172 protein-coding genes, 12 tRNA genes, 1 other RNA gene, 6 pseudogenes and 1 riboswitch (1 of these 192 cut by a window edge) are annotated in these 193,493 nt (G+C 51.4%); of the genes and pseudogenes, 84 read left to right on the forward strand and 107 right to left on the reverse strand.

Translation table 11 applies throughout. The features are described from left to right. The 5 genes in view from gsiD to iaaA are tightly spaced (at most 19 nt apart) and all read right to left on the reverse strand, a layout consistent with a single transcriptional unit that may run on beyond the window. Positions 1 to 281, reverse strand: the 5' end (the start) of a protein-coding gene (gene gsiD / locus FEK43_RS07995; RefSeq protein WP_135406257.1) for a glutathione ABC transporter permease GsiD. It extends 631 nt beyond the left edge of the window; only the first 281 of its 912 coding nucleotides appear in the window; it begins with the start codon at positions 279 to 281; its stop codon lies beyond the left edge, outside the window. Between the two features lie 2 nt (positions 282 to 283). Further along, complete coding sequence (gsiC, locus tag FEK43_RS08000; protein WP_135406256.1) at positions 284 to 1,204, reverse strand: glutathione ABC transporter permease GsiC; 921 nt, start codon at positions 1,202 to 1,204, stop codon at positions 284 to 286. A 17-nt stretch (positions 1,205 to 1,221) separates the two neighbouring features. Next, positions 1,222 to 2,760, reverse strand: a complete 1,539-nt coding sequence (gsiB, locus tag FEK43_RS08005) for a glutathione ABC transporter substrate-binding protein GsiB (protein WP_135406255.1) — start codon at positions 2,758 to 2,760, stop codon at positions 1,222 to 1,224. A 19-nt stretch (positions 2,761 to 2,779) separates the two neighbouring features. Then, entirely contained in the window at positions 2,780 to 4,651 is a 1,872-nt protein-coding gene (gsiA, locus tag FEK43_RS08010) for a glutathione ABC transporter ATP-binding protein GsiA (protein WP_135406298.1), read from the reverse strand. After that, on the reverse strand, positions 4,638 to 5,603 hold the full coding sequence (gene iaaA, locus FEK43_RS08015) for a beta-aspartyl-peptidase (protein WP_135406254.1): 966 nt from the start codon (positions 5,601 to 5,603) through the stop codon (positions 4,638 to 4,640). Before iaaA ends, gsiA begins: the two co-directional genes overlap by 14 nt. A 203-nt stretch (positions 5,604 to 5,806) precedes the next feature. Here iaaA and moeA point away from each other — a divergent pair, with 203 nt between their 5' ends. Both moeA and moeB read left to right on the forward strand, forming a co-directional pair. Next, positions 5,807 to 7,042, forward strand: coding sequence for a molybdopterin molybdotransferase MoeA (moeA, locus tag FEK43_RS08020; protein WP_135406253.1), 1,236 nt, complete (start codon positions 5,807 to 5,809; stop codon positions 7,040 to 7,042). Further along, positions 7,042 to 7,791, forward strand: coding sequence for a molybdopterin-synthase adenylyltransferase MoeB (gene moeB, locus FEK43_RS08025; RefSeq protein ID WP_130258173.1), 750 nt, complete (start codon positions 7,042 to 7,044; stop codon positions 7,789 to 7,791). The genes moeA and moeB overlap by 1 nt, the downstream gene beginning before the upstream one ends. A 188-nt stretch (positions 7,792 to 7,979) precedes the next feature. Here the strand turns inward: moeB and fsa are convergent, their stop codons facing one another. Then, positions 7,980 to 8,642: a fructose-6-phosphate aldolase gene (gene fsa / locus FEK43_RS08030; RefSeq protein ID WP_130214784.1), complete on the reverse strand. Its 663-nt coding sequence runs from the start codon at positions 8,640 to 8,642 to the stop codon at positions 7,980 to 7,982. A 129-nt stretch (positions 8,643 to 8,771) separates the two neighbouring features. Between fsa and FEK43_RS08035 the strand changes: the two genes are divergently transcribed. The 4 genes from FEK43_RS08035 to FEK43_RS08050 all read left to right on the forward strand — a co-directional run bounded on the left by FEK43_RS08035 (position 8,772) and on the right by FEK43_RS08050 (position 14,481). Further along, positions 8,772 to 9,671: a glycyl-radical enzyme activating protein gene (locus FEK43_RS08035; protein ID WP_135406252.1), complete on the forward strand. Its 900-nt coding sequence runs from the start codon at positions 8,772 to 8,774 to the stop codon at positions 9,669 to 9,671. 5 nt (positions 9,672 to 9,676) lie between these two features. Next, a complete protein-coding gene (locus tag FEK43_RS08040; RefSeq protein ID WP_135406251.1) occupies positions 9,677 to 12,109 on the forward strand; it encodes a glycyl radical protein in 2,433 nt (810 codons plus the stop codon). A 145-nt stretch (positions 12,110 to 12,254) separates the two neighbouring features. Beyond that, positions 12,255 to 13,070, forward strand: a complete 816-nt coding sequence (ybiV, locus tag FEK43_RS08045; RefSeq protein ID WP_135406250.1) for a sugar-phosphatase YbiV — start codon at positions 12,255 to 12,257, stop codon at positions 13,068 to 13,070. A gap of 151 nt (positions 13,071 to 13,221) precedes the next feature. Beyond that, a complete protein-coding gene (locus tag FEK43_RS08050) occupies positions 13,222 to 14,481 on the forward strand; it encodes a DUF1479 domain-containing protein (protein ID WP_135406249.1) in 1,260 nt (419 codons plus the stop codon). A gap of 239 nt (positions 14,482 to 14,720) precedes the next feature. Here FEK43_RS08050 and FEK43_RS08055 read toward each other — a convergent pair whose 3' ends face one another. Continuing rightward, positions 14,721 to 16,313: an ABC-F family ATPase gene (locus FEK43_RS08055; RefSeq protein ID WP_130205149.1), complete on the reverse strand. Its 1,593-nt coding sequence runs from the start codon at positions 16,311 to 16,313 to the stop codon at positions 14,721 to 14,723. A gap of 218 nt (positions 16,314 to 16,531) precedes the next feature. On the opposite strand from FEK43_RS08055, the gene ldtB reads away from it, so the two are divergent. After that, positions 16,532 to 17,452: a L,D-transpeptidase gene (gene ldtB, locus FEK43_RS08060; protein ID WP_001056384.1), complete on the forward strand. Its 921-nt coding sequence runs from the start codon at positions 16,532 to 16,534 to the stop codon at positions 17,450 to 17,452. Between the two features lie 214 nt (positions 17,453 to 17,666). Here the strand turns inward: ldtB and FEK43_RS08065 are convergent, their stop codons facing one another. Next, positions 17,667 to 18,785, reverse strand: a complete 1,119-nt coding sequence (locus FEK43_RS08065; RefSeq protein ID WP_130205147.1) for an anion transporter — start codon at positions 18,783 to 18,785, stop codon at positions 17,667 to 17,669. Beyond that, complete coding sequence (mntR, locus tag FEK43_RS08070) at positions 18,782 to 19,249, reverse strand: manganese-binding transcriptional regulator MntR (protein WP_130259766.1); 468 nt, start codon at positions 19,247 to 19,249, stop codon at positions 18,782 to 18,784. The genes FEK43_RS08065 and mntR overlap by 4 nt, the downstream gene beginning before the upstream one ends. Positions 19,250 to 19,434: 185 nt before the next feature. On the opposite strand from mntR, the gene mntS reads away from it, so the two are divergent. Further along, positions 19,435 to 19,563: a manganase accumulation protein MntS gene (gene mntS / locus FEK43_RS08075; RefSeq protein ID WP_001001761.1), complete on the forward strand. Its 129-nt coding sequence runs from the start codon at positions 19,435 to 19,437 to the stop codon at positions 19,561 to 19,563. A gap of 268 nt (positions 19,564 to 19,831) precedes the next feature. Beyond that, positions 19,832 to 21,415: a phosphoethanolamine transferase gene (opgE, locus tag FEK43_RS08080; RefSeq protein WP_135406248.1), complete on the forward strand. Its 1,584-nt coding sequence runs from the start codon at positions 19,832 to 19,834 to the stop codon at positions 21,413 to 21,415. Positions 21,416 to 21,464: 49 nt separating this feature from the next. On the opposite strand, the gene ompX is transcribed toward opgE, so the two are convergent. Together ompX and FEK43_RS08090 are read right to left on the reverse strand one after the other, a co-directional pair. Next, positions 21,465 to 21,980 (reverse strand): outer membrane protein OmpX, encoded by a 516-nt coding sequence (gene ompX / locus FEK43_RS08085; RefSeq protein ID WP_105289445.1) that lies wholly within the window; start codon positions 21,978 to 21,980, stop codon positions 21,465 to 21,467. Positions 21,981 to 22,032: 52 nt separating this feature from the next. Continuing rightward, on the reverse strand, positions 22,033 to 22,098 hold the full coding sequence (locus tag FEK43_RS08090) for a protein YliM (protein WP_120795379.1): 66 nt from the start codon (positions 22,096 to 22,098) through the stop codon (positions 22,033 to 22,035). A gap of 233 nt (positions 22,099 to 22,331) precedes the next feature. On the opposite strand from FEK43_RS08090, the gene rhtA reads away from it, so the two are divergent. The 6 genes from rhtA to ybiO all read left to right on the forward strand — a co-directional run bounded on the left by rhtA (position 22,332) and on the right by ybiO (position 29,142). Beyond that, positions 22,332 to 23,219, forward strand: a complete 888-nt coding sequence (gene rhtA / locus FEK43_RS08095) for a threonine/homoserine exporter RhtA (protein ID WP_130205141.1) — start codon at positions 22,332 to 22,334, stop codon at positions 23,217 to 23,219. Positions 23,220 to 23,517: 298 nt separating this feature from the next. Further along, positions 23,518 to 24,021, forward strand: a complete 504-nt coding sequence (gene dps, locus FEK43_RS08100) for a DNA starvation/stationary phase protection protein Dps (protein WP_064530112.1) — start codon at positions 23,518 to 23,520, stop codon at positions 24,019 to 24,021. A gap of 402 nt (positions 24,022 to 24,423) precedes the next feature. After that, entirely contained in the window at positions 24,424 to 25,170 is a 747-nt protein-coding gene (gene glnH, locus FEK43_RS08110) for a glutamine ABC transporter substrate-binding protein GlnH (RefSeq protein WP_130205139.1), read from the forward strand. Between the two features lie 107 nt (positions 25,171 to 25,277). After that, positions 25,278 to 25,937 carry a glutamine ABC transporter permease GlnP gene (gene glnP / locus FEK43_RS08115; protein WP_061090926.1) on the forward strand — a complete coding sequence of 220 codons (660 nt, stop codon included), beginning with the start codon at positions 25,278 to 25,280 and terminating at the stop codon, positions 25,935 to 25,937. After that, positions 25,934 to 26,656 (forward strand): glutamine ABC transporter ATP-binding protein GlnQ, encoded by a 723-nt coding sequence (glnQ, locus tag FEK43_RS08120; RefSeq protein ID WP_000569080.1) that lies wholly within the window; start codon positions 25,934 to 25,936, stop codon positions 26,654 to 26,656. Before glnP ends, glnQ begins: the two co-directional genes overlap by 4 nt. A 260-nt stretch (positions 26,657 to 26,916) precedes the next feature. Beyond that, positions 26,917 to 29,142, forward strand: coding sequence for a mechanosensitive channel protein (gene ybiO / locus FEK43_RS08125; RefSeq protein WP_135406247.1), 2,226 nt, complete (start codon positions 26,917 to 26,919; stop codon positions 29,140 to 29,142). Here the strand turns inward: ybiO and rlmF are convergent. After that, entirely contained in the window at positions 29,139 to 30,065 is a 927-nt protein-coding gene (rlmF, locus tag FEK43_RS08130; RefSeq protein ID WP_167850462.1) for a 23S rRNA (adenine(1618)-N(6))-methyltransferase RlmF, read from the reverse strand. The two genes, ybiO and rlmF, sit on opposite strands and share 4 nt — an antisense overlap. Before the next feature lie 275 nt (positions 30,066 to 30,340). Here rlmF and mcbA point away from each other — a divergent pair, with 275 nt between their 5' ends. From mcbA to ybiJ, 5 genes are all read left to right on the forward strand, one after another. After that, positions 30,341 to 30,601, forward strand: a complete 261-nt coding sequence (gene mcbA / locus FEK43_RS08135; protein WP_130205133.1) for a DUF1471 family periplasmic protein McbA — start codon at positions 30,341 to 30,343, stop codon at positions 30,599 to 30,601. Positions 30,602 to 30,865: 264 nt separating this feature from the next. Beyond that, positions 30,866 to 33,148 (forward strand): catecholate siderophore receptor Fiu, encoded by a 2,283-nt coding sequence (locus FEK43_RS08140; protein ID WP_135406245.1) that lies wholly within the window; start codon positions 30,866 to 30,868, stop codon positions 33,146 to 33,148. A 42-nt stretch (positions 33,149 to 33,190) separates the two neighbouring features. Then, the gene (ybiX, locus tag FEK43_RS08145; RefSeq protein ID WP_130205129.1) at positions 33,191 to 33,868 is read left to right on the forward strand and encodes a PKHD-type hydroxylase YbiX; all 678 of its coding nucleotides are present in this window, start codon (positions 33,191 to 33,193) and stop codon (positions 33,866 to 33,868) included. 73 nt (positions 33,869 to 33,941) lie between these two features. After that, on the forward strand, positions 33,942 to 34,208 hold the full coding sequence (gene ybiI / locus FEK43_RS08150; RefSeq protein ID WP_130259772.1) for a C4-type zinc finger protein YbiI: 267 nt from the start codon (positions 33,942 to 33,944) through the stop codon (positions 34,206 to 34,208). 264 nt (positions 34,209 to 34,472) lie between these two features. Beyond that, positions 34,473 to 34,733 (forward strand): DUF1471 family protein YbiJ, encoded by a 261-nt coding sequence (gene ybiJ, locus FEK43_RS08155; protein WP_130259773.1) that lies wholly within the window; start codon positions 34,473 to 34,475, stop codon positions 34,731 to 34,733. A 13-nt stretch (positions 34,734 to 34,746) separates the two neighbouring features. On the opposite strand, the gene ybiE is transcribed toward ybiJ, so the two are convergent. The 7 genes from ybiE to rhlE form a co-directional block, all read right to left on the reverse strand. Further along, the gene (gene ybiE / locus FEK43_RS23035; RefSeq protein WP_240783005.1) at positions 34,747 to 34,806 is read right to left on the reverse strand and encodes a protein YbiE; all 60 of its coding nucleotides are present in this window, start codon (positions 34,804 to 34,806) and stop codon (positions 34,747 to 34,749) included. An 80-nt stretch (positions 34,807 to 34,886) separates the two neighbouring features. Beyond that, positions 34,887 to 35,957, reverse strand: a complete 1,071-nt coding sequence (locus tag FEK43_RS08160) for a malate/lactate/ureidoglycolate dehydrogenase (protein ID WP_135406244.1) — start codon at positions 35,955 to 35,957, stop codon at positions 34,887 to 34,889. A 139-nt stretch (positions 35,958 to 36,096) separates the two neighbouring features. Next, the gene (gene ybiB / locus FEK43_RS08165) at positions 36,097 to 37,059 is read right to left on the reverse strand and encodes a DNA-binding protein YbiB (RefSeq protein WP_135406243.1); all 963 of its coding nucleotides are present in this window, start codon (positions 37,057 to 37,059) and stop codon (positions 36,097 to 36,099) included. Between the two features lie 27 nt (positions 37,060 to 37,086). Then, positions 37,087 to 39,237, reverse strand: coding sequence for an ATP-dependent DNA helicase DinG (dinG, locus tag FEK43_RS08170; RefSeq protein ID WP_135406242.1), 2,151 nt, complete (start codon positions 39,235 to 39,237; stop codon positions 37,087 to 37,089). A 170-nt stretch (positions 39,238 to 39,407) separates the two neighbouring features. After that, entirely contained in the window at positions 39,408 to 39,689 is a 282-nt protein-coding gene (locus FEK43_RS08175) for a type II toxin-antitoxin system RelE/ParE family toxin (RefSeq protein WP_135406241.1), read from the reverse strand. Beyond that, positions 39,689 to 40,129: a hypothetical protein gene (locus FEK43_RS08180; protein ID WP_135406240.1), complete on the reverse strand. Its 441-nt coding sequence runs from the start codon at positions 40,127 to 40,129 to the stop codon at positions 39,689 to 39,691. The genes FEK43_RS08175 and FEK43_RS08180 overlap by 1 nt, the downstream gene beginning before the upstream one ends. Positions 40,130 to 40,284: 155 nt before the next feature. Continuing rightward, on the reverse strand, positions 40,285 to 41,649 hold the full coding sequence (gene rhlE, locus FEK43_RS08185) for an ATP-dependent RNA helicase RhlE (RefSeq protein WP_135406239.1): 1,365 nt from the start codon (positions 41,647 to 41,649) through the stop codon (positions 40,285 to 40,287). A 228-nt stretch (positions 41,650 to 41,877) separates the two neighbouring features. On the opposite strand from rhlE, the gene cecR reads away from it, so the two are divergent. From cecR to FEK43_RS08210, 5 genes are read left to right on the forward strand one after another with little or no spacing between them, the layout of a single operon-like run. Further along, complete coding sequence (cecR, locus tag FEK43_RS08190) at positions 41,878 to 42,549, forward strand: DNA-binding transcriptional regulator CecR (RefSeq protein ID WP_024191852.1); 672 nt, start codon at positions 41,878 to 41,880, stop codon at positions 42,547 to 42,549. Between the two features lie 2 nt (positions 42,550 to 42,551). Beyond that, the gene (hlyD, locus tag FEK43_RS08195; protein WP_130205709.1) at positions 42,552 to 43,547 is read left to right on the forward strand and encodes a secretion protein HlyD; all 996 of its coding nucleotides are present in this window, start codon (positions 42,552 to 42,554) and stop codon (positions 43,545 to 43,547) included. Beyond that, a complete protein-coding gene (locus FEK43_RS08200) occupies positions 43,540 to 45,276 on the forward strand; it encodes an ATP-binding cassette domain-containing protein (protein ID WP_135406238.1) in 1,737 nt (578 codons plus the stop codon). Before hlyD ends, FEK43_RS08200 begins: the two co-directional genes overlap by 8 nt. After that, on the forward strand, positions 45,269 to 46,402 hold the full coding sequence (locus tag FEK43_RS08205; protein ID WP_000070131.1) for an ABC transporter permease: 1,134 nt from the start codon (positions 45,269 to 45,271) through the stop codon (positions 46,400 to 46,402). The genes FEK43_RS08200 and FEK43_RS08205 overlap by 8 nt, the downstream gene beginning before the upstream one ends. A 10-nt stretch (positions 46,403 to 46,412) precedes the next feature. Further along, positions 46,413 to 47,519 (forward strand): ABC transporter permease, encoded by a 1,107-nt coding sequence (locus FEK43_RS08210; protein WP_000469031.1) that lies wholly within the window; start codon positions 46,413 to 46,415, stop codon positions 47,517 to 47,519. Here FEK43_RS08210 and FEK43_RS08215 read toward each other — a convergent pair. Continuing rightward, the gene (locus FEK43_RS08215; protein WP_077737778.1) at positions 47,481 to 47,891 is read right to left on the reverse strand and encodes a YbhQ family protein; all 411 of its coding nucleotides are present in this window, start codon (positions 47,889 to 47,891) and stop codon (positions 47,481 to 47,483) included. The genes FEK43_RS08210 and FEK43_RS08215 overlap by 39 nt on opposite strands. Before the next feature lie 132 nt (positions 47,892 to 48,023). Here FEK43_RS08215 and FEK43_RS08220 point away from each other — a divergent pair, with 132 nt between their 5' ends. From FEK43_RS08220 to FEK43_RS08230, 3 genes are read left to right on the forward strand one after another with little or no spacing between them, the layout of a single operon-like run. Continuing rightward, the gene (locus tag FEK43_RS08220) at positions 48,024 to 48,785 is read left to right on the forward strand and encodes an endonuclease/exonuclease/phosphatase family protein (RefSeq protein WP_135406237.1); all 762 of its coding nucleotides are present in this window, start codon (positions 48,024 to 48,026) and stop codon (positions 48,783 to 48,785) included. Then, complete coding sequence (gene clsB / locus FEK43_RS08225) at positions 48,782 to 50,023, forward strand: cardiolipin synthase ClsB (protein WP_130205109.1); 1,242 nt, start codon at positions 48,782 to 48,784, stop codon at positions 50,021 to 50,023. Before FEK43_RS08220 ends, clsB begins: the two co-directional genes overlap by 4 nt. Then, the gene (locus FEK43_RS08230; RefSeq protein WP_135406236.1) at positions 50,023 to 50,979 is read left to right on the forward strand and encodes a YbhN family protein; all 957 of its coding nucleotides are present in this window, start codon (positions 50,023 to 50,025) and stop codon (positions 50,977 to 50,979) included. Before clsB ends, FEK43_RS08230 begins: the two co-directional genes overlap by 1 nt. A 35-nt stretch (positions 50,980 to 51,014) precedes the next feature. Here the strand turns inward: FEK43_RS08230 and FEK43_RS08235 are convergent. The 7 genes and pseudogenes from FEK43_RS08235 to moaA all read right to left on the reverse strand — a co-directional run. After that, positions 51,015 to 51,197: pseudogene (locus tag FEK43_RS08235) on the reverse strand (BAX inhibitor (BI)-1/YccA family protein); the annotation flags it as partial. A 125-nt stretch (positions 51,198 to 51,322) separates the two neighbouring features. Then, positions 51,323 to 52,027 carry a Bax inhibitor-1/YccA family protein gene (locus FEK43_RS08240; RefSeq protein ID WP_130205105.1) on the reverse strand — a complete coding sequence of 235 codons (705 nt, stop codon included), beginning with the start codon at positions 52,025 to 52,027 and terminating at the stop codon, positions 51,323 to 51,325. Between the two features lie 135 nt (positions 52,028 to 52,162). Further along, on the reverse strand, positions 52,163 to 52,615 hold the full coding sequence (gene moaE / locus FEK43_RS08245) for a molybdopterin synthase catalytic subunit MoaE (RefSeq protein ID WP_000852287.1): 453 nt from the start codon (positions 52,613 to 52,615) through the stop codon (positions 52,163 to 52,165). A 1-nt stretch (position 52,616) separates the two neighbouring features. Further along, positions 52,617 to 52,862, reverse strand: a complete 246-nt coding sequence (moaD, locus tag FEK43_RS08250; protein WP_000598612.1) for a molybdopterin synthase sulfur carrier subunit — start codon at positions 52,860 to 52,862, stop codon at positions 52,617 to 52,619. Then, positions 52,855 to 53,340: a cyclic pyranopterin monophosphate synthase MoaC gene (gene moaC, locus FEK43_RS08255; protein ID WP_135406235.1), complete on the reverse strand. Its 486-nt coding sequence runs from the start codon at positions 53,338 to 53,340 to the stop codon at positions 52,855 to 52,857. The genes moaD and moaC overlap by 8 nt, the downstream gene beginning before the upstream one ends. Before the next feature lie 2 nt (positions 53,341 to 53,342). Then, entirely contained in the window at positions 53,343 to 53,855 is a 513-nt protein-coding gene (moaB, locus tag FEK43_RS08260) for a molybdenum cofactor biosynthesis protein B (protein ID WP_000084634.1), read from the reverse strand. A gap of 21 nt (positions 53,856 to 53,876) precedes the next feature. After that, positions 53,877 to 54,866, reverse strand: a complete 990-nt coding sequence (moaA, locus tag FEK43_RS08265) for a GTP 3',8-cyclase MoaA (RefSeq protein ID WP_001295301.1) — start codon at positions 54,864 to 54,866, stop codon at positions 53,877 to 53,879. Then, positions 54,854 to 54,998: riboswitch (molybdenum cofactor riboswitch) on the reverse strand. It overlaps the preceding gene by 13 nt. Positions 54,999 to 55,263: 265 nt before the next feature. Between moaA and yvcK the strand changes: the two genes are divergently transcribed. Then, positions 55,264 to 56,172 (forward strand): uridine diphosphate-N-acetylglucosamine-binding protein YvcK, encoded by a 909-nt coding sequence (gene yvcK / locus FEK43_RS08270; RefSeq protein WP_130214903.1) that lies wholly within the window; start codon positions 55,264 to 55,266, stop codon positions 56,170 to 56,172. A gap of 191 nt (positions 56,173 to 56,363) precedes the next feature. Here yvcK and uvrB read toward each other — a convergent pair whose 3' ends face one another. The 5 genes from uvrB to bioB form a co-directional block, all read right to left on the reverse strand. After that, positions 56,364 to 58,385: an excinuclease ABC subunit UvrB gene (uvrB, locus tag FEK43_RS08275; RefSeq protein ID WP_130205097.1), complete on the reverse strand. Its 2,022-nt coding sequence runs from the start codon at positions 58,383 to 58,385 to the stop codon at positions 56,364 to 56,366. 574 nt (positions 58,386 to 58,959) lie between these two features. Then, entirely contained in the window at positions 58,960 to 59,640 is a 681-nt protein-coding gene (gene bioD / locus FEK43_RS08280; RefSeq protein WP_130214907.1) for a dethiobiotin synthase, read from the reverse strand. Continuing rightward, positions 59,633 to 60,388, reverse strand: a complete 756-nt coding sequence (bioC, locus tag FEK43_RS08285; protein WP_130259784.1) for a malonyl-ACP O-methyltransferase BioC — start codon at positions 60,386 to 60,388, stop codon at positions 59,633 to 59,635. Before bioC ends, bioD begins: the two co-directional genes overlap by 8 nt. Next, entirely contained in the window at positions 60,372 to 61,529 is a 1,158-nt protein-coding gene (bioF, locus tag FEK43_RS08290; protein WP_135406233.1) for an 8-amino-7-oxononanoate synthase, read from the reverse strand. The genes bioC and bioF overlap by 17 nt, the downstream gene beginning before the upstream one ends. Next, positions 61,526 to 62,566: a biotin synthase BioB gene (gene bioB, locus FEK43_RS08295; RefSeq protein WP_000951213.1), complete on the reverse strand. Its 1,041-nt coding sequence runs from the start codon at positions 62,564 to 62,566 to the stop codon at positions 61,526 to 61,528. Before bioB ends, bioF begins: the two co-directional genes overlap by 4 nt. An 86-nt stretch (positions 62,567 to 62,652) precedes the next feature. On the opposite strand from bioB, the gene bioA reads away from it, so the two are divergent. From bioA to FEK43_RS08310, 3 genes are all read left to right on the forward strand, one after another. Beyond that, positions 62,653 to 63,942, forward strand: a complete 1,290-nt coding sequence (bioA, locus tag FEK43_RS08300) for an adenosylmethionine--8-amino-7-oxononanoate transaminase (protein WP_130259787.1) — start codon at positions 62,653 to 62,655, stop codon at positions 63,940 to 63,942. Positions 63,943 to 64,000: 58 nt separating this feature from the next. After that, positions 64,001 to 64,477 carry a kinase inhibitor gene (locus tag FEK43_RS08305; RefSeq protein WP_000767391.1) on the forward strand — a complete coding sequence of 159 codons (477 nt, stop codon included), beginning with the start codon at positions 64,001 to 64,003 and terminating at the stop codon, positions 64,475 to 64,477. A gap of 151 nt (positions 64,478 to 64,628) precedes the next feature. Further along, positions 64,629 to 65,912: a putative acyl-CoA thioester hydrolase gene (locus tag FEK43_RS08310; protein WP_130214915.1), complete on the forward strand. Its 1,284-nt coding sequence runs from the start codon at positions 64,629 to 64,631 to the stop codon at positions 65,910 to 65,912. Between the two features lie 47 nt (positions 65,913 to 65,959). Here the strand turns inward: FEK43_RS08310 and FEK43_RS08315 are convergent, their stop codons facing one another. The 4 genes from FEK43_RS08315 to FEK43_RS08330 form a co-directional block, all read right to left on the reverse strand. Beyond that, entirely contained in the window at positions 65,960 to 66,613 is a 654-nt protein-coding gene (locus FEK43_RS08315; protein WP_131161687.1) for a hypothetical protein, read from the reverse strand. A gap of 360 nt (positions 66,614 to 66,973) precedes the next feature. Continuing rightward, on the reverse strand, positions 66,974 to 69,235 hold the full coding sequence (locus FEK43_RS08320; RefSeq protein ID WP_138158504.1) for a hydratase: 2,262 nt from the start codon (positions 69,233 to 69,235) through the stop codon (positions 66,974 to 66,976). A gap of 182 nt (positions 69,236 to 69,417) precedes the next feature. Continuing rightward, positions 69,418 to 70,851 carry an anion permease gene (locus tag FEK43_RS08325; RefSeq protein WP_130259791.1) on the reverse strand — a complete coding sequence of 478 codons (1,434 nt, stop codon included), beginning with the start codon at positions 70,849 to 70,851 and terminating at the stop codon, positions 69,418 to 69,420. Positions 70,852 to 70,926: 75 nt separating this feature from the next. After that, on the reverse strand, positions 70,927 to 71,979 hold the full coding sequence (locus FEK43_RS08330; protein WP_130209938.1) for a 4-oxalomesaconate tautomerase: 1,053 nt from the start codon (positions 71,977 to 71,979) through the stop codon (positions 70,927 to 70,929). 183 nt (positions 71,980 to 72,162) lie between these two features. Between FEK43_RS08330 and FEK43_RS08335 the strand changes: the two genes are divergently transcribed. Beyond that, positions 72,163 to 73,116 carry a LysR family transcriptional regulator gene (locus FEK43_RS08335; RefSeq protein ID WP_135406229.1) on the forward strand — a complete coding sequence of 318 codons (954 nt, stop codon included), beginning with the start codon at positions 72,163 to 72,165 and terminating at the stop codon, positions 73,114 to 73,116. A 41-nt stretch (positions 73,117 to 73,157) separates the two neighbouring features. On the opposite strand, the gene pgl is transcribed toward FEK43_RS08335, so the two are convergent. After that, positions 73,158 to 74,153 (reverse strand): 6-phosphogluconolactonase, encoded by a 996-nt coding sequence (gene pgl, locus FEK43_RS08340; protein ID WP_130209934.1) that lies wholly within the window; start codon positions 74,151 to 74,153, stop codon positions 73,158 to 73,160. Positions 74,154 to 74,307: 154 nt separating this feature from the next. On the opposite strand from pgl, the gene ybhA reads away from it, so the two are divergent. Beyond that, complete coding sequence (gene ybhA / locus FEK43_RS08345; protein WP_001397055.1) at positions 74,308 to 75,126, forward strand: bifunctional pyridoxal phosphate/fructose-1,6-bisphosphate phosphatase; 819 nt, start codon at positions 74,308 to 74,310, stop codon at positions 75,124 to 75,126. Here the strand turns inward: ybhA and modC are convergent, their stop codons facing one another. The 4 genes from modC to acrZ all read right to left on the reverse strand — a co-directional run bounded on the left by modC (position 75,127) and on the right by acrZ (position 77,965). Next, the gene (gene modC / locus FEK43_RS08350) at positions 75,127 to 76,185 is read right to left on the reverse strand and encodes a molybdenum ABC transporter ATP-binding protein ModC (protein ID WP_130209932.1); all 1,059 of its coding nucleotides are present in this window, start codon (positions 76,183 to 76,185) and stop codon (positions 75,127 to 75,129) included. Between the two features lie 2 nt (positions 76,186 to 76,187). Beyond that, a complete protein-coding gene (gene modB, locus FEK43_RS08355; protein WP_000604034.1) occupies positions 76,188 to 76,877 on the reverse strand; it encodes a molybdate ABC transporter permease subunit in 690 nt (229 codons plus the stop codon). Continuing rightward, positions 76,877 to 77,650: a molybdate ABC transporter substrate-binding protein gene (modA, locus tag FEK43_RS08360; protein ID WP_130209930.1), complete on the reverse strand. Its 774-nt coding sequence runs from the start codon at positions 77,648 to 77,650 to the stop codon at positions 76,877 to 76,879. The genes modB and modA overlap by 1 nt, the downstream gene beginning before the upstream one ends. Before the next feature lie 165 nt (positions 77,651 to 77,815). After that, positions 77,816 to 77,965 (reverse strand): multidrug efflux pump accessory protein AcrZ, encoded by a 150-nt coding sequence (gene acrZ, locus FEK43_RS08365; protein WP_000891515.1) that lies wholly within the window; start codon positions 77,963 to 77,965, stop codon positions 77,816 to 77,818. A 128-nt stretch (positions 77,966 to 78,093) separates the two neighbouring features. Here acrZ and modE point away from each other — a divergent pair, with 128 nt between their 5' ends. From modE to gpmA, 7 genes are all read left to right on the forward strand, one after another. Further along, positions 78,094 to 78,882, forward strand: coding sequence for a molybdenum-dependent transcriptional regulator (gene modE / locus FEK43_RS08370; protein ID WP_130209928.1), 789 nt, complete (start codon positions 78,094 to 78,096; stop codon positions 78,880 to 78,882). A 67-nt stretch (positions 78,883 to 78,949) separates the two neighbouring features. After that, entirely contained in the window at positions 78,950 to 80,422 is a 1,473-nt protein-coding gene (gene modF / locus FEK43_RS08375; RefSeq protein ID WP_130209926.1) for a molybdate ABC transporter ATP-binding protein ModF, read from the forward strand. A 260-nt stretch (positions 80,423 to 80,682) separates the two neighbouring features. Further along, positions 80,683 to 81,699, forward strand: a complete 1,017-nt coding sequence (gene galE, locus FEK43_RS08380) for a UDP-glucose 4-epimerase GalE (RefSeq protein WP_001265443.1) — start codon at positions 80,683 to 80,685, stop codon at positions 81,697 to 81,699. Between the two features lie 9 nt (positions 81,700 to 81,708). Then, entirely contained in the window at positions 81,709 to 82,755 is a 1,047-nt protein-coding gene (galT, locus tag FEK43_RS08385; protein ID WP_135406228.1) for a galactose-1-phosphate uridylyltransferase, read from the forward strand. 3 nt (positions 82,756 to 82,758) lie between these two features. Beyond that, complete coding sequence (gene galK / locus FEK43_RS08390) at positions 82,759 to 83,907, forward strand: galactokinase (protein ID WP_131161683.1); 1,149 nt, start codon at positions 82,759 to 82,761, stop codon at positions 83,905 to 83,907. Next, complete coding sequence (gene galM / locus FEK43_RS08395; RefSeq protein ID WP_059321515.1) at positions 83,901 to 84,941, forward strand: galactose-1-epimerase; 1,041 nt, start codon at positions 83,901 to 83,903, stop codon at positions 84,939 to 84,941. The genes galK and galM overlap by 7 nt, the downstream gene beginning before the upstream one ends. Positions 84,942 to 85,143: 202 nt before the next feature. After that, entirely contained in the window at positions 85,144 to 85,896 is a 753-nt protein-coding gene (gene gpmA, locus FEK43_RS08400) for a 2,3-diphosphoglycerate-dependent phosphoglycerate mutase (protein WP_001295305.1), read from the forward strand. 162 nt (positions 85,897 to 86,058) lie between these two features. On the opposite strand, the gene aroG is transcribed toward gpmA, so the two are convergent. Further along, entirely contained in the window at positions 86,059 to 87,111 is a 1,053-nt protein-coding gene (aroG, locus tag FEK43_RS08405) for a 3-deoxy-7-phosphoheptulonate synthase AroG (protein ID WP_135406227.1), read from the reverse strand. Positions 87,112 to 87,426: 315 nt separating this feature from the next. Between aroG and FEK43_RS08410 the strand changes: the two genes are divergently transcribed. Continuing rightward, entirely contained in the window at positions 87,427 to 87,807 is a 381-nt protein-coding gene (locus tag FEK43_RS08410) for a YbgS-like family protein (protein ID WP_064530615.1), read from the forward strand. A gap of 114 nt (positions 87,808 to 87,921) precedes the next feature. Continuing rightward, positions 87,922 to 88,863 (forward strand): CDF family zinc transporter ZitB, encoded by a 942-nt coding sequence (zitB, locus tag FEK43_RS08415; RefSeq protein ID WP_130259796.1) that lies wholly within the window; start codon positions 87,922 to 87,924, stop codon positions 88,861 to 88,863. Here the strand turns inward: zitB and pnuC are convergent. From pnuC to cydA, 21 genes are all read right to left on the reverse strand, one after another. Further along, positions 88,860 to 89,579, reverse strand: a complete 720-nt coding sequence (pnuC, locus tag FEK43_RS08420) for a nicotinamide riboside transporter PnuC (protein WP_135406226.1) — start codon at positions 89,577 to 89,579, stop codon at positions 88,860 to 88,862. The genes zitB and pnuC overlap by 4 nt on opposite strands. 37 nt (positions 89,580 to 89,616) lie before the next feature. Next, positions 89,617 to 90,660 (reverse strand): quinolinate synthase NadA, encoded by a 1,044-nt coding sequence (gene nadA / locus FEK43_RS08425; RefSeq protein WP_131161680.1) that lies wholly within the window; start codon positions 90,658 to 90,660, stop codon positions 89,617 to 89,619. A gap of 278 nt (positions 90,661 to 90,938) precedes the next feature. Next, positions 90,939 to 91,064, reverse strand: a non-coding RNA gene (locus FEK43_RS08430) — RtT sRNA. 30 nt (positions 91,065 to 91,094) lie between these two features. Next, positions 91,095 to 91,170: transfer RNA gene (locus FEK43_RS08435), tRNA-Lys, on the reverse strand. A 32-nt stretch (positions 91,171 to 91,202) separates the two neighbouring features. After that, positions 91,203 to 91,278, reverse strand: a tRNA-Lys gene (locus tag FEK43_RS08440). A gap of 146 nt (positions 91,279 to 91,424) precedes the next feature. Continuing rightward, positions 91,425 to 91,500 (reverse strand) — tRNA-Lys (locus tag FEK43_RS08445). A gap of 3 nt (positions 91,501 to 91,503) precedes the next feature. Then, positions 91,504 to 91,579, reverse strand: a tRNA-Val gene (locus FEK43_RS08450). 149 nt (positions 91,580 to 91,728) lie between these two features. After that, positions 91,729 to 91,804: transfer RNA gene (locus FEK43_RS08455), tRNA-Lys, on the reverse strand. A 2-nt stretch (positions 91,805 to 91,806) separates the two neighbouring features. Beyond that, positions 91,807 to 91,882, reverse strand: a tRNA-Val gene (locus FEK43_RS08460). A 126-nt stretch (positions 91,883 to 92,008) separates the two neighbouring features. Continuing rightward, positions 92,009 to 92,084 (reverse strand) — tRNA-Lys (locus FEK43_RS08465). A 164-nt stretch (positions 92,085 to 92,248) separates the two neighbouring features. Next, positions 92,249 to 93,037, reverse strand: coding sequence for a cell division protein CpoB (gene cpoB, locus FEK43_RS08470; RefSeq protein WP_135406225.1), 789 nt, complete (start codon positions 93,035 to 93,037; stop codon positions 92,249 to 92,251). 9 nt (positions 93,038 to 93,046) lie between these two features. Then, positions 93,047 to 93,568, reverse strand: coding sequence for a peptidoglycan-associated lipoprotein Pal (pal, locus tag FEK43_RS08475; protein WP_001295306.1), 522 nt, complete (start codon positions 93,566 to 93,568; stop codon positions 93,047 to 93,049). A 34-nt stretch (positions 93,569 to 93,602) separates the two neighbouring features. Next, a complete protein-coding gene (gene tolB / locus FEK43_RS08480) occupies positions 93,603 to 94,895 on the reverse strand; it encodes a Tol-Pal system beta propeller repeat protein TolB (RefSeq protein WP_135406224.1) in 1,293 nt (430 codons plus the stop codon). A 132-nt stretch (positions 94,896 to 95,027) separates the two neighbouring features. Beyond that, entirely contained in the window at positions 95,028 to 96,320 is a 1,293-nt protein-coding gene (gene tolA / locus FEK43_RS08485; protein WP_131161679.1) for a cell envelope integrity protein TolA, read from the reverse strand. A 63-nt stretch (positions 96,321 to 96,383) separates the two neighbouring features. Beyond that, positions 96,384 to 96,812 (reverse strand): colicin uptake protein TolR, encoded by a 429-nt coding sequence (gene tolR / locus FEK43_RS08490; protein WP_000090097.1) that lies wholly within the window; start codon positions 96,810 to 96,812, stop codon positions 96,384 to 96,386. Positions 96,813 to 96,815: 3 nt separating this feature from the next. Continuing rightward, a complete protein-coding gene (gene tolQ, locus FEK43_RS08495) occupies positions 96,816 to 97,508 on the reverse strand; it encodes a Tol-Pal system protein TolQ (protein WP_000131310.1) in 693 nt (230 codons plus the stop codon). Continuing rightward, the gene (gene ybgC, locus FEK43_RS08500; protein WP_001098372.1) at positions 97,505 to 97,909 is read right to left on the reverse strand and encodes a tol-pal system-associated acyl-CoA thioesterase; all 405 of its coding nucleotides are present in this window, start codon (positions 97,907 to 97,909) and stop codon (positions 97,505 to 97,507) included. Before ybgC ends, tolQ begins: the two co-directional genes overlap by 4 nt. A gap of 149 nt (positions 97,910 to 98,058) precedes the next feature. After that, positions 98,059 to 98,352: a cyd operon protein YbgE gene (ybgE, locus tag FEK43_RS08505; RefSeq protein WP_063096546.1), complete on the reverse strand. Its 294-nt coding sequence runs from the start codon at positions 98,350 to 98,352 to the stop codon at positions 98,059 to 98,061. Next, positions 98,352 to 98,465 (reverse strand): cytochrome bd-I oxidase subunit CydX, encoded by a 114-nt coding sequence (gene cydX, locus FEK43_RS08510; protein ID WP_000270283.1) that lies wholly within the window; start codon positions 98,463 to 98,465, stop codon positions 98,352 to 98,354. Before cydX ends, ybgE begins: the two co-directional genes overlap by 1 nt. A gap of 14 nt (positions 98,466 to 98,479) precedes the next feature. Further along, complete coding sequence (gene cydB / locus FEK43_RS08515) at positions 98,480 to 99,619, reverse strand: cytochrome d ubiquinol oxidase subunit II (RefSeq protein ID WP_000568264.1); 1,140 nt, start codon at positions 99,617 to 99,619, stop codon at positions 98,480 to 98,482. Between the two features lie 15 nt (positions 99,620 to 99,634). After that, a complete protein-coding gene (cydA, locus tag FEK43_RS08520) occupies positions 99,635 to 101,203 on the reverse strand; it encodes a cytochrome ubiquinol oxidase subunit I (protein WP_010331061.1) in 1,569 nt (522 codons plus the stop codon). A gap of 1,379 nt (positions 101,204 to 102,582) precedes the next feature. Here cydA and glmS point away from each other — a divergent pair. The 8 genes from glmS to cobO all read left to right on the forward strand — a co-directional run bounded on the left by glmS (position 102,583) and on the right by cobO (position 111,341). After that, positions 102,583 to 103,032: a methylaspartate mutase subunit S gene (glmS, locus tag FEK43_RS08525; protein ID WP_130209904.1), complete on the forward strand. Its 450-nt coding sequence runs from the start codon at positions 102,583 to 102,585 to the stop codon at positions 103,030 to 103,032. Then, positions 103,032 to 104,420 carry a methylaspartate mutase accessory protein GlmL gene (gene glmL / locus FEK43_RS08530; protein ID WP_135406223.1) on the forward strand — a complete coding sequence of 463 codons (1,389 nt, stop codon included), beginning with the start codon at positions 103,032 to 103,034 and terminating at the stop codon, positions 104,418 to 104,420. Before glmS ends, glmL begins: the two co-directional genes overlap by 1 nt. Before the next feature lie 18 nt (positions 104,421 to 104,438). Then, entirely contained in the window at positions 104,439 to 105,884 is a 1,446-nt protein-coding gene (locus tag FEK43_RS08535) for a methylaspartate mutase subunit E (protein WP_130209900.1), read from the forward strand. Next, positions 105,884 to 107,125 carry a methylaspartate ammonia-lyase gene (locus FEK43_RS08540; RefSeq protein ID WP_135406222.1) on the forward strand — a complete coding sequence of 414 codons (1,242 nt, stop codon included), beginning with the start codon at positions 105,884 to 105,886 and terminating at the stop codon, positions 107,123 to 107,125. The genes FEK43_RS08535 and FEK43_RS08540 overlap by 1 nt, the downstream gene beginning before the upstream one ends. 3 nt (positions 107,126 to 107,128) lie before the next feature. After that, positions 107,129 to 108,499, forward strand: a complete 1,371-nt coding sequence (locus FEK43_RS08545; RefSeq protein ID WP_130259802.1) for an acyclic terpene utilization AtuA family protein — start codon at positions 107,129 to 107,131, stop codon at positions 108,497 to 108,499. Continuing rightward, positions 108,496 to 108,813, forward strand: coding sequence for a DUF4387 domain-containing protein (locus tag FEK43_RS08550; RefSeq protein WP_130209894.1), 318 nt, complete (start codon positions 108,496 to 108,498; stop codon positions 108,811 to 108,813). The genes FEK43_RS08545 and FEK43_RS08550 overlap by 4 nt, the downstream gene beginning before the upstream one ends. Positions 108,814 to 109,076: 263 nt before the next feature. Continuing rightward, positions 109,077 to 110,729 carry a class I fumarate hydratase gene (locus tag FEK43_RS08555; RefSeq protein ID WP_135406221.1) on the forward strand — a complete coding sequence of 551 codons (1,653 nt, stop codon included), beginning with the start codon at positions 109,077 to 109,079 and terminating at the stop codon, positions 110,727 to 110,729. Positions 110,730 to 110,738: 9 nt separating this feature from the next. Then, positions 110,739 to 111,341, forward strand: coding sequence for a cob(I)yrinic acid a,c-diamide adenosyltransferase (cobO, locus tag FEK43_RS08560; protein WP_135406220.1), 603 nt, complete (start codon positions 110,739 to 110,741; stop codon positions 111,339 to 111,341). Between the two features lie 33 nt (positions 111,342 to 111,374). Here cobO and FEK43_RS08565 read toward each other — a convergent pair whose 3' ends face one another. From FEK43_RS08565 to hutU, 7 genes are all read right to left on the reverse strand, one after another. Next, positions 111,375 to 112,280, reverse strand: coding sequence for a LysR family transcriptional regulator (locus tag FEK43_RS08565; RefSeq protein ID WP_135406219.1), 906 nt, complete (start codon positions 112,278 to 112,280; stop codon positions 111,375 to 111,377). A 270-nt stretch (positions 112,281 to 112,550) separates the two neighbouring features. Beyond that, positions 112,551 to 114,221 carry an aromatic amino acid ammonia-lyase gene (locus FEK43_RS08570; protein ID WP_135559921.1) on the reverse strand — a complete coding sequence of 557 codons (1,671 nt, stop codon included), beginning with the start codon at positions 114,219 to 114,221 and terminating at the stop codon, positions 112,551 to 112,553. Between the two features lie 50 nt (positions 114,222 to 114,271). Continuing rightward, entirely contained in the window at positions 114,272 to 115,222 is a 951-nt protein-coding gene (gene hutG, locus FEK43_RS08575; protein WP_135406218.1) for a formimidoylglutamase, read from the reverse strand. Beyond that, on the reverse strand, positions 115,222 to 116,433 hold the full coding sequence (hutI, locus tag FEK43_RS08580) for an imidazolonepropionase (RefSeq protein ID WP_131161670.1): 1,212 nt from the start codon (positions 116,431 to 116,433) through the stop codon (positions 115,222 to 115,224). Before hutI ends, hutG begins: the two co-directional genes overlap by 1 nt. Beyond that, on the reverse strand, positions 116,430 to 117,011 hold the full coding sequence (locus FEK43_RS08585; RefSeq protein ID WP_240783148.1) for a HutD family protein: 582 nt from the start codon (positions 117,009 to 117,011) through the stop codon (positions 116,430 to 116,432). The genes hutI and FEK43_RS08585 overlap by 4 nt, the downstream gene beginning before the upstream one ends. Positions 117,012 to 117,021: 10 nt before the next feature. Continuing rightward, complete coding sequence (locus tag FEK43_RS08590; RefSeq protein WP_130209878.1) at positions 117,022 to 118,431, reverse strand: cytosine permease; 1,410 nt, start codon at positions 118,429 to 118,431, stop codon at positions 117,022 to 117,024. 163 nt (positions 118,432 to 118,594) lie between these two features. After that, positions 118,595 to 120,292, reverse strand: a complete 1,698-nt coding sequence (hutU, locus tag FEK43_RS08595) for a urocanate hydratase (protein ID WP_130259808.1) — start codon at positions 120,290 to 120,292, stop codon at positions 118,595 to 118,597. Positions 120,293 to 121,055: 763 nt separating this feature from the next. Here hutU and FEK43_RS08605 point away from each other — a divergent pair. Then, positions 121,056 to 122,453, forward strand: coding sequence for an RtcB family protein (locus tag FEK43_RS08605; protein WP_135406216.1), 1,398 nt, complete (start codon positions 121,056 to 121,058; stop codon positions 122,451 to 122,453). Positions 122,454 to 122,550: 97 nt separating this feature from the next. Here FEK43_RS08605 and sucD read toward each other — a convergent pair whose 3' ends face one another. The 8 genes from sucD to sdhC form a co-directional block, all read right to left on the reverse strand. Further along, positions 122,551 to 123,420, reverse strand: a complete 870-nt coding sequence (gene sucD / locus FEK43_RS08610; protein WP_131161665.1) for a succinate--CoA ligase subunit alpha — start codon at positions 123,418 to 123,420, stop codon at positions 122,551 to 122,553. Beyond that, a complete protein-coding gene (gene sucC / locus FEK43_RS08615) occupies positions 123,420 to 124,586 on the reverse strand; it encodes an ADP-forming succinate--CoA ligase subunit beta (protein WP_001048608.1) in 1,167 nt (388 codons plus the stop codon). The genes sucD and sucC overlap by 1 nt, the downstream gene beginning before the upstream one ends. A gap of 93 nt (positions 124,587 to 124,679) precedes the next feature. Beyond that, positions 124,680 to 125,897: a 2-oxoglutarate dehydrogenase complex dihydrolipoyllysine-residue succinyltransferase gene (odhB, locus tag FEK43_RS08620; protein ID WP_000099823.1), complete on the reverse strand. Its 1,218-nt coding sequence runs from the start codon at positions 125,895 to 125,897 to the stop codon at positions 124,680 to 124,682. Between the two features lie 14 nt (positions 125,898 to 125,911). Then, positions 125,912 to 128,713: a 2-oxoglutarate dehydrogenase E1 component gene (sucA, locus tag FEK43_RS08625; RefSeq protein ID WP_001181473.1), complete on the reverse strand. Its 2,802-nt coding sequence runs from the start codon at positions 128,711 to 128,713 to the stop codon at positions 125,912 to 125,914. A 311-nt stretch (positions 128,714 to 129,024) separates the two neighbouring features. Beyond that, a complete protein-coding gene (gene sdhB, locus FEK43_RS08630; RefSeq protein ID WP_130209870.1) occupies positions 129,025 to 129,741 on the reverse strand; it encodes a succinate dehydrogenase iron-sulfur subunit SdhB in 717 nt (238 codons plus the stop codon). Positions 129,742 to 129,756: 15 nt separating this feature from the next. After that, positions 129,757 to 131,523: a succinate dehydrogenase flavoprotein subunit gene (gene sdhA / locus FEK43_RS08635; protein WP_135406215.1), complete on the reverse strand. Its 1,767-nt coding sequence runs from the start codon at positions 131,521 to 131,523 to the stop codon at positions 129,757 to 129,759. Continuing rightward, entirely contained in the window at positions 131,523 to 131,870 is a 348-nt protein-coding gene (gene sdhD / locus FEK43_RS08640; protein ID WP_135406214.1) for a succinate dehydrogenase membrane anchor subunit, read from the reverse strand. Before sdhD ends, sdhA begins: the two co-directional genes overlap by 1 nt. Further along, positions 131,864 to 132,268, reverse strand: coding sequence for a succinate dehydrogenase cytochrome b556 subunit (gene sdhC / locus FEK43_RS08645; protein WP_165383175.1), 405 nt, complete (start codon positions 132,266 to 132,268; stop codon positions 131,864 to 131,866). The genes sdhD and sdhC overlap by 7 nt, the downstream gene beginning before the upstream one ends. A gap of 380 nt (positions 132,269 to 132,648) precedes the next feature. Between sdhC and FEK43_RS08650 the strand changes: the two genes are divergently transcribed. The 6 genes from FEK43_RS08650 (at position 132,649) to FEK43_RS08675 (ending at position 139,555) form a co-directional block, all read left to right on the forward strand. After that, complete coding sequence (locus tag FEK43_RS08650; protein WP_130209864.1) at positions 132,649 to 132,756, forward strand: hypothetical protein; 108 nt, start codon at positions 132,649 to 132,651, stop codon at positions 132,754 to 132,756. Between the two features lie 204 nt (positions 132,757 to 132,960). Next, the gene (gene gltA, locus FEK43_RS08655; protein WP_064528891.1) at positions 132,961 to 134,244 is read left to right on the forward strand and encodes a citrate synthase; all 1,284 of its coding nucleotides are present in this window, start codon (positions 132,961 to 132,963) and stop codon (positions 134,242 to 134,244) included. A gap of 388 nt (positions 134,245 to 134,632) precedes the next feature. Then, entirely contained in the window at positions 134,633 to 135,199 is a 567-nt protein-coding gene (locus tag FEK43_RS08660; protein ID WP_130209862.1) for a fimbrial protein, read from the forward strand. Between the two features lie 89 nt (positions 135,200 to 135,288). Further along, complete coding sequence (locus tag FEK43_RS08665) at positions 135,289 to 137,748, forward strand: fimbria/pilus outer membrane usher protein (RefSeq protein ID WP_167850461.1); 2,460 nt, start codon at positions 135,289 to 135,291, stop codon at positions 137,746 to 137,748. A 14-nt stretch (positions 137,749 to 137,762) separates the two neighbouring features. Then, complete coding sequence (locus FEK43_RS08670; protein ID WP_130259814.1) at positions 137,763 to 138,497, forward strand: molecular chaperone; 735 nt, start codon at positions 137,763 to 137,765, stop codon at positions 138,495 to 138,497. Then, positions 138,494 to 139,555 carry a fimbrial protein gene (locus FEK43_RS08675; RefSeq protein WP_130259815.1) on the forward strand — a complete coding sequence of 354 codons (1,062 nt, stop codon included), beginning with the start codon at positions 138,494 to 138,496 and terminating at the stop codon, positions 139,553 to 139,555. Before FEK43_RS08670 ends, FEK43_RS08675 begins: the two co-directional genes overlap by 4 nt. 227 nt (positions 139,556 to 139,782) lie before the next feature. On the opposite strand, the gene FEK43_RS08680 is transcribed toward FEK43_RS08675, so the two are convergent. The 8 genes from FEK43_RS08680 to FEK43_RS08715 are packed head-to-tail and all read right to left on the reverse strand — an operon-like array spanning position 139,783 to position 146,614. Continuing rightward, a complete protein-coding gene (locus FEK43_RS08680; RefSeq protein WP_135406212.1) occupies positions 139,783 to 141,093 on the reverse strand; it encodes a TRAP transporter large permease in 1,311 nt (436 codons plus the stop codon). Then, positions 141,093 to 141,554 carry a TRAP transporter small permease gene (locus tag FEK43_RS08685; RefSeq protein ID WP_130209852.1) on the reverse strand — a complete coding sequence of 154 codons (462 nt, stop codon included), beginning with the start codon at positions 141,552 to 141,554 and terminating at the stop codon, positions 141,093 to 141,095. Before FEK43_RS08685 ends, FEK43_RS08680 begins: the two co-directional genes overlap by 1 nt. Positions 141,555 to 141,613: 59 nt before the next feature. Beyond that, positions 141,614 to 142,582, reverse strand: a complete 969-nt coding sequence (locus FEK43_RS08690; protein WP_130259817.1) for a C4-dicarboxylate TRAP transporter substrate-binding protein — start codon at positions 142,580 to 142,582, stop codon at positions 141,614 to 141,616. A gap of 27 nt (positions 142,583 to 142,609) precedes the next feature. Beyond that, positions 142,610 to 143,806: a UxaA family hydrolase gene (locus FEK43_RS08695; protein ID WP_130209848.1), complete on the reverse strand. Its 1,197-nt coding sequence runs from the start codon at positions 143,804 to 143,806 to the stop codon at positions 142,610 to 142,612. Then, entirely contained in the window at positions 143,806 to 144,117 is a 312-nt protein-coding gene (locus tag FEK43_RS08700; protein ID WP_001361279.1) for a UxaA family hydrolase, read from the reverse strand. Before FEK43_RS08700 ends, FEK43_RS08695 begins: the two co-directional genes overlap by 1 nt. Positions 144,118 to 144,131: 14 nt before the next feature. Then, a complete protein-coding gene (locus tag FEK43_RS08705; RefSeq protein WP_135406211.1) occupies positions 144,132 to 144,887 on the reverse strand; it encodes an SDR family NAD(P)-dependent oxidoreductase in 756 nt (251 codons plus the stop codon). An 11-nt stretch (positions 144,888 to 144,898) separates the two neighbouring features. Next, entirely contained in the window at positions 144,899 to 145,912 is a 1,014-nt protein-coding gene (locus tag FEK43_RS08710; protein ID WP_000646084.1) for a zinc-binding alcohol dehydrogenase family protein, read from the reverse strand. A gap of 12 nt (positions 145,913 to 145,924) precedes the next feature. Then, entirely contained in the window at positions 145,925 to 146,614 is a 690-nt protein-coding gene (locus tag FEK43_RS08715) for an RraA family protein (RefSeq protein ID WP_240725799.1), read from the reverse strand. A gap of 259 nt (positions 146,615 to 146,873) precedes the next feature. Between FEK43_RS08715 and FEK43_RS08720 the strand changes: the two genes are divergently transcribed. Then, positions 146,874 to 147,587: a FadR/GntR family transcriptional regulator gene (locus tag FEK43_RS08720; RefSeq protein WP_130209844.1), complete on the forward strand. Its 714-nt coding sequence runs from the start codon at positions 146,874 to 146,876 to the stop codon at positions 147,585 to 147,587. A gap of 39 nt (positions 147,588 to 147,626) precedes the next feature. On the opposite strand, the pseudogene FEK43_RS08725 reads toward FEK43_RS08720, so the two are convergent. Then, positions 147,627 to 148,835 (reverse strand): annotated as a pseudogene (locus FEK43_RS08725) (transposase). A gap of 22 nt (positions 148,836 to 148,857) precedes the next feature. Between FEK43_RS08725 and tnpA the strand changes: the two are divergent. Continuing rightward, positions 148,858 to 149,273 (forward strand): annotated as a pseudogene (gene tnpA / locus FEK43_RS08730) (IS200/IS605 family transposase). A 269-nt stretch (positions 149,274 to 149,542) separates the two neighbouring features. Further along, a complete protein-coding gene (locus tag FEK43_RS08740; RefSeq protein ID WP_135406210.1) occupies positions 149,543 to 150,589 on the forward strand; it encodes an AbrB family transcriptional regulator in 1,047 nt (348 codons plus the stop codon). Here the strand turns inward: FEK43_RS08740 and nei are convergent. From nei to ybgI, 5 genes are read right to left on the reverse strand one after another with little or no spacing between them, the layout of a single operon-like run. Further along, on the reverse strand, positions 150,586 to 151,377 hold the full coding sequence (nei, locus tag FEK43_RS08745; RefSeq protein WP_135406209.1) for an endonuclease VIII: 792 nt from the start codon (positions 151,375 to 151,377) through the stop codon (positions 150,586 to 150,588). The genes FEK43_RS08740 and nei overlap by 4 nt on opposite strands. Before the next feature lie 35 nt (positions 151,378 to 151,412). Then, positions 151,413 to 152,147 carry a 5-oxoprolinase subunit PxpA gene (gene pxpA / locus FEK43_RS08750; protein ID WP_135406208.1) on the reverse strand — a complete coding sequence of 245 codons (735 nt, stop codon included), beginning with the start codon at positions 152,145 to 152,147 and terminating at the stop codon, positions 151,413 to 151,415. Next, positions 152,137 to 153,069: a 5-oxoprolinase subunit PxpC gene (gene pxpC, locus FEK43_RS08755; RefSeq protein ID WP_130210754.1), complete on the reverse strand. Its 933-nt coding sequence runs from the start codon at positions 153,067 to 153,069 to the stop codon at positions 152,137 to 152,139. Before pxpC ends, pxpA begins: the two co-directional genes overlap by 11 nt. After that, on the reverse strand, positions 153,063 to 153,719 hold the full coding sequence (gene pxpB, locus FEK43_RS08760) for a 5-oxoprolinase subunit PxpB (protein ID WP_130210756.1): 657 nt from the start codon (positions 153,717 to 153,719) through the stop codon (positions 153,063 to 153,065). Before pxpB ends, pxpC begins: the two co-directional genes overlap by 7 nt. A gap of 22 nt (positions 153,720 to 153,741) precedes the next feature. After that, positions 153,742 to 154,485, reverse strand: a complete 744-nt coding sequence (ybgI, locus tag FEK43_RS08765) for a radiation resistance protein YbgI (RefSeq protein ID WP_130261053.1) — start codon at positions 154,483 to 154,485, stop codon at positions 153,742 to 153,744. 270 nt (positions 154,486 to 154,755) lie between these two features. Here ybgI and dtpD point away from each other — a divergent pair, with 270 nt between their 5' ends. After that, positions 154,756 to 156,237, forward strand: coding sequence for a dipeptide permease DtpD (gene dtpD / locus FEK43_RS08770; protein ID WP_135406207.1), 1,482 nt, complete (start codon positions 154,756 to 154,758; stop codon positions 156,235 to 156,237). 129 nt (positions 156,238 to 156,366) lie between these two features. Here the strand turns inward: dtpD and phrB are convergent, their stop codons facing one another. The 3 genes and pseudogenes from phrB to FEK43_RS08785 all read right to left on the reverse strand — a co-directional run. Beyond that, positions 156,367 to 157,785: a deoxyribodipyrimidine photo-lyase gene (gene phrB / locus FEK43_RS08775; protein ID WP_138158506.1), complete on the reverse strand. Its 1,419-nt coding sequence runs from the start codon at positions 157,783 to 157,785 to the stop codon at positions 156,367 to 156,369. Further along, positions 157,782 to 158,291: a YbgA family protein gene (locus tag FEK43_RS08780; RefSeq protein ID WP_130261045.1), complete on the reverse strand. Its 510-nt coding sequence runs from the start codon at positions 158,289 to 158,291 to the stop codon at positions 157,782 to 157,784. Before FEK43_RS08780 ends, phrB begins: the two co-directional genes overlap by 4 nt. Positions 158,292 to 158,435: 144 nt before the next feature. After that, positions 158,436 to 159,200 (reverse strand): annotated as a pseudogene (locus FEK43_RS08785) (ISAs1 family transposase); the annotation flags it as partial. A 144-nt stretch (positions 159,201 to 159,344) separates the two neighbouring features. On the opposite strand from FEK43_RS08785, the pseudogene FEK43_RS23040 reads away from it, so the two are divergent. Continuing rightward, a pseudogene (locus FEK43_RS23040) lies at positions 159,345 to 159,440 on the forward strand (toxin SymE, type I toxin-antitoxin system family protein); the annotation flags it as partial. 39 nt (positions 159,441 to 159,479) lie between these two features. Here the strand turns inward: FEK43_RS23040 and FEK43_RS08795 are convergent. From FEK43_RS08795 to FEK43_RS08810, 4 genes and pseudogenes are all read right to left on the reverse strand, one after another. After that, positions 159,480 to 159,806: a hypothetical protein gene (locus tag FEK43_RS08795; protein ID WP_001039055.1), complete on the reverse strand. Its 327-nt coding sequence runs from the start codon at positions 159,804 to 159,806 to the stop codon at positions 159,480 to 159,482. Position 159,807: 1 nt separating this feature from the next. After that, positions 159,808 to 164,442: an RHS repeat-associated core domain-containing protein gene (locus FEK43_RS08800; RefSeq protein ID WP_138158508.1), complete on the reverse strand. Its 4,635-nt coding sequence runs from the start codon at positions 164,440 to 164,442 to the stop codon at positions 159,808 to 159,810. Between the two features lie 18 nt (positions 164,443 to 164,460). After that, a pseudogene (locus tag FEK43_RS08805) lies at positions 164,461 to 164,661 on the reverse strand (DcrB-related protein); the annotation flags it as partial. Positions 164,662 to 165,472: 811 nt separating this feature from the next. Next, positions 165,473 to 165,679 (reverse strand): YbfA family protein, encoded by a 207-nt coding sequence (locus FEK43_RS08810; protein ID WP_000424924.1) that lies wholly within the window; start codon positions 165,677 to 165,679, stop codon positions 165,473 to 165,475. A 312-nt stretch (positions 165,680 to 165,991) separates the two neighbouring features. Between FEK43_RS08810 and kdpF the strand changes: the two genes are divergently transcribed. From kdpF to kdpE, 6 genes are read left to right on the forward strand one after another with little or no spacing between them, the layout of a single operon-like run. Continuing rightward, positions 165,992 to 166,081 carry a K(+)-transporting ATPase subunit F gene (gene kdpF, locus FEK43_RS08815; RefSeq protein ID WP_001365534.1) on the forward strand — a complete coding sequence of 30 codons (90 nt, stop codon included), beginning with the start codon at positions 165,992 to 165,994 and terminating at the stop codon, positions 166,079 to 166,081. Then, positions 166,081 to 167,754 carry a potassium-transporting ATPase subunit KdpA gene (gene kdpA, locus FEK43_RS08820; protein WP_135406206.1) on the forward strand — a complete coding sequence of 558 codons (1,674 nt, stop codon included), beginning with the start codon at positions 166,081 to 166,083 and terminating at the stop codon, positions 167,752 to 167,754. Before kdpF ends, kdpA begins: the two co-directional genes overlap by 1 nt. Positions 167,755 to 167,776: 22 nt before the next feature. Next, a complete protein-coding gene (gene kdpB / locus FEK43_RS08825; protein ID WP_135406205.1) occupies positions 167,777 to 169,825 on the forward strand; it encodes a potassium-transporting ATPase subunit KdpB in 2,049 nt (682 codons plus the stop codon). An 8-nt stretch (positions 169,826 to 169,833) separates the two neighbouring features. Further along, entirely contained in the window at positions 169,834 to 170,406 is a 573-nt protein-coding gene (kdpC, locus tag FEK43_RS08830) for a K(+)-transporting ATPase subunit C (protein WP_135406204.1), read from the forward strand. Then, positions 170,399 to 173,083 carry a two-component system sensor histidine kinase KdpD gene (kdpD, locus tag FEK43_RS08835; RefSeq protein ID WP_135406203.1) on the forward strand — a complete coding sequence of 895 codons (2,685 nt, stop codon included), beginning with the start codon at positions 170,399 to 170,401 and terminating at the stop codon, positions 173,081 to 173,083. The genes kdpC and kdpD overlap by 8 nt, the downstream gene beginning before the upstream one ends. Continuing rightward, a complete protein-coding gene (kdpE, locus tag FEK43_RS08840; RefSeq protein ID WP_130209834.1) occupies positions 173,080 to 173,757 on the forward strand; it encodes a two-component system response regulator KdpE in 678 nt (225 codons plus the stop codon). Before kdpD ends, kdpE begins: the two co-directional genes overlap by 4 nt. 114 nt (positions 173,758 to 173,871) lie before the next feature. On the opposite strand, the gene FEK43_RS08845 is transcribed toward kdpE, so the two are convergent. The 3 genes from FEK43_RS08845 to seqA form a co-directional block, all read right to left on the reverse strand. Beyond that, positions 173,872 to 174,366 carry a hypothetical protein gene (locus FEK43_RS08845; protein WP_130209832.1) on the reverse strand — a complete coding sequence of 165 codons (495 nt, stop codon included), beginning with the start codon at positions 174,364 to 174,366 and terminating at the stop codon, positions 173,872 to 173,874. Positions 174,367 to 174,548: 182 nt separating this feature from the next. Continuing rightward, on the reverse strand, positions 174,549 to 176,189 hold the full coding sequence (gene pgm, locus FEK43_RS08850; protein WP_001295675.1) for a phosphoglucomutase (alpha-D-glucose-1,6-bisphosphate-dependent): 1,641 nt from the start codon (positions 176,187 to 176,189) through the stop codon (positions 174,549 to 174,551). A gap of 28 nt (positions 176,190 to 176,217) precedes the next feature. Beyond that, complete coding sequence (gene seqA / locus FEK43_RS08855; protein ID WP_130209830.1) at positions 176,218 to 176,763, reverse strand: replication initiation negative regulator SeqA; 546 nt, start codon at positions 176,761 to 176,763, stop codon at positions 176,218 to 176,220. A 184-nt stretch (positions 176,764 to 176,947) separates the two neighbouring features. Here seqA and ybfF point away from each other — a divergent pair, with 184 nt between their 5' ends. From ybfF to fur, 5 genes are all read left to right on the forward strand, one after another. Next, positions 176,948 to 177,712, forward strand: coding sequence for an esterase (ybfF, locus tag FEK43_RS08860; RefSeq protein WP_130209828.1), 765 nt, complete (start codon positions 176,948 to 176,950; stop codon positions 177,710 to 177,712). Positions 177,713 to 177,851: 139 nt separating this feature from the next. Next, the gene (gene ybfE, locus FEK43_RS08865; protein ID WP_064528940.1) at positions 177,852 to 178,145 is read left to right on the forward strand and encodes a LexA regulated protein; all 294 of its coding nucleotides are present in this window, start codon (positions 177,852 to 177,854) and stop codon (positions 178,143 to 178,145) included. A gap of 139 nt (positions 178,146 to 178,284) precedes the next feature. Continuing rightward, the gene (fldA, locus tag FEK43_RS08870) at positions 178,285 to 178,815 is read left to right on the forward strand and encodes a flavodoxin FldA (RefSeq protein WP_010346538.1); all 531 of its coding nucleotides are present in this window, start codon (positions 178,285 to 178,287) and stop codon (positions 178,813 to 178,815) included. 209 nt (positions 178,816 to 179,024) lie between these two features. Beyond that, positions 179,025 to 179,111 carry a fur leader peptide gene (gene uof / locus FEK43_RS08875; RefSeq protein WP_010380762.1) on the forward strand — a complete coding sequence of 29 codons (87 nt, stop codon included), beginning with the start codon at positions 179,025 to 179,027 and terminating at the stop codon, positions 179,109 to 179,111. Further along, positions 179,104 to 179,550, forward strand: a complete 447-nt coding sequence (gene fur, locus FEK43_RS08880) for a ferric iron uptake transcriptional regulator (protein WP_000131706.1) — start codon at positions 179,104 to 179,106, stop codon at positions 179,548 to 179,550. The genes uof and fur overlap by 8 nt, the downstream gene beginning before the upstream one ends. 256 nt (positions 179,551 to 179,806) lie before the next feature. On the opposite strand, the gene chiQ is transcribed toward fur, so the two are convergent. The 4 genes from chiQ to nagE form a co-directional block, all read right to left on the reverse strand. Next, complete coding sequence (chiQ, locus tag FEK43_RS08885) at positions 179,807 to 180,133, reverse strand: ChiQ/YbfN family lipoprotein (RefSeq protein ID WP_000733594.1); 327 nt, start codon at positions 180,131 to 180,133, stop codon at positions 179,807 to 179,809. 49 nt (positions 180,134 to 180,182) lie between these two features. Beyond that, positions 180,183 to 181,589, reverse strand: a complete 1,407-nt coding sequence (chiP, locus tag FEK43_RS08890) for a chitoporin (protein WP_130215036.1) — start codon at positions 181,587 to 181,589, stop codon at positions 180,183 to 180,185. A gap of 448 nt (positions 181,590 to 182,037) precedes the next feature. After that, positions 182,038 to 183,702: a glutamine--tRNA ligase gene (glnS, locus tag FEK43_RS08895; protein ID WP_135406202.1), complete on the reverse strand. Its 1,665-nt coding sequence runs from the start codon at positions 183,700 to 183,702 to the stop codon at positions 182,038 to 182,040. A gap of 203 nt (positions 183,703 to 183,905) precedes the next feature. Next, positions 183,906 to 185,852: a PTS N-acetyl glucosamine transporter subunit IIABC gene (gene nagE, locus FEK43_RS08900; protein ID WP_135406201.1), complete on the reverse strand. Its 1,947-nt coding sequence runs from the start codon at positions 185,850 to 185,852 to the stop codon at positions 183,906 to 183,908. A gap of 333 nt (positions 185,853 to 186,185) precedes the next feature. Here nagE and nagB point away from each other — a divergent pair, with 333 nt between their 5' ends. The 5 genes from nagB to asnB all read left to right on the forward strand — a co-directional run bounded on the left by nagB (position 186,186) and on the right by asnB (position 192,146). After that, positions 186,186 to 186,986: a glucosamine-6-phosphate deaminase gene (gene nagB, locus FEK43_RS08905; RefSeq protein ID WP_001237072.1), complete on the forward strand. Its 801-nt coding sequence runs from the start codon at positions 186,186 to 186,188 to the stop codon at positions 186,984 to 186,986. A gap of 61 nt (positions 186,987 to 187,047) precedes the next feature. Further along, entirely contained in the window at positions 187,048 to 188,196 is a 1,149-nt protein-coding gene (gene nagA / locus FEK43_RS08910; RefSeq protein ID WP_135406200.1) for an N-acetylglucosamine-6-phosphate deacetylase, read from the forward strand. An 8-nt stretch (positions 188,197 to 188,204) separates the two neighbouring features. Continuing rightward, positions 188,205 to 189,425 carry a DNA-binding transcriptional regulator NagC gene (gene nagC / locus FEK43_RS08915; protein ID WP_130260227.1) on the forward strand — a complete coding sequence of 407 codons (1,221 nt, stop codon included), beginning with the start codon at positions 188,205 to 188,207 and terminating at the stop codon, positions 189,423 to 189,425. A gap of 47 nt (positions 189,426 to 189,472) precedes the next feature. Beyond that, positions 189,473 to 190,225: a ribonucleotide monophosphatase NagD gene (gene nagD, locus FEK43_RS08920; RefSeq protein ID WP_000153129.1), complete on the forward strand. Its 753-nt coding sequence runs from the start codon at positions 189,473 to 189,475 to the stop codon at positions 190,223 to 190,225. Between the two features lie 256 nt (positions 190,226 to 190,481). Beyond that, positions 190,482 to 192,146 (forward strand): asparagine synthase B, encoded by a 1,665-nt coding sequence (gene asnB / locus FEK43_RS08925; RefSeq protein WP_000337081.1) that lies wholly within the window; start codon positions 190,482 to 190,484, stop codon positions 192,144 to 192,146. 41 nt (positions 192,147 to 192,187) lie between these two features. Here asnB and FEK43_RS08930 read toward each other — a convergent pair whose 3' ends face one another. Then, positions 192,188 to 192,625 carry a hypothetical protein gene (locus tag FEK43_RS08930; RefSeq protein WP_135406199.1) on the reverse strand — a complete coding sequence of 146 codons (438 nt, stop codon included), beginning with the start codon at positions 192,623 to 192,625 and terminating at the stop codon, positions 192,188 to 192,190. Positions 192,626 to 192,957: 332 nt separating this feature from the next. On the opposite strand from FEK43_RS08930, the gene FEK43_RS08935 reads away from it, so the two are divergent. The 5 genes from FEK43_RS08935 (at position 192,958) to FEK43_RS08955 (ending at position 193,427) form a co-directional block, all read left to right on the forward strand. Beyond that, positions 192,958 to 193,034: transfer RNA gene (locus tag FEK43_RS08935), tRNA-Met, on the forward strand. A 9-nt stretch (positions 193,035 to 193,043) separates the two neighbouring features. After that, positions 193,044 to 193,128: transfer RNA gene (locus tag FEK43_RS08940), tRNA-Leu, on the forward strand. A gap of 23 nt (positions 193,129 to 193,151) precedes the next feature. After that, positions 193,152 to 193,226: transfer RNA gene (locus tag FEK43_RS08945), tRNA-Gln, on the forward strand. 34 nt (positions 193,227 to 193,260) lie between these two features. After that, a tRNA-Gln gene (locus FEK43_RS08950) sits at positions 193,261 to 193,335 on the forward strand. Between the two features lie 15 nt (positions 193,336 to 193,350). Then, positions 193,351 to 193,427: transfer RNA gene (locus FEK43_RS08955), tRNA-Met, on the forward strand. Positions 193,428 to 193,493 lie beyond the last annotated feature (66 nt).

Here is a 193,493-nt window from a genome sequence, read left to right on the forward strand (position 1 = left end):
AAAATATCACGCCCCAGCGAGTCGACACCAAACCAGTGTTGCAAAGAAGGTCCGTTATTCAGGTTGTCATAATCGAAAAAATTCTCGGCATCATAGGGGGCGATCCAACGGGCCAAAATTGCCACCACAATCAGCAAAATAACGAACAGTGCGGCGGCCATCGCCATATGCTGACGGCGAAAACGTCGCCAGAACTCATGCCACGGTGTACGTACCTGGTCAGGTTTTACCAGTGGCATAGCGTTTAACACTGCCTGACGTCGCCAGTTAAATAGTCGCATCCTTACTTGTACCTGATAGCCGGGTTAATGGCGGCGTAAAGCACATCCACCACTAAGTTGATAAGAATAAACTCCAGCGAGAAGAGCAGAATTTCTGCCTGAATCACCGGGTAATCACGCATTTCTACCGAATCGACCAGTAAACGCCCAAGTCCGGGCCAGTTAAATACTTTCTCCACCACGATAGAGCCACCGAGCAAAAAGCCAAACTGCAATCCCATCATGGTGACCACAGGGATCATGGCGTTGCGTAAACCATGCTTGAGGACAACCCAGGTTTCGCTTACCCCTTTCGCCCTCGCGGTACGCATATAATCCTCACTTAAAACATCAACAAACGAGGCGCGGGTAAAACGCGCCATCACTGCCGCCACCGCCGCGCCGAGCGTCAGAGAAGGTAATATGTAATGCTGCCAACTGTCTGCACCTACGGTAGGCAACCAGCCCAGTTCAACAGAGAAAACCTGAATCAGCAGTATTCCGAGCGCAAATGCCGGAAATGAAATCCCTGATACTGCGATGGTCAAACTTAATCGATCCGGCCAACGGTTACGCCAGACGGCGGCGATAATACCCGCCGCCATGCCGAACAGCACCGCCCATGTCATACTGGTAATGGTCAACCACAGCGTAGGCATGAAACGGCTGGCGATCTCCTCGGCAACCGGACGACGCGACACCATCGACAGACCAAAATCCCCCTGCACGGCATTGCTGATATAGTGCCAGAACTGGTGATACAGCGGCTGATCCAGCCCCAGTTGCTGACGCACCAGTTCGATGACCTGCGCATCGGCTTCTGGACCGGCAATCAATCGCGCCGGGTCGCCGGGTAGCATATGGACAAACAAAAACACCAGCACCGAGACAATAAACAGCGTCGGAATCAGCCCCAGCAAGCGTTTGATAACGTAATTAAGCATTCCTCTCCCTGCGCTACTTATTGCAAATCCGCATCTTCAAAGCTAAAGCCAGTGTCTGGCATAATCCAAAAACCGCTCAGTTTTTTGCTGTGTGCCGACACCAGTTTTTCTACCACCAGCGGGATCCACGGCGACTCTTGCCAGATGGTATCCTGCACCGCCTTATACAAGCGCGCCTTTTCCGCTGGATCGTTGGTTTTCAGCGCCTGGGCAAGCTCGTCATCCACCTGCTTATTGCTGTAAAACGCAGTATTAAACAGCGTCGGTGGCCAGTTCTGCGAGGCGAACAGCGGCGATAGCGCCCAGTCAGCTTCACCGGTCGAGGCCGACCAGCCAGTATAGAACATTCGCACGCCGCTCTCTTTCTGCCCTTTACCTTCAACTTCTGCCGCCCGCTGCCCGGCATCCATCGCCGTTACCTGGGCTTTAATCCCCACCTGCGCTAGCTGTTGCTGGGTAAATTGCAGCACTTTCTGCGCGGTACTGTGATTATGTGATGACCACAATGTGGTACTGAAACCGTTGGGATATCCCGCCTCTTTTAATAGTTCGCGCGCTTTAGCCGGATCGTAAGGCCACGGTTTATAACTTTGCGCGTAGGCAATACTCGGTGGCACCACACCAGTGGCAGGAACGGCATATCCCGCAAAGGCCACTTTCACCAGTGCCTGACGGTTGATGGCGTAATTCAGTGCCTCACGCACTTTTGGGTTATCGAATGGTTTCTGCGTCACGTTCATACTGATATAACGCTGCATAATCGACGGGCTGGCCATCAGCTCGATATTTTTGTTCTTGTCCAGTAGCGCAGCTTGTTCATAAGGGATAGGGAAAGCAAACTGCGCTTCACCGGTTTGCAGCATTGCCGCGCGGGTATTGTTGTCCGCCACCGGACGCCAGGTGATGCTGTCCAGTTTGGGCAAGCCTGGCTGCCAGTAACCCGCAAATTTTTTAACCTTCACAAAATCGGTCTGGTTCCAGGTATCCAGTGCATACGGTCCGGTTCCGACCGGATGAAAACCAATCTCCTTGCCATATTTTTCCAGCGCCGCCGGTGAAATCATCGCAGTCGCCGGGTGAGCGAGGATGTTAATAAACGCGGAGAACGGTTGCTTGAGCGTAATCTTCACCGTTGTCGGATCGACCGCTTCAGTTTTGGCAATATTTTTGTACAAGTTATAGCGTTTTAGATGATTTGCCGGATCGCTGGCTCGGTCCAGATTCGCTTTGACGGCTGCGGCGTTAAAGTCGGTGCCGTCCTGGAACTTAATCCCTTCGCGCAATTTCACGGTGTAAGTGAGGCCGTCATCGGAAACGGTATAACTCTCCGCCAGCACGTTTTTCAGTTTCATCTCTTTATCCAGACCGAACAGTCCCTGATAAAAAGATTTCGCTACGGCCTGAGATAACGTGTCATTCGCGTCATACGGATCGAGCGTAGTGAAGTTCGATCCCACTGCCACAACCACATCTTTGGCAGCGAATGCACAAGGTGCCATCAACGCTGCGGCAATGCCCAGCGCCACTAACCCACTACGGTGTACAGCTCTTGCCATTTTATTCTCCGCCTGAATGTTATCTACGCAAAAATGCGTACTCTGATTGTGGTTGTGCGACGTAATGCCCTGGCCCGACGCATTGCAACGAGACGGCGGCAACCTCTTCGCCACGCAGATGAATATTGCTGGGAAGATCATCCGACAGCAGCACGCGCTGCGGTCGTAGTCGGGACGGTTCAGCGACCGGAACTGCCGCCAGTAATTTACGTGTATAAGGGTGCTGCGGATTTTCAAAGACCGCACGCCGTGGACCAATTTCAACGATTTGCCCGAGATACATCACCGCCACACGATGACTGATCCGCTCTACAACGGCCATATCGTGGGAGATAAACAGAAAGGCGATGCCAAACTCGCGCTGGAGATCGAGCAACAAGTTGATGATTTGCCCACGGATAGAAACATCCAGCGCCGAGACGGCTTCATCGGCAATGATCACTTTTGGATTCAATGCCAACGCGCGAGCAATGCAGATGCGCTGACGCTGACCGCCGGAAAACTCATGCGGGTAACGCCACGCATGTTCAGGTAACAGGCCAACGCGTTCCAGCAACCACGCAACGCGTGCAGCAGCTTCTTCACCTTGCAATAAACCGTGTACACGCAGCGGTTCGACAATCGAATCACCAATGGTCTGACGTGGGTCCAGCGAGGCGTAAGGGTCCTGAAAAATAAACTGAATATCGCGGCGCAATGCCTGAAGTTTGCCAGGTGAAAGGGTATCGATTCGCTGCCCTTTGAAGATGATTTCGCCGCCCTGGGATTCAACCAGGCGCAGCAACGCCCTACCGGTGGTTGATTTGCCACTCCCGGACTCTCCCACCAGCGACAACGTTTCGCCAGGCCAGAGATCAAAACTGACCTTCTCAACCGCATGCACTTCTCGCGTAACGCGATTCAGTAAGCCACTACGTAAAGGGAAACGGGTCACCAGATTACGCACCTGTAAAACAGGGTCGCCATCAACCACCGTTTTCTGCTCGACAGGTCGTTCATGTTTAGCCGGATGTTCAAGTGATATCAGCGGGAAACGGCGAGGATAATCTTGCCCTTTCATCGCCCCCAACTGCGGCACGGCAGCCAACAGCGCGCGGGTATAAGGATGCTGTGGCGCATGAAAAATCTGTTCAACGCTGCCCGTTTCGACCGCTTCGCCCTGATACATCACCAGCACCCGATCGGCTATCTCCGCCACCACGCCCATGTCGTGAGTAATAAAGATGACGCCCATCGACATCTCTTTTTGCAATACTTTGATTAATTGCAGGATCTGCGCCTGAATGGTGACGTCCAGCGCGGTGGTTGGTTCATCCGCAATCAGCACCGCCGGGCGACATGACAGCGCCATTGCAATCATCACTCGCTGGCGCATCCCGCCGGAGAGTTGATGCGGATAACGCGAAAGAATGGTTTGGGCTTCCGGGATGCGAACCTGATCCAGCATCCGCTTCGCCTCTACCATCGCCTGTTCACGACTGGCGTTTTGATGCAAACGGATAGACTCGGCGATCTGCTCACCCACAGTAAATACCGGATTCAGCGAGGTCATCGGCTCCTGAAAAATCATCGCGATATCTGCGCCGCGCACATGCTGTATTTGACTGGCACTCTGCTCGTTAAGCTCAATCACTTCACGACTGCGTCGCCGCAACAGCATTTTATCGCACTGCACCAGACCGCCTGTTTGTTCCAATAGACGCATCAATGCCAGTGCTGTGACAGATTTACCGGAACCTGATTCCCCGACAATGGCCAGCGTCTCGCCGCGTCGCAGCCGAAAAGAAAGATTGCGCACCGCAGCCACTTTCTGCTGGTCCTGCATAAAGGCAATGTTGAGATTATCGACCGCCAGGACATCACCGGCATCAAGTTCATCACTGTGTGGCAACGGTGTCCCCTTTTTCGCGGTAGATACCAGTGGTTGGTGTATCGCCTGCATAGCCCCAGGCGCGATACATTCCTTCGGTGTTAAACGGTAGTGCGACGTTACCTTCGTGGTCGACAGCGATTAAGCCACCGCTGCCGCCAAGCGCCGGGAGTTTTTCCATCACCACCCGCTCGCAGGCTTCCGCGAGGCTTAGACCGCCATAATCCATTAACGCGCCGATGTCATACACCGCCAGCGCGCGGATGAAGACTTCGCCCGTACCGGTACAAGAAACCGCCACACTGGCGTTATTGGCGTAGCATCCAGCACCCACTAAGGGACTATCGCCCACTCGTCCGGGTAATTTATTGGTCATTCCGCCCGTGGACGTGGCGGCCGCCAGATTGCCGTGTAAATCCAACGCCACGGCGCCCACCGTACCCATTTTTTGTTTTTCATCCAGCGGAGCGCCGCTATGGTCGAGGACGGTTTCCCCACACTCACGCGCCGCCAGCAGCTGTTCATAACGCAAAGGCGTAGAGAAAATCTCCGGCGAGACGCGCTCCATGCCATGAGAAAAAGCAAAGTTTTCCGCCCCCTCACCAATCATCATCACATGCGGGCTTTGCTCCATCACCAGACGAGCGGCAAGAATTGGGTTGCGCAGATGGCTAACGCCCGCCACCGCCCCCGCTTTCAGGGTGTTGCCATCCATCACGCAGGCGTCCAGTTCATGCGTTTCATCACGCGTAAAGACGGCGCCAATTCCGGCGTTAAAGAGCGGACACTCTTCCAGCAGGCGCACCGCTTCTGTCACCACATCCAGCGCGCTTTCGCCCGCTTCGAGCATTTGCTGTCCGGTTTCAACAATGGCAGACAGCGCCTCAATGTAGCGTAATTCCTGTTGCAGACTCATCTGTGCGCGGCTAATTGCGCCTGCGCCGCCGTGGATTGCAATGACTGCTTTGCCCATAGTCTTCGTCCATTAAGGGTGGCTCGCCACTTTTGCTATAAATATCAGAATTTTTATGAATTACTCATTCAATTTTTGAATATAGAAAGATGTATATGGCATGTAAAGGCGAGTGTCTGCTCTACGACCGAGGTGGCATACAGTCTGTGGCGTTTTTCTGACATAATAGGCAAATTCGATTTTGCCTCCGCAGGAGTGTTTTCATGGAATTTACCACCGGATTGATGTCGCTCGACACCGCGCTTAATGAGATGCTTTCTCGCGTTACCCCACTGACCGCCCAGGAAACGCTGCCACTGGTACAGTGTTTTGGCCGTATTCTGGCGAGCGATGTGGTTTCGCCGCTGGATGTCCCAGGGTTTGATAACTCCGCAATGGACGGTTACGCGGTACGTTTGGCCGATATCACCTCCGGACAACCGCTGCCCGTTGCCGGGAAGTCGTTTGCCGGTCAGCCTTATCATGGCGAGTGGCCCGCTGGCACCTGCATCCGCATTATGACTGGCGCACCAGTACCGGAAGGCTGCGAAGCAGTGGTAATGCAGGAACAGACTGAACTAACGGACAATGGCGTACGTTTTACCGCTGAAGTGCATAGCGGGCAAAATATTCGCCGTCGCGGTGAAGATATCTCTGCGGGCGCGGTTGTTTTTCCGGCAGGTACTCGCCTGACTACCGCTGAACTGCCAGTGATTGCTTCGCTAGGGATTGCCGAAGCTCCGGTGATTCGTAAAGTGCGAGTGGCGCTATTTTCCACGGGTGATGAGTTGCAGTTACCCGGTCAGCCTCTGGGCGATGGGCAAATTTACGATACCAACCGCCTCGCGGTGCATTTGATGTTAGAACAGCTGGGTTGTGAAGTAATCAACTCAGGGATTATTCGCGACGATCCACATGCCCTGCGCGCCGCATTTATTGAAGCCGACAGCCAGGCGGATGTGGTGATCAGTTCCGGTGGTGTTTCGGTTGGTGAAGCGGATTACACCAAAACCATTCTCGAAGAACTGGGCGAAATTGCGTTCTGGAAACTGGCGATTAAACCGGGCAAACCGTTCGCGTTTGGTAAACTCTCCAATAGCTGGTTCTGCGGCCTGCCGGGCAATCCGGTTTCTGCGACGCTGACCTTCTATCAATTAGTACAACCTTTGCTGGCCAAATTAAGCGGCAATACCGCCAGTGGCCTGCCCGCGCGCCAGCGCGTACGCACGGCATCTCGTCTGAAGAAATCCCCTGGACGTCTTGATTTCCAGCGCGGCGTGCTGCAACGCAACGCCGACGGCGAGCTGGAAGTTACGACCACCGGGCATCAGGGTTCACATATATTTAGCTCCTTTAGCCTCGGCAACTGCTTTATCGTGCTGGAGCGCGATCGCGGCAATGTTGAAGCGGGCGAATGGGTGGAAGTCGAGCCATTTAATGCGTTGTTCGGAGGCCTGTAATGGCGGAACTCAGCGATCAGGAGATGCTGCGCTACAATCGGCAAATCATCCTGCGTGGTTTTGATTTTGACGGTCAGGAAGCATTGAAAGATTCCCGCGTGCTGGTCGTTGGCCTGGGCGGCCTCGGCTGCGCAGCCTCGCAGTATCTGGCAAGCGCCGGTGTCGGCAACCTGACGCTGCTCGACTTCGACACGGTTTCGCTCTCAAATTTACAGCGCCAGACGCTGCACAGTGATGCTACGGTCGGGCAACCGAAGGTGGAATCAGCCCGTGACGCACTGGCGCGGATCAATCCACATATCGCGATTACGCCGGTAAACGCGTTGCTTGATGACGCTGAACTGGCTGCGTTGATTGCTGAACACAATCTGGTGCTCGACTGTACGGATAACGTTGCGGTACGTAATCAACTGAACGCGGGCTGTTTTGCCGCGAAGGTGCCGCTGGTTTCCGGCGCGGCAATTCGTATGGAAGGGCAAATCACGGTCTTTACTTATCAGGACGGTGAGCCGTGCTATCGCTGCCTTAGCCGTTTGTTTGGCGAGAACGCGTTAACCTGCGTGGAAGCGGGCGTAATGGCACCGTTGATTGGGGTGATTGGTTCGTTGCAGGCAATGGAAGCGATAAAACTGCTGGCAGGTTATGGCAAACCCGCCAGCGGTAAAATCGTAATGTACGATGCGATGACTTGTCAGTTTCGAGAAATGAAACTGATGCGTAATCCGGGGTGTGAGGTGTGCGGGCATTAATTGCCAGCTCCGGGCCTGATAAGATGCGGCAAGCGGCGCATCAGGCATTTGCTCCAGGCGCCAGATGCGGCGTGAACGCCTTATCTGGCCTACGGTTCGGGCGCAGATTTCCAGGTCTGATAAGACGCGGCAGGCATCAGTGCACTCCGCCACGTCAACAGCAATTTATGAGGATGACAAGCGCCCTGTTAAATCGACGTTCTGCCAAACGCCCCCTGCCAGTCCTGCTCAAACTTCGCCACGGCGGCATCAACTGCCGGATAGCTAATCATCTGTTGCGCGACATCCAGCGGCAGTGTGATTGATTCGCATCCTGCCAATAAGCAGTCCAGCGCCTGACGCGGGGTTTTGAAACTGGCTGCCAGCACTTTCGCCTGTGGCGCGTGCATTTTCAGTAACTGGTGTAAGTCAGTCACCGTCTGAATACCACTCCCGCCCTGGGCATCAATTCGGTTGACGTAAGGCGCAACATACTCCGCACCCGCCAGCGCCGACAGCAGCCCTTGCGCTGCCCCATACACCGCCGTACCCAGCGTCGGAATACCTTCCGCTTTTAATAGCTTAATCGCTGCCAGCCCCTCTGCAGTCACAGGTACTTTAACCACGATATCCGCAATAATAGAACGCAGTTTACGCGCATCGTTCACCATACCTTCAGCAGTAGTAGACATGACCTGCGCAAACAAACGCCCCTGTCCGCCCATCGCCTCATGTAACTCAGGAAGTAAAACTTCCAGAGGCTTCTTACCTGCCGCCACAATACTTGGATTAGTGGTCACACCCGCCAACGGAAAAACACGAGCCAGCGTCTTCACTGCGGCGACGTCTGAAGTATCCAGATACAGTTCCATAGTCATCCTCTAAATCTACTTTTGTATGAAATCAGACTATCACGAAAAAACTCTCTGAACAGTTGATGCACATCAATCTAACTTTCATTCAAAAGTATTTTAATGTTTGAACGAAAAAGAGGGGCATCTATGATCTTCAACATTCAGCGCTATTCGACCCACGACGGTCCCGGTATCCGCACGGTAGTTTTCCTAAAGGGGTGCTCGCTGGGCTGCCGCTGGTGTCAGAACCCGGAAAGCCGCGCCCGCACGCAAGATCTGCTGTATGACGCACGACTGTGTCTGGAAGGCTGCGAACTATGCTCAAAAACCGCTCCGGAAGTGATTGAGCGCGCGCTGAATGGTTTACTCATTCACAGGGAAAAGTTAACGCCTGAACATCTGACGGCGCTGACCGACTGCTGTCCGACTCAGGCATTAACCGTGTGCGGTGAAGCGAAAAGCGTTGAGGAGATCATGGCGACCGTTCTGCGCGATAAACCATTTTACGATCGCAGCGGCGGCGGTTTAACGCTTTCCGGTGGTGAGCCGTTTATGCAGCCGGAAATGGCAATGGCACTACTGCAAGCCAGCCACGAGGCCGGTATTCATACTGCGGTAGAAACCTGTCTGCATGTGCCGTGGAAATATATCGCCCCTTCTCTGCCCTATATCGATCTGTTTCTTGCCGATTTAAAACACGTTGCCGACGCGCCGTTTAAACAGTGGACTGACGGCAGCGCCGCCAGAGTGCTGGATAATCTGAAAAAACTCGCCGCAGCGGGCAAAAAAATCATCATTCGCGTGCCGCTGATTCAGGGCTTTAATGCCGATGAAGCCAGTGTGAAAGCCATTACTGATTTTGCCGCCAGTGAACTGCACGTTAACGAAATCCATTTCTTGCCCTACCACACGCTGGGCATCAACAAATATCACTTACTTAATCTGCCCTATGACGCCCCGGAAAAACCGCTTGATGCGCCAGAACTGCTCGACTTTGCCCAGCAGTATGCCTGCCAGAAAGGGTTAACCGCGACCTTACGAGGATAACAATCATGACAACACTGAAACTGGACACGCTCAGCGACCGCATTAAAGCGCACAAAAATGCGCTGGTGCATATTGTGAAACCGCCGGTCTGTACCGAGCGCGCACAGCACTATACTGAGATGTATCAACAACATCTCGACAAGCCAATCCCGGTACGTCGCGCGCTGGCGCTGGCGCACCACCTGGCGAATCGCACCATCTGGATCAAACACGATGAGTTGATCATTGGCAACCAGGCAAGCGAAGTTCGCGCCGCGCCGATCTTCCCGGAATATACCGTCTCCTGGATCGAAAAAGAGATTGATGATCTGGCGGATCGTCCGGGTGCTGGTTTTGCGGTCAGCGAAGAGAACAAACGTGTTCTGCATGAAGTGTGCCCATGGTGGCGCGGTCAGACCGTACAGGATCGCTGCTATGGCATGTTTACCGATGAGCAAAAAGGCCTGCTGGCGACTGGCATCATTAAAGCGGAGGGCAATATGACCTCCGGCGATGCGCACCTGGCGGTCAATTTCCCGCTGCTGTTGGAAAAAGGGCTTGATGGTCTGCGCGAGAAAGTGGCAGAGCGCCGCTCACGTATCAACCTGACTGTGCTGGAAGATTTGCACGGCGAGCAGTTCCTGAAAGCGATTGATATCGTACTGGTGGCAGTCAGTGAACACATTGAACGTTTCGCTGCACTGGCGCGAGAAATGGCCGCCACCGAATCCCGCGAAAGTCGTCGTGATGAACTGCTGGCGATGGCAGAAAACTGCGACATCATCGCCCACCAGCCGCCGCAAACTTTCTGGCAGGCGCTGCAACTGTGCTACTTCATCCAGCTGATTTTGCAGATTGAATCTAACGGTCACTCGGTGTCGTTTGGTCGTATGGATCAGTATCTCTATCCGTACTATCGCCGCGACGTTGAACTCAACCAGACGCTGGATCGCGAACACGTTATCGAGATGCTGCATAGCTGCTGGCTGAAACTGCTGGAAGTGAACAAGATCCGCTCCGGCTCGCACTCAAAAGCCTCTGCGGGAAGTCCGCTGTATCAGAACGTCACCATTGGCGGGCAAAATCTGGTTGATGGTCAGCCGATGGACGCGGTGAATCCACTCTCTTACGCAATCCTCGAATCTTGCGGTCGCCTGCGTTCGACTCAGCCTAACCTCAGCGTGCGTTACCATGCGGGAATGAGCAACGATTTCCTCGATGCCTGTGTGCAGGTGATCCGCTGCGGCTTCGGGATGCCTGCGTTCAACAACGACGAAATCGTGATTCCGGAATTTATTAAACTCGGTATTGAACCGCAGGACGCTTACGACTACGCAGCGATTGGTTGTATCGAAACCGCCGTCGGCGGTAAATGGGGCTATCGTTGCACCGGCATGAGCTTTATCAACTTCGCTCGCGTGATGCTGGCGGCGCTGGAAGGTGGTCGTGATGCCACCAGCGGCAAAGTGTTCCTGCCACAAGAAAAAGCGTTGTCAGCGGGTAACTTCAACAACTTCGATGAAGTCATGGACGCGTGGGATACGCAAATCCGTTACTACACCCGCAAATCAATCGAAATCGAATATGTCGTCGACACCATGCTGGAAGAGAACGTGCACGATATTCTCTGCTCGGCGCTGGTGGATGACTGTATTGAGCGAGCGAAAAGTATCAAGCAAGGCGGCGCGAAATATGACTGGGTTTCTGGCCTGCAGGTCGGCATTGCCAACCTCGGCAACAGCCTGGCGGCAGTGAAGAAACTGGTATTTGAACAGGGCGCGATTGGTCAGCAACAACTGGCTGCCTCACTGGCGGAAGACTTCGACGGTCTGACTCACGAGCAGTTGCGTCAGCGTCTGATTAACGGCGCGCCGAAGTACGGCAACGACGATGATAGCGTCGATACGCTGCTGGCTCGTGCTTATCAGACCTATATCGACGAACTGAAACAGTATCATAACCCACGCTACGGTCGTGGCCCGATCGGCGGCAATTATTACGCAGGTACATCATCTATTTCCGCCAACGTACCATTCGGCGCGCAGACTATGGCAACGCCGGACGGACGTAAAGCGCATACCCCGCTGGCAGAAGGCGCAAGCCCGGCCTCCGGCACCGACCATCTCGGCCCAACGGCGGTCATCGGCTCAGTGGGTAAACTGCCTACCGCAGCGATTCTCGGCGGTGTGTTGCTCAACCAGAAACTGAACCCGGCGACGCTGGAGAACGAATCTGACAAGCAGAAACTGATGATCCTGCTGCGCACCTTCTTCGAAGTGCATAAAGGCTGGCACATTCAGTACAACATCGTTTCCCGCGAAACATTGCTGGAAGCGAAAAAACATCCGGATCAATACCGCGATCTGGTGGTGCGCGTAGCAGGTTATTCCGCCTTCTTCACTGCGCTCTCTCCAGACGCGCAGGACGATATCATCGCCCGTACCGAACATATGCTGTAACTCTTCCGCCCAGCGGCCACCGTCGCCGGGCTATATCATTCACAGTATCAATTTCTCGCTCAATTACATTCGAAATAAATTTGTGCCCTGCGTCACATTGTTATTACACTGTGGCGGTTTGCATTCATTGCCAGGAGCACTTCTTATGAGCGTAAAAGTTATCGTCACAGACATGGACGGTACTTTTCTAAACGACGCCAAAACGTACAATCATGAGCGTTTTATGGCGCAATATCAGGAACTGAAAAATCGCGATATTGAGTTCGTTGTCGCCAGCGGTAACCAGTATTACCAGCTCATTTCCTTCTTCCCTGAGCTAAAAGATGAAATCTCTTTTGTTGCAGAAAACGGCGCTCTGGTTTACGAACACGGCAAGCAGCTTTTTCACGGCGAACTGACCCGACATGAATCGCGGATTGTTATTGGCGAGTTATTGAAAGATAAACAACTGAATTTTGTTGCCTGTGGTTTGCAAAGTGCATACATCAGTGAAAATGCCCCGGAATCATTCGTTGCATTGATGGCAAAACACTACCATCGCCTGAAACCTGTAAAGGATTACCAGGACATTGACGACGTACTGTTCAAGTTTTCTCTGAACCTGCCGGATGAACAGATCCCACTGGTGATAGACAAACTGCACATTGCACTCGACGGCATTATGAAACCGGTGACCAGTGGTTTTGGGTTTATTGACCTGATTATACCTGGCCTGCATAAAGCGAACGGTATTTCACGGTTGATAAAACGCTGGGATTTGTCGCCGCAAAATGTAGTGGCAATTGGTGACAGCGGTAACGACGCCGAAATGTTAAAAATGGCGCATTACTCTTTTGCAATGGGCAATGCTGCTGAAAGTATTAAACAAATCGCTCATTACGCTACGGATGACAATAATCATGAAGGCGCGCTGAATGTAATTCAGGCGGTGCTGGATAACATCGCTCCTTTCAATCGTTGATCTTCCCCCGGGCCGGAGTGACCACTTCGGCCTCTCGCCTTTTTGCTCGCTTTGTGCGGTGACTCAAGATCTTTATCTTGCGTTAACTTATTTTTAACTTAAAGTATCAATCGTAATCATTTTACTTTCGAACGAAAGATGAGAGGTTGATATGGCTTTTTCCTGTGAGACGCTGCCCACAGATGCGAAAGCGGCTATCCGAGAAATGAAAGCTGCGCTGCGGGAACAGCTCGGTGATGTACAACAGGTTTTCGATACACTCTCTGCAAAAATCGAAACGCGTGTTGCTGAAATCGATGCCCTAAAAGCGCAAGGGCTGCCGGTTTGGCCGGAAGTTTCTTATAGCGATATTGCCGCAGGGACAGTAAGCGATGTCACTCGCAATGAAATTAAACGTCGCGGCTGTGCAGTAATAAAAGGTCATTTCCCTCGCGAGCAGGCGCTGGCGTGGGATCGTGCCATGCTCGATTATCTCGATATCAATCATTTTGATGATGTTTATAAAGGCCCTGGCGACAGTTTTTTCGGCTCACTGGAGGCTTCTCGTCCCGAAATCTATCCCATTTACTGGTCACAAGCACAGATGCAGGCGCGGCAGAGCGAAAATATGGCTGCTGTGCAATCTTTCCTGAACCGCCTGTGGAAGTCTGAAAGCAACGGCAAGCAGTGGTTTGATCCTGATATCAGTGTGATTTACCCGGATAGGATCCGTCGCCGCCCTCCAGGTACTACATCTAAAGGTCTGGGCGCGCATACCGATTCTGGTGCGCTGGAACGGTGGTTATTGCCCGCTTATCAGCGCGTTTTTGCCAATGTGTTCAATGGTAATTTCGATGATTACGATCCCTGGGATGCTGCACACCGGACTGATGTCGAAGAGTACACGGTGGATAACACGACCAAATGTTCAGTGTTCCGCACGTTTCAAGGCTGGACTGCGCTCTCTGATATGATATCGGGTCAGGGATTGTTGCATGTGGTGCCTATCCCGGAAGCGATGGCGTATGTTTTATTGCGCCCGCTGCTGGATGACGTACCGGACGATGAACTGTGCGGGGTTGCACCTGGCAAAGTTCTTCCCATTTCAGAGAAATGGCATCCACTATTGATTAAAGCGCTGACATCCATTCCCGCGATAACAGCAGGGGATTCCGTCTGGTGGCACTGCGATGTGATTCACTCCGTCGCGCCAGTAGACAATCAACAGGGTTGGGGCAACGTGATGTATATCCCTGCTGCGCCAATGTGCGAGAAAAATCGGGCTTATGCACACAAAGTCAAAATGGCGCTGGAAAAAGGCGCATCACCGGGCGACTTCCCGCGGGAAGATTATGAAGCAAACTGGGAAAGCCGCTTTACACTGGATGATCTGAACATTCACGGTAAGCGCGCACTGGGCATGGACGTGTAAGAGTTGATGGATTATTGGAAGTGAGGTTAAGGAAGTAGGTTCGATGTTGCTCAGATTGCTGACAAAGTGCGCTTTGTTCATGCCGGATGCGGCGTTACCGCCTTATCCGACCTAAAACGGCTTGCAGATTCAATACATTGCAGGTCCTGCGTAGGCCTGATAAGCGTAGCGCATCAGGCAATCTTGCGTTTGTCCTCAGCCACCGTCACCCCGACTGTATCGGGGTGACGGGCAATAACTTACTCGATCCCTCTGCTACGCAGGTAATCTTCGTAATTACCGCTAAAGTCGATCACGCGTTCCGGAGTGATTTCCAGAATGCGGGTCGCCAGGGAGCTTACAAACTCACGGTCGTGAGAAACAAAGATCAGCGTACCCTGATACAGTTCCAGCGCCATGTTCAGTGACTCGATGGATTCCATATCCAGGTGGTTGGTCGGTTCGTCCATGATCAGAATGTTCGGCTTCTGCATCATTAACTTACCAAACAGCATCCGCCCTTTTTCCCCACCGGAAAGCACTTTAGCTGGCTTTTTGATATCGTCCTGGCTGAACAGTAAACGACCGAGAATGCTGCGTACCGCCTGCTCGTCATCGCCTTCCTGCTTCCACTGGCTCATCCATTCGAACACGGTCAGATCATTTTCAAACTCATATTCGTGGTCCTGGGCATAGTAACCAATGCGCGCGTTCTCAGACCATTTTACGGTGCCGCTGTCCGGTTGCAGATCGCCCACCAGCGTTTTTAACAGGGTCGATTTACCGACGCCGTTGGTACCCAGTACCGCCAGTTTTTCACCGACTTCCAGCAGCAGGTTAAGATTTTTAAACAGCGGACCGTTATCAAACCCTTTGGTCAGACCTTCCACTTCCAGCGCGTTACGGAACAGTTTCTTATCCTGCTCAAAACGAATGAACGGGTTCTGACGACTGGAGGCTTTTACCTCTTCCAGTTTGATTTTATCAATCTGACGCGCGCGCGAAGTCGCCTGGCGAGATTTCGAGGCGTTGGCGCTAAAGCGGCTAACGAAGGATTGCAGCTCAGCAATCTGCGCTTTCTTCTTGGCATTATCAGCCAGCAGACGTTCACGCGCCTGGGTCGCGGCCGTCATGTACTCATCGTAGTTGCCCGGATAAACGCGCAGTTCCCCGTAGTCCAGATCCGCCATGTGGGTACAAACCATGTTGAGGAAGTGACGGTCGTGCGAAATGATGATCATGGTACTGTCACGCTCGTTCAGCACCTGCTCCAGCCAGCGAATGGTGTCGATGTCCAGGTTGTTGGTCGGTTCGTCGAGCAGGAGAATGTCCGGGTCAGCAAACAGCGCCTGCGCCAGCAGCACACGCAGCTTCCAGCCAGGAGCAACTTCACTCATCGGGCCGTAGTGTTGTTCCAGTGGAATACCGACGCCAAGCAACAATTCCCCCGCACGCGATTCTGCAGAGTAACCGTCCATTTCGCCGTATTTCACTTCCAGATCGGCCACTTTGTAGCCATCTTCTTCACTCATTTCCGGCAAAGCATAGATGCGGTCGCGCTCTTGCTTCACTTCCCACAACTCTTTATGCCCCATGATCACCGTATCCAGCACGGTGTACTCTTCAAAGGCAAATTGATCCTGGCGCAGCTTACCAATGCGCTCATTCGGATCGAGGGAAACGTTGCCCAGCGTCGGCTCAAGGTCGCCGCCGAGGATTTTCATAAAGGTGGATTTACCACTACCGTTCGCGCCAATCAGGCCGTAACGGTTGCCGCCGCCAAATTTGACGGAAATGTTTTCAAACAACGGCTTACTGCCGAACTGCATGGTGACGTTACTGGAAACTAACACAGGCGTATCCTGAAAAGAGATATGACAAACCGCGCATTATGCCATAAGTCTGAAAGAAGATCCCGTCCGGCGCTTAAGGTCTACACTCTTCCCAAAGGCAAAAAATGTGATTTAGTACACATCTGATTTCACTGTTAGCTGGAATGAACATATAATGCGCTTCCAATACTCTAATATTCTCAACCTAATGGCCTGCCAGGCACTAAATCTCGCTTAACATGAATATGAAATTGAAAACATTATTCGCAGCGGCCTTCGCTGTTGTCGGCTTTTGCAGTACCGCCTCTGCGGTAACTTATCCTCTGCCAACCGACGGGAGTCGCCTGGTTGGTCAGAATCAGGTGATCACTATCCCTGAAGGTAACACTCAGCCGCTGGAGTATTTTGCTGCCGAGTACCAGATGGGTCTTTCCAACATGATGGAAGCGAACCCTGGTGTGGATACCTTCCTGCCGAAAGGCGGCACCGTACTGAACATTCCACAGCAGTTGATCCTGCCAGATACCGTGCATGAAGGTATCGTCATTAACAGCGCAGAGATGCGTTTGTACTACTATCCGAAAGGGACCAACACCGTTATCGTGTTGCCGATCGGGATTGGTCAGTTAGGTAAAGACACACCTATCAACTGGACCACCAAAGTAGAGCGTAAGAAAGCAGGCCCGACCTGGACACCGACCGCCAAAATGCACGCAGAGTACCGCGCAGCGGGCGAACCGCTTCCGGCAGTCGTTCCGGCTGGCCCGGATAACCCGATGGGGCTGTATGCACTGTACATCGGTCGCCTGTACGCTATCCACGGCACCAACGCTAACTTCGGTATCGGTCTGCGCGTAAGCCACGGCTGTGTGCGTCTGCGTAACGAAGACATTAAATTCCTGTTCGAGAAAGTGCCAGTCGGTACTCGCGTGCAGTTTATCGATGAGCCGGTAAAAGCGACTACCGAGCCAGACGGCAGCCGTTATATTGAAGTCCATAACCCGCTGTCTACCACCGAAGCCCAGTTTGAAGGTCAGGAAATTGTACCGATTACTCTGACGAAGAGCGTGCAGACAGTGACTGGTCAGCCAGACGTTGATCAGGTTGTTCTGGATGAAGCGATTAAAAATCGTTCCGGGATGCCGGTTCGCCTGAATTAATCGTTAAAACTTAAGCAAAAGGCGGAGTGATAATCCGCCTGAGGCTGCTAATGGCAATACATAATTGCCTGATGCGCTACGCTTATCAGGCCTACGCAGAACCTTCAATATATTGAATCCGCAAGTTTTTGTAGGCCGCATCCGGCATGAACAAAGCGCGTATTACCAACACTCAGAGGCGGACTAATAATCCGCCTTTTTAATTTGTCAGACCTTACCCCGCCGGGATCATAACCAACAAAACATATCCCACCAGCGCCGCCCACAACAGCATCGGTATTGAATAGAGATGGAAACGCCACCAGATACGGCGATCGTTCGCCATACGTAGCGCAATCAAATTTGCCAGCGATCCGGGTAATAAACCAAAGCCACCTACATTTACCGCCCATGCCAGTAGTAAAGACGGTGGCACATAATTGAGCAGCAAAATCGTGCCCGGCACGTTACTGATTACCTGCGATAAACCAATCGCCGTCAGCCATAATCCAGGTTCAGATAAATGACTCACGTTGCTCAACACGCCCTGTAATACCGGAAGTTGGGTCAGTAAATGGACGTCGATAAACATCGCCATAAACACCAGCAGCAGCGTCCAGTCCACGCTCAGCACCACGCGACGCGCCAGAAGCGCAAAGCCCGCCGCCACAATCACCAACCCCCACAGCTCTTGTTTCAACTCCAGCGCCATAAGGAAGACGATATACAGCCCCAGACAACTCCACACCAGCCGAGGCTTCCACTCCGGCATCTGCGAACCAGTATGGTATTGCAGCGCCTTTCCAGGGAAACAACACCAACACAGCAGCAGTAGTGTCAGCATCATCGCACCAGCCAGCGGGGCCATTTGGGCAATAAAACCGACAAACGAAAGATCAGAGCGTCCCCAGATTAGGATATTTTGCGGATTGCCAATCGGCGTCAGCAACGATCCGGCATTCACCGCCAACGCCTCGAAAATAATCAGCCGATTAACCGGGATCTCACACAGTCTTTTTAGCGTGATGGTCAGCGGAACCACAATAAACAGCGCGACGTCGTTGGTCAGAAACGTAGAAAGCAGCGCCGCTGCCAGCACCATAAACATCGCCAGTCGACGCTCAGTAGCAAAACGGCGCACCATTTTGCGCCCAAGCACATCAAAATAGCCGCTTAACTCGACGCCTTTGGTCAGCAGCATCAGGCCACTTAAGGTAATGATGGTGTGCCAGTCAATAGCGCCAGGCCAGGACTTAGGTGTGAAAGGAACGAAAAAACTTAATCCGATGCCAACAAGAATTAATAACTGAAAAAAGCGATCGCCTTGCAGCGAGCGTAAAAAAGGCAGGCTCATTTAGCACCGTGTTTCTGGGTAAACAAACGAAAGGCGTCCAGCGTCTCCTCACTGACATGGTGCTCCATGCCTTCCGCGTCGCGACGGGCGATTTCCGGGCTAACGCCCAACACCAACAAGAAATTTTCGACGACCTGATGACGCTCGCGACTTTCCTGCGCCAGCTTCTCTCCTTCTGCCGTTAAAAACACGCCACGCCAGGGGATCATTTCAATCAATCCCATTGTTGCCAGTCGCTTAAGCATTTTAGCCACCGTAGGTTGAGAGACTCCCAGACGGGCGGCCATATCAACCTGGCGCGCTTCTCCCACCTCCATCATCAGGTCAGAAATCAGCTCAACGTAATCGTCGATAAGTTCACGGCGATGTGCCTCTCTGACCTGGCGGAATCCTTCAACGTGCTCTTCCACGTTCACTAACTGCGTCACTTTTTTTGCTGTTGGCGTACCTGCGCGACGACTCATTGTGCTTCCTCATTATGGTGACACATACATAGCGTTCTCATTTCGTGCGCACATTGTAAACCAGAGTTGCGAAGGTACAAAAAATTAACGTTTTAGCAATAGCTATATAATATAGCCTGTGCTATATCTGTATGTAATGCAATCATCCCTCATGGAACGACGGGATTAGCAAGTCAGGAGGTCTTATGAATGAGTTCAAGAGGTGTATGCGCGTGTTTAGTCACTCTCCCTTTAAAGTACGCTTAATGCTGCTCTCGATGTTGTGCGATATGGTCAACAACAAACCGCAGCAAGATAAACCTTCCGATAAATAGCGGCGTCGCGGTACGCCGCTTTACTCCTGCTTTATTGCAGGCATAGATTGTTCTGGATTGCCCCCCCACTTTTTATCGGATTTGCTATTCTCTTCGCAAAAGATTTGTTCCTCAGTAGTTGACCTGAACGGCAGCTCGCTCTATCTTCTTGCAGCCCTGCGTATATTGCGGCTCGCAGATGCGGACCCTTCCCCCTCTTCACGCACTCTTGCAGGTATTGACCCTTGACGCCAGGGTAAGCACATGGCGTTTGTTACGATAGTGGCATATGAACTTAACCCTTAAAGAATCGCTTGTTTCCCGTAGCCGGGTTTTTAGCCCGTGGACTGCGTTCTACTTTTTACAGTCGCTATTGATTAACCTTGGTTTAGGTTATCCCTTTAGTTTTCTCTATACCGCCGCTTTTACTGCCATTTTGCTTTTGTTATGGCGGATGTTGCCGCGCGTGCAAAAAACCTTAATAGGCGTCTGTTCGCTGGTGGCGGCCTGTTATTTCCCTTTTGCTCAGGCGTATGGTGCGCCTAACTTCAATACATTGCTGGCGCTGCATTCCACCAATATGGAAGAGTCGACCGAAATTCTTACGATCTTCCCGTGGTATAGCTATCTGGTCGGCTTATTTATTTTTGCGCTCGGCGTGATTGCGATCAGGCGGAAAAAAGAGAATGAAAAAGCACGCTGGAATAAATTCGACAGCCTGTGTCTGGTATTCAGTGTGGCGACATTTTTTGTCGCTCCGGTTCAAAATCTCGCCTGGGGCGGCGTATTTAAACTTAAAGACACCGGTTATCCGGTATTTCGTTTTGCCAGGGATGTCATCGTCAACAATAACGAGGTGATTGAAGAGCAGGAACGGATGGCGAAACTTTCCGGGATGAAAGATACCTGGACAGTCACCGCAGTTAAACCCAAATATCACACTTATGTGGTGGTCATTGGCGAAAGCGCACGCCGCGATGCCCTCGGTGCCTTTGGCGGTCACTGGAACAATACCCCGTTTACCAGCAGCGTTAACGGCCTGATTTTTTCTGATTATATTGCTGCCAGTGGCTCCACGCAGAAATCTCTCGGATTAACGCTTAACCGCGTAGTCGATGGCAAGCCACAGTTTCAGGATAACTTTGTGACCCTGGCCAACCGAGCAGGATTCCAGACCTGGTGGTTTTCTAATCAGGGGCAAATAGGCGAATACGATACAGCTATCGCCAGCATCGCTAAACGTGCAGATGAAGTGCAATTCCTGAAAAACGGTAATTTTGAAGCAGATAAGAACGCTAAAGACGAAGAACTACTGACAATGACCGCTCAGGTATTGGCGGAAGAACACTCGCAGCCGCAACTGATTGTTTTGCATCTGATGGGCTCACATCCTCAGGCCTGTGACCGGACACAAGGCAAATACGAAACCTTTGTACAATCGAAAGAAACATCGTGCTATCTCTACACCATGACGCAAACTGACGATTTACTGCGCAAACTGTACGACCAGTTACGCAACAGCGGCAGCAGTTTCTCCATGGTTTATTTTTCAGACCACGGTTTAGCCTTTAAAGAACGCGGAAAAGAAGTTCAATACCTGGCCCACGATGATAAATATCAGCAGAATTTCCAGGTGCCTTTTATGGTCATTTCCAGCGACGATAAAGCGCATCGGGTGATTAAAGCCCGCCGTTCAGCCAATGATTTCTTAGGTTTTTTCTCACAGTGGACGGGAATTAAAGCGCAGGAAATCAACATCAACTACCCGTTTATTTCCGAGAAGAAAGCCGGGCCAATCTACATCACCAACTTCCAGTTACAGAAGGTGGACTACAACCATCTCGGAACCGATATTTTCGCCCCGAAATCCTAAGATAAAAAAATCCGCCCCGAGGGGCGGATTTTTTATATCACCGAAGTGATTAGAAGCGGTAACCAACACCGGCGATCCAGGTGCCTACGTCAACGCTACGAATACGGCTCTGCTCGTAAGAGAAGTCCAGAGCAACGTTTTCGATCGGGTTGAACTGCAGACCTGCGCCGTAGGAGAAACCGTAGTCGCTGGTGTCGTGTTTATAGGTCGGGTAGTTGGTGTCCTGGAATTTACCGTAGCCCACACCTACAACACCGTAGATGCTCGCCCAGTCGTTGATGCGGTATGCCGGACCAGCAGTGATGCCGTAGTACTGGGTTTTGTTGTAATCGCCTGCACTGTTAGTACGACTTTTTTCAGTGTAAGTGAAAGAACCGATCACACCCAGCGGGCTGTTGTCTTCTTCATAGCGGTATTTCAGGTTGAAACCGCCCATTTTGTTCATTTTGCCCTGAGCGTCGCTCTGAGCGTAACCGCCAGTTACGGTAGAAGTAGCAGCTACGGAAGTACCTGCGGTGAAAGCCAGAACTGCGGCCAGTGCTGAAAGACATGCAATTTTTTTCATAACCACCTCAAATGTGATTCAAATAAGTCCTAAGCTTTAAATATATCAAAAATTAATGGGAAACTCTTCGCGATTTGTGATGTCTAACGGGCCATTTCATGTAACAGAACGTTTCCACATGCCGCTATCCATCTAAATTTACATCATTTTTTCAGTAAACTGCGTAAGTATTACGCATATTTTCACTGTCGTTCATCCAGATTATTCCTAATCACCAAGCTGATGAATCAATCAATCCTGGCGCATTTTAGTCAAAACGGGGAAAAATTTTTCAACAAATGCTCAACCAGTTTTAGTTATATCCAGTACACTCCTCGCTTTACCTGACTATACAAATTTATGGGGGAACGGATGCCAGGGACATTACGTAAAATGCCGGTCTGGTTACCGATATTATTATTGCTCGTTGCCATGGCGTCTATTCAGGGCGGGGCCTCATTAGCAAAGTCGCTTTTTCCACTGGTCGGCGCGCCGGGCGTGACTGCACTGCGCCTGGCGCTGGGAACACTGATTCTTATCGCATTCTTTAAACCGTGGCGACTGCGGTTTGCCAAGGAACAGCGCTTGCCGCTGTTGTTTTACGGCATCTCACTGGGTGGAATGAACTATCTTTTTTATCTTGCTATTCAGACCGTACCACTTGGGATTGCGGTGGCGCTGGAGTTCACCGGACCACTGGCAGTGGCGCTGTTCTCTTCACGCCGCCCCGTAGACTTTGTTTGGGTTGTGCTGGTGGTACTCGGCCTGTGGTTCCTGCTACCGCTGGGGCAGGATGTTTCGCATGTCGACCTAACCGGCTGTGCGCTGGCGCTCGGTGCCGGTGCTTGTTGGGCTATCTACATATTAAGTGGGCAACGCGCCGGTGCGGAACACGGCCCGGCGACGGTGGCAATCGGTTCGCTGATTGCGGCGCTTATTTTCGTGCCGATTGGCGCATTCCAGGCCGGAGAGGCGCTCTGGCACTGGTCGGTTGTTCCATTGGGTCTGGCTGTCGCTATCCTCTCTACCGCTCTGCCCTATTCGCTTGAGATGATTGCCCTCACCCGTCTGCCGACCCGGACATTTGGTACGCTAATGAGTATGGAACCTGCACTGGCTGCCGTTTCCGGAATGATTTTCCTCGGTGAGACATTGGCGCCAATACAACTGCTGGCCCTCGGCGCGATTATTGCCGCCTCAATGGGCTCAACGCTGACAGCGCGCAAAGAGACTAAAATTAAAGAATTAGATATTAATTAAAGCTAGCTTTCTGCATGGTTATGCATAACCATGCAGAATATTACACGACTCTTCATCCCTGCCCTTTTTATATATCTTGTTATCCTAAAACCTATTCTCTCTGAATAGCTCGCGTAAAAAAGAAAATAAGAATCGCCTCCAGCAATATACATAACTATGTGAATTTATATGGTTTTTATTTTTCACGCTTGTTACCGCTATTAGTGTGATAGGAACAGCCAGAATAGCGGAACACCAGGGTGGTGCTATACTTAGTCTCGTTAATTACTGGGACACAACATCAAGAGGATATGAAATTATGAGTACCGCTAAATTAGTTAAAGCAAAAGCGACAAATCTGCTTTATACCCGCAACGATGTCTCTGACAGCGAGAAGAAAGCGACAGTTGAGTTGCTGAATCGCCAGGTTATCCAGTTTATTGATCTCTCTTTGATTACCAAACAAGCGCACTGGAACATGCGCGGCGCTAACTTCATTGCCGTACATGAGATGCTGGATGGTTTCCGTACCGCACTGACCGATCACCTGGATACTATGGCAGAGCGCGCGGTGCAGCTAGGCGGCGTTGCCCTTGGTACCACTCAAGTTATTAACAGCAAAACCCCGCTGAAAAGCTACCCGCTGGACATCCACAGCGTTCAGGATCACCTGAAAGAGCTGGCTGACCGTTACGCGATTGTTGCCAACGACGTGCGCAAAGCGATTGGCGAAGCGAAAGATGACGACACCGCAGATATCCTGACCGCCGCTTCCCGCGACCTGGATAAATTCTTGTGGTTTATCGAATCTAATATCGAATAAATCCATCGCAGATGGTGCAAAACTTAAGTAAGCGATAAAGGCGGCTTCCTGACAGGAGGCCGTTTTGCATTGCTGCCCGCCTCTACGCACTTTTTTAGTGCAACTCATCGTCTTTCCCGCCTGTCAAAGTAAAACATTTGTATCAACAACATCACACAATCGTTACATAAAGATTGTTTTTTCATCAGAATTTACGCTAAATAACCTATGTGTTGGTGCACTATTTTTGCGCACCACTTTGGCGCCCCAATATGGTGCAGACCGGAGATGTTGCCCCATAAATTGTGCAACCCGTTTTAACTGCGCCTATAAAAATCAAAGAGTTGTAAAACTGGCACGATTTTTTCATATACGTAAATGTCACGCAGGGGATCGTCCCGTGGATAGAAAAAAGGAAATGCTATGAAGTCTGTATTAAAAGTTTCACTGGCTGCACTGACCCTGGCTTTTGCGGTTTCTTCTCATGCCGCGGATAAAAAACTGGTTGTGGCGACGGATACCGCCTTCGTTCCGTTTGAATTTAAACAGGGCGACAAATACGTTGGTTTTGATGTGGATCTGTGGGCTGCTATCGCCAAAGAACTGAAGCTGGATTACGAACTGAAACCAATGGATTTCAGCGGCATCATCCCAGCACTGCAAACCAAAAACATCGATCTGGCGCTGGCGGGCATTACCATTACCGACGAGCGTAAAAAAGCGATCGATTTCTCTGACGGCTACTACAAAAGCGGCCTGTTAGTGATGGTGAAAGCCAACAATAACGATGTGAAAAGCGTGAAAGATCTCGACGGTAAAGTGGTTGCTGTGAAAAGCGGCACCGGCTCCGTTGATTACGCAAAAGCGAACATCAAAACCAAAGATCTGCGTCAGTTCCCGAACATCGATAACGCCTATATGGAACTGGGTACCAACCGCGCAGACGCCGTCCTGCACGACACACCAAACATTCTGTACTTCATCAAAACCGCCGGGAACGGTCAGTTCAAAGCGGTAGGTGACTCTCTGGAAGCACAGCAATACGGTATTGCGTTCCCGAAAGGTAGCGACGAGCTGCGTGACAAAATCAACGGCGCGTTGAAAACCCTGCGCGAGAACGGCACATACAACGAAATCTACAAAAAATGGTTCGGTACTGAACCGAAATAATGATTGCCTTGAATTTATGGCCCGGTGGCCTTTTGCATACCGGGCCAGCGTTTCTCCCCGCCAACCTTCTGGCTCGGGTATTTACACCACGGTAACAGGAACAACATATGCAGTTTGACTGGAGTGCCATCTGGCCTGCCATTCCGCTTCTGATTGAAGGCGCCAAAATGACCCTGTGGATTTCGGTCCTCGGTCTGGCTGGCGGCCTGGTTATCGGACTGGCGGCAGGTTTTGCACGCACCTTCGGTGGTTGGATAGCCAACCACGTCGCGCTGGTCTTTATTGAAGTGATCCGCGGCACACCTATCGTCGTCCAGGTGATGTTTATCTACTTCGCCCTGCCGATGGCGTTTAACGACTTACGCATCGACCCGTTTACTGCGGCGGTGGTCACCATCATGATCAACTCCGGCGCGTACATTGCGGAAATCACGCGTGGTGCGGTGCTGTCAATCCACAAAGGTTTTCGTGAAGCAGGACTGGCGCTCGGCCTTTCACGTTGGGAAACCATTCGCTACGTCATTTTACCGCTGGCACTGCGCCGTATGCTGCCGCCGCTGGGTAACCAGTGGATCATCAGCATTAAAGATACCTCGCTGTTTATTGTTATCGGCGTGGCGGAACTGACCCGTCAGGGGCAAGAAATTATTGCCGGTAACTTCCGCGCCCTTGAGATCTGGAGCGCCGTGGCGGTGTTCTATCTGATTATTACCCTGGTGCTGAGCTTTATTCTGCGTCGTCTGGAAAGAAGGATGAAAATCCTGTGATTGAATTTAAAAACGTCTCCAAGCACTTTGGCCCAACCCAAGTGCTGCACAATATCGATTTGAATATTGCCCAGGGCGAAGTCGTGGTGATTATCGGGCCGTCCGGTTCCGGTAAATCGACCCTGCTGCGCTGCATCAACAAACTGGAAGAAATCACCTCCGGCGATCTGATTGTCGATGGTCTGAAGGTTAACGATCCGAAAGTTGACGAGCGCCTGATTCGCCAGGAAGCGGGTATGGTGTTCCAGCAGTTTTACCTTTTCCCGCATCTGACGGCGCTGGAAAACGTCATGTTTGGCCCGCTACGCGTGCGTGGCGCGAACAAAGAAGAGGCGGAAAAACTGGCACGTGAACTGCTGGCGAAAGTCGGTCTGGCGGAACGCGCCCATCACTACCCTTCCGAACTTTCTGGTGGTCAGCAGCAGCGTGTAGCGATTGCCCGCGCGCTGGCGGTGAAACCGAAAATGATGCTGTTTGATGAACCGACTTCCGCTCTTGACCCGGAATTGCGCCATGAAGTGCTGAAGGTTATGCAGGATCTGGCTGAAGAAGGCATGACGATGGTGATCGTGACCCACGAAATCGGTTTTGCCGAGAAAGTAGCTTCGCGCCTGATCTTTATCGACAAAGGCCGGATTGCGGAAGATGGCGATCCGCAGGTGTTGATCAAAAATCCGCCGAGCCAGCGCTTGCAGGAATTTTTACAGCACGTCTCTTAATAAGACACATTGCCTGATGCGCTACGCTTATCAGGCCTACAGGATATATGGCAACTTATTAAAATTGCATGAACTTGTAGGACGGATAAGGCGTTCACGCCGCATCCGGCAAAAAAGCCCGCACGTTGTCAGCAACCTGCTTAATATCCCTTCCTCCCTTTCACCCGAAAGGGAGGCACACCAGATTCCTCTCATTTAAAATCGCCCCTCCCCCAGCATCTATACTTATCTTTTTGCTCTGTTTTCTCACTGGAGGAGTCATGCGGTGGATCCTGTTCATCCTCTTCTGCCTACTGGGCGCACCTGCCCACGCGGTATCCATACCCGGCGTTACAACCACAACGACAACGGACTCAACGACTGAATCGGCCCCGGAACCGGATATCGAACAAAAAAAAGCGGCCTATGGCGCACTGGCGGATGTGCTGGATAATGACACCTCGCGTAAAGAGTTGATCGACCAGTTGCGCACCGTCGCCGCGACGCCCCCTGCGGAACCGGTCCCGAAGATCGTGCCGCCAACGCTGGTTGAAGAGCAAACCGTGCTGCAAAAGGTCACCGAAGTCAGCCGCCATTATGGTGAAGCCCTTTCCGCCCGCTTCGGGCAACTTTATCGCAATATCACCGGCTCCCCACATAAGCCGTTTAATCCACAAACCTTCAGCAATGCGCTGACCCATTTTTCAATGTTAGCGGTTTTAGTGTTTGGTTTTTACTGGCTGATTCGCCTGTGCGCACTGCCGCTGTATCGCAAAATGGGCCAGTGGGCGCGGCAAAAAAATCGTGAGCGCAGTAACTGGTTGCAGCTTCCGGCGATGATTATCGGGGCGTTTATTATCGACCTGCTGTTACTGGCTCTGACATTATTTGTCGGTCAGGTTTTAAGCGACAACCTGAATGCGGGCAGTCGCACCATCGCTTTCCAACAAAGTTTGTTTCTCAACGCCTTTGCCCTGATTGAATTTTTCAAAGCCGTACTACGCCTGATTTTTTGCCCAAACGTGGCGGAGCTGCGCCCGTTCACGATTCAGGACGAGAGCGCCCGTTACTGGAGTCGCCGCCTTAGCTGGTTAAGCAGTTTGATAGGCTATGGCCTGATTGTGGCAGTGCCGATTATCTCTAATCAGGTGAATGTACAAATTGGCGCACTGGCAAACGTGGCAATCATGCTGTGCATGACCATCTGGGCGCTGTACCTGATCTTTCGTAATAAAAAAGAGATTACCCAGCATTTGCTCAACTTTGCGGAGCATTCGCTGGCCTTTTTCAGCCTGTTTATCCGCGCCTTTGCGCTGGTCTGGCACTGGCTGGCAAGCGCCTATTTTATCGTGCTGTTTTTCTTTTCGTTGTTCGATCCGGGCAATAGCCTGAAATTTATGATGGGCGCGACGGTGCGCAGCCTGGCGATTATTGGTATCGCAGCGTTTGTTTCCGGTATGTTTTCCCGCTGGCTGGCGAAAACCATCACCCTCTCGCCACATACTCAGCGTAACTATCCGGAGCTGCAAAAACGGCTGAATGGCTGGCTTTCGGCGGCACTGAAAACGGCGCGTATTCTGACAGTCTGCGTGGCGGTAATGTTGCTGTTGAGCGCATGGGGATTGTTCGATTTCTGGAACTGGCTGCAAAACGGTGCGGGGCAAAAAACGGTAGATATCCTGATCCGTATCGCGCTCATTCTTTTCTTCTCAGCGGTTGGCTGGACGGTGCTCGCCAGTTTGATCGAAAACCGACTGGCCTCGGATATCCATGGTCGCCCGCTGCCCAGCGCCCGCACACGTACCCTGCTGACGCTGTTTCGTAACGCGCTGGCAGTGATCATCAGTACCATCACCATCATGATTGTGTTGTCGGAAATCGGCGTCAACATTGCGCCGCTGCTGGCAGGTGCAGGGGCGTTGGGGCTGGCTATCTCTTTCGGTTCACAAACGCTGGTGAAAGATATTATCACCGGGGTATTTATTCAGTTTGAAAACGGTATGAACACCGGAGATTTAGTGACCATCGGGCCGTTGACGGGTACGGTGGAACGAATGTCGATTCGATCCGTTGGCGTGCGCCAGGATACCGGGGCGTATCACATCATTCCGTGGTCTTCGATTACCACCTTTGCCAACTTTGTCCGTGGCATTGGTTCAGTGGTGGCAAATTACGATGTTGATCGCCATGAAAATACTGATAAAGCCAATCAGGCGCTGAAAGATGCGGTAACGGAACTGATGGAAAACGAAGAAATTCGCGGGCTGGTTATTGGTGAACCGAACTTTGCCGGGATTGTCGGCTTAAGCAATACCGCGTTTACACTGCGTGTGTCGTTCACCACGCTGCCACTCAAACAGTGGACGGTACGCTTTGCCCTCGACAGCCAGGTGAAAAAGCATTTCGACCTGGCGGGTGTTCGCGCGCCAGTGCAGACTTATCAGGTGCTGCCGGCTCCGGGCGCGGCCCCGGCAGAACCGCTGCCACCGGGGGAGCCAACGCTTTAACGCTGGCGATTGACAAAACGGCGACGCTGCTCGTCGTTCATAAAGGTCCAGGCAATAAAGCGACTCTGCTTTTGCCCCTGGGCCATCTCTTTTTTTACCACCTTCACCGCGCCCACGTCCGTCAGTGCACGATACAACGGCGGTAAGTTTTCACCACGAGATACCAGCGAGGTAAACCACATCACTTGCTTCGCGAAGCCTTTGCTCTCTTCAATCATCTTTTTGATAAAGGCGACTTCACCGCCTTCACACCACAACTCCTGTTGCTGACCACCAAAGTTCAGTGCATCGTCTTTGTTCAGCCCAAGGTTACGGCGTTTACGCTCACTACCTGCCCGTGCCGCAGCGGCGGAATCGTGGAATGGCGGGTTACACAAGGTCGCGTCGTATTGCTCGTTTTTGTGGATGATACCGTTAAAAATCGCCCCGCTCTCTTTCTGCCGACGCAGACGAATGGCGCGGTTAAGCCCCGGATTAGCACTGATGATCGCCTGCGCACTGCTTAACGCCTGGCTGCTGGTTTCGCTGCCGGTAAAACGCCAGCCATATTCATGTACGCCAATCAGCGGGTAAATACAGTTCGCACCAACGCCGATATCCAGAATGCTGGCATTAGATGGAATTGTTCCGCTTGCTTCTGCCAGTAAATCGGCAAGGTGATGAATATAATCCGCCCGGCCCGGTACTGGCGGGCAGAGAAAACCGTCCGGAATGTCCCAGTTCGCTACGGCGTAAAAATGGGCCAGCAACGCCTTATTGAGCGCCTTCACCGCCAGCGGATTGGCAAAGTCTACGCTTTGCTCCCCGGCGGGTGTAAGCGTGAGGAATTGCTTGAGTTCAGGATTGACCTGACAAAGCGTGGCGAGATCGTAGCGGCTGTGATGACGGTTGCGCGGATGCAACCCCGGTTTCTGGGCGGACATAGCATTCTCCTTTAAGCAGCGGCGTAAGATACCCGCATAACGCGACAGGGTAAATATCTGGCTGCATTTATCATTCCCCAAAACCTTAACATGACTATGGTTTATGGCAATTCACCATAAAAATCAGCATCATGCATGTCATTGATTTGTCTTATTTTGTAAAAATATATCGTTCAAAAAACAAGCACATCTCTGTCAATTTTTTGCGTCATTTGCATCGCACAGGCGACCTACACTTATCAGGCACTACTCGTTGTATTTCTGAGGATGTCATTATGAAAAAGTGCCTCGCACTACTGATTGCCACCGTCCTGAGCGGAATCTCTCTCACGGCTTATGCCGCGCAGCCTCTGAGTAACCAGGACAGCGGTCAGCTACGGCCCGCCGGTACCGTTTCGGCGACCGGCGCATCAAACCTAAGCGATCTGGAGGATAAACTGGCAGAAAAAGCGCGCGAACAAGGCGCGAAAGGTTATGTCATTAATTCCGCAGGCGGAAATGACCAGATGTTCGGTACTGCAACCATCTACAAATAACCCCACCAACGTAACTGCATTCGCCTCTGGATGCAGTTTTCGTCTGTTTTGTAATCAAAAAACATCAAATATGAACGCAATGTAAATAAATGTATTTCTTTTTCGCGCAATGGGTGATAGAAAATCGCGCCAAGTGATAATGCTTATCAAAATTATTATCACTTTCACGAATACTATTACGGGATTAACAGTGGCATCGCATCCGCAGAGATGCTTTCTCGTGACAGTGAAAACTTAAACATATAAGAAAAAGTCACCTGCTAAATGGAAAACAATCGCAATTTCCCTGCCAGACAATTTCATTCGCTCACGTTCTTTGCCGGTCTTTGTATTGGCATCACGCCTGTGGCACAGGCACTCGCCGCCGAAGGGCAAACTAACGCGGATGACACGCTGGTTGTCGAAGCATCAACGCCTTCGCTTTATGCGCCACAACAATCTGCCGATCCGAAATTCTCGCGTCCGGTAGCGGATACGACCCGCACGATGACGGTGATTTCCGAACAGGTGATTAAAGATCAGGGCGCGACTAACCTTACCGACGCACTCAAAAACGTCCCCGGCGTAGGCGCATTTTTTGCTGGTGAGAACGGTAACTCCACCACTGGCGACGCCATTTATATGCGCGGTGCCGATACCTCTAACAGTATTTATATTGATGGCATTCGCGATATCGGCAGCGTCTCGCGCGACACCTTCAATACCGAGCAGGTCGAAGTGATTAAAGGGCCGTCCGGCACCGACTACGGGCGCAGCGCGCCGACGGGCTCGATCAATATGATCAGCAAGCAGCCGCGCAATGATTCCGGCATTGACGCCTCCGCCAGTATTGGCAGCGCCTGGTTCCGCCGCGGCACACTGGACGTCAATCAGGTGATTGGCGATACCTCCGCGGTGCGTCTGAATGTAATGGGCGAAAAAACGCACGATGCCGGACGCGACAAAGTCAAAAATGAGCGTTACGGCGTCGCCCCTTCCGTAGCTTTTGGCCTTGGCACAGCGAATCGTTTGTATCTTAATTATCTGCATGTCACCCAGCACAACACGCCAGACGGCGGCATTCCGACCATCGGTTTGCCGGGCTATTCTGCACCATCTGCGGGAACGGCGGCACTGAATCATTCCGGAAAAGTTGATACGCATAACTTTTATGGTACGGATTCCGATTACGACGATTCGACCACCGATACCGCCACCATGCGTTTTGAGCACGACATCAACGATAACACCACCATTCGCAATACGACTCGATGGTCGCGCGTGAAGCAGGATTACCTGATGACGGCGATTATGGGCGGGGCGTCGAATATTACCCAGCCCACCAGCGATGTGAATACTTGGACCTGGTCACGTACGGCGAACACCAAAGATGTGAGTAATAAAATTCTCACCAACCAGACCAACCTGACTACCACATTTTATACCGGCTCTGTCGGTCATGATGTCAGTACTGGCGTGGAATTTACCCGTGAAACGCAGACTAACTACGGCGTTAATCCGGTGACGTTACCGGCGGTGAATATTTATCATCCTGACAGCAGCATTCATCCCGGCGGCCTGACGCGCAACGGCGCAAACGCCGATGGTCAGACGGATACCTTCGCAATTTATGCCTTCGATACGCTGCAAATCACCCGTGATTTTGAGCTGAACGGCGGGATCCGCCTGGATAATTATCATACTGAATATGACAGTGCCACCGCCTGCGGCGGCAGTGGACGCGGCGCAGTCACCTGCCCTGCTGGCGTGGCAAACGGCTCTCCGGTCACCACCATCGACACTGCCAAGTCGGGCAATCTGGTGAACTGGAAAGCCGGGGCGCTGTATCACCTGACGGAAAACGGCAATGTCTATATTAACTATGCCGTTTCCCAGCAGCCGCCAGGCGGCAACAACTTCGCCCTTGCGCAGTCTGGCAGCGGTAACAGCGCCAGCCGCACCGACTTTAAACCGCAAAAAGCCAACACCAGTGAGATTGGCACCAAATGGCAGGTGCTGGATAAACGCCTGTTGCTTACCGCCGCGCTGTTCCGTACTGATATCGAAAATGAAGTTGAGCAAAACGATGACGGGACTTACTCGCAATACGGTAAGAAACGCGTCGAAGGCTATGAGATATCCGTGGCCGGGAATATCACGCCCGCGTGGCAGGTGATTGGCGGATATACCCAGCAAAAAGCGACCATTAAAAATGGCGCGGACGTGGCTCAGGATGGTTCATCATCACTGCCATATACGCCGGAGCACGCCTTTACCTTATGGAGCCAATATCAGGCAACCGATGATATTTCCGTTGGCGCGGGCGCGCGTTACATCGGCAGTATGCATAAAGGTTCAGACGGCGCGGTGGGAACGCCAGCATTTACCGAAGGTTATTGGGTCGCCGATGCCAAACTGGGGTATCGGGTTAATCGCAATCTCGACTTCCAGCTAAACGTCTACAACCTGTTTGATACCGATTACGTCGCCTCGATCAACAAGAGCGGCTACCGTTATCACCCGGGCGAACCAAGAACGTTCCTGCTCACCGCCAATATGCATTTCTGATTCAGATGTGGGGCGCACGGCCCCACTTTTTGGAGAACTTGTATGATGTACCACATTCCTGGCGTGCTATCGCCACAGGACGTCGCCCGGTTTCGCGAACAACTGGAACAAGCCGAATGGGTTGATGGACGCGTCACCACCGGTGCACAAGGCGCACAAGTTAAGAGCAATCAGCAAGTGGACACCCGTAGCGCCCTGTACGCCGCACTGCAAAATGAGGTGCTGAACGCGGTTAACCAACATGCTTTGTTCTTTGCCGCTGCCTTGCCGCGTACCCTTTCCACACCGCTGTTTAATCGCTATCAGAACAATGAAACTTATGGTTTTCATGTGGATGGCGCAGTACGCAGTCATCCACAAAACGGCTGGATGCGCACTGACCTTTCAGCCACGCTGTTTTTGAGCGATCCACAAAGCTACGACGGCGGCGAACTGGTCGTTAATGACACCTTTGGACAACATCGGGTAAAACTTCCGGCAGGCGATCTGGTGTTGTACCCCTCCAGCAGCCTGCACTGCGTGACACCCGTCACCCGCGGCGTGCGAGTGGCATCATTTATGTGGATCCAGTCGATGATCCGCGATGATAAAAAGCGCGCCATGCTGTTTGAACTGGACAACAATATTCAGTCGCTGAAAAGCCGCTATGGCGAAAGTGAAGAGATCCTGTCGCTGCTCAATCTTTATCATAATCTGCTGCGGGAATGGTCGGAGATCTGACGCTTGAACTGCCCGAGTTCGTCCCTATATTAGCTACACTTAACTGTACAAGCATTGATATGGGGGGGACGATATGGCATCCGGTTGGGCTAACGATGACGCCGTCAACGAACAGATCAACAGTACAATTGAAGATGCGATTGCTCGCGCTCGGGATGAAATTCCGCGTGGCGAAAGCCTGTATGAATGTGAAGAGTGTGGCGCCCCCATCCCGCAGGCCCGTCGGGAAGCCATTCCTGGCGTGCGCTTATGCATTCATTGTCAGCAGGAGAAAGATTTACAAAAACCAGCTTATACAGGATATAATCGCAGAGGTTCGAAAGACAGCCAGTTACGTTAACTGCAACTGGCGCGATGCATAGCGAGTATAATTTGTATTTTGCGTGGCATTCCGTGCCTTTAACGCTACCGTGACTGCCACGCGATATAAAACGGGTCCATAAGTACAACAAATAAATGGTTTATCAATATGTTAGATATCAATCAATTTATTTGAACAAGGCGGTCAATTCTCTTCGATTTTATCTCTCGAAAAAAAACGTGATACTCATCACATCGACGAAACAACGTCACTTAAACAAAAATCACCTGCGAGAGATTAATTATGAAAACTATCAATACTGTTGTTGCTGCTATGGCTCTTTCAACTCTGTCATTTGGCGTGTTCGCCGCGGAACCGGTAACGGCATCCCAGGCACAGAGCATGAACAAAATCGGCGTAGTTTCTGCCGATGGCGCATCCACCCTCGATGCCCTGGAAGCGAAACTGGCTGAGAAAGCTGCGGCAGCCGGTGCTAGTGGCTACAGCATTACTTCCGCCACCAACACTAATAAATTAAGTGGTACCGCGGTAATTTATAAGTAATTCGTAAGCCGGATCAAGCGTTTACGCTACATCCAGCACAAGTATTTCCCTGTCTGTTTGCCGACAGACGCATGTGCTCTAACCCTCATTGATCCTATGTTACCCTTGTTTGCCCGTCCGATACTGGACGGGCTTTTTTTAGCTGGCTAATTGTTAGCAGAAAGCCTGCAACGTCTCTTCTGACATACCAACCTGTCGCGCTGCATCGCAAATGGCCTGCCAGCTCCCAGCATCCAATGGAATCCCCTGCTCCTGCCGTTCACGACGCGTGTTCACTTCCCACTCGCCCGGTAGCAAAATCGGCTTATCTTCATCATGCGGCGAAGCTTTCACCCACTGGGTAAAGGCTTCTGTTTGCGCTGTGCACTCCGGCGCACCAAACAACTCCGGATTAACGATAATAGTGGTCATACAGTTAAAACCGGCATCGGGGCTACTTTGCAATGTGTCCTGATGGGTAGTTTTACCGCCAGAAAGCGCACCACCAAGAATTTCGCACATCACCGCCATAGCATAACCTTTATGTTCAGCAAAACTCAGCAACGCTCCCAACGGTGGCTCCTGCATTACCGCCGGATTGGTCGTTGGCACACCGTTAGCATCAATCAGGCAACCTGGCGGCACGGGTACGCCTTTATGCCAGGCGACACGCGTTTTACCAAACGCAATGGTGCTGGTCGCGTAATCAAGCAGCAGCGGGAAACCATCTTTTCGAGGAAAGACGACGCAAAACGGATTTGTGCCTAAGCGACTGTCCCGGCCACGGAATGGCGCAACAGCCTTACTCCCGACCACACTGACAAAGTGGATAGAGACGAATCCCGCCGCCGCGCTCTGTTCCGCCCAATAACCGATACGCCCGATATGATGTGAGTTACTCAGCGCTATGGCGGCAATGCCGTGCTGGCGTGCTTTTTCAATCCCCAGCGCCATTGCCTCATATGCAGCTACCTGACCGCATGCACGATCGCCATCAAGCGTGACCATTGCCCCCGCATCTTTGACAATTTTAGCGTGATGGTTGAGTTGCAGATAACCCTGCTGCCAGGAACGCACATAGTTCGGGATCATGCCAATACCATGTGAATCATGTCCTGCCAGATTTGCCGCAATTAAATGATCTGCTACTAGTTTTGCTTCCTGTTCCTCGCTACCCATCTGACGAAACACAGCCAGGATAAAGTTGTGCAGCGTCTGGGCATCAAAGCGACGACCACTTTCCATGGTTAACTCCTTTTATGTTATATGCCTGTTGCTTTTTTATGCTGCGCGCCGCACACGGGAAGGTCAATCAAGATGCTGCACTTTGATTTTGCTGGGGAGTAAAGACCGGATGACAGTGATCATCCGGCTGGGGGAGAACTTAAAATGATTGTTTAACGCGCGCCAGACCGTCGTTAACGGTTGCCACTTCACCCGCCGCCAGCAGGCAGCAAGCCATCTGGATTTTCAGCGACTCGGGAATCGGTTCGCTGCCAGCCAGGCAACGTTCAATCCACTGCGCCGTGGTTTCCGGGTCTTTTGCTTGTGGCAGTAGCTCGTTGCCAGCAGTGTCCTGTTTTTCATACAGCACCCGCATCCCTTCACGGTCGATCAAATTGATTTGCGGGCAGCGTTGCGGATTAGCATAAACTTCACCTTCGGTGCCATGCATTAACAGCGCTCGTCCGCCAATATCGCTAAAGAATTTTGCGACTCGCCCGATATATTCCGGATGCGAAACGCTGGAAAGACGCAGCGCCTCACCTTCGGCAAATGGCGTCGCCAGTTTCGCCAGGGTATGCGCACTGTTACGCACGCCCATCCGCCAGCGCATCGCCAGTTGTTTTTCCAGCGGCGGGCAAAACGCGCCTACAGGCATAAACACCGGTTGATGTTCGTCGAGCTTCGCCTGCGCCTGCCCGGCATGTAGCGTTGGCGTAATACCCATCAGTTCGAAAATGGTTTCGGTCAGCACGCGGGTTGGATCTTCGCTAACGCCGTGAACCACCACAGGAAAACCGAGTTTGTGTAGCAGAAGTGCCAGCAACGGCGTCAGGTTGGCCTGTTTACGCGCACCGTTGTAACTGGGGATGACAATGGGCATCGGCTTGCCGGTAGGCGGCGTCAGCTTGATGGTGTGATTTTGCATGGCTTCGTAAAAGCCGAGCATCTCTGCTTCCCCTTCCCCTTTGATACGCAGCGCAATCAATACGCCGCCCAGCTCGAGGTCAGGGACTTCACCGTTGAGCATATGGGCATACAGACCGCGCGCAGTATCCCGGTCTAAATCGCGCGCGTGGTTTTTCCCGCGCCCGATCTCTTTAATGATTTTGCGATAGTCCATTTACGACTCCTTACCTGACTCACATCATTAACGCCGCCGACGGCGTGGGGATTTCGCTTTTTCTTTCTTTTTAACTATACCTTCAGGGACTTCCGGTTGCTCAATCGGAAATACCGGTAATGCATCCAGTAGTCGCTTGCCATAGTTTTTGGTCAGCAAGCGTTTATCGTAAATCACCACTTCCCCCCAGCAGCCGTGGCTTCGGATCAAACGCCCAACCTGCTGGATCAGGTTAAACGAGGCGCTCGGCAGGCTTTGCACCTCAAACGGATAGCGGTTGAGGCTTTTCAGCCATTCTCCTTCGGTGATCACCACCGGGCTGTCAATAGGCGGAAAAGCGATTTTGTGGATATGCACCTGGCTGAGAAGATCGCCTTTCAAATCCAGCCCTTCGGCAAAAGACTGTAAACCCACCAGTACGCTGCGCTCACCGTTGGCGACGCGTTTGCGATGCAGTTCAACTAAACGGTAACGCGGCTGATCGCCCTGCACCAGCAACATCAACCGTAAATCCGTCACATAGTCGAGAAACCGCTGCATCGCACGCCCACTGGCAAACAGCACTAACATACCGAGATGTTTTTTACTCTCTACCTGCTCACGGAAGAACGCCGCCATTTCAGCAATGTGCTGTTCTTCGTTGTCAATGGAAGGCTCAAAGCGCATCCGAGGAATAACAATTTTGCCCTGTTCGCAGTGGTTGAAGGGAGAATCCAGCGCCACAAAGCGGTCGCCCGCTTTCTCTTTCAGCCCGCTCATCTCCTGCAAACGCGAAAAACTGTTCAGCGATCGCAAGGTCGCGGAGGTGACAATAATGTGCGGAATACTGCGCCACAGCAGCCTTTCCAGCTGATCGCTAACACGTATTCCCACGCAGTGAAACCAGAGATGCAGCTGCCCGTCGCGCTCTTCCCGCGTCGCCCATTTGGTCACTGGCGCACCGGAAGATTGCGCCAGCGAGGCCAGCCGCCAGAGTTTGCTTTGCGCCTCAAACATCCCCAGCGCGCGGTTCATCTGCAAAATCAAACGGTGCAGACGCACAATGTCATGAGTACCAGTTTTCTCGCTTAAATCGTTAAGAAATAACTCCGCCAGACCACGCAGCATCTCGGTGAGTTTTGCCAGCCGCTGGCAGATCTCCAGCACTTCATCAGGCAGTTCGCCCATCGCAAAACGGTGTTCTGCCTCCTGTCCGGCAGGCATATAGAGATTGAGGATGTTGTTTAACGAGGCGATAAGCTCATACAACTCTTCACAATGCGCATTCAAACGCTCAGGGATCGCCAGCGGCGGGATGGTCTTCGGGCGAAACTGCTCCATGCAGGTAGCGACCAGTTTGGTGAACAAGTCCAGCTGTAGCCGATACCACGGTGCGGTGATTTCGGCGCTCATCTCCAGCGCATCCCGCGCTACATCCGGCAGGTGATGACCTTCGTCCAGCACCAGCAGCAGATTTTTCGGGTCAGGTAATACGGCTTCGCTTTCCATCGCCGCCATCACCAGCGCATGGTTTGCCACCACCACTTCCGCTTCCTGAATCTCCCGACGGGCAACAAAAAACGGGCATTCGCGATAGTAATAACAGTTGCGGTTAAGGCAACTGGCCTTGTCGGTACTCAAACGACGCCAGAGATCGTCATCTATAGCGATATCAGTATGATCGCGCAGACCGTCCCATTTATAAGTGTCGAGATCGCCCTTCAGCTTCGCACAACGTTTTTGCTCTTCCTGATTATTTGGCGTCAGTTCGTCGTCAAGAAACGCCAGCAGATCCTGTTGCGTGGGTTCAGTGCTGGCGAGCGCCGTCAGGTTACGCGGGCAAACGTAGCGCCCACGCCCAAAAGCGGCAGTGAATTTAAGATCGGGAATGATCTTTTTCAGCAGCGGTAAATCTTTGCTGTAGATCTGATCCTGCAACGCCACGTTGGCGGTACTCACCACCAGCGTTTTTTGCTCTTCGCGGGCAATGGCGATGCCGGGAATCAAATAGGAGAGCGTTTTCCCAACGCCGGTGGGCGCTTCAATCGCCAGATGCCGCCCTTCTTCTCCGGCCAGCGTTTTGGCGACGTCCGCAATCATCTGCCGCTGCGGCGCACGGGGAATAAAGTCGGGGATCTGTTCCTGAAGCGCCTTATACCAGGCGGCGATTTGCGCTTTAAGCGCGGCGGTTAATGCCATGAGAAAACCTGAAATACTGTATAAACAGCCAATATTGTGGCATTTTTCGGTTTTCAGGGGTAATGGTTTTTCTGTTTCTGGAAAGCGGCTCGCAATAACGTTTACTGGAGGTGAGATTTTCCCGCAGCAGAAGAAGCATCATTGCGTAGTAAAAGACAATGCACGCAGGCTTATTGCGCTGGCGGCCATTGCAGGGCGGTATGTAAAACACGCAATACCGAGAGCGTATCGCCCTCCACTTGATAGATAAGCACATAATGCGGCCTGACAACGGCTTCATGTGTACCAGCGACTCGTCCGGCCCGGTACATATCCGGGCGTTCACATGCCTGTTCCGCAATGGCTTCAAATTGATTATCCAGGGCAATTGCCGCTTGCGGATTATCTTTACTGATGTATTTCATGATTTGCTCCCTGTCAGACAGGGACATTGGCTTCCATTCCAGACGCATTAATCCCCCTTCAACAAGGCTTTTTTACGGGCAGCAAATAGACTTTTGGCCTCTTCATGAGAGAGCGCCGGGCGTGGATCGTCAATGGCGGCCAGCACCTGTTCACGAAACCAGGCATCATACGCGGCAGCTTCATGAGCTCGTTTTAATGCCTCTGCCCTGTCAGGTCGGGTCGTTTTCTTCTGACCGTCCGGGTCGTAATTAGAGGCGTCGACTTCAAACCGGGCAATACCAACATCTTTCAGGTAGTTGACAACCGTTTCCAGCCGTTTAAACAAGCGAATTTGCCGACTGCGTTGTGCTGCAAGAGGCCGTTCAGTGTGGCCGTATTTCACGGTCAACGACCAGCCTCCCTGGGTGCCAATAACATGTGCTGCATCCACTACGCCAGATTCAACCAGTTTATGTAAGGTTGAGTGATCGATCGTTTCTGGTGCCATAATGCGCTAACCTTTTTGTATATGTCATGCAATTTATAATTAAAGATAGCGCAATTAATAATAAATTGCATTTTTTGATCGTAAATTGTCCAGGGTGAAATTGCGGTAGAAAGAGACTTGTTGCGAAGATGCCGGGCATAGCCCGGCATAAAAGATTATTGAGCTACGGCAGGTTTACGCGGACGGCGACGACGTTGTTGCTCACCAGCCGGTTTGGCATCGCCGAGGCGACGAGACGGTTTTTCTGCGGGCTTCGCATTACCAGACTTCGCACCACCTTCAGCGCGGCGTGGTTGCTGTTGACCGCGACCACCACCTTGCCCACGACCGCCGCCACCACGTTGCTGGCGACCATTCTGGATTGGTTCCGCTTTGATTGACGGGTCCGGCTCATAGCCCGGAATCGCAATGCGCGGGATCTCTTTTTTCAGCAGTTTTTCGATATCACGCAGCAGCTTGTGTTCATCAACACATACCAGCGACAACGCTTCACCGGTAGCTGCGGCACGACCGGTACGCCCGATACGGTGGACATAATCCTCCGGTACGTTTGGCAGTTCATAGTTGACGACGTGCGGCAACTCTTCGATATCCAGACCGCGCGCAGCGATGTCAGTTGCCACCAGTACACGAATATCGCCCGATTTAAAATCGGCCAGCGCACGAGTACGCGCACCTTGCGATTTATTACCGTGGATCGCCGCACTACGGATGCCATCTTTATTGAGCTGTTCCGCCAAATGGTTAGCGCCATGTTTGGTACGGGTAAACACCAGCACCTGCTGCCAGTTCCCTTTACCAATCATATGCGACAGCAATTCGCGTTTGCGTTTCTTATCGACAAAGTGAACGTGCTGGGTCACCTGATCAGACGCGGTATTGCGGCGTGCCACTTCGATTTCCAGCGGGTTGTGTAGCAGCTTTTCTGCCAGCGCTTTAATGTCGTCAGAGAAAGTGGCGGAGAACAGCAGGTTCTGGCGCTTCGCTGGCAGTTTTGTTAACACGCGACGAATATCGTGGATAAAGCCCATGTCGAGCATGCGGTCAGCTTCATCGAGGACGAGGATTTCTATCTGGTCCAGCTTCACCGCATTCTGATGTTCCAGGTCCAGCAAACGCCCCGGCGTTGCCACCAGCACATCAACGCCGCCACGCAGTTTCATCATCTGCGGGTTAATGCTCACACCACCAAACACCACCAGCGAACGAATGTTCAGGTATTTGCTGTAATCACGGACGTTTTCGCCAATCTGCGCCGCCAGTTCACGTGTCGGGGTAAGAATGAGCGCACGAACCGGACGACGCCCTTTGGCGTGCGGCTCGCGGGAAATCAGGTGTTGTAGTAGCGGCAACGTAAAGCCCGCTGTTTTGCCCGTGCCGGTCTGGGCACTGGCCATCAGGTCGCGGCCTTCCAGCACCGCAGGGATCGCCTGCTGCTGAATAGGGGTGGGTTCACGGTAACCTTGCTCGGCAACGGCGCGCAGGATATCAGGGCTTAAACCCAAAGAATCGAAAGACATAACTACTCCGAACCGCCCCGACCGTTACCGGTGTAGTTTTCAGGGAGATACTGAAAAGGAAAATGACAAAAACCACAATGTCATGAGGGAGCGGAGTGTAGCAGTTTTTGTGACGCAGCGCATAAATTATCCCTGTGACTGGCGTTGCTAAAATTCCTGGCCATACTGGACAACGCTAAAAATGAGTCATAATCTTAATCAATCATTTGATTAAGAATGGGCTGTGCTATGAATAGTCCTGCCATGACAACCAAAGGTGAACAGGCGAAAAAACAGCTGATTGCTGCGGCACTGGCACAGTTTGGTGAGTATGGAATGAACGCCACCACCCGCGATATCGCCGCCCAGGCCGGGCAGAATATCGCTGCCATTACCTATTACTTCGGTTCGAAAGAAGATTTGTACCTCGCCTGCGCCCAGTGGATTGCCGATTTTATTGGCGAGCAGTTCCGTCCGCACGCCGAGGAAGCCGAACGCTTGTTCGCACAACCACAGCCGGATCGCGCCGCTATCCGCGAACTGATCCTTCGCGCCTGCAGAAACATGATCCAACTGCTCACCCAGGATGACACCGTCAACCTCAGCAAGTTTATCTCCCGTGAACAGCTCTCTCCCACGGCGGCCTACCATCTGGTGCATGAACAGGTGATTAGCCCGCTACACAGCCACCTGACACGCCTGATTGCCGCCTGGACCGGCTGCGACGCCAATGACACCCGCATGATCCTTCATACCCATGCGTTGATTGGTGAGATTCTGGCGTTTCGTCTCGGCAAAGAAACGATTCTGTTACGTACCGGCTGGACCGCGTTCGATGAAGAAAAGACCGAACTGATTAACCAGACGGTAACCTGTCATATCGACCTGATTTTGCAAGGATTATCGCAAAGGAGTTTGTAGTGATGAAAAAACCTGTCGTGATTGGACTGGCGGTAGTGGTACTTGCCGCCGTGATTGCCGGAGGCTACTGGTGGTATCAAAGTCGCCAGGATAACGGCCTGACGCTGTATGGCAATGTGGATATTCGCACCGTAAATCTGAGCTTCCGTGTCGGTGGTCGCGTTGAATCGCTGGCGGTGGACGAAGGTGATGCGATCAAAGCGGGTCAGGTGCTGGGCGAGCTGGATCACAAGCCATATGAGATTGCGCTGATGCAGGCGAAAGCGGGCGTTTCGGTGGCGCAGGCGCAGTATGACCTGATGCTTGCCGGGTATCGCGATGAAGAAATCGCTCAGGCTGCCGCCGCTGTAAAACAGGCACAGGCCGCTTATGACTATGCACAGAACTTCTATGCTCGTCAGCAAGGATTGTGGAAAAGCCGCACCATTTCGGCAAATGACCTGGAAAATGCCCGCTCCTCGCGCGACCAGGCGCAAGCCACGCTGAAATCAGCACAGGATAAATTGCGTCAGTACCGTTCCGGTAACCGTGAACAGGACATCGCCCAGGCGAAAGCCAGCCTCGAACAGGCGCAGGCGCAACTGGCGCAGGCGGAGCTGAATTTACAGGACTCAACGCTGGTAGCTCCGTCTGATGGCACGCTGTTAACCCGCGCGGTGGAGCCAGGCACGGTCCTCAATGAAGGTGGCACGGTGTTTACCGTCTCACTGACACGTCCGGTGTGGGTGCGCGCTTATGTTGATGAACGTAACCTTGACCAGGCCCAGCCGGGACGCAAAGTGCTGCTTTATACCGATGGTCGCCCGAATAAGCCCTATCACGGACAAATTGGCTTTGTCTCGCCAACCGCTGAATTTACGCCGAAAACCGTCGAAACGCCGGATCTGCGTACCGACCTCGTCTATCGCCTGCGTATTGTGGTGACCGACGCCGATGATGCGTTACGCCAGGGAATGCCGGTGACGGTACAATTCGGTAACGAGGCAGGACATGAATGATGCCGTTATCACGCTGAACGGCCTGGAAAAACGCTTTCCGGGCATGGACAAGCCCGCCGTCGCGCCGCTCGATTGTACCATTCATGCCGGTTATGTGACGGGGCTGGTGGGGCCGGACGGTGCGGGCAAAACCACGCTGATGCGGATGCTGGCGGGATTACTGAAACCCGACAGCGGCAGCGCCACGGTGATGGGCTTTGATCCGATCAAAAACGACGCTGCGCTGCACGCCGTTCTCGGCTATATGCCGCAGAAATTCGGTCTGTATGAAGATCTGACGGTGATGGAGAACCTCAATCTGTACGCGGATTTGCGCAGCGTCACCGGTGAAGCACGTAAACAGACTTTTGCTCGCCTGCTGGAGTTTACGTCTCTTGGCCCGTTTACCGGACGGCTGGCGGGCAAGCTCTCCGGCGGGATGAAGCAAAAACTCGGCCTGGCCTGTACCCTAGTGGGCGAACCGAAAGTGTTGCTGCTCGATGAGCCCGGCGTCGGCGTTGACCCTATCTCACGGCGCGAACTGTGGCAGATGGTGCATGAGCTGGCAGGCGAAGGAATGTTAATTCTCTGGAGCACCTCGTATCTCGACGAAGCCGAACAGTGCCGTGACGTGTTACTGATGAACGAAGGCGAGCTGCTGTATCAGGGAGAACCGACGGCCCTGACGCAAACCATGGCCGGACGCAGCTTTCTGATGACCAGCCCGCACGAGGGCAACCGCAAACTGCTACAACGCGCCTTGAAACTACCGCAGGTCAGCGACGGCATGATTCAGGGGAAATCGGTACGCCTGATCCTCAAAAAAGAGGCCACGCCAGACGATATTCGCCATGCCGACGGGATGCCGGAAATCGACATTAGCCCAACCACGCCCCGCTTTGAAGATGCGTTTATTGATTTGCTGGGCGGTGCCGGAACCTCGGAATCGCCGCTGGGCGCAATATTACATACGGTGGAAGGCACACCTGGCGAGACGGTGATCGAAGCGAAAGAACTGACCAAGAAATTTGGTGATTTTGCCGCCACCGATCACGTCAATTTTGCCGTTAAACGTGGGGAGATTTTTGGTTTGCTCGGGCCAAACGGCGCGGGTAAATCAACCACCTTTAAGATGATGTGCGGTTTGCTGGTGCCGACCTCTGGTCAGGCGCTGGTGCTGGGGATGGATCTGAAAGAGAGTTCAGGTAAAGCGCGCCAGCATCTCGGCTATATGGCGCAAAAGTTTTCGCTCTACGGCAACCTGACGGTCGAACAGAATTTACGTTTTTTTTCTGGTGTGTATGGCTTACGCGGTCGGGCGCAGAACGAAAAAATCTCCCGTATGAGCGAGGCATTTGGCCTGAAAAGTATTGCCTCACACGCCACCGATGAACTGCCATTAGGTTTTAAACAGCGGCTGGCACTGGCCTGTTCGCTGATGCATGAACCGGACATTCTGTTTCTCGATGAACCAACTTCCGGCGTTGATCCCCTCACCCGCCGTGAATTTTGGCTGCATATCAACAGCATGGTAGAGAAAGGCGTCACGGTGATGGTCACCACGCACTTTATGGATGAAGCGGAATATTGCGACCGCATCGGCCTGGTGTACCGTGGGAAATTAATCGCCAGCGGCACGCCGGACGATTTGAAAGCACAGTCGGCTAACAATGAGCAACCCGATCCCACTATGGAGCAAGCCTTTATTCAGCTGATCCACGACTGGGATAAGGAGCATGGCAATGAGTAATCCGATCCTTTCCTGGCGTCGCGTGCGGGCGCTGTGCGTCAAAGAGACGCGGCAGATCGTTCGCGATCCGAGTAGCTGGCTGATTGCGGTGGTGATCCCGCTGTTGCTGCTGTTTATTTTTGGTTACGGCATTAACCTCGACTCCAGCAAGCTGCGGGTCGGGATTTTGCTGGAACAGCGTAGCGAAGCGGCGCTGGATTTCACCCACACCATGACCGGTTCGCCCTACATCGACGCCACCATCAGCGATAACCGTCAGGAACTGATCGCCAAAATGCAGGCGGGAAAAATTCGTGGTCTGGTGGTGATTCCGGTGGATTTCGCCGAACAGATGGAGCGCGCCAACGCCACCGCACCGATTCAGGTGATCACCGACGGCAGTGAGCCGAATACCGCTAACTTTGTGCAGGGGTATGTCGAAGGGATCTGGCAGATCTGGCAAATGCAGCGAGCGGAGGATAACGGGCAGACTTTTGAACCGCTTATTGATGTACAAACCCGCTACTGGTTTAACCCGGCGGCGATAAGCCAACACTTTATTATCCCCGGTGCGGTGACCATCATCATGACGGTCATCGGCGCGATTCTCACCTCGCTGGTGGTGGCGCGAGAATGGGAACGCGGCACCATGGAGGCTTTGCTCTCTACGGAGATTACCCGCACGGAACTGCTGCTGTGTAAGCTGATCCCTTATTACTTCCTCGGTATGCTGGCGATGTTGCTGTGTATGCTGGTGTCGGTGTTTATTCTCGGCGTGCCGTATCGCGGGTCGCTGCTGATTCTGTTTTTTATCTCCAGCCTGTTTTTACTCAGTACCCTGGGGATGGGGCTGCTGATTTCAACGATTACCCGCAACCAGTTCAACGCCGCTCAGGTCGCCCTGAACGCCGCGTTCCTGCCGTCGATTATGCTTTCCGGCTTTATATTTCAGATAGACAGTATGCCCGCGGTGATCCGCGCGGTGACGTACATTATTCCCGCACGTTATTTCGTCAGCACCCTGCAAAGCCTGTTCCTCGCCGGGAATATTCCAGTGGTGCTGGTGGTGAACGTGCTGTTTTTGATCGCTTCGGCGGTGATGTTTATCGGCCTGACATGGCTTAAAACCAAACGTCGGCTGGATTAGGGAGAAGAGCATGTTTCATCGCTTATGGACGTTAATCCGCAAAGAGTTGCAGTCGCTGCTGCGCGAACCGCAAACCCGCGCGATTCTGATTTTACCCGTGCTGATTCAGGTGATCCTGTTCCCGTTCGCCGCCACGCTGGAAGTGACCAACGCCACCATCGCCATCTACGATGAAGATAACGGCGAGCACTCGGTAGAACTTACTCAACGTTTTGCCCGCGCCAGCGCCTTTACCCATGTGCTGCTGCTGAAAAGCCCACAGGAGATCCGCCCGACCATCGACACACAAAAGGCGTTACTACTGGTGCGTTTCCCGGCTGACTTCTCGCGCAAACTGGATACCTTCCAGACCGCGCCGTTGCAGTTGATCCTCGACGGGCGTAACTCCAACAGTGCGCAAATTGCCGCTAACTACCTGCAACAGATCGTCAAAAATTATCAGCAGGAGCTGCTGGAAGGAAAACCGAAACCCAACAACAGCGAGCTGGTGGTACGCAACTGGTATAACCCGAATCTCGACTACAAATGGTTTGTGGTGCCGTCGCTGATCGCCATGATCACCACTATCGGCGTAATGATCGTCACTTCACTTTCCGTCGCCCGCGAACGTGAACAAGGTACGCTCGATCAGCTACTGGTTTCGCCGCTCACCACCTGGCAGATATTCATCGGCAAAGCCGTACCGGCATTAATTGTCGCCACCTTCCAGGCCACCATTGTGCTGGCGATTGGTATCTGGGCGTATCAAATCCCCTTCGCCGGATCGCTGGCGTTGTTCTACTTTACGATGGTGATTTACGGTTTATCGCTGGTGGGATTCGGTCTGTTGATTTCATCACTCTGTTCAACACAACAGCAGGCGTTTATCGGCGTGTTCGTCTTTATGATGCCCGCCATTCTGCTTTCCGGTTACGTTTCGCCGGTGGAGAACATGCCAGTATGGCTGCAAAACCTGACCTGGATTAACCCTATTCGCCACTTTACGGACATTACCAAGCAGATTTATTTGAAGGATGCGAGTCTGGATATTGTGTGGAACAGTTTGTGGCCGCTACTGGTGATAACGGCCACGACAGGGTCAGCGGCGTACGCGATGTTTAGACGTAAGGTGATGTAACTTCTTATCTTTCGCCAGCAAAGATACTACCGCCGGGCCGGCAAGGATTGCCAGCCCTGCAATCGCCAGCAAAAAGTTGTTTTCCAGTACGCGGGACAGCAGCCACAGCACAATCAGCGCCGCGCCAAAATACCAGGTGGTGGTCAGCTCTTCCAGCACATCCGCCACCTCACGCCAGCGTTGCTCGGGGTGACGCTGAAACACCAGCATCATTACCACGGTGACACAATACAGCACGCATAATCCCACGCCGACGTGAACCAGAGTTTTACTCATCCAGCCCACCACCAGCAGCGCCACTACCAGTAAATGCAACATAATCTGCCAGCAACTTAGGCCAGTTGCGACACGAACACGTTGTTGCCACTTCATGGCTTCTCTCCTGAAGAATTTATCTCTACTTACTCAGAGTACCGAACTCTACGGAAAATTCCGTAAGACCGCACCTTTTTGTGACGCCGACTACACTATTTCAATGAGATAAGAGGCCAAAACGGGAAAATTATGCCCGATCAAACACAACACTTTTCGTTCAAGGTACTCACCATCAATATTCACAAAGGCTTTACCGCGTTTAACCGACGCTTCATTTTGCCGGAACTTCGCGACGCCGTGCGCACCGTCGGCGCCGATATAGTTTGCCTGCAGGAAGTGATGGGCGCGCACGAAGTTCATCCGCTACATGTGGAAAACTGGCCCGAGACCTCGCACTACGAGTTTCTCGCCGACACAATGTGGAGCGATTTTGCCTACGGTCGCAATGCTGTGTATCCGGAAGGGCATCACGGCAACGCCATACTGTCACGCTATCCCATTGAACATTATGAGAATCGTGATGTTTCGGTCGATGGTGCGGAAAAGCGCGGCGTGCTCTACTGCCGCATTGTTCCGCCGATGACCGGGAAAGCGATTCATGTGATGTGCGTACATTTGGGCCTGCGTGAGGCGCACCGTCAGGCGCAGATTGCGATGCTCGCCGAATGGGTGAATGAGCTGCCGAACGGCGAACCGGTATTGGTGGCGGGTGATTTCAACGACTGGCGGCAAAAAGCTAATCATCCATTAAAAGTGCAGGCCGGGCTGGATGAGATATTTACCCGCGCCAACGGGCGCCCGGCGCGCACGTTTCCGGTGCAATTTCCTCTACTACGACTGGACAGGATCTACGTCAAAAATGCCAGCGCCAGCACGCCAACCGCGTTGCCGCTGCGGACATGGCGACACCTTTCTGATCATGCCCCTTTAAGTGCGGAGATTCATTTATGAAATGTAGTTGGCGCGAAGGCAATAAGATCCAGTTGCTGGAAAATGGCGAGCAATATTATCCCGCTGTGTTTAAAGCAATTGGCGAAGCGCAAGAACGCATCATTCTTGAAACGTTTATCTGGTTTGAGGATGACGTCGGCAAACAGCTGCATGCGGCGCTACTGGCAGCAGCGCAACGCGGAGTAAAAGCGGAAGTCTTGCTGGATGGATACGGTTCGCCGGATCTCAGCGATGAGTTTGTCAATGAACTGACGGCGGCTGGCGTAGTGTTCCGCTACTACGATCCCCGCCCTCGCCTTTTTGGTATGCGCACCAATGTGTTTCGCCGGATGCATCGCAAAATTGTGGTGATCGACGCGCGTATCGCCTTTATTGGCGGGCTGAATTACTCCGCTGAGCATATGTCCAGCTACGGTCCAGAGGCTAAACAGGATTACGCGGTACGCCTCGAAGGGCCGATTGTTGAAGATATTCTACAATTTGAACTGGAAAACCTGCCGGGGCAGAGCGCGGCACGACGCTGGTGGCGACGTCATCATAAAGCGGAAGAAAACCGCCAGCCGGGAGAAGCGCAGGTATTGCTGGTCTGGCGCGATAACGAAGAACATCGCGATGATATCGAACGTCACTATCTGAAAATGCTCACTCAGGCGCGGCGGGAAGTCATTATCGCCAACGCCTACTTCTTCCCCGGCTATCGATTTTTACACGCCTTACGTAAAGCGGCACGGCGCGGGGTGCGGATCAAACTGATCATTCAGGGCGAACCGGATATGCCCATTGTCAGAGTCGGCGCACGCTTGCTGTATAACTATCTGGTTAAAGGCGGCGTTCAGGTGTTTGAGTACCGCCGCCGCCCGCTACATGGCAAAGTCGCATTGATGGACGATCACTGGGCAACGGTGGGTTCCAGTAATCTCGACCCGCTCAGTTTGTCGCTGAATCTCGAAGCAAATGTCATCATCCACGATCGAAACTTTAACCAGACGCTGCGAGACAATCTTAACGGCATTATCACCGCCGATTGCCAGCAAGTGGATGAAAGTATGCTGCCAAAACGGACCTGGTGGAACCTGACCAAAAGCGTGCTGGCGTTCCACTTTTTACGCCACTTCCCGGCGCTGGTGGGCTGGCTTCCGGCGCACACGCCACATCTGGCGCAAGTTGATCCCCCCGCACAACCGGCAATGGAAACGCAGGATCGGGTCGAAACTGAAAGTTCGGGGATGAAGCCCTGATGAGTAAATCACATCCGCGCTGGCGCTTAGCAAAGAAGATCCTCACCTGGCTGTTTTTTATCGCGGTGATTGTGTTGCTGGTGGTCTACGCCAAAAAGGTGGACTGGGAAGAGGTCTGGAAGGTCATCCACGACTACAATCGCGTTGCGCTGCTCAGTGCGGTCGGGCTGGTGGTCATCAGTTATCTGATTTACGGCTGCTATGACCTGCTCGCCCGCTTTTACTGCGGTCACAAACTGGCGAAACGCCAGGTGATGCTGGTGTCGTTTATCTGCTATGCCTTCAACCTGACACTCAGTACCTGGGTCGGCGGCATTGGTATGCGCTATCGTTTGTACTCCCGGCTAGGGTTACCGGGCAGCACTATTACACGAATTTTCTCGCTCAGTATTACCACCAACTGGCTGGGCTATATTTTACTGGCAGGGATTATCTTTACCGCAGGCGTGGTGGAACTGCCGGATCACTGGTATGTCGATCAAACTACGCTGCGTATTCTCGGCATTAGCTTACTGATGATTATCGCGGTTTATTTGTGGTTTTGCGCTTTCGCGAAGCACCGCCATATGACCATCAAAGGGCAAAAGCTGGTGCTGCCTTCATGGAAATTCGCCCTCGCCCAGATGCTGATTTCCAGCGTTAACTGGATGGTAATGGGAGCGATTATCTGGCTGTTACTCGGTCAAAGCGTGAACTATTTCTTTGTACTGGGCGTGTTGCTGGTTAGTAGTATTGCTGGGGTAATTGTGCATATTCCGGCGGGAATTGGTGTGCTGGAAGCGGTGTTTATCGCGCTACTGGCTGGGGAGCATACCTCCAAAGGCACAATTATCGCCGCCCTACTTGCTTACCGTGTGTTGTATTACTTTATCCCGCTGCTGCTGGCGCTGATCTGTTACCTGTTGCTGGAAAGCCAGGCGAAGAAGCTACGGGCGAAAAATGAAGCGGCGATGTGAAGTTCGGTTAAGTTCTTTAGTATGTGCATTTACGACTAATGAAAAAACCGCGGATGCCTTTGCCAGACAAGCGTTATCGCTATTGCTGCAAGTATCCCAAAGAAGCCGATAAAATAGTAATAGAGTGTTAATGCACCTGTAACAGCGCAACGAACCGGACTCCATAATTCTTCACTATGGCATTTTCCCGCCAGTTCAAGGAGCTTATTTCGTCCATGAAAGATGGATGCGAAAAACACAACCGCCACGCCATAAATTGCTTTTTATACCAGACTCTTGTTTGTTATCGTTTTAAATAAAAAAATCCCGACACATGGCCGGGATATTGGTGGTGAAAAAAGAATTAACGACGATTGCCAAAAATTCGCAGCAACATCAGGAACAGGTTGATGAAGTCCAGATACAAGGTTAATGCGCCAAGAATGGAATATTTGCGCAGGTTCGACGCGTCACGGGTATCAATCTGCTCACCCATATTTTTCAATTTCTGAGTGTCATACGCCGTCAATCCGACAAAGACAATCACGCCGATGTAGGTGACCGCCCACATCAACGCTTCGCTTTTCAGCCAGAAGTTGACCAGCGATGCCAGCACAATGCCGATCAACGCCATAAACAGCATATTGCCGAAGCCGCTTAAATCGCGTTTGGTTGTGTAACCGTACAGGCTCATTGCGCCGAACATCCCGGCAGTAACGACGAAGGTGCTGGCGATAGAGGCAGCGGTATAGACAATGAAAATACTGGAAAGCGTCAGGCCCGTCAGCGCTGAATAAAGCATAAAGAGCATGGTTGTCACACCTGCACTCAGCTTTTGAATCATCGCTGATAACACAATAACCAGAGCTAATTGTGCTATTACCAGACCAATTAAAAAGATGCGGTTGGTGAATAACAGCTCCATAACGGCGGCGGAATTGGCCGCATACCAGGCAACAAACGCGGTAAGCAGCAAGCCTACCGTCATCCAGCCATAGACCTGTGCCATATAGGTTTGCAGGCCAGCTCGGGTTTGTACGATTGAATCAGAACGTGGGAATCTGTCCATGACTTTCTCCTGAAGATATAAGGAATATCTTAAGGATACTGCAAATGATGGGGCTGTGCATCGACGCAGCGTGAAAGCATGTACTGAGCGGTGAAATTGCCGGATGCAGCTGTGCGGTATCCGGCCTGCTAAAAACTACCAGCGTTTTGCCGCCTGCTGATCGCTCTCCCGAGCTTCGACCCAGCGGTCGCCTTCCGGCGTGGCTTCGCGCTTCCAGAACGGCGCGCGGGTTTTGAGATAATCCATAATAAACTGCCCGGCTTCAAACGCACTGCTGCGATGCGCACTGGTAACACCGACAAAAACAATTTCATCACCCGGCCATAATTCACCAATGCGGTGAATTACCGTGACGCGCCCCAGCGGCCAGCGGTTACGCGCTTCATCAACGATTTCCGCCAGTGCTTTTTCCGTCATTCCCGGATAGTGTTCGAGGGTTAATGCTTTGACGCTGTCTCCCAGGTTATGATTGCGCACCTTACCGGTAAACGTGACCACTGCACCGTCTTCGTCACGCTCCGCCAGCCACGGGTACTCTTCCCCTACACTGAACGGCTGCGGGCCGACAACAATTTTGGTTTCTGCCATTTTAACCTCCGGTTACCGGCGGGAAGAAAGCCACTTCGTCGCCGTCAGTCAGCGGATGGTCAAAACTCACCAGCGTCTGGTTGACGGCAGCCAGCAATTTGCCATCTTCCAGCGCCAGCGCCCAGCGATCGCTCTGCGCAGCCAGGTGCTGGCGTAACGCTTCAACGGTGGGGAAATCCGCAGCCACTTCGGTTGCATCTGTTCCCACTAACTCGCGCACCTGGGCGAAAAAAAGAACTTTAATCATCCGCTTCCACCTTAAAGTCACCTGATTTGCCGCCGCTCTTTGCCAGCAAACGTACCGGACCAATCACCATATCTTTTTGCACCGCTTTGCACATGTCATAAATGGTCAGCGCCGCCACGGAGGCCGCGGTTAACGCTTCCATTTCAACGCCGGTTTTCCCGGTCAGGCGGCATAAGGTTTCTACACGCACCCGATTGTGCTCTGGCTCGGCCTGTAAATTGACTTCGACTTTACTGAGCATCAACGGATGACACAGCGGGATCAGATCCCAGGTGCGTTTTGCCGCCTGAATACCGGCAATACGCGCGGTGGCAAACACGTCGCCTTTGTGGTGGCGACCATCGATGATCATCGCCAGCGTCTCGCTGCGCATGGTGACAAAGGCTTCAGCTCGCGCTTCACGTACGGTTTCCGCTTTGGCGGAGACATCCACCATGTGCGCTTCGCCAGCGGCGTTGATATGGGTCAGTTGCGACATACTTATTTCTTCAAATGTGGATGGAAATTACACGGACGCGTACGGGCATCCAGCTGCGGCGCGATGATATTTTCCCACGCGGTGCGGCACGCTTTGGTCGAACCCGGCATGGCGAAAATCAGTGTCTTGTTAGCGACGCCCGCTACCGCACGGGATTGCAACGTTGCGGTGCCAATCTCTTCGAACGACAGCATACGGAACACTTCGCCGAAACCTTCGACTTCACGGTCGAACAGCGGCAGCAATGCTTCGGGAGCCTGATCGCCTTCCGTCAGGCCAGTGCCGCCAGTAATCAACACCACTTGTACATCGTCACTGGCTATCCACGCAGATACCTGAGCGCGAATAGCGTAGCGGTTTTCTTTGACAATGGCTTTATCGACAACGTGATGGCCCGCTTCCTGCGCCGAATCGCGCAGATAGTGACCGGAGGTATCGTCTTCTTCACCGCGACGATTAGAAACCGTAAGAATAGCAATACGGGTCGGGATAAATTCAGTGCTTACCTGACTCATCTGATCTCTCCTTTTGACGTTTTATCCGCCAATGTACGATAAGTTTTGCGTAATACCGGTATTGTTTTGATGCAGGAAATGGGTCTGTTTTTTCTCCCGCAGCGCCGCTGAAATACGCGCTTCCAGCGCCTGTTGCTGGGTATCGTCTTCCAGCAGATCGCGCAGGTTAACGCCGCCTTCACCAAACAGGCAGAGATGGAGTTTACCAATGGAGGAGACACGCAGGCGGTTGCAAGTGGCGCAGAAGTCTTTTTCATACGGCATAATTAGGCCAATCTCTCCGGCGTAATCCGGATGACAAAAGACTTGCGCGGGACCGTCGCTACGTTGACGTAATTGGTGGATCCAGCCGCGACGCAGTAGCTCGTCACGCAGAACCTGACCAGAGATGTGATGTTTACGGAAGAGCTCGCTGCCCTCGCCCGTTTCCATCAGTTCGATGAAACGCAGCTGGATAGGACGATGTTGGATCCAGTTCAGAAAGGTGTCGAGCTGGTGATGGTTGACATCGCGCATCAGCACGGTATTGACTTTGACCTTCTCAAAGCCCGCCTCAAATGCAGCATCGATGCCAGCCATGACCTGATTGAATTTATCCTGGCCGGTAATGGCATGAAACTGACGAGCGTCGAGACTATCAACACTGACGTTAATGCCCGTCAGTCCGGCATCGCGCCAGTTCGCCACGTCGCGTTCCAGACGGTAACCATTAGTGGTGACCGCAATCTGACGGATGGCGTCATTTTCCCGCACTGCGGCGATGATATCGGTAAAGTCGCGACGTAAAGACGGCTCTCCGCCTGTCAGACGAACTTTTTCGGTGCCCAGACTGGCAAAGGCGCGCGTAACCCGGCGAATTTCATCGACGGTCAGAAAGCCTTTATTGGTGACGCCGCTCGGCTTGTAGCCATCCGGCAGGCAATATGTGCAACGAAAGTTACACACATCGGTAATCGACAGGCGCAAGTAATAAAACTTACGCGCAAATGCATCAGTCAGTTGTGAAGCCATGTACACCTTTCCAGATACGGGAGGCGAAGTCATTTCTTCCTTCGCCCTGGTGGCAACCTTTCAAAGCATTGTCACGGCCAAAGCACCATATCAGTTGACCCAGGTGCAGAGGCTAGAGTGTTTAGTGGTTATGCCGATACTAGCGCGTAAATGAGATTTTTACCATTCACCCTTTTCGCTATGTAATCATGTATATAGCGTCATGATCGGCCTATTTCGCTACAGAATAAGGGAAAATGGCGGTTTTACTTTGATATACATCATCAGGGACGCAGAGCGAATATTGTCCTTTAGGGGTAGAAAACCATGAGTTGTATCCTCAATATTGGCAGGCTAATTGCTGTTTCCCCGTAATTTGCGCTACTGTAGCGCGGATAATCTGACTTCAGGAATGTATATGCGCAATCGTACGCTGGCTGACCTTGATCGTGTCGTTGCTCTCGGCGGGGGGCATGGACTGGGACGCGTTCTCTCATCACTTTCGTCTTTAGGCTCTCGCTTAACGGGTATCGTCACCACCACGGATAACGGTGGCTCGACGGGACGTATTCGTCGCTCGGAAGGCGGTATCGCCTGGGGCGATATGCGCAACTGTCTCAACCAACTGATAACGGAACCGAGCGTCGCCTCCGCGATGTTTGAATACCGTTTTGGCGGCAATGGCGAGCTTTCCGGTCATAATCTCGGAAACTTGATGTTAAAGGCGCTGGATCACCTTAGCGTGCGGCCTCTGGAAGCCATCAATTTAATTCGTAATCTGTTGAAAGTGGACGCGCAATTAATTCCGATGTCAGAGCATCCCGTTGACCTGATGGCCATTGACGATCAGGGACATGAAGTTTACGGCGAGGTCAACATCGACCAGCTAACTACGCCGATTCAGGAACTACTGTTAACCCCCAACGTACCTGCCACCCGTGAAGCGGTGCTGGCAATTAATGAGGCTGACCTGATAATCATCGGGCCAGGCAGTTTTTATACCAGCCTGATGCCAATCCTGCTGCTTGAGGAAATGGCGCAGGCACTACGCCGCACGCCAGCCCCGATGGTTTATATTGGCAATTTGGGAAGAGAATTAAGCCTGCCTGCGGCGAATCTGAAGCTTGAAAACAAGCTGGCGATTATGGAGCAGTATGTCGGTAAAAAGGTGATTGATGCGGTTATTGTTGGGCCGAAGGTCGATGTTTCTACAGTTAACGACAGATTAGTCATTCAGGACGTACTGGAGGCCAGCGATATCCCCTATCGTCATGACCGCCAGTTGTTACATAACGCACTGGAAAAGGCATTACAGGCTTTGGGTTAACGGGAAGTCGAAAGAAAATTCCGGCTTCCTATTGAAGACAAAGTACACGTTGTTCATGCCGGATGCGGCGTGAACGCCTTATCCGGACTACAAACCGCGCAAATTCAATGTATTGCAGAGATCATGTAGGCCTGATAAGCGTAGCGCATCAGGCAATTTTGCCTTTGCCATCTCTCTTCTTCGTTATCCTTTCACGAAGCCGCAATAAACAACTCACGCAGCTGATGCAACTGGTCACGAATTTGCGCCGCCTCTTCGAACTCCAGATTTTGCGCGTGTTGCATCATCAGCCCTTCCAGTTCATGGATTTTCTGCTGCAACGCTTTAGGCGACATATCCATCGGTACATTATCCGGCTCAACAATCGGACGCGATTTTCCTCTGCCCTTCGCTTTGGTTTTGGCAATGTTCTGCCCCAGCGCCAGGATATCGACCACTTTCTTGTTCAGCCCTTGCGGCGTAATGCCGTGTTCCTCGTTGTACTTCTGTTGTTTCTCGCGGCGACGTTCGGTTTCGCCAATCGCTTTCGCCATTGATGGGGTGATCTTATCGCCGTAGAGAATCGCTTTACCGTTGACGTTACGCGCCGCGCGACCAATGGTCTGAATCAATGAACGTTCGGAACGCAGGAAGCCTTCTTTGTCTGCGTCGAGGATCGCCACCAGCGAAACTTCTGGCATATCCAGACCTTCGCGCAGTAAGTTGATCCCCACCAGCACATCAAACTCGCCCAAACGCAAGTCGCGGATGATTTCCATACGCTCGACGGTGTCGATATCCGAGTGAAGATAACGCACGCGTTCACCGTGTTCTTCCAGATATTCGGTGAGATCTTCCGCCATCCGCTTAGTCAACGTCGTGACCAGTACGCGTTCGTTAATTGCCGCCCGCAGGCGAATTTCTGAGAGAAGATCATCAACCTGGGTCGCTACCGGGCGCACTTCGATAATCGGGTCCAGCAGCCCTGTTGGACGCACGACCTGATCCACCACGTCGCCACCGGATTTCTCCAGCTCGTAATTACCGGGTGTTGCAGAAACATAGATGGTTTGCGGGGCTAACGCTTCGAACTCTTCGAATTTCAGCGGACGGTTATCCAGCGCCGATGGCAGGCGGAAACCGTACTCCACCAGCGTCTCTTTACGCGCCCGATCACCTCGATACATGCCGCCAATTTGCGGAATAGTCACGTGGGATTCATCGACCACCAACAGGCCATCGGCGGGGAGATAATCAAACAGCGTCGGCGGTGGCTCACCGGGTCCACGACCGGAAAGAAAGCGCGAATAGTTTTCAATGCCTGAGCAATAACCCAGCTCGTTCATCATCTCCAGATCAAACTGGGTACGCTGAGTCAGGCGTTGTTCTTCCAGCAGCTTGTTATTTGCCAGCAGCACTTTGCGCCGATCGGCCAGCTCTTCTTTGATCTCTTCCATCGCCTGCACAATACGCTCGCGCGGGGTGACGTAGTGTGTTTTCGGATAGATGGTAAAGCGGGGGATGGTTGAGATAATTTGCCCGGTTAATGGGTCGAAAAGCGACAGCCGCTCTACCTCTTCGTCGAACAATTCAACACGTAGCGCAACGTCGTCGGACTCCGCCGGAAAAATATCAATCACTTCCCCGCGAACACGGAAAGTCCCGCGCTGGAACGCCTGGTCGTTACGGGTGTATTGCAGTTCCGCCAGGCGCCGCAGAATCGCGCGCTGATCGATAATCATGCCGACCGTCAGATGCAGCATCATCTTAAGATATAAGTCAGGGTCGCCCAGACCGTAGATGGCTGAAACAGAGGCGACCACCACCACATCGCGCCGCTCCAGCAAAGCTTTGGTCGCTGAAAGCCGCATCTGTTCAATATGTTCGTTTACCGAGGCATCTTTTTCAATGAAGGTGTCCGAGCTCGGCACATAGGCTTCCGGTTGATAGTAGTCGTAGTAAGAGACGAAGTATTCCACCGCATTTTCCGGGAAAAATTCTTTCATCTCGCCGTACAACTGGGCTGCCAGCGTTTTGTTGGGCGCCAGCACCATCGTCGGGCGCTGAAGGTCGGCAATGACGTTAGCAATGGTAAATGTTTTCCCGGAGCCCGTTACGCCGAGTAGAGTCTGGTGAGCCAGGCCATCTTCAAGCCCTTCTTCGAGGCGTCGAATTGCCTCAGGCTGATCGCCAGAAGGTTTAAAAGAGGAATTCAGTTTGAACGGTTTACTCATGAGTCGCTACCTGAAGGAGTGGGCGGGCAGGTATGTAATTTTACTCGTCGTGTTTAATAATGCCAACAAATTATACTGGATAAAAAAACAGTTTCACGCCACATTATTTCTGTTACACCGTCAACGAAGGTATCAATCATGAGCATAATTTGCTCAGTGACGAGATAAAACTCCAGGATTGCGGGGTTATCCCCAAAGCAACGGCTTTTTTAACAATTGTCAAGATGGCTGATGACGGATTTATGGCAAGAGATGTCACTTTCATGACTGCCATTGCTTTTATATAATTAATTGAAAAATAACAAATATTTCCTTAAGCCTTCTTTCGCGTCAATTCGCGTGCAAGCCGCGTATTCTCTCGCTTGCATCGCGTTTTCTAACTCTAATGCACATGGTTATCCACAGGAATAGTGGATAACTGCCTGCAGCCCGTATGCCCTGCCGCCTGGGCAATTCCCACACTAACCGCATATTGTGGGGGTAAATATTTTTTCTCAATTCTTTTGAAATTTAATTGGTTGAATTGCAGGCAGCAGACGACGCGATCTCGCTCGCAATTTAACCAAATATATTGCTACAACAATGCGGTGAGATTGAGGTACTTTCCGGTTAGCGCGTTTTCAGGGGGTTCATCAAGCCATGGGATCTCCCCAAGCAGCGGTGCGGAAATCATCCGCTTGAGCGTGGCCATATATTCAGCGTGACGTTTGCCCGGTGGAGTCACATCGTTCGCCACCCACCCTGCAAGGGTAAGTCCGGCTTGCTGTACAGCCTGTGCGGTCAGCATCGCGTGATTAATACAGCCGAGTTTCACGCCCACAACCAGTATCACTGGCAGTTGTTCTTGCGTTACCCAATCCGCGAAAGTGAAAGACTCAGAAAGCGGCGTAAACCAGCCTCCTGCACCTTCTACCAGTACCCAGTTTGCCTGCTGTGCCAGCGCGTGTAATCCGGCGCTCATAACCACGGGGTCGATGGGTCTGCCCTCTTGCGCGCTGATGATGTGCGGCGAGGTCGGTTCTGCGAAGGTGTAAGGGTTTACCGTGGCGTAATCCAGTTGCAGGCTACTGTTGCGTTGCAACGCCAGTGCGTCGCTATTACGTAAGCCTTCTACTGTCATTTCGCTGCCGGAGGCAACAGGTTTGTAACCTGCCGTCCGGTAGCCTGCCGCCTTCGCGGCCTGTAAAAGCGCACAACTGGCGACGGTTTTCCCTACTTCAGTATCCGTTCCGGTGACAAAATAACGTTTACTCACGAGCAATCACTCCCAAAAAAAGATGATACGTCAGAGGATATCGCCCCTGTTGTTGCGGCCAGGCTAGTTGCAATCGCTGCAACTGCGAACGCGTTAATATTCGCGGGTCGCGCCCTTCATGAAGATGCGTTGCGCCAATGCCTTTCAGCGAGCGCATGGCACTGAGCGCATCATCAAACCACAGTGTGACGGGCTGAATATGGTGTTGATAACGCAAGCCTTTCAGCGACTGTTCGATTTCATCTGGCGGTAAAAAGCGATTAGCATGCGGGCGTTCGTCTACCGCCAGCCACGCCTGATGCAGTTCGGGTAACGATCCCTGCGCCAGTGTGGTAAACGCGACCATGCCTCCGGGGCGCACCACCCGATACAGCTCGCGGAGTGCCGTGGATAAATTACCGCACCACTGCACCGCGAGATTGCTCCATGCAAGATCGAACGTCGCGTTCGCCAGCGGTAAGGATTCGATATCGCCCGCCAGATAATGATCTGCGGCATCTTGTTGGCGTGCCTGCGCAAGCATAAGTGGCGAGAGATCTAAGGCCGTCACCTGCGAGTGACGTTCGCGCCAGTGGCGGCTCATCCAGCCTGGTCCACAGCCAGCATCCAGTACGTGGGGGTATTTACGCTGTGGGAGCATTGCCAGTAAGGCATCGGCACTCTGGCGCTGTAAATCTGCGTGTTCCTCGTATTGCGCGGCTGCCCGACCAAATGCCGCCGCAATGGCTTGTTTATTGACCGTTGCCATGCAGCACCTCCAGCAGGCGGTCGATATCCTGTGTTTCATGTGCCGCAGTCAACGTCAGGCGCAGTCGCGCAGTGCCGACGGGTACGGTTGGCGGGCGAATCGCCGTGACCCAGCAGTCTTGCTGGCGCAGTTTTTCTGCCAGTTGTAACGCACGGCTGTTATCACCGACGATTAATGGCTGGATGGCGCTGCATGAATCCGCAAGCGTAAACGGCAAACCCTGCACTCCGGCACGAAAACGCGTAATGAGTGCCGCCAGTTTTTCGCGCCGTGCATCACCCTCATCACTACGAATGACCGCCAGCGATGCACGTAATGCCTGCGCCTGAGCGGGCGGCATACTGGTGCTGTAGATAAGATGGCGGGCGAATTGCAGCAGATAATTCGCCACGCTATCAGAACAAAGCACCGCCGCGCCGCTGACACCAAATCCTTTGCCAAAAGTGACTACCAGCAGTTCCGGCTTCACCTTTTGCTGCCAACAACTGCCTCGCCCCTGTTCACCGATAACGCCCGTGCCGTGGGCATCATCGACCATCAACCAGCCATTGTGCTGTTGCGTTACCTGTTGAATTTCCGTAAGCGGCGCGCTATCGCCGTCCATACTAAACACACCTTCTGTCACCACCAGTTGCTGCCCCAGACAGGAGGCAGCAAGCAGACGTTCCAGATGAGCGACATCGTTATGAGTAAAACGGCGAAGCTGCGACGGGCTTAAACTGGCAGCCTCCAGCAAGGAGGCGTGGCTAAGCCGGTCGGCAACAATACGATCCTCTTTCGCCATCATCGCAGTAATGACCGCCTGATTAGCGGCAAAACCAGAGATAAACAACAGCGCCCGCGAATAGCCCAGCCACTCGGCCAACTCTTCTTCCAGCGACTGATGCGCCACGCTATAACCGCTGACATGGCCGGAACCGCCGCTACCGACGCCAAATTGTTCCGCCCCCTGCTGCCAGGCACTGATAATTTGCGGATGATGGCTTAAACCGAGGTAATCATTGCTGGAAAAGTTCAGATACTGGCGCTCGTCCGCCACCAGCCAGCGTCCGGCTCCTTGCGCCACCGGATAACGGCGACGCAGGGCATCGGCAGCACGCCGCGCATCGAGCGCCGCGTTGATTTTCTCCTGCCAGCTCATAGTGCTGCCGCGTTGTAATATTCGTCGGTGTCCGGGGTCATCAGCGCCTGCTCCAGACGCTGTTGTTGCTCGTTATCGCCCGCCAGAACGGCGGTTTGCTGCGGATTCAGCCCCAGTTTGCGGAACAGTTGCAGGTCTTTATCTTCTTCTGGATTCGGCGTGGTTAGCAGTTTGCAGCCGTAGAAAATCGAGTTTGCGCCAGCCATAAAGCACATTGCCTGAGTCTGTTCGTTCATCTGCTCACGTCCGGCAGAAAGGCGCACGTAAGAGGTCGGCATCATGATCCGCGCTACGGCAATGGTGCGAATAAAATCAAAGGCATCGACATCATCGTTATCGGCCAGAGGCGTGCCTTTCACCTTCACCAACATGTTGATTGGCACGCTTTCCGGCGGCGTCGGCAGGTTTGCCAGTTGCAGCAATAATCCGGCGCGATCTTTTACTGTTTCGCCTAAGCCGACAATGCCGCCAGAACAGACTTTGATCCCGGCATCGCGCACTTTTTCCAGCGTATCGAGACGTTCCTGATAAGTGCGTGTGGTGATGATATTGCCGTAAAACTCCGGCGAGGTGTCGAGGTTGTGGTTGTAGTAATCCAGCCCGGCATTCGCAAGGCGCTGCGCCTGAGATTCACTCAACGTACCCAGCGTCATACACGCCTCCAGGCCCATCGCTTTTACCCCCTGCACCATTTGTTCCAGATACGGCATATCGCGTTCGTGGGGATTCTTCCACGCCGCGCCCATGCAAAAACGCGTCGATCCCGCCGCTTTCGCTTTGCGCGCCGACTCCAGCACCTGTTCGACTTCCATCAACCTCTCGGCTTCCAGTCCGGTTTTGTAGCGCGAGCTTTGCGGGCAATATTTGCAATCTTCCGGACAAGCTCCGGTTTTAATCGACAGCAAAGTGCTGACCTGCACCTGACGAGGATCAAAATGCTGGCGGTGGACCTGCTGTGCTTCAAACAGCAGATCCAGCAACGGTTTTTCAAATAATTCTGTGACTTGCGACAATGTCCAGCGTGGGCGGTGAGCCATGGGGCTTCTCCAAAACGTGTTTTTTGTTGTTAATTCGGTGTAGGCTTGTAAACCTAAATCTTTTCAATTTGGTTTACAAGTCGATTATGACAACGGACGATCTTGCCTTTGACCAACGCCATATCTGGCACCCATACACATCCATGACCTCCCCGCTGCCGGTTTATCCGGTGGCGAGCGCCGAAGGTTGCGAGCTGATTTTGTCTGACGGTAGACGCCTGGTTGACGGTATGTCGTCCTGGTGGGCGGCGATCCACGGCTACAATCACCCGCAGCTTAATGCCGCGATGAAGTCGCAAATTGATGCTATGTCGCATGTGATGTTTGGCGGTATCACCCATGCGCCAGCCATTGAGCTGTGCCGCAAACTGGTGGCAATGACGCCGCAACCGCTGGAATGCGTTTTTCTCGCGGACTCCGGTTCCGTGGCGGTGGAAGTGGCGATGAAGATGGCGTTGCAGTACTGGCAGGCCAAAGGCGAAGCGCGCCAGCGTTTTCTGACCTTCCGCAATGGTTATCATGGCGATACCTTTGGCGCGATGTCGGTGTGCGATCCGGACAACTCAATGCACAGCCTGTGGAAAGGCTATCTGCCAGAAAACTTGTTTGCTCCGGCTCCACAAAGCCGTATGGATGGCGAATGGGATGAGCGCGATATGGTGGGCTTTGCCCGCCTGATGGCAGCGCATCGCCATGAAATCGCGGCGGTGATCATTGAACCGATTGTTCAGGGCGCTGGCGGGATGCGCATCTACCATCCGGAATGGTTAAAACGAATCCGCAAAATGTGCGACCGTGAAGGTATCTTGCTAATTGCTGACGAGATCGCCACCGGATTTGGTCGTACCGGCAAACTGTTTGCCTGCGAACATGCAGAAATCGCGCCGGACATTTTATGTCTCGGCAAAGCCTTAACGGGCGGCACGATGACCCTTTCCGCCACGCTTACCACGCGTGAGGTTGCGGAAACCATTAGTAACGGCGAAGCCGGTTGCTTTATGCATGGGCCAACGTTTATGGGCAATCCGCTGGCCTGCGCAGCAGCAAACGCCAGCCTGGCGATTCTCGAATCTGGCGACTGGCAGCAACAGGTGGCGGCTATTGAAGTACAGCTGCGCGAGCAACTTGCCCCCGCCCGTGATGCCGAAATGGTTGCCGATGTGCGCGTGCTGGGGGCAATTGGCGTGGTCGAAACCACTCGCCCGGTGAATATGGCAGCGCTGCAAAAATTCTTTGTCGAACAGGGCGTCTGGATCCGGCCTTTTGGCAAGCTAATTTACCTGATGCCGCCCTATATTATTCGCCCTGAACAGTTGCAGCGCCTGACCGCAGCGGTTAACCGTGCGGTACAAGATGAAACATTTTTTTGCCAATAACGAGCAGTCAGCCTGAAGGTTTCTGGCTACACTTTCTGCAAACAAGAAAGGAGGGTTCATGAAACTCATCAGTAATGATCTGCGCGATGGCGATAAGCTGCCGCATCGTCATGTCTTTAACGGCATGGGTTACGATGGCGATAATATTTCGCCGCATCTGGCGTGGGATGATGTTCCTGCGGGAACGAAAAGTTTTGTTGTCACCTGCTACGACCCGGATGCGCCAACCGGCTCCGGCTGGTGGCACTGGGTAGTGGTTAACTTACCCGCTGATACCCGCGTATTGCCGCAGGGGTTTGGCTCTGGTCTGGTAGCAATGCCAGACGGCGTTTTGCAGACGCGTACCGATTTTGGTAAAACCGGGTACGATGGCGCCGCGCCGCCGAAAGGCGAAACGCATCGCTACATTTTTACCGTTCACGCGCTGGATGTAGAACGTATTGATGTCGATGAAGGTGCCAGCGGCGCGATGGTCGGGTTTAACGTCCATTTCCACTCTCTCGCCAGCGCATCGATTACCGCGATGTTCAGTTAATCACTCTGCCAGATGGCGCAATGCCATCTGGTATCACTTAAAGGTATTAAAAACAACTTTTTGTCTTTTTACCTTCCCGTTTCGCTCAAGTTAGTATAAAAAAGCAGGCTTCAACGGATTCATTTTTCTATTTCATAGCCCGGAGCAACCTGTGAACACATTTTCAGTTTCCCGTCTGGCGCTGGCATTGGCTTTTGGCGTGACGCTGACCGCCTGTAGCTCAACACCGCCCGATCAACGTCCTTCAGATCAAACCGCGCCTGGTACCTCTTCTCGCCCGATTCTGTCGGCAAAAGAAGCGCAGAATTTCGATGCTCAACACTATTTTGCGTCCCTGACACCAGGTGCTGCAGCGTGGAATCCTTCCCCGATTACCCTGCCTGCGCAACCTGACTTTGTTGTCGGCCCGGCGGGTACCCAAGGTGTAACGCATACCACGATTCAGGCAGCGGTGGATGCGGCAATTATCAAGCGTACCAACAAGCGCCAGTATATTGCCGTGATGCCTGGTGAGTATGAAGGCACGGTCTATGTCCCTGCCGCTCCGGGTGGAATTACTCTGTACGGTACAGGCGAAAAACCGATTGATGTGAAGATTGGGCTTTCACTTGATGGTGGCATGAGTCCTGCCGACTGGCGTCACGACGTCAACCCGCGCGGCAAATATATGCCAGGTAAACCAGCGTGGTATATGTACGATAGCTGCCAGAGCAAACGCAGCGACAGTATCGGTGTTCTCTGCTCTGCGGTCTTCTGGTCACAAAACAATGGCCTGCAACTGCAAAACCTGACCATCGAAAACACGCTGGGCGATAGCGTAGATGCGGGTAACCATCCGGCGGTGGCACTGCGTACTGATGGCGACAAAGTGCAGATCAATAACGTCAACATTCTCGGTCGTCAGAATACCTTCTTTGTCACCAACAGCGGTGTGCAGAACCGTCTGGAAACCAACCGTCAGCCGCGTACTCTGGTGACGAATAGCTATATTGAAGGGGATGTGGATATCGTTTCTGGTCGCGGCGCGGTGGTGTTCGATAATACCGAATTCCGCGTGGTGAACTCCCGTACTCAGCAAGAAGCGTATGTGTTTGCACCGGCTACGCTGTCTAACATCTATTACGGTTTCCTCGCCGTAAACAGCCGTTTCAATGCTTCCGGTGATGGCGTGGCGCAACTGGGCCGCTCGCTGGATGTTGATGCCAATACCAACGGTCAGGTGGTGATCCGTGATAGCGCCATCAACGAAGGTTTTAACACGGCTAAACCGTGGGCCGATGCGGTGATTTCCAATCGTCCATTTGCGGGTAATACCGGCAGCGTTGACGATAGCGACGAAGTACAGCGCAATCTGAATGACACTAACTACAACCGCATGTGGGAATACAATAACCGCGGCGTGGGTAGCAAAGTGGTTGCAGAGGCGAAGAAGTAATACGTTTAAAATTACCGGATGGTGATGTGTATACATCTCATCCGGAATTATAAAGTCATGAAAGTCAATATTAACATCATGACAAATAAAACCGCTGCAATTTTTATCGATAACGGAAAGAAAATAACTTTAGCGTTTTTCTTATTTCGCTCCAATACACTAATTAATCTTTTTTTAGCATCTGTTTCAGGAAAATTTATCCCTTCCGCTTTAGTCTCCCACTCCAGTTCATTTTTGCTGGTCGTCGCATAAACATATTTTTTTCCTTTCAAATAAAACTGAATAAATACCCTGACGTTATTTCCTGCAGAAAATTTTTTTAATGAGTATGGGACATCCACATTTTCAATCACAATCCCTTTGTCTGAAATTTCGATAGCTTTGATAAAAAAATAGGGTATTAGCAAACCACTAATGCCAACCATTAATCCACTTCCAAGCAACCATGCCATCAGATTATCCATACCTGTTAAAAAGTGTATATTATTTTCAGTTACGACTTGACAATTGCGAATAAAACCGATAAAAAATGAAAATGCCATTATACACAAACTGCTGGTGAAAATTTTTATAGGTAAAGATACCGGCTGCATAACTAAATAGCTATTTTCAATTTTACACGCTTTAGATAACGACTTCATTTTTATCAGAAATAGAATCTGCAATAATGATAAAAAGAATAAATACATACCCCACTTCATAAAACCACCTGTTATCAATAGCTATGTAACAATAGATATATAAGCAATCATTTTGAATATTGCATCTTTAAATTACGATACAAAAATATCATCAAACTCCCTTACTACAATTGTAACCATGGAGCCATATATCTCGCCAAAGCATCTTTAAGATAGACATATTATTGCGACAGAGAAATCATTTCTTAGTAACAATTTACAATATTCATCATCATTGGTTATATTAAAACACCAACACATCCACAATGTGGATAAATAATGTGACGCATACCATTAATCGAATGGATAATAATTAATTGATAGAAATATAATTGCTGTATGAGAGGGATACCAATGAAAACATTGGTATCCCTTGCTCTGCTATATCTGACGGTTTTTATTGAAGTTAATCAAACTACCCGCTTTGATAATCTCGCGCTCTTCAGCAGTCAGACTTTCCATATAGAGCGTAATCTCCGTTACCGGCGCATCTTTATGGATCACATAACCTTTAAACGTCGTACCTGGATTATCCAGCGCCGCTTTAATGCCAGGGATGTAAATGTAATCACCTACGTCAAAATTCGGTGCTTCCGCCATTTGCAGCGGTAACATCCCCCAGTTGATGACGTTAGAACGGTAGCGTTTAGTCGCGTACTCCTCGGCAATATTCGCCAGACCGCCAATCACACGCTGGCAACTCGCCGCCTGCTCACGCGCAGAACCATCGCCTGGTTTGACCGCATAGACCATGCTGCCAATTTCAGTTTGCAGCGGATCAATATTTTCCTGACCAGCAATCTGCTTAATACGCGCAAAAACGTCTGCCAGTTCGCTGACATTCCCCGCCAGACGCTGATTTTCCAGCTCGGCAGTGGCTTTACTTCTGCCAACATAACCCGGATCACGGCGTGACAGGGTAAACTCCGCCAGACCAATTGGATTTGAACGATACGAAGAGGTTTCACCGGAAGGAATCAATTCGTCAGTGGTGGTCACTTCGTCGAGGATCTTCGAGCACACTTTGAGGACGATATTGTCAGTCAGCGCGCCTAATTCCGGCCAGTCTTTAATGTTCGGTCCGTAGATCAGCGGTTGCTGAGTCGCCCCTTTCACAAAACCCTGATAAACACGGTTTTTATACGGAGTTACATCAAAGGCGTACTCCGGCACGTTGTCCCAGCAATCGAGTTCGCTGGCAGAGGTTAAATAACCACCGTTTGCCGCAGTCGCAGCGATAGAACGAGCGTCCATCAACGCTACCGCTGACATCTGCCCATTGGCTGGCTTAGAGCCTTCACGGTTCGGGAAGTTACGCGTGGTGTGGCGAATACTCAAACCGTTGTTGATTGGCGTATCGCCCGCGCCAAAGCATGGGCCGCAGAACGCAGTTCTGATGATTGCGCCTGCGCCAATCAAATCTGCTACCACACCTTTTTTGGCGAGATCCATAAACACCGGCTGTGATGACGGGTAAACCGCCAGCGAGAAGGTGTCATTGCCACAGGATTGACCGCGCAGCGCATTTGCTGCGGCGATAACGTTTTCATAGTTACCGCCAGAACAGCCAGCGATAATCCCCTGCTGCACTTTCAGGCGACCATTTTCCACTTTATCCAGCAGCGAGAGTTTGGCTTTACCATGCGCCACGCGTTCGGACTCAATTTCAATCTCACGCAGAATGTCAGTCAGATTCTGGTTCAGCGTGTCGATTTCATACACGTTGCTCGGGTGGAACGGCAGCGCAATCATCGGTTTGATGGCACTTAAATCAACGCTGATGCAGCCATCGTAGTACGCCATTGGCTGAGGATTAAGCTGGCAGTAATCCTGGCCGCGACCGTGCAGCGCCAGCCAATTATGCACTTCTTCATCGGTTTGCCAGACAGAACTTAAACAGGTAGTTTCAGTGGTCATCACGTCAACGCTGTTACGGAAATCGGTAGAGAGCGCAGCAACACCGGGACCTACGAATTCCATCACTTTGTTTTTGACGTAGCCGTTTTTGAACACGGCGCCGATGATAGCCAGCGCCACATCCTGCGGCCCCACATACGGCGCAGGTTTTCCGGTCAGATGCACCGCAACCACGCCCGGATAGTCGATATCCCAGGTGTCATTAAGCAGTTGTTTTACCAGCTCGCCGCCGCCCTCACCGACTGCCATTGTCCCTAATGCACCGTAACGGGTGTGGCTGTCTGACCCGAGGATCATTTTGCCGCCGCCTGCCATCATTTCACGCATATATTGATGGATGACCGCAATATGCGGAGGCACAAAAATACCGCCATAACACTGAGCTGCTGATAAACCAAAAATATGGTCATCACCGTTAATAGTGCCGCCCACAGCACAGAGTGAATTATGGCAGTTGGTCAGCACATACGGCAGCGGGAAACGTTCCATACCGGACGCTTTAGCGGTCTGTACAATACCAACAAAGGTAATATCGTGAGAGGCTAATGAATCAAACTTAATTTTAAGTTTATCCATATTTCCGGACGTATTATGAGAAGAGAGTATTGACCAGGCAATAGTGCCTTTTTTTGCTTCTTCTTTTTTTATTTCGCCGGTGAAATGTTCTTCGGCAATTATTTCGTTATTACTGGCGAGAAACACGCCTTTTTCAGATAACTTGATCATCAAATGCTCCAGATATCTGTGCACCGTGAAGTGCGCAGAAAGATAATAAATGGATATACTCTAAATAATTCGAGTTGCAGGAAGGCGACAAGCGAGTGAATCCCCAGGAGCTTACATAAGTAAGTGACTGGGGTGAGCGAACGCAGACGCAGCACATGCAACTTGAAGTATGACGAGTATATTTACAGCATGTTCCAGCCGATCAGCATATTCCACCACCATACGCCAAGGGTGATATGCACCAGGAAGGTTAATATCGTCAGTACCGCACCAACCAACCACCAAGATTTAATATCGTTGTAACCCACACCAAAGATGACCGGACCAGCCGCGCCACCATAGTGAGTAACCATGCCGCCATAGGAGTTGGAGAACAACAGTGCCAGCGCGGTTAACATTAACGGTGCGCCGGAGACGTTCGCCAGCATGGCAAATACCGGCAACATGGCAACGATATAGGCACTACCGGAAGCGAAGAAATAACGCACGATGATGCTAAGGAAAATAATAACGAAGAAAGCAACGTTACCGTGACCATCAAATGCCAGGTTATTTTTAAAGACTTCAGCTAACCATTCGAAGAATTTCACTTTCGATAATAATGAGCTTAAGCCGATAATACCGCCGTACCAGATTAAGGTATTCCAGCCGCCTTTATTTTTGACCACGTCTTCCCAGGTCACAATGCCCAGCAACAACATGGTCGCCATAACAACAATTGCCACTGAAGATTCATCAACACCCAGGCTCTTACTGAAAATCCAGCCCAGCAGTGCCAGCACAAAGACAACGAGCAGCATTTTTTCACGGATTTTCATCGGCCCCAGTTCAGCAAGGCCCGCTTTGGCGATGGTTTTGTTATCCACCTTTTTAATTTCTGGCGGATACATGGTGTAAATCACCAGCGGAGTAACCAGCAGCATAATGATGCCCGGCAATCCGGCGGCCAGCGCCCATCCACCCCAGCTAATTTGCAGGTGCAGAATGTCGTTGATCATTTTCAGCGCCAGAATGTTCCCCGCCATTGCGGTAAAGAACATATAGCTGGTGGTTTTGGTGACCATGTAAATGGACATCATCAAGTAATGTCCGACACGACGCGGGCTTTTTTCAGGTTCTGACCCCAAAGCCACCGCCACGCTGTTGATGATCGGTAACACAATGCCGCCCGCACGCGCGGTGTTAGACGGTGTTGCCGGAGCCAGTACCAGATCGAGGAATACCGTAACGTAACCCAGACCTAGGGTAGTGCTACCAATTTTACCAATCAGCAAATAGGCAATACGTTTGCCTAAGCCGGTGGTCACAAATGCGGCGCTTAAAGTAAACGCCGAGAACACCAGCCAGGTAGTACCTGAAGAGTAACCGCTTAATACGGCGGTGGTTTTAAACGCACCGTCGGATAAGTTACCGACCACCACCATCGAGGCAGCAACGGCAATTAACAGTACGACAGGTTCCGGGAAAGGCTTGATAACCAGCCCCACAATCGCCGCCAGGTAAATACCAAAAAGTACCCATGCCAGTTCGCTTAATCCTGCCGGGGCTGGCATAACGCCAATAATACATGGGATCGCTAATATCAGAATTAGCTTCCATAACGATTTCTTATTCATTTAAAATCCTGTTCTTTCTGTATGACTCATACAGAAGTCCTTTATTGATTGTCCTTATCACGACAACGAAATTTTTCAGGGAAGATAAACTTCACCGGAAAATATTTTTCTGGTCGTCCGAATAACAGATGCACGTAACGTTGTGGCATCCTGACCGTCATTACTTAAATGAACGTCAAGCGCACCACTGGGGTGTTCAATATTGATATTGCCGTACCCCACAGAAGGGACGATTTGTCGGGTGACGGTGCCTTCCAATGCACAGCTACTGGAAATGGCAATAGCGCCAGTTATCGCCAGTGCGCGATGGCAAGAATGCGGCATAAAATAACGCACATTAATTGCCCCGCCTTTCTGCGCTGGAGAAATAAGCACAGGTTTAGGGATAACCATATTACTAACATCGCCTAAGCCCATTGCTTTACCCGCTTGCAGACGGATAGATTCAATGCGGGCTAATAATGCTTTGTCGGCATCCAGTTCCGCCGGTAATTCATAGCCTGTTTTGCCCAGATATTCAGCCGGAATAATGACGACTGGCATCGCCATATCAATACAGGTCACTGGAACATCGTCAAAATAATCAATCTGTTTATCAGTCGGGAAGACTTTTCCGGTTTTTGTTCCTGCTGCATTCAGGAAAGTGAGAGCGACCGGTGCGGCTGTCCCTGGCACACCATCAATTCTGGCGCTACCCTCGTACTTGACAACACCATTTGGCGTTTGCACATCAGCTTCGATGAACGTACCAGTATTGACGTTGCGGATACGCACACGGGTGATCGGTGATGTCGCTGCAATCAAACCATTTTCAATGGCGAATGCCCCAACCCCAGACAGCATATTGCCGCAGTTTGGTGTCGTATCAACCCGCTGCTCATGGACGATAACCTGAGCAAACAGATAATCGACATCAGCACGCGGATCGTCGGAACGGCTAATAATGGCGACTTTACTGGTCAGCGGATTACCGCCGCCGATACCGTCTATTTCCAGATCGTTACCGGAACCCATAATTGCCATCAATATTTTATCGCGCTGCGTTTGATCTTCGGGTAAATGTTCCGCTAACAGGAACGCGCCCCTCGAGGTTCCACCTCGCATCATCACGCAGGGTATTTTTTTCATAATAATGCCCTCAATTTAAAAACATAACTTATTGCGATATGGTTACATTAAGGGCAAAGCATCTCTAATGACTTTAGCTCCACGATTAATAACATTTTTTCATTAATTTAAGTGATTAAATTGCAGTTAAACTGTTTAACTGTAAATCACTAAAATGCACCGCTTCCATTTTTCGGAGTAATAATGAAGCATGAATTATCAGGTATGAAGGCATTTGTCATACTGGCAGAGTCCAGTTCATTTAACAATGCCGCTAAATTACTCAATATTACGCAACCTGCATTAACGCGAAGAATAAAAAAGATGGAAGAAGATTTACATATTCAACTTTTTGAGCGTACAACTCGCAAGGTTACGTTAACAAAAGCAGGAAAAAGGTTGCTCCCGGAGGCGCGGGAATTAATAAAGAAATTCGATGAAACGCTTTTTAGTATTCGTGATATGAATGCTTATCATCGTGGTATGGTGACGTTAGCGTGTATTCCGACCGCCGTATTTTATTTTTTACCGCTGGCAATCGGTAAATTTAATGAGCTGTATCCCAATATTAAAGTGCGGATTCTGGAACAAGGTACGAATAATTGCATGGAATCGGTGCTGTGCAATGAATCTGACTTTGGCATAAACATGAACAATGTCACAAATTCATCCATTGACTTTACCCCACTGGTCAATGAGCCGTTCGTGCTGGCCTGTCGGCGTGACCATCCATTGGCCAAAAAGCAGCTAGTGGAATGGCAGGAGTTAGTAGGTTACAAAATGATTGGCGTGCGTTCCTCCAGCGGCAACCGACTGCTAATTGAGCAAAGATTGTCCGACAAGCCCTGGAAACTGGACTGGTTTTATGAAGTGCGTCATCTTTCGACGTCATTAGGATTGGTGGAAGCGGGACTGGGGATTTCGGCGCTTCCTGGCCTGGCAATGCCTCATGCGCCCTATTCTTCGATTATTGGTATCCCATTGGTGGAACCCGTTATACGTCGGACATTGGGAATAATTCGCCGTAAAGATGCCGTACTTTCTCCAGCAGCAGAACGCTTTTTTGCCTTGCTGATTAATTTATGGACTGACGATAAAGACAATTTGTGGACCAATATCGTCGAACGCCAGAGACACGCGTTACAGGAGATAGGCTAATACTCCCGGCGCAGGAGATTCAGCGCCGGGTAAATCAGCGGTTAGTGTGCGTTCACCACAACCCACATTGGCCCCTGCCCTACCGCATAGCGGCCTTTTTCATGCAGCAGCCCCTGCTCGCCGACAATTTCGTATACCGAGATATGGTGCGATTTTTGCCCGGCGGCAATCAGATATTTGCCACTGTGATCAACATTAAAGCCGCGCGGCTGAGTTTCCGTTGGCTGGAAGCCTTCTTTACTCAACACGCTGCCATCTTCCGAAACGCTGAAAACGGTAATCAGACTGGCGGTACGGTCGCAGGCGTATAAATGACGACCATCCGGGGTGATATGAATATCAGCCGCCCAACGGGTGTCGGAGAAGTTTTCCGGCATCATATCCAGCGTCTGGACACATTCGATATTGCCGTGCGGATCTTTCAGTTCCCAGACATCCACTGAGCTGTTTAACTCATTGACGCAATATGCATATTGTTCGTTTGGATGGAACACCATATGACGCGGACCGGCCCCTTCAACGGTAGTCACTTCTGCGGGGTCCTGCGCCACCAGATGACCGTCATCGCTGACCGTAAACAGGCAAATACGATCCTGCTTTAATGCCGGAACCCACAGGGTGCGGTTATCTGGTGAAATATTGGCGGAATGACAGCCGTCCAGTCCCTCAACCACATCGACAACGCCCACAGGCAGGCCATCTTCCAGTCGCGTTACGCTCACGTTACCCGCATTATAAGAGCCGACAAAAACAAACTGCCCATGGTGATCGGTGGAAATATGCGTCGGGCTACCCGGCAGCGCAGACTCTGCGGCAAATGTCAGTGCGCCATCATCTGGTGCAATGCGATACGCCAGAACGCGAAATTCGGGACGAACGCCAACGTAGAGGTAACGTTTATCCGGGCTGACCACCATCGGCTGCACCTGCCCCGGCACATCGACAACCTGTGTCAGCGTCAGCACGCCTTCATGATTCAGGTTCCAGACGTGAATTTGCTGGCTCTCAGGGCTGGCGATATAAACTGTTTGCTTCATGAATGCTCCTTTGCATTTAGCAACTGACTTTAACAGCTAAAATTAGTCGCTTTTGGCGGTGAATGCTGAATTAAAACGCAGAATTTTGTCCGATAGTGGTATCGGTGTACCATTCGCGCAGACGAAAATTCTTAACCTTAATCTGGAAAACGCCATGACCACACGCGTGATTGCTCTCGACTTAGACGGCACCTTATTGACCCCGAAAAAGACTCTGCTTCCCTCATCGATTGAAGCGCTTGCCCGCGCTCGCGAAGCAGGTTACCAATTGATTATCGTCACGGGTCGCCATCACGTCGCTATTCATCCTTTTTATCAGGCGCTGGCGCTGGATACACCTGCTATTTGCTGTAATGGCACCTATTTGTATGATTATCATGCAAAAAATGTGCTTGAAGCCGATCCAATGCCCGTTAACAAAGCCCTGCAACTCATCGAGATGCTGAATGAACACCACATTCACGGTCTGATGTATGTGGATGACGCAATGGTCTATGAGCATCCGACCGGACATGTCATTCGCACGTCTAACTGGGCGCAGACTTTGCCGCCGGAACAACGCCCGACTTTCACACAAGTCGCTTCTCTGGCTGAAACGGCGCAACAAGTTAACGCCGTGTGGAAGTTCGCTCTGACGCACGATGACCTGCCGCAGTTACAGCATTTTGGTAAGCATGTTGAACATGAGTTGGGTCTGGAGTGTGAATGGTCCTGGCACGATCAGGTTGATATTGCACGCGGCGGCAACAGTAAAGGCAAACGCCTGACGAAATGGGTTGAGGCGCAAGGCTGGTCGATGGAAAACGTAGTCGCATTCGGCGATAACTTCAATGATATCAGTATGCTGGAGGCTGCCGGAACGGGTGTAGCGATGGGCAATGCCGATGACGCGGTAAAAGCACGCGCCAATATCGTGATTGGTGACAATACCACCGACAGCATCGCCCAGTTTATTTATAGCCACCTGATTTAATCAGGCGGTTATCGACACACTTTTAATTTGCGCGTATAGCCACAGGCCAGGTTTGATCGCCAGTTCATCCCTGGCCCACGGGCTTATTCGCGCCCACAGCGTTTTACCGCCGACTTCCAGTTCCACTTCCACCTGGCCGTTATCGTCATAGCTATTGACGACTTTTGCGCGCAGCACATTGCGGATGCTGGTTTGTTGCGGCGGTTGTAAAACCAGAGAAACATCGGAAGCCTGGATGCGGATGCGTAGCGCGGCTTGCAGCGGTTCATCCAGCTTATTAACCCATAAATGCTGATCGCCCAGCGCCAGCGCGGTCATTGCGTAACGCGGATGATGTTCCAGTACCGTTACTTTCAGAATGCTGCTTTGTTGCTCTTTCGGCAGCCACGGATTCATCACGCTACTGCCCCACACTTCTTCCAGCGCCCCGAAAGCTTTCACCTGGCCGTTTTCCAGTACCATCACTTTGTCCGCCAGATGGAGGATTTCATCCAGCGAATGACTGACATACAGCATCGGAATGTTGATTTCCCGCGTCAGCCGTTGCAGATAAGGCAATAGCTCGCGTTTGCGCGGAAGATCCAGCGACGCCAGTGGTTCATCCAGCAATAATAATTCCGGAGCCGTCAGCAATGCCCGACCAATTGCCACACGCTGTTTTTCGCCTCCGGACAGGCTGCCCGGTAAACGGTCAAGCAACGGTTCAATGCCTAAAAGCGCCACCAGCTTATCGAACTGATCGACCATACTTTTCGACATGCCGTAGCGCAGATTGCCACGCACTTTGTAATGCGGGAACAGCCGTGCATCCTGAAACACATAGCCAACGCGACGCTTTTCCGGCGTCAGGCAGATACCTTTTTCGGCATCATTTAGTACCCGACCATTGAGGACAATCCGCCCTTTTTGCGGGCGCGTCAGTCCACTAATGGCGTTAATCAGCGAAGTTTTTCCGGCACCGGAGACGCCAAAGATAGCAGTGATGCCATTGGCGGGCAGCGTTTCATTAATGGTCAGGCAATGGTTGCCCAAGGTCTGGGAAAAATTCAGTTCCAGCATGATTATCGCCCCGCCCGTTCACGGCTGATTCTGGCCAGCCATTCTGAAATCAACAGGGAGATCATCGCCAGCGCAATAGAAATAATGCAGAGTCTCGCCGCGCCGCTTTCACCGCCTGGGGTCTGGATCAGGGTATACATGGCAGAAGGAATGGTTCGCGTTTCACCTGGAATGTTAGAAACAAAGGTGATGGTTGCACCAAATTCACCGAGCGAACGAGCAAATGCCAGTACTGTACCGACGATAATTCCCGGCAACGTCAGCGGTAACGTGATAGTAAAGAAAACACGCCAGCGCCCAGCCCCCAGCGTTCTTGCGGCCTGTTCCAGTTTGACATCAACCCCTTCCAGCGCCAGACGAATCGCCCGCACCATCAACGGAAAAGACATGACTGCGGCAGCGAGAACCGCGCCGCGCCAGCTAAACGCGAAGGTAATGCCAAACCAGTCATACAGGCGTTCGCCGATAAATCCGCGCCGTCCCATAGAAACTAACAGCAAGTAACCGACAACCACGGGCGGTAACACCAGCGGTAGATGCAGTACGCTGTCGAGCAGAGCTTTGCCCGGAAACGTGCAACGCACCAGTAACCAGGCAAAAAAGATCCCAAACGGCAGGCTAAACAGCACAGCCAGGGAAGAAACTTTCAGGCTTAATAAAACCGCCTGCCATTCTGGATCGGTCAGTATCATTACTTAGTTGTAAATCCGTAACGTTTAAAGATTTCCGCAGCCTGCGGTCCCTTCAGATAATCGTAAAATGCTTTCACTGTCGCGTTGTTATGCCCTTCCACGACGGCAACCGGATATTCCACTTTTTTATGCGAATCTTCCGGGAAAGTGGCGACCACTTTTACCCCTTTGCTGGCAACTGCGTCAGAACCGTAGACAATACCCAGCGGCGCTTCATTACGTTCGACCAGCGCCAGCGCCCCACGAACATCTTCTGCCGGAGCCAGTTTCGGGGAGAGCGTATCCCATGCGCCCAGTTTTTGCAGAGCTTCTTTCGCATAAATGCCAGCCGGAACATGTTCCGGATCGCCAACCGCCAGGCGGCCGCCATTCAGCAGAGAGGTCCAGTTAGTTTTGCTGTCGATGGTGAACTCTTTCTGCTCGCTGGTTTTCGGTGCTACAACGACCAGGCTATTGCCGAGCAAGGTTTGACGCGTGGCGGTATCAATTCCTTTTTTATCAATTGCATAATCCATCCATTTCTGATCGGCAGAAATAAACAGATCCGCAGGCGCACCTGCTTCAATCTGACGAGCCAGAGTAGAAGAGGAGGCGAAAGAAGAAACGACGTCTACGCCTTTCTCTTTTTTATACTGCGTAGCGATATCCTGCATCGCGTTGGTCAGTGATGCTGCGGCAAAAACCGTGATTTTCCCTTCATCCGCCAACGCATTGCCAGCAACAGTGAAAGAGAGCGCCGCCCCGGCAAACAGGTTTAACCATTTACGAGCCATTTGTAACCCCTTTATTTAACGTTATGTAGGCGTCAATATAACGGCAAGTTCAGAATTTTCCCAGCAGTTATTGTTAACCTTTGAGAGGTAGATAGAAAAAATATCGGCAGGAAAAGCAGGAAGTTGAGAAAAAGAAAATGCCCGACTCAGCGGGCATTCATGGAATCAATGATTTTGTCCGGGCTGGTCTTTTTTACCAACACCAGAAAAGATGTTGAATACTTCACCAAGACCGTAAATCAGACCCAGGATGATGGCCATCACGACAGGTACCATGATTACGGCGAATACCAGACTTTTTAATAACTCTAACATGGTCAACTCCAGATGTAGTCCTGTGACTATTCTAACCGTTAAGCACAGAAAAGCACTCCCCTTTTGTGCGGTCAGCTTTGCGTGGCGCTCATTTTCCGTCACAATAAGACTTTTGCCAGGACATTGTTATGCAGGCCGAAATCCTTCTCACTCTTAAGCTGCAACAAAAGCTCTTTGCCGACCCACGCCGCATTTCGCTACTAAAACACATCGCGCTTTCCGGTTCCATCAGCCAGGGGGCGAAAGATGCCGGTATCAGCTATAAAAGCGCCTGGGATGCCATTAACGAAATGAATCAGTTAAGTGAGCATACGCTGGTTGAACGAGCTACGGGCGGAAAAGGCGGTGGCGGTGCTGTGCTGACCCGCTATGGTCAACGACTGATTCAGCTTTACGATCTTCTCGCCCAGATCCAGCAAAAAGCCTTTGATGTGTTAAGTGACGATGACGCCCTGCCGCTGAACAGTCTGCTGGCCGCGATCTCACGTTTTTCACTGCAAACCAGCGCCCGTAACCAGTGGTTCGGTACCATCACCGCCCGCGATCATGATGACGTTCAACAGCATGTTGATGTCTTACTGGCCGACGGCAAAACACGCTTAAAAGTCGCGATTACCGCGCAAAGTGGCGCGCGTCTGGGGCTGGATGAAGGCAAAGAAGTGTTGATTCTGCTGAAAGCGCCGTGGGTGAACATTACCCAAGATGACACCGTAGCCCAGAGTGCCGACAACCAATTGCCGGGCATTATTCGCCATATAGAGCGCGGCGCAGAACAGTGCGAAGTATTAATGGCGCTACCCGACGGGCAAACCTTGTGCGCCACGGTGCCGGTAAATGAAGCGACTTCTCTTCAGCAAGGACAGAATGTCACGGCCTACTTTAATGCCGACAGCGTGATTATCGCCACGCTGTGCTAAGCGTGTTGACAATTTGTTATGAAACACGTATCCCTGTCAGTAATCGCTGCACAAAATGGGATATAAAATGTCATCGTTGCAAATTTTGCAAGGCACGTTTCGTCTTAGCGACACAAAAACGCTGCAATTGCCTCAGCTAACGTTAAACGCGGGCGATAGTTGGGCGTTTGTCGGTTCTAATGGCAGCGGGAAGTCGGCGCTGGCCCGCGCGCTGGCCGGTGAACTTCCGCTTTTGAAAGGTGAACGGCAAAGCCAGTTTTCCCACATCACTCGTCTCTCCTTCGAGCAATTGCAAAAGCTCGTCAGTGACGAATGGCAGCGGAATAACACCGATATGCTCGGCCCTGGCGAAGATGACACCGGGCGCACCACGGCTGAGATCATTCAGGATGAAGTTAAGGATGCACCGCGTTGTGCGCAACTGGCGCAGCAGTTCGGCATTACCGCCCTGCTCGACCGACGTTTTAAATATCTTTCCACTGGCGAGACGCGTAAAACCCTGCTCTGTCAGGCGCTGATGTCGAAGCCTGACTTATTGATTCTTGATGAACCGTTCGATGGTCTTGACGTTGCCTCACGTCAGCAGCTGGCAGAATTACTCGCCTCGTTACATCAGTCCGGTATTACTCTGGTACTGGTGCTCAATCGCTTCGATGAGATCCCGGAATTTGTCCAGTTTGCTGGTGTGCTGGCGGATTGCACGTTAGCGGAAACTGGCGCTAAAGAGGAACTGCTCCAGCAAGCACTCGTCGCGCAACTGGCGCATAGCGAACAGCTTGAAGGTGTGCAACTGCCGGAGCCGGATGAACCTTCAGCACGTCACGCCTTACCCGCCAACGAACCGCGCATTGTGCTGAACAACGGCGTGGTTTCTTATAACGATCGCCCCATTCTTAATAACCTTAGCTGGCAGGTGAATCCTGGCGAACACTGGCAAATTATCGGGCCAAATGGCGCGGGAAAATCGACATTATTAAGCCTGATTACTGGCGATCATCCGCAAGGTTACAGCAACGATTTGACGCTTTTCGGCCGACGTCGCGGCAGCGGCGAAACCATCTGGGATATTAAAAAGCATATCGGTTACGTCAGCAGTAGTTTGCATCTGGATTACCGGGTCAGCACTACCGTGCGTAATGTGATCCTTTCTGGCTATTTTGATTCGATTGGCATTTATCAGGCCGTTTCGGATCGCCAGCAAAAGCTGGTGCAGCAGTGGCTGGATATTCTCGGCATTGATAAACGCACGGCTGACGCCCCTTTCCATAGTCTTTCCTGGGGGCAACAACGCCTGGCGCTGATCGTCCGCGCACTGGTGAAACATCCGACTTTGCTTATTCTCGATGAACCACTACAGGGGCTGGATCCGCTCAATCGCCAGCTTATCCGCCGTTTTGTTGACGTGCTAATTAGCGAAGGTGAAACGCAATTATTGTTTGTTTCGCACCATGCGGAAGATGCGCCTGCCTGTATTACCCATCGTCTGGAGTTCGTGCCAGACGGTGACCTCTATCGTTATGCGCTGACAAAAATAAATTGAGTCGGTAATGCTGACTGTGCCGGATGCGGCGTAAACGCTTTATCCGGCCCACGGTTCGACGCATCAGGCATAAAACCGCATCTTTTTTTCAGATAAAAAGCGCAATCATTCATAAACCCTCTGTTTTATAATCACTTAATCGCGCATAAAAAACGGCTAAATTCTTGTGTAAACGATTCCACTAATTTATTCCATGTCACACTTTTCGCATCTTTGTTATGCTATGGTTATTTCATACCATAAGCCTAATGGAGCGAATTATGAGAGTTTTGGTTACCGGTGGTAGCGGTTACATTGGAAGTCATACCTGTGTGCAATTACTGCAAAACGGTCATGATGTCATCATTCTTGATAACCTCTGTAACAGTAAGCGCAGCGTACTGCCTGTTATCGAGCGTTTAGGCGGCAAACATCCAACGTTTGTTGAAGGCGATATCCGTAACGAAGCGTTGATGACCGAGATCCTGCACGATCACGCTATCGACACCGTGATCCACTTCGCCGGGCTGAAAGCCGTTGGCGAATCGGTACAAAAACCGCTGGAATATTACGACAACAACGTCAACGGTACTCTGCGTCTGATTAGCGCCATGCGCGCCGCTAACGTCAAAAACTTTATCTTCAGCTCCTCCGCCACCGTCTATGGCGATCAGCCCAAAATTCCATACGTTGAAAGCTTCCCGACCGGCACACCGCAAAGCCCTTACGGCAAAAGCAAACTTATGGTGGAACAGATCCTCACCGACCTGCAAAAAGCCCAGCCGGACTGGAGCATTGCCCTGCTGCGCTACTTCAACCCGGTTGGCGCGCATCCGTCGGGCGATATGGGCGAAGATCCGCAAGGCATTCCGAATAACCTGATGCCGTACATTGCCCAGGTTGCTGTAGGCCGTCGCGACTCGCTGGCTATTTTTGGTAACGATTATCCGACCGAAGACGGTACTGGCGTACGCGATTACATCCACGTAATGGATCTGGCGGACGGTCACGTCGTGGCGATGGAAAAACTGGCGAACAAGCCTGGCGTACACATCTACAACCTCGGCGCAGGCGTAGGCAGCAGCGTGCTGGACGTGGTTAATGCCTTCAGCAAAGCCTGCGGCAAACCGGTTAACTATCATTTTGCACCGCGTCGCGAGGGCGACCTTCCAGCCTACTGGGCGGACGCCAGCAAAGCCGACCGTGAACTGAACTGGCGCGTAACGCGCACACTCGATGAAATGGCGCAGGACACCTGGCACTGGCAGTCACGCCATCCACAGGGATATCCCGATTAAGGAACGACCATGACGCAATTTAATCCCGTTGATCATCCACATCGCCGCTACAACCCGCTCACCGGGCAATGGATTCTGGTTTCACCGCACCGCGCTAAGCGCCCCTGGCAGGGGGCGCAGGAAACGCCAGCCAAACAGGTGTTACCTGCGCACGATCCAGATTGCTTTCTCTGCGCAGGTAATGTGCGGGTGACAGGCGATAAAAACCCCGATTACACCGGGACTTACGTTTTTACCAATGACTTTGCGGCCTTGATGTCTGACACGCCAGACGCGCCAGAAAGCAACGATCCGTTGATGCGTTGCCAGAGCGCGCGCGGTACCAGCCGGGTGATCTGCTTTTCACCTGATCACAGTAAAACACTGCCAGAACTCAGCGTTGCGGCATTGACGGAAATCGTCAAAACCTGGCAGGAGCAAACCGCAGAGCTGGGAAAAACCTATCCGTGGGTGCAGGTCTTTGAAAACAAAGGTGCAGCGATGGGGTGCTCTAACCCGCATCCGCACGGACAGATTTGGGCAAATAGCTTCCTGCCTAACGAAGCTGAGCGCGAAGACCGCCTGCAAAAAGAATATTTTGCCGAGCAGAAATCGCCAATGCTGGTGGATTATGTCCAGCGCGAGCTGGCAGACGGTAGCCGTACCGTTGTCGAAACCGAACACTGGTTAGCCGTAGTGCCTTACTGGGCTGCCTGGCCGTTCGAAACGCTACTGCTGCCCAAAGCCCATGTTTTGCGGATCACCGATTTGACCGACGCCCAGAGCAGCGATCTTGCGCTGGCGTTGAAAAAGCTGACCAGTCGTTATGACAACCTCTTCCAGTGCTCCTTCCCCTACTCTATGGGCTGGCACGGTGCGCCGTTTAATGGCGAAGAGAATCAACACTGGCAGCTGCACGCGCACTTTTATCCGCCTCTGCTGCGCTCCGCCACCGTACGTAAATTTATGGTCGGTTATGAAATGCTGGCAGAAACCCAGCGTGATCTGACGGCAGAACAGGCAGCAGAGCGTTTGCGCGCAGTCAGCGATATCCATTTTCGCGAATCCGGAGTGTAAGAAATGAGTCTGAAAGAAAAAACACAATCTCTGTTTGCCAACGCATTTGGCTACCCTGCCACTCACACCATTCAGGCGCCTGGCCGCGTGAATTTGATTGGTGAACACACCGACTACAACGACGGTTTCGTTCTGCCCTGCGCGATTGATTATCAAACCGTCATTAGCTGTGCGCCACGCGATGACCGTAAAGTTCGCGTAATGGCAGCCGATTATGAAAATCAGACTGACGAGTTTTCCCTCGATGCGCCCATTGTCGCGCATGGAAACTATCAATGGGCGAACTACGTTCGTGGCGTGGTGAAACATCTGCAACTGCGTAACAACAACTTCGGCGGCGTGGACATGGTGATCAGCGGCAACGTGCCGCAGGGTGCCGGGTTAAGTTCTTCCGCCTCACTCGAAGTCGCGGTCGGAACCGTATTGCAGCAGCTTTATCATCTGCCGCTGGACGGCGCACAAATCGCGCTTAACGGTCAGGAAGCAGAAAACCAGTTTGTTGGCTGTAACTGCGGGATCATGGATCAGCTAATTTCCGCACTCGGCAAGAAAGATCATGCCTTGCTGATCGACTGCCGCTCGCTGGGGACCAAAGCGGTTTCCATGCCGAAAGGCGTAGCTGTGGTCATCATCAACAGTAACTTCAAACGTACCCTGGTTGGCAGCGAATACAACACCCGTCGTGAACAGTGCGAAACCGGTGCGCGTTTCTTCCAGCAGCCAGCCCTGCGCGATGTCACCATTGAAGAGTTCAACGCTGTTGCGCATGAACTGGACCCGATCGTCGCGAAACGCGTGCGTCATATCCTGACCGAAAACGCGCGTACCGTTGAAGCTGCCAGCGCGCTGGAGAAAGGCGACCTGAAACGTATGGGCGAGTTGATGGCAGAGTCTCATGCCTCTATGCGCGATGATTTCGAAATCACCGTGCCGCAAATTGACACTCTGGTCGAAATCGTAAAAGCTGTGATTGGCGACAAAGGTGGCGTACGCATGACCGGCGGCGGATTTGGCGGCTGTATCGTCGCGCTTATTCCGGAAGAGCTGGTGCCTGCCGTACAGCAAGCTGTCGCTGAACAATATGAAGCAAAAACAGGTATTAAAGAGACTTTTTACGTGTGTAAACCATCACAAGGAGCAGGACAGTGCTGAACGAAACTCCCGCACTGGCACCCGATGGTCAGCCGTACCGACTGTTAACTTTGCGTAACAACGCAGGGATGGTAGTCACGCTGATGGACTGGGGTGCGACTTTACTTTCCGCCCGTATTCCGCTTTCCGATGGCAGCGTCCGCGAGGCTCTGCTTGGCTGCGCCAGCCCGGAATGCTACCAGGATCAGGCCGCATTTCTTGGGGCCTCTATTGGTCGTTATGCCAACCGTATCGCCAATAGTCGTTATACCTTTGACGGTGAAACCGTGACGCTGTTGCCAAGTCAGGGCGTCAACCAACTGCACGGCGGCCCGGAAGGGTTCGACAAACGCCGCTGGCAGATTGTGAACCAGAACGATCGTCAGGTGCTGTTTGCCCTGAGTTCAGATGATGGCGACCAGGGCTTTCCGGGTAATCTCGGCGCAACGGTGCAATATCGTCTGACCGACGATAACCGTATCTCTATTACTTATCGCGCCACAGTTGATAAACCTTGCCCGGTGAATATGACTAATCACGTCTATTTCAATCTTGACGGCGAGCAGTCTGACGTGCGCAATCACAAGTTGCAGATTCTGGCGGACGAATACCTGCCGGTTGATGAAGGCGGCATTCCGCACGACGGCCTGAAATCTGTCGCCGGAACGTCTTTTGATTTCCGCAGCGCCAAAATCATCGCCAGTGAGTTTCTTGCCGACGACGATCAGCGCAAAGTGAAAGGTTACGATCACGCGTTCTTGTTACAGGCCAAAGGCGATGGCAAAAAAGTGGCGGCGCATGTCTGGTCAGCAGATGAAAAATTGCAGCTGAAGGTCTACACCACCGCTCCGGCTCTGCAATTCTACTCCGGCAACTTCCTCGGCGGCACGCCATCAAGAGGAACTGAACCTTACGCCGACTGGCAGGGGCTGGCGCTGGAAAGCGAGTTTCTGCCGGACAGCCCGAACCACCCTGAATGGCCGCAGCCGGACTGCTTCTTGCGTCCTGGCGAAGAGTATTCCAGCCTGACGGAATATCAGTTTATTGCTGAGTAATGTTAAGCCCTCGTCATGAGGGCTTTATCCTCGTATTGTTCAAATCACCAGCAAATACCGACATATTTGCAACTCAATATTCACAACAACCTTACACTGCGACACTATTTTCGCTATGGTTATGCGTAAGCATTGCTGTTGCTTCGTCACGGCAATATAATGAGAATTATTATCATTAAAAGATGATTTGAGGAGTAAGTATATGGCTGTAACTAAGCTGGTTCTGGTTCGTCATGGCGAAAGTCAGTGGAACAAAGAAAACCGTTTCACCGGTTGGTACGACGTGGATCTGTCTGAGAAAGGCGTAAGCGAAGCAAAAGCAGCAGGTAAGCTGCTGAAAGAGGAAGGTTACAGCTTTGACTTTGCTTACACCTCTGTGCTGAAACGCGCTATCCATACCCTGTGGAACGTGCTGGACGAACTGGATCAGGCATGGCTGCCCGTTGAGAAATCCTGGAAACTGAACGAACGTCACTACGGTGCGTTGCAGGGTCTGAACAAAGCGGAAACTGCTGAAAAGTATGGCGACGAGCAGGTGAAACAGTGGCGTCGTGGTTTTGCGGTGACTCCGCCGGAACTGACTAAAGATGATGAGCGTTATCCGGGCCACGATCCGCGTTACGCGAAACTGAGCGAGAAAGAGCTGCCGCTGACTGAAAGCCTGGCGCTGACCATTGACCGCGTGATCCCTTACTGGAATGAAACCATTCTGCCGCGTATGAAGAGCGGTGAGCGCGTAATCATCGCTGCTCATGGTAACTCGTTGCGTGCGCTGGTGAAATATCTCGATAACATGAGCGAAGAAGAGATTCTTGAGCTGAATATCCCGACTGGCGTGCCGCTGGTGTATGAGTTCGACGAGAACTTCAAACCGCTGAAACGCTATTATCTGGGTAATGCTGACGAGATCGCGGCGAAAGCAGCTGCTGTCGCTAACCAGGGTAAAGCGAAGTAAACGTCATTTGTTTAATAATGAGAAAGCCGACTGCAAGCGAGTCGGCTTTTTTGTTTGTCGTCGCTAACCACGAAGCACTGCCTGATGCGACGCTCGCATATTATCAGACCTACGGTTATTCATCGGATGCGCCATCCATGCGGCGCATCCAACAATGAAACCTTACCCGCGACGTGCTTTCACTGCGTTCGCCAGTTGGCGTAACAGTGCATCGGTATCTTCCCAGCCAATGCAGGCATCGGTGATACTCTTGCCATAAGCCAGCGGCTCCCCGCTTTCCAGACTCTGATTGCCTTCCACCAGATGACTTTCCACCATCACACCAATAATGGCCTTTTCGCCACCGGCAATCTGCTGGCAAACGTCAGCACAAACATCCATCTGCTTTTTGAATTGTTTGGACGAGTTAGCATGGCTGAAATCGATCATCACCTGTGCTGGCAGGCCTGCTTTGTTCAGCCCTTCTTTCACTTCAGCAACGTGTTTTGCACTGTAATTAGGCTCTTTACCGCCGCGCAGAATGATATGGCAATCGCCGTTACCGCTGGTATTCACAATCGCCGAATGACCCCATTTGGTCACTGAAAGGAAGCAGTGCGGCGCACCGGCGGCATTAATGGCATCGATAGCCACTTTAATCGTACCGTCTGTGCCATTTTTGAAACCTACCGGGCAAGAAAGACCAGACGCCAGTTCGCGATGCACCTGCGATTCGGTTGTTCGCGCCCCAATTGCGCCCCAGCTCATCAGGTCAGCGAGATACTGAGGGGTGATCATGTCGAGAAATTCGCCCGCCGCTGGCAGACCGCTGTCGTTAATATCGAGCAGCAATTTACGGGCAATTCGCAAACCGTCGTTGATCTGGAAGCTGTTGTCCATATGCGGATCGTTAATCAGCCCTTTCCAGCCCACCGTGGTGCGCGGCTTTTCAAAATAAACGCGCATTACGATTTCCAGGTCGTCTTTTAGCTCTTCACGCAGCGCCAGCAAGCGAGTGGCATACTCTTTAGCCGCGACAGGATCATGAATTGAGCACGGACCAATCACCACTAACAGGCGATCATCATTACCTTTCAGGATCTTATGGATCGCTTTTCGGGCATGGGCAACCGTATTCGCGGCATTTTCAGTAGCGGGGAATTTTTCCAGCAGTGCGACAGGAGGAAGTAACTCTTTGATTTCTTTGATGCGTAAATCGTCGTTCTGATAATTCATGTCTGTTCCAGTGTTGCCATACTTATCTTGGTGAATGCAATCCTTCCAATCTATATCTTCCGTCAGAATGTGTAAACGGGGTTTTACACTATGGACGGAATAATCCTGGAATCGGTAAGAAATACGCCAGATTGTCGCGAAAAACGAGATCTCTCCTACAATTTCTAACTGTAACTTCTTTGTTTATTAATTTTTTCACGATTCTCTGCTGGATCTCTTCTTCTGGCTGAAATCTTCAACCATTGCCTTATATTCACCTGCAAATGCACTGTTGGAAGAGGTTATCCGACATAACGCCCATAACAGGAGCATCCTATGAAAATGACAAAACTGGCCACACTATTTTTGACTGCCACTCTAAGCCTTGCCAGCGGCGCTGCTCTGGCTGCCGATAGCGGAGCGCAAACCAATAACGGCCAGGCAAACGCCGCGGCAGATGCGGGCCAGGTTGCCCCGGACGCTCGTGAAAATGTCGCACCAAATAACGTCGACAATAACGGGGTTAATACCAACTCGGGCGGGACGATGCTGCACCCGAATGGTTCATCCATGAATAATGACGGCATGACCAAAGATGAAGAGCACAAAAACACCATGTGCAAAGATGGTCGCTGCCCGGACATCAATAAAAAGGTACAAACCGGTGATGGCATCAATAATGATGTCGATACCAAAACCGACGGTACTACGCAGTAAGCCAGGATATGTGGCTGATAATGGGAGAGCGGAGGCTCTCCTTTTTAATTTTTCCCTTCTAAAAGAAGTATGATGTCATAAAGTTAAGTGAGATAAATTAAGGGATGACTCGTCATGGCGCACTCACACTCACACACTTCCCCACACCTACCAGAAGATAATAATGCTCGTCGCTTGTTGTATGCTTTCGGCGTAACTGCCGGATTTATGCTGGTAGAAGTCATTGGCGGTTTTCTTTCCGGTTCTCTGGCATTGCTGGCTGATGCCGGACATATGTTGACCGATACTGCCGCCCTGCTTTTCGCCCTACTCGCAGTGCAATTTTCACGTCGTCCTCCCACCATTCGCCACACTTTCGGTTGGCTAAGATTGACCACGCTCGCGGCGTTTGTGAATGCCATCGCCCTGGTGGTGATTACGATTTTGATTGTCTGGGAGGCAATAGAACGTTTCCGCACGCCGCGTCCGGTTGAAGGCGGTATGATGATGGCGATTGCCGTGGCGGGATTGCTGGCAAATATACTTTCTTTCTGGTTACTTCATCACGGTAGTGAAGAGAAAAACCTCAACGTGCGAGCAGCGGCACTGCATGTGCTCGGGGACCTGCTGGGTTCCGTTGGCGCTATCGTCGCCGCGTTGATAATTATCTGGACCGGCTGGACACCTGCGGACCCCATTCTCTCGATACTCGTGTCGCTTCTGGTTCTGCGCAGCGCGTGGCGATTATTGAAAGACAGCGTGAATGAATTACTTGAAGGTGCGCCCGTTTCGCTGGATATTGCTGAAATGAAACGCCGCATGTGCCGGGAAATCCCGGAAGTCCGCAATGTGCACCATGTACATGTGTGGATGGTGGGCGAAAAGCCAGTGATGACGCTGCATGTGCAGGTGATCCCGCCACACGATCACGACGCGTTGTTGGATCAGATCCAACACTATCTGATGGATCACTATCAGATTGAGCACGCCACCATCCAGATGGAATATCAACCTTGTCATGGGCCAGACTGCCACCTGAATGAAGGGGTGTCTGGCCATTCACATCATCACCATTAATGGGACAGCGCGCGTGAACCTCTTTCGCGTGCGCTGTTGATCCACATCCGGCTGCCGTTGAGGGCAATAAAGGTCAGGATCAGATACTCCAGCGACATGGCATAGACGCCCTGCAAGGCGAAAATCACCACGCTAATCACGTTAATGATGACCCACAATAACCAGTTTTCGACGTATTTACGCGTCATCAGGATCATTGCCACGATGGAGAGTACCATCATGCAGGAGTCCCAGAATGGGAAGGCGTCCGGTTGCAATTCTGGCATCACTACCTGCAAACCCAATGCTTGCATAATCGTGACTGCCACGCGGGTCAAAAATGCAAACACCGGATTGATAAATACCGTCATCAGACCAATCGAAACAACGCAAACCGCCAACCAGCTTAGCGCCTTCGGCAATGGCAACCAGCGAATTTTTAACTCAGCTTCATGTTGACTGGTTTGTCGCGACCAGGCATACCAGCCATAAATGTTAGCAGCAAAGAAAAACACCTGTAACAGCAGGCTGGCATACAGCTGAATCTGAAAGAAAATAATGCCAAACAGGGTAACGTTGATCAGGCCAAAAAAGTAGTTGCTGATCTTCTCCAGACTGGCAAGGCCAATACACAGTAACCCAGCGATCGTCCCCACCGCTTCGATCCATGAGAGATCGTAACCGCCAGCACCGATCGGTATATGAACCAGAATGCTCTGTGTGCTAAAAAAATCCATCTTTCCCCCAATGCGTAGCGTGACGCCTTATTGTCAGTTATCCACGTAGTGTAGCCGCAAAATCCAGCATGCGGTTGAGCGGCACCAGCGCCCTCTCTCGCAGATTTTCGTCAACATGAACCTCGTGATTGCTTCCTCCCTGTTCCAGCGCCTCTGCGATGGCCTGAAGGCCATTCATTGCCATCCACGGACAATGAGCGCAACTTCGACAGGTAGCGCCCTCGCCTGCGGTTGGCGCTTCCAGCAATTCTTTATCTGGCACGGCCTGCTGCATTTTGTAGAAAATACCCCGGTCAGTCGCCACAATCAGTTGCTGATGCGGCAATGTTTTTGCAGCGTTAATCAACTGACTTGTGGAACCAACAGCATCGGCCATATCGACAATAGCTTGTGGTGACTCCGGATGCACCAGTATGGCAGCATCAGGGTACTGTTTTTGTAAGCGGGTTAACGCCTGAGTCTTAAACTCGTCATGAACGATACAGGCACCTTGCCAGCATAAGATGTCTGCGCCTGTCTGTTTTTGCACGTAACGCCCCAGATGTTTGTCTGGTGCCCAGATAATTTTTTCACCCAAGCTATCCAGATGATCAATGAGTTCGACGGCAATGCTTGAAGTTACCACCCAATCTGCACGCGCTTTTACCGCAGCAGAAGTGTTGGCGTAGACAACGACAGTACGATCGGGATGGGCATCGCAAAATGCGTTGAATTCTTCAATCGGACATCCGAGATCCAGTGAACATTCAGCCTGAAGTGTTGGCATCAGAATTGTTTTTTCCGGGCTGAGAATTTTGGCGGTTTCCCCCATAAATCTCACCCCAGCGACTAACAGCGTAGAAGCGGGATGCTTTGCACCGAAGCGGGCCATTTCCAGAGAATCAGAAATACAGCCACCGGTTTCTTCAGCCAGCTGTTGAATTTCGGGATCGGTATAGTAGTGGGCGACCATCACCGCATTGCGTTCTTTCAGCAGCCGTTTGATTTTCTTGCGATAATACGCTTTTTCATCAATGCTTAACGGCGTTGGCTTCGGTGGAAAAGGATATATCGCCGTTTCAGGATCAAACATCACGCTCATTTGGCCATCTCGTTTTACAGGCTTAACGTTTATACCGACATGAAGCGTTCAACCCGCTGCAATCGGCCTCAATTGTTTTATATGCTAAACAAAATAGCCGAATGGTGAGGAAAAGTCACACGTATTACGCCTGATGTGCAGGATGCGTCATTTTACGCCTAATTCCACCGACGTAGAGTTGCTTGCACAGCAAGCTCTGACTATGTCATCAGGTTTACAAACTGAAATTGAGGGATGCCTGAATAGCAAAAAAGCGCCTTTAGGGCGCCTTTTTACATTGGTGGGTCGTGCAGGATGACTCGCTTCGCTCGCCCTTCGGGCCGTCGCCGCAAGCGGCTCCGTTGTTTCGCTGCGCTCAACTCGAACCTGCTGCAGGTTCGAATCTTTGAGTATCGCAGATAGCAAAAAAGCGCCTTTAGGGCGCTTTTTTACATTGGTGGGTCGTGCAGGATTCGAACCTGCGACCAATTGATTAAAAGTCAACTGCTCTACCAACTGAGCTAACGACCCCTTGCGGGATTATGCTGCTTAATCATTCAGGATGGTGGGTCGTGCAGGATTCGAACCTGCGACCAATTGATTAAAAGTCAACTGCTCTACCAACTGAGCTAACGACCCATATGGGTGTTACCTGAAAGATTTATACTCGAATCCAATCTTTAAGATTGGTGGGTCGTGCAGGATGACTCGCTTCGCTCGCCCTACGGGCCGTTGCTGGCGCAACGTTATCCTTCACGCTTAACATCTGAGTTTGATGTTAAAATTGGTGGGTCGTGCAGGATTCGAACCTGCGACCAATTGATTAAAAGTCAACTGCTCTACCAACTGAGCTAACGACCCGAGTGGTGGGTGATGACGGGATCGAACCGCCGACCCCCTCCTTGTAAGGGAGGTGCTCTCCCAGCTGAGCTAATCACCCGATACTACGCTGGATACTACAAACTACTTCCACCAAACCCACCGCAATTAGTGGTGGGTCGTGCAGGATGACTCGCTTCGCTCGCCCTACGGGCCGTTGCTGACGCAACGTTATCCTACACGCTTAACATCTGTCTTCGATGTTAAAACTGGTGGGTCGTGCAGGATTCGAACCTGCGACCAATTGATTAAAAGTCAACTGCTCTACCAACTGAGCTAACGACCCGGTGGTGGGTGATGACGGGATCGAACCGCCGACCCCCTCCTTGTAAGGGAGGTGCTCTCCCAGCTGAGCTAATCACCCGATACTACGCTGGATACTACTTAAAGTGGTGGGTCGTGCAGGATGACTCGACTTCGTCTCGCCCTTCGGGCCGTTGCTGACGCAACGTTATCCTTCACGTTTTACTACCGCTTCCACCTTAGCGATTGGTGGGTCGTGCAGGATTCGAACCTGCGACCAATTGATTAAAAGTCAACTGCTCTACCAACTGAGCTAACGACCCACTTTTTCGTTGCTTTCGGTTTGTTTGATATCCCGTGGCAACGGCGGCATATATTACTGATTTCAGACTTGAGCGCAACAAAAATTTCGATGTAGATCACTCAACTGCTTATGAATCGCACGACACGACCAGAAATAATGCGACTTCTGGTCGCGTGTTATGCATTACATGGCGTTCAGACGTTTTTGCGCCTGTTTAGCACCGTCAGTACCAGGGTATTTACTGATAACCTGCTGGTACACGGCTTTTGCTTTCGCGGTGTCACCTTTGTCCTGCATGATGACGCCAACTTTAAACATCGCATCTGCAGCCTTCGGTGACTTCGGATAGTTTTTCACTACCGAAGCAAAATAGTACGCCGCATCATCTTTCTTACCCTTGTTGTAGTTTAACTGACCCAGCCAATAATTGGCGTTGGGCAGGTAAGTTGAATCAGGATAATTTTTGATGAAATTCTGAAATGCCACCATCGCGTCATCCTGGCGGGATTTATCCTGTACCAGCGCAATAGCTGCATTGTAATCAGTGTTTGCATCGCCGCTTTTCACCGGCGCACCAGCATTCGCAGTACCTGCATCAGCTGTTGGCGTCGTTGCCGCCGCCCCGCTTTGATCGCCGCCGGCTGATTGTGCCGCTGCACTACCGCTGCTAAGGCTATCGATCTGCAACAAGATCTGCTTCTGCCGCTCCACGACCTGATTCAGTTGATACTGATTTTCCTGAATTTGACCACGCAGGGAATCAATATCGGACTGATTATCAGAGAGTTGCTGCTGGAGTTGGGTCAAAAGCTGGCTGTGAGCATTTGAAATACGCTCAAGTTGAGTGACGCGGTCTTCGACCGAGCCTGAGCCGACACTACTGATTGGTGCCTGAGCAAAAGCGGCCCAGGGGGCCGCTATACCAACCAGTAACGACAGACTCAATAGTTGATGTCTGAAGTTACTGCTCATGCAATTCTCTTAGTAAACCAGTACCGCACGACGGTTTTTGGAGTATGCCGCTTCGTCATGACCCAGTACTGCAGGTTTTTCTTTACCGTAAGAAACGATGGAGATCTGGTCTGCAGAAACGCCTTTACCCTGCAGGTACATCTTAACGGCGTTCGCACGACGTTCACCCAGGGAGATGTTGTATTCCGGAGTACCACGTTCGTCCGCGTGACCTTCTACGGTGACTTTGTAAGACGGGTTGCTACGCAGGAAGTTTGCGTGCGCATCCAGCATTTGAGCGAAGTCAGAACGGATATCGTATTTGTCCAGATCGAAGTAAACGATGTTGTTCTGCTGCAGCTGTTGCATTTGCAGACGAGCCTGCTCTTCGGAAGACATGTTGCCATTTCCGCCGTTCGCATCCATGCCAGTGCCGGCACCCAGCATGCCTTCGCTGCCGTCATTGCTGGCGTTCTTGTTGGAAGAACATGCCGCAATTGCCATAACAGGCAGAGCAATCATCAGCCCTTTCAGCACTTTGTTCAGTTGCATTTCAATGATTCCTTTACTATTCAATTAATTATTATCACAGATACGGCGACCAGGCAGGAAATTTGACCTGTCCATCAGTTGCCGGAAGACGCGCTTTGAAACGCCCATCTGTAGAAACCAAATTCAGCACGGATCCCATCCCCTGAGAAGAGCTGTAGATTACCATAGTGCCGTTAGGTGCCAGACTTGGCGTTTCATCCAGGAACGTTGAGGACAGAACTTGTACGCCTCCCGTTACCAGATCTTGTTTGGCAATGTGCTGCTGCCCACCATTGGAGCTAACCATTACCATAAATTTACCGTCGCTGCTGACATCCGCATCCTGGTTCTGCGAACCTTCCCAGGTAATACGTTGCGGCGCACCGCCGTTGATATTCACTTTATAAACCTGCGGACGACCGGCCTGGTCAGAGGTGAAGGCCAGGTTTTGACTGTCCGGGAACCAGGTCGGTTCGGTGTTGTTGCTGCGACCATCTGTTACCTGACGGATTTGACCAGAGGCTAAATCCATTACGTACAGATTCAGGCTACCAGTTTTCGACAGAGCAAAAGCCAGTTTGCTGCCGTCCGGCGAGAATGCAGGCGCACCGTTGTGACGCGGGAAGGAAGCAACCTGACGCACTGCACCGTTAGTCAGCGTCTGGATTACCAGCGCAGAACGACCGCTTTCGAAGGTAACATATGCCAGTTTAGAACCGTCCGGTGACCACGCCGGAGACATCAGCGGCTGCGGAGAACGGTGAACCACAAACTGGTTGTAGCCATCATAGTCAGACACGCGCAACTCATACGGGAACTGGCCACCATTGGTCTGAACAACATAGGCAATACGGGTACGGAACGCACCTTTAATGCCGGTCAGTTTTTCAAACACTTCATCACTGGCGGTATGGCCAGCGTAACGCAGCCATTGTTTGTTTACTTTGTATGAGTTCTGAGCAAGCACAGTACCCGGTGCACCGCCGGTATCAACCAGCTGATAAGCAACATTGTAAGAACCGTCCGGATTCGGAGTGACCTGACCTACAACGACAGCGTCAATGCCCAGCGCAGACCATGCAGCAGGTTGAACTTCCTGCGCGCTACCTGGCTGTTGAGGCAGACGAGCGCGATCTAACGGATTAAATTTACCGCTGTTACGCAAGTCAGCAGCAACGATGCCGCCAATATCTTCAGGTGCCGCACCTGGACCCGCCCACTGGAATGGAACGACACCAATAGGACGACCGGAATCTACACCACTGTCGATCACAATGCGGACTTCAGCATGCAGAACTGACGCCCACAGTATGAGAAAACCAAATGCTACTCGTAATGCCTGCTTCATCATATCTCCCTTATCTGGACAGATAGCCCACGATAATTTAGCAGAATGTTAACAAACTCAAATACACAAAACTACCAGAACCCTGCGACAACCGATGTCTGATGTTGACCGCCGTGACGACCAACATCGCGATTACGGTTTGAAGTCCAATGGTGCGTTCTTGAACACTTCATATACTGCCTGGCTTGGTGGTTTCGGGATCTTCGCAAGTTTAGCTGCTGCCAACGCAGCCTGACAAAGAGCGGGATCGCCACCTTCAGGTTTGATATCCAGTAACATGCCATCCGGTGCCAGTTTTATGCGCAGCGTACAGGTTTTACCTGCATAGGACGATGCATCATAGAACTTACTTTCGATAGCAGATTTAATCTGCCCGGCATAGTTATTGATATCTGCGCCTGATGCGCCATTGTTTTTAGTATTACCACTCCCGGCAGGCGAAGCATTGTTCCCTTTCGCCCCTCCCCCCGTTTTCGGTGCATTCTTACCAGAGCTTAGCTCACCGAAAATATCATCTGCCTCCGCGGCAGCTTTTGCTGCAGCCGCTTTTTCAGCTGCTGCTTTTTCTGCTGCTGCTTTCGCCGCTGCGGCTTTTTTGTCTGCGGCGGCTTTTTCTGCCGCTGCTTTCTTATCAGCTGCTGCCTTTTCAGCAGCCGCTTTTTCTGCTGCTTTTTTGTCGGCTGCAGCTTTTTCAGCGGCGGCTTTCTTATCTGCAGCCGCCTTTTCAGCAGCCGCTTTCTGCTCAGCTTCTGCCTTCGCTTTTTCAGCAGCTTCAGTTGCCGCTTTCTTTCTTGCTTCAGCTGCAGCAGCTTCTGCCGCTTCCGCTTTCTTCTTCAGCGCCGCTGCAGCTTTGGCGGCTTCGGCCTCGGCTTTTTTCTGCGCTTCGGCTGCGGCTTTGGCGGCTTCTGCTTCTGCTTTTTTCTTCGCGTCCGCAGCCGCTTTCTTCGCTGCTTCTTCGGCAGCTTTGGCTTCCGCTTCAGCCTTCGCTTTAGCATCTGCCGCCGCTTTCGCTGCTGCCTCTTCCGCTTGCTTCTGCTTTAACTCGGCCTGTTTAGCGGCTTCTTCAGCCTGTTTCTTCTGTTCCTGAGCAGCTAACCGTTCTTTCTCAAGCTGCTTCAGGCGTTCCTGTTCAGCCGCTTGTTTCTCACGCAGTTCTTCAGCAGCCTGCTGTTCCTTCATCTTGCGCTGCTCTTCAGAACGCTTCGCGCTTGATTCCTGGCTTTGCATACGTTTGTACTGCTCAACTACCGCACCTGAATCAACCATTACAGCATCGATGGACGAACCACCGCCGCCTCCGGCTGAAGCTTCTATATTCTCATCGAACGAACTCCAGATCAGCGCTGCAAATAAGATGACATGCAGCACTGCTGAAATAATTATCGCCCGTTTGAGCTTGTCGTTTTGTTCGGTTGCCTTTGACACTCTCGGTTCCCAAAAACTGTTCGCCTGTTACCCGCTCTCTTAAAGCAAGGGAAACGCAGATGCTTAAATAGGCTGCGTCATTAAACCAACCGATTTCACACCCGCACTGTGTAACAAGTTCAGCGCTTTAATTATTTCATCGTAAGGCACATCTTTTGCGCCACCGATCAGAAAGACCGTTTTCGGGTTGGCCTTGAAACGGCTGGAAACTTCCGCCACCACCTGCTCTGGTGGTAAACGCTCCAGACGATCTTTCTCAACCACCACGGTGTACTGACCAATACCAGACACTTCAACAATCACAGGCGGATTATCGTTACTGCTCACCGCCTGTGATTCAGTAGCGTCTGGCAGATCGACCTCCACGCTCTGGGTGATGATGGGCGCTGTCGCCATAAAGATCAGCAGCAGCACCAGCAGTACGTCCAGCAACGGTACAATGTTGATTTCGGACTTGAGATCGCGACGACCTCGTCCACGCGCTCTGGCCATGGCTTACCCCTTGTTGCTCTCGCTAACGGTAAACGCCTGGCGGTGCAGAATGGCGGTGAACTCTTCCATAAAGTTGTCGTAGTTCAGCTCCAGTTTGTTGACGCGCTGGTTCAGACGGTTGTAAGCCATAACCGCAGGGATTGCGGCAAACAGACCGATAGCCGTGGCGATCAACGCTTCTGCGATACCCGGTGCAACCATTTGCAGCGTCGCCTGTTTCACCGCGCCGAGCGCGATAAAGGCGTGCATGATCCCCCAGACTGTACCGAACAGACCGATATACGGGCTGATGGAACCTACCGTACCGAGAAACGGAATGTGCGTTTCCAGATTTTCCAGCTCACGGTTCATGGAAATACGCATCGCGCGCGACGCGCCTTCCACTACGGCTTCCGGTGCATGGCTGTTAGCACGATGCAGGCGCACAAATTCTTTGAACCCACTGTAAAAGATTTGTTCCGACCCCGAGAGATTATCTCGTTTTCCCTGGCTCTCCTGATAGAGGCGAGAAAGTTCGATTCCAGACCAGAATTTATCCTCAAACGCTTCGGCTTCGCGAGCCGCGGCGTTAAGAATACGGGTCCGCTGGATAATAATGGCCCAGGATGCGATTGAAAAACCAATCAAAATCAACATGATAAGTTTAACCAGAAGGCTCGCCTTCAGGAACAAATCAAGGATATTCATGTCAGTCACTGCTTAAACTCCGCGACAATAGACTTGGGAAGCGCACGAGGCTTCATTTTGAGTGGGTCAACGCAAACAATCAGAACCTCAGCTTCATTCAGCAGAGTATTCTCAGCGTTGACAATACGTTGCGTGAAAACCAAAGAGGTGCCACGCATTGATGTTATTTCAGTCTGTATTTCGAGCATATCGTCGAGCCGCGCAGGCGCGTAATATTCCACCGTCATCTTACGCACCACGAAGGCAACGCGTTCAGCCATCAGAGCCTGTTGACTGAAGTGATGATGACGCAGCATCTCTGTGCGTGCTCTTTCATAAAAAGCGATGTAACTGGCGTGGTACACCACACCACCGGCATCGGTATCTTCATAGTAGACGCGAACCGGCCATCGAAACAGCGTTGTATTCACTTTACATCCCAGTAATGCAACAAAAATTAGAACTTTTAAACGCTGCTACTATACGCGCGCGATTGAGGTTTGGGAATGAGGGCAAGTTAAGGGAGCGTAAAAATTTATGGACTGTTGAAGGTCCATAAATTTTTAAAGAGAATTCTGATTTAAAAGAAGAAGAAAATCAGCCCGACAATGAGAACGATATCGGCAAGCAGTGGGCAAAAAATCCCTTGCCAGAGAACCTTCTGCGGACGAAAACCCACGCCGTGAATTACGCCAGCACAGACGGCCCACATCAGCAATAAACCATGCCAGATTTCCAGTTCACTGGTCTTCGCGGCAAAACGTGATGGGTCCCAAAACATACATCCTGCTAACAGAAGCGCCATCACGAAGGAAAGCGCCCGCAGGGGGCGCTTGTCCATTACCGCATACAAAGTTGCGATAACCTTACTCATCAGCTGTCTTCTTGACCGGCTTTACCTGATTCGACGTGCTCAAGCGCCAGCGCGGTGATTACCCCAAACGAACAGGCAAGAAGCGTTCCCAGAATCCATGCGAAATACCACATTTTTAGCTCCTTACTTAGTACAGAGAGTGGGTGTTACGTTCAATATCTTCTTTGGTGATACGTCCGAACATTTTCCAGTAACACCAGGCGGTGTAGAGCAGAATGATCGGAACCAGAACCACCGCAACCCAGGTCATGACGTTAAGCGTCAGCTGGCTGGAAGTTGCATCCCACATTGTCAGACTTGCATTCATCATGGTGCTGGACGGCATTACAAACGGGAACATTGCAATACCGGCAGTCAGGATGATGCAGGCCAGCGTCAGGGAGGAGAACACAAACGCCCACGCGGCTTTATCCATACGTGCAGTCAGGATGGTCAGCAGCGGCAGAACCACACCCAGCGCCGGAATAGCCCACAGAATCGGCGTGTTGTTGAAGTTCACCAACCATGCGCCAGCTTCACGAACCACTTCTTTATTCAGCGGGTTAGAGGCAGCGTAATGGTCCATTGTCGATTTCACGACATAACCATCGATACCGTACATCACCCATACACCCGCCAGTGCGAAGCAGACCAGCGTCACCAGTGCCGCTACCTGTGCCGTTGCACGGGTACGCAGGTGCAGTTCGCCCACGGTACGCATCTGCAGATAGGTTGCGCCCTGGGTAATGATCATCCCTACGCTTACCACACCTGCCAGCAGGCCGAATGGGTTAAGCAGCTGGAAGAAGTTACCGGTGTAGTACAGACGCAGATATTCATCAACGTTAAACGGTACGCCCTGCAACAGGTTACCGAACGCCACACCAATCACTAGCGGTGGAACGAAGCTACCAATGAAGATGCCCCAGTCCCACATGTTACGCCAGCGGGTTTCTTCAATCTTGGAGCGGTAATCAAAACCGACCGGACGGAAGAACAGAGACGCCAGCACAAGGATCATCGCCACATAGAAGCCGGAGAACGCAGCGGCATAGACCATCGGCCAGGCAGCAAACAGTGCGCCGCCTGCGGTGATAAGCCAAACCTGGTTACCGTCCCAGTGTGGTGCGATGGAGTTAATCATAATTCGACGCTCGGTGTCGTTACGACCGAGGAAACGGGTGAGCATGCCCACCCCCATGTCGAAACCGTCAGTGACTGCAAAACCAATCAGCAGAATGCCAACCAGCAGCCACCAGATAAAACGCAATACTTCATAATCGATCATTTGACGACTCCTGTCTTAGCGTGCCGGCTGAGTAGTCGTGGAGGACTGCTCAAAGTGATAGCGACCGGTTTTCAGGCTGCTTGGGCCGAGGCGTGCAAACTTGAACATTAAGAACAATTCTGCCACCAGGAACAGGGTATACAGGCCGCAAATCAGCACCATCGAGAAGATGAGATCGCCTGCGGTCAGTGACGAGTTCGCCACAGCTGTCGGCAGCACTTCACCGATAGCCCACGGTTGGCGGCCATATTCAGCCACGAACCAGCCCGCTTCTACAGCAATCCACGGCAGCGGAATACCGTACAGCGCGGCGCGCAGCAGCCATTTTTTCTCGCCAATGCGGTTGCGGATGACACTCCAGAAGGAGAGCGCAATGATTGCCAGCAGCAGGAAGCCACACGCCACCATGATACGGAACGCGAAGTACAGCGGCGCTACACGCGGAATGGAGTCTTTGGTTGCTTGTTGAATCTGAGCTTCAGTCGCATCAGCCACGTTCGGCGTATAGCGTTTCAGCAGCAGACCGTAACCGAGGTCTTTCTTCATGCTATTGAACTGGTCACGAACCGCCTGGTCGGTAGAACCAGAACGCAGTTGTTCGAGCAGAGAGTACGCTTTCATCCCGTTACGGATGCGTTCTTCATGCTGAACCATCAGCTCTTTCAGGCCGATCACTGGCGTATCCACGGAACGCGTTGCAATGATACCCAGCGCGTAAGGGATCTGAATCGCAAATTTGTTCGTCTGCTCATCCTGATCAGGAATACCGAACAGAGTAAAGGCAGCAGGCGCAGGTTGCGTTTCCCACTCGGCTTCAATTGCAGCCAGTTTGGTTTTCTGCACGTCGCCCATTTCGTAACCGGATTCATCACCCAGAACAATAACAGACAGAACGGCAGCCATACCGAAGCTTGCAGCGATAGCAAAGGAGCGTTTAGCGAAGGCGAAGTCACGGCCTTTCAGCATATACCATGCGCTGATACCGAGGATGAACATCGCGCCAGTCACATAACCAGAGGCTACAGTGTGAACGAATTTCACCTGAGCAACCGGGTTAAGCACCAGTTCGGAGAAGCTCACCATCTCCATACGCATGGTTTCGAAATTGAAATCGGACGCGATTGGGTTTTGCATCCAGCCGTTCGCAACCAGAATCCACAGTGCGGACAGGTTTGAACCGAGCGCCACCAGCCAGGTGACACACATATGCTGAACTTTACCCAGACGATCCCAACCGAAGAAGAACAGACCTACAAAGGTGGATTCGAGGAAGAAGGCCATCAGACCTTCGATTGCCAGCGGCGCACCGAAGATATCCCCTACATAGTGGGAATAGTAGGACCAGTTAGTCCCGAACTGGAACTCCATGGTCAGACCGGTTGCCACACCCAGAGCAAAGTTGATACCAAACAACTTGCCCCAGAACTTGGTCATATCTTTATAAATCTGTTTGCCGGAAAGGACGTAGACCGTTTCCATAATGGCCAGCAGGAACGCCATACCGAGCGTCAGCGGCACAAAAAGGAAGTGGTACATCGCGGTCAAGGCAAACTGTAAGCGCGACAGTTCGACTATATCTAACATCATGACTCCTTGCTCATCGCATGAAGACTCCGAGAGTGAACCCCGTTAGAAAGGGTCACACGCATGCCCCAATACAAAATTATTTGCTCGCCCCTATCGTTGCCATTTCATCAAAAGAGGAAAGACAATGATAAAAAAGTTACAAATATGTTAATGAATAAACCAAATTGATCCCGTAATTATATTACGCCGCAAAATCCTTACAATAAACAGGTTTTTATTGAGCAAATTTGCATTTTTCGACAGTGATCAATTTATAGTGAAATTGTCACCATCCCACCAATTTGATCTACGACAATTTATCGCGTTTTGCAGATTTTTTTCAAGAATTAAAAATTGATTTATATCAAAATCAACCAGATATGTTAACCATGTATAATCTATAGATCATTGGTAATTTTATTGTTAATTTATTGTAACCAAATAGCGCAGTAAAATTACCACTATGGAAATGCATAGATAAAAAACCAGTATTTTATTTAACAGAACCGCCTTACCCACTTTTTATAAGACTAATTGGTTAGATTAGCCAATTTGTTGTCATTTTACATAACATATTTTTATCAAAGTTAATTGGTTGTTGTCTTTATGAGCACCAACCTTTACCACGGAATGTTATTGTTGCTTTGCTAATAATCACATTGAAGGATGGATTTGTAGAATTCAGGAAGAAGGGAAAGAGAGCTTTTAAGCTAAATTACATCTGATATAAGTATTTTTCCCCGTTTTATATTCAATGAACGGCTCAGTGCCCCAACATCAAACAACATGAGATTCAATAACTAAGTTTATCCTGTGCTGGTATATATAAATTATTTTTATTAACCCAGCAGCAAGACGAGACAATGAAACGGTATTATATCTGGACGTTATTGAACACCAGCCCACTCGAAGTAATACGTTCCACTGCTCAAGAATAATCATTTGAGTAGAAGTGATTAATTAGGTCCAATGAATAGCACAACCCCAAATGAGTTATTAACCATTTGTTACTTTAAACATTACCGTTACAATTCCATGTTAATACGGCAGTAAATTGCATTAATAATGCGCACCAAACTTTATGAACTACTTTTATAACCAGTCCCCTCTTAAAAAATGCAAATCAGATGTTGATCACAAATATATCAATACATTAAATCAATATAATTTGAAAAATTAAAATCAATAACAACCATATACGTAACCTATTGAAATAAACGTCATATTTAAAGCAACCACATAAACAAGCATTTTTCGAAAGATATTTTGAAAATAGATCAATTGCAACCAGACGACAGGACACAGACACTCCAGTGTTATTAATCATGTGCCACAGAAACGGCCATAAATACGACGTGTGTAACTTATTTTACTCTCTGTCTTACAAAGGATTACCCATGAAGAAAGCAACACTAGTGCTTGGCGTTATTGGTGCCGACTGCCATGCAGTTGGCAATAAAGTTCTGGATCGCGTTTTTACTTCTCATGACTTCAGAGTCATAAACCTGGGCGTAATGGTCAGCCAGGATGAATATATTGATGCTGCCATTGAAACTGGCGCTGACGCGATAGTAGTTTCCTCTATCTATGGGCATGGGGATATCGACTGTCTGGGTATGCGTGAACGCTGCATCGAACGTGGGCTGGGCGACATTCTGCTCTATGTAGGCGGTAACCTGGTGGTGGGTAAACATGACTTCGCTAACGTGCAAATCAAATTCAAAGAGATGGGTTTTGACCGCGTCTTCGCCCCCAGCCATGACTTAGAAGATGTCTGCCAGCTGATGTCCAACGATATCAACCAGCGTCATGGTGTTGAAACACGTATTTTCGAAGAGGCCATCTGATGCAAATCGTCTCTGTCGATATTGGATCGACGTGGACCAAAGCTGCCCTCTTTACCCGGGAGGGGGACGCGTTAACGCTGGTTAACCACGTTCTGACCCCAACCACCACGCATCATCTGGCCGATGGTTTTTTCTCAAGCCTGAATCAGGTGTTAAACGTAGATAACGCCCTCCCCCTGTTAAAAAACGGCGAAGTCGCATTGAAGTACTCCTCTTCAGCCAAAGGTGGACTGGCGGTTGCCGCAATGGGATTAGTGCCTTCTATTACCCTGGAATCCGCGAAAGTAACCGCTCACTCTGCTGGCGCTAAAATAGCGCAGCATTACTCCTACAAGCTGAACCGCCGTGATATTCAGGCGCTGGAAGAGTCACCACCCGATATCCTCTTATTCACTGGCGGCACCGACGGCGGAGAAGAGAGTTACGGGCTAAATAACGCCCGTGTGCTGGCGGAATCAAAACTCGATTGCGCCATTATATATGCCGGAAACAGGGACATTCAGGACAATATACAGGACATCCTCGGGCATAAAGATCTGACCATCGTCGATAACGTCCTGCCTGACCTTGAAAATCCCTCCCCTTTCGCCGCGCGACAGGCCATCTGCGACATTTTCCTCAAACGCATTGTTAAAGGAAAAGGACTGGATGTCATTGTTGATGAAACGGGCGAAGAGCCAATGCCAACGCCGTGGACAGTTTTTGAACTGGTTAAGGCAATCAGTAATGTCGATAGCCGTTGGAAAGAGTTCATGCTGATCGACATGGGCGGCGCAACCACCGATATGTATTCTGCCTGTGCCAATAATCTCTCACCCGACACCGTTTTACACGGCGTACCGGAACCCTTCGTAAAACGGACCGTTGAAGGCGATCTGGGAATGCGCGTCTCAGCAATGGTGGTTGGTGAAAGCGCAAAAGACTTAGTTAATGTGATCTTTTCTCAGCACCCCACGCAGCAGCACGCTTTTTATCATTATCTCCGTCATTTGGTTGCACATCCCGACCATTTACCCACTAACGCAGAAGAAAAATATTTCGATACTGTGCTGGCCGGACTGTGCGTAGGTTACGCCACTGAACGTCATGCCGGCACCAAAAAAGAGGTCTGCACCTGCGTCGGCAATGTCGATTTACAGATGGGACGCGACCTGACCACCGTGCGCAAAGTCGTTGGTTCCGGTGGATGGCTGTCGCGCGCCAGCCAGTTTGATATTCATCGTTGGTTGAAATACCGCGAGTTAAACGACGACGGCAAACGCATTCTCTTACCGACCGAATTTGAATATTACCGCGATTCACGGGGGCTATTTCCACTGCTGGCAAACGTCGCCAGAGTCGATCCGCAGGCCGCCGCGCGTACCAGTATTCAATGCTTAACCCTATAACAATTAAGGTAGCAATCAATGGAACTTCGAAATAAGAAATTAACCCATGACGAATTCATGACCGAGCGGCAACAGGTACTGAAAACCTGGGAAACTGGCAAGGATGTTGAAAACTTCGAAGATGGCGTTAAATATCAACAAACTATTCCTGATCACAAACGCTTCTCCCTTGCCCTACTGAAAGCAGACCTGGAAGGTAAAACGCTTAGCCAACCGCGCGCAGGCGTGGCGTTGATGGACGAGCACATCGAACTACTGAAAACACTGCAAGATGAGTGCGATTTGCTACCGAGCACCATCGATGCCTATACCCGTCTGAATCGTTACGAAGAAGCCGCGGTAGGGATTAAAAAATCTATCGAAGCCGGAACCTCTAAACTGAACGGTTTACCGGTGGTTAACCACGGCGTCGCAGCATGCCGTCGTCTGACCGAAACCTTGCAAAAACCGCTACAGATCCGCCATGGCACACCAGATGCGCGGCTGCTGGCTGAAATCTCAATGGCCAGCGGCTTCACCAGCTATGAAGGCGGCGGCATTTCCTACAATATTCCGTATGCCAAACGCGTAACGCTGGAAAAATCGATCCGCGACTGGCAGTACTGCGACCGTTTAATGGGGCTGTATGAAGAGCACGGAATTCGCATCAACCGCGAACCGTTTGGCCCGCTTACAGGTACTTTGATTCCACCGTTTATCTCGCACTCTATTGCGATAATCGAAGGCTTGCTGGCACTGGAACAGGGCGTGAAATCTATCACCGTCGGTTATGGTCAGGTCGGAAGCCTGACACAAGATATTGCGGCGATCCAGTCTCTGCGGGAACTCGCTCACGAATACTTCCAGAATCATGGCTATGCAGAGTACGAATTAAGTACGGTGTTCCACCAGTGGATGGGCGGTTTTCCGGAAGACGAGTCAAAAGCGTTCGCGATTATCTCCTGGGGCGCGGCGGTTGCTGGAATGTCGGGCGCGACCAAAGTCATCACCAAGAGTCCGCATGAAGCCTGGGGCATCCCTACCGCTGCCGCCAACGTGCAGGGACTGAAAGCCTCCCGCCAAATGCTCAATATGGTTAGCGATCAGAAATTCCCACCGTGTCCTGCGGTGGAACTGGAAGTTGAGCTGATTAAGAGTGAAGTTCGCGCCGTGCTGAATAAAGTGTTCGAACTGGGGAATGGGGATATCGCGCGCGGTACGGTGCTAGCATTTGAAGCGGGCGTACTGGATGTGCCGTTTGCGCCAGCCGCCTGCAACGCGGGCAAAATTCTTCCGGTTCGCGACAACACCGGCGCGATACGCGTGCTTGAAGCCGGCGCCGTTCCGTTGCCAAAAGACATTCTCGACCTTCACCACGATTACGTTGCTGAACGCGCACGCTTTGAAGGACGCCAACCGACATTCCAGATGGTTGTTGATGACATCAATGCTGTATCCCACAGTAAATTAATAGGAAGACCATAATGAAAATAAAACAGGCCCTGTTCACCGCTGGCTACTCCTCATTCTATTTCGATGACCAGCAGGCGATAAAAAACGGAGCGGGCCACGACGGATTTTTTTATACCGGGGAGCCGGTTACGCCTGGCTTTAGCGCAGTACGTCAGGCTGGGGAGTGCGTTTCAGTTCAGTTGATTCTGGAAAATGGCGCGGTCGCGGTTGGTGACTGTGCTGCGGTACAGTACTCCGGGGCAGGCGGTCGCGATCCGCTGTTCCTCGCCGAGCATTTTATTCCGTTCCTTAATGACCATATCAAACCGTTACTGGAAGGCCGCGATGTGGATGCGTTTGTGCCGAACGCCCGTTTTTTCGACAAGCTGCGTATTGACGGCAACTTGCTGCATACCGCCGTGCGCTATGGATTATCGCAGGCGCTGCTTGACGCTACCGCGCTGGCAACGGGCCGTCTGAAAACTGAAGTAGTTTGCGATGAATGGCAGTTACCGCGCGTGGCGAAATCCATTCCTTTATTTGGTCAGAGCGGCGACGATCGGTATATCGCCGTCGATAAGATGATCCTTAAAGGGATCGACGTACTGCCCCATGCGCTGATTAATAACGTCGAAGAGAAGCTGGGCTTTAAGGGCGAAAAACTGCGCGAATATATCCGCTGGCTGTCAGATCGCATTCTGAGCAAACGTACCAGCGCTCGCTACCACCCTACGCTGCACATCGATGTATACGGCACCATCGGTCTGATCTTCGACATGGATCCCGTTCGCTGCGCGCAATACATCGCCAGCCTGGAAGAAGAAACACAAGGTCTGCCGCTGTACATTGAAGGCCCGGTCGATGCCGGTAACAAACCTGACCAAATTCGCCTGTTGACTGCCATCACCAAAGAGCTGACGCGCCTCGGTTCCGGCGTGAAAATTGTCGCCGACGAATGGTGTAACACCTACCAGGATATCGTTGATTTCACTGATGCAGCCAGTTGCCACATGGTGCAAATCAAAACGCCTGATCTGGGCAGTATTCACAACATCGTCGATGCGGTTCTGTACTGCAACAGCCACGGAATGGAAGCCTATCAGGGTGGCACCTGTAACGAAACCGATGTCAGCGCCCGAACTTGTGTCCACGTAGCTCTTGCCGCGCGTCCCATGCGGATGCTGGTAAAACCGGGGATGGGGTTTGACGAGGGCCTCGACATCGTGTTCAACGAAATGAATCGTACTATCGCGCTGATGCTGGCTAAGGATTAACAGATGGCTCGTTCTTTTAAAGTCTTATCACCTACTGCGATCCTCGGTTACGGCTTCCCTGAAGAGAGCTTCCGCAAAGCGATGGCGGAATCTCCCGACCTGATCGCCGTTGATGCCGGTTCTTCCGATCCTGGCCCGCACTATCTGGGGGCGGGTAAGCCCTTTACCGACCGCGCGGGAGTTAAACGCGATCTGCGCTATATGATCACCGCTGGCGTGCAAAATAATATTCCAGTGGTGATCGGGACGGCAGGTGGTTCTGGCGCAGCCCCGCATTTGGAGTGGTGTCGTCAAATTATTCACGAGATTGCGCAAGAGGAAAAACTTTCGTTTTCGATGGCGCTGATCCCGGCGGACGTTGACAAAGCCATCGTTCACCAGGCACTGGATAACGGCAAAATCATGGCGCTGGATTTTGTCCCGCCGTTAACGCACGACGCGATTGACGAAAGTACCTATATCGTCGCGCAAATGGGCATCGAGCCCTTCCAGCGGGCGCTGAAAGAAGGCGCACAGGTGGTGCTGGGCGGCCGGGCTTATGATCCGGCCTGCTTTGCCGCGCTACCCATCATGCAAGGCTTTGACGAAGGGCTGGCGCTGCACTGTGGGAAAATTCTCGAATGTGCAGCAATTGCCGCGACGCCAGGCTCCGGCTCTGACTGTGCGATGGGCATCATCGACGATAATGGCTTCACGCTGAAGACGTTCAATCCGCAGCGTAAATTCACCGAAACATCCGCAGCCGCGCATACGCTGTATGAGAAATCGGACCCGTACTTCCTGCCGGGACCAGGTGGTGTTCTGAATCTGAAAGGCTGCACCTTCAAAGCCGTGAACGACGGTGAAGTTTATGTCAGCGGTTCTAAGCATGAAGAAACGCCATATGCCCTGAAACTGGAAGGTGCGCGGCAGGTGGGCTTCCGCTGCCTGACCATCGCAGGCACCCGCGACCCAATAATGATCGCCGGGATCGACAAAATCATTGAAGATGTCAAAGCCAGCGTAACGCGCAACCTGTCGCTGACCGATGACAGCATTCGAATGACATTCCACCTGTACGGTAAAAATGGTGTCATGGGCGACCACGAGCCCATGGAAACTGCCGGACATGAACTGGGGATCGTCCTAGATGTGGTCGCGCCGACGCAAGAAATCGCCAACAGTGTTTGTTCACTGGTGCGCTCCACTATGCTGCACTACGGTTATGAAAATCGCATCGCCACTGCGGGCAACCTGGCGTTCCCGTTCTCCCCTTCTGATATCCAGAGCGGACCCGTATACGAGTTTTCTATCTATCACCTGATTGAAGCCAACGACGCACTGCGGTTTGATTTCCATATTGAACAGGTGACGCCAGAAGGAGTTCAGGCATGAAACAGTCAATTGTCTCACTGGCGCAAGTCATTCGTTCAAAAAATGCCGGACCCTACGAACTGGTTTTAGATATTTTATTTAAAACGAAAGAAAACTATGAGCGAGTTAAATCATCAGGGCAATTAACTCCAGAGCTGATTGCGCGCTTATATCATGTTGAACCTAACTTTATTCATCGTATTGTCTGGTTTGATCCTTCTAATGCAGTAAAAATCGTCATGCCACGAGATATTATCTCCGGGAATGTAGGCGATAATGATGTTTATGGTGCGCAGCAGCACGCACCTTTATTAAGCATTCATTTTGATATTTAATACTGTTTAGATTATCAACCCCATAAATGTACCTGCACAGATTCCATTATGTCAGGTGCATTTATCTAAACGTATCAATATAATAGATTACGATGCTACCAGAATTTTCACAGCTGGAATAACTGGTGGCCTACGTTCCCCTAAAAACCATACAACCATCACTCGTAATTAAACAAAAAATACTTAAGTCAATACCGAATCTCTGCTGGAAAAAAGACTGCCTTATCATTCGGTAAAAAATAACCACAATGTGAGAACACATCATGTCCAAACCATTTATCTGGCAAGAACCGTTTTTACAATATAAAGACGCAGCGGAATATAAATTAATCAGCGATCAATATATTACAGTAACGGAAATAGACGGCGAAGAAGTGATAAAAGTCGCTCCGGAAGCATTAACGTTGCTTGCCCGGGAGGCATTTTATGAAGCCTCTTTTTTCTTACGTCCCGTTCACCTGCAACAAGTCGCCAGCATTCTGAACGATCCGCAGGCCAGCAGTAATGACAGATATGTGGCCTTGCAGCTACTGCGCAATGCCGAAGTCTCAGCAAAAGGGATATTACCCAACTGCCAGGACACCGGCACCGCCACCATTGTCGCCAGTAAAGGGCAACACATCTGGACCGGAGGTAATGACGCCGAAGCCTTAAGCAAAGGTATTTACATCACTTTCCAGGAAAATAATCTGCGCTTTTCACAAAATGCGCCACTGGATATGTATACCGAAGTCAATACACAAACCAATCTTCCGGCGCAGATTGATATCAGCGCCGTCCCCGGCGACGAGTACCATTTTCTGTGTGTCAATAAAGGGGGTGGCTCCGCCAATAAAGCTGCGCTTTACCAGGAAACTAAATCTCTCCTGCAACCAGAAAAACTGACTACGTTTTTAATCGAAAAAATGAAATCGCTGGGCACCGCCGCTTGTCCGCCCTACCACATCGCCTTTGTCGTCGGGGGACTTTCTGCCGATCAGGCGTTAAAAGTCGCCAAACTAGCGTCGACAAAATACTACGATAATCTGCCCACCAGCGGAAACGAGCAGGGGCAAGCCTTCCGCGATATTGAACTGGAAAAAACCTTGCTCGACGCCAGCCAACAATTTGGCATTGGTGCTCAGTTTGGTGGTAAATATTTCGCTCATGATATTCGTGTTATTCGTCTACCGCGTCACGGCGGTTCCTGCCCAATTGCTATGGCGCTCTCCTGTTCCGCCGACCGCAATATTAAAGCCAAAATTAACAAGCACGGCATCTGGCTGGAAAAACTCGAACATAATCCGGGGCAATATATTCCAGCCTCAATGCGGGAAGACAATCAGACGCATAACGTACAGATTGATCTAAATCGTCCATTGCGTGAGGTAATGCAGGATCTCGCCACATTACCGATCGGCACCCGTGTGTCGTTAAGCGGCCCCATCGTAGTGGCGCGTGATATCGCCCACGCCAAAATAAAAGAACGACTGGATAACGGCGAACCGATGCCGGATTACCTGAAAAATCATATCGTCTATTACGCTGGCCCCGCGAAAACACCGGAAAATATGGCCTGTGGTTCTCTTGGCCCCACCACGGGCGGTCGAATGGACGGTTATGTCGACGCCTTCCAGGCGGCTGGCGGCAGTCTGGTAATGTTATCGAAAGGCAACCGCAGCCAGCAGGTTACTGATGCCTGTCACAAACATGGCGGCTTTAATCTGGGAAGTATCGGCGGTGCAGCGGCGTTACTGGCGCAAGAATATGTCAAAAGCCTGCATTGCCTGGAATATCCGGAGTTGGGCATGGAAGCAGTGTGGATGATGGAGGTTGAAAACTTGCCCGCGTTCATTCTGGTGGATGATAAAGGCAATAATTTCTTCAGCCAGTTTGAGCAGCAACACCGTTGCGCCAATTGCCCCGCCGGGCATTAAGGAAAGTGAATGGAAGCGCGGATTTCAACTGAACGGCATATTCAGCGCCAGCAGAAACTGAAACAACAGGTCGACACACGCATCGCGGCGGCGACGGAGAAAAAAGGAATATTGATTGTTTTCACTGGTAACGGAAAAGGAAAATCCACCGCCGCTTTTGGTACCGTGACGCGCGCCGTAGGTCATGGCAAAACGGTTGGCGTTGCGCAGTTCATCAAGGGACAGTGGGACAACGGCGAATATAACCTTCTCCATCCACTGGGTGTTGAATTTCATATTATGGGAACAGGTTTTACCTGGGAGACACAGAATCGGCAAGCGGATATCGACGCGGCGAAAGAGGTCTGGTCTGAATGCAAGCGAATGCTGGCTGATGAGCGTTACGATTTAGTGGTGCTCGATGAGTTGACCTACATGCTGGCTTACCATTATCTGGATACCGAAGAAGTGATCGCTTCGCTACAAAATCGCCCGGCACAGCAAAATGTCATTGTCACCGGACGCGGTTGCCATAGTGAAATAGTAAAAATGGCGGATACGGTAAGCGAAATCCGCCCCGTCAAACATGCTTTTGATAACGGTATTCAGGCACAGCCTGGTATCGACTGGTAATGACTGCGCCTGGCATCTCACCAGGCGCAGATTTTACACCTCCTCCGGTACGACCGATTTTGCCAGCAACCACTCACGAAAGAGTTGCAAGTGCGGATAATCAACCTTCTCTTCCCGCCACGTCATAATAAAGCGATTGCCGGTACGAATAGGCACATCACACGGAATCACCATGTCACCGCTATCTAAATCGTGTTGAATTGCAAACCGAGGCAGGAGCGCCACACCGAGATTAGATCGCACGGCGGCAATCAGCATTGAAAGTAAATCAAAACGTGGCCCGTTATTCACCAACGGACTACTCACACCAGACAATGCAAACCACTCTTCCCAACCAGTAATACGGGTGCTTTGATGCAGCAGTGGTAGCTCACTTAATAGCTCTGCAACAGACAGTTTTTGGTCAGGAAGTGAAAGTAAACTGCCGCTGCATACCGGCAGGATCTCTTCCTCAAAGAGATATTCTACCTCCGACCAGGGCGCACAAAAATTTTCGCGCATAATGACGGCATCGTATTCCCGATTAAGGAAATCTCCGTTATTAGCTAATGAGTGAATATTGACAATAATATCGGGATACAATTTATTGAACTCACGTAAATTGGGGATCAACCAGTGCGTGCTGAAAGTAGGATTGACAGCAAGCTCAATAACCTGAACCGTAGGCTGCCAGGTCATGATAGTATTTGTGTCACGTTCAAGCTTATTCAATGTTTCTTTAACAATGCCCAGATAATGCTTTCCGGCATCATTAAGAAATATTCTTTTTTTAGAATGCGCAAATAATGATATATGTAAAAAATCTTCCAGTGCGCTAACTTGCCTGAATACTGCGCTTTGGGTTAACGCTAACTCCTCTGCCGCTCTGGTATAACTTTCATGGCGTGCGACCACCTCAAAAGTTACCAACAGTTCCGTTTTGGGTATTTTTCCTCTCATAATGCCGTCCCTTAAAAATAGTTTAAACTATCAAAAAACCATTACTTATTACTAAGTAATGGCAACCAAAGCAGCAATAGATATTTTATAAAAATCATGATCGATATTTATAACCCAGCAAGCCCGGCGTGACAATTGTCTCAATCAGATAATAATAATCCGAAAAGCAAAACGCCCTTCGGATTATTATGATTCAAGTTAAGTGAAGATTATTAAATTGATAGCAATCATCATATCTATGGATATTATGATAAACAATCAACAAAAATTTTATTTTTGATTTATAGCATATCCTTCTAAGAATTTTTGCGAAGCTGCAATATCTGGGGTAAAGACCCGATCCTGGTCGACAAAAGGCACGACTTTTCTGTATTCGGTAAACATTGCTTTGGTGGATTTCCCTAATGCCAGTTGTGGAGCGGCCTGCAACCGTAAATCGAGAGCCTGTGCGGAATGCATCAGTTCAATGCCATAAATCACGTTCAGATTATCGACAACCTGTTTCAATCTTCTGGCTGCGTGGTCATTATTGGCGCCGGTATCTTCTATACCTCCGGCAACCGGTTGAATATCGAAAGAAACAGGATTGGCGAGATCGACGTTTTCTGCATGCAGCGCGACAAACGGAATATGCAGCGAACCGAAGCCGTGACCTTTATTACCGGGTGCCGACAGGAAGCGCGTTAAACCGGTAAAGTGCTCATCTTCCAGGTGCAGCGAGCGACGCATACTGTTATGCGAAACATGCACCAACGCCACGGTCAGACGCTGAGTGGCAAGCGCAACAGGTAACGATTCGAAATTCGCCGTCGGGAAGATCCCACCGCTGACTGCGCCATCTTTAACAAAATATTGCGCGACCTGACTGGAGTCCTGATACGCCTTGTCAGCATTCAGCACCGTTGCTGGGTTGTCATCGGAACTATTGATTTGTACGGTTATGACCTCTTCAGCATCATGCAAAGCGCGTACTGATTCAGCAATGGTATATACCGTAGTTCTGAACGATAACGGATCTTGCAATGCACGTTTGTCATCTTTATGCCATAAATATGAACCGTTTAACGCATCGCGAATCTCTTTTGCAGAGTCAGCCAACTGCGGGAAAGGACGCACGGCAATTGACTGCGGCAGTACCGGTGCGACGTTACCATTCAACGCTTCCAGACTCATAGCGAAAACCACCGGGCTGACATTCAGCAACTGACGTGCCGAACGAACTGCTTCGATAGCGTAGGCTGTCCCGACGCTGTTGTTCGACAAAATCGCCAGCATATCTTTACCCTGCGGCACCAGTGGCTTAAGTCCCACTTTCGCCAGCGCGTCACCACCGCTCATTTGCACGCCATTGACTCGGGCTTTCCATTCCCCCATCATCACCAGACCAACGTGCGAAGCGAGCATAATATCCGCTGCGCCGATGCTTCCCCGCGCCGGAATTAACGGTGTAACGCCGCGATTAATAAATTCAGCATACAGTTCGGCAATATAAGGCTGCGCGCCGGTTTGCCCATGCAGCATGGTATTTAAACGTAATACCATTGAAAGGCGTGCCAGATAATCCGGTAACATCGGACCAACGCCCGCAGAATGGGCGCGCAGCGCGGCAGCATTAAATTTTTTCGACGCATCAATCACCTCAGGCGTTAAATTTCCTTTGGCATCAAATATCGGCTGGTCTTTATTTAGCCCCACGCCTACGGTTAAACCATAAACGGGTGTTCCAGAATGCGCGGCGGTCATCACCAGATCATAACTTTTTTCCATTCTGTCCAGAGCTTTCGCCGCGATTTTGACGTCGTTATCACCTAACGCAATTGACCAGGCCTGGTCAATTGAAAGATGTTCGCCATCCAGAGTAATGGTTGATTTCGCCATCGCGATGGAGCAAACGCTCCAGAGCACAACGGTGACAGTGACTCTTCGTATCAATCCTTTCATTGTGTTTCCTTATCATGATGAGTTTAACAACGGGTTACTGCGACAACGTCTTAATTTGTTTGATCTGTTTTCCCCCGCCGGACAATACTGGTCACCAGGCGAGCGGCAACTTTCGCCGTCAAATTATCGCGGTCCAGTTCCGGGTTAAGTTCAGCAATATCCGCAGCAATCAACTTCTCGCTATTGGCGATTAAATTCACAATGGCTTCAGTAATATTTAACGGCACGCCTAACGGTGATGGCGCAGAAACGCCGGGTGCCTGATAACCAGGCAAGACATCGAGACAGATGGTTAAATAAATGGCGTCACACGCCTGAATATCTGTCGAGAGCGCATTAACGATCTGCTGCAAACCACGTTCAAATTGCAGAGATTCATCCAGCCAATAACGCACGCCAAATTCATCAGCCCGATCAAATAACGCCTGGGTATTTGCAAAACGACTTATTCCCAGCACGCGATAATTAAACGGTTTGCCATGCTGCGCGTTCCACTCTTGCATCTGACGAAACGGCGTACCTGAATTGGCTTTTTCCGCCATCCGTAAATCAAAATGCGCGTCAAGGTTCACAATCAGTAACCGCCGAATATCAGGACGCGACTGCATAATCCCCTGAAATGTTCCCCACGCCACTTCATGACCGCCACCCAGAACCACCGGTAAACTGCCGCGCGCAATGGCTGTAGATACGTTGGCCGCCAGACGATTTTGTGCGGATTCCAGCGCGTGGTCCTCGCTTTGTACATCGCCCATATCGAAAATAGCGCCTTCACAGAGCACCGGCATATTGCCCAACATGCTGCGCAACGCGCCCGGTCCGCCTGCTGTACCCGATCGCCCACCATTACGTTGCACCCCGTCATCAACGGCAAAACCAATCAGCGTACAACCGCCGTGGCTTTGTTCACTAAACGGTTGCACATGCTGATGCCAGCGAGTGCTGATGCCGGTTTCCTGCGAGTCAACACGCCCACTCCACAGCAAAAATGTTTGCTTCATTACCAACTCCTTTTTCCGCCGACAATCAGCCCCTGGCAAGGCTGATGCCCAAACCAGTAAGCCAGTTCACGTGGATGGTTAAGATCCCAGACCGCCATATCCGCCCGTAATCCCGGTGCAAGTTCACCCCGATCAATAAGTCCAAGTGCCTTTGCCGCATGACGCGTAACGCCCTGAACGGCTTCCAGCGGCGTCATGCGAAACAGCGTACAGGCCATATTGATCATCAATGGCAATGACATATTGGGAGACGTTCCGGGGTTATGGTCCGTGGAGATAGCAATCGGCACGCCCGCTGCCCGCAAAGCAGCAATCGGCGGCAGATGGGTTTCGCGCAGGAAGTAATAAGCGCCGGGGAGCAGTACCGCCACCGTTCCAGCCATTTTCATGGCGGCGATCCCCGACTCGCTAAGGTATTCCAGATGATCGCAGGAGAGTGCAGAAAACGCCGCCGCCAGCGCCGCGCCTTGCTGGTCAGAAAGCTGTTCGGCATGCAGTTTTACAGGCAATCCATAGTGTTGCGCTTTACTGAAAACGCGCCGTACCTGGTCTGGGCTAAAGGCAATGTTTTCACAAAAAGCGTCAACCGCATCAATCAACCCCTGTTCATGTAAGACGCCCATCCAGTCGCAAAGCGCCGTAATGTAATCATCACTGCGCCCGGCAAACTCTGGCGGCAAGCTGTGCGCCCCAAGAAACGTAGACTGAATACGTAATCCTGTAGATTCCTGTAAGCGGCGGATAACGCGCAAACAGCGCGCTTCATCTTCCAGCGTCAAGCCATAACCAGATTTTATTTCCAGCGTACTGACGCCTTCACGCAACCAGTTTTGTAGTCGCTGCGCCGCCAGTTCAAACAGTTGTGTTTCGCTGGCCGCCCGCGTGGCATTGACGGTAGATAAGATCCCGCCGCCCGCTCTGGCGATATCTTCATAAGCCACGCCTTGCAGCCGCATCTCAAACTCATTCGCCCGCTGGCCGCCATACACCAGATGCGTATGGCAATCCACCAGACCGGGGGTCAGCAACTTACCCTGCAGGTCGTGTTCCTCTGTAATGTCCGCCATCAGTTCGCGAGGGATCTGCGTGGCCTTGCCAAGCCAGACAATAGTGTCGCCACGGCTGATTAATGCACCATTTTCAATCACTCCCCAATCGTTAGCGGAAAGCGTCGCCAGCGTGGTATTTCGCCAGAGCGTTAATGCACTCATAAGGATTTTTCCCCTCGTAGATAATAAAGCCACCAGCCCGCCAGCTCACCGACGGAGACTTTTTTCCGTGGTACGAAACGCCAGGGCTTGCCATCAGTCGCAACCAGCCATAACAACATATTTGCCGCGACAAACACCCTTTTCTCGCCGCTTACCCACTCCCCTTCACACAGCGTGAACAGGCCCGCTTGCGCAAGTGATGGCGGAAGCCAGTCAACGGCACTTTGCACCCGCAACATCCCCGTATCGCCTTCCCGCGCCATGACATTGAGATCGCGAACTGCACCGCCCATCAGCTTGCAATCTGGCCTGGCTTCTCCGGGAAAAATTAAGGCGGGATCGTGACGTTGCAGGTTGATTATCGAATCGGCAAACGTCAGCCTCACCCCTTCCCCATCGAGAATGGCGAGGCCACGTACCACGCCAGGCCACGCCGAAAAAGGGCCGTCCTGGCTGACATTGGCCATACTGATGCGTAACAGCCAGTTTTCATCATCAGGCCAGGCATGCAGTTGTCGCGTAAAACCCCCGCCGTTGCGCCACGGTTGCAAGGGCTTATCCATTGCAGATATCAGCATTGGTTCCATTTTACGACTCGGGATAAATAGTCTGGGCAGGAACGCTGGTAGTACGTTTTGCCCACGGGTAATAAATAACGGCAGTAATTAACAAGCCGATAATCCAGGAAATATCCGCCCCGCCCATCAGTACAGAAATGGGTCCCTGATATAGTTTTTGATTCAGGAAGGGGATCTGCACCAGCACACCAATTCCGTAGCAAACCAACGCGGTTTTGTTATATGCGCCATAGCGTCCCTCCGGGGTATAAAGTGCTGGAATATCGGTTTTACCTTGTGAGATGAAGTAGTAGTCGATGAGATTGATGGCGCTCCACGGCACAAATACCGTCAACAGCAGCAGAACGAAGTTTTTGAAATTATTCAAAAAGTCTGCGCTTGCCGCCAGCGCGACGACCATCGACAACAGCACAAACCCTACAACGTAGGCAGCACGAACACGCTGTGAAACCTGGCTGCGATTGTTAAAGGCGCTGACGGTCGCCAGAATCGACATAAAGCCGCCGTAGGCATTCAAACAGTTAACCGTCAGTTTGCCGCAAACAATCACCGTATAAATCAGAATGGCAAACGTTGGCCCGGCTAAATCGCCCATAAAACCAACCTGATCTTTCAGGAAGTTAGCACCGCAAGCAGCAACAAGAACGCCAAAAGTCATGGCACATTGCGCGCCAAGCGTGGTTCCCAGAAAGGTGGCAAAGAAGATTGATTTTGCTGGTGTATCAGAGGGTAAATAGCGGGAATAATCAGAGGCGTATGGTGCAAACGTTAATTGCCATCCGGCTGAGAGTGCAATCGTTAATAAGAACACCGATAAGCTAAATGGCTTTTGACCAAATGCCGCAGCCACGTCGTAGTGACCGCTAAGTTGAGTGGCAAGGTAAATAAACCCCAGAATACTTAATATCCCTGCAACACGGCCAACGACGTGAATAAGTTTATAACCGACCAATGCGATCATCGCGGTAAGCATGCCGAAAATAATAATTCCGGTCGATGCTGACTCAAAACCAAATATCCGGTTAATCGCCTGACCGGATAATACCGTTCCAGTTGCAGCAAACCCGAGATACATAATAATCACCATCAGTAACGGTAGCGCCGCTCCTTTGACGCCAAAGCGGATACGACTGGAGATCATCTGTGGTAATCCCAGCTTTGCCCCCTGTGACGAGTGCAATGCCATAACCGCGCCGCCGATAATATTACCGATTAATAAACCAATAATTGCTGACATGGCTTCAGAGCCAAAAATAATCGCTAACGCGCCGTCCACCACGGCGGTAATTTGTAAGTTAGCACTTAGCCACAAAGTAAACTGGCTGGAGGGCGCGCCGTGGCGAGCGGACTCAGGAACGGCGTTAATCGTATTTGATTCTAATACTGGTTTTTTACTGCGGATAGGGCTGCTTGATTCCATGAAAAAGTCTCCTGCAAAATGAGAGGTCATTTTTTGAAACAGCAATAGAGGGTCGAGAGATATTTCTCTCGACGATGTAATGAATATTTTTGATAATTATTGTTATACAGGCGGATAACTTCCCGCCTGTATTAGCGCAAATATTAAATAACAGCGTTAATATTTAGCGAATCATCGGCAATTTCAGACCATAATTTTTGGCACATTCAATTGCCGCTTCATAACCCGCATCCGCGTGACGCATAACCCCGGAAGCACAGTCATTCACCAGCACACGCGCCAGACGTTTTTCGGCTTCTTCGCTACCATCGGCAACAATAACCATCCCGGCGTGTTGTGAATATCCCATCCCGACGCCGCCGCCATGATGCAGAGACACCCACGTTGCTCCACCTGCGGTATTGAGCAGACCATTGAGCAACGGCCAGTCAGAAACCGCGTCACTGCCATCGAGCATGCTTTCAGTTTCGCGGTTCGGGCTGGCGACAGAACCGGTATCAAGATGATCGCGACCAATCACAATCGGTGCTTTTAGTTCACCGTTGCGCACCATTTCGTTGAATGCCAGCCCCGCCAGGTGACGCTCACCAAGCCCCAGCCAGCAAATACGTGATGGAAGCCCCTGGAAGGCGATACGCTCACGCGCCATATCCAGCCAGCGATGGGTCAGTACGTTATTGGGGAATAGTTCTTTAATTTTGGCATCGGTTTTATAGATATCTTCCGGGTCACCAGACAGCGCCACCCAACGGAACGGGCCTTTGCCTTCACAAAACATGGGACGAATGTAAGCAGGAACGAAGCCCGGGAAATCGAAGGCATTTTGCAGACCTTCGTTGAAAGCCACCTGGCGGATGTTGTTACCATAATCGACAACCGGGATCCCCATCGCCTGGAAGTCCAGCATCCCCTGAACATGCGCCACGCAACTCTGTGCCGCTTCTTTTTGCAGTCTGGCGTGCTGTTGTGGATCCTGCTGTGCAGCACGCCATTGTTCTACGCTCCAGCCCGTTGGCAGGTAACCATAGACCAGATCGTGAGCGGAGGTCTGGTCGGTCACCAGATCCGGCTTGATCGCCCCCTGACGTGCACGTTTCACCAATTCAGGAACAATTTCCGCCGCATTGCCCAGCAGCGCGATAGAAACGGCTTCTTTGCGTTCGGTGTGGTATTTAATCAGCGCCAGTGCATCATCAAGATCTTTCGCTTGTTTATCGACATAACGGGTACGCAGACGGAAGTCGATGCTACTTTGCTGGCACTCGATATTTAATGAACAAGCCCCCGCCAGAGTCGCCGCCAGCGGTTGTGCACCGCCCATACCACCGAGCCCCGCGGTCAGGATCCATTTTCCACTTAGCGAATTGTTGTAGTGCTGGCGACCTGCTTCGACAAAAGTTTCGAACGTCCCCTGCACAATGCCCTGACTACCAATGTAGATCCACGAGCCAGCGGTCATCTGGCCGTACATGAACAGACCTTTGCGATCCAGTTCATTGAAGTGATCCCAGTTGGCCCATTGCGGCACCAGGTTAGAGTTGGCAATCAGCACGCGTGGCGCATCAGTATGAGTTTTAAACACGCCCACGGGTTTACCGGACTGTACCAACAGCGACTCATCAGGCTCGAGATTTTTTAGTGATTCGAGGATCTGGTCGAAACATTCCCAGTTACGCGCCGCGCGGCCAATGCCACCGTATACCACCAGATGCTGTGGATTTTCGGCTACGTCGGGATCAAGGTTGTTCTGCAACATCCGATAGGCAGCTTCGATCTGCCAGTTTTTACAATGCAGTTGAGTTCCTTGTGGCGCATGGATAACGCGGCTGGTATCAATACGAGGGTCTGAAGGCTTACTCATGAATCTTCTCCTGTTACTGGATAAAATTAAATGCTGTCATCGCCCAGAAAAAAATGAGCGAAGGAATACAGAAACGGTTTATATAATCTCCGTTTATGATTTCGCATTATCAATTCATTTGGTGAATTTCATTTGTTCTGGAATATTCACCCTGAATGTAAATTCAAAAAAACTGCCAACGCTTTGTATGCGATTTCAATATGCTTAATTTAACTTTTGGAAAAAGTGATATTGTTGGCAAAATATTTTCTCATTTGAACATATGAATATGATGAGATTGCAAGATGTCTATAATTTAATTATCTAAGAAATGCGTTAATAACAACCAGACATTAGCATAACACCAGGTAACCCGACACCACGCAGTGCGCATAACACGATGATATTTAAAATAAGATCTTCATTATTTGTCATAAAAACATGTTGTATTATCATCAATAATTCATTTATTTCACTCCCGCTTTGATAATTAAAAAACGGCAAGCAATGGATAGTTACCGCCGTAAGAACAGGCGTAAAAATAACTCTTAAAATATATATTCTGGGAGTTATCATTTTTCATATTTTACAATCCGGTGTCGATAATTCACCTCCTTTATAACAACAATCCTCTTTGGCAATCGGCATTTTTATCTTGTATTCATCGTCATTGCTGAATACACTACGCGCGTTTTCTTTCCTTTTTGCTGGCTGCTGACCGGAAAGACAAAATTACCCTCGCAATACAGGGGGTTGATTAACGTCTATATTTCAGGACAGCGTTATGCATCATCTTTCGAGGCTTGATAAAGCCTTTCTGCGCAAAGGGATCCAACTTTCCCGCGCCAACAATATTGTTTCATTATCTCGTCAATCAGGTGCCAGTGCCCGCGTACTGCTGCCGGACGAACTGCCGCTAGAAGAAAAAGCAGTGACACAACTGCTTGATTTTGCAGAAGTGAAGCTACCAGATCATCCAGGTTATGTACGCCAGACGTGCGCGACGCCAGATTTTCACCCCGGCAATGGCGTCCCCGTTGGCGCAGTGGTGGCCTCAACGCCGGATTTAATCATTCCCGCCGCCATCGGCACCGATATTTCTTGTGGCATGCGACTGCTGACGACTGGATTAACACTTGCGCAAGCCGAAGCGCATAAAGACGTCATCACTCAGCGGTTAACGCAAGTGTTACTGCAAAATGAGCGCGATGTTCCGTTATCTGCACGAGCGTTCACCGCGCTTTTTGATGGCGGACCGGCAAATTGTGTGTCGGCCTTGCCATCAGCGGGTCTCTGGACACGCACGAATATCCCCCGGATGGCGCAAGAAATTGACCGCTGCATTGGGCTGAACGAGCATGACAGTCATTCGCGTTATGCCCCACCCGCCCTGCTGGCAACGGACCGCGCATTACTCCGCGATCCTTGTCTTGGTACGCCGGGTTCAGGTAATCATTTTATTGAACTTCAGGTGGTTGATAGCGTGGTCGATCGCCATGTGGCCTGGCAACAAGGGCTGAAAATGTGCGATATCGTGGTGATGATCCATAGCGGATCGCGAGATGTCGGATTTTACGTCGGACGACGCTGGATGGATCGCGCCCGTGCAGCCTGGCCCGCCGGGCATAAACATCCACAAAGCGGATTATATGCTCTGGGCGGTGAGCTGGCGGAGGAATACCTGCAGGCTATGGGAATGGTGGCGCGTTACGCGTGGTTAAATCGCGTGACCATTGCGGAAATGGTTCGCGTATGTTTTGCCGATTTATTCCATCAGGATGATTCACATCTGGTGGTGGATGTGCCGCATAACATCATCCTTCGCGAGCATGAAATGAATATTCATCGCAAAGGTGCAACACCGGCACGCACGGGCGATCTGGCGTTAATCCCCGGTTCAATGGGCGATTATTCGTGGCTTGCGGTAGGTTGTGGCAACCCGGAGTGGCTGTGGTCTTGCAGTCACGGAGCTGGACGCAGCCAGCGTCGGCAGGCCATGCGCTCGCGCGCGACTGAAGAGTCAACGTTGCCGTGGCAATGCGTCACATTGCGCGAAGAACGACGTCTTGAAGAAGCGCCTGCTGCTTATAAAGATATTGGTCCGGTTATCGAAGCCCAACAAGAAGCCGGATTAATTCAGCCAGCGGTCAGATTTCGACCGTGGTTAACATTTAAGGCATAAAAAAGGCCATCATACGATGGCCAACCATGTCGAAACCGACAGCCCTTCGCCATTCCTGTAGAGGGAAGCGGCGAGGGCTATTTCTTATTACAGATATTTATTTCAGAACAGTTTTCAGTGCTTCACCGATATCCGCCAGGCTGCGAACGGTTTTCACGCCTGCGGCTTCCAGAGCAACGAATTTCTCATCCGCAGTCCCTTTACCACCGGCAATGATCGCACCCGCGTGGCCCATACGTTTGCCTTTCGGCGCAGTCACACCAGCGATGTAACCCACAACTGGCTTGGTAACGTGCTCTTTGATGTACGCGGCCGCTTCTTCTTCAGCGCTACCGCCGATCTCACCGATCATCACGATCGCTTCGGTCTGCGGATCTTTTTCGAACATTTCGAGGATGTCGATAAAGTTAGAGCCAGGGATCGGGTCGCCGCCGATACCGACGCAGGTCGACTGACCGAAGCCGTAATCGGTGGTCTGTTTAACCGCTTCATAGGTCAGTGTACCGGAACGGGAAACGATACCCACTTTACCCGGCTTGTGAATGTGACCCGGCTGGATACCGATTTTGCATTCACCCGGAGTGATAACACCTGGGCAGTTCGGGCCGATCATACGAACGCCTGCTTCGTCCAGTTTCACTTTCACAGTCAGCATATCCAGCGTCGGGATGCCTTCAGTGATGGTGATAATCAGTTTGATGCCTGCATCAATAGCTTCCAGAATGGAGTCTTTGCAGAACGGAGCCGGTACGTAGATAACAGAAGCGGTAGCGCCAGTAGCAGCAACAGCTTCACGCACGGTGTTGAACACAGGCAGGCCAAGGTGGGTGGTGCCGCCTTTACCTGGAGTTACACCGCCAACCATTTTGGTACCGTATGCAATGGCTTGTTCAGAGTGGAAAGTCCCCTGGCTACCAGTAAAGCCCTGGCAGATAACCTTGGTGTTTTTATCAATTAAAATGGACATTATTTCCCCTCCACTGCGGCAACAACCTGCTGAGCTGCATCCGTCAGACCTTTTGCTGCAATAATATTCAGGCCGCTGTCAGCCAGTTTCTTCGCGCCGAGTTCGGCGTTGTTACCTTCCAGACGTACCACGACCGGTACGTTAACACCCACTTCCGCTACCGCGCCGATGATACCGTCAGCGATCAGGTCGCAACGAACGATACCGCCGAAGATGTTAACCAGAACGGCTTTCACTTTGTCGTCAGAGAGGATGATTTTGAATGCTTCGGTTACACGTTCTTTGGTTGCGCCGCCGCCAACGTCCAGGAAGTTAGCCGGTTCGCCGCCGTGCAGTTTAACGATGTCCATGGTGCCCATCGCCAGACCTGCGCCGTTAACCATACAACCGATGTTACCGTCCAGCGCAACGTAGTTCAGTTCCCACTGTGCAGCTTGTGCTTCACGCGGATCTTCCTGCGACTGGTCACGCATTTCGCGCAGATCAGGTTGGCGGAACAGTGCGTTACCGTCAGCGCCCAGTTTGCCGTCGAGGCAAACCAGATCGCCCTGTTTGGTGATGACCAGCGGGTTGATTTCGATCAGCGCCAGATCGCGCTCCAGGAAAATGGTCGCCAGACCCATGAAGATTTTGGTGAACTGCTGAACCAGTTTACCTTCCAGACCCAGTTTGAACGCCAGCTCGCGTCCCTGATACGGCATCGGGCCAGTCAGCGGATCAAGCGCAACTTTGTGGATCAGGTGCGGAGTTTCTTCCGCCACTTTTTCGATTTCCACGCCGCCTTCGGTAGAGGCCATAAAGACCACGCGACGGGAACTACGGTCTACAACAGCACCAAGATACAGCTCTTTAGCGATATCGGTCGCTGCTTCAACCAGAATCTGGTTAACCGGTTGGCCATTGGCATCTGTTTGATACGTTACCAGACGCTTGCCCAGCCAGTTTTCTGCAAAAGCACGGATGTCTTCTTTGCTGTTTACAACTTTCACACCGCCCGCTTTACCGCGGCCACCAGCGTGAACCTGACATTTCACTACCCACGGACCGGCACCGATTTTTGAAGCGGCTTCTTCTGCTTCGCGCGGAGTAGTACAGGCATAACCCACCGGTGCTGGTAAGCCATAGCGGGCAAACAGTTGTTTTGCCTGATATTCATGTAAGTTCATGTGTTCTGTCCATCCTTCAGTAATCGTTATCTTTTAAACCGTAGACCGACACCCTATCCACGTCGGTCTACAGTGCAGGTGAAGCTTAAACTACTACACGTCCAGCAGCAGACGCGTCGGATCTTCCAGCAACTCTTTGATCGTTACCAGGAAGCCCACGGATTCGCGACCATCGATCAGACGGTGATCGTAGGACAGCGCCAGGTACATCATCGGCAGGATCTCAACCTGACCATTCACTGCCATCGGACGATCTTTGATAGCGTGCATACCCAGAATTGCGCTCTGCGGCGGGTTGATGATAGGCGTAGACATCAGGGAACCGAACACACCACCGTTGGTGATGGTGAAATTACCACCGGTCAGATCTTCAACCGTCAGCTTGCCGTCACGGCCTTTAACTGCCAGCTCTTTGATTTTCTTCTCGATGTCTGCCATGCCGAGGGTATCGACATCACGCAGTACCGGCGTCACCAGGCCGCGCGGCGTAGAAACCGCCATGCTGACGTCGAAATAGTTGTGGTAAACCACGTCATCGCCGTCGATAGAAGCATTCACTTCCGGGTAACGTTTCAGGGCTTCAACCACCGCTTTCACGTAGAAGGACATAAAGCCCAGACGGATGCCGTGGCGTTTTTCAAACGCTTCACCGTACTGCTTACGCAGATCCATAATCGGCTTCATGTTGACTTCGTTGAACGTGGTCAGCATGGCGGTGGAGTTTTTCGCTTCCAGCAGACGCTCTGCCACACGCTTACGCAGGCGAGTCATCGGGACACGTTTTTCGCTACGTGCAGCCAGGGCCGGTTGCGCCGCCGGAGCAGCCGCTGCCGGAGCAGACTCTTTCGCCGGGGCTTTCGCCAGATGTTTTTCCACATCTTCACGGGTCAGACGACCACCCACACCGGTGCCTTTAATGGCGCTGGCGTCAAGATTGTGTTCAGCCAGCAGGCGACGGATCGCCGGGCTTAACGCATCGTTGTTTTGCTCTTCCAGAGACGCCTGTTGGCGTTGTGCCGGAGTGGACGCTTTCTCTTCAGATTTGGCGCTGGTTTCTTTACCAGCACTGTTGCCTTCACGCAGGCGACCAAGGATCTGACGAGACGTTACGGTTGTACCTTCATCTTCCAGAACCGCATCCAGAATGCCGTCTGCTGATGCCGGTACTTCCAGTACCACTTTGTCAGTTTCGATTTCTACCAGCACTTCATCACGTACGACTGCGTCGCCGGGTTTTTTATGCCAGGTTGCGACGGTGGCATCGGCTACGGATTCAGGCAGATCAGGGACCAGAATATCTACGCTACTCATTGTGTATCCTTTATTTATTCGACGTTCAGCGCGTCATTAACCAGATCTTGTTGCTGTTTCTGGTGAACGGACATATACCCTACCGCCGGAGAGGCGGAGGCCGGGCGGCCTGCATAACGCAGAGAAGCCCCAAACGGAATCACTTCACGGAAATGATGCTGGCTGCAGTACCATGCGCCCTGGTTGAGCGGCTCTTCCTGGCACCAGACAAAATCCTTGACGTGAGCAAACTGCTGCAACACTTCCTGCATCGCTTTATGCGGGAACGGGTAGAGTTGCTCGATACGCACAATGGCGACATCGTGTTGATTGTTCTTACGACGTTGTTCCAGCAGGTCGTAATAAACCTTACCAGAACACATCACTACGCGCTTCACGCCCTTCGGATCAAGCTCGTCGATTTCACCGATGGCTGGCAGGAAGGTGCCGTTCGCCAGTTCTTCGAGGCTGGAAACCGCCAGCGGATGACGCAGCAGGGATTTCGGCGACATCACGACCAGCGGACGACGCATCCCGCGCAGCGCCTGACGACGCAGCATGTGGTAAACCTGTGCCGGGGTAGACGGTACGCAAACCTGCATGTTTTGCTCAGCACAAAGTTGCAGATAACGTTCCAGACGCGCGGAGGAGTGCTCCGGCCCCTGCCCTTCATAACCGTGCGGCAGCAACATCACCAGACCACACATCCGGCCCCATTTCTGTTCGCCAGAGGAGATGAACTGGTCGATAACCACCTGCGCACCGTTGGCGAAGTCACCGAACTGCGCTTCCCAGATAGTCAGAGTGCGTGGTTCTGCGGTGGCATAACCGTATTCAAACGCCAGCACTGCTTCTTCAGACAGTACGGAGTCCCAGACACGGAACGCGCCCTGGCCGTTATGGATGTGTTGCAGCGGCGTGTAAGTGGAACCGTTAGACTGGTTGTGGATCACCGCGTGGCGGTGGAAGAATGTACCGCGACCGGAGTCTTCACCCGACAGGCGAACCGGAATGCCTTCGTCAACCAGCGTGGCGTAAGCGAGGTTTTCCGCGCCGCCCCAGTCGAACAGTTTCTCACCGGCTGCCATTGCCTGGCGATCGCCATAAATCTTGGCAACGCGAGACTGCATTTCAACTGCTTCCGGCACCGTGCTGATGCGTTTCGCCAGCTCCTGCAGGCGCTTCATCTCAACTTTGTTCGGGTACTCTTCGTCCCATTCGTGGTTGAGATACGGCGACCAGGTGAAAGAGTGCATGTTCATCGGACGCCACTCTGCCACTACGCAATCGCCAGCATCCAGCGCATCGCGGTACAGGTTAACCATCTCGGTGGCATCTTCCAGCGTCGCCACTTTTTCCTGCTCCAGCTTGTCAGCGTAGATTTTGCGCGGCGTTGGATGTTTTTTGATTTTCTGATACATCAGCGGCTGGGTTGCGCTCGGCTCGTCGGCTTCGTTGTGGCCGTGACGGCGGTAGCACACCAGGTCGATGAAGACATCACGTTTAAAGGTGTTACGGAAATCGAGCGCCAGACGGGTCACAAAGGCAACGGCTTCCGGATCATCCGCATTAACGTGGAAAATCGGTGCCTGAACCATCTTACCGATATCAGTACAGTACGGCGTTGAACGGGCATCCAGCGGGTTAGAGGTGGTGAAGCCAACCTGGTTGTTGATAACGATACGTACTGTACCGCCAACTTCATAACCACGTGCTTTCGACATGTTCAGGGTTTCCTGAACTACGCCCTGTCCGGTCACTGCGGCGTCACCGTGGATGGTGATTGGCAGCACTTTGTTGCTGCTCGGCTCATCAAGTCTGTCCAGACGGGCACGAACAGAACCGATAACTACCGGGCTTACAATCTCAAGGTGAGACGGGTTAAACGCCAGCGCCAGGTGCACCAGGCCGCCATCGGTCTGGAAGTCAGACGAGAAGCCCATGTGGTATTTCACGTCGCCTGTGCCAAGGTGTTCTTTATGTTTACCGGCAAACTCGTCGAACAAGTCTTGCGGTTTTTTACCCAGCACGTTCACCAGCACGTTCAGACGACCACGGTGCGCCATCCCGAGAACCACTTCGCGGGTGCCGCTGTTGCCAGCGTGGCGGATCATCTCTTTAAGCATCGGGATTAACGCGTCACCGCCTTCCAGCGAGAAGCGTTTTGCGCCAGGGAATTTTGCGCCGAGGTAACGTTCAAGACCTTCAGCGGCGGTCAGTTCACTTAAGAAGCGTTTTTTCTCTTCGCTATTGAAAGTCGCGCGACCAGACTCGATACGCTGTTGGATCCAGCGTTTTTCTTCGGTGCTGGTAATGTGCATATACTCGGCGCCAATCGGGCCGCAGTAGGTTTGCTTCAGGGCTTCCAGTAGTTCGCCAAGTTTCATGGTTTCTTTGCCGCTGGCAAATGAACCGACGTTGAAGGTCTCCTGGAAGTCTGCTTCGGTCAGATCGTGGAAAGAAGGATCCAGATCGGCCACTTTATCTTGCTGCCACAGCCCCAGCGGATCGAGATTCGCATGCTGGTGACCACGGAAGCGGTATGCGTTAATGAGCTGCAGGACTTTAACCTGCTTCACATTGGTGTCAGGGTCGGAGATCGTTGAAGAGTAACGTGAAGCGTCTTTCGCCAGGCGGCGGAAATATTCACGCGTTTGAGAGTGGAATTGATCCGGTTTGACTCCCGTACCAGGTAACTGCTGGAACGTCGAACGCCAGTTAGCGTCAACCGAGTCAGGATCGGTTAAGAAGTCTTCATAGAGCTGTTCTATCCAGCTCTGGTTTGCGCCAGAGAGGTAAGAAGAGTCCAACCAGGCTTTCAAAGCGCTGTTCTGCATCGTGATCCCTTAAGCATCTTTTTTATGCTTACTTCGCCGTGGATACTACCACGCACATTTCACATCAGATGTGCGTGCCGGGGTTCACTTGTTGCGGACTTGTCGTGTTTTCTGCGTCCGCTAAGGAACCTTTAAAAACTGTCTTAGTGTCAGGGGCAGTTTTTAAAGATTTCCTGCATTTCTTTGTTACGCCTGATGCGCTGCGCTTATCAGGCCTACGGGTAATGACTTGTAGGCCGGATAAGGCGTTCACGCCGCATCCGGCTCTGGTTGCCTGATGCGACGCTTACGCGTCTTATCAGGCCTACGGTTTATGCATTACGCTGCAATAACATCGACTTGATATGGCCGATGGCGCGCGTCGGGTTCAGCCCTTTCGGACATACACTGACGCAGTTCATGATGCTGTGACAGCGGAATACACTGAATGCATCACTCAAACCGTCGAGGCGCTCGTCAGTCTCGGTATCACGGCTATCGATCAGGAAACGATATGCCGCTAACAAGCCTGCCGGGCCGATAAACTTATCGGGATTCCACCAGAAAGACGGACAAGAGGTTGAACAACATGCGCAGAGAATACATTCATACAGCCCGTCGAGTTTTTCGCGCTGCTCTGGCATCTGTAAATGCTCGCGAGCTGGCGGATTTTGCCCATTATTCAACAGGTAAGGTTTGATTTTCTCATATTGCGCATAGAATTGTCCCATGTCTACCACCAAATCGCGGACAACCGGTAAACCAGGTAACGGGCGAATTACAATTTTCTTACCCGGCTGGTTGAGTGCCGAAATTGGGGTAATACAGGCCAGACCATTCTTACCGTTCATGTTCAGACCGTCGGAACCACATACCCCTTCACGGCAGGAGCGGCGGAACGACAGGCTGGGATCTTTCTCTTTCAACTGGATAAGCGCATCCAGCAGCATCATGTCGCGACCTTCATCCGCTTCCAGGATGTAATCCTGCATACGCGGAGCATCATCAACATCCGGGTTATAGCGATAAATTGAAAACTCGAGTCTCATTTTCCTGTCTCCGCATTAGTAAGTACGAATCTTCGGCGGGAATGCCGGGCGCAGTTTCGGTTCCATGTTGACGCTTCGGCGCGTCATGGATTCCGACTCTGGCAGATACAGGGAGTGGCACAGCCAGTTTTCATCATCGCGATCCGGGAAGTCGAAGCGGCTATGCGCGCCACGGCTTTCGGTACGGAAGTTGGCAGAAACAGCCGTTGCATACGCCGTTTCCATCAGGTTATCCAGTTCCAGGCACTCAACGCGCTGGGTGTTGAACTCGCTGGAAGTGTCATCCAGACGGGCATTCTTCAGACGCTCGCGGATCACTTTCAACTGCTCAAGACCTTTCGCCATCGCATCACCTTCACGGAAGACCGAGAAGTTATGCTGCATACATTCTTGCAGCGCTTTACGAATCGCCACCGGATCTTCACCGTTACGGTTGTTGTTCCAGCGGTTCAGGCGCTCAAGAGAAGCTTCAACATCAGACTCGCTGGCATCGCGCAGTGCGCCCTGCTCGGCAATAGACTCTTGCAGATGCAGACCCGCCGCACGACCAAATACCACCAGGTCCAGCAGCGAGTTGCCGCCCAGACGGTTTGCGCCGTGTACGGATACGCAGGCAATTTCACCTACCGCGAACAGCCCAGGGATCACCACATCTTCGCCTTTCTCGTTCACGGTCAGCGCCTGACCGGTCACTTTAGTCGGAATACCGCCCATCATGTAGTGACAGGTTGGGATTACCGGAATCGGCTCTTTCACTGGATCAACGTGAGCGAAGGTGCGGGAGAGTTCCAGGATACCCGGCAGACGGGATTCGAGAACTTCTTTACCCAGGTGGTCAAGTTTCAGTTTCGCGTGTGGCCCCCACGGACCATCACAGCCGCGACCTTCACGAATTTCGATCATGATGGAACGCGCCACCACGTCACGGCCCGCCAGGTCTTTGGCGTTCGGCGCATAACGCTCCATAAAGCGTTCGCCATGTTTGTTCAGCAGATAACCGCCTTCACCACGGCAACCCTCGGTTACCAGTACGCCCGCACCGGCAATACCGGTCGGGTGGAACTGCCACATTTCCATATCCTGTACCGGTACGCCTGCACGGATAGCCATGCCGACGCCGTCGCCAGTGTTAATGTGGGCGTTGGTGGTGGACTGATAAATACGCCCTGCCCCGCCAGTCGCCAGCACGGTAGCGCGAGCTTTAAAGTAAACCACTTCACCAGTTTCGATACACAGTGCGGTACAACCAACCACCGCGCCATCGGCGTTTTTCACCAGATCCAGCGCATACCATTCGGAGAAAATAGTGGTGTGGTTTTTCAGGTTCTGCTGATAAAGCGTGTGCAGCAGTGCGTGACCAGTACGGTCGGCAGCCGCCGCAGTACGTGCCGCCTGCTCGCCGCCGAAGTTTTTCGACTGACCGCCAAACGGACGTTGATAGATACGACCATCATCAAGGCGCGAGAACGGTAGGCCCATATGTTCCAGTTCCAGAATCGCTTCCGGCCCGGTTTTACACATATATTCAATCGCGTCCTGGTCACCGATATAGTCCGACCCTTTTACGGTGTCGTACATATGCCATTCCCAGTTATCTTCATGGGTATTACCCAGCGCAACGGTAATACCGCCCTGCGCAGACACGGTATGGGAACGGGTCGGGAAAACTTTAGAGAGCAGCGCACAGGTCTGGCCGCTCTGGGAAATTTGTAGCGCCGCGCGCATACCTGCGCCTCCGGCACCAATCACAACTGCATCAAATTCTCTGACTGGCAATTTCATCACACACCCCACACCACAACGAATCCATAAATCACGTAAACCACCAGTGCAACGACAATCACCAGTTGCAGAATCAGGCGCAAGGCCAGCGGTTTAACGTAGTCGGTCAACACCTGCCACATGCCGATCCAGGCATGAATCAAAATGGAAAACAGTGCCAGCAGAGTGAAGATTTTAGTGAACGCAGAGGCAAAGAAACCAATCCAGACGTCATATGTCAGTTCGCCACTGATAGCAAAAAAACCGACCATATAAATGATGTAAAGCGTCAGGACGATAGCAGTAGCGCGAACGAGGATGAAATCATGTACGCCATTGCGTCCTAATGCGGAGGCGTTGCTTACCATACGAGGACTCCTGCAAGAATTGAAAGCACGACAGTAATGACAAAGGAGATTTTGGCAGAGCGTTTACCCGCTTCGAATGTTTCTTCCAGATAGCCAAAATCCATCATCATGTGGCGAATACCTACGACGACGTGATATGCCAGAGCGGTAAGGATGCCCCACATGATAAATTTCACGAAGAAGCTGCCCATAATGGCGGAAGCTTGCTCGAAACCTTCAGGGGAAGAAAGGCTGGTACCCAGAAGCCACAGCAGGATGCCCACTGCAACAAACGTAATCACACCGGAAACGCGATGAAGAATGGACGCTATCGCCGTGATGGGGAACCGGATGGTCTGTAGGTCCAGATTAACAGGTCTTTGTTTTTTCACATTTCTTATCATGAATAACGCCCACATGCTGTTCTTATTATTCCCTGGGGACTACGGGTACAGAGGATAACTTTCTGTTACCTGGAGACGTCGGGATTTCCTTCCTCCGGTCTGCTTGCGGGTCAGACAGCGTCCTTTCTATAACTGCGCGTCATGCAAAACACTGCTTCCAGATGCGAAAACGACACGTTACAACGCTGGGTGGCTCGGGATTGCAGGGTGTTCCGGAGACCTGGCGGCAGTATAGGCTGTTCACAAAATCATTACAATTAACCTACATATAGTTTGTCTGGTTTTATCCGGAACAGTGATCTGGGTCACGATAACAACATTTATTTAATTTTTAACCATCACATTTGACAATCATTCAACAAAGTTGTTACAACCGTTACCGGGAAAAGCATATAATGCGTAAAAGTTATGGGGTCACTATTTCACCGAAGATTAACTTATGTAACAGTGTAGAAGTATTGACCAATCCATTCGAGACAGTTATTAGTGATAGACAGGTTTAATAATTCGGATTGCTAAGTGCTTGATTCGCCGTTTATTCGTCATCAATGAATTCTTTACCTGCAAGCGCCCAGAGCTCTGTACCCAGGTTTCCTCTCTTCCACAGAGCGGCGAGCCAAATAACAAACGGGTAAAGCCAGGTTGATGTGCGAAGGCAAATTTAAGTTCCGGCAGTCTTATGCAATAAGGCGCTAAGGAGACCTTAAATGGCTGATACAAAAGCAAAACTCACCCTCAATGGGAACACAGCTGTTGAACTGGATGTGCTGAAAGGCACGCTAGGTCAAGATGTTATCGATATCCGTACGCTTGGTTCAAAAGGCGTATTCACCTTTGACCCTGGTTTCACTTCAACAGCATCCTGCGAATCTAAAATTACTTTTATTGATGGTGATGAAGGTATTTTGCTGCATCGTGGCTTCCCGATCGATCAGCTGGCAACCGATTCTAACTACCTGGAAGTTTGCTACATCCTGTTGAATGGTGAAAAACCAACCCAGGAACAGTATGACGAATTCAAAACTACAGTGACTCGTCATACCATGATCCACGAACAGATTACCCGTCTGTTCCACGCTTTCCGTCGCGACTCGCATCCGATGGCGGTAATGTGCGGTATTACCGGTGCGCTGGCGGCGTTTTATCATGACTCTCTGGACGTCAATAACCCGCGCCATCGTGAAATCGCCGCGTTCCGCCTGTTGTCGAAAATGCCGACCATGGCAGCAATGTGCTACAAATATTCCATCGGGCAGCCGTTTGTTTACCCGCGTAATGACCTCTCCTACGCTGGAAACTTCCTGCACATGATGTTCTCCACGCCGTGCGAACCGTATGAAGTCAATCCGATTCTGGAACGCGCGATGGACCGTATTCTGATCCTGCACGCGGACCACGAACAAAACGCCTCTACTTCTACCGTACGTACCGCAGGTTCTTCGGGCGCAAACCCGTTTGCCTGTATCGCGGCAGGTATTGCTTCTCTGTGGGGACCAGCACACGGCGGCGCCAACGAAGCTGCACTGAAAATGTTGGAAGAAATCAGCTCGGTTAAACACATTCCGGAATTTGTTCGTCGTGCGAAAGACAAAAATGACTCTTTCCGTCTGATGGGCTTCGGTCACCGTGTGTACAAAAACTACGACCCGCGCGCGACTGTAATGCGTGAAACCTGCCATGAAGTGCTGAAAGAGCTGGGTACCAAAGATGACCTGCTGGAAGTGGCCATGGAGCTGGAAAACATCGCGCTGAACGACCCGTACTTTATCGAGAAGAAACTGTACCCGAACGTCGATTTCTACTCTGGTATCATCCTGAAAGCGATGGGCATTCCGTCTTCCATGTTCACCGTCATCTTCGCCATGGCCCGTACCGTTGGCTGGATCGCTCACTGGAGCGAAATGCATAGTGACGGCATGAAGATTGCCCGTCCGCGTCAGCTTTACACTGGTTACGAAAAACGCGACTTTAAAAGCGACATCAAGCGTTAACCATTGATTGCATGACAGTAAATCCTTCTAACCCGTCTTTTCTATGGCGGGTTATTTTTATTTGCCTAAACACAAAAAATTGTAAAGATAAAATCCATTATCGGACCAACATAGATATTGTAAAAAAATAACACTGCTCATTTTGTGATCAGCCTGATGATTTTTTATTACACCCTCCAGATAGCAACATTTTTAACCTCATGAAAATGAGGGGAATCTCTAATAAACCTGCATCCTTTTCATTAAGCAATTAATTCATCGCATCAATTAATTGGCCTTGTGTTTAATACAGTTAACAATGTTTTTAAGTAAAACTAAAAACATTTGATATTCAAGTAAGTTATTCTGGTACCGCTATACTTTTTCTATTTCCTTAAAGGACTCCGTTATGTTTAAAGGACAAAAAACACTGGCGGCGCTGGCCGTATCTCTGTTAATTTCAGCCCCTGTTTATGCTGCAAATGAAGGCTCTGGTGAAATTCACTTTAAAGGTGAAGTTATTGAAGCGCCTTGTGAAATTAAGCAAGAAGACATTGATAAACAAGTAAATCTTGGTGAGGTGACCAAGACCCGCATCAACCAGGATCATCACAGTGCATTAACGCCTGTCGATATTCATTTAGTTAACTGTGACCTGCCAAATTCCGATAACGGTTCTGGTTCCGTAGTATCAAAAGTCTCGGTAACCTTTGACAGTTCGGCGAAAACCACGGGAGCCTCACCAATGCTCAGTAACACCAGCGCTGGTGAAGCCACTGGTGTTGGCGTGCGCTTAATGAACAAAGACCAGTCCAACATCACTCTGGGTTCAGAAAGTCCAGATATTGGGCTGGAACCAACAGCCACAGAACAAACACTAAACTTCTTCGCCTGGATGGAGCAGATTGATAACGGCACTCCCGTGACGGCGGGTGAAGTCACTGCCAACGCGACCTATGTGCTGGATTATAAATAATCACCGCGTCGTCATTGATTAATCTATACATATGACAGCGACGTATTACGGCGGCAAGTTAGCCGCCTTTCTTCAAATATTTATCAGGTATGGATGCCGTGAATATTTACCGAGTTTCTGTTTTATCCTGCCTGACAATGGCTATCCCCTCTGCATTGGCAGTGGAGTTTAACCTTAACGTCCTTGATAAATCGATGCGCGATAGCGTTGATATTTCTCTGCTCAATGAAAAAGGCGCTATCGTCCCCGGTGATTATTTTGTTAGCGTCGTTGTTAATAATATTCAAATCAGCAGTGGGCAATCTATTCACTGGCAAAAAGCCAACGACAAAACAATTCCTTGTATCAATGATTCCCTGTTGAGTAAATTTGGCCTTAAAGAAAAAATCCGCCAGACATTGCCGCAGGTTAATCAGTGTTTTGATTTTAGCGGCCTGCCGGAAATCGTCTTTACGTTTGATCAGACCAACCAACAACTTAATATCACGATTCCACAAGCCTGGCTGGCATGGCATTCAGACAACTGGGCGCCGCCTGAAACATGGGATGCCGGAGTTTCGGGTATCTTGCTGGACTACAACCTGTTTGCCAGCACTTATCGTCCGCAGGAAGGGAGCAGTAATACCAATCTGAATGCTTACGGTACAACGGGTATTAACGCCGGAGCATGGCGTTTGCGTAGCGATTACCAGCTCAACCAGTCCGACAATGGTGATGTGCATAATCAATCCGGGGCCATTTCCCGAACCTATCTGTTTCGCCCGCTACCACAACAAGGCTCCAGATTAACGCTTGGCGAAACCGATCTCAGCTCCAATATTTTTGACGGTTTTTCGTATACCGGTGCCGCCCTGACCAGCGATGACCGAATGCTTCCCTGGGAATTACGCGGATACGCACCGCAAATTAGCGGTGTGGCGCAAACTAACGCTACCGTCACCATAAGCCATACCGGACGCGTCATTTATCAGAAAAAAGTCCCGCCTGGCCCGTTTATCATTGATGACCTGAATCAGTCAGTTCAAGGCACACTGGATGTCAAAGTGACGGAGGAAGATGGTCGGGTTAATAATTTCCAGGTATCCGCAGCATCAACGCCTTTTCTGACCCGCCAGGGGCAGGTGCGTTATAAACTTGCAGCGGGTCGTCCGCGTCCTTCGTTGTCTCATCATACTGAAAACGAAACGTTTTTAAGTAATGAAGCTTCCTGGGGGGTGCTCTCCAATACTTCACTGTATGGCGGGTTGATTCTCGCCGGGGACGATTATCATTCTGGCGCGCTGGGTATAGGGCAAAATATGCTGTGGCTGGGGGCGCTCTCCTTCGACGTCACCTGGGCTAAAAGTCGTTTTGATAATCAACCGGACGAGAAAGGCTACAGTTATCGCTTCAACTACAGTAAACGGATAGATGCCACCGACAGTCTTCTTTCGATAGCGGCATATCGTTTCTCCGACCGCCATTTCCATAGCTACGCCAATTATATCGATCATAAATACAATGACGCTGATGCTCAGGATGAAAAAAGGACAATCAGCCTTTCCGCCGGGCAACCCATTACGCCGCTGAATCTCAACCTGTTCGTCAACGTGTTGCGTCAAACCTGGTGGAATGCGGAGTCCTCCACAACCGCCAATATTACCGCTGGCTTTAACGTTAATATCGGTGACTGGAAAGATATTTCCGTCTCAACCTCATTTAACACCACACATTACGAAAACAAAGCTCGTGATAACCAGATTTACCTGTCCATTTCATTGCCTATTGGTGACGGTGGCCGCATTGGTTATGACATGCAGGACAGTAAAAATAGTACCTCGCACCGCATGTCGTGGAACGATACCCTGGATGACCGTAACAGTTGGGGAATATCGACCGGCCTGCAATCTGACCGCCCTGACAATGGCGCGCAGGTTAGCGGCAATTATCAGCATCTTAGTTCTGCGGGCGAGTGGGATCTGTCTGGCACGTACGCCGCTAATGATTACAGCTCTGCCAGCACCAGCTGGAGTGGCTCCTTTACTGCTACACGCTATGGCGCTGCGTTTCATCGCCGTAGCTCCACCAACGAACCTCGTCTTATGGTTAGTACAGACGGTGTAGCCGACATTCCGATTCAGGGTAATCTCGACTACACCAACCGCTTTGGCATTGCGGTCGTACCGTTTGTCTCCAGTTACCAACCCTCGACTGTCGCGGTCAATATGAACGACTGGCCCGACGGCGTCACGGTATCCGAAAACGTGGTCAAAGAAACCTGGACGGAAGGTGCGATCGGCTATAAAGCGCTGGCTTCACGTTCTGGAAAAGATGTCAACGTCATCATCCGCGACTCCAGCGGTCATTTCCCACCACTCGGCGCCGATATCCGGCAAGAAGGAAGCGGAATCAGCGTCGGAATGGTGGGGGAAGATGGCCACGCCTGGTTAAGTGGTGTGGGTGAAAGTCAGCGATTCACAATACTTTGGGGTGATAAACAGCGTTGTTTAATTCAGCTTCCTCAGCACCTGGAAGATATGAGTAAACGTCTGATTCTCCCCTGTCATTAATTAAGGAAAAGACAATGACAATTTTTAAAGGAATGCCCCTTATTCTGCTGATCGTGAGCTTATGCAGCCATGCTGCGTTACAGCCCGATCGCACTCGCATCGTGTTTAACGCCAAAGATAAAGCGACCAGCCTGCGGATAGAAAATCGCAGCGATAAACTTCCCTATCTCGCATACTCATGGATAGAAAATGACAAAGGGGATAAAAGCGATGATTTCCTCGTAGCCTTGCCGCCAATCCAACGTCTGGAAGCGAAAGCGACCTCGCAGGCGCGTATCGTCAAGCAATCTTCTACCAGCCAATTGCCGACCGATCGTGAGTCGCTGTTTTACTATAATCTGCGCGAGATCCCCCCCGCTCCGGAAAAAGCAACCGGTCATGCCATTCTTCAGGTTGCTATCCAGAGCCGTATAAAGTTGTTCTGGCGGCCCGCCGGATTACGCAAAAAATCGGGCGAGCATGTGGAATTACAGTTACAGGTCAGCCAGCAGAATAATCAGCTTACCCTGAAAAACCCGACCCCTTATTACCTGACCATCGCCTATCTTGGCCGCGATAAAAAAGGCATTCTGCCCGGCTTTAAAAGTACGCTCATAGCGCCTTTTGCTTCGGCAATCGCCAGTACGGGTAACTATAACGGCAACCAGTTTTATCTTGGTTATATGGATGACTATGGCGCGTTGCGTATGACGACGCTCAACTGTCAGGGGCCATGCAAAATGCAGCGCGTGGTGGAGGATAAACAATGAGTATAAGCAAAGGACTGTTACTCATTGCCTGTTTGTTATTTCTGCCCTTAAAAAACGCGTTGGCGCTGGACTGTTATTTTGGCGCCTCAGGCGGCTCGGTGGAAAAAGCAGAAACGATTATGCCATTCGCCGTCCCGGCTAACGCCAAAACGGGAGATAAAATCTGGGAATCCGATGATATTAAAATCCCCGTCTATTGTGATAACAATACTAACGGTGATTTCGAAAGTGAGCACGTTTATGCATGGGTAAACCCCTACCCCGGTATGCAGGATCGCTACTATCAACTCGGTGTAACTTATAACGGCGCTGATTATGACGCCAGCCTCGGAAAAAGCCGTATCGATACTAACCAATGTATCGACAGTAAAAAAATTGACATGTATACGCCAGAGCAAATTATCGCTATGGGATGGCAAAATAAAATTTGTTCTGGTGATCCTGCAAATATCCGTAAATCGCGAACATTTATGGCACGTATGCGACTGTACGTCAAACTACGCGAAATGCCGCCGCACGATTACCAAAGCACCCTTAGCGATTACACTATCGTACAATTTGATGGCGCTGGCAGCGTCAACGAAGATCCCTCGGCCAAGAACCTGAAATATCACATCTATGGGCTGGAAAATATTCGCGTTCTTGACTGCAGTGTCGACTTCGCCATTACCCCTGATAATCAGGTCATCGATTTTGGCAAATTTAACGTGCTGGATATTCGCCGTCACAATATAACAAAAACGTTTTCCATCAAAACGACCAAAACCCAAAATGGTGAATGCACCGATGGCTTCAAAGTCAGTTCTTCGTTTTATACCGAAGAAACATTGGTGGAAGGCGATCAGGCGCTGCTCGTGGGGAATGGATTGCGGCTACGTGTGCTGGATGAAAATTCTTCACCCTATACATTCAATAAATATTCTGAATACGCCGACTTTACCAGCGACATGCTGGTCTATGAAAAAACCTATACGGCAGAACTGTCATCTATAAGCGGCACCCCCATTGAGCCCGGCCCCTTTGATACCGTGGTGCTGTTCAAAATTAACTACAACTAAATTCTATTCACGCGGATAGAACGTTGTGTGTATCACTGTCGTTATATTGTTATCAACGTTCTGACCTTCTGGTCAGAACGTTTTCTAACCAGCATATACTCTAAATTATTTTAAAAAACACCCCATCGGTTAACCATAGAAAGAAAATAGTGCAAAAGCCTATGGGTAAAATACCCCCGAAAAAATCACGGGGGTCATACTCAATCAAAGGGTATTACATTTATTGTTTAAACCAGCAGCAAAGATATTATCGGAATATAGGTAATGACCAACAGAAGTAAAATCAGACTTATCAGTAGTGGCACCGCTTCTCGCATAAATTGCCCGACAGAAACCTGTACGGTATTACACACCAGCAGCATCACCGTTCCGACAGGCGGTGATAACGTTCCTAACGATAAGTTGAGGATCATGATGATGCCAAAATGCACCGGATCAATGCCAAAATGCGCCACCACAGGTTTGAGCAACGGCACTAATATCAGCAGGATGGCGCTGCCTTCAAGGAACATGCCAAGCACCAGCAGCAATAGATTAATAATCAATAAAAAGACGTATTTATTATCGGTCAGAGAGGTCACAAACTCCGCAACTGTTATACCGGCCCGCTCAAGGGAAAATATCCAGCCCAGCGCGGCACTCGCCATAATGATTAACATGACTGACGCCGTGGAACGCGCCGTCTCAGAGAGCGCAGTAAATACATGGCTGATTTTCAGTTCGCGATAAATGACAAAACCAATAAACATCACCAATAATACTGCTACGGCTCCGGCTTCCGTTGGCGTGAAGATATTTGCCCGAATGCCGCCGATAACCGCAACGATTAAAAACAGTGCTGGCCAGGCCTGCACCAGAGCCACCGACACTTCTTTCGGTTTTGGCCAGTGTTCGCTGGAAGGCTTTAAATCGCGACGAATAGCCACCAGCCAGACGGTGACAATCAACATCGCGGCGCACAGCAGTCCCGGAAAGATCCCGGCCATAAACATGGAACCGATGGAGACATCCGCCACCAGTCCGTAAAGGATCAGAGCAATACCCGGTGGGATAATAGGCGTGATCAGCGAGCCGCTGGCAGTTATCGCAGCGGCAAAGCCACGGGAATAACCTTTCTGTTCCATTTCCGGCACCATCATGCGCGACAACATCGCAGCATCCGCCAGGTTAGAAGCACTGACGCCGCCCATCATGGTACTCACCAGAATGTTAGCCCCGCCCAGGCCACCGCGCATTCTACCAACCAACACGTTAGCAATTTGCAAAATACGCGCGGCAATACCGGTATAGCTCATTAGCGTACCTAATAAGATAAAAAACGGAATAGCTAACAGCGAAGGAGTTTGCGTCGTGGCAATCAAACGCTGAATTGCCACCATTAACGGTACGTTTGAATAGCAAAGGAAGTAGGTCAGAATGCCGCAAAACATCGCCAGCCATACCGGCATATTAATAAATAAACAGATGAACATCAGCGGAATGATCATCAGCCAGTTATCCAGCCAACTTCCCGCCAGTAATTCACTCAATGCGGTCATTATTCACCTTCCTTGTTGGGTGTTTTCTTTATCAGGTGTAAGGCGGTAAAACAGGCAATGCCGATAGCGCCAACCGTGACGGCAATATCGATCCAGAACCAGGATATTTTTAATATTTGCGTGGTTTTAAACGCTGTCCCGGCAGCTAATTTCCATGCAGACCAGGCCATAACAACCAGCAAAATAATAGATATCAGAGAGACAAATAAGGTTAATACGCGTTGCCAGCGAGGTGTAAGTGCATCAGCTAAAAATGGAATAGACAAATGAGTATTATCTCTTTCAGCAACAACGGCACCGAACATCACCACCCAAACCATTAATAAACCGGAGATTTCTTCTGTCCATTGTAATGGCATATTAAATACGTAGCGCATGATTACCGCGCCAATGGTTATTATCACTAATAAAAAGAGCGTTAATACTGCGGCAACTTCAATTACTTTCCCTAAAAGACGCATACACACCTCTGCTCTTAACGGTCGGTGCCGAAACACCGACCTGTCCTTGTGCCATGAAGTTATTTCAGCTGTTGCTGAATAGTGTCATATAACCCCGGGGTCCATTCCGGGAATTGTTGGTACACTTTTAAGGCTTTTTCTTTGAAAGGAGCCACGTCAGGATAGATAATTTCTACGCCCTGCTCCTGCATGGTTTTCAACATTGCCGCGTCCTGCTCGGTGGTAATTTTCTGGCTATATAAACCAGCTTCATATGCTGTCTGGTGAATAATATCTAACTGCGCAGGTGTCAGGGTACTGAAAAATGCTTCGCCACCCAGCCATAATGATGTATTGGTCAGATAGTTCACCATTGACAGATATTTCGCCTGCTCATGCAGTTTTTGCCCATACAGAACAGAAACCGGGTTTTCCACACCATCGATCATTCCCTGAGTCAGCGCCGGATAAACGTCTCCCAGCGGCATCGGCGTTGGCGTTGCGCCCATTGCTTCAATGGCCTTAATCTGCATGACGTTATTCGGTACGCGAATCTTCATTCCTTTCAGGTCTTCCGGTGTACGAATTGGTTTTTTAGCAATGATCTGCCGGGTACCGTACAGATAGTTGCTCATGACAATATGCACACCTTTTTCCCGCAGCTTTTGTTCTTTCTGTTTAAACCAGTCGCTGGCATAAATCGCAAACAGTTTCTGCGGATCGTCGGTTAAATAAGGCCCAAATAATATTCCCAGGTCTGCATCATAGTCAGTTAAAAAACCAACATCACTGATGGTGATAATATTCATCCCCATCAACGCTTGCTCTGTAATATCTTGTTTAGAACCTAACTGTGAACTTGGGTAAAGCTCGAAAACAATATCTCCATTGCTTTTTTTCTTCACAAGATCTGCCCAGTACTTCACTACTGTATCCGCGGGTTCGCCAGGGTTACTTTCATAGGCGATTTTGATAGTTACCGGTGCGGCATTCAGCATCGGACTTAATATAGCGAAAAGAAATAAAAATGACGTCAGTAATTTCTTCATTATTATTACCTGTGAGAGCTTTATTGATTAACGGGGATCTGCCCGACAGACTGCGTTTTTGTTGTAATCAAATGCTTTATACGTTAAAACAAACTCCTGATGTTCCAGTCGTTCTGCGGCACAATGTTGACCGTTGGCGACATTTTCAATCACCTGCATAATATCGTCCGCAATGTCGTCGAGCGTTGCGCCTTCGCTAATAACTCGTCCGGCATTTACGTCCATATCGTCAGATAAATGCTCCCACGTCTGCGGGTTATTACACACTTTAATAATCGGTGCGATCACAGAACCAATAACCGAACCGCGCCCCGTGGTAAATAACACCATATGACAGCCAGAGGCGATAAGTTCCAGCGCTTCTGATGAGTCATTAATATTCGGATAACCAAAACGAGGTTCACCATCAGGCACAACGTCCATCAACCAAAGTCCGGGAAAAGGTGTTTGTTGTGTCGGTAAAATAACACCAGCAATATGCGCATCACCCGATTTGGTATATGCCCCGAGGGATTTTTCTTCCTGCGTGGTTAAGCCACCTTCGGCATTACCATTGGAAAAACTCCCCAGCCCCATCAAACTGTAATAACGCTCTGCTTTTGTCATTGCCGCTTCGATGGCATCACGTGCCTGCGGACTGCCCGCTCGCGACATCATATGTTGCTCACAACCAAGCAACTCACCGCTTTCTTCAAAAATGCAGGTAGCCCCTTTCTCCAGCAACTGGTCAAAGGCACGCCCTACTGCCGGATTGCCCGTGATACCACTGGTGCCATCGGAACCACCGCAGATAGTGCCAACCACCAGGTCGCTCCAGTTCAGAGTACAACGCGGTGTATCCGCAAGCTGTTCCAGCATTTCAGCGACCAACTGCTTACCCTGAGTAATGGTGTTGGTCGTACCTTTATTTTCCTGAATCACCAGCGTATGACACGGTCGCCCGCTTTCGCGAACTTCTTGCTCCAGCCGACGGCGATCGAAATTCTCGCATCCCAGCGAAATAATCAGTACGCCGCCAACGTTGCTATGCGTCGCCAGATTTTTCACCAGCCGATAGCCGTAATCGCTGGGATAACAACCTGAAAAACCAAAATACTGCACATCGTGACAAGGAAATCCCTCGGCAATCTTTTTAGCGACGTGGCTGGCACACTCCACCATAAAGATTACCTGCACAGTATTACGAATACCCGGTCGGCCATTTTGCCGTACATAACCTTCCATTATGCTTTTTCCTCTGGCTGATAGCCGGCATCATCATGATGAAAAATGGCGATGGCATTGCTGGCAAGATTATGGGAATGCACATGTTCACCCATGGCAATATCACGAGTGGCATGTCCGATAATGGCGCCATATTTCAGAATCGAATCACCATTGTTCAGCGCTTCGCAGGCCAGTTTGTGACCCAGGGTAACGGAACTACAGGCCACCATTTCCCCCTCATCCCACCAGACAATATCGCCACTGGCGATGTCATTCAGCGCGACTACACAGTTATCTTTGGCATGTAGCTTTAACGCACGTTTGCGCATAATTCCTCCGTACATCAGAAGCCGATCAATGCGCCGCCATCGACCACCAGCACCTGACCACTGACAAATGCCGCTGCGTCTGAAGCCAGGTAAACCGCTGCCCAACCGATATCTTCCGGCTTACCGAATTTTTTCATCGGCGTACGACCCAGGATTTTGTTACGGCGTTCGTCATCACCCTCAATGGCCTTACGCAGCATCGGCGTATCAATCCAGCCAGGCGCAATACCATTGATGCGAATCCCGTGTCCGGCAAGCTCCGTGGTCATACCGCGAATCATGCCGAGATAGGCTGACTTCGCAGCGCTGTAGCCAGTAACCAGAGGCTGCCCAAGAAATGAGGTCATAGAGGCGGTAAACAGAACACAACCTTGACCGCGTTGTTTCATATGCGGCACAAGGGCTTTGGTTAACGCAAATGCACCGACCACGTGAACGTCGAGCACTGACTCAAAATCACTGACACTCATCTCTTCAATCGGTTTTTTGCAGTGATTGCCTGCGTTATTGACCAGGATATCGATAGCCCCGTGTTCGCTAATAAGCGCATCAACTTTTTCCTGCGCGGCTGCGGTATCCCCGACATCCATTTGTATCCAACTGGCCTGCGACCCCAATGTTCCGGCAGTAGCTTTTGCCAGCTCGCTGTTCATGTCAGCAATAATGACCTTCGCCCCGCTGACTATCATGCATTTGGCCATTGCCAGCCCCAGTCCACTGGCCGCCCCTGTAATCAGCGCTGTTTTGTTATGTAAAGAAAAAGCATTCATGGTGTCGCTCCTTAAAGGTCAATGAGGATTTTGGTATACGCGCCGGGATCACTTGCCCAGTCGCTAAAAGCGTGATCGGCCTGTTCCAGCGGGTAGTGAGCGCTCACCAGATTGCTGACCGGATAACGCCCGGACTCCATCAACGCCAGCACGGCACGAAAATCCGCCACGGTGGCATTGCGCGAACCACGGATATCCAGTTCTTTCATCAGGAACTGCGCACTCTGATAACTCACAGGCTGTTTGGCGTAACCGACATAAACCACACGACCGCTAAACGCCACCAGCCCTGTAGCCTGTTCAATGGTTTGTTGATTACCCACCGCTTCAATCACCACTTCCGGGCCGCGACCGTCATTTAAGAGCGCCAGTTCTGCCGCCACGTCACATTGCTGCGAATTAAGAAAACGTTGCGCGCCGCACTCCTGGGCAATGTTCTGCTTGCGATCATCAATATCGATAGCAATTACGCGCGCGCCCATCGCGGATGCCGCAGCGATAGCGCCAAGGCCAATTACCCCACAACCGATAACTGCGACCCATTCACCGACATTAATTTGCGCACGTCTGGCTGCATGTAGTCCCACCGCCAGCGGTTCTACCAGCGCTAACTCATCAACACTTAAGGCATTACAAACAATGACCTTATGTGCAGGCATCGTCAGTTGTTGCGCCATCCCACCCTGACGCTGTACACCGAGAGTCTGGTTGTTCTTACAGGCGTTAGGACGACCGCTCAGACAGGAGCTGCACACGCCACACTCAGTGCAAGGCAGAACGACCACCCGGTCACCAGGCTTGATCGCCCCCGCCATATCGCCAGTTGCCAGCACCGTGCCGCCAATTTCATGCCCCGGAATACAGGGATAATTAACCAGCGGATTCAGCCCCCGCCAGGTATTGAGGTCAGAGCCACACAGCCCAACACGCTCAACATTGATAAGCACTTCTCCTTTCCCGCAGACCGGTTCGGGGATATCAACAAATCGCGCCTGACTTCCCTGCTCAATGGTTAATGCCTTCATTCGTTGCTCTCCTTACATTACGCCGAAGGTTTCAAAGGCCTGTACCGTGCTCATGCCATCACTGATGGCTTTGCGCACTTCACTTTCAGTTGCCACTTTTTCCAGGGCCTGGCTAATAACTTCTTTCTCAACAACCTGGGGAATAATCAGTAATCCGTCACGATCGCCAAACACGATATCGCCCGGATTCACCCGCACACCGTGAAATTCGATGGGTACGCCGAAATCGATAACTTTGCCGCGCGGACCTTGATCCTGTGCGTAAGTGCCATGACAAAAGGTGGGAAATTTAAGTTCAAGAATTTCAGCAGAGTCACGGGCGTAACCATCAAGTACCGCACCTGCTGCTTTCAGATGCATGGCACGGGTCGACATCAACCCGCCCCACAACGCATAGCGCAGAGAGCTGCCCGTAGTGATGTAAACATCGTTCTCTTTGAGGGCATCCAGCGCTTCAAACATGATGCCAAACGGTTTTTCGCCGATCGCCGTCTTACCCGACGTCGATTTGGTTTCGTAAACGTCGGACTCCAGCACCGGCATTGCCCGGCCTGCCACTACCATATTCACCTCCAGCGGCTTGATTGCCGGAGAAACAAACTGGTGCATATAGCCCAGCGTGTCGAGAATATCGCCAACCACGGCGGTAAATAGCCGGGTTTTCATCAACGCAAAAAGTTCGTTATCACTCTTCCACATCATATTTACCTATAAGCCTGTTTAACAGGTTTACAGGGTAAGGAGAAAAAGCGCACAATACTGCGATGGGCGTCACGAAAAAATTGGGGATTTACTATTTCTTCGCCACGCTTTGACGCAATATGTCTTTGATTCGCACTGTATGGCGGGCGCACAGGCGCAGTAGTCTATTGATAATCAAGGGTTCTGGAGGAAAATATGAAGGATACAGTCCCGGTATTCTGGATTTTACCGACCAGGAAAAAGTACAACAGGAGTAAAAATGAGTGAGAGTGCGTTATTGACCAGCGTAACGTTATCGTCACAGGTCAAAAATCATATTCTTAATCTGATCGCCGAACAAAAATTGACACCGGGGATGCCAGTTCCCAGTGAAGTTCAGTTGATTCAGAAATTGGGCGTCAGTCGGGGTATTGTGCGTGAGGCCTATCGTTCACTTGCCGCCCTGGGGATTCTGGAAACGCACAGCGGTAAAGTGCCACGAATCAAAAAATTTGATGATGAAGTGCTGCGCGTGGTGTTTGGATTTGCCCTGGCGACCGAACAAGTGACAACAGAGCAAATTCTTCAAGTACGCCGCTGGCTGGAGTTGGGCGTTGTGGAAGCGGCTGCCCGTAATGGCGAAGAGGAAGATTTTGCTAACCTACGGGCTGAAATGGCAAAAATCCGCGAACAGTTCGATGATGTTGAAAGCTTTATCACCCATGATATCCGCTTCCATCAGTTACTCGCCGTTGCCTCAAAAAATCCGCTTTTTATGATGTTATTGCAGGCATTACATCAGCAGTTGCGGCAATCCATCCAGGAGGGGTTAAACGCCCAAAGCGATCAAAAAGAGTATGGCAATCACATCATCACACTACACCAGAAAATCTGCGACGCGGTGTGTGCCAGAGATGTCGAAACGGCGACTCAAGCCATGAAATCACACTTCGACAGCCCGGTCAGTGCACTGATCAATAATTCCTCGCCTTGACATCCTCCACGCCCTGAATGACGAGGATCCCTGCTACGTTCAGCCTGTCGCCTGAATCATTTCGGTGGGTTCCTGCTTCAACGGGCGGCCTGACTGCACCATCCCTCCACAGGCAAGAACGGCGTGCCCCGCCGCTAAAATGTTACGAGCGCCGTTTACATCGGCGTTCGCTGTATATCCACATACCTGGCATCTGAATTTACTTTGTGACAGGCGATTTTCTTTCGCTGTATGACCACAGCACGCGCAACGCTGGCTTGTGTACGCTGGCGGAACCGCAAGCACCTGACCGCCACGCCAGAGCTCTTTGTACTCAAGCTGGCGGCGCATTTCATACCAGCCCTGATCCAGTATCGAACGGTTTAAACCTGATTTTGCCCGGACATTGCGCCCCGGCTGGCTGACCGTACCCGCTGCTGACTTTGACATGTTGCTGACCTTCAAATCCTCAATGACTATCATTGCGTGGTTTTTGCTGATTGTCGTTGTGACTTTGTGAAGGTAGTCCCTGCGGATATTTGCGATACGGGAATGCAGACACTGTATTTTGCGTTTCTGCTTCTGCCAGTTGTTGCTGAATTTGACCTTGCGGCTTAACTGTCGTTGAAGTCTCGCCAGCTTTTTCTGGTTTTTCTGAAAACTGTTTACAGGCTCAAAGACTGTGCCATCTGACAGCGTGGCAAGTTTAGCCACGCCAGCATCCAGTCCGACCATTGATACTGAAGGGTGAACCGGAGTGGATACTTCACTTTCTGTCTGAATACTGATGTACCACTTACCGCAGGACTGGCTGACTGTGACATTTTTTACAACCCCCATGACCTGACGACTGTTCCGGTAGCGCATCCAGCCAAGTTTCGGCAGAAAAATACGGCTGTTTTCCTGATCGAGCTTAACGCCCTGTGGGTAGCGGAATGCATCATTCTGTCCCCGCTTTTAGAATCGGGGAAAAGCCGCACGCTTCTGGAAGAAATTTTTGTAGGCTCGCTCAAGGTCTTTCAGTGACTGTTGCAATGGCTGTGCTGGAGCATCTTTAAGCCATTGTGTTTCAGTGGCATTTTTCCACTCAACCAACCAGGAGGCCATTTTCGCGTAAGGGATGTATTTATTACCGGCCTCATGATTCTCATTCTGAAGCGCCAGAGCACAATTGAAAACGAAACGACACGCGCCTGCGAAGCGCCTCATTTCACGCTCCTGTTGACCACCGGGTCTTAACTGGAATTTAAATGCCTGTAGTCGTTTCACCGGCCAAATTATATTTTGGTCTATGAAAAAAGAAACCGATATCCGACGCGGAAGGCACTGTGTTTTCCTGATGCATGTTCATTTGGTCTTTGTCACCAAATACAGACGCCAGATTTTGACCATGACGCGACAGGAAAACTACGCACTTACTTTTCAAATGTATGTGCTGATTTTGAAGCTGAACTGGTTGAAATGGATGGCGAACAAGATCACGTCCATTTGTTAATTAACTATCCACCCAAGCTGGGGATATCCAGTCTGGTAAACAGCCTCAAAGGCGTATCGAGTAGGTTACTGCGACGAGATCGACCAGATATTGCAGTCAGGTATTACCACAAAGGCGTTTTGTGGAGTCCCAGTTATTTTGCCAGTAGCTGCGGAGGTGCGCCAATATCCGTCATCCACCAATACATTGAACAACAGCAAACACCTGGTTAGGTGGAAAACCGCGCCTTATATCCCCGCCCTGATTGAACTGCCCCCATAAACCTGGACAGTGATAATTAGTCCGCGATGTGGCCTGAGTCCGGTATTCTACCGGACTCAGGCCCTTTAACTTCTCTTTTACAAACGAGAGGGAAACAACGGTACTTAATACGCCCTTTAGCCAAAATCTGTCTTTTTCTTGATTACCGCTATTTTTTCGTTAAGGCGCATTCTTTATGCTGTATCGATACACCAAAGGTAAGTTAAACAGGGAGTGACGGATGCCAGTGCTACAGTGGGGAATGTTATGTGTTCTGTCACTTCTCCTTTCTATTGGCTTCCTCGCTTTACATCTCCCGGCGGCACTCCTGCTTGGGCCGATGATCGCCGGGATCATCTTCAGTATGCGCGGGGTTACCCTGCAACTCCCCCGCTCCGCTTTTTTCGCCGCGCAGGCCATTCTTGGCTGTATGATTGCGCAAAACCTGACCGGTTCGATCCTGACCACGCTGGCGGTTAACTGGCCGATTGTGTTAGCTATTTTGCTGGTGACGCTGCTTTCCAGTGCTATCGTGGGATGGTTACTGGTGCGCTATAGCTCACTGCCCGGAAATACTGGTGCCTGGGGCTCCTCGCCTGGTGGTGCAGCGGCAATGGTCGCGATGGCGCAGGATTACGGCGCAGATATCCGCCTGGTGGCGTTTATGCAGTATCTGCGGGTACTGTTTGTCGCGGGGGCCGCTGTTCTGGTCACCCGAATGATGCTGGGCGATAACGCTGAAGCGGTTAACCAGCAGATAGTATGGTTTCCGCCAGTGAGCATTCATCTCCTGTTCACCATCCTGCTCGCGGTCATTGCGGGTACGGCGGGATGCCTGTTGCGTATACCTTCCGGCACGATGCTTATCCCGATGCTGGCAGGTGCGGTGCTCCAGTCTGGTGAGTTCATCACGATTGAGTTACCGGAATGGCTGCTGGCGATAGCTTATATGGCGATTGGCTGGCGAATTGGTCTGGGCTTCGATAAACAAATCTTACTGCGGGCATTGCGTCCGCTGCCGCAAATCCTGCTGTCGATATTTGCTCTGCTCGCCATCTGCGCCGCGATGGCGTGGGGGCTGACCTGGTTTATGCATATTGATTTTATGACTGCCTACCTCGCCACCAGCCCCGGCGGACTAGATACGGTGGCGGTCATCGCCGCAGGGAGCAATGCCGATATGGCGCTTATTATGGCGATGCAAACCCTGCGCCTGTTCAGTATTTTGCTGACGGGGCCTGCCATTGCGCGGTTTATTTCAACCTATGCGCCGAAGCGAACGGCCTAGTGCTGGCAACCAGGACACCAGTAAAACGGGCGCGATGACAGCGTGATTTTCTCAATGGTGCCGCCACAGCGTTCGCACGGTTCGCCATCACGATGAAAAACCTTAAAACGGAACAGCGCGCCGTGATGTTTATTTTCATCCACCTGCCCCCGCGTAGCGTAAGAAAGTCGCGGAATATCCAGTAGCGCGTGCGCAAGCGCATCCAGCTGCTTCGCGTTGAGATCTTTCGCTTTATAACTCCCGGTTAATCCGACCTGCCAGAGGATCTCTACCCGCAGATAATTGCCAAGCCCCGCCAGAAACGCCTGGTCGAGCAGTAATCCGGCAAACTGCCGATTACGAAAGCGCGGCGACAATAACCGTTCTTTCACCACATCCGGCGTCAGATTCGGGTCGAGCACATCGGGGCCAACGCGTTGTAAGAACGGATGCGTCGTCAGTTGTTCCGGCGTTAACATTTCAATATCAGAGGCGCTATAAAGCAGAATGGTTTTGTCGGCTGTTTGCAGCTTTACCCGCAACACCCGCGTGGTCTGCGGCTCTTCGCCAGTATCAACCACGCGCCAGACACCATAGAGTTGGTTATGGCTATAGAGCGTTAAGCCATCCGAAAAATGGGTCAGCAACGCTTTTCCGCGCGTTTCCACATAAGTGACATGCTGACCAATAAGTTGTGATTGATAAGGTTTTAACTGCGGGAAGGCAAACCAGACATCGGTCAGTGGTTTGCCTTTGATCGCCGCCTCCAGGTTATCCGCTGCACGGCGGATCTCCGGACCTTCAGGCATGGTGATATCCTTTTTTCATTCTTTGTTCAGAGGGATTATGCTGCGACAACAATCCCCTTTTCGGCAAATGCAGATCGTAGCCGGCGGGCGAACGCCAGTGCGTGTTCTCCGTCGCCATGCAGGCAGACCGTTTGCGCCGCGACCGTTGCCCATTCGCCGGTGATACTTTTGACTCTGCCGTGTTGCACCATCTCCAGCGTTTGCGCCAGCGCCTGTTCTTCGTTTTCAATCAACGCGCCTGGTTGGCTTCGCGGCACCAGCGAACCGTCGGCTTGATAGCCGCGATCGGCAAACACTTCCTCGCGCGTTACCAGGCCATATCGTTCGCCTGCACGAATCAGCTCGCTTCCTGCCAGTCCAACGAGAATCAATGCCGGATCGCTGGCGTAAACGGCTCTGGCGATGGCGTCTGCCAGTTGTGCGTCTTTCGCTGCCTGGTTGTATAACATGCCGTGCGGTTTAACATGACGCATTACGCCACCTTCCGCCCTGGCAATCGCTGCCAGCGCGCCAATTTGATACAGCGTCTGGGCATAAACGGTTTCTGGCGGCAGCTGCATGGCGCTGCGACCAAAATTTTCTCTGTCGGGAAAGCTCGGATGAGCGCCAATAACCACACCATTTTTTATTGCTTCTCGCACGCTTACCAGCATGGTTTGTGCATCGCCTGCATGAAATCCACAGGCAATATTGGCCGACGAAACCAGCGTTAAAAGTTCCGCATCGCTGGAACTTCCTTCGCCCAGATCGGCGTTAAGGTCAATTTTCATTGTGCAGCCGCCACGCTAATTGTTCGAAATAACGTTGCTGATCTTGCCGCGCTTTCAGCGCCTCTTCCAGTGAACACTGGACAAAATGAATCGGCTGACCGAGCGGAATTTGCGCCAGATGGTACATATCAGCCTCAATGATGCAGGCAATGCGCGGGTAACCGCCGGTAGTTTGCGCGTCGTTCATCAACACAATGGGCTGCCCGTTATGCGGCACCTGCACCACGCCTGGCAACAAACCGTGAGATAACAGTTCGCGATCGGTGGTGCGTTTTAAAATTTGCCCCTGTAAGCGATAGCCCATGCGGTTACTTTGCGGGCTAAGCTGCCAGGGCGAACGCCAGAATGCATCCTGCGAGGCGCGATCAAACTCATGATATTCCGGCCCCGGTAAGGCGCGAATCCGGTTACCCCACAGCAACTGTTTAACGCCCTGCGCTTCCATAAAATCACGCTTCGCTTTGCCAATGGGGAGTCGGTCACCATCCTTCAGTAAACGCCCTTCCAGCCCGCCAATCCCCACCTTGAGATCGGTGCTGCATGACCCCATCACTGGCGGCACATCAATACCGCCCGCCACCGCCAGATAGCTACGTACACCATGTTGTGGACGTTTAAGCATTAAACGCTGACCTGCTTTCATCGGCAAGCGCCAGCCAGTCCAGACAGCATTATCATCCAGCCGCGCCTCGCAACCTGCGCCAGTCAGGGCAAACCAACCATCGCTTTCAAACTCAACCGTTAACTGACCGAGCGTGATCTCCAGCGCGGGCGCGTTGGCATCATTACCCACCAGCAGGTTAGCAATGCGTAGCGCTGGCATATCCAGTGCGCCGCAGTGGCTGATACCCGACTGGCGAAAACCGTGACGGCCGCCATCCTGCACGGTGGTATACATGCCCGCACGAATGATTTTCAGCATACTCCCTCCTTCTGCGGTACAAAGCGCACGCTATCTCCCGGACGCAATAAGATAGGTTCGTCACGCGTCGGGTCAAACAGACTGAGCGAAGTATGACCTATCAACTGCCAGCCGCCCGGCGTTGCCAGCGGATAAACACCGGTCTGCGGCCCGCCAATCCCGACAGAACCTGCCGGAACGAGCAAGCGCGGTTCAGCGCGCCGTGGCGTGTGTAGTTGTTCCGGCAAACTCCCGAGATACGGGAATCCTGGTTGAAAACCTAAAAACCAGACCACGTATTCCACGGAGGAGTGCAGTTCAACGACCTGTTTTTCGCTCAACCCACAATGTGCAGCGACCACCGCCAAATCCGGCCCGCCTGCGCCACCGTAAACCACCGGAATTTCGATAAAGCGAGACTCCGGTTCCAGCGCCTCGCTCTCTTCCCACCAGCGTTGCAAACGCTCTATGGCGTCCAGCGCCAGCGTTTCAGGGTTACGCAAAATCACCGTGATATTGTTCATGCCGGGAATAGCTTCAACGACATTCGGCATATCCACCAGACGCTGGGCCAGCCGCCAGATCCGTTTCTGGCTGGCCAGCGTCACCGGCGGCTCCAGTTCCAGCACTACCGCCGTTTCACCTATCAGATAACAACGCGCTCGTTGCACTTTCGATCCCTCTGATTATTCGTTATGCAGGATTAGGAATATCAATAAAGGTCACATCAAGATCGGTATTTTCATTCAACCACTCGCTCAACGCGCGAATACCACCGCGTTCAGTGGCATGGTGACCCGCAGCATAAAAATGCAATCCCTGCTCGCGGGCTGAATGAATGGTCTGTTCAGAAACTTCGCCAGTAATAAAAGCATCCACGCCAAAACGCGCGGCACTATCAATAAAACTTTGCCCACCACCGGTGCACCAGGCGACGCGCTGTACTACCTCCGGGCCGTTGTCGCCACACCACAACGGCTTGCGTCCCAGACGCGCTTCAATCCATGAGGCCAGTTCCAGCCCCGGTACCGGCATGGTCAGTTCGCCCCACGGCACCAGTGGTTCGATCTCGCCCATGATCGTGATCCCCAGTAACGCCGCCAGTTGCGCGTTATTGCCCAGCTCAGGATGTGCGTCAAGTGGCAGATGCCAGCCATACAGGTTGATATCATTCGCCAACAATGTTTTTAAGCGGTTACGCTTCATACCACGAATTACTGGCGATTCCCCTTTCCAGAAATAACCATGATGCACAATGACCGCATCAGCGCCCAGGCGTACCGCTTCATCGAGTAGCGCCTGGCTGGCGGTGACACCGGTAACAATTTTTTGCACCGTCTCTTTGCCTTCCACCTGCAAACCATTCGGCGCATAATCACTTATCGCCGCGCTGTTCAATTTCTCGTTAATCAGTTGTTCCAGTTCGGTGTTTTTCATCATTGCGCCTTCCATATTCTGATAGCTACTCCGTTAACATAGCGTTCCCTCGCCTGTTCGTCGATAGCCAATCTTTCGACATATTAAGAAACAAACCCATCGCCAAAAGGCGCAAATTGTTTATCTCATAAATGCATAGTTCATGTATATTTATGCAATCAGACAGCATATTGCATAAATAATCAGATCTGTATCAAAGTTTTAACTTTAAGGAAAAACACGCACGCCGCGCAACTATTACGTGGTGTCGCATCCAACCGCGGAATTACTATGAATAAACACGCATCACAGCCGCGCGCTATCTACTACGTTGTCGCGCTGCAAATCTGGGAATATTTTAGCTTTTACGGCATGCGTGCCTTGCTGATTCTCTATCTCACCAATCAACTGAAATACAACGACACCCACGCTTACGCGTTATTTAGCGCCTACTGTTCGCTGGTGTATGTCACGCCGATCCTCGGCGGTTTCCTGGCGGACAAAGTGCTCGGCAACCGCATGGCAGTAATGATAGGGGCATTGTTGATGGCAGTCGGGCATGTGGTACTGGGCGCCAGCGAAATCCACCCGACATTCCTCTATCTGTCGCTGGCGATTATTGTCTGCGGCTATGGTCTGTTTAAATCCAACGTCAGTTGCCTGCTTGGTGAACTGTATGAACCGACCGATCCACGTCGCGATGGCGGTTTCTCGCTGATGTATGCGGCGGGTAACGTGGGATCGATTATTGCCCCTATCGCCTGTGGTTACGCCCAGGAAGAGTACAGTTGGGCGATGGGCTTTGGCCTGGCGGCGGTTGGCATGATCGCGGGTCTGGTCATTTTCTTATGTGGCAATCGTCATTTCACACATACCCGCGGCGTTAACAAAAAAGTACTGCGTGCGACAAACTTTCTCCTGCCGAACTGGGGATGGCTGCTGGTTCTGCTGGTCGCAACGCCTGCGCTGATTACTATACTGTTCTGGAAAGAGTGGTCGGTATACGCCTTAATTGTCGCCACTATCATTGGTCTGGCGGTACTGGCGAAAATTTATCGCAAAGCAGAAAACCAGAAACAGCGTAAGGAGCTGGGGCTGATTGTGACGCTCACCTTCTTCAGCATGTTGTTCTGGGCCTTCGCACAACAGGGCGGCAGCTCGATTAGCCTTTATATCGACCGCTTCGTTAATCGCGATATTTTCGGTTATAGCGTTCCGACCGCCATGTTCCAGTCGATTAATGCTTTTGCTGTGATGTCGTGCGGTGTGGTGCTTGCCTGGGTGGTAAAAGAGAGCGTTGCGGGTAATCGTACCGTGCGCATCTGGGGGAAATTTGCTCTTGGCCTCGGCCTGATGAGCGCCGGGTTCTGTATTCTTAGCTTAAGCGCCCGCTGGTCTGCAATGTATGGCCACTCTTCCCTGCCGCTGATGGTGCTTGGTCTGGCAGTGATGGGGTTTGCCGAACTGTTTATCGATCCGGTTGCTATGTCGCAAATTACGCGTATTGAAATCCCCGGCGTGACCGGCGTATTAACCGGCATTTACATGCTGCTTTCCGGTGCGATTGCTAACTATCTGGCGGGCGTCATTGCCGATCAAACATCGCAAGCTTCGTTTGATGCTTCCGGGGCGCTCAATTACTCCATCAATGCATATATAGAAGTGTTTGATCAAATCACCTGGGGTGCGCTGGCGTGTGTAGGACTGGTGCTGATGATTTGGCTGTATCAGGCGCTTAAGTTCAGAAACCGTGCGCTGGCGCTGGAGTCTTAATACGCCAACACCGATGCCTGATGCGACGCTTAACGCGTCTTATCAGGCTTGGATGGCCCATTGAATTTGCACTATTTGCCAGGCCGGATAAGGCGTTCATGCCACATCCGGCATCTGGGCACGAGTCTGTTATTTCCCCCTCCTCGCCGCCTCATACGCTGCCAGCGTTCGCAGCCTCGCCTCTTTGTGATCGACAATCGGTTGCGGATAATCCAGCTTCACGCCCGCTTTCTGCGCCCACTTCCACGGCTCATGCACCGCTTTCCCTGGCACATCGCGCAACTCCGGTAGCCACTGGCGGATAAACTCGCCTTCGCGGTCAAATTTCTCGCCCTGGGTTGTCGGGTTGAAAATACGAAAATACGGCGCAGCATCGGTTCCGGTAGAAGCGGCCCACTGCCAGCCGCCGTTATTAGCCGCCAAATCACCATCAATCAGTTGTGACATGAAATACCGCTCGCCTTCGCGCCAGTCGATCAACAGATCTTTCACCAGAAAGCTGGCTGTGATCATCCGCAGGCGATTATGCATCCAGCCAGTGCTGTTAAGCTGACGCATAGCAGCATCGACAATCGGGTATCCCGTTTTGCCTTCCTGCCAGGCCTTTAAATGCGCGGGATTACTCTGCCACTGCACGCGGTCGGTCCAGACAATAAACGGACGATGTTTACACAGAGAAGGATAATACGTCATCAAATGGCGGTAGAACTCGCGCCATATCAGCTCATTAAGCCAGACGCTACCCGGTCCGCCTTCCAGCGCCTGCGGCTGTTCCGCCAACAGGCGATGTAAACACTGGCGAGGCGATAATCCACCCGTTGCCAGGCTGGCGGACAAACGACTGGTGCCTTCTACTGCCGGAAAATCTCGTTGTTGCTCATATTCTCCGGCACCGTTCTGGCAAAACTGGCGTAATTGCGCAATCGCCGCTTTTTCTTCCACCGGGAAATGCGCGGTATCGAAAGACTGACGAGGGTAATTCAGCGTAATGGATGGCGCGGGCTCTATCGATCCGCTACTACGAACTTTTGGTGCACCGACGCACTCCGGCATCCCTTCCCGCAACCGTTTCAGCCAGGCGTTTTTAAACGGCGTAAAGACTTTGTACATCTCATGATTGCCAGTCATCACCGCCCCCGGCGGCAGGATCACGCTGTCATCAAATCCTTCACACACCACGTTACGTAGCGCTCTCTCAACCTGCACATCCCGCGCCCGCTCATGCACCTCATACTGATAGTTATAAAACAGGTGGGTAACACGATTTTCCGCGCACACCTGTTTAACTGTTTCGACGCTGGCGACAAAGTCATCCACTTCACGGAACAATAAAGGAATGCCTTTTTCCGCCAGCGCTATTCGTAGCCCATTCAGTTGAGCATTGATAAGTTCAGCCTGACGCGGCGACATGTTATGCGTCGCCCACTGGCGTGGTGTAGCGATATACAACGCCAGCACGCGTGCAGACGAATTGTGGCAGGCGGCAGCCAGCGCGAGATTATCGTGCAAACGTAAATCCTGGCGAAACCAGACCAGATGGATGGTCATAAAACTCCTGCATGGCGCAAGTTAATCACACGCGGCCAAAGTTCGAAATAACGCTGCCCTGAAAGCCAGGCGTTAGGATAAAGCGCCATATAGTGTTTGATACGCATCAGCGGCGCAAGAAGAGGCTGCTCGCCACGGCGATAACTGTCGATAAGCGCCGCCAGCTGCTGGCGTTCTGTGGAATCAAGATGCGGGCGAAAATACCCCTGAACGTGCATCAAAACGTTGGTGTGATCGCGCGGGTTGGCGGGATGAGAAAGCAAAACAATTACGCGTTGGCGGTACTGGTTGTAAAAATCATCCAGATTTTGCCACTGGTGAATATCAGCCACGAATGGGCCAAGTTTGCGGTACTCGGGCTGAGAATGGGCCAGAAAGACGAGTTTATAGCGACTGTGATAATCAAGAAGCGCCCCGCGCGTTAAGCCATGTTCTTTCAGTCGATGTAACTCATGAAGGGCGAAGATACGGATTAGAGTGCTGTCATCAAATCGTTGCTGATTCATTACTGCTCCTGAGATATTAACAGGAGTAAGTGTAGACGTTGGAAAATGAAATTTGTGAAGTTAATCCTGTTGTAGCAGGGCAAAATTACGAAAGCCCGCTCCCCGCAAGGACTGACGCCGGGTAGTTTCTGTCCATAGCTGCCTTTTCCATTCAAACGTGAAATCAATAAGTTCATCAGGGACATCGCAAACAATGTGAAGACGGATTTCTTCTCTGCCGTGACTCTTTTCACTAATTGCGTAACTGTCATGCTCTGGATTATTTAATTCTTTCAGTGGAAATTCTTCCTCAAAGGCTTTATTAAGCCGCCCCTGGTTTCCTTTTACAGCGAATAAATAATCACCTCCCTGTTTTTGTATCTTCTCTGCAATATCTTTCTGGCAACCCATAGCATCAGCCTTAATAATTTTTCTTTTAATATACAACATGTTAAGAAGTTCAGGGATAGCTGTAATCTCATTAGATTTCTCATCCGTCTTGATCTGTCCGATGACCAGACTGTGCATTGTTGAGAACGCACTAATGACATGAATCGCTCCCTTGCGGCGACTCTTGTCATAAGAGTGCCGGAGCGTTTTTCCATCAATTGCAATGACGCCTTTATCATTTGAGGAATGGCAGTCACGCATCCAGTTAATAAAGCACTCGTGAAATTTTGCAGGACTGATACAGGATACAACTCTGGCAATGGTATCGTGAACAGGAATACCATTTTCAAAATCACCATATTGTTTTAAAAAATCGAGATGTGTTTCCCCAAAATCCTCTATATCTTCCCAACCTTCTGCACCAGAAATAACGGCGCAAATAGTCAACAGTAGAATATCTGACAATTTATGTTCCACTTTCCAGGCTTGTCTGTAATCGGGAATAATAGAAATATGTTCCATCAATTTTTTAAGTTCCATTTTGTTCTCCTTAATTATGTAAGGAATATTTGATCATGTATAAGCAATAAAAAACAGTTTTAGGTAATAAGGAATATCTCAATTATTGAACATAAAATGCGAATTATTTAGTACAAAAAGTGTACTTCTGATGATCTTTCCCTGGACGAGATGCTGGAACTGCGGGAGGAATTTTATCAGGTTAAACAGGTGGTTAAGGGGATGCGTAATGGGATGTTTAGTGTGCTGAATGAGAGTTAAATAATAAAACGGGAAGGCTACATGCCTTCCCGTTTTATATTAATCACCCGGCTTCTCCCAACATTTTATCTTTTCTATTTCTCTCTCAATATCATCCATATCATCATCTCCAAGATCGGTATTAAAATTTTCAGTAATAACCCTTCTTATTTCAGCCAATCGATGTGTAATATTTTTATCATCAATAAATTTAGTGGTTTCTTTAAAATAAGAATTCAACAATTTATCATCAATAACGTTCTGTTCTATACCATTGAAATAATACCTTGCAATATTCTTAAGTGATATCAATATGTACTCTACCTCACTTAGAATATAAAGGGCATCCTTCCCGGGAATATTAATTACATCATTGTTTTTATTCATATTATTTACGCCGAGTTATTTTTGCATTATCAGAAAGAATAATATCACCTTTCACAGTCAATTCATCTATATGGTATCGAGGGTTTGTTACCCACTCTAATTGCTCGTTAGGTACATCCGTTTCCACATAATCTCTACCTTTCCCACGACCTATTTGATATTTCGCCTCTATGTCTACTTGACTGAGTGGTTTTTTATTCGCAGGTTCCAAATATACACGACCGTTATCATGCGCCTTAATTATCCCACTTTCAGCAATCGCATTTGAACCTTTACGATTAGTATAATGCCGCACACGAGTAGTTCCATTACAGAGCTCTTTTTTTAATCCGAGTGGATCAATATATTTCAACGGATTAGGCGCATAAGCATAGAGGTTTAAACCGCCCCTTAAGCCTATCGGATCCGTAACTATGAACCGCCCGACATCCGGATCATAGTACCTGTGCAGATTGTAGTGCAGCCCCGTTTCCCTGTCGAGGTACTGTCCCTGGTAACGCAGGTTCTGTTCCACCCTGCCGTGGTCCTTCTCCTGTATTGTGTTACCCCAGACCTGATACCCCGTCTCCCACACGATTTTCCCGTCACTGTCCGTCATCTCTTCCGGCGCGCCGTTCACATCCGTGTGAAAATACAGTATCCGGTTCGGTCCCTCTTTCCCCGCCTTATCCACCCGCGCCAGCGGTTCATAACTCCCCTGGTCCCTGTAGATATACAGGCTGCCTGTTCCCTCCGGCCTGCTCTCCTGCGCCAGTCGCATCCCGTCCCATAAAAATTTTGTCCGGTTATACGGTTTACCGTCAGGGCTGATGTGCTGTTTTTCCGTCCGCCTCCCCAGCGCATCGTACACATACCGGTACGTTCCCCGCACTGTCGTTACTTCCACCATCCGGTGTTCCGCATCATAACGGTAACTCTGCGTTCCGCTCCGGCCCTGCTTTTCCACCGCACGACCATATTCATCGTAACGGTAATGCACACCACGGTAAGACATCAGCCGGTTGAACGGCACCACGCTGTTTTCTGCCGTGGCCCTTTCCCCCGCGCGCCTCCCCAGCAGGTTTCCCGCCGCGTCGTACTGCCAGCTCGCCAGATACCCCTCATCCTCCGAACGACACGCCGTGATGCGTCCCGTGGTGTCATAGAAGTAATCCGTTTCCCCCCGCCGGCTGTGCCGCGTCTTCAGCAGTTCATCCTCGCCGCTGTAGCTGTACTGCCGATCCGTGAACGTCTCCGTTACCACCCCGCGCATCCCGCTGTATGTCTCCCTGCGCTTCAGCCGCCCGGTGGGGTCGTAAAGCTGCCGCGTGCTCAGTCGCCCCTGACTTCTGAGCACCTCCCGGTGCAGGGCGTCACGTGTGAACTCGCTGATGACCTCCCGGTCCAGATTTATCTGCTGGAGATGTCCGCTCCCGTAGTACAGATGGCGCTGTGTTCTGCCGTCCGGAAAGGTGGTGGCAGTCCGGTTGCTGAGTTCATCGTACTGATGGGTTAAGACGCCCTGTGCCGTCTCCTCAGTCAGCATCCGCCCCAGTCTGTCGTAACTGAAACGGATAATCTCCGGTGCGTCCGTTTCCCCGGCATCCGACCGCCGGCGGCGGATTTCCAGTAGCTGGTCTGCCGCATCACAGACGTATTCCGTACGGCTGTCGGCTGTCTCCTTTGCCGTGAGCCGGCCCACCGCATCCCGCGCCAGCCGGTGGCGGATTTCACCGCCCCTGTCCCCGGTGAACACCACTTCCGTGACCGCGTTCAGCGCGTTGTAACGGTACGCCTGGCGGCAACCGTCCGGGTTTATCTGCTCCGCCAGACGGTCCAGCACATCGTGGCGGAACTGATAGCTTTCTCCGTTCTCGTTTGTCAGCCGGGTCAGCCGCCCGTACGCGTCGTACCCGAACGCCGTCCTGCGTCCCGTCGCGTCCGTCCGGCTGCGCACCCGGCCCTGCCCGTCGCGTTGCCAGCGCGTTATCCTCCCCATCGGGCTGGTGTACTTCACCAGCCTGCCCGCCGCGTCCGACTGGTAATTCACCGTGCGGCCGTCCGCCAGTATCACCTCCACCAAGTGACCGCTGTCGTCATACCCGTAGCGCGTGCTGTGGCTCTGCGCGTCAGTCATCCGTATCAGCCGCGTGCGTTCGTCGTAGAACCAGGCCGTCTGCGAGCCGGAACAGTCCGTATGTCGCATGAGCTGCCCGTCTTCGTTCCACTGAAGGTATTTATTCCCCCCACGGGCATCGGTTATCTGTACCACCTGGCCGTGGCGGTCATACTGATACCGGGTGTTCTGTTGCAGCGGGTCGGTCACGGCAAGAAGATTGCCGCGTTCATCATACTCACAGCGCCAGCTGTTCCCCGCTGCATCCACTTCCGTTTCCGGTTCGTGCCACACCGGGTGCCACTGTGTCTGTGTCACCCGCCCGAGCGGGTCGTGCGTCTCCGTGATATGCCCCAGGCGGTCATACACATAGCGCCATTTGCCGCCCTGAGCGTCGGTCATCCCCAGCAACAGTCGTTCTTCGTCGCTCCAGCGGAACGTCATCACCTGCCCGGCTTCGTCCTGGTACGCCGTCACCTGATTCTGTGCATCCCACTGATGAAAGCGGGTACGGCCCATCCCGTCTGTCACGCATACCACACGTTCAGCCATCCGCCAGTCCAGACGGTATTGTGCGCCACTGTCAGTATGGTGGCCCGTCACGCGCCAGCCTGCATCATCCGGCCCTTCATACCAGCCCCACTGGTAATAATATCCTTCGCCGCCAGGCTGGCGGTGCAGCGTCATGCAGTGGTTTTCGTCGTAAGCAAACTCACGCAGCAGGTGCCCCGTGCTGTCGTACACGCCGTTCAGGTGGCCGGCCCCGTCATAGCTGTAACGACGCAGCAGTAAAGGAGCAGCCTCAGGGAAATGCTGATAAATCTGTGTCACCCGCCGGGGATGCGCCGCCAGTTCGTAATACAGACGGATGCACGGACGCTGCTGTTCGCCGCTGATTTCAGTGATGCGTCCCCGGTCGTCGTAGTACAGATTCAGACAGTTGCTGTTACGGTCGCCCAGCATTTTCAGCCGCTGGCGCTGCGGGTGATGCGGGTCGGCCTCAAACAGAAAAAACTGTCCGTCATCGCTGCTGATAAGCCAGTGCCCCTGCTCACCACGCCGTATTGCCAGTCCTTCGCCGGGGCTGTAAAACCCGCCCCCCGGCAGTACGGCTTCCATATCCAGGCGTCGCCCCATGCCCGACACAAAGGTCATGCAGTTTTCGTCCACGTTACCCGGTGTGCGCACGAGGCTGACTTCATACATCACACTCCAGCCCTGACCAAACATCCCTTCTGTGCGTTCGTCACGACTGCTGTACACGCGCTGCCAGTCCAGCGGAAAGTGGCCCGGCAGGCTGAAGTCGAAGTCATCGTCATCGGCCAGGTATTTGGCCCCGGTGGCGGCATTGACCGGATGCGGAAGGGCTGTGGTGGCCTTCTGCGTCAGAATGCTCATTCCGATACTGGCAGCAAAACAGGCGATTTTAGAAAGCATTTTGCCCGGGCGAAGTAACATCAGCGCCACGGTTGCCACCAGGGTTATCTGCGACTTGCCGCTTCTGATATCCCTGACCACCAGTAACGGACCGCCAATACGGACATCCGGTGACACAAACGCCCCGTCCCCCGGCTCATTCACCACCCTGGCCTCGCAGGTGCAGCGTGCCCCGCTGCGTGCCGCCGGCTGGCTGTTGATACGCACATCCCGCGCGCCTTCCGCGATATATTCCGCCGCGGGCGGTTCGTCATCACCTTTGAACAGATTACTGATACTACCAGTAACCGCATTCACTCCCTGAAAGGCGGTTTCCAGCATACCGACCGGATTTAACAGGTTAAGTGCCGTTCCCAGAGGGTCATCCAGAAAGGCGGCTTTTTTTTGTGCGAGTAACTGAGTCAGTGAGGAGGGATGTTTATGACAGTCGATTTTATCGTCAGGGGTCGGGGTGGAGCCAGGAGCCGCACTGGCCACGGTGGGCTGCCACAGTTCCGAAACAAAATGTGTCACGCCATCCACCATTTCAGAACGCCCTTCTTCCGTACTGAGCTGGTCGTGCAGCGCACGGGACATCAGCACAGGCCCTGTTACCGGGTTAACCGCCAGGGCTATTGCCCCCGCCATTTCCAGATATTCCCCGGCCACATCCCGGAACGTTCTGGCATCCTCCTGACGCTGCGCTTCTTCCTGTTCCGCCTTCGCCTGTGCTTCCTGCGCCTCAATGTCCTGCCGCGATGCCGCAGTCGCCGCTGCCCGCGCGGCAGGTTTGCTGTTGATCCATGTGTCGCCAGAGCCGGTGAGGATGTAACCTTCAGTCTGAGGAGGGAAAAGCATATTTGCGAGGTCTGAACAGGCTTCGCTGACCGTTTCTGTGGCGCCGGTGTACACCATCGCCACACCCACCACAAAACCGGTCAGCACAACGGCCGTGCATCCCATCGTGACCCCCACTGACGCCGCCAGTAACGAGGTTGCGCCGACAATGAGGGCATCAATAACGACATTTGCGGCCACCTCCAGCACCGCCCCCAGCACATCTGCCATAAACGACGTATGCAGCAGGGCATCACCCTGTCTTGCCGCCCAGAATGCATCTTCCATGTCCCGTTCCCTGTGTGATTAATTCGTCCTGGCTTCCTGCCGTATCCTGAAGCGCAGATTCTTTTTAATTTCAGCCCAGCGCGTCATATCTGCCGGGGTCAGCGGTGTGGTTCTGGCGTAGGTGAAGGCCATCATGACCCGCTCACCCGGCAATACAAATGCCACCTGACACTGGTACACATGCTCGTTACCCCGGAGAAACTGGCTCTGTATCTCCAAACAGTCTCATTGAGATAATATTCCGTCATAATGGAAATAGTCCGTTTTAATAAATGAATTATTTATTGACAGGTTCTGTTTTTTTAATCATGAACGTAATACCCATCACCGCTTTACAGCACACTTTATCTTTCCAGCCATAATCACTAATAATATTAAGCGATCACCAATATTTACAACGCCCAGAACGGATACATAGCTATGTATTTAACAATTCCAACATATTCACCATACCAATAAAATTAAGAGTAACATCCACGCTACCGCCTCCATATAAAAAATGGACAGCTTATAAAATTGCATCTTGCATAGAAAGGGCTGAGATATCGGATGTATTATAATTATCAACAATAAATCTTGAATATTTTCATTAACAGCAACATATCTTATCCCATTAGATATGTTAACAATCAATTATTCTTAACATATCACTAAAGTATATATTACTCTCTTTACTATCTGTTTTTATTGCGGTAGCGATACTAATAGCAAAATTCGGAATTTATTTAGATGCTGGAATTAGAAAAAGGGATGGCGACTTTATCACCTTACCCTGAAGTTTCAGGAAAGTGTGTAAGGAAGTATGCAACCTAACTGGAGATTTCTGATGTTCTAGTCGCTTAGAGCGACAATGAAGGTGACCGCATCCTGGGTTGTCCTTTGAAAGGATACTATCGAAACTTGAGGCTAAAACAGTGATGAAACGAATAACACGATGGAAACGTCTTCCATGTTAATTATCATGGAAGACGTTGATGTAAAACACCTAAACCAGCCCCCTGATACGAGGCTGGCTTAAGCGCGCAGGCAATCAATAAAAATCGCCGGTTGCCTTTTCGGCCTGATCCATCCACACCGGTTTATCGCTGGTTTTCGACCAGACGCGATGCAGGTAGCTGTAAAAGCGGGCGCGGTCTTTCCAGAAAAGCATGAAAGGCAGCGCCAGAACGCCCGCTGCAACCGCATAAGTACGGCGTAAAAAGATAAGCCATGCAGGATATTCTCTGTAGAGTTCCATACTTTTCTCCCCCTTTTGTATCTACCCGGTGAATGGCACCGGAAAAATGAATTTGTTTATCTGATGAAAATAGTACCGCCTTTTGTGTAATTTTGCTACTCATCCGACCACTTATTTTTGCTTATTGATGGTTTATTTACATTCACCATGTAATTAAGTTACATAAAAGTTAAATTAATACTAATCATTAGTTAAGTCATGGCTTTTGCCATTTTTATACTTTTTTTACACCCCGTCCGCAGATTTTTGCGAAATCTTTGCAGCCAGAATTCTACCCTTCCGGTATCACTTTTAGGCCACTGGAGGTGCACTGTGAGTGCAGGCGTGATAGCCGGCGTGTTGCTGGTGTTTTTATTACTGGGTTATCTGGTTTATGCCCTGATCAATGCGGAGGCGTTCTGATGGCTGCGCAAGGGTTCTTACTGATCGCCACATTTTTACTGGTGTTAATGGTGCTGGCGCGCCCTTTAGGCAGCGGGCTGGCGCGGCTGATTAATGATATTCCTCTTCCCGGTACAGCGGGCGTTGAACGCGTACTCTTTCGTGTACTTGGCGTCTCTGACCGTGAGATGAACTGGAAGCAATATCTCTCTGCCATTCTCGGCCTGAACATGCTGGGGCTGGCGGTGCTGTTTTTTATATTGCTCGGCCAGCACTATCTGCCACTTAATCCACAACAGTTGCCGGGGCTGTCGTGGGATCTGGCGCTGAATACCGCCGTCAGCTTTGTCACTAACACCAACTGGCAATCTTATAGCGGTGAAACCACGTTGAGCTATTTCAGCCAGATGGCGGGCTTAACGGTGCAAAACTTTCTTTCTGCCGCCAGCGGGATTGCGGTGATTTTTGCCCTTATCCGCGCGTTTACCCGCCAGAGCATGAGCACACTCGGGAATGCCTGGGTCGATCTGCTACGCATCACGTTATGGGTGTTAGCCCCTGTGGCGTTGTTGATCGCACTGTTTTTTATTCAACAAGGTGCGTTGCAAAACTTTCAGCCTTATCAGGCCGTGACGACCATTGAAGGAGCGCAACAGCTGTTACCAATGGGTCCGGTGGCTTCTCAGGAAGCGATCAAGATGCTCGGTACTAACGGCGGTGGCTTCTTTAATGCCAACTCGTCGCATCCGTTTGAAAACCCAACCGCACTGACCAACTTCGTGCAGATGCTGGCGATCTTCTTGATCCCAACAGCGCTGTGCTTTGCCTTTGGTGAAGTGGCGGGCGATCGCCGTCAGGGGCGCATGTTGCTGTGGGCGATGTCGGTGATTTTTGTTATCTGCGTAGGCGTGGTGATGTGGGCAGAAGTTCAGGGTAATCCGCATCTGCTGGCACTGGGCGCGGACAGCAGCATCAATATGGAAGGTAAAGAGAGCCGTTTCGGCGTGCTGGTCAGTAGCCTGTTTGCGGTCGTGACTACGGCGGCTTCCTGTGGCGCGGTGATTGCGATGCATGATTCGTTTACCGCTCTCGGTGGCATGGTGCCGATGTGGTTGATGCAAATTGGTGAAGTGGTATTCGGCGGTGTCGGTTCTGGCCTTTACGGCATGATGCTGTTTGTCCTGCTGGCGGTGTTTATTGCCGGGCTGATGATTGGTCGTACACCGGAATATCTGGGTAAAAAAATCGATGTACGCGAGATGAAATTGACCGCGCTGGCGATTCTGGTCACCCCGACGCTGGTGCTGATGGGCGCGGCGCTGGCAATGATAACCGACGCCGGACGTAGCGCCATGCTCAACCCTGGCCCGCATGGTTTTAGCGAAGTGCTGTACGCCGTGTCATCCGCCGCTAACAACAACGGCAGCGCCTTTGCCGGATTAAGCGCCAACTCTCCGTTCTGGAACTGTTTGCTGGCGTTGTGCATGTTTGTCGGTCGCTTCGGGGTGATTATCCCGGTGATGGCAATTGCCGGTTCACTGGTGAGTAAAAAGAGCCAACCCGCCAGCTCCGGCACGCTGCCAACGCACGGCCCGCTGTTTGTTGGACTATTAATCGGCACCGTGTTGCTGGTTGGCGCACTGACCTTTATCCCTGCCCTGGCGCTTGGTCCGGTGGCGGAATATCTCTCCTGATGATATTGAGTGAGCACTGAATATGAGTCGTAAACAACTGGCGCTATTCGAACCAACACTTGTCGTTCAGGCGCTGAAAGAAGCGGTGAAAAAATTAAACCCGCAGGGGCAATGGCGCAATCCGGTGATGTTTATCGTCTGGATCGGCAGTTTGCTGACCACCTGTATTAGCATCGCGATGGCAAGCGGCGCGATGCCTGGCAATGCGCTGTTTAGCGCGGCAATTAGCGGCTGGCTGTGGGTCACCGTACTGTTCGCTAATTTCGCCGAGGCGCTGGCTGAAGGCCGCAGTAAAGCGCAGGCCAACAGTCTGAAAGGGGTGAAAAAAACTGCCTTTGCCCGCAAGCTGCGTGAGCCGAAATATGGCGCTGCGGCGGACAAAGTTCCCGCCGATCAACTGCGTAAAGGCGATATCGTGCTAGTAGAAGCAGGCGATATTATCCCCTGCGATGGTGAAGTCATTGAAGGGGGCGCATCGGTCGATGAAAGCGCCATCACCGGGGAATCGGCACCGGTGATCCGTGAATCTGGCGGTGATTTTGCCTCCGTCACCGGCGGCACGCGTATTCTTTCTGACTGGCTGGTGATTGAGTGCAGCGTTAACCCCGGCGAGACGTTTCTGGATCGGATGATCGCGATGGTGGAAGGCGCACAGCGACGTAAAACGCCGAACGAGATTGCCCTGACCATTCTGCTGATTGCCCTGACTATCGTCTTTTTACTGGCAACCGCCACGCTGTGGCCGTTTTCCGCGTGGGGCGGTAATGCAGTCAGTGTTACGGTACTGGTGGCGCTGCTGGTTTGTCTGATCCCAACGACTATTGGCGGCCTGCTGTCGGCGATCGGCGTCGCCGGGATGAGCCGGATGCTGGGCGCGAATGTGATTGCCACCAGCGGACGTGCAGTTGAAGCGGCAGGTGACGTTGACGTCCTGCTGCTGGATAAAACCGGCACCATCACACTCGGTAACCGTCAGGCGTCGGAGTTTATCCCCGCGCAGGGCGTGGATGAAAAAACGCTGGCTGACGCCGCACAACTGGCTTCGCTGGCTGATGAAACGCCGGAAGGCCGCAGCATTGTGATCCTCGCCAAGCAGCGTTTTAACCTGCGCGAGCGCGATGTGCAGTCGCTCCATGCCACCTTTGTACCGTTTACTGCGCAAAGCCGGATGAGCGGGATCAACATCGACAACCGCATGATCCGTAAAGGTTCTGTCGATGCCATTCGCCGCCATGTTGAGGCTAACGGCGGTCACTTCCCTGCCGATGTTGATCAAAAAGTCGATCAGGTTGCGCGTCAGGGAGCCACGCCGCTGGTGGTGGTGGAAGGTTCTCGTGTGCTGGGCGTTATTGCGCTGAAAGATATCGTCAAAGGCGGTATTAAAGAGCGCTTCGCCCAACTGCGCAAAATGGGCATTAAAACGGTGATGATTACCGGCGATAACCGTCTGACTGCCGCCGCGATAGCTGCGGAAGCGGGTGTCGATGATTTTCTCGCCGAAGCGACACCGGAGGCCAAGCTGGCATTGATCCGTCAGTATCAGGCGGAAGGCCGTTTGGTGGCGATGACCGGCGACGGCACCAACGATGCTCCGGCGCTGGCGCAGGCAGATGTCGCGGTGGCGATGAACTCCGGCACCCAGGCGGCGAAAGAAGCGGGCAATATGGTGGATCTCGACTCTAACCCGACCAAGTTGATCGAGGTGGTGCATATTGGCAAACAGATGCTGATGACCCGTGGCTCGCTGACCACCTTCAGCATTGCCAACGATGTGGCGAAATACTTCGCCATTATTCCGGCGGCGTTCGCGGCAACGTATCCGCAGTTAAATGCGCTGAATATCATGCGCCTGCATTCGCCCGACTCCGCCATTCTCAGTGCGGTCATTTTCAACGCCTTGATTATCGTCTTTTTGATTCCCCTGGCGTTAAAAGGCGTGAGTTATAAACCGCTTACCGCTTCTGCCATGTTGCGCCGTAACTTATGGATTTACGGTCTGGGTGGGCTGCTGGTGCCGTTTATTGGTATCAAAGTCATTGATTTACTGCTGACCGTTTGCGGTCTGGTGTGAGGTTTACCATGCGTGGATTACGTCCGGGATTATCGACATTTATCTTTCTGTTATTGATTACTGGCGGCGTTTACCCGCTGCTGACCACCGCGCTGGGGCAATGGTGGTTTCCCTGGCAGGCCAACGGTTCGTTGATCCGTGAAGGTGATACGGTACGCGGTTCGGCATTAATCGGGCAGAATTTTACCGGCAACGGCTATTTTCAGGGTCGCCCGTCGGCAACGGCAGAAATGCCCTATAATCCACAGGCTTCTGGCGGGAGCAATCTGGCAGTCAGTAACCCGGAGCTGGATAAACAGATAGCCACACGCGTTGCTGCATTACGGGCCGCTAACCCGGATGCCAGCACGAACGTTCCGGTTGAACTGGTGACGGCGTCGGCAAGCGTGCTGGACAATAACATCACCCCGCAAGCGGCGGCCTGGCAGATCCCACGTATCGCGAAAGCGCGTAATCTCAGCGTTGAACAGCTCACTCAGCTGATCGCAAAATACAGCCAACAACCGCTGGTGAAATATATCGGCCAGCCGGTCGTCAACATTGTCGAACTCAATCTGGCACTGGATAAGCTTGATGAATAACGAACCCTTACGTCCCGACCCCGATCGTCTGCTGGAACGAACTGCCGCGCCGCATCGGGGGAAGCTGAAAGTTTTCTTCGGTGCCTGTGCTGGCGTTGGGAAGACCTGGGCGATGCTGGCAGAAGCCCAGCGACTGCGGGCGCAAGGGCTGGATATTGTGGTTGGCGTGGTAGAAACCCACGGGCGGAAAGATACCGCCGCAATGCTGGAAGGGCTGGCTGTTCTGCCGTTAAAACGCCAGGCGTACCGTGGGCGGCATATCAGCGAGTTTGATCTCGATGCCGCCCTCGCCCGCCGTCCGGCGCTGATCTTAATGGACGAACTGGCGCACAGTAATGCGCCAGGTTCCCGTCATCCTAAACGCTGGCAGGATATTGAAGAGCTGCTGGAAGCGGGCATTGATGTTTTCACTACCGTCAACGTTCAGCATCTGGAAAGCCTGAACGATGTGGTCAGCGGCGGCACCGGAATTCAGGTACGGGAAACCGTGCCCGATCCTTTTTTCGATGCCGCCGACGACGTGGTTCTGGTGGACTTGCCCCCGGACGATCTGCGCCAGCGGCTGAAAGAAGGCAAAGTCTATATTGCCGGGCAGGCGGAGCGCGCCATTGAACATTTTTTCCGCAAAGGCAATCTAATCGCCCTGCGCGAGCTGGCACTGCGCCGTACTGCCGATCGCGTAGATGAACAAATGCGCGCCTGGCGGGGGCATCCTGGCGAAGAGAAAGTCTGGCACACGCGCGACGCGATCCTTTTATGCATCGGGCATAACACCGGCAGCGAAAAACTGGTCCGCGCGGCGGCGCGGCTGGCGTCACGGCTGGGAAGCGTCTGGCACGCGGTGTATGTTGAAACCCCTGCCCTGCACCGCTTACCGGAGAAAAAACGTCGGGCAATTCTCAGCGCCTTACGTCTGGCGCAGGAGCTGGGCGCAGAGACGGCAACACTCTCTGATCCAGCGGAAGAAAAAGCGGTAGTGCGTTATGCCCGTGAACATAATCTCGGCAAGATTATTCTCGGTCGCCCGGCCTCGCGCCGCTGGTGGCGTCGGGAAACGTTTGCTGACCGACTGGCGCGCATCGCCCCCGATCTCGATCAGGTTCTGGTCGCACTTGATGAGCCACCCGCCCGCACGATTAACAACGCGCCGGATAGCCGCTCTTTTAAAGACAAGTGGCGGGTACAGATTCAGGGATGCGTGGTTGCCGCCGCGTTATGCGCCGTTATCACCTTAATTGCCATGCAGTGGCTGATGACGTTTGATGCCGCCAACCTGGTGATGCTGTATCTGCTTGGCGTGGTGGTGGTGGCGCTATTTTATGGACGCTGGCCTTCGGTGGTTGCCACCGTCATTAATGTGGTGAGTTTCGATCTCTTTTTTATCGCCCCACGCGGCACGCTCGCCGTCTCTGATGTGCAATATCTGCTGACCTTCGCGGTGATGTTAACCGTTGGGCTGGTGATCGGGAACCTTACTGCTGGCGTGCGTTATCAGGCGCGGGTAGCCCGTTACCGCGAGCAACGCACACGGCACTTATATGAAATGTCCAAAGCTCTGGCTGTGGGCCGCAGTCCGCAGGACATCGCCGCCACCAGCGAACAATTTATTGCCTCCACGTTTCATGCCCGCAGTCAGGTGTTGTTGCCCGATGACAACGGTAAATTGCAGCCGTTAACACATCCGCAAGGAATGACGCCGTGGGACGATGCCATCGCGCAATGGAGCTTTGATAAGGGCCTGCCCGCGGGCGCAGGTACTGACACTTTACCCGGCGTACCGTACCAGATTTTGCCGCTAAAAAGCGGCGAGAAAACCTACGGACTGGTGGTGGTGGAACCGGGGAATCTGCGCCAGTTGATGATCCCGGAACAACAGCGCCTGCTGGAGACATTTACGTTGTTAGTCGCCAATGCCCTTGAGCGGCTGACGCTGACCGCCAGCGAAGAACAGGCGCGGATGGCAAGCGAACGTGAACAGATCCGCAACGCCCTGCTGGCGGCGCTTTCGCATGATTTACGCACTCCGCTTACGGTGCTGTTTGGTCAGGCTGAAATCTTAACGCTCGATCTGGCAAGCGAAGGATCGCCCCACGCCCGCCAGGCTAGCGAGATTCGTCAGCATGTGCTGAACACTACCCGACTGGTGAATAATCTACTGGATATGGCGCGAATTCAGTCCGGCGGCTTTAATTTGAAGAAAGAGTGGTTAACGCTGGAAGAAGTGGTCGGCAGTGCGCTGCAAATGCTGGAACCAGGTTTATCGTCGCCCATCAATCTTTCTCTGCCAGAACCGCTGACCTTAATCCACGTTGACGGGCCACTCTTTGAACGGGTGCTGATTAATCTGCTGGAGAACGCGGTGAAATACGCGGGTGCGCAAGCCGAAATTGGTATTGATGCCCACGTTGAGGGCGAAAATCTACAACTGGATGTCTGGGATAACGGCCCCGGTCTTCCACCAGGCCAGGAGCAGACGATTTTCGATAAGTTTGCTCGCGGGAATAAAGAGTCGGCGGTACCAGGTGTAGGGCTTGGACTGGCAATTTGTCGGGCGATTGTGGATGTACACGGCGGCACCATTACCGCGTTCAACCGACCGGAAGGTGGTGCTTGTTTTCGTGTTACACTTCCCCAGCAAACTGCCCCTGAACTTGAAGAATTTCATGAGGATATGTGACAAACGTTCTGATTGTTGAAGATGAACAGGCTATTCGTCGCTTTCTACGCACGGCGCTGGAGGGCGACGGTATGCGCGTCTTTGAAGCCGAAACGCTGCAACGGGGGCTGCTGGAAGCGGCGACTCGTAAGCCAGATTTGATTATTCTCGATCTCGGCCTGCCCGATGGCGATGGAATTGAGTTTATCCGCGACCTGCGCCAGTGGAGCGCGGTGCCGGTGATTGTGCTTTCCGCACGTAGCGAAGAGAGCGACAAAATCGCCGCGCTGGATGCCGGAGCGGATGATTATCTGAGTAAGCCGTTTGGCATTGGCGAATTGCAGGCCCGTCTGCGCGTCGCGTTACGCCGCCACTCAGCTACCACCGCGCCCGAGCCAGTGGTGAAATTTTCCGATGTTACCGTCGATTTAGCCGCCCGCGTGATTCACCGTGGTGAGGAAGAAGTACATCTCACGCCTATTGAGTTCCGTCTGCTGGCCGTGCTGCTCAACAATGCCGGAAAAGTGCTCACCCAGCGCCAGTTACTCAACCAGGTGTGGGGACCAAACGCGGTCGAACACAGCCACTATTTGCGTATTTATATGGGGCATCTGCGACAAAAACTGGAACAGGATCCCGCTCGCCCCCGCCATTTCATTACTGAAACCGGGATTGGGTATCGGTTTATGCTTTAGGGGCTGAATTTCCGGATGCGGCGTAAACGCTTTATATGGCCTACATATTGCTCCCGTAGGCATGATAAGACGCGCCAGCGTCGCATCAGGCATTGGCTCTCATCGCTAAATATTTTAATACGTATTTATCGCTTTCAACTCTTGCTGGCATTTTTCTGACTGGCAGCGTTGCAACTCAATAATCCCGACATGCATCATCGAGCCAAAAAATCCGCTTTCGCTGACATAATCCTCATTAACTATCGGACGAGTGCCGGGCTTGCCCTGGCAAACCAGCATAAAAAATGAGGTGTAGCATTGCCAGCCGGGATTTAAACCGGCCTTTTCTTGTGCTGACATATCGTGAAGATAAGTAAGTTCTTTTTCGTTCCCGCCTGACAACTGCCAACGTCGGGTATTATCAGGTAAGTTATCGCCACGGCAATTTGTCTTACACCGGGAAGGCGCAATATTTACTGCAATGCTACCCGTTAATCCTCTGGTTTTATCCTTAGGAGTCAGTAACCAGTCGCCAGCTAATGATGATTGTTCAGGTTGGGCGCATGCAGTCAGCAGTAATGTGGCGGCAATGAATGCCACTCTGACGACCAGACTCCTTTTGGTCTTCATTTGGAATTCCCTTGAGCTATTCAGTTTGTTGGCAAAGTGCGCTTTGGTCATGCTGGATGCTACAAAATCGCGCAAATTCAATACATTGTACCATCCGTGTAGGCCTGATAAGCGTAGCGCATCGGGCAGTTATAAGTAAAAAAGGGCGATCTTCCGACCGCCCTTTTTCTTATTTAATGTGATTACGCGTTTTTCAGAACTTCGCTAACAATCTCAACCGCTTCTTTCTCGATCTGCTTGCGATGTTCTTCACCGAGGAAGCTTTCACAGTAGATCTTGTATGCGTCTTCCGTGCCTGACGGACGCGCGGCGAACCAGCCGTTGTCAGTCATCACTTTCAGGCCGCCGATAGAAGCACCGTTGCCAGGCGCTGCGGTCAAGCGCGCTGTGATCGGGTCGCCTGCCAGGGTGCTGGCGCTCACCATTTCCGGAGACAGCTTAGACAATGCCGCTTTTTGTGCGGAAGTCGCAGCTGCCTGCAAACGGTTGTAGCTCGGCGCACCAAAGCGTTTTGCCAGTTCGTTGTAGTGTTCCTGCGGGTTCTTACCGGTGACAGCGGTGATTTCCGCCGCCAGCAGACACATAATGATGCCGTCTTTATCGGTGGACCACGGCGTGCCGTCGAAACGCAGGAAGGAAGCGCCTGCACTCTCTTCGCCGCCAAAGCCGAAGCTGCCATCAAACAGACCATCAACAAACCATTTGAAACCTACCGGCACTTCTACCAGCTTACGGCCCAAGTCATTGACCACACGGTCGATCATCGCAGATGAAACCAGCGTTTTACCGACGGCAACATCTTTGCCCCACTGCGGACGATGCTGGAACAGGTAGTTGATCGCCACCGCCAGGTAGTGGTTCGGGTTCATCAAACCAGCCGGAGTGACGATACCGTGACGGTCATAATCCGGGTCATTGGCAAACGCCAGATCAAACTTATCACGCAGCGCCAGCAGGCCCGCCATCGCACACTCGGAGGAACAGTCCATACGGATTGCGCCGTCTTTATCGAGGTGCATAAAGCGGAAGGTTTGATCGACCTGATCGTTAACAATGGTCAGGTTGAGGTTGTAATACTCGCCAATGCGCTTCCAGTATTCGATACCGGAACCGCCCAACGGATCAACACCCAGCGTCAGGCCAGCTTTCTGAATCGCTGCCATATCAACGATATCGGCCAGACCTTCTACGAACGGTTGCACAAGATCTTGCTCTTTCACATGACCAGATGCCATCGCTTCGTCGAGGGAGATACGCTTCACGCCTTTCAGGCCATCGGCCATCAGCGCGTTGGCCCTGTCTTCCACCACTTTAGTGACGTTGGTATCTGCCGGACCACCATTTGGCGGGTTGTACTTGATACCACCGTCTTCCGGCGGGTTATGGGACGGCGTAATCACAATACCATCTGCCAGCGGTCCACCTTTTTTATTGTGAACCAGAATGGCATTAGAGACGGCAGGTGTCGGAGTGAAGCCATTGTTTTCCTGCACAATAACGTCTACCCCGTTCGCTGCCAGCACTTCCAGTACAGAAATAAACGCAGGTTCGGACAGGGCGTGAGTATCTTTACCCACATAGCAAGGGCCAGTGATGCCGTTTTTCGCCCGTTCTTCGGCAATCGCCTGAGCAATAGCCAGAATATGCGGCTCGTTAAAGCTATGGCGCGCTGCACTGCCACGGTGACCGGAAGTACCGAATTTCACCGCGTGCTCCGCATTCCCTGCTTCTGGTTTCAGTACATAATATTGCGCCGTCAGTTGGGCGACGTTTATCAAATCACTCTGCTGTGCAGGTTGGCCTGCACGATTGTGGATTGCCATTGCTTTGTCCTTTATCTGCAACGTTGTTTTAAATTGTCCCGCAAACCTTTTCAATCAATTCCGCCGGGAATTGCATCGACTGCATGATGTGTTCAATCATGCTGCATTTACGGCCAGTGTTAGTGTTGGTGATCACCCAATACGGCGTGCCTGGCACATGCTTCGGCTTGGTCTGATTACCATTTTTCAGCAGCGTCTGTTCATCTGCTGCAAAGTAAACGCGCGTGCGGCCGTGCAACGATTCCGTTGCCTCGGCAAACGCCTGGGCGTCAAGAGAATATAGTGTAGACAACAGCAGCATAAAGCGATTGACCGCTCGCTTTTGCTCTGCGTATTCATCGGAAAGCAAAAGTTCACGCATCGCGCGCACTTTGTCTTTCACCGTTTTGATCGGCTTCGCTTCGACGATAGCAGGTGACGCAATGCGAACCTCTTTCGTCACCGGAGCAACAGGCTGTGATGCGGCGGAAAACTTCAACATACGCCGTAAAATGTCGGATGCGCTCTCGCCGATATGCTTAGTGTGGCTGGCAATATAGCTGTAGAGTTCATCATCAACTTCAATCGTTTTCATCTTAATCCAGTGCGGTGTCTTAGCTGAATACAAGTCGCCAGGAGTATATGAATAAATCCCGGCAGCGGATAGCGTCAAGCCTGGCTTGCAGAAAAAATCGGATTAAACCTTATTTGTTGCAGCCCTGTGGCACAATGGTCAACATAATACCCTAACCCAACTACACGAAAAAAAGAACTTTGCCATGAAATTGAATATCCGCGCGCAATCTGCACAAAATCAGCATAATAATTCTCCCATCGTCCTCGTCCACGGGTTGTTTGGTAGCCTTGACAACCTCGGCGTGCTGGCGCGCGACCTGGTAAACGATCACAATATCATCCAGGTTGATATGCGTAACCACGGACTTTCGCCACGAGATCCACACATGAATTACCCGGCGATGGCCCAGGATCTTGTTGATACTCTGAATGCGCTGCAGATCGATAAGGCGACATTTATTGGTCACTCAATGGGTGGTAAAGCTGTGATGGCACTGACCGCGTTGGCGCCCGATCGCATCGAGAAACTGGTAGCGATCGATATCGCGCCGGTGGACTATCACGTACGCCGTCATGATGAAATTTTCGCAGCTATCAACGCGGTCAGTGGATCCGACGCGCAAACGCGCCAACAGGCCGCTGTAGTGATGCGCCAATATATTAATGAAGAGGGCGTGATTCAATTCCTGCTGAAATCTTTTGTTGACGGTGAGTGGCGTTTTAACGTGCCAGTATTATGGGATCAGTATCCACATATTGTTGGCTGGGAGAAGATTCCGGCATGGAACCACCCTGCTCTGTTTATTCCTGGCGGCAATTCCCCGTATGTTACTGAACAGTATCGTGATGATTTGCTGGCACAATTCCCACAAGCACGGGCGCATGTCATTGCAGGCGCGGGGCATTGGGTACACGCAGAAAAACCGGATGCTGTGCTGCGGGCTATCCGTCGCTATCTTAATGATTAACGCAACTGATTAAAAACCCAGCGTCCGCGCGGCATTCCGCGCGTGGGCGTTGGCGAGATTCCTCACGCTGTTGTATTATGGCGGGCTATCCATCCGGGCAGGCGCCTGGCTGATTGTTTCCCCCGAAGTCACCAAGATCATGGCCAAAGAACAAACGGACCGTACGACATTAGATCTGTTCGCGCACGAGCGTCGACCGGGACGACCGAAAACCAATCCGCTTTCGCGCGATGAACAGCTGCGTATTAATAAACGCAACCAGCTAAAACGCGACAAAGTACGTGGCCTTAAGCGTGTCGAACTGAAGCTGAACGCGGAAGCTGTCGAGGCGCTGAACGAGCTGGCGGAGTCGCGCAATATGAGCCGTAGCGAACTGATCGAAGAGATATTGATGCAGCAACTGGCGGCGCTGCGTAATCAGGGCATCGTTTAAATATCCACTTTCGTGTAGCACAGTGTGCAGTCCTGCTCGTTTGCTGATTCCGCAAGACTGCCTGTTCTGCTATGATTGCCTTTATCCGTGGGCAATTTGCCACCCCCATTTCAATAAGTTTCAAGAGGTTATTTCACTCATGGCTATCACTGGCATCTTTTTCGGCAGCGACACCGGTAATACCGAAAATATCGCAAAAATGATTCAAAAACAGCTTGGTAAAGACGTTGCCGATGTCCATGACATTGCAAAAAGCAGCAAAGAAGATCTGGAAGCTTATGACATTCTTCTGCTGGGCATCCCAACCTGGTACTATGGCGAAGCACAGTGTGACTGGGACGACTTCTTCCCGACTCTCGAAGAGATTGATTTCAATGGTAAACTGGTTGCGCTGTTTGGCTGTGGCGACCAGGAAGATTACGCAGAATATTTCTGCGACGCCTTAGGCACCATTCGTGACATTATTGAACCGCGCGGTGCGACCATCGTCGGTCACTGGCCAACTGCGGGCTATCATTTCGAAGCATCAAAAGGTCTGGCGGATGATGACCACTTTGTCGGCCTGGCTATCGACGAAGACCGTCAGCCAGAACTGACCGCCGAACGTGTAGAAAAATGGGTAAAACAAATTTCTGAAGAACTGCATCTCGACGAAATTATCAATGCCTGATGTACTGCGGCGTAGACTCATGTCTACGCCGTATTAATAGATAATGCCAATCAAAATAATTGCTACAAATTTGTAACTTTTGCCGTAGTACCTGTACAATGTTCCAGTATTGAAGTGGCCTTACCGATGTAAATGTAAGCTAAGCCACGTTTTTATTAACAATATTTGCCAGGGACTTGTAGTTTTCATTTAGGCATGGCAAATCTATAATGATACGCATTATCTCAAGAGCAAATTCTGTCACTTCTTTTAATGAAGTGAACCGCTTAGTAACAGGACAGATTCCGCATGACTGATAACAATACCGCCCTAAAGAAAGCTGGCCTGAAAGTAACGCTTCCTCGCTTAAAAATCCTGGAAGTTCTTCAGGAGCCGGACAACCATCACGTCAGTGCGGAAGATTTATACAAACGTCTGATCGATATGGGTGAAGAAATTGGTCTGGCTACGGTATATCGTGTACTGAACCAGTTTGACGACGCCGGTATCGTCACCCGCCACAATTTTGAAGGCGGTAAATCCGTATTTGAACTGACTCAACAACATCACCACGATCACCTGATCTGCCTCGACTGCGGAAAGGTTATCGAATTTAGTGATGAATCTATCGAAGCGCGTCAGCGTGAAATTGCCGCGAAGCATGGCATTCGCCTGACTAACCATAGTCTCTATCTTTACGGTCACTGTGCCGAAGGCGATTGCCGCGAAGATGAGCACGCGCACGAAGGCAAATAAGCCAGCCTGAACGAAAAAAGCCAACCTGCGGGTTGGCTTTATATTATTGGCATAATGCGCTTTGTTCGTGCCGGATGCGGCGTGAACGCCTTATCCGGCCTACAAATCATCTCAAATTCAATATATTGCATAAAAAGGTAGGCCTGATAAGCGCAGCGCATCAGGCAAATTGGCGTTTGCCATAAGTCTCAAGCCAACCTACGGGTTGGCTTTTTTATACAAGGGAAATAAGAAAAGCGAGAGTTACAGCCCTCACTTATTTGTTATTACTGCGAATTTCCTGCCAGACCTTATCACAATCGGCTTTCACTGCCTGGTCATTACCGGTTTGCGTTGCCTGGATGCACTGCTGATAATCCAGCACGCGGACACTTTCCTGCTCGGCAAATTGCTGATGTTGTTTCTCTTTCTTCAGCACGTTTAACACGCTCTGACAGGCTTCAATTTTTTCCGGCGAACCTTGCGCGGTATTGATACAGGCGCTGTACGCCTCTTTCAGACGACTGTCTTCCTGTGGCGCGGTTGATTGCGCACAAGCCACCAGCCCCGATGCCATCATGGCGATGAGAATCAGTTTTTTCAAAGCGAATTCCTCAAATGTGCGGCAGGCACAAAACCTGCCGCGTCGGGCATCAGAAGATGGTGAATGGTGCGATTACCATGAATTTCACGTCGCGCTCATCCTGGAAGATGTTACCGTAACCGCCGCCCCAGCTTGGGATGTCGGAGTGGTTGTCGTATTCGGTGAAGTGCAGTTTGAACATCGTGCCCTTGGCACGACCGTCCTGAATGGTGTAGACCGCATCCAGGCTGTATGCAGACTCTTCAATAGTCCGGTTCTTGTCGTAGTACGCATCCGGGTTGCTCTGCCAGGTCGCAGGTTTAGCATCCCATGCATAAACGTAGGAAGCGCCGATGGCGAAGCCTGGAAGATTCCAGTTTTTCAGGTCATACATCGCGCCGAAGAAGACCGCTTTTTCGCCGTTGGCGTTAAAGTCAGAACGGTTATCCCACCAGATATCCAGGCGACCGTTCGAGGAAGCGTAGGTTGGCGTCATACGTTGCAGGAAGTATCCCTGCTGACCGTCAGCTTTAACCCAGGTGCCTTCCAGACGCAAATCCACCACGTCAGCCGCCCGGTAACCAAAGGTCAACGCTTGCAGCCAGGCGGTGCCATCATAAAGATCGTTGACGCTACGATCGTCAACTTTATCGCGCGTACCGTAGAACTGGTAGCTGGCGGTTAGCGGGCTACCGGCGATATCAAATTTATAGCTGGCTTTGGCAAAATACTGATCGATATACCCTTCCGCCTGACCAAACGCCGCTTCCAGCACGAAGTTATTTTTGAAGTCGTATTTCGCACCGATGGAGTGCAGATAATCAACTTTAGTGGTCTTATCGTTCTGATAAAACTCATCCATTTCCAGATGCCACGGCGCTTTGTATTCGTTGGTCCACATGTAGGAGAAACTCAACGCACCAGCATCGCCGTAATCAAAATTGGCCCCGGCTTCCGCGCCCTGATAGGTACCCGGCATAAAGCTCCAGTGCGGCGCTAACAGCGTTTGACCAGTTGGCTGAATGTAACCTGCCCTCGCCCACACAGGACCGTATTTAAATTTGGCCGCTGCTTTATACAGGCTTATACCGCTTTTATCGCCGGACCAGTCTTCGTCATAGGCTTTATTACTTTTCGAAAACGCGATTTCGTTCGGGTGTGAGCTGTCGCCGTTTTCCGCCATTTCAATCGCCGTAAACGCGGCAATATCAAGGCCGAACATATCAGCAGCATAACCGGACTGAAAATCGAGGTTGGCATTCCAGGTGGAGTGAGAAAGGTTGGTTTTGTATTTGTCGCCGTCGGTAACATCTTTACGGTCGCGTTCACGCTGCCAGTAATAGATACCGCCGGTTAAGGTTGAATCGTCGATGAATCCTTCGGCGCGAGCCTCCGGCATTGCCACCAGGCCCGACATTGCTGTAACACCGGCGATAGCCAGCGCCAGCGTACTACGTTTGCCACTAAACGTACGCATGGGTTAATCCTCTTTGACGTATAAATTGCTGCACCACAGGTGAACAGCGAAAAAAATAAAAATTAAAAAAGTAGCGTTGAGAAAAATCTCGCTGACTACAGGAATAGACTATTTTTCGCGACGCGAATTATCAATCTCTTTCTGTAACGAGAATGTAAGAACATGAGCAACCGCACATATTTTGATGATTTTTGTTACAAGGTTTAAATGTGTACCAGGCGAGCGGGTAGAAGAAAAAATATGTGGCTTTCCAGTAAGATGAAAGCGGTTATATTTAAATTCATTATAATTTGTGATTTTAAATTTGTTGCATGAATAGATTGCGAAGCGAAATTAATTCGCGAAGAAAAGCAGAAAAAAACGCCGCTGAACGCGGCGTTTTGGATTGTTTGCATGTTTCTTGCCGGATGCGGTGTGAACGCCTCACCCGGCCTGGTAGAACTTAAAATTACTCGCCTACTTTCGCCCAGGTATCACGCAGCCCAACGGTGCGGTTAAATACCGGTTTTTCCGCTGTGGAATGGCGGCTGTCGAGGCAGAAGTAGCCTTCACGCTCAAACTGGAATGCTTTACCTGCCACCGCATCTTTCAGAGACGGTTCAGCAAAGCCCTGTTTGATGACCAGAGAATCCTGGTTAATCACCGACAGGAAATCATCCGCAGCGCCGGGATTCGGTACACTGAACAGACGATCGTACAGGCGGATTTCAACCGGCAGCGCATGTGCCGCGCTTACCCAGTGAATAACGCCTTTGACTTTACGACCATCAGCCGGATCTTTGCTTAAGGTGTCGGCGTCATAAGTACAGAAGATGGTGGTGATATTGCCTTCTGCATCTTTCTCCACGCGTTCTGCCTTAATGACATAAGCATTACGCAGACGCACTTCTTTACCCAGCACCAGACGTTTGTACTGCTTGTTAGCTTCTTCGCGGAAATCGGCGCGATCGATCCAAATCTCACCGCTAAACGGCACCTGACGGCTGCCCATTTCCGGTTTATTCGGATGGTTCGGCATGGTGACCATTTCGCCTTCGCCCTGATAGTTTTCGATAACCAGTTTCACCGGATCGATGACTGCCATTGCACGCGGCGCGTTCTCGTTGAGGTCTTCACGAATGCAGGATTCCAGCGACGCCATCTCAATGGTGTTGTCCTGCTTGGTCACGCCAATGCGTTTACAGAACTCACGAATAGAAGCCGCAGTGTAACCACGACGACGCAGACCGGAAATGGTCGGCATACGTGGATCATCCCAACCTTCTACGTGCTTGTCGGTGACCAGCTGGTTCAGCTTACGCTTGGACATCACGGTGTATTCCAGATTCAGGCGCGAGAATTCGTACTGGCGCGGATGAACAGGAATGGTGATGTTGTCCAGTACCCAGTCGTACAGACGACGGTTGTCCTGGAACTCCAGCGTACACAGAGAGTGCGTAATGCCTTCCAGCGCATCGCTGATGCAGTGGGTGAAGTCGTACATCGGGTAGATGCACCACTTGTTGCCGGTCTGGTGGTGTTCAGCAAACTTAATGCGGTACAGCACCGGATCGCGCATCACGATAAACGGCGAAGCCATGTCGATTTTCGCGCGCAGGCAGGCTTTACCTTCTTCAAAACCACCGGTACGCATTTTTTCGAACAGCGCCAGGTTCTCTTCAACGCTGCGGTCGCGGTACGGGCTGTTTTTACCCGGCTGCGTCAGAGTGCCACGATATTCGCGGATCTTTTCCGGCGTCAGCTCATCGACATACGCCAGGCCTTTATTGATCAGTTCAACAGCATAGGCGTGGAGCTGATCAAAATAATCGGAGGAGTAACGGACGTTACCAGACCAGTGAAAACCTAACCACTCTACGTCGTTTTTGATCGACTCGACGTACTCAATATCTTCTTTTACCGGGTTAGTGTCGTCGAAACGCAGGTTGCACTGGCCTTTATAGTCCTGGGCGATCCCGAAGTTCAGGCAGATAGATTTCGCATGGCCAATATGCAGATAGCCATTCGGCTCCGGCGGGAAACGGGTGTGTACTGTGGTGTGCTTACCACTGGCCAGATCTTCATCGATGATCTGACGAATAAAGTTAGTCGGGCGGGCTTCTGCCTCACTCATCGTGGATTCCTCAAAGCGTAAACAACGTATAACGGCGTATGATCTTATAAGCGGGACAGGCTGACAACTGTTAGTTAGAGAAAATCGAAAAATCTAACAGAGATTATGGGGATGATTGATGAAAAAAAAAGCGGCAGAGAAGATCTCCACCGCTTGTCATTGTTGGATGCGACGCTCAAGCGTCGCATCAGGCATAAAGCAGATTACTTTTTGATTTCATACAGCGGTGTTTGACCCGCCACAACATGGCCCTGAGCTTTAATGATCAAGCCACTGAAATCGTCGATATTGCTGCAAACCACCGGGCTAATCATCGAACGGGCGTTAGCGTTCAGGTAATCCAGATCCATTTCCAGAATCGGTTGCCCTGCGCTTACCTGCGCGCCCTCTTCCACCAAACGTTTAAAGCCTTTACCTTCCAGCGCTACGGTGTCGATACCCATGTGGACGACAATCTCCGCGCCTTTTTCGGTTTCCAGGCAGAACGCGTGGTTGGTGTTGAAGATTTTCACGATGGTTCCCGCCGCTGGTGCTACAACGATCTTATCCGTCGGTTTCACCGCCACACCGTCGCCCACAGCTTTGCTGGCGAACGCTTCGTCTGGCACCTGATCCAGTGCGACAACATCACCGGTAATTGGCGATACCAGCTCAGCGATAGACACTGCGTTTGGTACAGCCTGCGGTTTCGCTACCGGAGCGGCAGTTGCCGGAGCAGCTTCAGCAGAAGCAGCAGCTACCGGGCCACGAGCAACGACTTTCTTCATCGCATCGCCGATGGATTCTGCTTTCGCGCCGACAATCACCTGGATGGTCTGTTTGTTCAGTTTCACCACACCAGAAGCACCCAGACGTTTACACATCGCATCGTTGACACGTGCTGAGTCAGCCACAGTCAAGCGCAGACGAGTAATACAGGCGTCAATCGCTTTTAGATTGTCACTACCACCAACTGCCGCAATGTAGTTGGTTGCCAGTTGAGTTAAGCCTTCTTCGGTATTGCTGTTCGCTTCTTCAGTAACGATCTCGTCATCTTTATCTTCACGACCTGGCGTTTTCAGGTTGAACATACGGATAACCGCACTGAACACCACAAAGTAGATAACGAAGAAAACAACGCCCATCACCAGCAGCATCCAGACGTTCTGGCTGGCTGCTGGCAGGTTGTACATCAACGCGTAGTCGATAGCGCCCGCAGAGAAGGAGAAGCCCGCGTGGATCCCCAGCAGCGTTGCCACAAACAGACTGATACCGGTCAGCAGTGCGTGCAGGAGGTACAGCAACGGCGCAAGGAACATGAACAGGAATTCCAGCGGCTCAGTCACACCTGTCAGGAACGCGGTGATAGCAACAGAAAGCAGCATCCCGCCAACCATCGGGCGACGCTCTTTCGGTGCTGCGAAGTACATCGCCAGCGCCGCACCTGGCAGACCGAACATCATGATCGGGAAGAAGCCGGACATGAACATCCCCGCAGTGCCGTCGCCCGCATAGAAGCGGTTGATGTCACCGTGGAAAACCGTACCCGCAGCGTTGGTGAATTCACCAATCTGGAACCAGGCGATGGTGTTCAGTACCTGATGCAGACCGGTTGGGATCAGCAGACGGTTGATGAAACCAAAGATACCGGAACCCAGCGCGCCCGCAGAAACGATCCACTCGCCGCCAGCATGGATAGCGTGCTGTACCGGCGGCCAGACGTAACCAAAAATGGCTGCCAGCACCAGGCAGAAGAAGCCGGTGGCGATCGGCACAAAACGTTTGCCGCCGAAGAAGCTCAGGAAGTCCGGCAGTTTAATATCAGACCAACGGTTATAGGCTGCACCACCGACCAGACCGGTAATGATACCTGCCAGAACCCCCATGTTAATTTCTGGGTTGATGGTCACCATCGCTTTAGTTAACACAAAGTAACCAACTGCACCCGCCAACGCAGCTGCACCTGCACTGTCTTTGGACCAGCTGGAGGCCACGCCGATCGCAAAGATCAACGCCAGGTTATCAAAAATCGCGCCGCCTGCCTGGGCAATAAACGCAACATTAAGTAAATCTGGCTGGCCGAATCGCAGCAACAGTGCCGCCACCGGCAGCACCGCGATAGGGAGCTGTAACGCCCTACCGAGTCGCTGGAAAAAACCTAAAATATTCATCTTATTCCCCCTACGAGAACTCTATTTGGCTCGTTTAAAGCCGTATTTTTATTTTGCAGCAAATTGTACTGCCGATGTTCTGTAATCATATTGTTAGATCATCTGCTACAGAGTGTGTGAAAATTTAATTCGTACCGCAAATTAAACGCGCGTCTTTTGTGAGTTTTGTCACCAAATATCGTTATCATTACTCCCTTTTACTGGCTAAACCAGAAAACTTATTTTATCATTCAAAAAATCAGGTCGGATTGACGCCTGTCCGCGCAAATCCAGGTTACGCTTAAAGATGCCTAATCCGCCAACGGCTTACTTTTTACTTACTTGAGGTGAATAATGAGACTGATCCCCCTGACTACCGCTGAACAGGTCGGCAAATGGGCTGCTCGCCATATCGTTAATCGTATTAATGCGTTCAAACCGACTGCCGATCGTCCGTTTGTGCTTGGCCTGCCGACTGGCGGCACGCCGATGACCACCTATAAAGCGTTAGTCGAAATGCATAAAGCAGGCCAGGTCAGCTTTAAGCACGTTGTCACCTTCAACATGGACGAATATGTCGGTCTGCCGAAAGAGCATCCGGAAAGCTACTACAGTTTTATGCACCGTAACTTCTTCGATCACGTTGATATTCCAGCAGAAAATATCAACCTTCTCAACGGCAATGCCCCAGATATCGACGCCGAATGCCGCCAGTATGAAGAAAAAATCCGCTCTTACGGTAAAATCCACCTGTTTATGGGCGGTGTAGGTAACGACGGTCACATTGCATTTAACGAACCGGCCTCTTCTCTTGCCTCTCGCACCCGTATCAAAACCCTGACACATGACACTCGCGTCGCAAACTCTCGTTTCTTTGATAACGATGTTAATCAGGTGCCAAAATATGCGCTGACCGTAGGTGTGGGTACACTGCTGGATGCCGAAGAAGTGATGATTCTGGTGCTGGGCAGCCAGAAAGCACTGGCACTGCAGGCTGCCGTTGAAGGTTGCGTTAACCACATGTGGACCATCAGCTGTCTGCAACTGCATCCGAAAGCCATCATGGTGTGCGATGAACCTTCCACCATGGAGCTGAAAGTTAAGACTTTAAGATATTTCAATGAATTAGAAGCAGAAAATATCAAAGGTCTGTAATTGTTATCCCTGCCCTGACGCCTTGCTCAGGGCATTATTATTTTTGAAATCGGGGGTCGGAATGTATGCATTAACCCAGGGCCGGATCTTTACCGGTCATGAATTTCTTGATGACCATGCAGTTGTTATCGCTGATGGCCTGATTAAAAGCGTCTGCCCAATAGCGGAACTGCCGCCAGAGATTGAACAACGTTCACTGAACGGGGCCATTCTCTCCCCCGGTTTTATCGATGTGCAGTTAAACGGCTGCGGCGGCGTACAGTTTAACGATACCGCTGAAGCGGTCAGCGTGGAAACGCTGGAAATCATGCAGAAAGCCAATGAGAAATCAGGCTGCACTAACTATTTGCCGACGCTTATCACCACCAGCGATGACCTGATGAAACAGGGCGTGCGCGTGATGCGTGAGTACCTGGCAAAACATCCGAATCAGGCATTAGGTTTACACCTGGAAGGCCCGTGGCTGAATCTGGTGAAAAAAGGTACCCATAATCCGAATTTCGTACGTAAACCGGATGCCGCACTGGTCGATTTCCTGTGTGAAAACGCCGACGTCATTACCAAAGTGACGCTGGCACCGGAAATGGTTCCAGCAGAAGTGATCAGAAAACTGGCAAATGCCGGGATTGTGGTGTCTGCCGGTCACTCCAATGCAACGTTAAAAGAAGCGAAAGCCGGTTTCCGCGCGGGGATTACCTTTGCCACCCATCTGTACAATGCGATGCCGTATATTACGGGCCGTGAACCGGGCCTGGCGGGCGCGATCCTCGACGAAGCTGACATTTATTGCGGTATTATCGCTGATGGCCTGCATGTTGATTACGCCAACATTCGTAACGCTAAACGTCTGAAAGGCGACAAACTGTGTCTGGTTACCGATGCCACCGCGCCAGCAGGTGCCAATATTGAACAGTTCATTTTTGCGGGTAAAACAATATACTACCGCAACGGACTTTGTGTGGATGAGAATGGTACGTTAAGTGGTTCATCCTTAACCATGATTGAAGGCGTGCGTAATCTGGTTGAACATTGCGGTATCGCACTGGATGAAGTGCTGCGTATGGCGACGCTCTATCCGGCTCGTGCGATTGGCGTTGAAAAACGTCTCGGCACGCTCGCCGCAGGTAAAGTGGCCAACCTGACCGCATTCACACCTGATTTTAAAATCACCAGGACCATCGTTAACGGTAACGAGGTCGTAACCCAATAAGAGAAAGTATGACACCAGGCGGACAAGCTCAGATAGGTAATGTTGATCTCGTAAAACAGCTTAACAGCGCGGCGGTTTATCGCCTGATTGACCAGCATGGGCCAATCTCGCGAATTCAGATTGCTGAGCAAAGCCAGCTTGCCCCCGCCAGCGTAACCAAAATTACGCGTCAGCTTATCGAACGCGGGCTGATCAAAGAAGTTGATCAGCAGGCCTCCACCGGAGGCCGCCGCGCTATCTCTATCGTCACCGAAACCCGCAATTTCCACGCAATTGGCGTACGTCTCGGTCGCCACGACGCCACCATCACCCTGTTTGATCTCAGCAGCAAAGTTCTGGCAGAAGAACATTACCCGCTACCGGAACGTACCCAGCAGACGCTGGAACATGCCCTGCTGAATGCCATTACTCAGTTTATTGATAACCACCAGCGCAAGCTGCGGGAGCTGATCGCCATTTCAGTGATCCTGCCAGGGCTGGTCGATCCGGACAGCGGCAAAATTCACTACATGCCGCATATTCAGGTGGAAAACTGGGGGCTGGTTGAAGCACTGGAAGAGCGTTTTAAAGTGACCTGTTATGTCGGCCACGATATCCGCAGTCTGGCGCTGGCAGAGCACTACTTCGGTGCAAGTCAGGATTGCGAAGACTTCATTCTGGTGCGTGTTCATCGCGGAACGGGGGCCGGGATTATCTCTAATGGGCGCATTTTTATTGGCCGCAACGGCAACGTCGGTGAAATTGGCCATATTCAGGTCGAACCGCTGGGTGAACGCTGCCACTGCGGCAACTTTGGCTGCCTGGAAACTATCGCTGCCAACGCTGCCATTGAACAACGGGTGTTGAATTTATTAAAGCAGGGCTACCAGAGCCGTGTGCCGCTGGACGATTGCACCATCAAAACAATCTGCAAAGCCGCGAACAAAGGCGATAGCCTGGCCTCGGAAGTGATCGAGTATGTCGGTCGTCATCTGGGCAAAACCATCGCCATTGCTATCAACTTATTTAATCCGCAAAAAATTGTTATCGCTGGTGAGATCACCGAAGCCGATAAAGTGCTGCTCCCTGCTATCGAAAGCTGCATTAATACTCAGGCACTGAAGGCGTTTCGCACTAATCTACCGGTGGTACGTTCTGAGCTGGATCACCGCTCGGCAATCGGCGCTTTTGCGCTGGTAAAACGCGCCATGCTCAACGGTATTTTGCTCCAGCATTTGCTGGAAAATTAATGTGCTTTTATAGTGGCGCTTATTGTTGTCAATATTCTGGGTAGTCCATGACCATTAAAAATGTAATTTGCGATATCGACGGCGTGCTGATGCACGATAACGTCGCCGTACCGGGTGCAGCGGAATTTTTGCACGGGATTATGGATAAGGGCCTGCCGCTGGTGTTGCTGACCAACTATCCTTCGCAGACCGGGCAAGATCTGGCGAACCGCTTTGCCACTGCCGGTGTCGATGTGCCGGACAGCGTGTTTTATACCTCCGCGATGGCAACCGCCGATTTCCTGCGTCGCCAGGAAGGCAAGAAAGCGTATGTGGTGGGCGAAGGCGCGCTGATTCATGAGCTGTACAAAGCTGGTTTTACGATTACCGATGTGAACCCTGATTTTGTGATTGTTGGCGAAACACGCTCCTACAACTGGGACATGATGCATAAAGCGGCCTATTTTGTCGCTAATGGTGCACGCTTTATCGCCACCAACCCAGATACTCACGGACGCGGTTTTTATCCCGCCTGTGGCGCGCTGTGCGCGGGGATTGAGAAAATCTCCGGGCGCAAACCGTTCTATGTTGGTAAGCCGAGTCCGTGGATCATCCGCGCGGCATTAAACAAAATGCAGGCGCATTCGGAAGAAACGGTGATTGTCGGCGATAACCTGCGTACCGATATTCTGGCGGGCTTCCAGGCCGGTCTGGAGACGATTCTTGTGCTCTCCGGCGTTTCGTCGCTCGACGATATCGACAGTATGCCGTTCCGCCCAAGCTGGATTTACCCGTCAGTCGCTGAAATCGACGTTATCTGAATAGCAACCACGTCTGCGGACGTGGTTTCTTATTTTTACCCATCATTAAAATTCACCCATTCAATAAAACCCACTAAAAATTATCGAATCATCAACAAACACATCCTTACACCAGACCTTTTTTCACCAATCGACAATCACCATTACGTTTTTTATTTTTTCACCGTCAAATCGCTTGCGCACAGTGCTGCTTTGCGGCATTTTTTTAAACAAGCAAACACAACAAGCAACAAATACCAGGTTAACGGAGAAGGTTATGTGTTCAATTTTTGGCGTATTCGATATCAAAACAGACGCAGTTGAGCTGCGGAAGAAAGCACTCGAGCTGTCACGCCTGATGCGTCATCGCGGCCCGGACTGGTCCGGTATTTATGCCAGCGATAACGCCATTCTCGCCCACGAACGTCTGTCAATTGTTGACGTTAACGCGGGGGCGCAACCTCTCTACAACCAACAAAAAACCCACGTACTGGCGGTAAACGGTGAAATCTACAACCACCAGGCATTGCGCGCCGAATATGGCGATCGTTACCAATTCCAGACCGGGTCTGACTGCGAAGTGATCCTCGCGCTGTATCAGGAAAAAGGGCCGGAATTTCTCGACGACTTGCAGGGCATGTTTGCCTTTGCCCTGTACGACAGCGAAAAAGATGCATATCTGATTGGTCGCGACCATCTGGGGATCATCCCACTGTATATGGGGTATGACGAACACGGTCAGCTGTATGTGGCCTCAGAAATGAAAGCCCTGGTGCCAGTATGCCGCACGATTAAAGAGTTCCCGGCGGGGAGCTATTTATGGAGTCAGGACGGCGAAATCCGTTCTTATTATCATCGCGACTGGTTCGACTACGATGCGGTGAAAGATAACGTGACCGACAAAAACGAGCTGCGTCAGGCGCTGGAAGATTCCGTTAAAAGCCATCTGATGTCTGACGTGCCTTACGGCGTGCTGCTCTCGGGGGGGCTGGATTCCTCAATTATTTCCGCGATCACCAAGAAATACGCCGCCCGTCGCGTGGAAGATCAGGAACGCTCTGAAGCCTGGTGGCCGCAGTTGCACTCCTTTGCCGTAGGTCTGCCGGGTTCTCCTGATCTGAAAGCAGCCCAGGAAGTGGCGAACCATCTGGGCACTGTGCACCACGAAATTCACTTCACTGTACAGGAAGGTCTGGATGCCATCCGCGACGTGATTTACCACATCGAAACTTATGATGTGACAACTATTCGCGCTTCAACACCGATGTATTTAATGTCGCGTAAGATCAAGGCGATGGGCATTAAAATGGTGCTGTCCGGTGAAGGTTCTGACGAAGTATTTGGCGGTTATCTTTACTTCCACAAAGCGCCGAACGCTAAAGAACTGCATGAAGAGACGGTGCGTAAACTGCTGGCCCTGCATATGTATGACTGCGCGCGTGCCAACAAAGCGATGTCAGCCTGGGGCGTGGAAGCACGCGTTCCGTTCCTCGACAAGAAATTCCTCGACGTGGCGATGCGTATCAACCCGCAGGATAAAATGTGCGGCAACGGTAAGATGGAAAAACATATCCTGCGTGAATGTTTTGAGTCGTACCTGCCTGCAAGTGTTGCCTGGCGGCAGAAAGAGCAGTTCTCCGATGGCGTCGGTTACAGTTGGATTGACACACTGAAAGAAGTGGCGGCACAGCAGGTTTCTGATCAGCAACTGGAAACAGCCCGCTTCCGCTTCCCATACAACACGCCGACCTCAAAAGAAGCGTACCTGTACCGGGAAATCTTTGAAGAACTGTTCCCGCTTCCGAGTGCCGCTGAGTGCGTGCCGGGCGGTCCTTCCGTCGCTTGTTCTTCCGCTAAAGCAATCGAGTGGGATGAGGCGTTCAAGAAAATGGACGATCCGTCTGGTCGTGCGGTTGGCGTTCACCAGTCAGCGTATAAATAAGACGTGTAATATTGCCCCGGAGAAATCCGGGGCAATTTCAGTTACTGGGGAGCTTGTTGATTCTGATATGAAGTGAGGAAATGTTCCGGATTTGCTACATCGCTGTCAGATAACTCATTACTGTAAGCGACTGACCAGGTTGCCGATTCCTCCGGGATATGCAGGCTTCCATTTCCCTCTTTCAGGCGTAATAACTCAAAAGATTCACCCTTGATTACAGTGGTATAAGATTTCTCACCTTCCTGTAATACTTTTACTTTGCAGCGAAAAATCTGACCATCGATGTCATTATCAACATGCGATACCTGAACGAGTGCCTCATTAGACGCTTTCGGCCCGATTCGCATCATCCACACCACTGCGCCTTCCTGCCCACGATAGCCAAAAACATATTTACCGATTTCCGGTTTGACCGTATCGGCAAACGCGGATTGCATAAGTAATAAGACACCCATCAATATCGTCATAAAACGCAGCATAGTATTCCCTCAATAAATCGCCTGAAGTGATAGCAGAGATGCAGGCGTAGCGATCCCTGCCCTGTCCTGTTGCAACGGGCCAGTATTTCATAGATTAATTTCCCACCACTATTGTTGAATTCCGAATTTCATCCTGTATGACAAAAGAATGGCTGTAGGGTGGGGAAAAAACACAAAGTAAACAATAATTGACGAATATAGCGCCACGCTGTTCGCAACCTAACCAAACAGTCACTTTCGAGCAATTTTCCTTGAAAAAGAGGTTGACGCTGCAAGGCTCTATACGCATAATGCGCCCCGCAACGCCGATAAGGTATCGCGAAAAAAAAGATGGCTACGTAGCTCAGTTGGTTAGAGCACATCACTCATAATGATGGGGTCACAGGTTCGAATCCCGTCGTAGCCACCATCTTTTTTTGCGGGAGTGGCGAAATTGGTAGACGCACCAGATTTAGGTTCTGGCGCCGCAAGGTGTGCGAGTTCAAGTCTCGCCTCCCGCACCATTCACCAGAAAGCGTTGTACGGATGGGGTATCGCCAAGCGGTAAGGCACCGGTTTTTGATACCGGCATTCCCTGGTTCGAATCCAGGTACCCCAGCCATCTTCTTCGAGTAAGCGGTTCACCGCCCGGTTATTGGGGTATCGCCAAGCGGTAAGGCACCGGTTTTTGATACCGGCATTCCCTGGTTCGAATCCAGGTACCCCAGCCATCGAAGAAATAATCTGGCTACGTAGCTCAGTTGGTTAGAGCACATCACTCATAATGATGGGGTCACAGGTTCGAATCCCGTCGTAGCCACCAAATTCTGAATCTGTCGAATAGATTCGGCAAATTCAAAAACAAATTTGTTGGGGTATCGCCAAGCGG

The sequence above is a fragment of the Escherichia sp. E2562 genome (assembly GCF_005781075.1).
In the GTDB taxonomy this organism is placed as follows: domain Bacteria; phylum Pseudomonadota; class Gammaproteobacteria; order Enterobacterales; family Enterobacteriaceae; genus Escherichia.

Excerpts from the sequence above, each read along its gene's own strand:
- FEK43_RS08930 (WP_135406199.1), bottom strand. The coding sequence starts at position 192,625 with ATGCTGCGTTTTATGACGATATTGATGGGTGTCTTATTACTTATGCAA.
- FEK43_RS08040 (WP_135406251.1), top strand. The coding sequence starts at position 9,677 with ATGACAACACTGAAACTGGACACGCTCAGCGACCGCATTAAAGCGCAC.
- FEK43_RS08050 (WP_135406249.1), top strand. The coding sequence starts at position 13,222 with ATGGCTTTTTCCTGTGAGACGCTGCCCACAGATGCGAAAGCGGCTATC.
- FEK43_RS08720 (WP_130209844.1), top strand. The coding sequence starts at position 146,874 with ATGAGTGAGAGTGCGTTATTGACCAGCGTAACGTTATCGTCACAGGTC.
- moaB (WP_000084634.1), bottom strand. The coding sequence starts at position 53,855 with ATGAGTCAGGTAAGCACTGAATTTATCCCGACCCGTATTGCTATTCTT.
- phrB (WP_138158506.1), bottom strand. The coding sequence starts at position 157,785 with ATGACCATCCATCTGGTCTGGTTTCGCCAGGATTTACGTTTGCACGAT.
- glnH (WP_130205139.1), top strand. The coding sequence starts at position 24,424 with ATGAAGTCTGTATTAAAAGTTTCACTGGCTGCACTGACCCTGGCTTTT.
- ybiX (WP_130205129.1), top strand. The coding sequence starts at position 33,191 with ATGATGTACCACATTCCTGGCGTGCTATCGCCACAGGACGTCGCCCGG.
- galK (WP_131161683.1), top strand. The coding sequence starts at position 82,759 with ATGAGTCTGAAAGAAAAAACACAATCTCTGTTTGCCAACGCATTTGGC.
- FEK43_RS08555 (WP_135406221.1), top strand. The coding sequence starts at position 109,077 with ATGTCCAAACCATTTATCTGGCAAGAACCGTTTTTACAATATAAAGAC.
- chiP (WP_130215036.1), bottom strand. The coding sequence starts at position 181,589 with ATGCGTACGTTTAGTGGCAAACGTAGTACGCTGGCGCTGGCTATCGCC.
- FEK43_RS08710 (WP_000646084.1), bottom strand. The coding sequence starts at position 145,912 with ATGAAGGCATTAACCATTGAGCAGGGAAGTCAGGCGCGATTTGTTGAT.
- FEK43_RS08065 (WP_130205147.1), bottom strand. The coding sequence starts at position 18,785 with ATGAGCCTGCCTTTTTTACGCTCGCTGCAAGGCGATCGCTTTTTTCAG.
- glnS (WP_135406202.1), bottom strand. The coding sequence starts at position 183,702 with ATGAGTGAGGCAGAAGCCCGCCCGACTAACTTTATTCGTCAGATCATC.
- galT (WP_135406228.1), top strand. The coding sequence starts at position 81,709 with ATGACGCAATTTAATCCCGTTGATCATCCACATCGCCGCTACAACCCG.
- glmL (WP_135406223.1), top strand. The coding sequence starts at position 103,032 with ATGCAAATCGTCTCTGTCGATATTGGATCGACGTGGACCAAAGCTGCC.
- moaE (WP_000852287.1), bottom strand. The coding sequence starts at position 52,615 with ATGGCAGAAACCAAAATTGTTGTCGGCCCGCAGCCGTTCAGTGTAGGG.
- tolR (WP_000090097.1), bottom strand. The coding sequence starts at position 96,812 with ATGGCCAGAGCGCGTGGACGAGGTCGTCGCGATCTCAAGTCCGAAATC.
- uof (WP_010380762.1), top strand. The coding sequence starts at position 179,025 with ATGATACGCATTATCTCAAGAGCAAATTCTGTCACTTCTTTTAATGAA.
- iaaA (WP_135406254.1), bottom strand. The coding sequence starts at position 5,603 with ATGGGCAAAGCAGTCATTGCAATCCACGGCGGCGCAGGCGCAATTAGC.
- gsiB (WP_135406255.1), bottom strand. The coding sequence starts at position 2,760 with ATGGCAAGAGCTGTACACCGTAGTGGGTTAGTGGCGCTGGGCATTGCC.
- FEK43_RS08660 (WP_130209862.1), top strand. The coding sequence starts at position 134,633 with ATGTTTAAAGGACAAAAAACACTGGCGGCGCTGGCCGTATCTCTGTTA.
- cydX (WP_000270283.1), bottom strand. The coding sequence starts at position 98,465 with ATGTGGTATTTCGCATGGATTCTGGGAACGCTTCTTGCCTGTTCGTTT.
- FEK43_RS08585 (WP_240783148.1), bottom strand. The coding sequence starts at position 117,011 with ATGCTGATATCTGCAATGGATAAGCCCTTGCAACCGTGGCGCAACGGC.
- modE (WP_130209928.1), top strand. The coding sequence starts at position 78,094 with ATGCAGGCCGAAATCCTTCTCACTCTTAAGCTGCAACAAAAGCTCTTT.
- sdhC (WP_165383175.1), bottom strand. The coding sequence starts at position 132,268 with ATGTGGGCGTTATTCATGATAAGAAATGTGAAAAAACAAAGACCTGTT.
- FEK43_RS08810 (WP_000424924.1), bottom strand. The coding sequence starts at position 165,679 with ATGGAACTCTACAGAGAATATCCTGCATGGCTTATCTTTTTACGCCGT.
- FEK43_RS08740 (WP_135406210.1), top strand. The coding sequence starts at position 149,543 with ATGCCAGTGCTACAGTGGGGAATGTTATGTGTTCTGTCACTTCTCCTT.
- rhtA (WP_130205141.1), top strand. The coding sequence starts at position 22,332 with ATGCCAGGGACATTACGTAAAATGCCGGTCTGGTTACCGATATTATTA.
- sucC (WP_001048608.1), bottom strand. The coding sequence starts at position 124,586 with ATGAACTTACATGAATATCAGGCAAAACAACTGTTTGCCCGCTATGGC.
- FEK43_RS08670 (WP_130259814.1), top strand. The coding sequence starts at position 137,763 with ATGACAATTTTTAAAGGAATGCCCCTTATTCTGCTGATCGTGAGCTTA.
- FEK43_RS08230 (WP_135406236.1), top strand. The coding sequence starts at position 50,023 with ATGAGTAAATCACATCCGCGCTGGCGCTTAGCAAAGAAGATCCTCACC.
- nagB (WP_001237072.1), top strand. The coding sequence starts at position 186,186 with ATGAGACTGATCCCCCTGACTACCGCTGAACAGGTCGGCAAATGGGCT.
- asnB (WP_000337081.1), top strand. The coding sequence starts at position 190,482 with ATGTGTTCAATTTTTGGCGTATTCGATATCAAAACAGACGCAGTTGAG.
- ybiJ (WP_130259773.1), top strand. The coding sequence starts at position 34,473 with ATGAAAACTATCAATACTGTTGTTGCTGCTATGGCTCTTTCAACTCTG.
- FEK43_RS08330 (WP_130209938.1), bottom strand. The coding sequence starts at position 71,979 with ATGAAAAAAATACCCTGCGTGATGATGCGAGGTGGAACCTCGAGGGGC.
- bioC (WP_130259784.1), bottom strand. The coding sequence starts at position 60,388 with ATGGCAACGGTCAATAAACAAGCCATTGCGGCGGCATTTGGTCGGGCA.
- gpmA (WP_001295305.1), top strand. The coding sequence starts at position 85,144 with ATGGCTGTAACTAAGCTGGTTCTGGTTCGTCATGGCGAAAGTCAGTGG.
- kdpB (WP_135406205.1), top strand. The coding sequence starts at position 167,777 with ATGAGTCGTAAACAACTGGCGCTATTCGAACCAACACTTGTCGTTCAG.
- uvrB (WP_130205097.1), bottom strand. The coding sequence starts at position 58,385 with ATGAGTAAACCGTTCAAACTGAATTCCTCTTTTAAACCTTCTGGCGAT.
- nagD (WP_000153129.1), top strand. The coding sequence starts at position 189,473 with ATGACCATTAAAAATGTAATTTGCGATATCGACGGCGTGCTGATGCAC.
- modC (WP_130209932.1), bottom strand. The coding sequence starts at position 76,185 with ATGCTGGAACTGAATTTTTCCCAGACCTTGGGCAACCATTGCCTGACC.
- hutG (WP_135406218.1), bottom strand. The coding sequence starts at position 115,222 with ATGAAGCAAACATTTTTGCTGTGGAGTGGGCGTGTTGACTCGCAGGAA.
- FEK43_RS08210 (WP_000469031.1), top strand. The coding sequence starts at position 46,413 with ATGTTTCATCGCTTATGGACGTTAATCCGCAAAGAGTTGCAGTCGCTG.
- nagA (WP_135406200.1), top strand. The coding sequence starts at position 187,048 with ATGTATGCATTAACCCAGGGCCGGATCTTTACCGGTCATGAATTTCTT.
- FEK43_RS08715 (WP_240725799.1), bottom strand. The coding sequence starts at position 146,614 with ATGATGTGGAAGAGTGATAACGAACTTTTTGCGTTGATGAAAACCCGG.
- FEK43_RS08845 (WP_130209832.1), bottom strand. The coding sequence starts at position 174,366 with ATGAAGACCAAAAGGAGTCTGGTCGTCAGAGTGGCATTCATTGCCGCC.
- modB (WP_000604034.1), bottom strand. The coding sequence starts at position 76,877 with ATGATACTGACCGATCCAGAATGGCAGGCGGTTTTATTAAGCCTGAAA.
- dtpD (WP_135406207.1), top strand. The coding sequence starts at position 154,756 with ATGAATAAACACGCATCACAGCCGCGCGCTATCTACTACGTTGTCGCG.
- FEK43_RS08160 (WP_135406244.1), bottom strand. The coding sequence starts at position 35,957 with ATGGAAAGTGGTCGTCGCTTTGATGCCCAGACGCTGCACAACTTTATC.
- FEK43_RS08240 (WP_130205105.1), bottom strand. The coding sequence starts at position 52,027 with ATGGACAGATTCCCACGTTCTGATTCAATCGTACAAACCCGAGCTGGC.
- FEK43_RS08535 (WP_130209900.1), top strand. The coding sequence starts at position 104,439 with ATGGAACTTCGAAATAAGAAATTAACCCATGACGAATTCATGACCGAG.
- gsiC (WP_135406256.1), bottom strand. The coding sequence starts at position 1,204 with ATGCTTAATTACGTTATCAAACGCTTGCTGGGGCTGATTCCGACGCTG.
- sdhD (WP_135406214.1), bottom strand. The coding sequence starts at position 131,870 with ATGGTAAGCAACGCCTCCGCATTAGGACGCAATGGCGTACATGATTTC.
- fur (WP_000131706.1), top strand. The coding sequence starts at position 179,104 with ATGACTGATAACAATACCGCCCTAAAGAAAGCTGGCCTGAAAGTAACG.
- FEK43_RS08175 (WP_135406241.1), bottom strand. The coding sequence starts at position 39,689 with ATGCGTCTGGAATGGAAGCCAATGTCCCTGTCTGACAGGGAGCAAATC.
- FEK43_RS08180 (WP_135406240.1), bottom strand. The coding sequence starts at position 40,129 with ATGGCACCAGAAACGATCGATCACTCAACCTTACATAAACTGGTTGAA.
- cecR (WP_024191852.1), top strand. The coding sequence starts at position 41,878 with ATGAATAGTCCTGCCATGACAACCAAAGGTGAACAGGCGAAAAAACAG.
- sdhA (WP_135406215.1), bottom strand. The coding sequence starts at position 131,523 with ATGAAATTGCCAGTCAGAGAATTTGATGCAGTTGTGATTGGTGCCGGA.
- rhlE (WP_135406239.1), bottom strand. The coding sequence starts at position 41,649 with ATGTCTTTCGATTCTTTGGGTTTAAGCCCTGATATCCTGCGCGCCGTT.
- pgm (WP_001295675.1), bottom strand. The coding sequence starts at position 176,189 with ATGGCAATCCACAATCGTGCAGGCCAACCTGCACAGCAGAGTGATTTG.
- dps (WP_064530112.1), top strand. The coding sequence starts at position 23,518 with ATGAGTACCGCTAAATTAGTTAAAGCAAAAGCGACAAATCTGCTTTAT.
- FEK43_RS08665 (WP_167850461.1), top strand. The coding sequence starts at position 135,289 with ATGGATGCCGTGAATATTTACCGAGTTTCTGTTTTATCCTGCCTGACA.
- fldA (WP_010346538.1), top strand. The coding sequence starts at position 178,285 with ATGGCTATCACTGGCATCTTTTTCGGCAGCGACACCGGTAATACCGAA.
- cpoB (WP_135406225.1), bottom strand. The coding sequence starts at position 93,037 with ATGAGCAGTAACTTCAGACATCAACTATTGAGTCTGTCGTTACTGGTT.
- FEK43_RS08695 (WP_130209848.1), bottom strand. The coding sequence starts at position 143,806 with ATGGAAGGTTATGTACGGCAAAATGGCCGACCGGGTATTCGTAATACT.
- FEK43_RS08540 (WP_135406222.1), top strand. The coding sequence starts at position 105,884 with ATGAAAATAAAACAGGCCCTGTTCACCGCTGGCTACTCCTCATTCTAT.
- ybfE (WP_064528940.1), top strand. The coding sequence starts at position 177,852 with ATGGCCAAAGAACAAACGGACCGTACGACATTAGATCTGTTCGCGCAC.
- galE (WP_001265443.1), top strand. The coding sequence starts at position 80,683 with ATGAGAGTTTTGGTTACCGGTGGTAGCGGTTACATTGGAAGTCATACC.
- FEK43_RS08650 (WP_130209864.1), top strand. The coding sequence starts at position 132,649 with ATGCGTAAAAGTTATGGGGTCACTATTTCACCGAAGATTAACTTATGT.
- FEK43_RS08215 (WP_077737778.1), bottom strand. The coding sequence starts at position 47,891 with ATGAAGTGGCAACAACGTGTTCGTGTCGCAACTGGCCTAAGTTGCTGG.
- sucA (WP_001181473.1), bottom strand. The coding sequence starts at position 128,713 with ATGCAGAACAGCGCTTTGAAAGCCTGGTTGGACTCTTCTTACCTCTCT.
- cydB (WP_000568264.1), bottom strand. The coding sequence starts at position 99,619 with ATGATCGATTATGAAGTATTGCGTTTTATCTGGTGGCTGCTGGTTGGC.
- mntR (WP_130259766.1), bottom strand. The coding sequence starts at position 19,249 with ATGAGTCGTCGCGCAGGTACGCCAACAGCAAAAAAAGTGACGCAGTTA.
- FEK43_RS08315 (WP_131161687.1), bottom strand. The coding sequence starts at position 66,613 with ATGAAGTGGGGTATGTATTTATTCTTTTTATCATTATTGCAGATTCTA.
- moeA (WP_135406253.1), top strand. The coding sequence starts at position 5,807 with ATGGAATTTACCACCGGATTGATGTCGCTCGACACCGCGCTTAATGAG.
- bioF (WP_135406233.1), bottom strand. The coding sequence starts at position 61,529 with ATGAGCTGGCAGGAGAAAATCAACGCGGCGCTCGATGCGCGGCGTGCT.
- bioB (WP_000951213.1), bottom strand. The coding sequence starts at position 62,566 with ATGGCTCACCGCCCACGCTGGACATTGTCGCAAGTCACAGAATTATTT.
- dinG (WP_135406242.1), bottom strand. The coding sequence starts at position 39,237 with ATGGCATTAACCGCCGCGCTTAAAGCGCAAATCGCCGCCTGGTATAAG.
- FEK43_RS08570 (WP_135559921.1), bottom strand. The coding sequence starts at position 114,221 with ATGAAAGGATTGATACGAAGAGTCACTGTCACCGTTGTGCTCTGGAGC.
- ybfF (WP_130209828.1), top strand. The coding sequence starts at position 176,948 with ATGAAATTGAATATCCGCGCGCAATCTGCACAAAATCAGCATAATAAT.
- rlmF (WP_167850462.1), bottom strand. The coding sequence starts at position 30,065 with ATGTCCGCCCAGAAACCGGGGTTGCATCCGCGCAACCGTCATCACAGC.
- ompX (WP_105289445.1), bottom strand. The coding sequence starts at position 21,980 with ATGAAAAAAATTGCATGTCTTTCAGCACTGGCCGCAGTTCTGGCTTTC.
- aroG (WP_135406227.1), bottom strand. The coding sequence starts at position 87,111 with ATGAATTATCAGAACGACGATTTACGCATCAAAGAAATCAAAGAGTTA.
- acrZ (WP_000891515.1), bottom strand. The coding sequence starts at position 77,965 with ATGTTAGAGTTATTAAAAAGTCTGGTATTCGCCGTAATCATGGTACCT.
- FEK43_RS08220 (WP_135406237.1), top strand. The coding sequence starts at position 48,024 with ATGCCCGATCAAACACAACACTTTTCGTTCAAGGTACTCACCATCAAT.
- glmS (WP_130209904.1), top strand. The coding sequence starts at position 102,583 with ATGAAGAAAGCAACACTAGTGCTTGGCGTTATTGGTGCCGACTGCCAT.
- FEK43_RS08675 (WP_130259815.1), top strand. The coding sequence starts at position 138,494 with ATGAGTATAAGCAAAGGACTGTTACTCATTGCCTGTTTGTTATTTCTG.
- FEK43_RS08800 (WP_138158508.1), bottom strand. The coding sequence starts at position 164,442 with ATGGAAGATGCATTCTGGGCGGCAAGACAGGGTGATGCCCTGCTGCAT.
- ybiV (WP_135406250.1), top strand. The coding sequence starts at position 12,255 with ATGAGCGTAAAAGTTATCGTCACAGACATGGACGGTACTTTTCTAAAC.
- odhB (WP_000099823.1), bottom strand. The coding sequence starts at position 125,897 with ATGAGTAGCGTAGATATTCTGGTCCCTGATCTGCCTGAATCCGTAGCC.
- FEK43_RS08700 (WP_001361279.1), bottom strand. The coding sequence starts at position 144,117 with ATGCGCAAACGTGCGTTAAAGCTACATGCCAAAGATAACTGTGTAGTC.
- nagE (WP_135406201.1), bottom strand. The coding sequence starts at position 185,852 with ATGAATATTTTAGGTTTTTTCCAGCGACTCGGTAGGGCGTTACAGCTC.
- modF (WP_130209926.1), top strand. The coding sequence starts at position 78,950 with ATGTCATCGTTGCAAATTTTGCAAGGCACGTTTCGTCTTAGCGACACA.
- moaA (WP_001295301.1), bottom strand. The coding sequence starts at position 54,866 with ATGGCTTCACAACTGACTGATGCATTTGCGCGTAAGTTTTATTACTTG.
- hlyD (WP_130205709.1), top strand. The coding sequence starts at position 42,552 with ATGAAAAAACCTGTCGTGATTGGACTGGCGGTAGTGGTACTTGCCGCC.
- ybiB (WP_135406243.1), bottom strand. The coding sequence starts at position 37,059 with ATGGACTATCGCAAAATCATTAAAGAGATCGGGCGCGGGAAAAACCAC.
- pxpC (WP_130210754.1), bottom strand. The coding sequence starts at position 153,069 with ATGCTGAAAATCATTCGTGCGGGCATGTATACCACCGTGCAGGATGGC.
- kdpC (WP_135406204.1), top strand. The coding sequence starts at position 169,834 with ATGCGTGGATTACGTCCGGGATTATCGACATTTATCTTTCTGTTATTG.
- glnP (WP_061090926.1), top strand. The coding sequence starts at position 25,278 with ATGCAGTTTGACTGGAGTGCCATCTGGCCTGCCATTCCGCTTCTGATT.
- FEK43_RS08685 (WP_130209852.1), bottom strand. The coding sequence starts at position 141,554 with ATGCGTCTTTTAGGGAAAGTAATTGAAGTTGCCGCAGTATTAACGCTC.
- FEK43_RS08780 (WP_130261045.1), bottom strand. The coding sequence starts at position 158,291 with ATGAATCAGCAACGATTTGATGACAGCACTCTAATCCGTATCTTCGCC.
- hutI (WP_131161670.1), bottom strand. The coding sequence starts at position 116,433 with ATGAGTGCATTAACGCTCTGGCGAAATACCACGCTGGCGACGCTTTCC.
- fsa (WP_130214784.1), bottom strand. The coding sequence starts at position 8,642 with ATGGAACTGTATCTGGATACTTCAGACGTCGCCGCAGTGAAGACGCTG.
- FEK43_RS08205 (WP_000070131.1), top strand. The coding sequence starts at position 45,269 with ATGAGTAATCCGATCCTTTCCTGGCGTCGCGTGCGGGCGCTGTGCGTC.
- zitB (WP_130259796.1), top strand. The coding sequence starts at position 87,922 with ATGGCGCACTCACACTCACACACTTCCCCACACCTACCAGAAGATAAT.
- FEK43_RS08545 (WP_130259802.1), top strand. The coding sequence starts at position 107,129 with ATGGCTCGTTCTTTTAAAGTCTTATCACCTACTGCGATCCTCGGTTAC.
- FEK43_RS08410 (WP_064530615.1), top strand. The coding sequence starts at position 87,427 with ATGAAAATGACAAAACTGGCCACACTATTTTTGACTGCCACTCTAAGC.
- modA (WP_130209930.1), bottom strand. The coding sequence starts at position 77,650 with ATGGCTCGTAAATGGTTAAACCTGTTTGCCGGGGCGGCGCTCTCTTTC.
- nei (WP_135406209.1), bottom strand. The coding sequence starts at position 151,377 with ATGCCTGAAGGTCCGGAGATCCGCCGTGCAGCGGATAACCTGGAGGCG.
- cydA (WP_010331061.1), bottom strand. The coding sequence starts at position 101,203 with ATGTTAGATATAGTCGAACTGTCGCGCTTACAGTTTGCCTTGACCGCG.
- FEK43_RS08690 (WP_130259817.1), bottom strand. The coding sequence starts at position 142,582 with ATGAAGAAATTACTGACGTCATTTTTATTTCTTTTCGCTATATTAAGT.
- ybhA (WP_001397055.1), top strand. The coding sequence starts at position 74,308 with ATGACCACACGCGTGATTGCTCTCGACTTAGACGGCACCTTATTGACC.
- clsB (WP_130205109.1), top strand. The coding sequence starts at position 48,782 with ATGAAATGTAGTTGGCGCGAAGGCAATAAGATCCAGTTGCTGGAAAAT.
- seqA (WP_130209830.1), bottom strand. The coding sequence starts at position 176,763 with ATGAAAACGATTGAAGTTGATGATGAACTCTACAGCTATATTGCCAGC.
- mcbA (WP_130205133.1), top strand. The coding sequence starts at position 30,341 with ATGAAAAAGTGCCTCGCACTACTGATTGCCACCGTCCTGAGCGGAATC.
- yvcK (WP_130214903.1), top strand. The coding sequence starts at position 55,264 with ATGCGCAATCGTACGCTGGCTGACCTTGATCGTGTCGTTGCTCTCGGC.
- FEK43_RS08335 (WP_135406229.1), top strand. The coding sequence starts at position 72,163 with ATGAAGCATGAATTATCAGGTATGAAGGCATTTGTCATACTGGCAGAG.
- hutU (WP_130259808.1), bottom strand. The coding sequence starts at position 120,292 with ATGAGTAAGCCTTCAGACCCTCGTATTGATACCAGCCGCGTTATCCAT.
- FEK43_RS08705 (WP_135406211.1), bottom strand. The coding sequence starts at position 144,887 with ATGAATGCTTTTTCTTTACATAACAAAACAGCGCTGATTACAGGGGCG.
- kdpD (WP_135406203.1), top strand. The coding sequence starts at position 170,399 with ATGAATAACGAACCCTTACGTCCCGACCCCGATCGTCTGCTGGAACGA.
- FEK43_RS08550 (WP_130209894.1), top strand. The coding sequence starts at position 108,496 with ATGAAACAGTCAATTGTCTCACTGGCGCAAGTCATTCGTTCAAAAAAT.
- FEK43_RS08605 (WP_135406216.1), top strand. The coding sequence starts at position 121,056 with ATGCATCATCTTTCGAGGCTTGATAAAGCCTTTCTGCGCAAAGGGATC.
- FEK43_RS08795 (WP_001039055.1), bottom strand. The coding sequence starts at position 159,806 with ATGAATAAAAACAATGATGTAATTAATATTCCCGGGAAGGATGCCCTT.
- FEK43_RS08035 (WP_135406252.1), top strand. The coding sequence starts at position 8,772 with ATGATCTTCAACATTCAGCGCTATTCGACCCACGACGGTCCCGGTATC.
- ldtB (WP_001056384.1), top strand. The coding sequence starts at position 16,532 with ATGAATATGAAATTGAAAACATTATTCGCAGCGGCCTTCGCTGTTGTC.
- FEK43_RS08325 (WP_130259791.1), bottom strand. The coding sequence starts at position 70,851 with ATGAATAAGAAATCGTTATGGAAGCTAATTCTGATATTAGCGATCCCA.
- moaC (WP_135406235.1), bottom strand. The coding sequence starts at position 53,340 with ATGTCGCAACTGACCCATATCAACGCCGCTGGCGAAGCGCACATGGTG.
- kdpA (WP_135406206.1), top strand. The coding sequence starts at position 166,081 with ATGGCTGCGCAAGGGTTCTTACTGATCGCCACATTTTTACTGGTGTTA.
- ybgI (WP_130261053.1), bottom strand. The coding sequence starts at position 154,485 with ATGAAAAACACCGAACTGGAACAACTGATTAACGAGAAATTGAACAGC.
- nadA (WP_131161680.1), bottom strand. The coding sequence starts at position 90,660 with ATGAGCGTGATGTTTGATCCTGAAACGGCGATATATCCTTTTCCACCG.
- gltA (WP_064528891.1), top strand. The coding sequence starts at position 132,961 with ATGGCTGATACAAAAGCAAAACTCACCCTCAATGGGAACACAGCTGTT.
- nagC (WP_130260227.1), top strand. The coding sequence starts at position 188,205 with ATGACACCAGGCGGACAAGCTCAGATAGGTAATGTTGATCTCGTAAAA.
- moeB (WP_130258173.1), top strand. The coding sequence starts at position 7,042 with ATGGCGGAACTCAGCGATCAGGAGATGCTGCGCTACAATCGGCAAATC.
- bioA (WP_130259787.1), top strand. The coding sequence starts at position 62,653 with ATGACAACGGACGATCTTGCCTTTGACCAACGCCATATCTGGCACCCA.
- FEK43_RS08590 (WP_130209878.1), bottom strand. The coding sequence starts at position 118,431 with ATGGAATCAAGCAGCCCTATCCGCAGTAAAAAACCAGTATTAGAATCA.
- pnuC (WP_135406226.1), bottom strand. The coding sequence starts at position 89,579 with ATGGATTTTTTTAGCACACAGAGCATTCTGGTTCATATACCGATCGGT.
- pgl (WP_130209934.1), bottom strand. The coding sequence starts at position 74,153 with ATGAAGCAAACAGTTTATATCGCCAGCCCTGAGAGCCAGCAAATTCAC.
- tolB (WP_135406224.1), bottom strand. The coding sequence starts at position 94,895 with ATGAAGCAGGCATTACGAGTAGCATTTGGTTTTCTCATACTGTGGGCG.
- FEK43_RS08200 (WP_135406238.1), top strand. The coding sequence starts at position 43,540 with ATGAATGATGCCGTTATCACGCTGAACGGCCTGGAAAAACGCTTTCCG.
- sucD (WP_131161665.1), bottom strand. The coding sequence starts at position 123,420 with ATGTCCATTTTAATTGATAAAAACACCAAGGTTATCTGCCAGGGCTTT.
- FEK43_RS08680 (WP_135406212.1), bottom strand. The coding sequence starts at position 141,093 with ATGACCGCATTGAGTGAATTACTGGCGGGAAGTTGGCTGGATAACTGG.
- ybiI (WP_130259772.1), top strand. The coding sequence starts at position 33,942 with ATGGCATCCGGTTGGGCTAACGATGACGCCGTCAACGAACAGATCAAC.
- sdhB (WP_130209870.1), bottom strand. The coding sequence starts at position 129,741 with ATGAGACTCGAGTTTTCAATTTATCGCTATAACCCGGATGTTGATGAT.
- FEK43_RS08305 (WP_000767391.1), top strand. The coding sequence starts at position 64,001 with ATGAAACTCATCAGTAATGATCTGCGCGATGGCGATAAGCTGCCGCAT.
- FEK43_RS08565 (WP_135406219.1), bottom strand. The coding sequence starts at position 112,280 with ATGAGAGGAAAAATACCCAAAACGGAACTGTTGGTAACTTTTGAGGTG.
- ybiO (WP_135406247.1), top strand. The coding sequence starts at position 26,917 with ATGCGGTGGATCCTGTTCATCCTCTTCTGCCTACTGGGCGCACCTGCC.
- pal (WP_001295306.1), bottom strand. The coding sequence starts at position 93,568 with ATGCAACTGAACAAAGTGCTGAAAGGGCTGATGATTGCTCTGCCTGTT.
- FEK43_RS08320 (WP_138158504.1), bottom strand. The coding sequence starts at position 69,235 with ATGATCAAGTTATCTGAAAAAGGCGTGTTTCTCGCCAGTAATAACGAA.
- pxpA (WP_135406208.1), bottom strand. The coding sequence starts at position 152,147 with ATGAAAATTGACCTTAACGCCGATCTGGGCGAAGGAAGTTCCAGCGAT.
- moaD (WP_000598612.1), bottom strand. The coding sequence starts at position 52,862 with ATGATTAAAGTTCTTTTTTTCGCCCAGGTGCGCGAGTTAGTGGGAACA.
- mntS (WP_001001761.1), top strand. The coding sequence starts at position 19,435 with ATGAATGAGTTCAAGAGGTGTATGCGCGTGTTTAGTCACTCTCCCTTT.
- opgE (WP_135406248.1), top strand. The coding sequence starts at position 19,832 with ATGAACTTAACCCTTAAAGAATCGCTTGTTTCCCGTAGCCGGGTTTTT.
- cobO (WP_135406220.1), top strand. The coding sequence starts at position 110,739 with ATGGAAGCGCGGATTTCAACTGAACGGCATATTCAGCGCCAGCAGAAA.
- ybgE (WP_063096546.1), bottom strand. The coding sequence starts at position 98,352 with ATGAGTAAGGTTATCGCAACTTTGTATGCGGTAATGGACAAGCGCCCC.
- FEK43_RS08140 (WP_135406245.1), top strand. The coding sequence starts at position 30,866 with ATGGAAAACAATCGCAATTTCCCTGCCAGACAATTTCATTCGCTCACG.